The sequence below is a fragment of the Nitratireductor alexandrii genome, assembly GCF_004000215.1.
Lineage (GTDB): Bacteria > Pseudomonadota > Alphaproteobacteria > Rhizobiales > Rhizobiaceae > Mangrovimarina > Mangrovimarina alexandrii.
In genome coordinates, this window is record NZ_RBVY01000003.1 from 335,505 (window position 1) to 556,498 (window position 220,994).

The window sequence follows — 220,994 nt, forward strand, 5'->3', positions numbered from 1 at the left end:
CGTCCCAGTTCACCGCCTTGCCCGCACAGCCGCTTCGTTTGCAAAGAATAATGAACCGATCATGTCCGTTCGTCAAATTTTGCACAACGGGTGCGTCGGCGCTCGCGTTGCTTTCCGCGTGGGGAAGCGGGACAATGTTGCCGACATCCGATCCAAGGGAGCGAAACGATGCAGGAACTCGGACATTTTATCGGTGGTGAGCACGTCGCCGCAACGGGCGGCCGCAGCCAGGATGTGATGCAGCCCATGGACGGCTCGGTGCGCGGCAAGGTCGCGCTCGGCTCCAAGGACGATCTGCGCAAGGCGGTCGAAAACGCCAAGGCGGCGCAGCCGGCCTGGGCCGCGACCAACCCGCAGCGGCGCGTGCGCGTGCTGATGAAGTTCCTCGACCTGGTCCAGCAGGAAATGGAGTCTTTGGCCGAACTGCTCGCCCGCGAGCATGGCAAGACGATTCCCGACGCCAAGGGCGACATCCAGCGCGGCCTCGAGGTCGTCGAAGTTTCCATCGGCGCGCCGCACATGATGAAGGGCGAGTTCACCGACGGCGCCGGCCCCGGCATCGATGTCTATTCCATGCGCCAGCCGCTCGGCGTCGTCGCCGGCATCACGCCCTTCAACTTTCCCGCCATGATCCCGTTGTGGAAGATCGGCCCGGCGATCGCGGCCGGCAACGCCTTCATCCTCAAGCCGTCCGAGCGCGATCCGGGCGTGCCGATGCGCCTCGCCGAACTGTTCATCGAGGCCGGTCTGCCGAAGGGCATCCTGAACGTCGTCAACGGCGACAAGGAGGTGGTCGACGCCATCCTCGACGATCCGGACATCAAGGCCGTCGGTTTCGTCGGCTCGACGCCGATCGCGCAGTATATTTACGGCCGCGCCACCGCCAACGGCAAGCGCGCCCAGTGCTTCGGCGGCGCCAAGAACCACATGATCATCATGCCCGACGCCGACATGGACCAGACCGTCGACGCGCTGATCGGCGCCGGTTACGGATCGGCCGGCGAACGCTGCATGGCGGTCTCGGTCGCCGTGCCGGTCGGCAAGGAGACCGCCGACCGCCTGGTCGAACGGCTGATTCCGCGCGTGGAGGGGCTCAAGGTCGGCCCGTCGACCGACGTCTCGGCCGATTTCGGCCCGCTGGTCACCAAGCAGGCGCTGGAGCGCGTCAAGGGTTACGTCGATCTCGGCATCGAGGAAGGCGCCAAGCTGGTCGTCGACGGCCGCGGCTTCACCATGCAGGGTTACGAGGACGGCTATTACATGGGCGGCTGCCTGTTCGACCACGTCACCTCCGACATGCGCATCTACAAGGAGGAGATCTTTGGGCCCGTCCTGTCGGTGGTTCGCGCCAACACCTATGAAGAAGCGTTGAAGCTGCCCAACGAGCATGAATACGGCAACGGCGTCGCCATCTTCACCCGCGACGGCGACGCCGCGCGCGATTTCGCCGCCCGCGTCGAGGTCGGCATGGTCGGCGTCAACGTGCCGATCCCGGTGCCGATCGCCTACTATACGTTCGGCGGCTGGAAGGGTTCTGCCTTCGGCGACCTGAACCAGCACGGCCCGGACGCGTTCCGCTTCTACACCAAGACCAAGACCGTCACCTCGCGCTGGCCGTCCGGCGTCAAGGACGGCGCGGAATTCGTCATCCCGACCATGAACTGATCGTCGCGGACCGCTTCGATCGGCAAGCTGCGGCGCCAGCGCCGCAGCGTCGCCCCACCGACAAGCCCCGTCGATTTCCGGCGGGGTTTTGTCATTTGGCTGGCGCGCTGAAGTTCCCGACTGCTGGCAGCCGGTTCGCCGTTCGCACACGCGTTAAAACAAGAAGCTGGAGCCGGTCTGCGAATCCGTGAAAAGCAGAACGGCCCTAACGGCGCGCCGCCGCGTCGGCGTGGGCGTACAAAAGATCCATCAGTCGCCCGGCCTCGGCCGCAGCGGCCGCCTCGTCGCGGTCGAGAATGGCACGGATCAGGGCGACATGGTGCTCTGCCGCCTCGGTCAGACCGGTATCGCTTTTGTAGCGAAACCAGAAGCGGCGGCTATGCGTCTGCAACGGCGCCGCCAGACGCGAGGCGAACGGGTTTTCGGCCGCCAGCGCCATCGCCTCGTCGAGCGCCTTGTCCGCCTCGAGAAAGAAGATCACGTTGCCGGAGATCACCGCCCGCTGCATCGCCATGGCGGCATCGCGGAACTGGCTGCTGGCGGCGTTGGCAACGTTGCGCGCCGCCTCGCGGGCAAGCACGATCTCGACGCCGCGACGCGCGTCGATCACCTTGCGCCAATCGCCGGCGTGAAGCGCGGCAATGGCGATCCCCGCCCGGGGCCGAATTTCGAGAAGACCTTCCCAGGCGAGCCGCTGGATCGCCTCGCGCACCGGTGTGCGTCCGAGCCCGACCTGGTCGATCAGTCCAGCCTCGGTCGTGACGCTGGACGGCGCCAGTTCCAGCGTCACGATCATCCGTTCGAGCGCGTGATAGGCGCGCGCCGTCGCCGGCTCGGCTGGTTTTGTTTCCGTCACATGGGCTCTCCTTGATATATCGTTGATATATCATAAGGCGTCGCCGCTTGACAAACGCCGCTGTAGTCAGATATATCATAGATATATCAGAATGGGAGCCGGAACGATGTGGGCAGGCGTCTACCCTGCGGTCACGACCAAATTCACCGAGGACGACCGCCTCGACCATGCAGAGATGGAGCGCTGCTTCGGGCTGCAGATGGACGCCGGCTGCGACGGGCTGATCGTTGCCGGATCGTTGGGCGAAGGGCCGATGCTGTCGACGGCCGAAAAGCTCGAAGTGCTGGCGACCGCGCGCGCGGCCGCCGCCGGCAAACCCGTCCTGCTGACCATCAACGAGCCCGGCACCCGCGAGGCCTGCGCTACGGCCAGGGCCGCGGCCAAGGCCGGCGCCGACGGCCTGATGGTTGTGCCGAGCCCGATCTACCACACCGACCCGCGCGAGACCGCCGACGCGCTCAAGGCGGTCGCGGCCGCCGGCGATCTGCCGGTGATGATCTATTCCAACCGGGTCGCCTATCGCGTCGACGTCACCGTGCCGGTCATGCAGGAACTGGCGGACGATGAGCGTTTCGTCGCCGTCAAGGAATCCTCCGACGACATCCGCCGTTCGACCGAGATCATCAACGCCTTTGGCACACGGTTCGACCTGTTCACCGGCGTCGACAATCTTGTCTTCGAGGCGCTCGCCGTCGGCGCCGTCGGATGGGTCGCCGGCATCGTCGTCGCCTTCCCGCGCGAGTCGGTGGCGATCTATCGGCTGATGAAGCAGGGCCGCCGCGACGAGGCGCTGGCGATCTATCGCTGGCTGCGTCCGCTGGCCGATCTCGATGTCTCGACCTATCTGGTCCAAAACCTCAAACTGGCCGAGGCGCTGGCGATCGGGTCCAACGACCGCGTGCGCATGCCGCGCCAGCCGCTCGCCGGCACCCGCCGCGACGAGGTCGAAAAGATCGTCCGCGACGCGATTGCCGTCCGGCCCGATATCCCGGCCTTCTGACCGTCCCGATGGCCGCTCCGTCGCAAAGCCCGGTCGATGTCGCCATTATCGGCGGCGGCATTATCGGCATCTGCGCGGCCGCGGCACTGGCCGCTGCCGGCCGCAAGCCGCTGGTCATCGACCGTACCGGCATCTGCGAGGAAACCAGCGCCGGCAATGCCGGCGCGCTCGCCTTTTCCGACGTTTTGCCGCTCGCCCAGAAAGGCATGCTGCGCAACCTGCCCAAATGGCTTACCGATCCGCTCAGCCCGCTTTCGGTTCCCCCCGCCTACGCGCCGCGGCTGTTGCCGTGGTTTTTGCGCTTTCTGGCCGCCGCGCGCCCCGCACGCTACGGCAATGCGCTCGCCGCGCAGGCGGCGATGATGGACCTCGCCGAAATCGAATGGGCCGCGCTCATGGCGCGTACGGGTACCGAACCGATGCTGCGCGAGGACGGCTCGCTCGAGCTTTACCAGAACGACGCCGAATTTCAGGCCTCGCTCGACGGCTGGCGCGCGCGCGAGCGCTTCAACATCGCATTCCGTCACCTCGACCGCGCCGGCATCGAGGCGCTGCAGCCTGGCCTGGCGCCGCAGTTTTCGCGGGCCACCTTCGTGCCGGGCTGGAAGACGGTGTCCGACCCGCAGCATCTCGGCAAGGCGATCTGGCGCAGGGCCGAAACCGATGGCGCCGCCTGGATGCACGGCGAGGTGGTGGTGGTGACCCCGGCCGAAAAACGCGTCGCGATCCAGTTGCGCGAGGGGCGCACCATCCTCGCGCGCAGCCTGGTCGTCGCCGCCGGCGCCTGGTCGCACCGCTTCACCCGCGCCTTCGGCGATGCCGTGCCGCTCGAAACAGAACGCGGCTACAACACCACCTTGCCGGCCGACGCGTTCGATCTCAGGCGTCAGCTCATCTTCTCTGCGCACGGATTTGTCGTCACCCCGCTTGAAACCGGCATTCGTGTCGGCGGCGCCGTCGAGCTCGGTGGACTGAAGCGTCCGCCAGACTACCGTCGCGCCAGGGCGATGCTCGAAAAGGCCAGGCGCTTCATGCCCGCGCTTCAAACCGGCAATGGACGCGAATGGATGGGCTACCGGCCTTCATTGCCCGATTCGCTGCCGGTGATCGGCCGCGCGCGCACTGCCGAAAACGTCTATTATGCCTTCGGCCACGGCCATCTCGGCCTCACCCAGGCCGCGGCGACCGGGCGCCTGATCCGCGATCTGGTTTCGGGCGAGGCCCCGCCGATCGATCTTGCCCCTTTCAGCCCGCAGCGATTTTGAACGAAAGCCCGACCATGGCCCGCCATTCCTTCCACTGCATCGACGGACATACATGCGGCAATCCGGTGCGGCTTGTGGCTGGCGGCGGACCGCTTCTCGACGGTGCCACGATGATGGAAAGGCGGGCGCATTTCCTGGCGGAATTCGACTGGATCCGAACCGGACTGATGTTCGAACCGCGCGGCCACGACATGATGTCGGGCTCGATCCTCTACCCGCCGACGCGCGCGGATTGCGATATCGGCATTCTTTTCATCGAGACCTCGGGCTGCCTGCCGATGTGCGGCCACGGCACCATCGGCACGGTCACCTTCGCGCTCGAAAACGGGCTGGTGCGCCCAAAGACACCGGGCATGCTGCGCCTCGACACGCCGGCGGGACGCGTTGTCGCCACCTATGAGGAAAAGGACGGGCGGGTGGAGGAAGTGCGCATCACCAACGTCGCCTCATATCTGCATGCGCGCGATCTCGCCGTCGACTGCCCGGAGTTGGGACCGCTGACCGTCGACGTCGCCTATGGCGGCAATTTCTACGCCATCGTCGAGCCGCAGCGAAACTATCGCGACATGGCCGATTTCTCCGCCAACCAGCTGATCGCCTGGAGCCCCGTTCTGCGCGAGCGTCTCAACCGGGCATACCGCTTCGAACACCCGCAAGACCCCTCGATCAGCGGCCTGTCTCATATTTTGTGGACCGGTGCGCCGACAGTCGACGGCGCCCATGCCCGCAACGCCGTCTTTTACGGCGACAAGGCCATCGACCGGTCGCCCTGCGGAACCGGAACCTCGGCGCGCATGGCGCAACTCGCCGCCCGGGGCAGGCTGCGGCCCGGCGACGATTTCTTGCATCAATCGATCATCGGCTCGCTGTTTCGCGGGCGGGTCGAGGAAGAAACCACGCTGGCCGATCGCCCCGCCATCATTCCCTCGGTCGGCGGCTGGGCGCTTATGACCGGCTACAACACCATCTTTATCGATGATCGCGACCCGTTCGCGCATGGATTCGTCGTGCGCTGACAGGCCCGTGCCAGACATATCAGCCGAAACGAACGGTCGGCTGAAAATACAAGGAATATGCGATTATTCACGCTTGAATGCAAAATTCGAGCAAAAATACCCGCAAAACGGGAAGACAAGGCAAGGACATTGCGTTGGCCCAGTGCTAGCTTCCGCGCTGGTCCAGGCACTCGAAGCCCCCACAGACAAAGAAGGGGGGCGGGGTCTTGGATGCGGCTGCCACGCACAATTTTGTCGTTGCAATCCCGTTTTGAAGGACTACGACTAGGGGAAATACAATAAGGGGTGCGCCGGCCTTGGCGACATTCCGCGGGGGGAGCCGCAGGCATGCTCGAATATTTCGTTCAGCAGCTCATTAACGGGCTGACTCTTGGATCGATCTACGGCCTGATCGCGATTGGCTATACGATGGTCTATGGGATCATCGGCATGATCAATTTCGCCCATGGCGACATCTTCATGGTCGGGTCGTTCATCGCCCTGGCGACGTTTTTGATCCTGACATCGGTGTTCGGCTTCGTCTTCCTACCGGTGGTCCTATTGATCGTGCTGATCATCGCCATGCTGTTCACCTCGGCCTGGGGCTGGACGGTCGAGCGGTTCGCCTACCGGCCGCTGCGCGGTTCGTTCCGGCTCGCTCCGCTGATCACCGCCATCGGCATGTCGATCGTGCTGCAGAACTTCGTCCAGGTCACGCAGGGCGCGCGCGTCAAGCCGCTGCCGCCGCAGATCCAGGGCGGCGTCACGCTGATGGAAGGGTCGACCGAAAACGGCACCATCCTCGTCCAGCTTTCCTACATGCAGATGATCATCATCTTCACGACCCTGGTCCTGATGGCCGGCTTCACGCTCTTGATCTCGCGCACCTCGCTGGGGCGCGCCCAGCGGGCTTGCGAGCAGGACCGCAAGATGGCGGCGCTGCTTGGCGTCAATGTCGACCGCACCATATCGCTGACCTTCGTCATGGGCGCCGCGCTGGCCGCCGTCGCCGGTCTGATGTTCTTGCTGCTCTACGGTGTGATCGACTTCTATATCGGCTTTCTGGCCGGGGTTAAGGCCTTCACCGCCGCCGTGCTCGGCGGCATCGGCTCACTGCCCGGCGCGATGCTCGGCGGCCTGGCGATCGGCCTGATCGAGGTTTTCTGGTCCGCCTATTTCACGGTCGAATACAAGGACGTCGCCGCGTTCTCGATCCTTGCCATCGTGCTGATCTTCCTGCCTTCGGGCCTGCTCGGCAAGCCGGAAGTGGAGAAGGTCTGATGGCCACCCGTTCCGTGCCGCTTTCGTCCGCCAGGGACGACGACCGCCTCGCCAATTCGCTGCGCGACGCTGCGATCGCAGCCCTCATGGTCTTCGCGCTCGGCTTCTTCTTTCTCGGCGTGCGCACCGACATCGCGCCCGGCGGGCTGGCGCTGACCTTTCGCTGGGGCCTGCTGTTTTCGGCCGTGGCGATCGTGTTTGCCGGCCGCCTACTGCTCAACCTGTTCGTGTTCAAGACATCGACGCCCGTCACTTCCCGCCTTGCCGATACGTTCTCGGGAGCCGGAAGCAGCTTTGCCGGCCTCGGCAAATGGCTCGCCCGGGCGCTTTTGATATTCGCGATCGTGCTGCCCTTCTTCTTCACCTATTTCTTCCCCAGCAAGGACCGGCAATATATCGATCTCGCCATCCTGATCATGACCTACATCATGCTCGGCTGGGGCCTGAACATCGTCGTCGGCCTCGCCGGGCTGCTGGATCTGGGTTATGTCGCCTTTTATGCGGTGGGCGCCTATTCCTTCGCCCTGCTCGCCCAGAATTTCGGCTTCGGCTTCTGGATGGCCTTGCCGCTGGCTGGCCTTCTGGCCGCCTTCTGGGGCGTGATCCTGGGCTTTCCGGTGCTGCGTCTGCGCGGCGACTATCTCGCCATCGTCACGCTCGCCTTCGGCGAGATCATCCGCGTCGTGCTGCTCAACTGGTACGAATTCACCAACGGCCCGGACGGCATTTCCGGCATCCCGCGGCCGACCCTGTTCGGCCTCGAATTCTCGCGCGGCGAAGGCGGGTTCGCCGATTTCTTCGGCATTCCCTACGACAGCATCCACCGTTTCATCTATCTCTATTACATCATCTTCGTGCTGGCGATCATCACCAACCTGGTCACCATCCGGCTGCGCAAACTGCCGGTCGGTCGGGCCTGGGAGGCTCTGCGCGAGGACGAGATCGCCTGCCGTTCGCTCGGCATCAACACCACCAACACCAAGCTCACCGCCTTTTCGATCGGGGCCATGTTCGGCGGCTTCGCCGGTTCCTTCTTCGCCACGCGTCAGGGTTTCATATCGCCGGAAAGCTTCACCTTCCTGGAATCGGCGATCATCCTCGCCATCGTCGTTCTCGGCGGCCTCGGATCGCAGATCGGCGTCGTCATCGCCTCCGTCGTCATGATCGGCGGCATCGAGATGCTGCGTAATCTGGGCTTCCTGCAGCATGTCTTCGGCGACGGGTTCGACCCGACCCAATACCGCATGCTGATCTTCGGCCTTGCCATGGTGCTGATCATGGTTTGGCGGCCGCGCGGCCTCATCACCACCCGCGAGCCGACGGCGGTGCTGAAGGAAAAGAAGCGCATCGGCGCCGACATGGTCGCACAGGGTGAAGGTCACTGATGGGGTCCGTGGTGCAAAACGAAATCGAAAGCGCCGCCCCGGCGCGCTGGGACCAGACCCCGATTCTGTCGGTCGAGCATCTGACCATGCGCTTCGGCGGCCTGGTCGCGGTCAATGATCTGTCCTTCAATGTCGGCCGCGGCGACATCACCGCGCTGATCGGCCCCAACGGCGCCGGCAAGACCACCGTGTTCAATTGCGTCACCGGTTTCTACAAACCCACCGAGGGCCGCACCGCGATGCGGCACGGCGCCGGATTGCAGGCCGGCGCCATCGAGGAGGTCACCCGTTCCGACCTGCGCTACAAGGAATCGTCGCAAGGCAGCGTCTATCTGCTCGAGCGCATGCCCGATTTCGAGATCTCGCAGCGCGCCAAGGTCGCCCGCACCTTCCAGAACATCCGCCTTTTCGGTGGCATGACCGCGCTGGAAAACCTGCTGGTGGCCCAGCACAATCCGCTGATGATCGCCTCGCTGTTCACCATTGGCGGCATTTTCGGGGTCCCCGGTTACAAGAAGGCGGAAAAACAGGCGATCGAAAAAGCCAAATACTGGCTGGAGCAGGTGCGCCTGACCGACCGTGCCGACGACCCGGCCGCCGACCTGCCCTACGGCGCCCAGCGCCGGCTGGAGATCGCCCGCGCCATGTGCACCGACCCGCTGCTGTTGTGCCTGGACGAACCCGCCGCCGGCCTCAATCCGCGCGAATCCCACGAACTCAACGAGCTTCTGCAATTCATCCGTGAGACGCACGGGACCTCGATCCTGCTGATCGAGCACGATATGGGCGTGGTGATGGAGATTTCCGATCATGTCATCGTTCTCGACTACGGCGTGAAAATCTCCGACGGCGACGCACTGCATGTCAAAAGCGATCCGCGCGTCATCGCCGCCTATCTCGGCGTCGACGACGAGGCCGAGATCGACGTGCCGGAAATCAAGCACGATCTGGAAGAGGTGGTCGAGGAAGCCGAGGAACTGGCCGCGGCCGACAGGCCCAAGGCAAAGCCGAAAAAGACACGGCCGGCCGCCAAGGCGAGCGCCGACAAGCCGGTCGCCAAAAAGGCGGAGGCGCCGGCGGCCAGCGAGATCAAGATCAAGAACGCCGCCGATTTTCCCGGCCGCCAGCCGCACGGCACCAAGAAACCCGGCCCGGCCGGCCCGGATAGCCTCACCCGCATCAAGGGCATCGGACCGGCCAACGAAAAGAAACTCAACACCCTCGGCATCTGGCGGTTCGACCAGATCGCGGCTTGGAAGGCTCCGGAGGTCGACTGGGTCGGCGCCTGGCTCGCCTTTCCCGGCCGGATTCAGCGCGAGCAATGGGTGAAACAGGCCAAGACGCTGGCCAAGGGTCGCGAGACCGCCTTTTCCAAACGCGTCGACAAAGGCGAGGTCCCGACCAGCAAGACACGAAAACCCCGCTCGGGCGGCAAGGGAGGCAAGCCATGAGCGAGGCCGGGCAACCCCTTTTGCGCATTCGCAATGTCGAGACCTATTACGGAAAGATCATCGCCTTGCGCGGTGTCGACGTCGATGTGTTTCCCGGCGAGATCGTCACCCTGATCGGCGCCAATGGCGCCGGCAAGTCGACGCTGATGATGACGATCTGCGGCAGCCCGCAGGCGCGCACCGGCGAGATCGTCTATGACGGCAACGACATCACCCAGGCTCCGACCCACGAGATCATGCGCCGCGGCATTGCCCAGTCGCCCGAGGGCCGGCGCATCTTCCCGCGCATGACGGTGATGGAAAACCTGCAAATGGGCGCGCTGCTCGTCGACGACGAGCATTTCGACGGCGATCTGGAGCGGATCTTCACCCTGTTCCCGCGCCTTAAGGAACGCGCCTCGCAGCGTGGCGGCACCTTGTCGGGCGGCGAGCAGCAGATGCTGGCGATCGCCCGCGCGCTGATGGGCCGGCCGAAGCTGCTCTTGCTGGACGAGCCCTCGCTTGGACTTGCACCGCTGATCGTCAAGCAGATCTTCGAGGTGATCGGCGAACTCAACAAGCGCGACGGTCTCACCGTCTTCCTGGTCGAACAGAACGCCTTTCATGCGCTCAAGCTGGCGCATCGCGGCTATGTCATGGTCAACGGCAAGATCACCATGAGCGGATCGGGCGCGGACCTGCTCAAGCGCGAGGAGGTTCGCGCAGCCTATCTCGAAGGCGGACGACACTGATGTGCCGACACCGGAGCCCGTCTGCGCGCTCGTCGCGCGCCGCGCGGATTGCCCGGCTGGCCGGTACGGAAAAAGCGCGGCCGTCTCGCCTGCGAAACCGGGACCGGACAACCCCTGACGGAAGCGGGAGATAGGAGCGGTTTCCCGGGTTCGGGGAGCCGAACCGCTCCCCCATCAATCGCCGCGGAGGCTTGGAAAGCGATATGGAAAACGAGAATTCGCTGCTTTGGGAAGTGACCTTCTGGGAATTCCTTTTCGTCACCGTCCTGTTGGCCGGGAGCGCGGCCTATCTGACCGGGCGCGCGGCCGCGCGCAGCTGGCTGCCGAAAGCGCAGCTTGCCTTTTACGTCCTGCTTTTGACGGCGGCGACCCGCTTCATCCATTTCGCCCTGTTCAACGGCACCCTTTTGTCCCTGCACTATTTCGTCGTCGACCTGATCGTGCTTATGGCGATCGCCTTCGCCGGCATGCGCATCACCCGCGCCTACCAGATGTCGACGCAATACAGCTTCGCCTTCCTGCGCTCCGGCCCGTTCGGTTGGAAGCCGCGGTGAAGCGGGGACATGGCGGTCCCGACCGCCGACCAGGCACGGCGGAAAGCCTTTATTTCCCCGCGAAATTGGGCTTTTATGTCGAGAGGCGGGAAGGGAACCCCGCATGCAACCGGACCGGAGAAAAAACACCATCGCCGCCGGTTTTTCCAATTGTCAGGTGTTTAAGGGAGTCACCATGAAAAAGGCATTATTGGCGAGCGTTGCGCTGACCTTCGCAATGTCGACCGCAGCGTATGCGGACATCGTAATCGCGACCGCCGGCCCGATGACCGGCCAGTATGCGTCCTTCGGTGCGCAGATGAAAGCCGGCGCCGAGCAGGCCGTGGAAGACATCAACGCTGCCGGTGGCGTCAACGGCGAAATGCTGAAGCTGGAAGTCGGCGACGACGCCTGCGATCCTAAGCAGGCCGTGGCGGTTGCCAACCAGTTCGCCGGCTCGGGTGTCGTCTTCGTGGCCGGGCATTTCTGCTCGGGATCGTCGATCCCGGCCTCGTCGGTCTATGCCGATGAGGGCATCGTGCAGATTTCGCCGGCCTCGACCAATCCGAAATTCACCGACGAGCGTCCGGGCGAAGGCGTGTTCCGCGTCTGCGGCCGCGACGATCAGCAGGGCGACGTCGCCGGCGCCTATCTGGCCGAGAACTTCGCCGACAAGAAGGTTGCCTTCGTTCACGACAAGACCGCCTATGGCAAGGGTCTCGCGGACGCCACCATGTCGGCCTACGAAAAGGCGGGCGGCAAGCCGGCCCTCTACGAGGCCTATACCGCCGGTGAAAAGGACTACACCGCGCTGGTCTCGAAGCTGAAGCAGGAAGGCGTCGGCGTGCTTTATGTCGGCGGCTATCACACCGAAGCCGGACTGATGGCGCGTCAGATGCGCGAACAGGGCATGGATACGATCCTGGTATCGGGCGACGCGCTCGTCACCGACGAGTATTGGGCCATTACCGGCGACGCCGGTGAGGGCACGCTGATGACCTTCTCGCCGGATCCGCGCAAGAACCCCGACGCAGCTCCGCTGGTCGAGAAATTCCGCGCCAAGGGCATCGAGCCGGAAGGCTACGTGCTTTACACCTATGCCGCGATCCAGGCCTGGGCCGACGCGGTCGAGGCAGGTGGGTCCACCGATTTCGAACCGGTGGTCAAGGCGCTGAACGAAGGCAAGTTCAACACCGTTCTGGGCGAACTCGAATTCAACGAGACCGGCGACGTGACGCTGCCCGGCTACGTCTTCTACGAGTGGAAGGACGGCAAGTACGACTATCTCTGATCCCGGCACCGGCCAGGATCCTGTCGGACACAAAGAGCCCGGGCGCGTTCCGGGCCTGCCAACGGAAACCCCCGTCGATCGTCGGCGGGGGTTTCGCATGTGTGGAGCCCTGGTTTTTTCAGCCTGCCGGCCGTCGACGCCGGAATGGGAGCCGGCCTCTTTGCGCTGTCGAGAGCGGTCCAAAAAAAGCGCGCGGGTAAGTTAAGTGAAAGCCTGTCGCCCCGTTACCGCTGCGTCACGGGCAATCCCCGAAAGTCCGCACCGGCTGCGGCGCGCGTCACACAAACGGCCCGTTCTCGCGCCGAGCGCCCTTTCGCAGGGTCCCCGCAATTCGACCTCGCAAATACCGGCGATCCGACGCAGCAAAAAGCCCGATCGGAGACCGACCGGGCTTTTTCGCCAATGCTGAAGCAGAAGGGCTTATGCGGCCTCTTCCTGCTCGGAATCCTCGTTGTCGGCCTTGGCGCCGCGACGCGGACCCTTGGCTAGGTTCGCCTCGATCAGGCGCACCGACTCGGTTTCCGACATCTTGTTGACGGCCGCGATCTCGCGCGCCATGCGATCGAGAGCCGCCTCGTAGAGCTGGCGTTCCGAATAGGACTGTTCCGGCTGGTTCTCGGCGCGATAGAGGTCGCGCACCACTTCCGAAATCGAGATCAGATCGCCGGAATTGATCTTGGCGTCATATTCCTGCGCGCGGCGCGACCACATGGTGCGCTTCACCCGGGCGCGGCCCTGCACCACCTTCAGCGCGCGTTCGACATAATCGGTTTCGGCGAGCTTGCGCATGCCAACCGACGTGGCCTTGGCGACCGGCACTTTCAGCCGCATCTTGTCCTTCTGAAAGTCGATCACGAACAGTTCCAGCTTGTGTCCGGCAACTTCCTGCTCCTCGATCGCGACAATCTGTCCCACGCCGTGCGCGGGATAGACGATGAATTCCGCGGTCTTGAAGCCCTGGCGGGTTGCGTTTTTCTTCTGCTGGGATGCCATACGCCCTAAACTCCTTGTTTGCGGCTCCGGCTTTTGTGCCGGATTCCTGCTTCGAACGACGAAATGACGTCCGAAACCCTGGTAGGGGCGCAAAACGAACCGTTTCCGGCACACGGGCATTTGCTGGCGCGCAGGCAATGAACCTGGCCAAGTCGCCTCGGACCGGAAACTGTAAGCACCTTTCGATGATTAAGGTTTTTGCGCCATCAAAAGACGAGGTAACGCCTAAAGGATGATCATTTCTATCACAATTATGCGAAAGAATCAACAACTTGCCGCAACAGCGAACGGCTCCGCGGGCTTATGCTTAAGGCCGCGAAACGTTAAGTCGGCAAATTCGTCGCCCCGGCAGCTGCGGGCTCAGTCGCCCTCGCCGGGTTCTGGAGAAAAATACTTCTCGAATTTATTGTCGACGCCGTCGAACTCCTTGCCGTCGGCCGGTGGCTCCTTCTTGGCGGTGATGTTGGGCCATTTCTCGGCATAGTCGGCATTGATCTTCAGCCAGGAATCGAGACCCGGCTCGGTATCCGGCTTGATCGCGTCGGCGGGGCACTCGGGTTCACACACGCCACAGTCGATGCACTCGTCAGGATGGATGACGAGCATGTTTTCGCCTTCGTAGAAACAATCGACCGGACAGACCTCGATACAGTCCATGTATTTGCACTTGATGCAATTGTCGATGACGACATAGGTCATGAAGGCACTCCGGGCACATGCGGCCTGCAACGTTTTCCGGTGAGGTAGCGCCTTTGCAATAGGCGTGCAAGAGGTGCTTTGTCGCCGGCCGGGGGGCATGGGGAATGGTTTTTCGCCGGCGGCCGAGGCTAGGGTTCGCCGCGCCACTTGTCCATGACGCGCCGCTCCTTCTTGGTCGGCCGACCGGCGCCGGCGTCGCGAAGACCAACCACGACGGGCTTTTCGGCCGCCACGGGTTTTGGCGTCAGGTCCTCGTAAAGGGTGCGGGCTTCCACGGCCGGGCCCCGCCGCGCACCCGTGTCGAGGATCCGGTAGACCAGCACGTCACGGGCGCGCGCGATGGTCAATACGTCGTCGACGCGCACCTGATACGCCGCCTGGGCGATCTTCTCGCGATTGACCCGGACACTGCCCGCCTGCACCAGCTTGGCTGCTAGGGAGCGCGACTTGGCCACACGCGCGTAGAACAGCCATTTGTCGATGCGTTGGCGCTCGGGCCCGGCCATGGTCTATTTCTTGAGTTGCTCCTTGAGGGCGGCCAGCTTGGCGAACGGCGAATCGGGATCGATGCGGTCCCGCTTCTCCTCGCGCCGGGGGGCGAATTGCGGCTTGTCCTTGCCGCCCCCGCGCCGATTGCCGCCGCCCTTGAAGCGGCCGGCCTTGGCCTGTTCGCCCTTGTCCCTGCCGTCCCCGTCCTTGCCGCTCTTGCCATGCTTGCCGAAACGCGGCTTGCCGCCTTCCTCGCCCGCCGCGCGGCGCGGCCTGCGCCCGGCGCCGTCGCGGCCGGAGCGGTTGCGATTGCCGCCCATGCGGCCGGGACGCCAGAGGGTGACCAGTTTCGGTTCGCCCGCCTCCGCGTCGGCCTCCGGCTGGGCGGCCGGGGCGCCTTCGTCGCCAACCGTTTTCTCGACGGCCTCGGCGGCTGCCGTGGTTTGCCCCTCGCCTGCCGCAATCTCGTCTGAAGCGGGCTGCCCGGCCGGATCGTCCTTGGCCGGAACCGGGCTTTCGCCGGCAGCGGCTTTTGCCTCATCCGGCGCGACCGGGAGGGCGCTCGCAGCCGGCTCGGCGTCGCCCGCAGCCGTAGACGCCGCATCCGCGGTTCCGGCATCCGTCTCGCTTGCGGTAACGGGGGCTGCCTCTGGCGTATCGGCGCCGGCGGCTGCATCCGACCTGCCTTCGCCGGCAACGGCGCCGGCCTCCATGGCGCCCGCATCGGGCGCCGGCACGGCCTGCGCTTCGTCTTTTGCCGCAGCGGCCTGGGCGGCCGCGGCCGCCTTCGCGGCGGCTTCGGCATCGAGCGCGTCGAGCCGCCCCTTGATCTCTTCGGCCGGCTTGGGTTCGCCGCGATAGCCCAGGCCCTTGAGGATTTCATCCATGTCCTCGGCGGTCGCGCCGAGGATCGACATCATCGCCGGCGTGACCAAAAAGCCATTGCCGTCGAAGGCACCGTCGGGCCGCGATCCGCTGCCCGGTCGCCATGCCAGCGCGGGGCGGATCAGGTCGGCCAGCCGCTCGAGAATGTCGATGCGTACCGCGCGCCGTCCGAGCCGGCGAAAACCGGCAAGGCGATAGAATTCCTTTTCGAATTCCGGCTCGATCACCAGCGAGGTGCGGCCGGAGGCGAGCCCGTGAACGACATCGCCGAAACCGGGCTTGTCCTTGCCGTCGTTCTGCAGCGCCCACAACAAGGTCACCAGTCCCGCCGGGCCGGGCTTCAGCAGCGCCGGAACGAAGATGTGGTAGGCGCCGAAGCGCACGCCGAGCCGCCGTAGCGCGCCGCGCGCCTCCTGATCGAGCCCGCGCACTTCGTCGGCCACCTCGCGGCGACCGATCATGCCGAGATTTTCCACCAGCCGGAAAGCGATGCCGCGGGCGATGCCGGAAAGCTGTTCGGCGTCACGCAGATCGGCCAGCGGCTTGAGCAGGCTGTCGATCTGGAAGGCGACGAAACGCTCGATGCGCGCCGCGACCTTGTCGCGCGCCGGCCCGGTCACCTGTTCGTCGGCAAGCAGCACCGCGCGCGGACGCAGAAGGTCCTCGCTCGCCACCAGCGTGGCCACCGGCGCGCCGATCCAGCGCACGACACCGTCCGACCCGAGCGCGAGGTCGCCGTTGCCGGTCGCAGCGAAGCGCTCGGCTCGGGCCTCGAACTCCTGCGCCAGCGCCTTTTGCGCGGCCGTTTTCACCGCGCGCGCATCCTCGCCGCCTGCCGACTGGTCGGCGGTAAAGCGGAACCCCTGCAATTCGCCGACATGATGTCCTTCCACGAGGACCTGTCCGGACGGATTGATTTCAGCGTCAAGCATCGTGTTTTCTCTCAGCCGCTTCATGAGCACGGAAGTCCTGCGGTCAACGAAGCGTTTCGTCAACCGCTCATGTAACGCATCGGACAGCCGGTCCTCGATCTCGCGCGTTTTTTCCTGCCAGTGTGCCGGATCGGCAAGCCAGCCCGGACGGTGGGAGACGAAGGTCCAGGTGCGGATCTGCGCGATGCGCTGCGACAGCGCGTCGATCTCGCCCTGGGTGGTGTCGGCGCGACGCACCTGCTCGGCCATGTAGTTTTCGTCGACATGACCGCGGCGCACGAGGTCGGTATAGATGGCGCCGATCAGATCGGCGTGCTGGGCCGGCGCGATCCGTCGATAGTCCGGCAGCGCGCACACATCCCACAAGGTCGCCACCCGCTCCCGTGTCGTCGCCAGGTCGCGTATGTCGGCATCGCGGATCACCGTCTCCAGCGCTTGCTGGTCGACCGCCGGCGGCGCCCGGGTCAGCCCCTCGACCGGCGCCGGGGTTTCGATCGACCGGCGCAACGCGTCCAGACTGCCAAAGTCGAATTCGGCCGTGCGCCATTGCAGCACCCGCACCGGCTCGAAATCGTGCGCTTCGATCTTTTCGACGAGCTCGTCGTCGAACGGATCGACCTGGCCGGTGACCCCGAACGTGCCATCGCGCATGTGCCGGCCGGCGCGGCCGGCGATCTGGCCGAGTTCGGCGGCGGTGAGCTGGCGGTACTGATAGCCGTCGAACTTGCGGTTCTGCGCAAACGCGACGTGGTCGACATCGAGATTCAGCCCCATGCCGATCGCATCGGTGGCGACCAGATAGTCGACGTCGCCCGACTGGTAGAGCGCGACCTGGGCATTGCGGGTGCGCGGACTGAGCGCGCCGAGCACCACGGCAGCACCGCCGCGCTGACGACGGATCAGCTCGGCGATCGCGTAGACCTCGTCGGCCGAGAAGGCGACGATCGCCGTGCGCGGCGGCAGGCGCGTGATCTTCTTGGAGCCCGAATAGGCAAGATGCGACATGCGTGGCCGGGTGACGACCGACAGGCCCTTGAGCAGCCGTTCCAGGATGCCGCGCATCGTCGCCGCACCGAGAAGCAAAGTCTCCTGCCGGCCGCGCAGATGCAGGATACGGTCGGTGAAGATGTGGCCGCGCTCCAGGTCGCCGGCGAGCTGGACCTCGTCAATCGCCACGAAGGCGGCATCTGTCTGGCGCGGCATCGCCTCCACGGTGCAGACCGAAAACCGAGCGCCCGGCGGCTGGATCTTCTCCTCGCCGGTGATCAGCGCGACATTGTCGGCGCCCACCTTGTCGGCGACCCGACCGTAGACCTCGCGCGCCAGAAGCCGCAGCGGCAGGCCGATCACGCCGGTTTCGTGCGCGACCATGCGTTCGATGGCGAGATGGGTCTTGCCGGTATTGGTCGGCCCGAGAATCGCGGTCACGTCGCGCCCGGACAGAATCAGCGGCCCCTGCTGTTTCGGCTGAATATTCATGGAATGGCAATCAGGCCCTTTGCGCCAATGCCCTTTTGTCGCCGTCTGATCGTTCCGGCGCTAGGCGCTGAGGGCGAAGTGAGGGCGGATTTCGCCAGGAAGACATAGGAGCTTTCCCGCCCGAACACAATCGGCAAGCGCCGCCGGGCGGGCTGGCGCCGCAATTGGAACGGGACTGGAACGAATCGGCGACGAATCGCTGACTCGGCCTGATTCAGGGTTTGTTCCATGCGCCTATCTGGTGTTCGTCCGGGCGCGGGACACCAGATGGTGAATCGGCATATGTGGTCGGCAACACCCACCGGCAGCCGCGAGACTTGGCCTCAGGGCGCGGCCGGTGCAGGATACACCCTGTCGGCCAAAAGGCTGCGGCGCGGATGCGGGGTGGAACCGGGAATGCGCGGGCATCGTCTTGAAACGGCAATATCTGGCATCCGGCGATGGCTGTTGGCGGCGGCCTTGCTTTTGGGCGCAGTGCTACCGAGTCAAGGCTGGGCCGACGAGGGCACCGAGATCACCCGGCGTTATTATGCCATCAGCGGCCGCTCCCGCGCCGAACTGCTCGCCTCCGTGCGGCGCAATGCACCCCGCGCCGGGTCGGCCTACGGTATCGGTTTCATCGATTTTCATCCGCGCTACACGCTCGCGCCGATCGCCGAGGGCTGCCGCGTCGACACGGCCACGGTCGGCTTGCGGATCGTGTTGCGCCTGCCGCGCTGGAACGGAGCCAAGGACGCGCCGCAGGCGGTAAAGCGGCTCGCCGCCCGTTTCGAGCGCGCGATCACAGCGCATGAAATGCAACATGTGCGCATCGCCAAACACCATGCACGGCGCATGGCGCGCCAGATCGCGCGTCTCAAACCGGCCGAGAACTGCTGGAGGTTGCGGCGTGCGGCCCAAGCCGTGATCGCACGACACAAAAAGGCCCATCGCGCGAGCCAAGCCGCCTTCGATCGGCGCACCCGCAAGGCCATCAAGCGGCTCTTGTGAAGGCGCCGCGGCCGCGCCGGATTTCATCCGTCAGGTGAAATATTGCCCGCCATTGGCCGTGATCGTCGAGCCGGTGATGAAGCCGGCGTCGTCGGAGGCGAGAAAGACCACGCAGCGCGCGATCTCGTCCGCTTCGCCGAGACGGCCGACCGGAATCTGGGCGATGATCGCCTCGCGCACTTTCTCCGGCACGGCCATGACCATGTCGGTTCCGATATAGCCCGGGCAGATCGCGTTGACGGTGATACCGTTGCGCGCGCCCTCCTGGGCCAGCGCCTTGGTGAAGCCGAGATCGCCGGCCTTTGACGCGGAATAGTTGGCCTGGGCAAACTGTCCCTTCTGACCGTTGATGGAGGAGATGGTGATGACCCGGCCGAACTTGCGCTCGCGCATGCCATTCCAGACCGGATGGGTCATGTTGAAGACGCCGTTGAGATTGGTGTTGATGACGTCGGTCCACTGTTCCCTGGTCATCTTGTGAAAGGGGGCGTCGCGGGTGATGCCGGCATTGTTGACCAGAATATCGACCGGTCCGAGATCGGCTTCGACCTGGGCGATGCCGCCGGCGCAGGCGTCGTAATCGGCCACGGACCATTTGTAGACCGGAATGCCGGTTTCGGCGTTGAAGCCCTGCGCCGCCTCGTCATTGCCGGCATAGTTGGCCGCTACGTTGCAGCCCGCCTGTTTGAGCGCGACGGCGATTGCCGCCCCGATGCCGCGCGTTCCCCCGGTGACGATCGCGGTTCTGGCCATTTGGTTCTCCTCCCTGTCTGCGGAGAGGCTGACGGTTCACGACGGCTGGCGAAGTGCGGGGTCGGAAGCCGCTTCGCTCTTTTTCCGCCGCTCCCGCGCGCCGCCCCCTCTTTTCTGCCGTTTGCTTAGTTCATCGCTTCCACGCACATGGCGACCCCCATGCCGCCGCCGATGCACAAGGTGGCAAGGCCCTTCTTCGCACCGCGCCGCTGCATCTCGTGCACCAGCGTGTTGAAGATGCGCGCGCCCGAGGCGCCGATCGGATGGCCGATCGCGATCGCGCCGCCATTGACGTTCACGATGTCCGGATCCCAGCCCATATCCTTGTTGACCGCGCAGGCCTGTGCGGCGAAGGCCTCGTTGGCCTCGACCATGTCGAGATCCGCTGCCTTCCAGCCGGCCCGTTCGAGCGCCTTGCGCGAGGCCGGGATCGGTCCCGTCCCCATCACCTTGGGATCGACGCCGGCGGTCGCCCACGACACGATGCGCGCCAGCGGCTTGACGCCGCGGCGGGTCGCCTCGTCCTCGCTCATCAGCAGCGCCGCGGCTGCGCCGTCGTTGATACCCGACGCGTTCGCGGCCGTCACGGAGCCCTCCTTGTCGAAGGCCGGCCGCAGCTTCTGCATGGCCTCGATGGTCGCGCCGTGGCGAATATATTCGTCGGCGTCGACCACGATGTCGCCCTTGCGCGTCTTGATCGTCACGGCGACGATCTCGTCCTTGAACTTGCCGGCCTTTTGGGCGGCTTCCGCCTTGTTTTGCGAGGCGAGCGCGAACTGGTCCTGGTCGTCGCGGGAAATCTGGAACTGGCGCGCCACGTTCTCCGCCGTCACGCCCATGTGATAGCCGTTGAACGCATCCCACAACCCGTCCCGGATCATGGTGTCGATCATGGCGTAGTCGCCCATCTTCACGCCGGCGCGCAGATGCTGGCAATGCGGCGACAGCGACATCGATTCCTGGCCGCCCGCCACGATGATCCGGGCATCGCCGCTGGCGATCTGCTGCATGCCCACGGCAATCGCCCGCAGACCCGATCCACACACCTGGTTGAGCCCCCAGGCGCTGGTTTCCTTGGGCATGCCGGCCGCCATCGAGGCCTGGCGCGCGGGGTTCTGGCCTTGGCCGGCCGTAAGCACCTGCCCCAGGATCACCTCGTCGACTTCGGCCGGCTCGACACCGGCCCGCGCCAGCACTTCCTTGAGCACGACCGCGCCCAAATCGTGCGCGGGCGTGGTGGCGAACGCGCCGTTGAAGGAACCGACCGCGGTGCGCGCGGCACTGGCGATGACGATGGAAGGCGAAGCGGACATCCTGGTCTCCCTGTGTGCGGGCATATCGCAACTTTGTTGCCCGTAGCTTGGCGCGAGTCAAATTCGAAATGCGCGGCACGGCGCCTCGCCCTGGCGAAAGCCCGGGCTGGCCGCGCGCTCTTTCCTGCGGTGCACAAATCGCTTTTCATTGATGCGGCTTTGCGCATATCCTGAAATATGCGACATGTCGTAACCGCTGACGAAGCATCGTTTCGGCAATCTGGGAGGTTCGCGTGCCTGGCAAGGACGATCCGGTGATCATCAAGAAATACGCCAACCGCCGCCTCTACAATACGGGCACGTCCACCTATGTAACGCTCGAGGACCTGGCCGAAATGGTCAAGCGCGGCGAGGATTTCACCGTCCAGGACGCCAAGTCCGGCGAGGATATCACCCATCCCGTGCTGACACAGATCATTTTCGAACTGGAAAACAAGGACGGGCAGAACATGCTGCCCGTGTCCTTCCTGCGGCAGCTGATCTCGTTTTACGGCGACCAGATGCAGATGATCGTGCCCAGTTTTCTCGAACAGTCGATGTACGCCTTCGCCAAGGAGCAGGAGCGCTTTCGCGAGCAGATGAAGGATGCCATCGGCAAGACTCCGATGGACATGATGGGCATGTCCACGCCGATAAAGGCGATCGAGGAGCAAACCCGCCGCAACATGGAAATCTTCCAGAACGCGATGCGCATGTTCACGCCCTTTCCCACGGGCATGTCGCCGGAGGCTGGCGAAACCGTCGAGCAGACATCGCCCGAAACCGAGGGAGCGTCCGACGATCTGCGCGATTTGAAGGAGCAGATCGCCGCCATGCAGCGCAAGATCGATTCGATGGACAAAAGCTGAGCCGCGCCGCCCGCCACGACGACGATATCCGGGCGATCATCGCCAATCCCGGCACCATCCCCTCCCGATCGGTGAAACTATTTCGACCGAACGCGCCGTATGGAAGCGGCTGCGGGTCGAATAGACCGGTCGACGTGGAAACGGGAGAATCCGATGAGCGACCTCAGACTTGAAACCGCCAACACCGTCATCGCGACCGCCTTTGCCAAGGGCGCCGAAAACGGCCTGAAACCGCTCGCGGTCGCCGTGCTCGACGCCGGCGGGCACCTCGTCGCCTTCCAGCGTCAGGATCTCTCCTCGCTGATGCGTTTCCAGATCGCGTTCGGCAAGGCCTGGGGCGCGCTTGCGCTCGGCATGGGGTCGCGCGGCATCGACGCCATGGCGCGCGAACGCCCTCATTTCATGGCCGCACTGTCGGACGCTGCCGGTGGCCGCCTCGTTCCGGTACCCGGCGGCGTTCTGATGCGCGACGCGACCGGCCGCGTGCTCGGCGCCGTGGGCGTTACCGGCGATACGTCCGACAATGACGAAGCCGCCGCGATCGTCGGCATCGAGGCCGCCGGCCTCGTCGCGGACGGCGGCTGAGAGGTCTGGTCGCCGGCCATTGGAAAGCCGTGGCAGCGCGCGTGTCGCCCGCCGCCACGGCAGGCCAGCCTCGATGGACTGCGGCGAAATCGTGCCGTGACCGCGGCCTTCGCCGGAGACTGGCGTGCGCCTCCGGGCAAATCGCGACCGGCCGCCAAACTGTAACAAAATGTCCGCGAGGCCGTCTCCTTAACCGAGGCGGGACGAGTTCGGACGGCCGCGAATGGCGAAGCCGCTGCCGAAGATCCGCCGTGCAAACCGACAAACCGGAGCAAGACACGGAGGCTGCCAGATGCAAACACTCCAGGATGAACGCACAAATCGTCAAATCATCACGATCTACGCGCCGATCTTCATGGAGAAGCTGGAAAGGCTCGAAAGACGCGGACAAGGCCATTGCCTGGAAGCGGTCGAGCTTCGAAAAACCCTCGCGCTGATAGACCGCGCGCAGGCCCGATCCCGCCTTGAAGACGACGCCCGCCGTTTCTCGTCGCAACGTGACGGGGGCGCACCGACCCGACCAAGTTGACGATGGCGAGCGCTCCATGTCGGTGAACCGCGAAATCGAATTGAAAGGGGCGATCCGATCCGAGTATCTCGACCGGGTCGAGACCCTTCCGGCAATCGAGCGACGCACGGTCGGGCGGACGACAACGAGAAAGCTCGTAACCGTCTATTTCGACACGCCAAATTATGCGCTGCGTCGGCTGGGTCTGTCGCTGCGGGTGCGCAAGGTCGGGCGCGCCTATGTGCAGTGCGTCAAGCAGGCGCACAAGAAACTGGGTGGCATTCTGGTGCGGACGGAGTGGGAAGGCCCGGTCCCGAGCCAGGCCCCTGCCATTTCGGTTATCGAGAACAAGGGCCTTCGGCGCCGGATAAAGCGCGTCGGAATCGAGCATTTGCAGCCCGTCTTTCGCACGGACGTTCTGCGTCGCTCGCGAACCCTCAAATTCGAAGACGGCAGCACGGCCTCGATCGATATCGACGTTGGCGACATCCTGGCTGGCGACGCCTCCGAACCGATCGGCGAATTCGAGTTGGAGCTCGAAACCGGTGCCCCCGAACGGATATTCGAACTCGCTTCCGAAATCGGCAAGGCGATCCCCTTTCGGCTTGCGGCGCCGAGCAAAGCCTCGCGCGGCTACGCGCTTTTGACCGGGGACGGGCCTCGACCGCGCAAATATGTCAAGGTCAAACTCGCCAGGGATGCGACCGTCGAGCAGGTCCTGACCGAGCTGGTTCAGCACTGCCTCGATCATTTGCAGGCCAACGAAGCCGCCACGCTGGCTACCGACGACACCGAGGGCGTACACCAGATGCGTGTTGCGCTCAGGCGGATGCGCGCCGCGCTGCGGCTTTTCAAATCTACCCTTCCGGAGGATCAGTATGGCTGGGCCGCCCGCGAAGCGAAGTGGCTGACGGGCGAACTGTCTGAGGCGCGTGCATGGGATGTCTTCAGCAATGAATTCCTGGCGCCCGTGGCGCGGCTTTACGGTGCGGAATGCGGCTTCGATACGCTGACGGCGGCCGTCGAGCAGGCAAGGCGGCGCAGCCGCCGGCGCGCGCGCGATGCCATCGGAACCGAGAGGTACACCGAGTTCTTGTTGCACCTCAGCGCCTGGCTCTCCGGCCAGGCCTGGCGCGACCAGCCGGTTACGGAACGCACGACGCGCCTTCTCGATCCGATCGACTCCCATTGCGTGCAACTGCTGCAGAAGCGGGACCGGAGCGTGCGAAGGCGGGGGCGGGATATCGCAAACCTATCCGACGCCGCGCTTCACGAACTGCGCCTCGCGGTCAAGAAACTGCGCTATGCGGTGGACTTTTTCGAGGGTCTCTATTCGAAAAAGCAGGTGAAGGCCTATCGCAAGCATCTTGCCGGCTTCCAGGACGGGCTTGGATATCTGAACGATGTCGCGGCTGCGGACACGCTCCTTCGCGACCTGGCTCTCACCGGCGGCGATCGAACGCCTCCGGCCTGGGTTCACGCAGGCGGCCTGACCGTCGGCTGGCATCGCCATGCCGCGATCGCGGCCAAGGAACGCCTGGTCGAGACCATGACGGGCTTCCTGCGCACCGAACCGTTCTGGCATGGCGGATGAGGGCGTGAAGATGGCCGGTCGTGGCACAGCATTCCAGGCTTACGCGAAAAAACCGCTCGCCGACCGATGAGCGCGGTCGTGGCCCTGATGATCGTCGGCGTGCTTATCGTGCTCGTGTACGACTATACGAACGGTTTGCAGGACGCCGCCAACATGCTGGCGACAATCGTGGCGTCGCGGGCCACAACGCCCATCCAGGCGGCGATACTCGTCTGCGCGTTCACCTTTCTCGGACCCCTCCTCGGCGGCACGGCCGTCGCCAACACAATCGGCAATTTCGTCGACGTGACCGACCTGGAGACCGCCGCATCGCTGACGGTCGTGCTTGCCGGGCTTGCGGGCGCCGTCGCGTGGAACCTGGTCACCTGGTGGTTCGGCCTGCCGGCATCGTCGTCGCAGGCGCTCGTCGGCGGTCTCGTCGGCGCCGTCGTCGTCGCGGCCGGGCCGGACTACGTCGTCTGGGGGTTTTCCGCCATGGCGCGCGGGCAACTGACCGGTGTCACCAAGGTTTTGGGCGCCCTCCTCGTCTCGCCGGTCCTCGGCTTCCTCCTTGGCTGGGTGACCCATTGGATCATGAGTTTCGCCTTGCGCGGCGCGCGCCCTGGCGTCAACCGGTTTCTCCGTGGCATTCAATGGCTGACCACGGCCGCGCTGGCCTTTTCCCACGGCACCAACGACGCGCAAAAAGGCATGGGCATCATCGCCATGCTGCTGGTGCTCGGCGGCGTCAATGCCGAATTCCGCGTGCCTTTGTGGGTTATCCTGGTCAGCGCGACGGCGATCGCGCTGGGCACGCTCGCGGGGGGATGGCGGATCGTGCGCACGCTGGGTTTCGGCATCTACAAGGTGCGGCCGATCCATGCGCTCGATGCCCAGCTGGCGTCGAGCGGCGTGATCCTGGCCGCTTCCGCCATCGGCGGGCCGGTATCGACCACGCAGGTGGTCAGCACCGCCATCATGGGCATCGGCGTCTCGGAACGGCCGAAATCCGTACGCTGGGGCACGGCCCAGCACATCGTCGGCACTTGGCTTGTCACCATGCCGGGGGCGGCCGCCGTATCGATCGGATTCTACGTCCTGATCCAGTTTTTCGCGCGAAATTTCTAGAAAAACGAAGCCGCGCATGGCCTGGAGAGGCAAAATTTGATGGAAAATGACACAAAAGCGAAGCCCGCCACATCGACATCGCGATTTTCGCGGCTCTTGAACGCGATGTTTCCCCGCATGCCAGATTTTTACGGTCTGCTCGATGATCAGTCCGCTCTCGCCGTGCGCGCAACCGCCGAGCTCGTCGCCTTCATGGAAACCGGCGACGAGGTCAGGGCGACAGAAGTGCGCCGGCTCGAACACGAAGGCGACAAACTCAAGGCACGAAACATCGACGTGCTTCATCGCTCCTTTTCGACCCCGTTCGACCGCGAGGATATCCACCGGGCGATCACCGCCATCGACGACGGGCTCAACTACGCCAAGACCACGGTGCGCGAGATGGAGATCCTCGGGATCGAGCCGGACGCGCGCATGCTCGAGATGGCGCGGTTTCTGCACCAGGGCGCCACGGCGCTGCAATCGGGCTTCGGCAGGTTGAAATCGCGCCCCTCCGAGGCGGAACGCGACGCCGACGCCGTCCGAAAGACCGAACGCCGGGCCGAAAAAATCTATCGCAGGGCCATCGCCGAACTGTTCGATCCGCAACAATATGCGCGAGAATTGGCGGAACGGCGCAAGCAACCGGGAGAAGACTTGGGGCTTTTGCTCGAACCGATGGATCGGGTGGCGTGCGGCGCGGTCGTCCAGGGACTGTCCTTTGTCTTGGAAGCGTTGAAGCGTCGCGAGGTCTACCGGCACCTTTCCAACGCGTCCGACCACATGGCGCATGCCGGCGATGTCTTGCACGACATCGTCGTCAAGTCAGGCTGAGAGACGCGGCGCAGTGACATAGCAAGGGGTTCGACGGATGAGCGAGAAAGCCAGGAAAAACGAAAATCCCGACGCCGGCCGCTACAAGGAGACCCTGAGACGGCTTCAGGTCGAACTGGTCAAGCTGCAGCGACATCTGATCAAGAACGACCTTCAGATCCTCATCTTGTTCGAGGGTCGCGATGCAGCAGGCAAGGACGGCGTCATCAAGCGCATCACCCAGCATCTAAGCCCGCGGGAAACCCGGGTCGTTGCGCTCGGCAAGCCGTCCGACCGAGACCGCCATTCCTGGTACTTCCAGCGCTACGTGCCGCATTTGCCGTCAACCCAGGAAATGGTGCTGATGAACCGCAGCTGGTACAACCGCGCCGGCGTCGAGCGCGTCATGGGCTATTGCAGCGACGACCAGGTTCAGGATTTCCTGAAATCCGTACTGCCCTTCGAGCAGATGCTGGTGGATGACGGCGTCCAGCTGTTCAAATATTACCTGGATATCTCAAAAAAGGAGCAGAAGCGCCGGCTCAGGGACCGTCGCGTCGATCCACTCAAGCAGTGGAAGATCAGTCCGATCGACAAAGTCGCGATCAAGCACTGGGACGATTACAGCGCCGCCCGCGACGAGATGTTCGAGCGCACCCACAACGAGATCACGCCCTGGTATGTGGTGCGGGCCGATGACAAGAAACGCGCACGCCTCAATGTGATCCGTCATCTCATGTCGCTGGCCGAATGTCCCGACCGGGACGAGCACGCAGCCAGGCCGGATCCGGAAATCGTCTTCGCCTATGACGCAAGGCACCTCCAAAGCGGCGCGATTGCCCGGTAATGATCGAGGCCGTACCGACCCTCAGTGTTCGCTGAAACAGCGACGCATGCCGTGCGCGGCAAACGCAAGCCGATTGGCCGGCGTGCCGCTATAGCGTTCCCAGGCGAAGTGGAAGCCGGTTCGCCGTTCAAAAACGCGTTGGGACAATAAGGTGGAGCCGGTCTGCGTATCCGCGAAAAGCAGAACGGTTCTAGTGAAAGCTGACGTCGCGGCCGGCCGAGCGGATCGACACCGAAAACCCGGCGATCAGATCGACCAGCGTAATCACCATCAGGATGAAGAACACCGAGTGCGCGGCACCGCGCACCAGCAGGAATTCGACCAGAAAGGCGACGAAGACAAAGGTGGACAAGAGATGGTCGACCACCGACGCATTCGAGGTGCGGGTCGACTTCATGATCTCCAGGAACAAGAACACCAAGCCGATCACGATCATCAGGTCGCCGAGCGTCATGGCAAAGACGCCGCCCGACATCATGGCGAGCGAGAAGATTTCCTGCGCCCAGGGATCGGCGCCGCCGCCGAACATGCCGGCAAGGCCGAGATTGTAGAGAATGAAGGGAATGATCAGCAGGGGGACGATGCCCAGCATGGCGCGGCTCCGTTGCGGCAAGGAACTTCTGGTTTCACCAAGAAGCGCGCCACGTCAAGACGATGGTGCCGCAACGTTACCCGCCTGCACCCGCATAAACGCAAAAAGACCGGCCGGAGCCGGTCTTCGACATGCGGTGCGAAAGAAAAGCCTCAGCTTTCCTTGGGCTCCAGCACCTGACGACCGCGATACATGCCGGTCTTCAGGTCGATATGATGCGGGCGCCGCAGTTCGCCGGAATTGCGATCCTCGACATAGGTCGGCGCCTTGAGCGCGTCGGCGGCGCGACGCATGCCGCGCTTCGACGGCGACGTTTTTCGTTTCGGTACAGCCATGGACCTGCTCCATCACTCAAATCAATGCCCGCCGCGCCCTTCAGGAAAGGACCGTGTCTCGACAGGTCAACATCTGGAAAGTCGCGTGCCTATACACGCTGCCGGGGCGTTTGACCAGTCGAGACTGTCACTTTTTTTCACGCCCGGCGTCACGACCCGCCCGCGCCCTAGCGCACGCATCCGACATAATCGCCGGCGCCGGCCGCACGCTTTTCGATGATCCCGGCGAGTCGGTTCAGCCCCTTGCCGGGCTTGGCTGGGTTCCGCTTGGCCGGATTGGGCAGGGTGACGGCGAGAAGGGCCGACTGTCGACGCGTCAGCGTGGCGGCCGAGCGGTTGAAATGGTGTTGGGCGGCCGCCTCGACGCCGTAGATGCCCGGGCCCCATTCGACGATGTTGAGATAGATCTCCATGATGCGCTTCTTCGGCACGATGGCATCAAAGACCAGCGCCAGCGGCGCCTCGATCGCCTTTCTCAGCAGTGACCGTCCGTGCCACAAGAACAGGTTCTTCACCGTCTGCATGGGGATCGTGGACGCCCCGCGCGTCGGTTCGCCCGACAAGGCATCGTCGATGACCACGTTGAGTTCGCCCCAGTCGATGCCCCGATGCGAGCAGAACTGCCCGTCCTCCGACATCATCACCGAGTGGACCAGAACCGGTGCCATCTCGCCGATCGGCACCCAGCGCCGCTGATAGGGTGTGCCCGTCACCAGGTCCCGCACCATCAGGGTCGAAACCGGATGGACGGCGGGCCAGACATAAAACACCGACAGCGCCAGCGGCAGCAGCGCGACCGCCACACAGGCCGCGACCACGCGCCGCAGCCACTTCGCCCCTCCCGATTTGCGCCTTTTGCGCCGTGTCATGCGCGTCTCCGCCAGCGGCCGCTTGCCCGGATACGGGCCGGACCCATGTTCTCTAGCGCACATAAATCGGCGCTACCATCCATGCAACGCGTGTCCGCCGGCCGGGTTGCCACGGCCGGCGGACTTGACCGCAGGCGAAATTGTCGCCATCGCAACACCATGACGACCGAGCTTTCCGCCCTTTTCGAACAGACCCTGGCCATGCGTGCCGAGACCGTCGAGGCTGTCTTGCGCGGGCTTTTCGACGATCGTGTCCGCACCGGCGAAATCGTGCGGCCGCCACGGCTGATGGCCGCGATCCGGCACGGCGTCTTCAATGGCGGCAAGCGCCTGCGCCCCTTTCTGGTCATGGAAAGCGCGGCCCTGTTCGGCGCCGCGCCAGAGGCGGCAAGCCATGTCGGCGCCGCGCTCGAATGCGTGCACTGCTATTCGCTGATCCACGACGACCTGCCGGCGATGGACGACGACGATCTGCGGCGGGGTCAGCCGACCGTGCATCGGGCTTTTGACGAAGCGACCGCCATCCTGGCCGGCGACGCGCTGCTGACGGTTGCCTTCGACATTCTGGCAAGCGGCGATTTCGCGCTGGCTCCTCCGGCGCGCCTGGCCCTGGTGCAGGGGCTGGCCCGGGCCGCCGGCATAGGCGGCATGGTCGGCGGACAGATGCTCGACCTGGCCGCCGCCGCCAACCCGCCCGACGAGCAAGGGGTAATCACGCTGCAGGCGATGAAGACCGGCGCGCTGCTGCGTTATGCCTGCGAGGCGGGCGCCGTCGTTGCCGGCGCGAGTGCAACCGAGCGCGAGCGCCTGTCCGAGTTCGGCGCGGCCATCGGCCTCGCCTTCCAGCTCGCCGACGACCTGCTCGATCTGACCTCCGACGCGGCAACCTTGGGCAAGGCCGCCGGCAAGGACGCCGGCGCCGGCAAGGCGACGCTTGTCGGCCTCAACGGGCCGGCCTGGGCGCGCCGCCAGCTCGACGGGCTGATCGCGCAGGCCGAGGCGCTGCTGGAGCCGTTCGGCGCCGACGCCGCGATGCTGAAGGCGGCCGCGCGCTTCGTCGCCGAGCGCACATCCTAGTCCGCCTCCGGCAAAGACGGTTCGCACGGTCCGGCGCAGCAAGCCGATGACGCCAGCCGCAGTCGTCCACATGTCCACCCGGGGTTGCAGTGGCCCTGCGGCACAGCGTTAAGCTGAATTTAATTCAACGCATTCAATTTGACACATCTGTTCGAGTACGAGGTTGGATGCGTCAATGTCCTCGATGATAACGCGCGCCTATATGCGCGGGCGCCTCTATATGGTCTTGATCAGCTTCGTCCTGGCAGTTGCAACCGGGACCGGCTTCATCTTGTGGAAGCTCGAAAACGCCAAGATCGACGTCAAGTTCGGCGCCGTGATCAGCTATATGGCCGAAGCGACCAGCGACGTCATCTACCAGTCGCTGCGTCTGGAACATCTGAGCGCCAATCAGCGGTCGCAGACGGCCGATCGCGCCACCGCCTCCACGACATCCCTTGCCGGCCCGGCACCGCTCGGGGCGGCCGGACCGGCCGACATCAACGCCGTTCATGCCGAGTTGACGGCGGCCCTCGCGCGGCTCGAGCAGGCCTACGACACCTTGGAAAAATCGTCCGGCGCCGAGCGCGGGATGCTCGAAAGCCGGCGCATCGCCATCGCCGAAGGCGACGGCGCGGACCAGGTGGCACTGGAACACATCAACACCGTGTTCGACGCGATTTCGGGCCTGCGGGCTCCGCTGGCCGTGCGCCAGGTCTGGGACGACAGGGGCACCGGCATCTCCTTGAAAGCGGAAATCCGCCAGGTGCTGACGTTGGCCAACCGTCTGGAGATTTTCGCCGACTACACGACACCGAGCGCGCAGCGCGTCTTCCGCGAGCTGCAGCAACTCGCCAATCGCACCATCAAGCCGCATCTGGCGCTGATCCAGGACGATCTGAGCGAGGATATGGCCTACAGCTACACCACCTTGCAGTGGTTCATGGTGCTGGTCGGGCTCACCATCGTTCTGGCGAGCGCGCTGGTCGGCCTTCGCGTGCTCGATCCGATGATGCTCAAGGTGGCCACCACGCACGAAAATCTGCAAGAAGCCCACGAATCGATTGAGGCCGCGCTCGAACGGGCCGAATCCGCCGACCGGGCCAAGTCCGAATTCCTGGCCAATATGAGTCACGAGATCCGCACGCCGATGAACGGCGTGCTGGGCATGGCGGAACTGTTGTCGCGCTCGGAACTCGACAAGCGCCAGGCGATGTTCGTCGACGTGATCTTGAAATCGGGCGGCGCGCTTCTGACGATCATCAACGACATCCTCGATTTCTCCAAGATCGACGCGGGCCAGCTCGAGCTCGACCCGGCGCCCTTCCGCCTCGGCGAGGCGATCGAGGACGTCGCCACGCTGGTTTCGGCCCGGGTCGCGGAAAAGGATCTCGAATTGATCGTGCGGGTCGATCCGCATTTGCCGGCCTCCGTCACCGGCGATGTCGGCCGCTTCCGCCAGATCGTCACCAATCTCGTCGGCAACGCGGTGAAATTCACCGAAAAGGGCCACGTGCTGATCGACGTGTCGGGCACCGTCGAAAAGGGGATCGCGACGGTCACGGTGCGCGTGGAGGATACCGGTATCGGCATTCCCGAGGCCAAGCTCGCCAGCGTCTTCGACAAATTCGCCCAGGTCGACGCCTCCTCGACGCGCAAGCACGAGGGCACCGGGCTCGGCCTCGCAATCGCCTCGCGCCTCGTCGAGCTGATGGATGGCGACATCGCGGCCGAAAGCGTGCTCGGCAAGGGATCGGTCTTCCGCTTCACCGTCCACCTGCCGGTCGACGAGACCGACACCGGCAGCAAACCCGTGCCCTACGACGTCTCGGGAGCTCGTGTCCTGATCGTCGACGACAACCCGATCAATCGGGACATTCTGTCCGAGCAGATGCACAGTTGGGGTTTCGAATGCGCGGCCGTCGAAAACGGCGAAACCGGACTCGCCTTCCTCAAGCGGGCGGCGGAACTCGGCGCGCGGGTCGACTGCGTTGTCCTCGACTACCAGATGCCGGGCATGAACGGCGTCGAGACCGCGCGCGCGATCTCGGCCGATCCGGCCACCGCCGCGATCCCGATGCTGCTCCTGACCTCGGTCGATCAGTCCGATGTCAGCCGGCTCGCCACCGAATGCGGCATCGCCGCGCAATTGCCGAAGCCGGCCCGCTCATCCGCGCTGCTGGAAGCGATCGTGGCCGTGCTGCAATCCGCACGCGCGGCCGCCGCCGCATCCGATCACGCGCCGGACGCGCCGACCTCTCGCGAACGCGCCGCGCCCGGGCAGGCGCTCGAACGCCGCATCTCGGCGGCCTCGCTGCGCAAACCTCCGCATCTGGACGTGCTGGTGGCCGAGGACAACGAAGTCAACCAGCTGGTTTTCCGGCAGATACTCGACGGTCTCGACCTGTCCTACCGCATCGCCTCCAATGGTCGAATGGCCGTCGAGATGCACCGGTCGTTGCGGCCCAGAATCGTGCTGATGGACGTCTCGATGCCGGAGGTGAACGGCCTGGAGGCGACGCGAACCATTCGCAGGGCCGAGGCCGAAACGGGAGAGCATACGCCGATCATCGGCATCACCGCCCATGCTCTGAAGGGCGATCGCGACAAATGCCTGGATGCCGGCATGGACGATTATCTGTCCAAGCCGGTGTCGCCGAACAAGCTTTCGATCAAGATCGAGACCTGGCTGCGCGGCGGCGACATGGCCCGCACCGCCTGACGCGACGGGCCGGTCGCCTCATTCGGCCGCGTCCGCGCCGGCGCGCCCGAACCGGCGTTCGACATAGTCGGCGACCATCTTTTCGAACTCGGCCGCGATCGCCGGGCCGCGCAGGGTCGCCGCCTTGCGGCCGTCGATGAACACGGGCGCCGCCGGCATCTCGCCCGTCCCCGGAAGCGAGATGCCGATATCGGCGTGTTTGGACTCGCCGGGTCCGTTGACGATGCATCCCATCACCGCCACCTTCAGCTCTTCGACGCCGGGATATTTGTCGCGCCACACCGGCATGTTGCGGCGCAGGTCGCCCTCGATCTTCTGCGCCAGTTCCTGAAACACGGTCGACGTCGTGCGGCCGCAGCCCGGACAGGCCGCCACCACCGGCACGAACTGCCTGAAGCCCATCGTCTGCAGGAGTTCCTGCGCCACCTGAACCTCGCGCGTGCGGTCGCCGCCCGGCTCCGGGGTCAGCGAAATGCGGATCGTGTCGCCGATCCCCTGCTGCAAAAGCAGGCCCATGGCGGCCGACGAGGCCACCACTCCCTTGGTGCCCATGCCGGCCTCGGTCAGGCCCAGATGCAGCGCGTGGTCCGAGCGCCGCGCCAGTTCCGCGTAGACGGCGACGAGATCCTGGACTTGGCTCACCTTGGCCGACAGGATGATCCTGTCGCGCCCGAGCCCGATCTCCTCGGCCAGTTCGGCCGACAGCAGCGCCGACTGCACGATGGCCTCGCGCGTGACTTCGGCCGCCGTCCGCGGCGAGCCGGCTTGCTGGTTTTCGTCCATCAGCCGGGTCAGCAATTCCTGGTCCAGCGAGCCCCAATTGACGCCGATCCGCACCGGCTTGTCGAACCGGATCGCCATTTCGACGATATCGGCGAACTGGCGGTCCCGCTTCTCCTTGAAGCCGACATTGCCGGGATTGATGCGGTACTTCGCCAGCGCCTCGGCGCAGCCCGGATGATCCGCGAGCAGCTTGTGGCCGATATAGTGGAAGTCGCCGATCAGCGGCACCTCGATGCCCAGGCGCGCGAGCCGGTCGCGGATTTTCGGGACCGCGGCAGCACTTTCGTCGCGGTCGACGGTGATGCGCACCAGCTCCGAACCGGCGCGGTGCAGCGCGGCCACCTGGGCGACGGTCGCGTCGACGTCGGCGGTGTCTGTATTGGTCATCGACTGGACCACGACCGGCGCCTCGCCGCCGACCAGGACGGATCCGACCGTGACGCCGACCGATCGGCGGCGCGGCAGCGGGGCGGAAAGATAGCCGGTCATGGCCGGGCTCCCATGTGGAATTACCGTTGGTGCCGAGTTGGCGAAGCGGCACGGCGATGTCAACCGCGTCCTCAGAACATCCTTATCACGAAAATCGTGATGCCTGGCGACTGGAAATGCCATCGGAAGCTTGCCATTTGTGCATTGCACAAAGTTTGCTAATGCATCGCAGCATGACGCACGAGAAGATGATCTCGATCGAGCACGCAAGGAGATTTCGCCCATGAGCCAGCGCAAGACCGCCCTCGTCACCGGCTCCACGTCCGGCATCGGCCTCGCCATCGCCGAACGGTTCGCCGCCGACGGCCTCAACGTGGTGCTGAATTCCTACACCGACGACAGTCGCGATCACGCACTTGCCGCCGAGCTGTCGCAAAACCATGCGGGCGAGGTGGTGTACATCCAGACCGACATGTCGAAGCCGGACCGGTGCCGGGCGCTGATCGCGGCCGCCGCCGAGCGCTTCGGCACGGTCGACGTCCTCGTCAACAATGCCGGCATCCAGCATGTGGCTCCGGTCGAGGATTTTGCGCCGGAAAAATGGGACGCGATCATCGCCATCAACCTGTCCTCGGCCTTCCACACCATCGCCGCCGCCGTGCCGCTGATGAAGAGGGCCGGCACCGGGCGCATCGTCAATATCGCCTCCGCGCACGGCCTCGTCGCCTCGCCCTTCAAATCGGCCTATGTGTCGGCCAAGCACGGGATCATGGGCCTGACCAAGACGGTGGCGCTCGAACTCGCCACGCACAAGATCACCTGCAACGCGATCTGTCCCGGCTATGTTCTGACCCCGCTGGTCGAGGCGCAGATTCCCGATCAGATGAAGGCGCACGCCATGGACCGCGAGACCGTCGTGCGCGAGGTCATGCTCGACAGGCAGCCGACCAAGGAATTCGCCACGGTCGAGCAGATCGCCGCGACCGCCGCCTTCCTCGCCTCCGACGCCGCGGCCCAGATTACCGGCACGCATATTTCGGTCGACGGCGGCTGGACGGCCGCGTGAGGCCGGCCCTGCGCTGGCGCTAACGAGAGTTGCAATGATGGCTGGAAAAGGCGGCGGAGCAGACCGCAAGACGGTCAATGTCGCGCTTCAGGGCGGCGGCTCGCACGGCGCGTTCAGCTGGGGCGTGCTCGACTGCCTGCTCGAAGACGGCCGGCTCGACATCGCCGCGATCTCCGGTACCAGCGCGGGCGCGATGAACGCCGTCGCGCTCGCCGACGGTTGGGTCAGGGGCGGTGCCGACGGCGCGCGCGCCAAGCTGCACGACTTTTGGCGTTCGGTCGCCCGCAAGGGCCGCTTCAGCCCTGTCCAGCGCATGCCCTGGGACGTGGCGCTCGGCAATTGGTCGGTGGAAAACACGCCCGGCTATCTCTGGTTCGAAGCCATGTCGCGCACCCTGTCGCCCTATGCCGCCAACCCGCTCAACATCAACCCGCTGCGCGACGTGGTCGAACACGAAATCGATTTCGACCGCGTGCGCGCCTGCGACGCGATTCAACTCTTCGTATCCGCCACCAATGTCCATACCGGCAAGCTGAAAGTGTTTTCCACCGCCGATCTGTCACTCGACGTGGTGATGGCCTCGGCCTGCCTGCCGCAGATGTTCCAGGCGGTGACCATCGACGGCACACCCTATTGGGACGGCGGTTACGGCGGCAATCCGGCCCTTTATCCCTTCTTCGAGGCGAATCGGGTCGAAGACCTGCTTCTTGTTCAGATCAATCCGGTCGCCCGCGAGACCACCCCCGTCACCGCGACCGAAATCCAGAACCGGATCGACGAGATCACCTTCAATGCCGCGCTGTTGAGCGAGTTCCGCGCGATCGCGTTCGTCAAAAAGCTGATCGCCGCCGGCAGGCTCGGCCATGGCGACTATCGCGACATCCGCATGCACCGCATCGACGCCGACGAGGCGCTGAAGGACCTGACGGCCGCCTCCAAGGTCAATGCCGAATGGGCGTTCCTGGAATATCTGCGCGATCTCGGCCGCTCCGCCGCCCAGGACTGGCTGGACGAGAATTTCGACGCCGTCGGCGTGCGCCAGACCCTGCCGATCGAGGAGGAACTCGACAAGCGGCCGCACGGGCGCCCACACGCCCTCGGCCGGCGGGTCCGCGAGTTTCTGGCCGGACGGCCGAAACCGGCGACCATGCGCGATCAGGGCTGAAGGGCGAGACCGACCAGCCGCACCAGCCGGCGCGCCGCCGGTTCCCATTCCTCCGGCCCCGCCGCGCGCGCCTTCATGCCTTCGATCCCATCGAGAAGGAGCGCGGCCAGTGTCTCCGGCGAAAAGCCGCGCGCGCCGAGATCGACCGCGCGCGCGGCCGCCTCCGCGGCAAGCGCAGCGGCCACGATGGCGAGGAAGCGGTCGCGCCATGCGGCCATTTCATCGGCTGCCAGACTGTTCTTGGCGTCGAGGATTTCCGCACCGTGCGGCGCTTCGAAAAACACCCGCATCATCGAAAACAGGCTCTTGTCCAGACCGTCCATCAGCCTGGCCTCGATATCGCCGCCGCCGGTCAGAGCCCGTTCCAGCGCGCGGGTCGATTCGGCGAATTTGCGCGCGGCGATCGCCCGGTAGATGTCGCCCTTGTTCTTGAAGTCGAGATAAAGCGCCGGCCGCGACAGATCCGCCGCGCGCGCAATGTCGTCCATGGTGGTGCGCTGGAAACCATAGGCCAGAAACACCTTGATCGCGCCCTCGACGATACGATCGCGACGCGCCTCGTCCGCCCCCGGCGCGACGGTCTTCAAATCCTGCTTCACGGCAATGCTCAAAAGCCCCTGCACTCAAGTTGATTGACAAAATAACAGAAAATGTCAGTATGTCCAACGACGGTCTCGCCCCGGCGAGACCCGAAAGGCACTGGATGACAACGAAGGGTATCCCCATGCGCCTCACCGTCAACGGAAACCCGATCGATATCGACGCCGACCCGGACATGCCGCTGCTGTGGGCGTTGCGCGACCTCGCCGGTATCACGGGCCCTAAATTCGGCTGCGGCATCGCCGCCTGCGGCGCCTGCACCGTGCTTGTCGACGGCACGCCGGTGCGTTCCTGCGCGCTGCCGGTCGGCATGGTGGAAGGCGACGTGGTGACGATCGAGGGGCTGGCCGGAGCGGACGGGCTTTCCGTCGTGCAACAGGCATGGCTCGACGAACAGGTGCCGCAATGCGGTTATTGTCAGGCCGGGCAAATCGTCAGCGCCCATGCGCTTCTGGAGGAGATACCGGACCCGACCGACGACGACATCGACAACGCGATGGCCGGCAATCTGTGCCGGTGCGGCACCTATCCGCGCATTCGTGCCGCGATCAAGCGCGCGGCCGCCGAAAAAGCCAGAACGGGAGCCTGAGCCATGGCCTCTCTCGGAAAGATCGCCCGGCGCACCTTCCTGATCGGCGCGGCCGCCGTCGCCGGCGGGGTGGCCGTCGGGTATTATGTCTATCGCCGCCCCTATCCCAACCCGCTGGAGGACGAACTCGCCGAAGGCGAGACAACGTTCAATCCCTATGTGATGATCGGCGCCGACAATGCCATCACGGTGATCGCGCCGCGCGCCGAGATGGGCCAGGGCGTGGCCACGACGCTGGCCGCTTTGGTGGCCGAAGAGCTCGACGTCGATCTCGACGCCGTCACCGTCGAACACGGCCCGGCCTCTTACGCCTATTACAATTCCGAGATGCTGGCCGAGGGCGGACCGTTTCCGTTTTTCGAAGAGGGCGTGGTCGCCGAGCTGATGCGCGGCGGCATGGGTGCATTCGGCAAGTTTCTCGGCCTCCAGGGCACCGGAGGCTCGACGTCGGTGCGCGACGGGTTCGACAAGATGCGCACCGCCGGCGCCGCCGCCCGGCAGATGCTGCTGGCCGCCGCCGCCGCGAGGCTGGACGTGGAAATCGGCACGCTTGCGACCGCCGATGCCACGATCACCCACGAGGCGACGGGCCGTACGCTTTCCTATGGCGAGGTCGCGGCCGATGCCGCGCGCCTGGACCCGCCTTCCGATGTGCGCCTCAAACAGCCGGCCGACTGGCGCCTGCTCGGCAAGGCGCAGCAACGCACCGACATGCGCGCCAAGGTAACCGGCGCGCCGATCTTCGGCGTCGATGTCAGCCTGCCCGACATGCTCTACGGCACGGTCAGGATGAGCCCGCGTTTCTGGGCCGAGCCGGTCAAGGCCGATTTTTCCGAGGCCGAAAAAATGCCCGGAATCGTCAAGATCGTGCCGATCGACACCAGCTACGGCCATGGTTTCGGCGTCATCGCCGAAAACACCTGGGCCGCCTTCCGCGCCGCCGAAGCGATCGAGGTCGAATGGGGCGAAGCCGACTATCCGCAAGACAGCGCCGCGATGTCGGCCTTTCTGCGCGAGGCGCTGGCGGCCGAGGCCGGCGATGCGCTGCGCGACGACGGCGATGTCGACACCGCCTTTGCAGACGCGCCCCAGGACAGGGTGGTGGAGGCCGAATACGAGGTGCCCTTCCTGGCCCATGCCTGCATGGAGCCGATGAACGCGACGGCGCGGCTGAAGGACGGGTTGCTGGAGGTCTGGTCGCCGAACCAGATGCCGACCCTTACCCGCCAGCTCTGCGCCGCCATGGCCGGCGTCGACACCGAAAACACCCGCGTGCACACGACCTTCATGGGCGGTGGCTTCGGCAGGCGCGGCGAGATGGACTATTCCATGTTCGCCGCTCTGCTCGCCAAGGAAACCGGCGGCCGGCCGGTCAAGGTCATCTGGACGCGCGAGGAGGACATCCGCCACGACACCTACCGCCCGGCGGCGATGGGACGGTTCCGCGCCCGCCTCGGCGCCGACGGCCTGCCCGAAGCGGTCGACATGAAGATCGCCTCGCCGTCGACGATCGCCAGCACTTTGCGACGGACCTTCCCCTCGCTCTCGCCGCTCGGACCGGACAAGACGATCGCCGAAGGCGCGTTCGACCAGCCCTACACCATCCCCGACTACCGGGTGGCGGCGGTCAAGGCCGATACCGGCGTGCCGGTCGGTTTCTGGCGTTCGGTCGGCAATTCCTTCAACGGCTATTTCCACGAATCCTTCCTCGACGAGCTGGCGGCTGCCGGCGGGCTCGACCCGGTCGAGACGCGGCTGAAGCTGATGACCGACCATCCGGCCGCCGTCAAAGTGGTCGAGAAGGCGGCAGAGCTGTCCAAGTGGAGCGAAACGCTTCCCGCCGGTCGCGCCAAGGGCTTCGCCTTCACGCTTTCCTTCGGCAGTTGGGTGGCGGAGGTCGTCGAGGTCGCGGAAACCGACGCCGGCATCCGCATCGAAAAGGTTTGGATCGTCGCCGATGTCGGCACCGCGCTCGATCCCGGCATCATCGAGGCGCAATTGACCTCGGGCGCGATCTTCGGCCTATCCTCGGCGATCGGCCAGGAAATCACCTTTGCCGACGGCATGGCCGAACAGTCGAATTTTCACGATTACGACGCCATGCGCATCCACCAGTGCCCGGCTTTCGAGGTCGCGATCCTGCAGAATTACCACAAGATGGGCGGCGTCGGCGAAATCGGCACGCCGCCGGCCGTGCCGGCGCTCGCCAACGCCGTCTTCGCCCTGACCGGCAAGCGCGTTCGGTCGCTGCCGCTTTCCCGCGAGGTCGATTTCGCATGACCGTTTTGGCGAGATTGCTGACAGCAGCTGTCATCGCGGTGCTGGCGGCAAGCCCCGTCCACGCGCAGGATGCGCCGGCCGTCGACGACGATGCGATCGCCGTCGATCGCGAAAAGGGCCTGGCCGAATGGGACGGGATCGTCGCCGTCCTGTCGCATCCGCGCTGCGCCAATTGCCATGTCGAGGATGCCTATCCGCGCTGGTCCGGTCCGCATTACGGCGCCACACGCCTCCACGCCTTCAACATCACGCGAGGCGAGGACGGCTCCGGTTTCGGCAATGCCGCCCTGCGCTGCGCCTCGTGTCATTTCTCAAGCAATTCCAGCAAGTTGCACGGGCCACCCGGCGCGCCCTTATGGCATCTCGCGCCGGCGGAGATGGCCTGGTGGCAAAAATCCTCGGCCGAGATCTGCGCCCAGATCAAGGATCCCGAGCGCAATGGCGCACGTACGCTCGAGGACATTGCGGCCCATGTTCGCGACGACCCGCTGGTCGGCTGGGGCTGGAACCCGGGACCGGGGCGCGAACCGGCGCCGGGGTCGGCCGAAGACACGTTCAGGGCCATCGAACGCTGGGCGGCGGCCGGCGCGCCCTGCCCGGCCGGGTGACCGGCCATACCCGCCTGTGGCCGGACCTGACGACAAAGTGTCTTTTTTCGAGGGAACAATTGCGGTACACAACCGCCGCCGGGAGAAGGTGGATATCCCTCGCCGATTGAACCTGGCCGCTTCAAGGACCACATGAGCCCAGCGCCACAACGCCCGGCGCGCCAATGGCGGAACGTTTGCGCGGGAACCACGCATGCCGAGAATTAAATACCACAAGCTGGCTGCTGTCATCGTGCTCGCCGCGACGGCGGGCTGGATTCTGACGGGTGAATTCAGCTCGGTCGGCAGCGCGATCCCCGAACGCGAGAGCCAGCCGGCCGAGGACAACAAGCCCGCCGTCGAGACGCCTTTGCGCACGGTGGCCGTTGTGGTGCCGCCACGCACCATGCACGCCCGCACCATCCGCGTCTCCGGAACGACGGAAGCCAACAAGCGCACAAGGCTCGCCGCCCGCGTCGGCGGCATCGTTTCCGAACTGCCGGTCGAAAAGGGCAGTCCCGTCGACGCGGGCGACCTGATCATGCGTCTCGACGCCGAGGGCAAGGTCGCCGCCGTCGACATGGCCAAGGCCATGCTTGCCCAGCGCGAGGCCGAGGCCGAGGCCGCCGAGCGGCTGGCCAAGTCCGGCAACATGGCAAAGCTCCGTCTCGACGGCGCGCAAACCGCGTTGGCGCAGGCCCGCTCGCAATTGGAAGGGGCGGAAGCCGAACTCGCCCGCAATACGGTCCGCGCCCCGTTCGCCGGCCTTGTCGACCGCGTCGCGGTGGAAAAGGGCAGCGCCATCCTGCAGGGGGCCGAGATCGCGACCGTGCTCAGCCTCGATCCGATCCTGGCCGTCGGCCAAGTCAGCGAACACGACCTCGCCGAACTCGAGATCGGCAACACCGCCACGGTGAGGCTGGTCAACGGCCGGAGCCTGGAAGGCACGCTGCGCTATATCAGCCGCGAGGCCTCGCCCCAGACGCGCACCTTTCGCGTCGAGATCGCGATCGCCAACCCACAATTGGAGATTCCGGCCGGCATGACCGCCGAGATCAGCCTGCGCGCCGACAAGGTGCAATCGGTGTTCCTGCCGCGCTCCGTCGTCACCCTGTCGGAAACCGGCGATCTCGGCGTGCGCACCGTCACGCCGCAGAATATCGTCGATTTCGTGCCGATCGATCTGATCGACGACACGCCGCAGGGCCTGGTTCTGGGCGGCATTCCCGACGACGCGCGCATCATCGTCGCCGGTCAGGATCTGGTGAAGACGGGCGACGAGGTCAACGCCGTCGAAGCCGACGCCGAAACGGTCAAGCGCCTGGTCGGCCAGCTGGCCGGCTCGGTCAACTGACGGCTGCGCCATGGGCATCGTCGACTACGCCATCCGCAATGCGCGACTGACGATATCGATCCTGCTGTTCTTCCTGGTGGCCGGCACCATGGCCTATCAGGCCATTCCCAAGGAAGCCGAGCCGGACGTCCAGATCCCGATCATCTATGTCAGCATGACCTACCAGGGCATCTCGCCGGAGGATGCCGAACGCCTGCTTTTGCGCCCCGTGGAAACGCGGCTGAAATCAATCAGCGGCATCAAGGAGATGCGGTCCAGCGCCTATCAGGGCGGCGGCAATGTGGTGGTCGAGTTTCAGGCCGGCGCCGACCTCGACAAGGCGCTCGAGGACGTGCGCAACAAGGTCTCCGACGCCGAACAGGACCTGCCGCAGGGGGTCGACGAACCGAGCGTCAACGAGGTCAACGTCTCCGAGTTTCCCGTCCTCGTCGTGACCTTGTCGGGCGACGTGCCCGAACGGGCGCTGACGGCGGCCGCGCGCGAACTGCGCGACCGCATCGAGGAAGTCACCGGCGTGCTCGACGCGGCCTTGCGCGGCGCGCGCGACGATCTGGTCGAGGTCATCATCGACCCGGTCAAGCTGTCGTCCTACGGGCTGCGGCTCGACCAGCTGATCGCCGCCGTCAACGCCAACAACTCGCTGGTCGCCGCCGGTGCGCTGCAGGGCGACGAGGGCCGATACGCCGTCAAGGTGCCGTCGCTGATCGAGACGGTGGAGGATGTGGCCAATCTGCCGATCGTCGCCGATCGCGATGCGGTCGTGCGCGCCCGCGATCTCGCCACCATCCGCTCCACCTTCAAGGACGCCGAGACGATCACCCGGCTCGACGGGCGCCCGGCGATCGCCATCGAGGTGTCCAAGCGCACCGGCGCCAATCTGGTCGAGACGGTCGACAAGGTTAAGGCGGTCGCCACCCAGTTCCAGGAGATCCTGCCCGAAGGCGCGACGGTGTCCTTCAGCCAGGACAAGTCGACCGTCATCCGCCAGCTTCTCGGCGACCTCGAAAACAGCGTCCTGACCGCCGTCATCCTGGTCTTCGTGGTCATATTGTACGCGCTGTCGGGCCGCGCCTCGATGCTGATCGGCCTGGCCATCCCGGCCTCCTTCCTGATGGGCATCATGTGGCTGTCGCTGGCCGGCTACACCGTCAACATCGTCGTGCTGTTCTCGCTGATCCTGGCCGTCGGCATGCTGGTCGACGACGCCATCATCGTGACCGAGTTCGCCGAGCGGCGCATGACCGAGGGCATGCCCAAGACCGAGGCGTTCTCGCTCGCCGCCAAGCGCATGGCCGGCCCGGTCGTGGCGGCGACGTCGACGCGCGTGGCCGCCTTCTCGCCGCTTTTGTTCTGGCCCGGCATCGTCGGCGAATTCATGAAATTCATGCCGATCACGCTGATCGTCACGCTGTCGTCGTCGCTGATCTACGCGCTGGTCTTCACGCCCGCGCTCGGCGCGCTGTTCGCCAAGCCGGTGATCGAGGAGGAGCATCGCGACGGCTGGTACATGCGCTTCGTGCGGCGTGCCGTGCGCCACCCGTTCATCGTCACCTTCGTCTCGCTCGCCGCGCTGGTCGCCGTGCCCTACGCCTACGCCACCTATGGCAAGGGGGTCGAGTTCTTCCCCAATGTCGAACCGGAATACGGCCTTCTCTACGTGCATGCACGCGGCAATCTCTCGCTCGAGGAGCAGGACGCGCTGGTGCGCCAGGCCGAGGAGCGCATCCTCGGCTGGCCCGGCATCGAGACCGTCTATACCCGTGTCGGCAGCGTGCGCGGCGGCGGTGCGGAGATCGACGAGGACGTGGTCGGCGTCATCCAGTATGAATTCCTCGACTGGCGCGAGCGCAAGCCGGCAAGCGCCATCCTGGAAGATTTGCGCGTCGCCATGACCGGCATACCCGGCGCCGAGATCGAGGTCTCCGTGCCCGACGCCGGACCGCCGACCGGCAAGGCGATCCAGATCCAGCTTTCCGCCAACGATCCCTCCGGGCTCGACGAGGTCGCGCGCGAGACGGCCGCCATGCTGACGACCGTGCCCGACGTGATCGACATCGGCGACGGCTTGCCGCCGCCGGGCATCGACTGGGAGATTCAGGTCGACCGCACCAAGGCGGCGCAATACGGCATCGGTCCGGGCTCGGTCGGCACCGTGGTCCAGCTCGTCACCACCGGCTTGAAATTGTCGGACTACCGGCCGGCCGGCGCCGACGATGCCGTCGACATCCGCCTGAGGCTGCCGGAGGACCGGCGCACGCTCGCCACGCTCGACCAGTTGCGGGTGGAGACAGCCCAGGGCTCGGTCCCGATTTCCAATTTCGTCAAACGCGAGCCGGCATTGCGCACCGGCATCCTGACCCGCATCGACGGCGTGCGCACCGTCATCGTCGACGCCGGCATCCGCGAGGGCGTTCAGGCCGACGCCGTGCGCCAGAAAGTGATCGCCAATCTCGAGGCGGCCGATCTCGAAGCCAGCGGCATCCGCTGGAAACTCGCCGGCGAGGACGAGGAGCAGAAGGCGGCCGGCGAATTCCTGTCGAAGGCGTTCGGCGCCGCCGTGTTCCTGATCTTCGTGGTGCTGCTGGCGCTGCTCAACAAATTCACCTCCGTCGGCCTGGTTCTGTCGGCGGTAGTGATGTCGACCATCGGCGTTCTGCTCGGGCTTTTGATCATGGGCCAGCCCTTCGGCGTGGTCATGACCGGCATCGGCATCATCGCGCTCGCCGGTGTGGTGGTGAACAACAACATCGTTTTGATCGACACTTATGACCGCCTGCGCCACGAGGGCTGGGACAAGCTCGACGCGGTGCTGCAGACCTGCCGCGAACGCGCGCGGCCGGTCGTGCTGACGGCGGTGACGGCGATCCTCGGCGTGCTGCCGATCGCCTTCGGCGTCAATCTGGAACTGATGAACCACGAGACCACCTACGGCGCGCCGTCGACGCAATGGTGGATCGCGCTGTCGAGTTCGATCGTCTTCGGCCTCGCCTTTTCCACCGTGCTGACGCTGGTGGTCACCCCGTCGCTGCTGATGATCTTCACCCGCAGCAACGAGTCCCGGGTCTCGGCTTTCCTCAACCGGCTCTTCCGCCGCCGTGGAAACGGCAAGGATACGCAGACGGCCGAAAAGCCCGATGTCGACCTGTCGTCGGGCTATCCCAAGGCGGCGGAATAGGCGCCACGACCGGCTGCGGCAGCGCAGCCGGCTCCACGCCTCGATGGGAACCGCAGCGGCCTCTCGCGCATTGATGGGGATCAGTCACGCATTGGAGGGAGCGTCATGACGCTCGGCACACTTCTCATCATCATCCTGATCCTGATCCTGATCGGCGCCGTCCCCGCCTGGCCGCATTCGCGCGCCTGGGGTTACGGCCCGTCCGGGCTTGTCGGCGCGATCCTGCTCGTGATCCTGATCCTGGCCCTGCTCGGCCGGATCTGACCGGGCCGACCGGGCTGGCCGACCGCCCCGCGGCTCAGGCGGCCCGCCGCCGCGGGGCATCGAGGCCGAGATCGGCGATCGCCTGGCCGATCGCCGTGGCCGGATCGGTGGTCGGCTCCGGCCCGATCAGGCGGGCGAACCGCCCGCCATCCAGCGAATGCGGCGTGCGCCACAGGTAGGACATCGCCGCCACCTCGCGCAAAAGCGGCACGACGAGCCCGCCCGCGCGCAGCAGGGTCCACGGCACGCCGCGTCGCGTCAGCGGACGCCCGAGCGCCTGTTCCGTCGCCGCCTTGAACTGGGTGCCCGTCAGCGTATGGCCGGCAAAATGAAACCGCTCGAAGGTCGCCAGACCGCCGCGGTTTTCCGCCACCATGACAAAGGCCCGCGCCAGATCCGGCAGGTAGGCAAAAGCATGCGGCACATCCATCGGGCCCGGCCAGGTGAAGATATTCTTGCGCAGCTTGGCGAGGATGAAGATGTCGAGCCAGCTTTCAGGCTTCTGTCCGCCGTAGAAATCGCCGGCGCGCAGCACGATCGTGCGCACGCCGCGCTCGCGCGCCCGCGCCGCGAACAGCTCCTCCATGGCAATCCGGATGCGCGCCTTCGACGTCGAGGCGACCTGGGGCGCGTCCTCCGTCGTGTCGAGCCCGATCCCGTAGCCGAAATTATAGACATTGCCCGGCACCATGTGCGTCGCGCCGGCCCGTTCCGCGGCGAAGATGACGTTTTCAGCCATCGGCAACACCTTTTCCTGCCACTGCGTATAGGCCGGATTGAGCGCGTTGAGGACAATGTCGGCGCCAAGACAGGCCGCCGCCAGCGCCTCGCGGTCGAACGCATCCGCCTGCACGGCTTCGACGCCCGGCGCCAGCGCCGCCGCCTTGGCAGCCCGTGCCACGCCCTTGACCCGCCAGCCCGCATCCAGGAAAGCGCGCGCGGCCGCATCGCCGATACGTCCCGCCGCGCCGAGAATGACGATTGTGTGCATGTGAAGCTCCCTTGCCATGTCGGGAGCACGATGCTTTATTCCTCCTTGAATTGAAATTGCTGCTGCATGCAGGTTTGATATTCAAAATCAAATAATAGCGTGGCCGGATGGTCGACGATCTCGACTGGAACCTGATCAAGAGTTTCGTGGCGGTGGCCGAGGCCGGCAGCCTGTCGGCGGCCGCCCGCACCCTGCGGGCCAGCCAGCCCACGCTCGGCCGGCACGTGGCGGAACTGGAGCGCGCGCTCGGCGTGACGCTGTTCCGGCGCGGCCGTGGCGGTTATGTGCTGAGCGAGGATGGTGCCGCGCTCCTCGACCGGGCCCGCGTCGTTCGCGAGCACGCCGCGGCCTTGTCCCGGCTCGCGCTGGGCACGAGCGAACAGGTCTCGGGAACGGTGCGGATCGCCGCCAGCGAGGTGATGGCCGCCTACGCCCTGCCGCCGCTCGCCGCCGCGCTGGCGCTCGAGGAGCCCGGCATCGAGATCGAGATCGTCGCCTCGAACCAGGTCGAAAACCTGCTGCGCCGCGACGCCGATATCGCGATCCGCATGGTCAAACCCGCCCAGCTCGACCTGGTCGCGCGCAAGATCGCCGACATCCCGCTCGTCGCCTGCGCCGCCACGGCCTATCTGGAGCGTCGCGGCCGGCCGCGACAACCCGACGAGCTCGTCGCCCACGACCTTGTCGGCTTCGACCGCGACGCAAGCATTATCGAGGGTTTTGCCCGTTTCGGCGTCGAGGCCGACCGTCATGCCTTCCGCTTCCGCTGCGACAGCCAGATCGTCTATTGGCAGGCGATCCGCGCCGGCAACGGCGTCGGGTTCTTTCAACGCCCGCTGATCGTCCGCGACGACGGCGTCGAGACGCTGTTGCCCGAAATGCGCTTACCCGTCCTGCCGATGTGGCTGGCCATGCATGGCGACGTGCGCACGAGCCCGCGCATCCGCCGGGTCGCCGATTTTCTGCATGAAGGGCTCACGCGCTATGCGGCCGAGTGAGACGGTCCGCCGCGCGCGAATTCGGCCTTTCTGGCCAAGCCCGCCATCAGCACGACGAGCACCAGCAGTCCCGACAGCACCGCAAAGATCGGCGCAAATCCGGTGTGCTCGCCGATGAAGCCGATCAACGACGGCGCCACCAGCAGCCCGGCATATCCCATGCTCGTCACCGTGCTCAGCCCGGCGCCGGCGGAGATGTCGTCCTGATTGCCGGCGGCGGAAAAGGCGATCGGCACCATATTGGCGATACCCAGTCCGGACAGGGCAAAGGCGACGATCGCCAGCGCGGGATCGGGCGACCAGGCCGCCACCATCATGCCGGCGGCGGCGACCAGGCCGGAAACCCGCAAGGTCGTCACCGCGCCGAGCCGGTCGCGCACCGCATCGCCGGCAAAGCGCATCAGCGCCATCGTTCCCGAGAAACCGGCAAAGGCGAGCCCGGCCGTGGCAAGGTCCGCGCCGCGTTCCTGGCGCAGATAAAGCGCGGCCCAGTCGAGCACCGCGCCCTCCGGCACCATGGAAAACAGCGCGATCACCCCGACCAGGTAGACCAGCGGGTTGCGCGGCAATGAAAAGCGCCGGCCGGGCGCCGCGGCCGGCACGGGTTCGCCCGACAGATGGCGGGTCGCCAGCACCGTTGCCAAAAGCGCGATCGCAGTCACGGCGAGGCCGTGGCCCACGGCGCCGAGCGCCACGATGGCGAAACCGCCGAGCCCGCCGCCGACAAAGCCGCCGAGGCTCCAAAATCCGTGCGAGGACGACATGATGGCGCGCCCGAGCCGGCGTTCCACCCCCACCGCGTTGGCGTTCATCGACACGTCCGTGCCGCCGATCAGCCCGCCGAACACCACCAGCGCCAGCGCCACGCTGGCAATTCCGGGCGCCAGTACCACACCTAACAGGCCGAACGAACAGGCAAGCGCCAGCACGCGCACCACCGGCGCCGAGCCGTGCCGGGCGATCAGGTAGCCGGCCGTGGGCATGGCGATCAGCGCGCCGGCGCCGAAGCCCAGGATCAGGAGGCCGAGCGTGAATTCGCTGATCTGCAGGCGGTCGAGCGTGACCGGGATCTGCGGCGCCCAGGATCCCACCAGAAACCCGTTGACAAGAAAGATCGCGGCGACGGCCCAGCGCCCGCGCTTCAGCTCCGTGGATGACGTTCCGGTTGCCGGCACCGCCAGGCCTCCTGTTGCGCGATGTCTTCTAAATCGATTTAAAAAAACGTCAACCGACACGGCCCGCCAATGGTTGCGCCAGACCCGGCCAGGGCGGCGCGCGCGCTTTGCGTTACCGTTGCCGGTCGCGCGCCGCCAGCGTGCGCAAACGCAGCGCGTTGAGGCGGATGAAGCCTTCGGCGTCCTTCTGGTCGTAGGCGCCGCGGTCGTCCTCGAACGTGACCAGCGCGTCCGAATAGAGCGATTTCGGCGAGCGCCGGCCGGTGACGATGACATTGCCCTTGTAGAGCTTCAGCCGCACCTCGCCCTCGACGTCTTCCTGGCTCTTGTCGATCAGCGCCTGCAGCATCTCGCGCTCCGGCGAGAACCAGAAACCGTTATAGATCAGCTCGGCGTAGCGCGGCATCAACTCGTCCTTCAGATGCGCCGCGTCACGGTCGAGCGTCAGCGATTCCATCGCCCGGTGCGCCGCAAGCAGGATCGTGCCGCCCGGCGTTTCGTAGACGCCGCGCGACTTCATGCCGACGAAGCGGTTTTCCACCAGGTCGATGCGGCCGATGCCGTTGTCGCGGCCGAGATCGTTGAGCGCCGTCAGGATGGCGGCCGGCGACATCGCCTTGCCGTCGATGGCGACGGCGTCGCCCTTGACGAAGGAAATCGTGATCTCGGTTGCCGTGTCGGGCGCCTCCATCGGCGAGATGGTGCGCTGATAGACATATTCGGGCGCCTCCGACCACGGGTCTTCCAGCACCTTGCCCTCCGAGGAGGAGTGCAGAAGATTGGCGTCGACCGAGAACGGCGCCTCGCCCTGCTTGTCCTTGGCGATCGGGATCTGGTGGGCCTGGGCGAAATCCAGCAGCGCCGTGCGCGACTTGAACTCCCAGTCGCGCCACGGCGCGATCACCTTGATGTCGGGATTGAGCGCGTAGGCCGACAACTCGAAGCGCACCTGATCGTTGCCCTTGCCGGTCGCGCCATGCGCGACCGCGTCCGCGCCGGTCTCCTCGGCGATCTCGACCAGCCGCTTGGAGATCAGCGGCCTGGCGATCGAGGTGCCGAGCAGATAGACGCCCTCGTAGAGCGCGTTGGCCCGGAACATCGGAAAGACGAAATCCGAAACGAACTCTTCGCGCAGGTCCTCGACATAGATCTGCCGGATACCCAGCATCTCGGCCTTCTGGCGCGCAGGCTCCAATTCGCCGCCCTGGCCGAGATCGGCCGTGAAGGTCACCACCTCGGCGCCGAGCTCGGTCTGCAGCCACTTCAGGATGATGGAGGTATCGAGACCGCCGGAATAGGCGAGCACGACCTTCTTGACGTCGTTCCACTTGCTCATGGGATATCTCGTCTTTCGATTTGCCGGCGCCGGGCGCGCCCTTGAAGTCGCTGCCCTTTTATCAGGAAAGCACGGCCGGGCAAGGCTGTCGCCGCGCCTCCGATCGACGTCTCGGGCGCGTCGAAAAGGCCGGCTCGACCGCTTGCCGCGGCCCGGTTTGCGCCCCTTTCGCGATCGGCTAATCTGCCGGGGGGCTCGAATCGGGAAGCGGGGACGAAACCTTGCCATCACGTCACACGCACGCCACGCGGCGCGGCCGTATTGGCGGCCTTGCGGCCTCCGGTGCCGCGCTTTTCGCCCTGTTGGCACTCGCCGGCCCGGTATCGGCCGCCGAACGCTGGACGGTCGCGCCTTTCGGCGCCATCGCATACGCCCCGCCGCCGGTCGCCGCCCGCGGCGTCGAGGCCGTGCAGCTCGACTGCCGCGAACAGCGCTGGACGCTGCTCCTGCGCGTCGCCGCCGACACCGACGCCCAGGCCCTGCCCGACACCGCCCGGTTGCGGATCGACCGGTCCGATTTCGAACTTGAACGCGTCTCCAGCGGGAGAGGCGTGGCGCTGAAGGTGCCGCGCGAATTGCTCGATCCGCTGAAGAGCGGCGGCGAAATGTCGGTTGAACTCGCAGAAGGCGCGGCCGCCGTGCGGGCGCGCCTGTCGCTGCGCGGCTCGCGCAAGGCCATCGAAGCGGTCGCGCCGAAATGCTCGCCGCGCGACATGTCCGCCTACGAGGCGATCGCGCTCGAAGAGATCGGCGAGGCCGTCGACACCGCGACAAAGCTGCTTGCCGACGAGATCGCGCGTTTCCGCGCCGCCGCCGGCTTTGCCCCCCAGGTCAAGGCGCGGCGCGTCGATCTCGATGCGCAGCGCGCGCTTTTGATCGCCAGCCTGTGTGGGGCGAGTTCCTATTTCGGCGATACCGGCTGCAACGTCACCGTTCACGCCCGCCTGAACGCCGCGGCCGACTGGCACGAGGTGTTCAACAGCGAGGGCATGGCGCTGCATTGGGATCCGGGCGCGGCAACCGACGGCTGGCCCGACCTGGTGGCGCTGCCGCCGGGCGAGGACGACGAATTCGTCTGGTTCTGGGACGGCGGCGGTTATTCGTTGCGCGTTCCCGCCAGCCAGTCCGCGCGCGACTGACCAGCGCCCTGTCCTATCGGTTGCCGCGAAACAGCGAGCGCCACATGTCGTAACCGGCCAGCCCGAGGCCGATCAGACAGGCGACGTAGAGGTCGACCCGATGGACCTTGACGGCGATGATGCCGAGAAACCCGGCCAGAAGCGCAAAGGCCAGTAGGGCGAACAGGCGGTCAACGAGCATGGTGGGACCTCTCCGAAATGCGGTCGATCGCGTGCCTGACCATCATCACCGCCCGTAGAACAGCTTCGGCAGCGCGTGCACGATGTCGGGCAGCACGTAAAGCACGACCATGGTGATGAACACCATGAAGACATAGGGCAGCGAGCCGGCGAAGATCTGCGTCAGGCGCACATGCGGCGGCGCGATCCCCTTGAGATAATAGGCCGACATCGCCATTGGCGGCGTCAGGAAGGACGTCTGCAGGTTCAGCGCGATCAGAATGCCGAAAAACAGCGGATCGATGTCGAAAAGCGGCAGCAAGGGCAGGAAGATCGGCACGAAGATGATGATGATTTCCGACCATTCCAGCGGCCAGCCGAGCAGGAAGATGATGATCTGAGCCAGGATCAGGAACTGCAGCGGCGTCAGATCCATGCCGACCACGAATTCGCGCACGACCTGCTCGCCGCCGAGATAGGAAAACACCGAGGCGAACGTCCACGAGCCGACGAACAGCCAGCACACCATGGCGGTCGTGCGCACCGTCAGATAGACCGACTCGCGCAACCTGTCCCAGGTCAGCGCGCGATAGGCGGCGGCCAGCACGAGCCCGCCGATCGCCCCGATCGCCGCCGCCTCCGAGGGTGTGGCCAGACCGAACAGGATCGCGCCGAGCACCGACAGGATGAGGATCGCCAGCGGAAAGAACGACGTCAGCAACATCACTATCAGCCGCGCCGTCGGTATCGGGTCGTCGGATTTGTCCGGGCGCGGAGCGAGCGAAGGCTGCAGCGTGGCACGACCGACGATGTAGATCAGATACATGCCGGCCAGCAGGAAACCCGGCAGCAGCGCCCCGGCATAAAGCCGTACGATCGACACGCCCGAAGCCGCGGCATAGACGATCAGCATGATCGAGGGCGGGATCAGGATGCCCAGCGTCCCGCCGGCGCAGATCACGCCCGACGCGAAACGCTCGTCGTAGCGCGCCCTGAGCATGGCCGGAAAGGCAAGCAGCCCCATCAGCGTCACGACGGCGCCGACAATGCCGGTGGCGGTGGCGAACAGCGCGCAGGTGATCAGCGCCGCGACCGCCATCGACCCTGGCAACCGGCGGCTCGCCACGCTCAGCGTCTCGAACAGCCGATCGACGATATTGGCCCGCTCGACGATGTAGCCCATGAACAAAAATAGCGGGATCGCGGTCAGCACGTCGTTGGCCATCACCGAATAGGTCTGGTTGACGAACAGATCGAAGATGCGATTGTCGAACAGGGTGCGCATGCGCTCCGCGTCGAAATAGGCGTAATAGCCGAAGCCGATACCCATCGCCATCAGGGTGAAGGCGATCGGGAAGCCGAGCATGATGACGAAAATGAACAGGCCCAGCATCAGGATCGCGATTTGCGGATCGGTCATGGACGCCTTTCCTTCGGGGTGACGATGTCGATCGCTTCGGAGCCGTGCGCCAGCACCGAACGGCCGGCCTTCTGCAGCCTCGTCTCGAGCTCCTCGACGTCTTCTTCGGGAAGCGGCCACGCGCCGGTGCGGATCGTGAGCACGCAACGGAAAACCTGGGCCACGCCCTGGAAGACCAGCAGGATGCCGGCGGCGATGATCACCGATTTGAACTGGAAGATCGGCACGTTGGCCGGGCTCATGCTGGAGACTTCGAAATAGCGCCAGGAGCGTCCGGCGTATTTCCAGCCGGAAATGACCAGCGCCAGCACGCCGGGAAAGAAAAACAGCAAATACAGGATGAGCTCGACCTTGGCCTGCGTCGCCGGCTTCCAGAGCCGGTAGACGAAGTCGCCGCGCACATGACCGTCGCGGGACAAGGTATAGGCGCCCGCCATCATGAACATCGTCCCGTACATCATGTAGGACAGGTCGAACGCCCACGGCGTCGGCGCGTTGAGCGCGTAACGCACGAAAACCTCGTAACCGACCCCCAGGGTCATCACGAGCACGCACCACGCGAACACCTTGCCGAACCAGGCCGACAATTTGTCGGCAAACCTTATATAGCTTCGCATCACCCTTTGCCCCCGCATTGTCTCGACCAGGCTCAACCGCAAGCCGTGAACAGGGGACGCGGCCGCCTATCGGCCGCATCCCGCCACGCCAGGGCCGGTCGTCGTCCGGAGTGCGCGCGGCGCACGGCGGGTCTCGGGTCCGAAACCCGCCGCTTGCGACTATACCACGCCTCCGGAGCCGGACGCAGATCGGCCCTGGCTGGGCCCTGCGAGACGATCAGAGCTTGCCCGGATAATAGTGCTGATAGGCCAGACGGTAGTCCGGTGCGTTCTGCAGGCTGTAGAACACCACCCGCTCGCACCATTCCTTCTGGCTTTCCACCACCTTGGCGAAGAACGGATCCTCCATCAGCGGCGGCAGGATCTCGTCCCACGCGTCGAGCTGGGTCTTCAGGACATCGTCGGGCGTGCGCTTGACGTTGACGCCGGCCTCCGTCTGCAGCTTTTCCAGATCGGCCGAATATTGATGGAGCGCCAGCGCCGTATTGGCCAGATGCACGGCCTCCACGCCGTATTTCAGGATCGCCTGCAGATCGGGCGGCAGGCTTTCATACTTGTCCTTGTTGAAGATGAACTCGAACGATTCGGAGGCTTGGTGATAGGAGGCCAGCATGTAGTTCTTGGCCACGTCCTGCGCCCCGAAGCGGCTGTCGGAGGTCGGGTTGTTGAACTCGAACGCATCGATCACGCCCCGCTCCATCGCCGGCACGATCTCGCCGCCGGGAAGCTGTGCCACCGCCGCTCCCATCGCCTGGAACAGGTCGGCCGCCAGGCCGACCGTGCGGTATTTCAGGCCTGCGACCTGGTCGGCGCTGGTGATTTCGTCCTTGAACCATCCGAAGGGCTGCGCCGGCATGCCGAAGGCGAAGAAGCCGACGATGTTCAGGCCCAGAACGTCCTGGGTCAGTTCGCGGTAAAGCTCGTTGCCACCGCCGTGATACATCCACGCGATCATCTCGGTCGCATTGGCGCCGAAGACGGGGCCGGTGCCGAAGAGCGACGCGGCCTTGTTCTTGCCGTACCAGTAGACCGGAACCGTGTGCGCGGCATCGATGATGCCGTCGTGACAGGCATCCTGCACCTGGAAGGCGCCGACGACGGCGCCGGCCGGCAACAGGTCGATTTTCAGCCGACCGCCGGCCATCTCCTCGACGCGTTCGACATATTGCTGCGCCATTTCCTGGAAGACGTCCGAGGACGGCCAGGACGATTGCATTTTCAACGTGATCGGGGCCTGCGCGAGAACCGCCGGCGTCGCCAGCGTGGTCGTCGCCACCGCGCCGGCCCCGGCGATCGAGCTGTTTTTCAGAAAGTGTCGCCGCGAAATTTTATCGGTCGTCATTTTTTCCTCCCTGATATGCATATCGCGTGTTTCAGCACATCAAGAATAATCTATACGAACATTTGTGCAATCCGGTGATTGGCAAGGATTTTGCTGCAGTCGCTTCTAATACGAAAGTTTTATTTCTCATATTGTTCGCAATCAAACCATAAATTCTATATTGAATTTATATCTTTTGCATTCTTGATCATATTTGCACTGCAGCAAAATTTGTTATTTTGGGAATATTACTTAGAATCAAACACTTGTATCTGAATGATCCGGCACGGCTCGAATTTCTGCGAAGCGTCATCGGCAAACGCTGCCAGCTTGGACCTTCGCCTTGGCGTGCAGTCTGGCGGGAATGGCTCGGCGGCGAGCTTTTCGCAGTGTCGTCGATGCTGTAAAGCGAAGCCTCGACACTGCAACAATGGTCCGGTGCCAGGTTCCCATGTTCGTACCCGAATTTTCAGTCCTTTTGCAGTTCGCCGTCGCGACCTTCATCATCGCCATCACGCCGGGCCCCGACATGACCCTGTTCGTGGGACGCGCCCTGTCGGAAGGGCGCGCGGCGGGGCTTGCCTGCATGGTGGGCGCCATGACCGGTATCGTCATCCACACCTGCATGGTGGCGCTTGGGCTCTCGGCGCTGATCGTCGCCTCGCCGCAGGCTTTTCTAGCGCTGAAAATCGCCGGCGCCGGCTATCTGGTCTGGCTTGCCTGGCAGGCGATCCGAAACGGCTCGGCCTTTTCGCCGGAAACCCGCGCCGGCAAATCGCGGTCGCTTTACCGCAACTGGGCGACGGGGCTGGGGATCAACCTGCTCAATCCGAAGATCATTTTGTTCTTCATGACCTTCCTGCCGCAGTTCGTCTCGGTTTCCGACCCGCACGCGTCGGGGAAGTTGTTCTTTCTCGGCCTGCTGTTCATCCCGCTCTCTTTGCCGCTGACCATCCCGATGGTGCTCGCGGCGGACGGTTTTGCCGGGCTCTTGAAGAAAAGTCCGCGGGTGACGCGCCTGATCGACTATCTGTTCGCGGGCGTGTTTTCCGCCTTCGCGATCAAGATCCTGACCGCTCAGGCGCGTTGAGTTCGGCCCGGTCGCGCCAGCGTCCGGCGCTGCGGCCGCAAACGGCCCAATAGACGAGGCCGCCCACGATGCCGGCCCCCAGCAGCGGCAGGATCGGCCTATCGGCCGGCGACGCCGCCGCGCCTTGGCCGACGCCGTAGAGCAGGGCGGCGACCGCGGCCGCGATCGCCCCGCCGCAGACGGCATAGTAGAGCCATTCCCGTCTGCGCGAGAATTCGCCGAACAAGATCGCGGCAATCGACGGAATGAAGGCGTAGTAGGAAACCAAGAGCGCCACGAACAGCGTCGAAACCATCCAGGCACCGAGACCGTCGGGGCCCGATCCCAATTCGGCCTGGGCCCTGCCAAGCAGGATGGCGTGCAGAAACCCGCTCGCCGCCAGCGCGGCGGCCGCATATCCGACGATGATGATTGCGAAGCGGACCAGAAGAACGAGAAGCTGGGTCAAGCCTCGCCGTGCCCGGCGATCATCATCGCCTCGAGCGCAAGCCGTTCGGATTTCTTCAGCCGCTCGGATTCCGATTTGAGCTGGCCGCAGGCCGCCAGAATATCGCGCCCGCGCGGCGTGCGGATCGGCGAAGCGTAGCCGGCCTGATTGACATAATCGGCGAAGGTCTCGATCGTTTCCCAGTCCGAGCACTGATAGTTGGAACCGGGCCAGGGATTGAACGGGATCAGGTTGATCTTGGCCGGAATGCCCCGGAGCAGCCGAACCAATTCCTTGGCGTCGGCAAGCGAATCGTTGACGTCGCGCAGCATGACATATTCGAAGGTGATGCGCCGGGCGTTGGAAAGGCCCGGATAGCGCCGGCACGCCTCCAGAAGCTCCTTCAGCGGATATTTTTTATTGATCGGCACCAGCATGTCGCGCAGGTCGTCGCGCACCGCGTGCAGCGAGATCGCCAGCATGACGCCGATTTCCTCGCCGGTGCGGTAGATTTCCGGCACCACGCCCGATGTCGACAGGGTGATGCGGCGCTTCGACAAGGACAATCCGTCGCCGTCCGAGGCGATCAACAGCGCCTTCTTCACGTGGTCGAAATTGTAGAGCGGTTCGCCCATGCCCATCATGACGATGTTGGAGACCTTGCGCCCCTCGGCCGGAACGATCGCCCCCATCGGCGTTTCCCGCTGCGGGAAATCGCCGAGCCGGTCGCGTGCGGTCAAGAGCTGCGACAGGATCTCTTCCGCCGTCAGATTGCGCACCAGCTTCTGGGTGCCGGTATGGCAGAACGAGCAGGTCAGCGTGCAGCCGACCTGCGAGGAGATGCAGAGCGTGCCGCGCCCCTCCTCGGGAATGTAGACGGTTTCGACCTCGACGGGACGCCCGGCGCCGCGCGGCGGAAAGCGGAACAACCATTTGCGAGTGCCGTCGGCCGAGATCTGCTCCTCGACGATTTGCGGCCGCGCCACGGTGAAATGACGGTCGAGCGCGCCGCGCAGGTCACGCGAAATATTGGACATCGCGTCGAAGTCGGACACGCCGCGCACATAAAGCCAGTGCCAGAGCTGCTGCGCGCGCATTCTGGCCTGGCGTTCGGGCACGAGCGCGCTTTCCACCAGGGCGACGGCAAGCTCATCCCGGGTCAGGCCGATCAGGGTCGGCTTGTCCGGTTTCGCGGTTTTGGCGGCGAGAGCGCTGCGGCTCTCGGCGGAAGTCAGATCGATCGTCAGGGCCATGGGCTTCGAAATATGGTCGGCCGCAGCCGGTTTCCAGTTTCAGCGGCTTTACCAGAACCGAGCGCCTGCGTCATCCGCCTTGCGACCATTCAAAAATGAAAATTGATGAATATCAAATTTTATCATAAAATCATCTGATATGAATTGAGCGATCCTCGCTGGCGTTGGAGAGATGCGATGAAATGGCTGATACCGCCCATCCTGCTTGTGCTGACCGCCGTCGCCATGATCGCGGTCTATCGCGCCCTGCCCGGCGGCGGAATGATACCGCCGCCGGTCAATTATTATCTCGGCTTGCCCCTGGTCGCTCTGGGTCTGGCGCTGGCCTTTGCCGGTGCGCGGCGGTTTCGTCATGCCGGGACGAATATCCACACCTTTCACCGGCCGGATAGGCTGATAACCGATGGACTTTATTCCATGAGCCGAAATCCGATGTATCTCGGTTTCGCGCTGGCGTTGTTGGGCTTTGCGATCAAGCTGAACACGCCGATCAATTTCGCGCTGGTGGCCGCCTTCGTTCTCGTCACCGACCTCTGGTATATCCGTTACGAAGAACGGATCGCCCAGTCGGTCTTCGGCGAGGCCTATCGCGATTACCGGCGTCGGACCCGCAGATGGATCTGATATTTGCCGAGACCGAAAACCGACATCGCCGCCGTCCGAAAAAAACTGCTCGAGGCAGCCGAGCATCACATCAGGGCGCACGGACCGAAAAAGCTCACCGTGTCGGATATCGCCGCCGAATGCGGCATGTCGCAATCCAATGCCTACCGCTTCTTTCGTAGCAAGCGCGATCTGCTCGAAGCGGTCGGCGAGCGCTGGTTCGCGGAAATCGAGCGGGAACTCGCCGACATCGCCGCCTCGCGGCAGCCGCCGGCCGAGCAGTTGCTGCGCTTCATCGTACGCCAATACGAGTTGAAGCGCGCCCGCTATGCCGAGGACCCGGACCTGTTTCGCGCCTATCTCGCGCTCGGCAAGGCCAATATGTCGATCGTCGAGCGCCATTTGAACCGCATGCACGCCCAGCTTGAGGCGATTATGCAGCGTTGTGGCGAAAACGGGCTTTTGGGCGGCCGCGAACCGGGCGAAGCGGCAAATCTCGTCGAGGCGATGACGGCGCGCTTTCGCGATCCCGGCCAGATCATGCGGTTTTACGATACCGACACGCCCGGCCGCGTCGCCGAGATCGCCGGGTTGATCCTGGCCGGGATGGCCCATCTGCACAGGAAGGCCGACTGAACCGCCGCGCCGTGGTCCGGACCGGTCGAAGCGATCCGTTTCACGAGAACCCGCGTTCGAGCGACGCCCTTATTTGCAGCTCGAGATCGATTGCAGCGCCGCGGTGATGCCGCGCAGCGAAAAGGCGTAATTGGTGTCGTTTCCGCGTCCGGACACCGCCTGCACCGACATTTCGGCACCAGCCTTCATCGCGGCCACGAGCTGCGGTTCTTCCGCGGCGTTTTCCAGCCAGGCCGACTTGCCCTTGGTGAACAGCGAGAAGGAGCGGTCGCCCACCTTCACCAACACTTTCGAGTTTTCCTTGAAATTATAGGACGCGATGAATTGCGGTTCGTAGGCGATGTTCTGCCCCGGCTTCTGGCTCACGAAAAAGAAGATGTCGCCATGATCGAGCGAGGAGGGCTGCTTGTCGGTCGGCACGGACAGCACATAGCAGACCTTCCCGCTTCCCGACTGGTAGGAGTAGGTCCCCCAGGCATTGTGCTGTCCCACCTTCGTCGCGGTCTGCGCTCCGGCCGGTCCTGCCACCATCACAATGGCGGCTGCTCCCGCGAGGAACGAAATCAGTGCACGCATGTCGATACCATTTTCCTGTGTTTGGCCTGTTCAACCCGTTGCCGAGCGCCCTTTCCGGGCCGCACTCGCCTTAATTTTAATTAATCGGAGTTACCAAAGAGTGAATCCGACCGACGATAATGCGTCCGCTTCCGCCGGTTCCGGCACAGCCGCGCTCACGGCATATTTTGCGCCGAAACACTATGATTGAGGCAAAGAGCGCAGGAAAACGGCAACAGTTTGTCAGCCAGCAGCGTCCGCCGGGGCGCATCCCGCAACACGCGCCCAAGGCCTTATTGCGCCGCAGCAGCCGCGCCCGTAGGGTCATGGCGGGCGGCCGTCGCCCGAAGGGCGTAAACGGGGAGCAGCTTGCGCGAAAACCAACCTGCGCCGCAATTACGGCATGCGCACCTGATGGCGCGCGTGGCGTCCGGCCGCGACCGGGACGCCTTCGCGGCCCTGTTCGATCATTTTGCTCCGCGCATCAACGGCTTTTTGCAAAAACAGGGCATGGAAGCCGGCGCCGCCGAGGATCTGACCCAGGAAGTGATGGCGGTGATGTGGCACAAGGCGCATCTTTTCGATCCGGCCAAATCGTCGCTGGCGACCTGGCTGTTTCGCGTCGCCCGCAATCGCCGCATCGACGGGCTGCGCCGCGACCGCTCACACCTGATCGACCCGCACGACCCGTTCTTCTGGCCCGACGCCGCCGAGGCGCCCGATGACGGGCTCGACGCGCGCCAGCGCGACGAGCGCGTCCGCCTCGCTTTGGCCGACCTGCCCGACGAGCAGGCCGACCTGGTCAGGCTGGCGTTTTTCAACGGGCTCACCCACAGCCAGATCGCCGACAGTACCGGGCTTCCGCTCGGCACGGTGAAATCGCGCATCCGTCTGGCTTTCGCGCGCTTGCGACGGGCGCTGGAAGCAGATCCGAGGGTCGACGCCGACGGCTGAAAAGCCGACCGGTCAGTCCTGTTCGTCGAGAAAGTCCCGTGCCGCCTTGCGGTGGGCCGGCGTGATGTGGCCGCGGATCGCCGTCAACGCGGCCGTCAGCACAGCGATATCATCGGTAAAGCCGAACCCGACCAGGAAATCGGGGATCGTGTCGAGCGGCAGCACGAAATAGGCGAGCGCGGCCAGAAGCACCCCGCGCACGCGTGTCGGGGTCTTGTCGTCGAGCGCGCAATAATAGGCCGCGATCACCTCGTCCATGAACGGGATCTGTCGGGCTGCGCGCCGCACGGTGCGGCGCAGATTGTCGCGCACGCGCTGCCTGCGCCTGGCGTTCTCGGCCTCGCTCACGGGGTCCAGCACTTCGGCGATGCGGTCGTCGTCCATCATCTTGTCCATGGTCGCAAATGTGGTGCCGTTCGCGTTCCCATGCAAGTCGGCCCGCTGTCCGGAAACCGGCCAACCGCCTGCACGATGATGATTTCAGGCGCGTTTGCCCGCGCAGGCCTCGATCGCCTTGGCAAGCGCCACGTCGAGCGCGGTCAGCCCGCCCGCATCGTGCGTCGACAGCGCGATATCGACCGTCTTGTAGACGTTCGACCAGTCGGGATGGTGGTCCATCTTTTCCGCCGCCAGCGCGACCCGCGCCATGAAGCCGAAGGCTTCGTTGAAATTCCCGAACACGAAGCGTTTGGTGATCGCCTCTCGGTCCGCGGCCCGTTGCCAGCCGTCCAGGCCGGCAAGCGCCTCGGCCACGGCCGTCTCGTCGAGTTTTTCACGCTTCATCGCCAAATCCCATTCTCCAGGCCGCCGGTTTTCATGATAACGCACATGTCATGACTTCGCAGCCCCGCCAGTCCGTCCTCTTCGTCTGTCTCGGCAATATCTGCCGTTCGCCGCTGGCCGAAGGCGTCTTCCGCCATGTGCTTCAAAACCGCGGAGCGGCCGGGCGTTTTCTGGTCGATTCGGCCGGCACGGGCGGCTGGCATGCCGGTTCGCCGCCCGATCCGCGCTCGGTCGAGATCGCCGCGCGGCACGGCATCGACCTGACGGCGCAGCGCGCCCGGCGGATCGCGGACGGGGATTTCGCACGCTTCGACCTTGTGCTTGCCATGGACCGGAGCAACCGGGCCGAGCTGAAGGCGCGGGCGGGCGGCGGCCGGTTAGACTGGATCCACCTTTTGATGGACTTCGCGCTCGGCGAGGCGCGCGACGTGCCCGATCCCTATTACGGCGGCGCCGACGGTTTCGAAACGGTCTACCGCATGATCCGCGCGGCATCCGAGGCCCTGGCCGAAAAGCTCGCCGCCCCCTGGGATGAGCCGGACAGGGACCAGGCCTCCTCCACCAGATAAGGCCCCCCGCCGACCGAATCGCGCGATGACATCAGCACGAAACGGGCGACCCTGAACGGTGCGGTGGCGAAGTTCCCGCGCCCCGAAAGATAGGCCGCAAGTTCGTGCGGGGCCGCGTTGCGCAGCCGCGCCAGTGTCACGTGCGGGGTGAATTTGCGCGGATCGGGCGCTGCCCCGTGGCGCAGGCATATGCGATCGATCTCCGACTGTAGCGCGAAAAGTTCGGGCGAGGGCGCCACGCCGGCCCACAACGCGTGCGGTTTCTTCGAGCCGAACGTCCCCACGCCGGATAGGTTGATCTGGAATCCCGGCCGCCGTACCCGGTCGAGGCCGTTGACGATGTCGTCCGCGACCCGTCCAGGCACGTCGCCGATGAAGCGCAGGGTGATGTGGTAGTTTTCGACGTCGATCCAGCGCGCGCCGGGCAGGCCGCCGCGCAGCAGGGAGAGCGACAGGCTCGCATCGCGCGGTATCTCGAGGGCGGTGAAAAGTCGCGGCATGGCTACCTCCTCGAATCGCTCTTCGACCCTCAGCGAATCATCGTTTTGCCGCGCCGGCAAGCCCCGCGCCGGCGCAGGATCGATTTCGCGTCAGTCGTGATCGGCAGCGCCGGCCTTCAGCGTGCCGAGCGTCTCCTCGACCACCGGCAGGGCGTTTTCCACCATCCGCTCCACCCCTTCGGCGTTGGGGTGCATGCCGTCGGCCAAAAGCAGCCCGCCATCAGCCGCCACCCCGTCCATGAAGAACGGGATCAGCGCGATGTCGTGCTTTTCGGCCAGACGGGGAAAGATGGCGTTGAACGCGTCGGAGAAGTCCGCCCCCAGATTGGGCGCGGCCAGCATGCCGGCCAGCACGACCTCGACGCCGCGCTCCTTGAGGCGGGCGATCATCGTGTCGAGATTGTCCTCGGTGGTGGCCGGCGGCAGGCCGCGCAGCATGTCGTTTGCGCCGAGCTCGAGAACCACCAGATCGGTGTCGTCGGGAACCGACCAGTCGAGCCGCGCCAGGCCGCCGCTGGTCGTGTCGCCGGAAACCCCGGCATTCGTCACCGCTACATTGTAACCCTTTTCGCGGAGCGCGGCTTCGAGCCGTTCGGGAAAGGATTCTCCCGGCGCCAGCTCATAGCCCGCCATCAGGCTATCGCCGAGGCCGACAATGCTTGTGGAGGCCGCCGCAACGCCAAACTGGACAAGCACGGCCAATCCACCGAACATGAATGCGCGTAAGCTTGCTTTGAAACCCATACCGTATTTCCCATATGAGCCGGACGCGACCTGTCGGGCGCGCCTTGGGATTTCACCTCGTCGCTTCACCATATAGGATGGATTTTCCGTGACCAAAGCGGTTATCGAACTGAAGAACGTGTCGCTCACGCTGGGGCGCGGCGCGTCGTCCGTTCACGTGCTCAAGGGTGTCGACCTGGAGATCGCGGCCGGCGAGCGCGCCGGCATCGTCGGGCCGTCGGGGTCGGGCAAGTCGACCCTTTTGATGGTCATCGCCGGGCTCGAAAGCGTCGATGCGGGCGCCGTCACGATCGCCGGCGAAGCGCTGGTAGGCCGCAGCGAGGACGATATCGCCGCGTTTCGCGGCCGCAATATCGGCATCGTCTTCCAGTCCTTTCACCTGATCCCCAACATGACCGCGCTCGAAAACGTCGCCGTGCCGCTCGAACTTGCCGGCCATGACGACCCGTTCGACCGCGCCGCGGCGGAACTCGAAGCGGTCGGGCTGAAGGACCGCGTTACGCATTATCCGGGCGAATTGTCGGGCGGCGAACAGCAGCGCGTGGCGATCGCCCGCGCCCTGGCGCCGCATCCAAAGATCCTGATCGCCGACGAGCCGACCGGCAATCTCGACCAGGCGACCGGCCGCCAGATCGCCGATCTCCTGTTCGCCGAGGCGGCCGAGCGCGGCATGACCCTTCTCCTGGTCACGCACGACCCCGCGCTCGCCGGGCGCTGCGACAGGCAGGTCGCCATGCGCTCCGGTCGTATCGAGCCGGCGCCCGCCCACGCCGTCTCCGCCTGAGGTGGTCCCGATGAGCCTTGCCCGCACCCTGCGCCTCGCCACCCGCTTTTCGTTGCGCGAGATGCGCGGCGGCCTGTCCGGTTTCATGATCTTTCTCGCCTGCATCGCGCTCGGCGTCGCCGCGATCGGCGGTGTCAACTCGCTGGCGCGGGCCATCACCGCGGGTGTGGCCAATGAAGGCCAGGTGCTTCTGGGCGGCGACATCCGCTTCGAACTGGTTCATCGCCAGACGACGCCGCAGGAGCGCGCATTCCTCGAAAGACGCGGCACCCTTGCCGCCAGCGCCAAGATGCGGTCGATGGCACGCCTGCCCGACGGCTCCGACCAGACGCTGGTCGAGGTCAAGGCGGTCGATGACCTCTACCCGCTCTACGGTGCGCTGGAGACCAGCCCGCAGCGCGACCACGAGGCGCTGTTTTCGCCTCGTGACGGTGTCTACGGCGCCGCCGCTCCGTCGCTGTTGTTCGAACGGCTGGCGCTTGAACCGGGGGCGCGGCTGAAGCTCGGCAACATAGAATTCGAGCTGCGCGCCATCATCGACACCGAACCCGACCTGGTCTCAGACGGCTTCGGCTTTGCGCCGCGGCTGATGATCTCGCTCGAGGGCCTGGCGGCCTCGGGGCTGATGCAGCCCGGCAGCCTGGTCGAGCACGCCTACAAGCTGCGCCTGCCGGCCGCGACCGACGAGGCCGGCATCCAGGCGCTGGCCGCGCAGGCGCGCGAGACCTTCCCCGAAGCCGGCTGGAGCATCCGCTCGCGGGCCAACGCCGCGCCGGCGCTATCGTCCAACATCACCCGGTTTTCGCAGTTCCTGACCCTTGTCGGCCTGACCGCGCTTGTGGTCGGCGGGGTCGGCGTGGCCAATGCGGTGCGCGCCTATCTCGACGGCAAGCGCGGCGTGATCGCGACGCTGAAAAGCCTCGGCGCGTCGGGCGGCCTCGTGTTTTCCGTCTATCTCGTGCAGATCATGATCATCGCCGCGCTCGGCATCGCCGTCGGCCTGGTCCTCGCCGCCGCGGTACCGTTCGTCGCCGGCGCCGCGCTCGCCACCGTGCTGCCGGTTCCCACCGAGGCGGCGGTCTATCCGGACGCTTTGGCGATCGCGGCGCTGTTCGGCCTGCTGGTCACACTCGCTTTCGCGCTGCTGCCGCTCGGGCGCGCCCGCGCCGTGCCGGCCACGGCGCTGTTCCGCGAGATGGGGTTCGAGGCGCGCGGCCTGCCGGCTCCGGCCTATCTGGCCGCCACGCTGACGATCAGCGCCGTCCTGGCGGGTCTGGCCGTGTGGTATTCGACCGACCGTTTCCTCGCCGCCTTGTTCGTCGGCGCCACGATCGTCACCTTCATCGTTCTGCGTCTCGTCGCCATGCTGGTACAGGCGCTCGCCCGGCGCAGCCCGCGCGTGCGCTCGACGGCGCTGCGGCTGGCGATCGGAAACATCCATCGCCCCGGCGCCCTGACGCCGTCGGTCGTGCTGGCGCTCGGCCTCGGTCTCACGCTTCTGGTCGCGCTGGCGCTGATCGACGGCAATCTGCGCCGCCAGATCGCCGGCAATCTTCCCGAAAGGGCGCCGAATTTCTTCTTCGTCGACATTCAGAACACCGAGGTCGACGCCTTCGCCGAGCTGGTGCAGACCCAGGCCGGCGACGGCAAGCTGGTCCGCGTGCCGATGCTGCGCGGCCGTATCATGGAGTTCAACGGCGTCGACGTGCAGAAGATCGAGGTGCCGCCGGAAGGCCGCTGGGTGCTGCGCGGCGACCGCGGCATTACCTATGCCAGGAACATTCCCGAGAACTCGACACTCGCCGAAGGCGACTGGTGGGGCCCCGACCACGCCGGCGAACCGCTTGTGTCGTTTGCGGCCGAAGAGGGGCGCGAGCTCGGCCTGAAACTGGGTGACACCGTCACCGTCAACGTGCTCGGCCGCAACATCACCGCCAGGATCGCCAATTTCCGCAATGTCGAATGGGAATCGCTGGCGATCAACTTCGTCATGGTGTTTTCGCCCAACACGTTCGCCGGCGCCCCGCACGCATGGCTGGCGACGCTGACAACCCCGGATACCACCGCCGAGGACGAGGCCCGCATCCTCAACGCCGTCACCCGGGCCTTTCCCACCGTCACCACCGTGCGGGTGAAGGACGCGCTCGACATCGTCAATCGTCTGGTCGGCCAGCTCGCCACCGCGATCCGGGGCGCGGCCGCCGTGGCGCTGATCGCTTCGGTGCTGGTGCTTTCGGGCGCGCTCGCCGCCGGCAACCGCGCGCGCATCCACGACGCGGTGGTGCTGAAGACACTCGGCGCCACCCGCGGCACCCTGATGACCGCCTTTTCGCTGGAATACGGGCTGATCGGCCTGTCGACGGCGGCCTTCGCGCTCGCCGCCGGCGGCTCGGCGGCCTGGTACGTGTTGTCGCAGATCATGGATCTGCCGGCCGCCTTCATGCCCGAGATCGCATTGTCGACGGTCTTGATCGCGCTCGTGCTGACGGTCGGTTTCGGCCTGATCGGCACTTGGCGGGTGCTCGGCCACAAGGCCGCGCCGGTATTGAGAAACCTCTAGGGGGCGGCAGCCGGCGCTAACCATTGGTGAACCGTGTCGCCCGACAGGCGCCAAAAGTTGCAAAACCGCGCCCGTGCGACGCCCGGGCGCGGCGAACGGGGCTTGTTCTTGGCCTCAAGAATTATCATATTCCCCCCAGGCATGCTGGAGTCTCGCCAGCGGCGCCTGGGCGTATGGCCATAGGGCCCCGCCCGACACCGGACGAGACATGAGCAGTTAAGAGGAAAACATGGCTGACCTTCGCAACTACAATGCGCATGTCGCATCGGCGCCCGCCCGCGCCGGCGCGGACATAGACGAGGGGCTGCGCGCCTATATGTTGAAGGTGTACAACCTGATGGCGCTCGGCCTTGCGATCACCGGGCTCGCCGCCTGGGGATTTTTTGGCCTTGCCACGACTGGCGATCCGTCCGCCGGCGTCGCTCAGGTCAAGGACGGTCTTTATCTGACCCAACTCGGAGCCACCGTCTGGGCATCGCCGCTGAAATGGGTGGTCATGCTGGCCCCGCTTGGGCTCGTCTTCTTTCTAAGCTTCCGCATTCACAAGATGAGCGTCGCCGCGGCACAGACCACCTTCTGGGTCTATGCGGCCCTTGTCGGCTTGTCGCTGTCGACGGTGTTCTTGGTGTTCACGTCCGAGAGTATCGTGCGCACCTTCTTCATCACCGCCACCGCCTTCGGCGGGCTGTCGCTCTACGGGTACACGACCAAGCGCGACCTGTCGGCGATGGGCTCGTTCCTGGTGATGGGCCTGTTCGGCCTGATCATCGCCATGATCGTCAACATCTTCCTGGGCTCGTCCGCGTTGCAGTTCGCCATCTCGGTGATCGGCGTGCTGATCTTCTCCGGGCTGACCGCCTACGACACCCAGCAGATCAAGGAGATGTACTACGAGGGCGATGGCGCCGAAGTGGCCGGCCGCAAGTCGATCATGGGTGCGCTGCGGCTTTACCTCGACTTCATCAACCTGTTCATGTTCCTGCTTCAGTTCCTGGGCAACCGCGAATAGTCCGGGCCGAACAGGCACCAGAGCGAGGGCGGCCCAGCGGCCGCCCTTTTCTTTTGCCCGGGCGTCTGCTTCATTTTCCGACCCTTCGTCCGACAGCGCGTGATCCATGCCCGACATCGCCATCAGACCCGCCACCGTCGCCGATATCCCCGCCATAACCGCAATCTATGCCGACGCGGTGGTGAACGGCACGGCGAGCTACGAGCTCGAGCCACCGGGCGAAGCGGAAATGACGGCCCGCTTCAAAGCCGTCAGCGAACTCGGATACCCCTATCTCGTCGCCCGCACCGGCGACGGTTCCATCGTCGGCTACGCCTATGCCGGACCGTTTCGCCCGCGGCGCGCCTACCGCTTCATGGTCGAGGATTCGATCTATCTCGCCCCGTCGGCGCAGGGGCGCGGGCTCGGCCGCCTGCTGCTTGCGCGCCTGATCGAGGAGGCGACCGCCTGCGGCTTTCGCCAAATGGCGGCGGTGATCGGAGACGGCGCCCGCAATCTCGGTTCGGTCAAGCTGCACGAGGCGCTCGGCTTTCGCCATGTCGGACAGCTCTTAGGCTCCGGCTTCAAGCACGAGCGCTGGCTCGACACCATCTTCATGCAATTGGCGCTCAACGAGGACACCGACGCGCCGCCCGATCCGGCCTCGCTGCCCGAGCGCAATTTCCGCCACGGGCTGTGAAGCGACCACGACGGTCCCTGCCCGGCAGGCGCGCTTAGGCTTCGACCAGGCTGAGTTGCTTGTCGAAAACGCCGAGCACGCGCGTCAGCTCGTGGCCCCGTTTCATGATCAGCCCGGTCGCGGCGACCACCGAGTAGGCGCCCTGCTTGCGCGCCAGTTTCGGATTTTTCACGATCTGGAAAAGCGGCACCTCGCTGGCGCGCCGAAAGACCGAAAACACCGCCCGGTCGGCAAGGTGATCGATCGCGTAGTCGCGCCACTCATTGGCTGCGACCATGCGGCCGTACAATTTCAGGATCTGGTCGAGTTCGCGTCGCTCGAAAGTGACGGGGCCTTCCTTCTTGCGATCCCGCCTCGCCTCGTGAAGCGGGATCAGGATAGCGGAACCGTCCGTATCCTCCGCGGAACCGGCGCGTTCGACCATCGCGACATCCCTCCATGACAGTTTCGCGACAAAAGGGTCGCCCTTTCATGGGGGAATTGCAAGCCTTCGGGCAAAATCGCGCATCATCAAGCACTTGCTCGGCCCGGCGGCCAGGCGCGCGACAATCGGCGAGGCGGCTGCGGTCACGTTCGGGAACACGGTGTCTAAATTGGTGATTGGCCGCCACATTCCTGCCGCGAATTGTCCCGTTTCCGGCCCCAATAGATGACGAACATCTCCTCGTTGCCTGAGACGGTTCGGTCTGGCGCTGCCACTGTAACCCCAAGCCCCCCGCCCACGGTGTCTTCGCTGGGCCGAACCAACCTCAGGCGGCAATCTCTTCAAAAACCATCCCCGCCGAAGCCAGCCGCCAGGACCGCGGCGGCAGGCGAGCGAGCGTCAGCCTTGCGGCGTGTCGAGGATCGCCGCGCCGAGGATCGCTCCGGGATTGCCGTCCTTGTCGAGCGCCTGTAGCAGCACCGCGCAACCCGCCGCACCGCGTTTCTTGAGTTCGCTCGCCGGGATCTCGACGCGGATTTCCTGCCCGCTCCACATGCCGACGGACTGGATGCCGGAAACCGCGTTCCAGTAGGTGACCGTCTTGCCGGCGTTTTCGCCTTGTTTGATCTCGACCGGAGTGACCGGGTCGAAGAAAACGAGCAGCAGGTTTGCCTTCTGCGCGGGGCCCGGCGCGGCACCCGCCTCGATGATCACGCTTTCGGGCCCTTCGGACAGGGTCAGGTCGACCGTCAGTCCCTTGCCGGCATCCTCGAGCGCGGCCAGCGCCTTCTCGACCTTGCCCCGACTGGCGCCGTTCATGTGGACCCGGCCGTTGACGACCGCCTGGGGCGTATAGACCGAACGTTCGCCGAGCGCGCGCGCATATTCGCTTTGGCGCCCGGTATTTTCCGCCGTCGCCATCGTGTCGCGCCAACCGAGATAATCCCAGTAATCGACATGATAGGCCAGCGCCACGACGTCCCCGCGGCGCGCCAGTTCGCCGAGATAGGCATCGGCCTTGGGGCAGGAATTGCAGCCCTGGCTGGTGAAAAGCTCGACGACGCCGCGCGGCCGTGCCTGGTCCCCGCTGCCGGCCGCCACGGCCGAGCCGAGAAGCGCGGCGGTGGCAAACGCCACCCTCAACCCGCGATAGAGATCCATTCCGGTATCCGATCGTCTTGCGTCGGCACGAAAGCGCGACTACCCAACTGTTGAAGACTAGGCCGGCGGCAAGTTCAACAGGAAGTCACGTTGCGGTGACCCTTTGCCGCTGTCGATGCGGTGCAAAGGCTGGGGCATGACCAACACGTTTTTCGATCCGTTCGACATCTATTGCGAACGCACCGGGCCGCATCTGTGGGCCGAACCGCTGAACGCGCTGACCAATCTCGCTTTCGTCGCGGCCGGCATTTGGGGCCTGCGCGAGGCGCGCCGGCACGACGCCGGCCGCTTCGCGACCGTCCTGTGCTGGTGGGTCATCGCGATCGGCATCGGCTCTGGCCTGTTTCACAGCTTCGCCAACCGCCTCACCATCTGGGCCGACATCGTGCCGATCGCCACTTTCGTGCTCGCCTACACGCTCTACAATCTGCGCCGCTTCCTGCGCCTGCCGCTGGCATGGTCGCTTTTGGCCCTGGTCGCGTTCTATGCCGTAGCCGGCCTCGTCACCTGGTTGGTGCCCGATCGTCTGAACGCGGCCACCAACGGCACGCTGGGTTATCTGCCGGCACTGCTGGCGCTCGTGTTCTTCGGCGCGCTGCTTGTCGCCCGCGGCCATCCCGCCGGGCGCTACAATCTCGCCGCCGCGGCACTTTTCGTCGTCTCGGCGACGTTTCGCGCCATCGATCCCGATATCTGTTCGGCCCTGCCGATCGGCACGCATTTCCTGTGGCACACGCTGAACGGCCTGATGCTGGGTGTGCTTCTGGCCGCGACGACGCGTTTTGCCGGAAACCGGCGCTGACGACAGCCGCCCTCAGCGGTGGGCCAGGATGTTGACGAGGCGCCCGAACGGATCGCGCACATAAAATCGGCGCACGCCCCAGGGCTCGTCGACCGGTCCGTATTCGGGCTCGAACCCGGCGGCGGTCAGCCGTTCGAGCGCCGCCTCGACATCGTCGACCTCGATCGACAGATCGGGCACCGGCGTGCCGGAACCGCCCTCCGACGCGAAGCTCACCTGCACGCGCGCCTCCTGCGGCGCGCCATAGGTCGCGATCCAGCCGTGATCCATCAAAAGCGCGAGACCCAGCGCGTCGCGGTAGAAGCGGCCGGCGGCGGCGACGTCCGGCGTGGCGATATTGGCGACGATCCGTTTCACCTTCATGGCAGGCTCCCGGCCGGTCTGTTCATGAAAACGCCTCCCCGGCGCGAGGCGGGGGAGGCGTTTGGTCTTCTTGGGATTGCCTGCGGCGTCAGGCCGCCAGGTCCCGCAGCACATATTGCAGAATGCCGCCGTTCTTGAAGTAGTCGAGCTCGTCCAGCGTATCGATCCGGCACAGGATCGGCACGTCCTTCTGCGAACCGTCGGCATAGGTCACCTTGGCGGTCACCTTCTGGCGCGGCTTGATCGTCTCCAGTCCCTCGATGGTGACGGTCTCGTCGCCCTTCAGGCCGAGCGAGGCCCAGGAGACGCCGTCCTCGAGCACGAAGGGAATCACGCCCATCCCGACCAGGTTCGAGCGGTGAATGCGCTCGAAGGACTGGGCGATCACCGCGCGCACGCCAAGCAGGTTGGTGCCCTTGGCCGCCCAGTCGCGGGACGAGCCGTTGCCGTATTCGACGCCGGCAAAGATCACCAGCGGCACGCCTTCCTGCTTGTAGCGCATCGCGGCGTCGTAGATCGACATCTCCTCCTTGGAGGGATAGTGGATCGTGTAGCCGCCCTCGCGGCCGTTTTCGCCCAGCATGAAGTTGCGGATGCGGATATTGGCGAAGGTGCCGCGCATCATCACCTCGTGATTGCCGCGCCGGGTGCCGTACTGGTTGAAGTCCATCACCTCGACGCCGTTATCCATCAGATATTTGCCGGCCGGCGACTGGGCCTTGATGGAGCCGGCGGGCGAGATGTGGTCGGTGGTGATCTTGTCGCCGAACAGGCCGAGCACGCGCGCACCCTTGATGTCGCTGATATCGCCGATCGTCTTCGACATGCCGGCGAAATAAGGCGGGTTCTGCACATAGGTCGAGTTCTCGTCCCAGGCATAGGTTTCGGACTGCGGCGCCTCGACGGCGCGCCAATTGTCGTCGCCGGTAAAGACCTCCGCATATTTCTGCTCGAACAGGTCGCGCGTGACGTGCTTCTGGATGAAGCTCTGGATCTCCTGGTTGGACGGCCAGATATCCTTCAGGAACACGTCCTTGCCGTCCTTGTCCTGGCCGATCGGCTCCTTGGTCAGGTCGATGGTCACGGACCCGGCGAGCGCGTAGGCGACCACCAGCGGCGGCGAGGCCAGATAGTTGGCCTGGACGTCGGGCGAAATCCGGCCCTCGAAATTGCGGTTGCCGGACAGCACGCCGGCCGCGATCAGCCCCTTGTCGTTGATGGTCTTGGAGACCGGGCCGGGCAGCGGGCCCGAATTGCCGATACAGGTGGTGCAGCCGAAGCCGACCAGATTGAAACCGATCTGGTCGAGCTCGGTCTGCAGGCCGGATTTTTCCAGATATTCGGCCACCACCTGGCTGCCGGGCGCCAGCGACGTCTTCACCCACGGCTTCTGCTTGAGACCGAGCCGGTTGGCGTTGCGCGCCAGGAGGCCGGCACCGATCAGCACCGACGGGTTCGACGTGTTGGTGCACGACGTGATCGCCGCAATCGCCACGTCGCCGTGGCCGAGATCGTAGTCCTGGCCCTCGACCTGCCAGCGCTTGTCCTTTTCGGAAGCGTCCTTCTTGTACTCCGAAACCAGCGCTTCCTCGAAGCCTGCGGCGATGCCCTCGAGGGGAATGCGGCCCTCCGGACGCTTCGGTCCGGCCATCGACGGCACGACCGCGCCGAGGTCGAGTTCCAGCGTATCGGTGAAGACCGGATCCGCGCTGCCGGTCTCGCGGAACATGCCCTGCGCCTTGCTGTAGGCTTCGACCAGCGCGATGCGTTCCTTGGTGCGGCCGGATACGTTGAGATAGTTCAGCGTTTCCGAATCGACCGGGAAGAAGCCGCAGGTCGCGCCGTATTCGGGGCCCATATTGCCGATCGTCGCCGCGTCGGCGAGGGTGAGATCGTCGAGGCCGTCGCCGAAGAATTCGACGAACTTGCCAACCACGCCCTTCTTGCGCAGCATCTGCACGACGGTCAGCACCAGGTCGGTGGCCGTCACGCCTTCCTTCAGCTTGCCGGTCAGCTTGAAGCCGACGACTTCCGGCAGCAGCATGGAGATCGGCTGGCCGAGCATGGCCGCCTCGGCCTCGATGCCGCCCACGCCCCAGCCGAGCACGCCCAGACCGTTGATCATCGTGGTGTGCGAATCCGTGCCCACGCAGGTGTCGGGATAGGCCACCGTCTCGCCGTTCTCGTCCTTGGTCCACACGGTCTGGCCGAGATATTCGAGATTGACCTGATGGCAGATGCCGGTGCCGGGCGGCACGACGCGGAAGTTCTCGAACGCCTGCTGACCCCATTTCAAAAAGCGATAGCGCTCGCCGTTGCGCTTGTATTCCAGCTCGACATTGCGCGCGAACGCGTTCGGGTTGCCGAACTCGTCGACGATCACCGAATGGTCGATGACGAGATCGACCGGCACCAGCGGATTGATCTTCTGCGGGTCGCCGCCGAGCGCCTTGATGCCGTCGCGCATGGCGGCAAGGTCGACCACCGCCGGCACGCCGGTAAAATCCTGCATCAGAACGCGCGCCGGGCGATAGGCGATCTCGTGACCGGCCCCGCCCTTGTCGTCGAGCCAGGACTTCACGGCTTCGATATCCGCCTTGGTGACGGAACGGCCGTCTTCGTTGCGCAACAGGTTTTCCAAAAGCACCTTCATCGAGAAGGGCAGACGCGAAATACCGTCAAGTCCGTTTTTCTCGGCCTCGGTCAGGCTGAAATAGACATAGTCCTTGTCGCCGACCTTGAGCGTGCGGCGGCAATTGAAACTGTCGAGAGATTTAGACACGTGCGATCCCATCCTGGTCTGTTCGGCCAAAGCGGGAACGGACTCCTGTGGCATGCTGCGCAAAGGTGCGGGTACGGCCATTTCCGCTGTCCGCTCCCAGGCGTCACGTCCGTTCAAGGCGGCGGACGCCGGTTCGGCGCAAATTGGTTACCGTGTCGACCGCTGGCACGGTTGCCGATCTCTTAGAGAATTTCTAAACAGGTTTCCAGTCTGGGGGCGGGGAATTTTGCCGCACCGCACATCCGGCCGGGCACCGGGGGAAATGGCAGGGAAAAATGCGTCTGGTCGCCGAAGACCTTGCCGGAGAACGCGGTGGCGAAACCGTTTTTTCCGGCATCGGATTCACGCTCGAGGTCGGCGAGGCACTGGTCGTCACCGGGCCGAACGGCATCGGCAAGTCGACCCTGCTGCGCACCGTGGCCGGCCTGCTGCCGCTGGCGGCGGGCCGGCTGGCGCTGGAGGGCGGCGGCGACAAATGGTCGGATATCGCCTCGGCATGTCATTATCTCGGCCACCAGAACGCGATGAAGACGGCGTTGACGGTCACCGAGAACCTTGCCTTCTGGCGCGACTTCCTCGGCGAGGCGCATCTGCCGCTCGCCGACGCACTCGACATGGTCGGCCTTGCCGATATCGGCCATCTGCCGTTCGGTTATCTGTCGACCGGCCAGCGCCGGCGCATCGCCATCGCCCGCCTGCTGGTCGCCTACCGCCCGGTCTGGCTGCTCGACGAGCCGACGGCCGGTCTCGACCGTGCCTCGGAGGCCCAGTTCGCCGAATTGATGGCCGCCCATTGCGAGGATGGCGGCATGATCGTCGCCGCGACCCACCTGCCGCTCGCGTTGGAAAAGGCGCAGCAACTGCGGATGGGGGGCGCGTAACCCGGATGCGGCACCTCGTTTGGCCGGCGCGAGGGGAAGGCGCGTCATGCTAGCCCTTTATCTCCGCGATCTCAGGCTCGGCATCCGCGCCGGCGGCGGCGCGCTGGTCGGCATTTTGTTCTTCCTCGCCGTCGTCGCCGTCATTCCTTTCGGCGTCGGCCCGGATTTGAACCTGCTCGCCCGCATCGGCCCGGCGATCCTGTGGATCGGCGCGCTTTTGGCCGGCCTGCTCGGCCTCGACCGGCTTTTCCAGGCCGACCGCGACGACGGCGCGCTCGACCTGATGGTGCTCAACCGCGACCGGCAAATGCTGGCCCTGGTCGTGTTCGTCAAATGCCTGGCCCACTGGACGGCGAGCATCCTGCCGCTGGTCGTGGCCGCGCCTTTGCTCGGCCTGTTCATGAACATGTCCACGACCGGCATCGGCGCGACCACGCTGACGCTTCTCTTCGGCACGCCGGCGATCGCCTTCATCGGCGCCACCGGCGCCGCCGTCGCCATCAGCCTGCCGCGCGGCGGGCTGCTGGTTTCCGTGCTGGTGCTGCCGCTGATGATCCCCGTCCTGATCTTCGGCGTCTCGGCCAGCTACGCCGCCGTCGCCGATCCCGACCCGTTTTTGCCGCCTTTCCTGCTCATGATGGCACTAACGCTGTTTTTCGCGGTGATCGGCCCCGTTGCGGCCGCCACCGCCTTGCGATGGGCGACGGATTGACGCGCCATGCCGGGCGAAACCGACCTTCAAACGCTGCTCGCCACGATGGCGCCAAGGCTGCATGACGCGCTTCTCGCCTTCGTAACGATCGCGCCGGGAAAACCGGAGCCGGCCAGCCTCAAGCCGGTTCTGCGTTTCGATGAAGCCGAGGGCGTCACGCTGATCCTGCCCCGCAACCAGGCGCTCGAATGCGGCCTCGAGCCGGTTTTTGCCTGCAAAATGATTACGCTGGAGATCCATTCCGCGCTCGAGGCGGTCGGCTTTTTAGGTGCTCTGCTGCCGCCTCTGGCCGCCGCCGGCATCGGCGTGAACACGGTTTCGGCCTATTTTCACGATCATCTCTTCGTGCCCGCCGACCGCGCCGACGAGGCGATGGCGATCTTGCACGCGATCGCCGCGAAGGCGCGCGGCGGCCCGGATTGATGGCAGATCGGCCCGGCGCGATCACGCCGCCTTGATCGCCGTCGATTGCAGAGGCCGCCGAGTGGAGGTATTGACAAGACCATGAGCCAAACCGCGATCTCTCCCGCGCGCTGGATGGATCTGGCCAATCCGACGCGTTTTCTCGCCTTTGCCGGCGCCGTCATCCCGTGGCTGGCCGGCCTGGCGGCGCTCACGATCGCGCTCGGGCTTTATCTCGGGTTCACCGCGCCGGAAGACTACCAGCAGGGCAGCACGGTCAGGATCATGTACATCCATGTGCCCTTCGCCTGGCTGGCCATGATGTGCTACTCGGTGATGGCCATTTCCGCGCTCGGCACGCTTGTGTGGCGCCATCCGCTCGCCGATGTCGCCTTGAAGGCGGCCGCGCCGATCGGCGCCGTCTTCACAGCCTTGGCGCTTTTGACCGGCTCGATCTGGGGCAAGCCGATGTGGGGCACCTGGTGGGTCTGGGACGCGCGGCTGACCTCGGTCTTCGTGCTGTTTTTGATGTATCTCGGCCTGATCGCGCTTACCCGCGCGCTCGACGATCCGACCCGCTCGGCGCGCGCCGCCGCGATCGTCACGCTTGTCGGCGCCATCAACATCCCGATCATCAAATTCTCCGTCGACTGGTGGAACACGCTGCACCAGCCGGCCTCCGTCTTCCGGCTCGACGGGCCGACCATCCATGCCAGCCTGCTGTGGCCGCTCCTGGTATCCGCCGCCGGCTTCACCCTGCTGTTCTTCACCCTGCATCTGATGGCCATGCGCGTCGAGGTCTGGCGCCGTCGTGTCGTTGCCATGCGCCGCGTCAGCGCCCGCCGCGCCGACCGCGCGCAAGGGGGCAAAGCATGACCCACGCGCTCTACGTCGCCGCCGCCTACGGGCTGTCCGCGCTTGCGATCGGCGGTCTTGTCGTCTGGACGCTGTTCGACCAGCGCGCCCGCAAGGCCGAATTGGCCGCGCTGGAGGCACAAGGCGTGCGCCGCCGGTCCGACGCCAAGATCAAGGACACGGCCTCATGAGCACCGGTTCCGTCACGCCGCCACGCAGCAATCGGCGCTGGATGGTGTTCGTGCCCTTGGCGCTGTTCGCCGCGCTGGCCGGGCTTTTTCTGCTCCAGCTTCTGTCGGGCCGCGACGGCGCGACCATCCCTTCCGCACTGATCGGCGCGCCGGCGCCCGAGACCGACCTGCCGCCGATCGAGGGAACCGACATGCCCGGCCTGTCGAGCGCGGATTTCCCCGGCCGCGTGACGGTGGTCAATGTGTGGGCGTCCTGGTGCGCGCCCTGCCGCCAGGAACATCCGCTGCTGATGCAACTCTCCCGCGACGACCGGATCACCGTCGCCGGGCTGAATTATAAGGACGAGGCGGAGAACGCGCGCCGCTTCCTCGGCGAGCTTGGCAACCCCTATGCCGCCGTGGGCGCCGACAGCACCGGCCGCACGGCGATCAACTGGGGCGTCTACGGCGTTCCCGAGACCTTCGTGGTCGGACTGGACGGCACCATCCGCTTCAAACATGTCGGCCCGCTCAGCCCGCAAAGCCTGACCGGCGATCTCATCCCCGCGATCGAGAAGGCACTCGCCGCGCAATAGCCGCGCTGCGTCGCAACACCGCCGCAAACGGCTGATCCGCAGGCGCCATCGCCATCAAAAAAGGCGGCCCGAGGCCGCCTTTCCGATCAGGAGCGATGCTCCGTTCTATTCGCCGCTCTTTTCGGCAGCTTCGGCGGCGGCCTTCTCGGCGGCCAGCGCCTCGGCGGCGGCGACCTTTTCAGCCTCGATCCGCGCCTTTTCGGCCAGCATGGCCTGGCGATCGTTTTCGTTCAGCTTGCGCGCGCGCACGCTGGTGTTTTCCGTGATGCGGGCCGACTTGCCGCGACGCTCGCGCAGATAATAGAGCTTGGCGCGGCGCACCTTGCCGCGGCGTACGATCTCCACACCCTCGACCATCGGCGAATAGACCGGGAAGACACGCTCCACGCCTTCGCCGTAGGAGATTTTGCGGACGGTGAAATTCTCCTGCAGCCCCGATCCCGAACGCGCGATGCACACGCCTTCATAGGCCTGCACGCGGGTGCGGGTGCCCTCGGTGACGCGCACCTGGACGCGCACTGTGTCGCCGGGCTCGAATTGCGGCAGTGTACGCTTTTCTTCGATCTTCGCGGCCTGCTCGGCCTCGAGCTGACGGATGATGTCCATCGTCTCAAACCTCTTCCTTGTTCTCGACAGCCAGAGCGCCCGGCGCTTGCCCCGCAGTCCTGTGACCGGGCGGCAATGCTTTCGCGCCGATCGGCGCGGCAGCAGGGGCGAATTCACCGTTCTTGTTGACGGGTCCGGAAGATCGTTCCTCCGGTCGGCGGGCACATACACGCTTCCCGCCGGTTTGTCACCTGCCGAAGCGCGTTTTCTCGCCGGATCGGCGCGGCAACGCGGTTCGCCCGTCGCCAGGTCGGTACACACTCTTGCCTCGCGAGGCATCACCGCCTAACACCGCCACACCGTACTCCAACCTTCCCGGACCGCATCTTGGACATTTTCTCCGCCCTTCTGCTCTTCCTGGCCGGCTTCCTGTCGGGTGCGATCAACGCCGTCGCCGGCGGCGGCACCTTCCTGACCTTCGGCGCGCTGACGCTTGCCGGGGTCGCCCCGATCTCGGCCAACGCCACCTCCTCGATCGCCCAGTTTCCGGGCTACGTCACCTCCACGCTCGCCTATTGGAGCGATATCCGCCGAATGTGGCGCGGCGCGTTGGTCTTCTGCGCCGTTTCGGCCGTCGGCGGCCTGGCCGGCGCGCTGATCCTGTTGTCGCTGGACAACCCCTCCTTCCGTGCCCTCGTGCCGTGGCTGCTGATCGCCGCCACCGCGCTGTTCGCCGCCGGACCGTGGCTGAAGCCGAAACCGCGCGGCGACGGCGCTGAGGCGCGCGCCGGCTCGCCGAAAGGCTGGCTGGTCCAGTTCGTCACCGCGATCTATGGCGGGTTCTTCGGCGCCGGCATGGGCATCATGATGCTTGCCACGCTCGGCCTGACCGAAAATGGCGACTACCACCGCCTCAACGCGCTGAAGAACATGCTGTCGATCATCATCGCCATCGTGGCGATCGCGGTTTTCGTCTCCGGCGGCGTGGTCTCCTGGCTCGAGGTCGCCTTCATGGTGCCCGGCGTGGCGCTGGGCGGCTATGGCGGCGTCTGGGCGGCCAGGCGCGTGCCGCTATGGAGCGTGCGCGCCTTCGTGATCGCGGTCGGTCTGTTCCTGGCCGGCTATTATTTCGTCACCGGCTGAGGCCCCGCCAGCAGATCCGGCCGGCGTTCGCGCGTCAGCCTTTCGGCCTCGCCGCGGCGCCAGGCGGCGATCTTGGCGTGATTGCCCGAAGTCAGCACCTGCGGAATCGGCCGCCCTTCGAAGACTTGCGGCCGGGTGTAGTGCGGATGTTCGAGCAGCCCGTTCTCGAAACTTTCCTCCGTGCCCGAGGCCGCGTTGCCCATCACGCCGGGCAACAGCCGCACCACGGCGTCGAGCAGCACCAGCGCCGCCGGCTCGCCGCCCGACAAGATGTAGTCGCCGATCGACACCTCCTCCAGGCCGCGCGCCTCGATCACGCGCTGGTCGACGCCCTCGAAGCGCCCGCACAGGATCATCGCGCCGGGACCGGCCGCCAGCGCGCGCACCCGCCGCTGGGTGAGCGGTCGGCCGCGCGGGCTCATCAACAGTTTCGGACGTGCGTCGGGCGACGGCGCGACGGCATCGATCGCCTTGGCCAGTATGTCGGGCCGCATCACCATGCCGGCGCCGCCGCCGGCCGGCGTGTCGTCGATCGTGCGGTGGCGGTCGCTGGCGAAATCGCGGATCTGCACCGCCTCCAGCGCCCAGTCGCCGCGCTCGAGCGCCTTGCCCGCCAGCGACAGGCCGAGCGCGCCGGGAAACATTTCCGGATAGAGCGTGAGAACCGTGGCGCGGAACATCAGCGATTGCCTCCCGACGCTTTCGGCCCGCGCGGCCGTCCGGTCCCGCCGTCGGGCGCGTCCCCGCCCGCGTCGACGTCGTCGAGCCCGGCCGCGACCCGGTCGAGCACCACGGCCCGCCCGCCAAGATCGACCGACGGCACCGCCGCCTTGGTGAACGGCACCAGCACGCTGCCGCCGCCGGGCGCGGTGATGTCGAGAATGTCGCCGCCGCCATAGTTGAGCACCGCCTTGACGATGCCGACCGTCGCGCCCTCGCGATCGACCGCGGCAAGGCCCACGAGGTCGGCGTGGTAGAATTCCTCCTCCTCCAGATCGTCGGGCAGCGCCGCGCGATCCACGAACAAGGCCGTGCCGTTGAGCGCCTCGGCCGCGGTCCGGTCCGAGACCCCCTTGAAGCGCGCCACCAGCATCGCATTGTGCGGGCGTAGATCGAGTATCTCGAAACGCCGGCCGGCCTCGTCGTAAAGCGGGCCGTAATCGGCGAGCGCCATCGGATCGCCGGTGAAGGTCTTGACCCGCACCGCGCCCTTGATGCCCTGCGCCGCCCCGATCACGGCCAATTGCACGGGTGTGTCGGGTTTTGCCATCGCGCCTGTTCCAGAACCGTTGGAGGAGGCCGCGCCGGCGGCCCGGCCACTTCCCTATCGGCTAGCGCCCGGCAATTCAATTCGCATCGCCTTCACCTGGCGCTAACCCGCACAGGCGACACTCGGCCCCCATGATCAACCCCGCTTCGCTCGCATGACCGGCTATCTCGTCATCGCCCGGCCCGATCTCGTCGCCGCCCGCACGGAATGGCTGGACACGCTTGGACATGAAAGGCGGCTGGCGCCGCTGACGCTGGAGGCCTATGAGCGCGACACGCGCCAGTTCCTGCAGTTTTTGACCGGCCATTGCGGCGGCGCGCCGGGCCTTGCCGATATCGCCGATCTGCGCCCGGCCGATCTGCGCGCCTTTCTGGCCTGGCGGCGCCGCGAGGGCGCGGGCTCCCGCTCCCTCGGCCGCGGCCTGGCCGGCATTCGCTCGCTGCTCAGGCATCTGGAACGGCGCGGCCTGGTCAGCGCCGCCGGCGCCGGCGCACTCAGGGCGCCGAAACAGCCGCGCTCGCTGCCCCGACCGCTGAGGGCCGACGAGGCCCGCCGGCTGACGGCGGCCGACGGCCAGCTTGCCGAAGAACCCTGGATCGCGGCGCGCGACGCCGCGGTGATGGCGCTTCTTTACGGCTGCGGCCTGCGCATCTCCGAAGCCCTCGGCCTGATGGGCGGCGAGTTCGGTGCGCGGCCGCCGACCAGCCTGCGCATCACCGGCAAGGGCGGCAAGCAGCGGCTCGTACCGGTCTTGCCGGTGGTCGCCGAGGCGGTGGCCGCCTATCGTCGGCTCTGCCCCTACGCGCTCGACGACGATCGGCCGCTATTTCGCGGCGCGCGCGGCGGTCCGCTGGCCGCCGCGATCGTGCAGCGCGCCATGCGCCGGCTGCGCGGCGCGCTCGACCTGCCCGATGACGCGACCCCGCACGCGCTGCGTCATTCCTTCGCCACCCATCTGCTCGGCCGCGGCGGCGATCTGCGGACCATTCAGGAACTGCTCGGCCACGCCAGCCTGTCGACCACCCAGATCTATACCGGCGTCGACACCGAACGCCTGCTCGAGGTCTACGGCAAGGCCCATCCGCGCGCCTGAACGGGGCGCAAACTCCGCATATTTGTGGCTCCGCCTTAACGGTTTCGCCGCTTTTTGCCGCTAGGCTTCGGCCATGACCCGTTCAATCGCCACCACCGAGCGCATCGCAGGACTGTCGCTGAAGCTGATCGCGGCCGCCAACCTCCTGTTCTTGCTGTCCTTCCTGCTTGTGACCGCGCTGGCCATGACTCGGGCCCAGGCGCAGGAGAGCCCCTGCACCGGGCAAAACCTTCTCGAAGACCTGGCCAGGGAAGATCCCGCCGCGCTCGAAAGGCTGGAGGCGGAGGCGCGACGAACGCCGAACGGCCGGGGCCTGCTGTGGAAAATCGAAAAGGAGGGCGCCGTGCCCTCCTTTCTCTTCGGCACCATGCACCTGACCGATCCGCGCGTGATCGACCTGACCTCCGCCGCCGACGCCGCCTTCGAAAGCGCGTCCACCATCGTCATCGAGACCACCGAGGTGGTCGACCAGGCCGCGGCGATGACGGCGATGATGGAGCGTCCGGATCTGATGATGTTCACGGACGACAAGACGATCTTTTCCTTCATGAGCGATGAGGAGGAAAAGGCGGTCCGTGCGGCGCTGGAAAGGCGCGGCATCCCGCCGGTGAGCATTCAGAAGATGAAACCCTGGATGCTCGCCTCCGCAATCGCCCTGCCGGCCTGCGAGATGGCCCGCAAGGCGACCGGCGCGCCGTTTCTCGACATCAAGCTCGCCGAGCGCGCCAAGGAGGCGGGCAAGACGCTCGGCGGCCTCGAAACCCTGGTCGGCCAGCTCGACGCGATGGCGTCGCTGCCGATGGAATTCCACGTCCAGGGCCTGATCGAAACCCTCAAGCTCGGTCCGCGCATGGACGATATTTTCGAGACCATGATCGAGCTCTACGAGCAGGAGCGTATCGACATGATCTGGCCGCTGTTCAAGGCGGTGCTCCCGGCGGGCGACGACGGCGACGAAACCGGCTATGCCGCCTTCGAGGAAGCGATGATCACCACCCGCAACCGCACCATGGCCGACAACGCTGTCGCCTATCTCGACGAGGGCAGCGCCTTCATTGCCGTCGGCGCGCTCCACCTGCCGGGAGAAAAGGGGCTGGTGGCGCTGCTGCGCGCGCGCGGCTACCGCATGACGCAAATACCCTGAGAGGCCCGGCGCCGACGCCGTTCAAGGCGCGCCGGACAAGACGGCGCACTGCAAGGATCGATCACGAAAAGCGTGATTTGGCGCGGTGGCCGCATCTTGGTACCGTATCCTCGTCCGATTTGACGATCAGGGAGACTTTGCATGAAAACCGCTCTCCTCCTCGCTGCCGTGCTGGGTTTTTCGACCGCCGTCGCGCAAGCCTGCCCGGCGCACAACGATCACAAATCGGCCAGCGCCGGAAAGATGACGGTTGCCAGCATCGAGGCCGAGAAGGCGCCGATGACGACGATCGATGAGGGCGCCAAGACCGCCGCGATCGAAAAACCGACGGAAAAAGCCGCCACGGTCGACCTGGCCGAATAAACCCGCCAAAAGATCGGCCGACGTTGTACCGACGCCCGCCGGCGGAATCGCGCGCGACCATGCGACGGCATTCCGTAACGTTCCTGTCTGTGGCCTTGCCGCTCGTCACGGGAAAGCGGCGTCCACGGCGAAAGAGTGCTCATTTCGACAAGTCTGTGAACCGCGCCTTTCACGATCTGTGATCGCGCGCGCCTCTTCGTGATGAAACCGCTCGGATCGGGATTCGTTGACCCGCAGAGCAATGCACGAAGGAGGTGTGTCATGAACGCTCCAGGCAGACGCCCCGAAGATCATTCCCTCGATCCGTACGGTCCCGGCGGCATCGACCGCGATATTGCCGATCCGTCTCGGCCTTACGACCCGCGCCTGCAGCGCGAGATCAACCCCGGCCCACGCGGTCTGATGGCGGCAACCATCGCCGTCGTCGTGGTTCTTCTGGCCATCGTGGCCTACAGCCTTGTCGGAGGCGGCACCGAACGGCAGACCGCCGACACGATCGGCAGCACGCCGGCGGCCGAGCGCGTCGATGACACGACGACCAGCGCGGTCGGCACCGAGGCCGAGCAGCCGCGCGAGGAGATACCGCCGATCGAACCGCGGGACGGCGCGCCGGTCGAGACCGCACCGGCCGACTGATCTTTTCTCCGATACCCTGCCGGTCGGCCTGTTTGCCGGCAAACCCCGCCGTCGCCTCGGCGGGGTTTCTTTTGTGTTGCGATGGGCCGCATTCGGGCCGCCGTCAAGGCGGCGTACGGCGGCCAGGGTGCGCGGGTATTTTCCGCCCGAGACCGGGACGCGATCCCGCTTGTTCCGATGCGGTCCAACGAACCGCCGATCGACGCCGTCCTGGACGACAGGGCCGGCGCGGATCGGCCCATCCCGCCAGCACGGCCGTGAAGACGGTTATTTGCACTGCAGCATTTTCCCGTTATGGATGGCGCGACCTTCTGCCGCTTCGAATATAGGGGTTCCCGCATTGCCGATATCCAAGATCCTCGTTGCCAACCGGTCCGAAATCGCCATTCGGGTCTTTCGCGCCGCCAACGAACTCGGTCTGCGCACCGTCGCGATCTGGGCCGAGGAGGACAAATATTCGCTCCATCGCTTCAAGGCCGATGAATCCTACCAGGTCGGCCGCGGCCCCCATCTGGCCAAGGATCTCGGTCCGATCGAAAGCTATCTGTCGGTCGACGAGGTCATCCGCGTGGCCAAGCTGTCGGGCGCCGACGCCATTCATCCCGGCTACGGCCTGTTGTCGGAAAGTCCCGAATTCGCCGAGGCCTGCGCCGAAAACGGCATCATCTTCATCGGGCCGAAACCCGAAACCATGCGTCGGCTCGGCAACAAGGTCGCCGCGCGCAATCTGGCCATCGAGGTCGGCGTGCCGGTCGTGCCCGCCACCGAACCGCTGCCCGACGATATGGACGAGGTCGCCCGGATGGCCGAGGCGATCGGCTACCCGGTCATGCTCAAGGCTTCGTGGGGCGGCGGCGGCCGCGGCATGCGCGCCATCCGCGCGCCCGAGGACCTCGCCCGCGAGGTGACGGAAGCCAAGCGCGAGGCCCGCGCCGCTTTCGGCAAGGACGAGGTCTATCTGGAAAAGCTGGTCGAGCGCGCGCGCCATGTCGAGGTCCAGGTGCTGGGCGACACGCATGGCAATGTCGTGCACCTGTTCGAGCGCGATTGCTCCATCCAGCGCCGCAACCAGAAGGTCGTGGAGCGCGCGCCCGCACCCTATCTCGACGCCGCGCAACGCCGGGAACTGGCCGACCACGCGCTCAAGATCGCGCGGGCCACCGACTATATTGGCGCCGGAACGGTCGAATTCCTGATGGATGCCGATACCGGCGCGTTTTATTTCATCGAGGTCAACCCGCGCATCCAGGTCGAGCACACCGTCACCGAGGAGGTGACGGGCATCGACATCGTCAAGGCCCAGGTCCACATTCTCGACGGCGCGGCGATCGGCACGCCGGCCTCCGGCGTGCCGGCGCAGGACCAGATTCGCCTCAACGGCCACGCCATGCAGTGCCGGATCACCACCGAGGATCCCGAGCAGAACTTCATTCCCGACTACGGCCGCATCACCGCCTATCGCGGCGCCACCGGCTTCGGCATCCGGCTCGACGGCGGCACCGCCTATTCGGGCGCCGTCATCACCCGCTTCTACGATCCGCTTCTGGAGAAGGTGACGGCGTGGGCGCCGTCGGCGGAAGAGGCGATCCTGCGCATGGACCGGGCGCTGCGCGAATTCCGTATTCGCGGCGTGGCGACCAACCTGACCTTCCTCGAGGCGATCGTCGCGCATCCGCGCTTCCGCGACAACTCCTACACGACCCGTTTCATCGACGAGACGCCGGAGCTGTTCGCCCAGGTCAAGCGGCGCGACCGGGCGACCAAGCTTCTCAACTACATCGCCGACGTGTCGGTCAACGGCCACCCCGAAACGCGCGGCCGGCCGCGGCCGTCGGCGGAAGCCGCCGCGCCGGTCCTGCCCTTTGTCGGCGGCGACGTGCCCGACGGCGCCAAGCAGCATTTCGATCGGCTCGGGCCGGAGAAATTCGCGCGCTGGATGCGCGACCAGACCCGCGTGCTTGTCACCGACACCACCATGCGCGACGGCCATCAATCGCTGCTGGCGACCCGCATGCGCACGCACGACATCGCCCGCATTGCCGGCGCCTATGCCCGCGCCCTGCCGCAATTGCTGTCGCTCGAATGCTGGGGCGGGGCCACGTTCGACGTTGCCATGCGCTTCTTGACCGAAGATCCCTGGGAGCGGCTCGACCTGGTGCGCAACGGCGCGCCGAACCTGCTTTTGCAGATGCTGCTCAGGGGCGCCAACGGCGTCGGCTACACCAATTATCCCGACAATGTCGTCAGGCATTTCGTCAAGCAGGCCGCCGCCGGCGGCATCGACCTGTTCCGTGTCTTCGACTGCCTGAACTGGGTCGAGAATATGCGCGTGGCGATGGACGCGGTCGGCGCCGAAGGCAAATTGTGCGAGGCGGCGATCTGCTATACCGGCGACATTCTCGACCCCGACCGCGCCAAGTACGATCTGAACTATTATGTCGGCCTGACCCGTGAACTGGAAGCCGCGGGTGCGCACATCATCGCCGTCAAGGACATGGCCGGCCTGCTCAAGCCCGGCGCCGCCCGGGTTCTGTTCAAGGCGTTGCGCGAGGCGACGGATCTGCCGATCCATTTCCACACCCACGACACCTCCGGCATCGCGGCGGCCACCGTGCTCGCCGCCGTGGAGACCGGCGTCGATGCGGTCGACGCCGCCATGGACGCGCTGTCGGGCAACACCTCGCAGCCCTGTCTCGGCTCGATCGTCGAGGCGCTGAAGGGCTCCGAGCGCGACCCCGGCCTCGATCCCGAATGGATCCGGCGCATTTCCTTCTACTGGGAAGCGGTACGCAATCAGTACGCGGCCTTCGAAAGCGACCTGAAGGGGCCCGCCTCCGAGGTCTATCTGCACGAAATGCCCGGCGGGCAGTTCACCAATTTGAAGGAGCAGGCCCGCTCGCTGGGGCTGGAGACGCGCTGGCACGAGGTCGCGCAGGCCTACCACGACGTCAATTTGATGTTCGGCGACATCGTCAAGGTCACGCCGTCGTCGAAGGTGGTCGGCGACATGGCGCTGATGATGGTCAGCCAGGACATGACGGTCGCCGAGGTCGAGGATCCCGCGCGCGACATCGCCTTTCCCGACTCGGTCGTCTCCATGCTGCGCGGCGATCTCGGCCAGCCTCCGAGCGGCTGGCCGGCTGCGCTGCAGGCCAAGGTGCTGAAAGGGGAAAAACCGGTCACCGCGCGGCCGGGCGCACTGCTCGAGGAGGCCGACCTGCCCGCGCGGCGCCGGGAGCTGGAAGAGCAGCTCGGCCGCGACGTCAGCGAGTTCGAGTTCGCTTCATGGCTGATGTATCCGAAAGTGTTTTCCGACTTCGCCGCCGTCACGGACGATTACGGACCCGTCAGCGTGCTGCCGACGCCGACCTATTTTTACGGCATGCAGCCGGAGGACGAGATTTTCGTCGAGATCGAGCGCGGCAAGACGCTGGTCGTGCGTTGCCTGGCGATCGGCGAGACCAACGAAAAGGGCATGGTCACCGTCTTCTTCGAGCTCAACGGCCAGCCGCGCCGGGTCAAGGTGCCGGACCGCGCCCATGGCGCCGCCAACGGCAAGGCGCGGCGCAAGGCCGATCCCGGCAATGACAACCACGTCGCCGCGCCGATGCCGGGCGTCGTCTCGACGCTCGCCGTTTCGGCCGGCCAGGCGATCAAGGCCGGCGACGTGTTGCTGTCGATCGAGGCGATGAAGATGGAAACCGCGCTGCATGCCGAGCGCGACGGTGTGATCGCCGAGGTGCTGGTCGCCGCCGGCGACCAGATCGACGCCAAGGATCTGCTCGTCACCTATGGCGAGCCGTAACCCACGATCCGGCCACGGGCGCGGCCGAAAGACCACGCCCGTCGGCCAAGGCATCGCTCAGCCGTCGATCTGCGCGGCGATGATCGCGATCGCCTGCTGGTAGACGCTCGCCGCGTTCCAGCCCTTGATGGCACGGAAATTGGGCTGACCGGGCTGATAGCCCGCGCCGGGACGCCAGCCATGCGCGCGCAGGAAATTTGCCGTGGAGGCCAAAGCGTCGGCGCGCGAACGCACCAGGTCGAGCCGGCCATTGCCGTCGCCATCGGCGCCGTAGCGCAGGATGCTGCCCGGCAGGAACTGCGTCTGGCCGAGCTCGCCATGCTTGGCGCCGACGCTGGAACTGGAAACCACGCCGCGATCGACCAGGGTCAGGGCTGCGAGAAGGTGGCCGGTGAAGAATTCCGAACGTCGGCAATCATAGGCGAGCGTGGCCGTCGCCGACAAAAGGTTGGAATTGCCCATGAACCTGCCGAAGCCGGTCTCCATGCCCCAGATCGCGATCAGCGGACCGGGCGGCACGCCGTAACGCCGTTCCAGATTGGCGAACAGCTTGGCGTGCTGTTTCTTCAGCCGCTTGCCCTGGCTGGCGATGGTGCTGGCGCCGCGCACCTGCATGAATTTCTTCAGCGAGTATTTAAAGCTTTTCTGTCCGCGGTCGGCGCGGATGGTCGCGGTCGCATAGCGCGTTTGCTGCAGCGCCTTGAGGCCGCGATTGCCGATGCCCTTGGCCCGGGCCTCGGCCGTCATCTGCTGTTTCCAGGCCTCGAATCCGCCGGCATTGTTGCCGCACTGGGCCGCCCAGCCCGCACCGCTGCCCGCCAATGTCGCGACGGCCAGCGCCGCCGCCATCACCATGCCCTTGGACCTGACTGTCATTCCGTTCTCCCGCTGCCTGGACCGGTCGCCACATGCCCGCCTTGACCACAAACAAGCAACGTTCGGTCCGGCACGCACATCGCGTCGAAAGTATGGAGCTAGTTTCGAAACAAGTCTATTCTTGGGCCGGTTAATGGCGGGTTGCGGCTATGTCCGACGTCGAAGGGATGATCGACGGCGCGGCGGCCCCGGCCGGCCTGACGGGTTGTCCGTCGCTCGGGCGCGCATCTGCCCTGCTTTTGCTTGACTTTCGCGGTCAAATCCTGTCTATCCGGCCCCAATTCCGCGACGAGTGATCACTCCGAGCAGCCGACCGGGACCCTTTCTTGAAGGTCTAAAGCGATCCCGGAGGTCAACACCCGGCAGCGCGATGCGCCCCCGGGTGCTTTTTGGCTTTGGCCGTTGGTCGATCGGGACGGACGCATTACCTCTGGTCGAGAACGATCGGAGCAAAGGACGAACGATGTTTGAATCGCTGCAGGAACGCCTTGGATCGATCCTCAACGGCCTGACCGGTCGCGGGGCGCTGTCGGAAGCCGACGTGTCCGCGGCGCTGCGCGAGGTGCGCCGGGCTCTCATCGAGGCCGATGTCGCGCTCGAGGTCGTGCGCTCCTTCACCGATCGCGTGCGCGAGAAGGCCGTCGGCGCGGAAGTCCTGAAATCGATCAAGCCCGGCCAGATGGTCGTCAAGATCGTCCACGACGAGCTGGTCGCCATGCTCGGCTCGGACGGCGAGGTGATCGACCTCAACGCCCCGGCGCCGGTCGTCATCATGATGGTCGGCCTGCAGGGCTCGGGCAAGACGACGACCTCCGGCAAGATCGCCAAGCGGCTCGCCGAGCGCCAGGGCAAGAAGGTCATGATGGCCTCGCTCGACACCCGCCGCCCGGCCGCCCAGGAGCAGCTCAAGCAGATCGGCGAGCAGACCGGCATCGCCACCCTGCCCATCGTGGCCGGGCAGTCGCCGGTCGACATCGCCAAGCGCGCCGTCCAGGCCGGCAGGCTCGGCGGCCACGACGTCGTGATCCTCGACACGGCCGGCCGCACCCATATCGACGAGCCGCTGATGATCGAGATGGCCGACATCCGCAAGGTGTCGGACCCGCACGAGATCCTGCTCGTCGCGGATTCGCTCACCGGCCAGGACGCCGTCAACCTCGCGCGCTCCTTCGACGAGCGGGTCGGCGTCACCGGCCTTGTGCTTACCCGTATGGACGGCGACGGCCGCGGCGGCGCCGCGCTGTCGATGCGCGCCGTCACCGGCAAGCCGGTCAAGCTGATCGGCACCGGCGAGAAGATGGACGCGCTGGAGGAATTTCATCCCAAGCGCATCGCCGACCGCATTCTCGGCATGGGCGACATCGTCTCCCTCGTGGAGAAGGCCGCCGAAACCATCGATGCGGAAAAGGCCGCGGCGATGGCCAAGAAGATGCAGTCGGGCAAGTTCGACCTGAACGATCTCGCCGATCAGTTGCGCCAGATGCAGAAAATGGGCGGCATGGGCGGCATCATGGGCATGATGCCCGGCATGGGCAAGATGAAGGACCAGATCGCGGCCGCCGGCCTCGACGACAAGATGTTCGGCCGCCAGCTCGCCATCATTTCCTCGATGACGAAAAAGGAACGCGCCAATCCCGACATCCTCAAGCACAGCCGCAAAAAACGCATCGCGGCCGGGTCGGGGACCAACGCCGCCGAGATCAACAAGCTCTTGAAGATGCACCGCCAGATGGCCGACATGATGAAGGCCATGGGCGGCAAGGGTAAGGGCGGCGGCGCCATGCGCGGCCTGATGGGCGGCATGGCCCAGAAGATGGGCCTTGGTGGCTTGGGCGGCGGCATGGGCGGCATGCCGGACCTGTCGAAGATGGATCCCAAGCAGCTCGAGCAACTGCAGAAACAGGCCGAGGCGGCCGGTCTCGGAGGCGGCCTGCCCGGCGGTGGCCTGCCGGGTCTGCCCGGCGCGCCGAAGCTGCCCGGACTTGGCACCGGCCTGCCCGGCCTGCCGAAAAAGAAATGAGCGGAGGAACGGCTTTGGCGGACACGTCCGACACCGAGAAGGCCCGCGCGATCCTGGCCGGCTACCGCGCCTCGATCGACAATATCGACGCCGCGCTCGTGCACATGCTGGCCGAGCGGTTTCGGTGCACCAAGGCCGTCGGCCATTTGAAAGCGACGCACGACTTGCCGCCGGCCGACCCCGCGCGCGAGGAGCGCCAGATCGCGCGCCTGCGCCAGCTCGCCGTCGACTCCCATCTCGACCCGGATTTCGCGGAGAAATTCCTCAATTTCATCATCCGCGAGGTGATCCGGCACCACGAAATGATTGCCCGTGAAAACGGTGCCGGGGATGCGCCCCGCGCCGGCGCGGACGGTTGACCCCAAATCCCGATCAGTGAGACCCTAGGAGACAAAAATGGCACTGAAGATCAGACTGGCCCGGGCGGGCTCGAAAAAGCGCCCCTACTATCATGTCGTCGTCGCCGACGTCCGCAGCCCGCGCGACGGCCGCTTCATCGAGGCGATCGGCTCGTGGAACCCGACGCTGCCCAAGGACGCCGAGCGCGTCAAGATCGACGAAGAGCGCGTCAAGCACTGGATCGCCCAGGGCGCCAAGCCGACCGATCGCGTGCTGCGCTTTCTCGACCAGGCTGGTCTTGCCAAGCGTCCGGCGCGCTCCAATCCCAAGAAGGCCGAACCGGGCAAAAAGGCCCAGGAGCGCCTGGCGCTGATCAAGCAGGCCGAGGAAGAGCTCGCCGCCAAGCTCGAGGAAGAAAAGGCCGCTGTGGCCGAGGCTGCCGAAGCGCCGGCAGAGGAAGCAGCGTCCTGATCGTTTCCGACCCGAAATGAAATGATCGACGGCGGGCCACGGTCCGCCGTTTTCTTTTTGAAGGCCCCAAAGCGCGGGCTTCTCACTCTTGGAGCGGGCCTGATCCCGCTCGCCAAGCCGGGTGCGGCAATTTTCCGCTGGACCGAAGACGGGTCGATAGGGCAATCTGGTAGGACCAGATTGCCCGGCACCGTTCGGGTCGAACCCGTAGGCGGAGGAGCACACGGTGAATATCCAATCGACCGCGGCCGGAGACGCCGCCACGCCAATTGATCACGCACGGCTCGACTGCCTGATGGAGGAAGCCGGCATCGACGTGCTCCTGGCCACCTCCAAGCACAATGTCCAATATCTGCTCGGCGGCTATCGCTACATCTTCTTCCATGCCATGGACGCGATCGGCCACAGCCGGTACCTGCCGGTCCTCGTCTACGAAAAGGGCCGGCCCGACCGCGCCGCCTATATCGGCAACAAGATGGAGGGCATGGAACAGCAGGTGAACCCGTTCTGGACGCCCACGGTCAAGACGACCTGCTGGGGCAGCGTCGATGCCGCGCATGAGGCGATCGCCCAGATCAAGGCGATCGGCCGTCATGGCGCCCGGGTCGGCATCGAACCGTCATTCCTGCCGTCCGACGCCTGGCTGGCGCTGACCGCCGGGCTCGAGGATGCGAGTTTCGTCGACGCGACGGGCATGCTGGAGCGCCTGCGCGCGGTCAAGACAGCGGCCGAACTCGACCTCTTGCGTACGGCGTCCGAACTGATCACCGATTCCATGCTGGCGGTGTTTTCCGGCCATGGCGAAGGGGCCGGCAAGGCCGAACTGGTCGATGCGCTGCGCCGCGAGGAGACCGCTCGCGGCCTCCAGTTCGAATATTGTCTGATCACCATCGGCTCCAGCCACAATCGCGCCGTGTCGCCGCAAAGCTGGCAGTCGGGCGAGGTGCTGTCGCTCGATTCAGGCGGCAATTATCGCGGTTATATCGGCGATCTGTGCCGCATGGGCGTTCTCGGTGACCCGGATGCGGAGCTGGAAGACCTGCTGGCCGAGGTCGACGCCGTCCAGCAGGCCGCGTTTTCGAAGATCAAGGCGGGCGCGACCGGAGCGGAGATGATCGCCCATGCCGAAAAGACGCTCAAAGCGCTGCCCAATGCCGCCTGCAACGACTTCTTCGCCCACGGCATGGGGCTGATCAGCCACGAGGCGCCGTTCCTGATGACCAACCATCCCGTCGCCTATGACGGCGTCGACGCCGACAGGCCGCTGGAAGCCGGCATGGTGATCTCGGTCGAGACCACCATGCTTCATCCGCGCCGTGGTTTCGTCAAGCTGGAAGACACGGTGGCCGTGACCGACAACGGCCACGAGCTGATCGGCGATCGCGGCCGCGGCTGGAATCGCGGACAGGCATAGGCCAGGCGATCAAAGCCGGATCATAGGCATTTGCACGCAATTTTGCCGGCAAAAAAATTTATCGCGAGCCCCGCCCTTCTCATCCGCGGAGAGGGGCGGGCGAGAAGAGCGGCTGCCCGACGACCAACTACGCCGCCTGCTTTTTCGGCTTGATCAGACCGCGCGCCACAAGCATCTCGGCGATCTGGACTGTGTTGAGCGCTGCGCCCTTGCGCAGATTGTCGGAGACGACCCACAGATTGAGGCCGTTGTCCAAGGTCGAATCCTCGCGGATGCGGGAAATATAGGCCGCGTCCTCGCCGGCTGATTCCAGCGGCGTGACGTAGCCGCCGTCCTCGCGCTTGTCGACGACCAGGCACCCCGGCGCCTCGCGCAGGATCTCGCGCGCCTCGTCGGCGGTGATCGGCTTTTCGAACTCGATATTGACCGCCTCCGAATGGCCGATGAAGACCGGCACGCGCACGCAGGTCGCCGTCAGCTTGATCTTCGCATCGAGCATCTTCTTGGTTTCGGCCACCATCTTCCATTCTTCCTTAGTGGAGCCGTCCTCCATGAAGACGTCGATATGCGGAATGACATTGAAGGCGATGCGCTTGGTGAACTTCTTCGCCTCGATCGGGTCGGCGACGAAGACGGCGCGCGTCTGCTCGAAGAGCTCGTCCATGCCTTCCTTGCCCGCGCCCGACACCGATTGGTAGGTCGATATCACCACGCGGCGGATGGTGGCCGCGTCGTGCAGCGGCTTCAGCGCGACGACGAGCTGGGCGGTCGAGCAATTGGGATTGGCGATGATGTTCTTCTTGGTGAAGCCTTCGATCGCATCGGCGTTCACCTCCGGCACGATCAGCGGCACGTCGGCGTCGTAGCGCCAGGCCGAGGAGTTGTCGATCACCACGCAACCCTGCTTGCCGATGCGCGGCGACCATTCCTTCGACACGCTGCCGCCGGCCGACATCAGGCAGATATCGGTGCCGGAAAAATCATAGCTGTCGAGCGCCTTCACCTTCAGCGTGCGGTCGCCGTAGGAAACCTCGGTGCCGACGGAGCGCCGCGAGGCGAGGGGCACGACCTCCTCGGCCGGAAAGCCGCGCTCCTCCAGAATATTGAGCATTTCGCGGCCGACATTGCCGGTGGCGCCGGCGACTGCAATCTTGAAACCCATTTCGGTCATCTCCTGTCACTCCCCTTTTCCTGGAATGTCCGCCGGCGGGCCAGGCGGCTTTCCCCGGCCGGACCCGGGGAGAGGGGGAGTAAGGCCGAGAAAATCAGACCGTTTTTGCGGTCGTTTTGGCTCGGGTTTTGAGGGTGGCGCAGCGCGCGCGCATGCCGCCGCCGGAGACAAATCCGGACGGATACCGACGAGACACTGCGAAAACACAGGCGGGCATGGTCTGCTCCACGAAACGCACCGCTTCTAGCGGTTCTGCGTAAAGAGTCAATTGCCTGCCGCTCGGACCGATCATGCGCAATGTGGTTCATCGCCTTCCTGTGAAAGGGCGCCGCCGTTGACTTCTTCCCTCCGGCACGGAAACTTGCACGGTGGATGAAAACGCCGGAAGGGCCGTCATGCGCGGCGAAGTTCTTTATTTCGATGACCAGCGCGGCATCGGTTTCATCAACGGCGATGACGGCAACCGCTATCATTTCGCCGGCCCGGACCTGGTCTCGGCGGCGGCACCGGGCAAGGGCGCCAAGGTCGAGTTCCTGACCGAGGGCAACCGCGCCCGCGACGTGATGGCTCTCGGCGGCGCGCGCCAAAAACCTGCCGGGACCGAGACGGAGCCTTCCGCCACCGCGCCGTCGCGGCTTGCCGGAAGCAAAACGCACGGCCGGCGCTCGCTTTTCGGCCATTTCCTCGATTGCGTGACGGTCTCCTATGCCAGACTGGGGGCACGCGCGCCGCGTCGGGAGTTTTGGGGATTTTTCCTGTTCGGCTTCATCGTCATGGTGGCGGCGATTTTTGCCGGCCTGATCGCCGATGGCGTGGCCGGCAATCTCGATCGCGAGGAACCGGTGCTCGCGCTCGGCCTGACCGGCATTCTGGTGCTGGCGCTGGCGCTGCCCTCGATCGCGGTCACGATCCGCCGGCTGCACGATATCGGCCTGTCGGGATGGTTCATCCTGCTCGGTTTCGTGCCCACGGTGGGCAATCTGATCATCCTCGTCTTCGCGCTGATCCCGTCGCAGAAATCCGAAAACAAATGGGGACCGCCCCCGTTTGGGTGACGGTCCCGCACCGGCAAACGATCGGACTCAGGCCGACAGGGCCAGATATTTGGCCGTGATCGCGTCGCCCATCTCCGCGGTGGAGAGCTGGGTCTTGCCGTCCGACATGATGTCGGCGGTGCGCATCCCGTCCTCCAAAACACCGGCGATCGCCGCTTCGAGCCGATCCGCTTCGGCGACCATGTTGAAGGAATAGCGCAGGCACATCGCGAACGAGGCGATCATCGCGATCGGGTTGGCGAGCCCCTTGCCGGCGATGTCGGGCGCGGAGCCGTGTACCGGCTCGTACAGCGCCTTGCGCGCGCCGGACTTGGGATCGGGGGCGCCGAGCGAGGCCGACGGCAACATGCCGAGCGATCCCGTCAGCATCGCCGCGACATCCGACAGCATGTCGCCGAACAGGTTGTCGGTGACGATCACGTCGAACTGCTTGGGCCAGCGCACCAGCTGCATGCCGCCGGCATCGGCCAGCATATGGGTCAGCTCGACATCGGCGTAGTTTGCCTTGTGGGTCGCCGCCACGACCTCCTTCCACAGCACGCCGGATTTCATCACATTGTGCTTTTCCATCGAGCACACCTTGTTGGCGCGGGTGCGCGCCAGCTCGAAGGCGACGCCGGAAATGCGCTCGATCTCGAACGTATCGTACACCTGGGTGTCGATGCCGCGCTTCTGGCCGTTGCCGAGGTCGATGATCTCCTTGGGTTCGCCGAAATAGACGCCGCCGGTCAGCTCGCGCACGATCAGAATATCGAGCCCTTCGACAACCTCCTGCTTGAGCGAGGAGGAGGCGGCCAGCGCCGGATAGCAGATCGCCGGACGCAGATTGGCGAACAGCTCCATCTCCTTTCTGAGCCGCAGCAGGCCGGCCTCCGGCCGCACCTCGTAGGCGACGCCGTCCCATTTCGGTCCGCCGACCGCGCCGAACAGCACCGCGTCGGCGGCCAGGGCCTTTTGCATATCCTCATCCGAGATCGCCTGGCCGTGCGCGTCGTAGGCCGCGCCGCCGACCAGCCCCTCCTGAACCGTGAAACCGGCGGACTGGGTGTCGTTCAACACCGCAATCAGCTTGCGCACCTCCGCCATCGCCTCGGGGCCGATACCGTCGCCGGGAAGAAGCAGAAGGTTGCGCGTCACCATGGAAAATCCTTTCGAAAAAGGCGGGAATCCGCCGCCGAGTGAGGTGGAAATGAGGTCGATTTCGGAGTCGCGACACTAGCTATCCGTCAGACGCCGATTGCGCAAGTCGCGCGCCGGCGGGTCAGCCCGCAGTCCCGCGCCGCAAGGCCGTCACCTCGATCTCGATTTTCATCTCCGGCTCGTTGAGCTGACACACGACCATGGTCGCCGCCGGCCTTATTGCGCCGAAGACTTCCCCGAGGATCGGAAACACCGTTGGCACGAAGGCGCGGTCGGTCACATAATAATGCGCCCGCACCACGTCGGCGAGGTCGAAGCCGGCTTCGGCCAGCGCGGCGGCGATCGTGGCGAGGCAGTTGCGCGTCTGCGCCTCGATCGTCTCCGGCATCGTCATGGTGGCGTAATCGTAGCCGGTCGTGCCGGACACGAAGCACCAGTCGCCCTGGACGACCGCGCGCGAATAGCCGGCAATTTTCTCGAAGGGGGAACCGGTGGAGATAAGGCGTCTCGTCATATCGTGCCTCCTGCCTTCTTCAGCCGTTCCAGCACCGCCGGGTCGGGCTGCGAGCTGGAAAGGTCGACATGATGTTTCGCATCGCGCGGCGGCAACACGACGCTGTTGAAGGGTTCGGCCACCACGCCGCCGAAACGCGCTTCATGCACCACGACCCGGCGTTTGCGGATAAGGCAGATCACCAGGATCGCGCGATCGTCGTAGCGGGACGGATCGTCGGCGAAACCCCAGGTCAGGCCGCCGGACAGAGACGCATTGCCGAAGACGAGGCGCCGGCCGGTCCCGTCTTCGGCTGTGGCCAGGCAATCCCGGCAGAAATACCAGGGATAGCGCGCGAAAGCCCGCTGGACCTTTCCGCAACCGGGACAGAAATGATCGTCCATGCTCATCGGGCGCGACCCGGCCGGATATCGGCTCGATCGACACTCACAGATCGTCCGGCACCAAAGCGGCGATCGCGGCCGGCCACTGATCGCGCGCCGGCCAGAAGCGCGGCGTCGGTTCGGCCTGCTGCTGGGCGAAATACAGGGCGCGGTTTTCGACGTCGACGACAACGAACGTGTCCTGGGCACCGCAGGCATGCGGCACGCAGCCGCGCGCCGTCAAAACACCGCCATCGGTGATTTCGGGCTCGCTCGCGGTGCCGAGCCCGGCCGCGACTGAAAACAGCTCGTCCCCGAGCAGCGCCTGCGCCGTCTCGTAGAGCCCGGCATTGCGGAAAAGCTCGATCGGATGGCTGACCGTCGCCGGATCGAAGCTCGACCAGTCGCTGCCCTGCTGCGGCGCGTAGGACAGCACACCCGCCGTCTCGAACCCGCCATCGGGAACCCAGGAGCGGATCGTGGTCTGCTCGCCGGGCCTCAGATAGGGCATGAAATAGATACGCTCGTCCGTCACCGCCGGCGGCGGCGCGCCGCATTCCTCGCCGACGATCTCAGTTTCCAAGGCGCCGGTCTCGGCCTTCCACACCATGATCGTGTAGGGGCCGCAGGCATTGCCGCCATTGCCCGCCGACAGCAACGCGATCTCGACGCCGCGCACGGTGACGACCCGGTCGAAGCCGATAAAATAGTCGCGATGCAGCTCGCGCCCCTCGTAAGCCACCACCCGCTCGTAATCCTGGCGGGCGATCGTCAGGTCACCGCCCTGGAAGGAATAGCGCTGGACCTCTTCGTCCTCGGCCCGCGCCGCGCCGGCGGCGAGGAGAGCGACGAGGACGAAAACGGGAATGCGGGACAAAATCGACATGGTCGCTCCGGATCGCTTGGGCCGGAGCGCGGATACAAGGCGCGGTCGGCCGGTCTGCGATGCAGACTAACGGCAAAACCGCTTGGCGCGAAACCGTCACGGCGGCCCGGCCGGAAATTTTTCCGCGCCTGCCGGGCGCGGCCGGTCAGACCACGATGCGCCCGACGATGCGGCGCACGATCGGAGCCACCACCAGCACCGCGGGAAAGGCCAGCGCCCAGGACGGCAGCCAAGCCGAAAGCCAGTAGAAAAGGAACGCAGCGTCGACGCCGCGCGCGATCGCCGTCGACAGGCCCGAGACGATGAATGACATCAGGCCCGACAAAAGCAGACCGAACACGATCGGCTCCAGCCGCCGAGGCACGAAGGGACGCATGAAACCCGCTTCGGCCGCTCAGGCCCAGGGGCGGGCGGTGGCGGCCTTTTCTTCGTAGGCGGCGATCGCCGGCGCCTTTTCCATGGTCAGGCCGATATCGTCGAGCCCGTTGAGCAGGCAATGGCGGCGGAATTCGTCGAGATCGAAGGCGATCACACCGCCATCCGGGCCGCGGATCTCCTTGGCTTCCAGATCGACGGTGACGGTCGCGTTGGCGCCGCGGCTGGCATCGTCCATCAGCTTGTCGAGCTCTTGCTGGCTGACCTTGATCGGCAAGACGCCGTTCTTGAAGCAGTTATTGTAGAAAATATCGGCGAACGAGGTCGAGATCACGCAGCGAATACCGAAATCCAGCAGCGCCCAGGGCGCATGCTCGCGGCTCGATCCGCAGCCGAAATTGTCTCCCGCCACCAGGATCTGCGCCTTGCGGTAGGCCGGCTTGTTGAGCACGAAATCCGGATTTTCCGACCCGTCCTCGTTGTAGCGCATCTCCGCGAACAGGCCGGTGCCGAGACCGGTGCGCTTGATCGTCTTGAGATAGTCCTTGGGGATGATCATGTCGGTGTCGACATTGACGATCGGCAAGGGGGCTGCGACGCCGGTTAAGGTGGTGAACTTGTCCATTCCGCGGGCCTGTCGGTTGATCGGAAATTCTGTCGGCTCCGCTTTATACGGATCGCGCGCGCAAATCAAAGGGCGACCGGGCGCGACGGCGGGGCCTTGCGGTCCCGCCGCTCCTTGCACGCAGCTAGGCCTGGGTCGTGCGGCGCAGCGCCATGACGCCGGTTTCCGTGCCGGTCAGCCGGCGCGAACGGCCATCCTCGCCGACGATCATGGTGATCCGGCGCCGCTCCGAGGAGAACAGCTCCGACGTCACCACGTCGACCGGCGGGTCGAAGGCGATGGTGGCCCGCCACAGGCCAGGTTTGATGGTCTCCGAAAGTCCGAAGACCCGCCCCTGCGCGGGCTTGCCGTTGAAATGGCCCTCGACCCGGTCGCCGACGGCGAAGGGGGCGCCGGCGGCAGCGCTGGCCGGCGCGGACGCGGTGGCGGCAAGCGTGTTCCAGTCGCGCGCGCCGTTCTGGCGGGCGACGAGCTCGAGCGCCTTGCCGTGCGAGACGGCGATGCCGTCTGCCGCCAGCGCCGCGCGTAACCGCTTGGCATGGGTCTTGTAGTCGGTGGATGGTGTCATCACCGTTCGCTCCTATCGCTTTGCGAGCGGCATTCTGCTCACGGGAGCCCGCATTGCCGTTTCGGCCGCCACATCGACAGGGAAACGATAAGATCGTCGGAAGCTTCACCATGGCTTGCGCCGCGGGCGGCAGGGGCTTCCGGCCCTTGCGAGCCGCTCAGATAGGCATGCGGACCGGCCGCGTCAATATGCAGCATGCCGCGCACCGGAACTGGAGCGCCGGACAGCGACCGGACCGTCAGATCACGTTGAGTTCGCGGAACGGCCGGCCGGCGGCGATGCGTTCGTAGCCGAAGGCGGAACAATCGACCGTGCGGTAGCCGCCGTGAACCAGGAATTCCGCCAGCGCCTTGCCGACGGCCGGCGCCTGCTGCAGGCCATGGCCGGAAAAGCCGTTGGCGAACACGAAATTGCCGACCTCGGGATGCGGGCCGATGACGGCGTTCTGGTCGAGCGTGTTGTAGTCGTAGTGCCCGGCCCAGGCGCGCTGCAGCTTGATCGCCTCGAAGGCGGGGATGCGGGTGGCGAGTGCCGGCCAGATCGCCGCCTCGAACAGCGTCCAGTCGGGATCGAAATCGGCCGGATCGGCAGGTCCGTCATTGGCCGCATCCTCGGCGCCGCCGGTGATGAAGACCGAGCCTTCCGGCCGGACATATATACCGCAGGGATCGACGATCAGCGGCATGTCGTCGAAACGTTCGCGCGCCTCGAACACGAACACCGTGCGCTTGCGCGGCTCGACCGGCAGCGCCAGCCCGGCCATGGCCGCCACCGCGCCGGCATTGGGCCCGGCCGCGTTGATCACGGCGCCCGCGCCGATCCGTTCGCCCGTGTCGAGCGTAACGGTTTCGACCCGGTTGCCGGTGCGCTCCAGCCCGGTCGCCGACACGGGCAGAAAATCGACCGCGCGCCCGCGCAATGCCTTGCGAAACAGCATCAAAAGCGCATGCGCGTCGAACCAGCCCTCGCCCGTTTGCCCATAGGCGCCGGCCGCGACACCTTCGGTCGACAGCCAGGCGAAACGCCGCTTCAGGGCAGCCGCGTCCTCGAGCAGGATGTCGCCGCCCTCGGCCCGTTGCACCGCATGGTTGGCGGCAAGGATCGGCCGCCCCGCCTCCGAGGCCAGGATCAGGTAGCCTTTTTCGCGCAGGCCGATATCGGCCTGCGGCCCGAACACGTCCGTCAGCCGGCGGAACAGCTCGAGGGTGAAGCGCGACAGGCGGATATTTTCGGGGATCGAGAATTGCTGGCGGATCGAGGCGCAGGACAGGGTGGTCGCGGCGGTGGCGAATTGCGGATCGCGCTCGAGGAGCGCGATCGAACCCGAAAACCCTTCCTCGCGCAGATACCAGGCGATCGAACTGCCGACGATCGCGCCGCCGATGATGACGATGTCGTAGGTCTTCACCCTGTCCTCCCCGGCTTGGACCCGGTGCGCCGCCTGACGGCGCGCCGTCCCGCATCAGACAGATTCCGCGCCCACTTGCAAGCCGGCCGTCGCGGCGGCATGAAGGAGTCATGCACACAGCCACGCCGCCGCCGCTTCGCTCCGTCCTCTATGTTCCCGCCGCCAACGACAAGGCGCTCGCCAAGGTCGCCGGGCTTGCCTGCGACGCGGTGATCGTCGACCTCGAGGACGCCGTCGCGCCGGAGGAAAAGACCGTCGCGCGCGAACGCATGGTGCGGTTTTTCGCCGGCCGCGCGCGCGGCGGTCGGCCGGTCGCGGTGCGGATCAACGCGCTCGCCAGCGAATGGGGCGCCGACGATCTGGAGGCCGCGCGCGCTTGCCGGCCGGATGCGATCCTGTTACCGAAGGTCGAGACGCCGCGCGACGTGCTGGAGGCCAATGACCGTCTCGACCGGGCCGAGGCCGCGCCCGACCTGGCATTGTGGGCAATGGTGGAAACGCCGCGCGCGATTCTCAATCTCGGCGCCATCGCCGAGCTCGGCCGCGACCGCGGCGCCCGGCTTGCCTGTCTGGTCGCCGGCACCAACGACCTCGTCAAGGAAACCGGCGTCGCCATGACCGCCGACCGGCAATGGCTGCTCGCCTGGCTGCAGCAGATCGTGCTCGCCGCGCGCGCCGGCGGCCTTGTTGCGCTGGACGGGGTCAGCAACGATTTCCGCGATCTCGACGCCCTGGCGCACGAATGCCGTCAGGGCGCGGCGATGGGCTTCGACGGCAAGACGCTGATCCATCCGGCCCAGATCGGGCCGGCCGAGATCGCCTTTTCGCCTTCGGCGCAAGAAATCGCCCAGGCCGAACGGATCGTCGCCGCCTTCGCCGCGCCTGGCAACGAGAACAAGGGCGTGCTGTCGATCGACGGCCGCATGACCGAGCGGCTGCATCTCGACCAGGCCAGACGGCTTCTGGCCAAGGCGGGCCGGCGGACCGGAGAGGAAACCGCATGAAACTCTATCGCTATCTCACCGGGCCGGACGACGCCGCCTTCTGCCACAAGGTGACGGCGGCGCTGAACAAGGGCTGGCGGCTGCACGGCTCGCCCGCTTACGCCTTCGACGCCGCCAGCGGAACGATGCGCTGCGGCCAGGCGGTGGTGAAGGAGGTCGACGGCCTCGACTACGAGCCCGGCATCAAGCTCGGGGAGTATTGAACGGGCGCCCGTGGGCCATGGACCGCGTCACGCCACGCTTTCCTCGATCTTTTCCATGTCCTCATCGGACAGGCCGAAATGGTGGCCGAGCTCGTGGATCAGCACATGGGTGACGATGTCGCCCAGCGTTTCCTCGTTTTCGGCCCAATAATCGAGAATGGCGCGCCGGTAGAGCGTGATGCGGTTCGGGCCTTCGCCGGTTGCCGGGTTCCAGCGCTCGGCGATGCCGCGGCCCTCGAACAGGCCGAGCAGGTCGAACGGGGTTTCCAGCGACAAATCGTCCATGATCTCCTCGGTCGGAAACTCGGCGATCTGAATGACGATCTCGCCGGTCAGCGCGCGAAAGTCCGCCGGCAGATGCGCATAGGCTTCCAGCGCCAGGATTTCCATCTCGTCCATCGACGGGGAGAGTTGATCGTGCCAGGCGCGGGTCTGGTAGATGCGGGCCATGCTTTTGTCCTTTGGCCGCCATATAGCCTTTTGTTTCCGGCCTTGCGAGGGGCGCCGTGGCGCGGGATCGGCGGAGGCGGGCCCCGATCGGCGGCCCGACGCGGAATAAATTCTTATCGGCCCTGCTTGACTCTTGGGGCAGGCTCTGGAATCCATAAGAACATAACAGGAACAAAATAGTTTTGGAGCGACTGTCATGGCCAAGCCCGCCATGGCGCGGGAGACTGTTGTCGCTTTGCGTCGGCAAATCGCGCGGATCGAGGGCAGCCTGCCCGAAAGGCTGGCGCAAGCCGGCGGCGACGATGGTCTGGTTCTTCGTCACGGCCCCGCCGCCAGACGTGAACCCGGTTTCGGAACCGGTTTTTTGCCGACCGGCGCCGCGAGCTTCGATGCCGCCCTGGGCGCCGGCCTGCCGCCAGCCGCCCTTGTCGAGATCCACGGCCGGCAGACCCGCGATGCCGGCGCGGTGGCGGGGTTTGCCCTGTGTCTTGCCGCGCTGGTGCGCAGGAGCGCACCGGCGCGGCCGGACAATGCTTTGTGCTGGATCGGCACGGCCGAGATTTTTCGCGAGGCCGGGCTTCCCTATGCGCCCGGCCTGAGCCGGTTTTGCGGCCTGCCGGCCGGCGCTCTCTTCCTGTGCGCGCCGAACGAGACCGGGGACGCGCTGTGGATCGCCGAGCAGGCCGCCCGCCAGCGGGCTTTTGCCGCGGTCGTGCTGGAACTGCGCGGCAATCCGGCCCGCCTCGATCTGACCGCCACCCGGCGCCTGCACCGCCGGGCCCAGGAGGCGGGGCGGTCGGTTTTCCTGATCCGCGAGGCCGGAACCGCCGAGCCGACGGCCGCCCCGGTCCGGATCGCGGTCTCGCCCGCCCCCGCCGCCCGGCGCTCGACCGTTTCCGGCCCCGTGGCGGCCTCGATCGGCCATCCCGCCTTCGCCGTCACCGTCACCAAAAGCCGCGCCGCCCCGGCCGGGCGGCTCGTTCTGGAGTGGAACCCCGATGCATCCAGCTTCTGCGAAATCCGGCCAGAGGATTCTGGCGCTCTGGTTGCCGCATCTGGCCACCGACCGGATTCTTCGGCAGCGCGAGGGGCGGTCGTGGCGTTGCGGCCCGCCGTCGCGGCGCCCGCCGCTCCTGGTCAGCCGTCGCGAGAACAACGCCCAGCGCATCGCCGCGCTCGACGAGCGCGCTGAGGCGCTTGGCCTGAAACCCGGCCTCGGCATCGCCGACGCGCGCGCCATGCATCCCGATGTCGAGATCGTCGACGCCCAGCCGCAAGCCGACCGCCGCCTGCTGGAAAGCCTCGCCGACTGGTGCGACCGCTACACGCCGCTCGTCGCCCTGGACGGAAGCGACGGGCTGTTTCTCGACATCACCGGCTGTGCTCATCTTTTCGGCAATGAAAAACGCATGCTGGATGACATTCTGTCCCGGCTTTTCCATCAGGGATTCGACGCCCGCGCCGGGCTCGGCGCCAGCCCCGGCATCGCCTGGGCGGCGGCGCGGTTCCTGAGCCCGGCGATCGTCCCGCCGGGTGAGGAGGGCGAAACCCTGGCGCCGCTGCCGCTCGCCGCGCTGCGCATCGCGCCGGCCGTCCGCGCCGGCCTGGAAAGCGTCGGGCTGAAGACGGCGGGCGCGATCATGGCGGCCCCGCGGGCGCCGCTGGCGCGCCGTTTCGGCGCCGCACTGCTGACCCGGCTCGACCAGGCGCTGGACCGGGCCGAGGAAGCGATCACGCCGCGCCTGCCCGTGCCGCCGCTGTCGGTCGAGCGGCACCTGGCCGAACCGGTCGTGCTGGCCGACGATATCGAGCGGCTCGTCGGCTTGCTCGCCGCATCGCTGCGCGCCGAGCTCGAACGGCGCGGGGAGGGCGCGCATGTGCTGCAGCTTGCCCTGTTCCGGGTCGACGGCGCCATGCAGCGTCTCGCCGTCGGCGCCGCGCGACCGCTGCGCGATCCGGCCCTGATCGAGCGCCTGTTCCGCGAAAGGCTCGCCGCGTTCGAGGATCGGCTCGATGCCGGCTGCGGCTTCGAGCTGGTCCGGCTTTCGGTCTTGAAGGCCGCGCCCTTCGCGCTCGAGCAGACCGACCTTGCCGGCGCGAGCACGGCGGCCGGGGAGGATCTGGCGCTTTTTACCGACCGGGTCCGCGCCCGGCTCGGCGAAACGGCGCTGCTGCGGCCGGTTCTCGTCGAAAGCCACCGTCCCGAACGCGCCGCCGCCTTTGTCGCCGCCGAAATGCCGGAAGGTCGGGACGGCAGGGCGCGGCCCGACAACTCCGCTCCCGATCCGGCCGGGACGGTGGACATGGCGGACCGGCCGATCCGGCTTTTTCGGCATCCCGAGCCGGTCGATGTGGTCGCCGCCGAGGTACCCGAAGGGCCGCCGCTGCGGTTTCGCTGGCGCCGCGCCGTCCACCGTGTCGCCCGGGCCGAAGGGCCCGAGCGGATCGCCGCCGAATGGTGGCGCGACCCGCAAGATATGCCCACGCGCGACTATTTTCGTGTCGAGGACGATGACGGGCGCCGCTACTGGCTTTTCCGGCAGGGTTTTTACGGTGCCGCCGAGACCATGCCGCGTTGGTTCGTACACGGGGTTTTTGCATGAAATCCACCGCCCCGGCCTATGCCGAATTCGCCGTGCAATCGAATTTCTCCTTCCTGCGCGGCGCCTCGAAGCCGGAGGAACTGGTGGTGACGGCGAAGCATCTCGGCCATGACGCCATCGGGCTTGCCGACCGCAACACGGTGGCCGGCGTCGTGCGCGCCTGGAGCCAGTCGAAACATATCAAGCAAACGGCGACGACCGGGCCGGGTAAACTTGCCTACCATCCCGGGTGCCGGCTGGTGTTCGCCGACACGACGCCGGATGTGCTTGCCTATCCGCAGGACCGCCGCGGCTGGGGCCATCTGTGCCGCCTGCTGAGCGAGGCCAATATGCGCGCCGAAAGCGAAAAGGGGGCGCCGCGGATCTATCGCGACGACTTGCTTTGCTGGGGCGAGCGCATCTCGCTCGCCCTGATACCAAGGCTCGCCGGCGGCGAAACGGACGAGCTGGAGCTCCTGCGCTGTCTGCGCGACCGGTTCGGGACCGCCGTCCGGCTCGCCGTCGCGCCGACCTATGGCGGCAATGACCGGTTCCGCATCGAGCAGGCGGCGGCGCTGGCCGCCGCGGCCGGCGTGCCGCTGATGGCGATCAACGACGTGCTGTATCATATCCCCGACCGGCGGCCGCTGCAGGACGTGCTGACGGCGATCCGCCTCAACACGACGGTGGCGGAGGCCGGCTACGCGCTCGCCGCCCATGCCGAGCGTCATCTGAAGCCGGCGGCGGAAATGGCGCGGCTGTTCCGGGGTTTTCCCGAAGCGCTCGCCGAAACCGTCAACTTCGCCGAAGGCCTCGCCTTCTCGCTCGGTGAGCTGAGCCACAACTATCCCGAGGAGACCACGACACCCGGCCTCGACCCCCAGGCCGAACTGGAAAGCCTCACCTGGCAGGGCGCGCGCAACCGCTACCCGCAGGGCCTTCCCGACGGGGTGGCGCAAAAAATCCGCCACGAATTGGAGATCGTCGCGCAGAAGGATTATGCGCGCTACTTCCTCACCGTGCGCGACATCGTCGCGCATGCCCGCGCCGAAAAGGGCATTTTGTGCCAGGGGCGGGGTTCGGCGGCCAATTCCGTCATCTGTTTCTGCCTGGGCATCACCGAGGTCGACCCGGTTTTGATGATGGACGGTCTTTTCGAGCGCTTCATCTCCACCGAACGGGACGAACCGCCCGACATCGACGTCGATTTCGAACATGAGCGGCGTGACGAGGTCATCGCCTATATCTACCGGAAATACAGCCACACCCGCACCGCGCTCGCCGCCTCGGTCGTGACCTATCGCGGCCGTTCGGCGATGCGCGAGGTCGCCAGGGCGATGGGCCTGTCCGACGATGTGCAGTCGGCCCTTTCCGGTTCGATCTGGGGCTGGTCGTCCTCCCGGCTCAGCGCGCGCGAGGCCAGGGCCGGCGGACTGGCGGAAGGCGATCCGACGACGCGCCATGTCATGCAGCGCGCCAATGAGATCATCGGGTTCCCGCGCCACCTCTCCCAGCATGTCGGCGGTTTTGTCATCACCCGCGACCGGCTCGACGAGATCGTGCCGATCGTCAAGACGGCGATGGAGGAGCGCAAGATGGTCGAATGGGACAAGGACGACCTCGACGCCGTCGGGCTGATCAAGGTCGACATTCTGGCGCTCGGCATGCTGTCGTGCCTGCGCCGCGCCTTCGACCTGCTCGAGGACCATTATCGCGAACGCGACCGGTTCGGCCGCAGGCTGACGCTGGCGACGCTGCCAAAGGAGGATGCGCGCGTCTACGACATGATCTGCCGGGCCGACACGCTCGGCGTTTTCCAGATCGAGAGCCGCGCCCAGATGTCGATGCTGCCGCGGCTCAAGCCGCGCGAGTTCTACGACCTGGTGATCGAGGTGGCGATCGTGCGCCCCGGCCCGATCCAGGGCGACATGGTGCATCCTTATCTGCGCCGCCGCGAGGGTAAGGAGCCGGTCGACTATCCGAGCCCGCAAATGCGCCGCATCCTGAAAAAAACGCTCGGCGTGCCGCTGTTTCAGGAACAGGCGATGAAGATCGCCATCGACGCCGGCGGGTTTTCGCCCAGCGAGGCCGACCGGCTGCGCCGCGCCATGGCGACCTTCCGGCGCAATGGCACCATCCACGATTACAAGGACAGGCTGATTTCGGGCATGGTCAGCCGGGGCTACCGGCAGGATTTTGCCGAACGCTGTTTCAAACAGATCGAGGGCTTCGGCGATTACGGTTTTCCCGAAAGCCACGCCGCCGCCTTCGCGCTGCTGGTCTATGCCTCGTGCTGGTTCAAGACCTTCTACCCGGACGTCTTTTGCGCCGCGATCCTGAATTCGCAGCCGATGGGATTTTACGCCCCGGCCCAGCTCGTGCACGACGCGCGCGAACACGGCATCGAGATCCGGCCGGTCGACATCAATGCCTCCGACTGGGAGTCGACCCTGGAAAAGGCGCCCTTCGATCCCGCCCTGATCGCCGCCCGGCATACGGAAATGGCCGGCGTCATCAAGAGCCGCCACGCGGTGCGGCTCGGTTTCAGCCGCGTCAAGGGGCTGGCCGAGGCGGCGATGCGGCAACTGGTGGACAAGCGGGGGGCGGGTTACGATTCCGTGCGCGACCTCTGGCTGCGGTCCGGCCTGCCCGCCGGCGTGATCGCCCGGCTGGCCGAGGCCGACGCCTTCGGCTCGCTCGGCCTTACCCGCCGCGATGCGCTGTGGGCGGCCAAGGCGCTCGACGACAAGAGCGCCGCCGAGCGCCTGCCGCTGTTCGACCGGTCCGTGCCGCGACTGCGCGACCGGGAGCCCGACATCGCGCTGCCGCCGATGCCGCCCGGCCAGCATATCGTGCACGACTACCGCACCCTAAGCCTGTCTTTAAAGGGGCACCCGCTCCAGTTCCTGCGCGCGCGCCTTGCGGCCGAGGGCGGCCTGCCCGCCATTCGACTTTCCACCGTGGCGAACGGAGCGCGCGTCAGCGTGGCCGGCCTCGCCTTGGTGCGCCAGCGCCCGGGCAAGGGCAACGTCATCTTCATCACCCTGGAGGACGAAGGCGCGATCGCCAATATCATCGTCTGGCCAAGGGTTTTTGAGCGTTACCGCCCGGTGGTGCTCAGCGCCCGGTTGATGCGGGTGCGCGGACGGCTGCAAGCGGCCTCCGGCGTCATTCACGTGGTCGCGGAAACCCTGGAGGACCTGACACCGTGGCTGGGCGCGCTGATGGCGGACGAGGCGCCCACGACATCGCATGGCAATGGCCCGCGAGCCCTGCCGCTGCCGGACCGCGCCCCTGCCGCCATCCTCAACGACAAGGATCTGGCCGAACGGACCGGCAAGGTGATGCCGAAAGGCCGCAACTTTCATTAAAGCGGTTGCAGGCGAGGTGGAAGCCGGGTCGCCGTTCGCAAACCCGCCAAAACAATGAATTGGAGCCGATCTGCGATTTCGTGAAAGGCCGAACGGCTCTGAAGCCGCACAACCCGCATCGCGACCGCGCCATCGCTATCCAGGCCGGCAGCTCCGGCCGGACCTATTTCCGCCGTGCCGGCGGCCGCGGTCGCGCGCCGTCATCCCCGATCCGGCGCGCCTCCGACGGCAGCATGATCGGAATGCCGTCACGCACCGGATAGGCGAGCTCGGCCGCCTTGGAGACCAGTTCGCACCGCTCCGCGTCGAAGGTCAGCGGCCCCTTCGTCAGGGGGCAGGCCAGAAGCTCGAGAAGCTTGCGGTCGATGGTCGCGGACGATTGTCGCGACCCGATCGGGTTTTCGTCCTCGCCCGCCATCGTCATTGCAGTCCCGTGCCGGCGTCGTCATTGTTGCGGGCCAGAAGCATTTCGGTGATCGCGACCAGCGTCTCCGCCCGTGTCCTCAGGTCGGGGGCTTCAAGAAGCGCCTGTTTCTCGCTCGCCCCGTAAGGCGACATCATCGACAGCGCGTTCACCAGCGTCGCGTTTTCGGCCCGGCTGACGCTGTCCCAGTCCGCCTCGAGCCCGTTGGCGTCGAGATAGGCCTTGAAGGTCTTCAGCAATGCCTTGCGGTCGACCTCCTCGGTTCCCGAGGCCTCGTCGAGATCGCCGCCGAAAGGCGTGATACGGCAACTGCGGAACGCGCCCGAACCGGCGATCTCCTGCAAAACGCGAAAGCGCGCCACGCCCTGCAGCGACACCAGATAACGCCCGTCGCCGGTCTCCGCGAACGAGGTGATCCGCCCGAGACAGCCCACCTGGCACAGTTCGGGCTCGCCATCGGTTCGCAAGGAACCGTCCAGCCGCGGCTGGATCATCCCGATCACGCGGTCCCCGGCCAGCACCGCGTCCACCATTTGCAGATAGCGCGGCTCGAAAATGTTCAGCGGCAACCGCCCGCCGGGCAAAAGCAACGCGGCGGTCAGCGGAAACACCGGCACCGTGGTCGGCAGGTCCTCAAGCTTGAGATAATGCGCGTTTCCCGCCTGCAATCCGTCGCCTCCTGACAGTCTGATGCCACTCAACATAGGGCAAAAAAGACGCGCCGCCATGCCCGGCGCCGGGCAGGGCCGGCCCTGGGGTTTGGCGCCGCGCCGGCACGGCGCCCTTTGCCGCGGCGCGGTCAGGAAAACAACAGCGAGGAAAGCTTGCGGCGCGCCGAAAGGGTCGCCTCGTCGGTCGGCCCCCAGGCCTCGAAAAACGTCAGCAATTGCGCGCGCGCGCCATCGTCGCGCCATTCGCGATTGCGGCGCACGATATGAAGCAGACTGTCGGCCGCCGCCTCGCGCGCGCCGGACGCGTTCTGGATCAAGGCGAGGTCGAAGCGGGCGTCGTGATCGTCGGGATCGGCTTCGAGCCGGCGCTGCAGCTCCTGCGGGTCGCCGAGCGCGCTGGTCTCCTCGGCCAGCGACAGGCGCGCGCGCACGCCGGCAATCTCGGCATCGTCGCTGTCGGGCGCAACCTGCTCCAACAGCGCCCGCGCGCCGTCGAGATCGCCGCGATCGAGACTGAGCCCGGCCAGGCCGGCGATCGCGGTCGGATGTCCGGCCTCCTCAGCCAGCACGGCGCTGTAGATTTGCGCCGCCAGTTCCTGGTCGCCCGCCTCTTTCGCGGCACTGGCCTGCTCCAGCGCCGCCTCCAACGCCGACTGTTTCGGATCGCCGCCCAGGCGCTGGATGAAATCCTGCACCTGGCTCTCGGGCACCGCGCCCATGAAACCGTCGACCGGCTGGCCGTCGCGAAACGCGATCACCGCCGGAATCGACTGTACCCCGAGCTGGCCGGCGATCGCCGGATGCTCGTCAATATTCATCTTGACCAGCTTGACGGCGCCGCCCGCGGCGCGGACCGCCTTTTCCAGGATCGGCGTCAACTGCTTGCACGGGCCGCACCAGGGTGCCCAGAAATCCACCAGCACCGGCTGGTTGCGCGATTCCTGGATGACGTCCTTGGTAAACTCGGCCGTGCTCGTATCGCGGATCAGCTCGCCGGCCGGGCCTGCGCCCGCATTCGGCGCGCCGAACGAGATCTCGGGGGCGTAGTCGCCCTGCGATGCGGCAAACGGGTTGTCCTTCACGCTCATCCTCGTGTCTTTCATTCGCTTCGTTGCCAAATTATGTGGCTATTGGCCGGTCACGTTCAAGATCACCGGCTGGTGGCCGATCGCGTCGAGAAAGCGCACAAGGTCGTCTTTCGCGATCTGCGTCGTGGCATCATTGGTCAGCGGGTGACAATTGACAAGCTCGTGGCGCATCAGCCCGGCGTCGAGCACCAGCGTGACCTGGTTGTCGACATCGTTGATGAGCCCGAAAACCGTCACCGAGCCGGGTTCCACGCCCAGCAGCCGCATCAGCGCATCGGCGCTGCCGAACGACACCCGGCCGGAGGCGCCGATCAGCCGATGGATCGATTTCAGATCGACCGTCGCCTCCTCCTCGACCGTGACCAGAAAATAGCGGCCTTTCTTGTCCTTGAGAAAAAGATTCTTGGTATGCCCGCCGTCGATCGTGCCGCGCAGCGCCTGCGACTGGGCCACGGTATAAAGCGGCGGATGGTCGATCGTCGTCGCCTCGATGGCGAGTTGCTCGAGAAACGCCAACAAATCGGCACGGGTTTTTGCGGCCATGGTTTCGCTTCGCCTCGGGTCATGCGCGGTCATGCGCGGCCATGACTATGACAAAGCGGGCCGGCAGGACAAGCCCGCCGGCCGGCCCGAACGGCGCCAAGGCGGCCGGATTCGGGCCGGCATAGCCGTTACATCCTCTCCCGGCGAAGGCACGCGCGCGCCCTCGCCGGCAGCCCGAATTTCCCTGTTGCATTCGCATGGCGTTTCCGCCATATAGGCGCGGCTTGCGGCGCCACGCCGCGCGAGCGGGTGTAGCTCAGGGGTAGAGCACAACCTTGCCAAGGTTGGGGTCGAGGGTTCGAATCCCTTCGCCCGCTCCAAAAATCCTTAGATTTGAATGGCTTGGGGCTCGGTATATCCGGGCCTTTTTGCTGTTCGCGACCGTCCTGGCGGCGGGAGGAGCGTGCGGGCGCTCGGCCGGATCGGCTGCGACCATCCAGCTCAGATTCCCGCAAACCATTCCCTTTCGATTTCGACCTGCTCGATCTGACGGGTGGCAAGACCGAGCTCATACTGCTTCAAAAGCTCGCAAAGCCTGTCGCCGTCGATCAGATCGATGGCGATCGTCCCGTCGCGGGTCGACCCGCACTGGGATTTGGCCGTGGCGAGCCTCGCGGCTTTGTGCTAGCCGCAGGCCATGGCGCAGAAGAAGGCACACGAGGTCGGCGGCTGGCTGTCGAGGCCCGACCCGAACACGCGGCTGGTCCTGATCTACGGGCCGGACCGGGGCATGGTCTCGGAACGGGCCCGTGGGTTTGCCGAACAAACCGGGTTGCCGATGGCCGACCCGTTCGCGGTGGTCAAGTTCGATCTCGCCGACAAGGACGCCGATTCCGGCCGCCTGTTCGACGAGATCGCGGCCCGGCCGCTTTTCGGAGGTCACCGGCTTTTGTGGATCCGCAATGCCGGCGCTCAAAAATTCGTCGCCGACGCGTTCAAGGAGATGCTGGCCGCCCCCCCGGACGATCTGACCGTTCTCGTCGAAGCCGGCGAGTTGAAGAAGACGGCGCCGCTGCGCAAGCTGGTCGAAACGGCGGACCGGGCGATGGCCCTGCCGTGCTATCCCGACGAGGCGCGATCGATCGATGCCCTGATCGACAGCGAGCTGGCCCGCGGCGGTCTGTCGATCGATCCCGATGCCAAATCCGCGCTGCGGGCGGCCCTCGGCGGCGACCGGCTGGCCAGTCGCGGCGAGCTCGAAAAACTGGTGCTGTATTGCCAGGGCAGCAAGACCGTCGCGCGCGCCGACGTGCTGGCCTCGACCGGCGACGTGTCGGCGCTGTCGGCCGACGACATCGTCGATTGCGCGATTGCCGGCAGGGTGGCCGCGCTCGACAGCCGCATGCGGCGATATCTCGCCGGCGGCGCGCCGCCCTTTCTGCTGCTGTCGTCGGCCCTGCGTCAGTTTCAGCTTCTCTCGCTGCTCAGGCACGAGATCGACGTCAACGGGCAAAGCGCGTCCGCCGCGGTCGCGCGCGCCCGCCCGCCGGTGTTTTTCGCCCGCCGCGCCCTGGTCGAAACCGCGCTCCGGCAGTGGAGCACCCCGGCCATCGGCCAGGCGCTGGATCGACTGCAGCAGACCGTGCTCCAGACCCGCAAACGCGCCGAGCTCGCCGGCGATCTGACCTGCCAGGCGCTTCTTGCGCTCGGCGTCTATGCCCAGGCCCGCGCCCGCGGCGGCCAGAACCGGTCGCGTTAGGCCCGACCGCCGCATCGGCATCCCGTAAAATTCGCCGGCTAATATTTTTTAACCGACCGCCTCGTTTTCCGGATCGGACCGCCAACCAAGCCAATGGCGAGCCGCAATTCTCCTGGCCTGCCCGCCAGAGCCGTTCTGCGCTTCACGCAAGCGCAGCTCTCTCTAACATCTTGTTTTAATACGACCTTGAACCGGCGAGCCGGTTTCCGCTCGGTCGGGGAGCGCCTTAATGGCTTTGCAGGCGGCGGCAAACCTCGTCGAGCTGCTCCAGCGTCTTGTAATCGATCCGGATCTGGCCGCCTGTGTCGCGATGCTGGATCGAGACGGAAAGCCCGGTCACGTCCGACAAGAGCTTTTCGAGCGCCTGCGTGTCGGCATCCTTTTGCGGCGGCGTCCGATCGTTTTTCGCGCTCTTCGTTTCCGGCGCCCGCGGCGCCTGGGCAAGCAGTTCCGCCTGGCGCACGGACAGGCCTTCCTCGACGATTTTCTTGGCCAGGCCCGTCGGATCCTCGGCGGTGACCAGCGTGCGCCCGTGTCCGGCCGAAAGCGACCCATTAACCAGCATGTCGCGGATCACCGGCGGCAGTTTCAAGAGCCGCAGCGTGTTGGCGACATGGCTGCGGCTCTTGCCGATGATGCGCGCCAGATCGGCCTGCGTATATTGATGGTCGTCGACGAGCTGCTGATAGCCGGCCGCTTCCTCGACCGGGTTGAGGTCGGCGCGCTGAACATTCTCGATGATCGCCAATTCCAGCGCGACCCGGTCGTCGACGTCGCGGATAATCACCGGCACCTTGGAAAGGTTGGCGCGCTGCGCCGCGCGCCAGCGGCGCTCGCCGGCAATGATCTCGAAACGGCCGTCCGCGGCCGGCCGCACGACGATCGGCTGCACGATGCCGTGTTCGCGGATCGACTGCGACAGGTCGCCGAGCTCCTCCTCCAGGAACTGGCGACGCGGGTTGCGCGGATTGGCGAGCAGGAACTCGATCGGCACGTCCTGGTCCGCGGGCGGGGCGTCCTGCGCCGCGGCCGGCTTGTCCATGTCGCCGATCAGAGCGGCCAGGCCGCGCCCGAGCCGGCGCCGCGATTGTTCCTCGGTCATCTCACTGTCGTCCCGACATCGTTTCGCATGTGAATCGGTCTACGCGGCCCGCAGGCGCCGTTCGCGTCGGATCACCTCCGACGCAAGCTGCAGATAGGCCTGGCTACCGGTGCATTTGAGATCGTAGAGAATCGCCGGCTTGCCATGCGAGGGGGCTTCCGACACCCGCACATTGCGCGGGATCACCGTTTGATAGACCGCCTCGCCCATATAGGCGCGCACATCGTCGACCACCTGATTGGCGAGATTGTTGCGCCCGTCGAACATCGTCAGCACGATGCCCTGGATCGTCAGGCCCGGATTGATCCCGGCGCGCACCTGCTCGACGGTCTCCAAAAGCTGGCTCAGCCCCTCCAGGGCGAAAAACTCGCATTGAAGCGGCACAAGCACCGAATCGGCGGCCGCCATCGCATTGATCGTCAGGAGGTTGAGCGACGGCGGGCAATCGACCAGCACGTAGGAGAATCGGTTTTCGCCCTCCGACATCGGCCGCAGCGCGTTGCGCAGGCGCAGCGCCCGATCCGGCAGGCCGGAAATCTCCATCTCGACGCCGAGCAGGTCCAGCGTCGAGGGCACGATCGACAATTGCGGCACCGCGGTCTGCATCGCAGCCTCGCCGATCGAGGCCTCGCCGACAAGCACGTCGTAGGACGACAAGGTCCTGTCGCGGCGCTCGATGCCAAGCCCGGTGCTGGCATTGCCCTGCGGATCGAGATCGACGATCAGCACGCTTTCGCCGATCGCCGCCAGGGCGGTCGCCAGATTGATCGCGGTGGTCGTCTTGCCGACGCCGCCCTTTTGGTTGGCGATTGTGATGATGCGTGTCGCGCTGGTCATGTCTGTCCGCAATCCCTGTGCCGCGACATGCTATTTCCGCGCGGCTTTGCTGATCTCGAGGACCACACTGTCGTCATCGACAGAACTGCGGTGTTGTACCAGATCGAGATTCCAGGTGTCATGCGCTAGTTTGATTTCTTCACCGCTATCGCGGCCTTTCGCAAACAGCGCGCGTGTTCCGGCCGCCAGCCACGGTTCGGTCAGGGCCAACAGGCGCGGCAGCGGCGCCAGCGCCCGCGCCGTGACGATTTCGGGAACGGACGAGGATTGCACCACATCCTCGATTCGGCGCGCCGCGATCACCGCCCGCGGCGCCAGTTCCGAGAGCGCATTTTGCAAGAACGCCGCCTTTTTGCGATTGCTCTCGACCAGTTTCACCGTCGCTTCGGCCCGGTCGTGAAGGAGAATCGCGATCACGGCGCCGGGAAATCCCCCGCCCGAACCGAGATCGGCCCATTGTCGTGCTGTCGGGGCGAGGCCGAGAAGTTGCGCGCTGTCGAGAATATGCCGGTGCCACAGGCTGTCGAGGGTCGACGGCGCGACGAGATTGATCCGCCGAGCCCACTTGCCGAAGATCGTTTCGAACTGGCGCAGCCGCTCGAATGTTTCACGTGAAACGGGCCCCGCGACGCGGCACAAGGCCTGATAGTTCTCCTCGCTCACGCCGCCGACCGCCCCGTCCGTTGCGCGCTCGCGCGGATCTGCGCGATGATCAGCGCGATCGCGGCCGGCGTCATGCCTTCCACCCGATAGGCCTCGGCCACGGATTCGGGCCGGCTCTTCTCCAGTTTCTGGCGCAATTCGTTCGACAGCCCGGAAATGCTCGCATAATCGATCCCGGCTGGGATCGCCAGCTCCGCCTCGCGCGTCATCAGCGCGATATCGGTCGATTGCCGCTCGAGATAGACGGCATACCGCGCCTCGGTTTCCAGGATCTCGGCGATCCCCGGCTCGATTCGGTCCAGCTCGGGCCAGATCCGCGCCAGGGCCTGGATCGACTGCCCCGGATAGGCGAGCAAGTCGTAGGCCGAACGGCGCACCCCGTCCTGATTGATCGTAATCCCCGCCCGCGCTGCCTGCGGCGGCGTCAGCGAGACATCCCGGCATGCGGCGCGGGCCCGATCGAGCATTGCCGATTTCGCGGTGAAGGCCGCCACGCGCTCAGGTCCGGCAATGCCGAGCGCGATCGCCTTCGGCGTCAGCCGCTGGTCGGCATTGTCCGCCCTCAAGGTCAGCCGGAATTCCGCCCGCGACGTGAACATGCGATAGGGCTCCATCACCCCGCGCAGGGTCAAATCGTCGATCATCACGCCGATATAGGATTCGCCGCGACCGAACACCGCCGCCGGCAGGCCCGCAACCGAGCGCGCCGCGTTCAGCCCAGCCACGAGCCCCTGCGCCGCGGCTTCCTCGTAGCCGGTCGTCCCGTTGATCTGCCCGGCAAGGAAAAGCCCCGGCATTTTCCGGGTCTCCAGCGACGCCCGCAATTCGCGTGGATCGACATGGTCGTATTCGATCGCATAGCCAGGTCGCAGGATCGCCGCCTTTTCCAGACCGGGAATCGTGCGCACCAGCGCGTGCTGGGCATCTTCCGGCAACGAGGTCGAAATCCCGTTCGGATAGACTGTCGGGTCGTCCAGGCCCTCCGGCTCCAGGAAAACCTGATGGCCGTCGCGATCGCCGAACTTGACGATCTTGTCTTCGATCGACGGGCAATAACGCGGTCCGACGCTGTCGATCTGGCCCGAGTACATCGCCGAGCGATGCAAATTCGCCCGAATCACCGCGTGGGTTTCATCGGTCGTTCGACTGACGCCGCACTCGATCTGCGGTTGGGTGATCGTCGCGGTAAGAAACGAAAACGGCACCGGATCTTCGTCGCCGGGCTGCATGTCGAGCCGGGCCCAGTCGATCGTGCGGCCGTCGAGACGCGGCGGCGTCCCGGTTTTCAGCCGGCCGAGCGCCAACCCGGCCTGCCGCAAGGCCTGCGACAGGCCGTAACTGGCCTTTTCGTTCATCCGCCCGGCCGGAATGCGGCGTTCGCCGATATGGATCAGGCCGCCGAGAAACGTGCCGGTCGTCAGCACCACCGCCCCGCAGGCGATCCGTTCGCCCGAGGCCAGCGTGATGCCGCTGATCCGCCCATCCGCTCGTTCGAGCCCAACCGCCTCGCCCTCTACGATGTCGAGTCCGGTCTGCGACGCAAGCGCGTCCTGCATCGCCAGTCGATAAAGCTTGCGGTCGGCCTGGGCGCGGGGGCCGCGTACCGCCGGCCCCTTGCGGCGGTTGAGCAGACGAAACTGGATGCCGGCCTTGTCGGCGACGCGCCCCATCAGACCGTCCAGCGCATCGATCTCGCGCACGAGATGGCCCTTGCCAAGCCCGCCAATGGCGGGATTGCACGACATCACGCCGATCTTGTCCCGCGCCAGCGTCAGCAGCGCCGTGCGCGCGCCGGCGCGCGCCGCGGCCGCCGCCGCCTCGCAGCCGGCATGACCGCCGCCGATCACCACTACATCATATGTCGGTGCCATCGTCGTCTCCGAAATCGGACCGGACAGATGCGCCGCGACATCTGTCTTGTCAAGAAAACACCGATACGATGTTTCACGTGAAACGGTTCGAGGCGGTCGTGTTCGGTTGTTTCACGTGAATCACCCGGTCGGGCCTGGTTGTCCGCAAGCCCCGTGTTTCACGTGAATCACTTTCCGATGCAGAAGCGCGAAAAGATTGCGCCCAAAATCTCCTCGACGTCCATCGTGCCCACAACCCGGCCGAGCGCGCGTGCCGCGATTCGCAGTTCTTCTGCCTGAACCTCCAGCCCCGCCTTAACGTTTGCCGCCGCACGCAAGGCAGCCGCCCCGCGCGTCAGCTCTTCGGCCTGGCGCGCCGTAAACGGGACAAGCGATGCGTGTCGGGCAACGCTGGCACGGGCCATGGAACTCAGCCGGTTCAGCAATGCGCCCATGCCTTCGCCCGAGCGCACCGAAAGTAGCAAATCCGCATCCACGACCGCGCGCGCGCCCGGTTCGACAAGATCGATCTTGCTCGCGACCCGCAAAACGTCATCCGGAACCGCCCCCGGCACCGCGCCCGGCGCGCCGGCATCGATCAACAAGATAACGCAATCGGCTTCGTCCGCGGCCGCGCGGCTGCGCCGGATCCCCTCCTGTTCCACGGTCCCGGCAGCTTCGCGAATACCCGCCGTATCGGTTACCCGCACCTTCATCCCATCAAGGTCGAGCTCGACGCTCACCAGATCGCGCGTCGTGCCGGGTTCGTCGGAAACGATCGCTACGTCCCGCCGCGCAAGGGCGTTGAGCAGGCTCGATTTGCCGGCATTCGGCGCACCGATGATGGCGACCCGGAAGCCGTCGCGAATGATTTCCGCCTGGCGGTAGCCGGCGACATGCGCTGCGATCTCTTCGGCGAGCGACGCTATGTCCGGCCACACTTCTTCCGCCATGGCGCCGGGAACGTCGTCTTCGTCGGCAAAATCGAGTTCGGCTTCGATCAACGCCCGCGCCGTCAGGATCCGGTCCCGCCAACCCTCGTAAAGACTTTGATGCCGCCCGTCCGCATTCGCCAGTGCGAAGCGGCGCTGCGCTTCGGTATCGGCCTCGATCAGATCGGCAAGCGCCTCCGCGTCCGGCAGATTGATCTTGCCGTGCGCCAGCGCCCTGCGGGTGAATTCACCGGCCTCCGCCTGACGGAGCCCTGGAAAACCGGACAGGACCGAAAGCAGCCGGCCGACAACCGCCCGCCCGCCATGGATGTGGAATTCCGCGCAGTCCTCGCCGGTGAAACTCGCCGGCCCGGCAAAAAACACCACCAGTCCGGTATCGATAGTCTCGCCGGTTTCGTCGCGCAGACGCGCGTGGCGCATCACACGCGGTTGTGGAAGCGATCCGGCCATTCTGCGCAGCGTCTCGAGCGTCTGCGGTCCCGACAATCGCACGACAGCGACGCCACTCGGCAGTCCGCCGCTCGACAACGCGAAAATCGTATCCTGGAAAAGCGTTTGCCCCTGCAATCCGACAGCCCTACCCTTTGCCCGCATAATGAGGAACTCCGACATGATTTTGCCGGCCGAAAATCTCCTGTCCGCCGAGACCAGTCCCTATTTGCGCCAGCATGCCGACAATCCCGTCCACTGGCGCGCCTGGTCGAGTGCGGCGCTGGCCGAGGCGAAAGCGCTCGATCGGCCGATCCTGCTCTCGGTCGGTTATGCGGCGTGCCATTGGTGCCATGTCATGGCGCATGAATCCTTCGAAGACGCCGAAACCGCCGCCGTCATGAACCGGCTCTACGTAAACATCAAGGTCGACCGCGAGGAACGCCCCGACATCGACCAGATATTCATGGCCGCGCTGACGGCGACCGGCGAACAGGGCGGCTGGCCGCTGACCATGTTTCTCACCCCCGATGCCCGCCCGTTCTGGGGCGGTACCTATTTCCCGAAGCAGAACCAGTACGGTCGGCCGGGTTTCATCGCCGTGCTGAAGGCCGTCCATGCCGCTTGGACCGACAACACGGCCGCCATCGAACAAAACGCCGAAACGCTCTCCGCCCATGTCGCGCGCAGCCTGGCCCCCGTCGTCGAAACCGGCCAGGACACGCCCGCGCCGCTCGCGGACCTGGCCGCCTCGATCGCCGACATGACCGACCCTTCCCGCGGCGGCCTGCGCGGCGCCCCCAAATTTCCCAACGCTCCCTTCATGGCCGCGCTTTGGCACGGTTGGCTCGATACAGGCGAAAGCCGCTACCGCGATGCCTTCCTCACCAGCCTGCGCGGCATGCTCAACGGCGGCATTTACGACCATGTCGGCGGCGGCCTGTGCCGTTACTCGACCGACAGTGACTGGCTCGTACCGCATTTCGAAAAAATGCTTTACGACAACGCATTGATGATCCGCCATTGTCTCTGGGCACACGCCGAAACCGGCGACGATCTGTTCCGGGACCGAATCGAAACCACGGTCGAATGGTTAGCGCGCGAGATGCGGCTCGACGGCGGCGGCTTCGCCTCCAGCCTCGATGCCGACAGCGCCGCCGAGGAGGGACTGTTCTACACATGGACACGGACCCGAATCGAATCCGTCCTGGGCGGCGATGCGGATTTTTTCTTTCGTCATTACAAACTCGGCACGGCCCAGCACTGGGAGGGCGATCCCGTGCTGTTCCTGGCCGACGCTCCCCAGACAGAGAACGAAGCCCGGCGCTTGGCCGACCTTCTGGCATGGCTGCACAACGCACGCGCCGAGCGCATACGGCCCGGGCGCGACGACAAGCTTCTCGTCGACTGGAACGGACTCATGATCCGCGCACTGGCCGAGGCCGGCCGCTATTTCGACCGCCCCGCCTGGATCTCCATGGCGGCCGAGGCTTATCGTTGCGTAACCGAATCGATCGAGGATGCGCGCCTGCCGCACAGCGTTCTCGCCTCCGACCGGCTGTTTCCGGCCATGTCCAGCGACTATGCGGCGATGATCAATGCCGCGATCGCCTTGGCCGGGACGCCCGGTGAAACGGACTACATCGCCGATGCGCGCGACTGGGCCGCCATGCTGGAAAGCTGGTACGGTGACGAGGCCTCGGCCCACTACCTGACCGCGCGCGACAGCGCCGACGTCCCGTTCCGTATCCGCGGCGACGCCGACGACGCGGTCCCCTCCGCGACGTCGCAGATCGTCGAAGCCTTGTCCCGGCTTGCCGCGGCGACCGGCAGCGGCGACCTGACGCTGCGTGCGATGGCTGCTGCGCGCGCCGCCCTGGGCCGCGCCACCCAGCAGCGTTTCGGGCAGGCCGGCATTGTTGTTGCCGCCGCGACCGCGTTGGCGCCGCGAAAACTGGTGATCGCCGGCGGATCGGCGTCCGCATTCCTTTCGGTCGCAAATCGATATCCGGATCCCCGGCGTGTCGACGTCATCGCTCCGGCCTCCGCCGATCTCGGCGCCGCCCTGCCGGACGGCACCGCGATCGACACCGGGCCTGCAGCCTATTTGTGCCAGGGGCAAACCTGCCTGCCGCCGATCAGGACCGCCGAAGACCTCGCCGCGCAGCTGGCAGAAACGCTGCGCCGTCCGGCAGCCTGAACGACCGGCGCGCGGACCATCGTTCCCGTCCGCCGGACAGATTTTTCAGATGAAAATAATATATCAAAAACAATAGCTTAAGGAGGGAGCGGCGGACTGCCTGGCCCGCCGCCGGCCGGCCGTCAGGTATTCATCGAATCGAAGAAATCGGCATTGCTCTTGGTCTGCTTGAGCTTGTCGATCAAGAATTCGATCGCATCCGTGGTTCCCATCGGCGACAGGATGCGGCGCAGCACGAAGATCTTCTGCAGGTCCTGGCGCGGGATCAGCAGATCCTCCTTGCGTGTGCCCGACTTCAAAATGTCGATCGCCGGGAAGATGCGCTTGTCGGCGACCTTGCGGTCGAGCACGATCTCGGAATTGCCGGTACCCTTGAATTCCTCGAAGATGACCTCGTCCATCCGGCTGCCCGTGTCGATCAACGCCGTGGCGATGATGGTCAGCGAGCCGCCTTCCTCGATATTGCGCGCCGCGCCGAAAAACCGCTTCGGTCGCTGCAGGGCGTTGGCGTCGACGCCGCCGGTCAACACCTTGCCCGACGACGGCACCACGGTGTTGTAGGCGCGGCCGAGCCGGGTGATCGAATCGAGCAGGATCACCACGTCGCGGCCGTGCTCGACCAGGCGCTTGGCCTTCTCGATCACGATTTCGGCGACCTGGACGTGGCGTGCGGCCGGTTCGTCAAAGGTCGAGGACACCACCTCGCCGTTCACCGAGCGCTGCATGTCGGTCACTTCTTCCGGCCGCTCGTCGATCAGAAGCACGATCAAAAAGCACTCGGGATGGTTGGTGGTGATCGAATGGGCGATGTTCTGCAAAAGCACCGTCTTGCCGGTGCGCGGCTGGGCCACGATCAGCGCGCGCTGGCCCTTGCCGAGCGGCGCCACCAGATCGATCACCCGCGACGAGCTGTCCTTGGTCGTCGGATTGTCGATCTCCATCCGCAGCCGCTCATTCGGGTAAAGCGGCGTCAGATTGTCGAAATGGATCTTGTGACGGATCTTTTCCGGATCCTCGAAATTGATCGTGCTGACCTTGAGCAGCGCGAAATACCGCTCGCCCTCCTTTGGGCTGCGGATCGGCCCCTCGACCGTGTCGCCGGTCTTCAGCGAAAACCGCCGGATCTGCGAGGGCGAAATATAGATGTCGTCCGGACCGGGCAGATAGTTGGCATTGGCCGAACGCAGGAAGCCGAACCCGTCCTGCAGAACCTCCACCACGCCCTCGCCGATGATCTCGACATCCTGCGCGGCCAGCTTCTTCAGGATCGCGAACATCAGCTCCTGCTTGCGCATGACGCTGGCGTTTTCGACCTCCAGCGACTCCGCGAAGGCGATCAGGTCGGTGGGTTTCTTGCTCTTGAGGTCTTGGAGTTTCATTTCTTGCATATTGCGTGCTCAAAGGCGGAGGGAAAAACAGCGGAAAAGGCGAATGCCCGCGGCAGAGTTGAGAATGCTATGCGGCTGCGCTGTAGGGGAGGGAAGAAATCCTTAATCCTTCCCGACCGAAAGCGCAAGAACGGTTTTGGATCAGAACGGCTTGACGACAACCAGGATCACGATCGCGATCATCAACACCGTCGGAACTTCATTCATCAGCCGCCAGAACCGCGCCGGCCGCTGATTGCGGTCTTCGGCGAAACGGCGAACGGCAGCCGAAAAATAGCCATGCGCCCCCGACATCGCAAGAACCAGTGCAATCTTTGCGTGCAGCCAGCCACCCGAAAACCCGAAACCCTGCCAGGCGAGCCAAAGGCCGAGCGCCCAACTCACCATCATCGCCGGGTTGATGATCGCCCGCAAAAGCCGGCGTTCCATCACCTTGAACGTCTCCGACTGCGCAGAACCGGGCTCAGCCGCGCAATGATAGACGAACAGCCGCGGCAGGTAGAGCATGCCCGCCATCCACGATATCACCGCCAGCACGTGGACCGCCTTGATCCACAGATAATAGGCCGACAGGTCGAACGCAAACAGCGCCAGCACCGCGAGCGCCAGAACGCCCAGCGCGACGATCGCCCTGACGAGCGGGCTCGCCTTTGCCGGCGATGGCGCCCCGACGCTCATGCCCGCGCCCGAACCCGTGCGATCATCGCCTCGACATGGGCGATCGGCGTCTGCGGCGTGATGCCGTGCCCGAGATTGAAGATCAGCGGCCCGTCCGACAAGCGCTCGAGAATGCGGTCGACCCCCCTGTCGAGCGCGTCTCCGCCGGCCACCAGCCGCAGCGGATCGAGATTGCCCTGCACGGCGCCGTCCGCCTGCAGCCGTCGCGCCTGGGCAAGCGGCACCGTCCAGTCCAGGCCCAGCCCGTCGACGCCGGTCGCGGCGCGATAGTCGTCGAAACGGCTGCCCGCGCCCTTCGGAAAGCCGATCACCGGAATGTCGGGATAACGTTCCTTGATCGTCGCCACCATCCGCGCCACCGGCTTCACGCAGAACCGGGTAAACTCCTCCTCGCCGAGCACCCCCGCCCAGGAATCGAATATCTGCACCGTATCGGCGCCGGCCTCGATCTGGCGCAGCAGATAATCGGCCGAGATATCGGCCAACAGGCCGATCAGCCGGTCCATGGCTTCCGGTTCGCTGTAGGCAAACAACCGCGCCGGCGCCTGGTCGGGCGTGCCGTGACCGGCAATCATATAGGTCGCGACCGTCCATGGCGCGCCGCAAAATCCGATCAGCGCGGTTTCGGCCGGCAGGGATTGCCGCAGACGCGACACGGTTTCGTAGACCGGCGCCAGCCTGTGGTGAAAATCGGAGACGTCCAGATCGGCGATCTCCGACACGCCGATCGGCGTCATCAGCGGTCCTCTGCCTTCCTCGAAGCGCAAATCGCGGCCGAGCGCATGCGGGACGACCAAAATGTCGGAAAACAGGATCGATGCGTCGAAACCGAACCGCCGGATCGGCTGCATCGTCACTTCAACCGCCAGATCGGGATTGTAGCACAGATCGAGAAAGCTCCCGGCTTCCTTCCGCACCTGTCTGTATTCAGGCAGGTAGCGTCCGGCCTGCCGCATCATCCAGAGCGGCGGCGGGGAGAGGCTTTCGCCTTTCAGGACACGTATCAGCCGTCGGTCACTGCCCATGCGGAATCCTTCCAGTTACGGACTCACTTAAAGAAAGAGATTCGAGAAGGGAACTTTTTGTTCTTCTATGACTCTGTCGAAAACGGGGATTGGCGCCAGTCCCCAGATTGTCGCGGCATGCGCATGCTCCGGCACGCAAACCGCCTTGTTCCCTAGGCCTTGTTCATTATGGGGAAAATCAAAAATACCGCTTTGTTTTCAATATATTGAAAAAGAGACGATTTTCTCTCGAATTCAGCCTCGGCTGAAAAACCGGCTTGGCCCACCAAGTTCTCAACAGCCTGGCAAACCTGTCCCGTCCGCCCTGGATTGTGGATGACTCGACATCTGATACAGTCGCCTCCGCCGGGCCGGTGTCAGGGTCGGGCTTATCCACACTCCCCAACAGGACCGTCGTGCCCCTGTGAACAGACCCCAGAGTTTTTTCCATCTCCATCTGATATCCGACGCGACCGGCGAGACGCTGCTGGCGGCCGGCCGTGCCGCGTCCGCGCAATACAAGGATGCCCGCGCCGTCGAGCACATCTATCCGCTGATACGCACCGAACGGCAGCTCCAGGCGGTGCTGGACGAGATCGACGCCGAACCGGGCATCGTCCTTTATACGGTCGTCGACGAGACGCTGGCGCGCACCATCGACGAACGCTGCGCGGCGATGGGCCTGCCATGCGTGTCCGTGCTCGAGCCGGTCCTGACCGTGTTCCAGTCCTATCTCGGCGCGCCGGCCGGCCGGCGGGTCGGCGCCCAGCACGCGCTCGACGCGGACTATTTTAGGCGCATCGACGCGCTGAACTTCACCATGGATCATGATGACGGCCAGCTTCCCGCCGACATCGAAGAAGCCGATATCGTGCTGGTGGGCATCTCGCGCACCTCCAAGACGCCGACCAGCATCTATCTGGCCAATCGTGGCATCAAGACCGCGAATGTCCCGATCGTGCCGGGCGTTCCGGTACCCGAGGCCCTGTCGCAGGCGAAAAAGCCGCTGATCGTCGGCCTGGTCGCTTCGGCCGAGCGCATATCGCAGGTGCGCCAGCATCGCATTCTGGGGGCGACGGCCGGTTTTGATTCCGAATCTTATGCCGACCGCGCCCATATCGTTCAGGAATTGTCCTATGCCCGCCAGATCTGCACCCGCAATGGCTGGCCGACGATCGACGTCAGCCGCCGCTCGATCGAGGAAACCGCCGCCGCCATTCTTGCGCTGCGCGGCAGAAGCCGTTAGCCAGCCGACATGACCCGAAACCAGACACGACCGCCGCTCGTGCTCGCCTCGCGCAGCCCGTTCAGGCTCAAAATGCTCGCCGATGCCGGCGTGCCGGTCGAGGCGATCGCCGCCGACATCGACGAGCGCGCCGCCGAGGCGCCGTTGCTTAACAGCGGCGCCGGCGCCGAGGATGTCGCCTTGGTGCTTGCCGAGGCCAAGGCCGGCGCCGTCGGCGAAAAAAGGCCGGACGCGCTGGTCATCGGCGCCGACCAGACGCTGTCGCTCGATGGCGAATTGCTGCACAAGCCCGCCGACATGGCCGAGGCGCGGCGCCGGTTGCTGCACCTGTCGGGCAAGACCCATCAGCTCAACAGCGCCGTGGTGCTCGTGCGTGGCGGCCAAACCCTGTGGCGGCACGTTGCGGTCGCGCAGATGACGGTGCGCCCGCTGGCGCCCGACTTTGTCGGCTGTCATCTCGCCCGTGTCGGCGACGCCGCCTTGGCCAGTGTCGGCGCCTATCAGGTCGAGGGTGAAGGCATTCAGCTTTTCGAGCGCATTGACGGCGATTTCTTCGCCATTATCGGCCTCCCGCTTTTGCCGCTTCTGGCTGCGCTGCGCGATCTGGGCGCCATCGATGGCTGAGCGGGCGCGGCGCGCTTTCGTCTGCGGCTGGCCGGTCGCGCATTCCCGCTCGCCGCTGATCCACCGCTACTGGCTGGCCGAGCACGATATCGACGGCAGCTACGATGCCGTTGCGGTCGATCCGGCCGGTTTCGACGATTTCGTCGGCGGCTTGCTCGAGGCCGGATGGGCCGGCGGCAACGTCACCATTCCGCACAAGGAACGTGCCGTCGCGCTGGCCGAGCGTCGCGACGCCGCCGCCGAGAGAATCGGTGCGGCCAACACGTTGTGGTTCGAAAACGGCAGGCTGCACGCGGCCAACACCGATTGGTCGGGGTTTGCCGCCAATCTCGATCAGGGCGCGCCGGGCTGGCGTGACCGCGAGCGGGCGGTCGTGCTCGGCGCCGGCGGCGCGGCGCGGGCGGTGATCCATGCCCTGCAGGTTGCCGGCTATCGGCAGATCGCCATCGTCAACCGCACGGTGGAAAGGGCGCAGGCCCTCGCCGCGCGTTTCGGCGCCGGCGTTGGCGTCGCGCCGTGGCAGGGCCTGGGCGGCCTGCTTGCGGATTGCGACCTCCTGGTCAACACGACCTCGCTCGGCATGGACGGCGCGTCCGGCCACGCGTTCGATCTTGACCGCCTCGGCGCGCGCACGATCGTCACCGACATCGTTTATGTGCCGCTGGTCACGCCGTTGCTCGCGCAGGCTGCGGCACGCGGCTGTGTCACGGTCGACGGGCTCGGCATGCTGTTGCACCAGGCTGTGCCCGGGTTCGAAGCCTGGTTCGGGGTCCGGCCGCAGGTGACGGACGCGCTGCGCGCCCTCGTCGTTGCCGACATGGAGCGCGCGGGATGATCGTTCTCGGCCTTACCGGTTCGATCGGCATGGGCAAATCGACCACGGCGCGGTTTTTCGCCGAATGCGGCGTGCCGGTCCACGATGCCGACGCGGCGGTTCACGCGCTTTACGAAGGCAAGGCGGTTCCTCTGGTCGGCGCGCGGTTCCCCGAGGCGATCGTCGCCGGCAAGGTCGATCGCGCGCGGCTGGCCGAGCAGGTGCTGGGCAAGCCCGAGGCGCTCAGGGCGCTGGAGGCGATCGTCCATCCGCTGGTTCGCGCCGCCGAACTGGAATTTCTCGCCGCGCACAGGAAAAAGGGCACGCCGCTGGTCGTGCTCGACATTCCGCTTCTTTACGAGACCGGCGGCGAACAAAGGGTCGACCGCGTGCTGGTCGTGACCGCGCCGCCAGAGGTGCAGCGCGAACGGGTGCTCGCCCGGCCGGGCATGACGCCCGAGCGTCTGCAAAACATCCTCGACAAGCAGGTGCCGGATGCCGAGAAGCGCCGCCGCGCCGATTTCGTGCTCGATACCGGGCTCGGCATGGATCACGCGCGGCGCCGGGTCGCGGAGATCGTCGACACCTTGACCGGCAAACCGGAAAAGGAACCGCGCGATTAGCACCGCCGGTGCGGTGGGGTCGCCGGTAGCTGTGGTGAAATCGCCTGCCGTGAGACGATGCTGATGCAGTCCTCGGCCATCATGGTCTAGTGTGGAAGCCGAATCAGGGTTTTGAGGCCGCCATGCGCGAGATCATCTTCGACACCGAAACCACCGGGCTCGACGCCCGCGAGGACCGCGTGATCGAGATCGGAGCGGTCGAGCTGGTCAACCGGTTTCCCTCCGGACGGGTCTTTCACGTCTATATTCATCCCGAAAGCCGGGCCATTCATCCCGAAGCGCAGGCCGTGCACGGCATCAGCCTGGCCGATCTGGAGGGAAAGCCGGTTTTCTCCGAGATCGCCGAGGAGTTTCTGGCTTTTGTGGGCGACGGCAAGCTGGTGGCCCACAATGCCGGCTTCGACATGGGCTTCATCAATCACGAGCTGGCCCGCTTGAAAATCGATGCGGTGGATCCGGATCGGGTGATCGACACGCTGGCGATCGCGCGGCGCAAACATCCCATGGGGCCGAACTCGCTCGATGCGCTGTGTCGGCGCTACGGTATCGACAACAGCCGCCGCACCAAGCACGGCGCCTTGCTCGATTCGGAATTGCTGGCCGAAGTCTATATCGAACTGGTGGGCGGAAAGCAGGCGGCACTCGGTCTGGAAGTGCGCAGCGCCGACACCGAGGAAACCGGCCGCGACATCGACATGATCGCGATCAGGCCGCGTGCGCGCGTGCTGCCGTCGCGCTTGACGGATAAAGCACGCGCGGCGCATGCGAAAATGGTCGAAACGCTTGGCGAAAACGCGATCTGGACGCGTATCGACATTCAGCAGGAAAAAAACACGCCCGGCTGAACGGTCCCGCCCCTGTCGATCGGCCGGGCCCGGCCGCGCGCGGCGCGACCGGGGTTGCCGGTCAGCTTGCCTGGGCTTTGGCCTTGGCCTGATCCTCGGCGACCTTCTTTTGGAAGATCTGCGCGAAGTCGATCGGGTCGAGCATCAGCGGCGGGAAGCCGCCATTGCGGGTCGCGTCCGCGATGATCTGGCGCGCGAACGGGAAAAGCAGCCGCGGGCATTCGATGAACAGCACCGGCAGCACGTGTTCCTTGGGGAACCCGGCGACCCGGAATACGCCGCCATAGGCGAGCTCGACGTTGAACAGCACCGAGTCCTGATGGCTGGCCTTGGCCGTCAGCATCAGATTGACGTCGTACTCGTTTTCCGAGATCGAGTTGGCGTTGACGTTGACGTTGATATTGATGTTCGGGGCCTGGTCGCGCCCGCGCAGCGAATTCGGCGCGCCGGGGCTTTCGAAGGACAGGTCCTTGACATATTGCGCCAGAACGTTGAGCGACGGCTGCGTGCCGTTTCCGTTCCCGGTTGCTGCCGCGGCGCCAGCCGCTCCCTTATCCGTCGATTTCTCGTCAGCCATTCGATCTTGCCTTTGCCTGGAGGCCGCGCCGCGACCCGAAAATTTGCGCGTTCGCTATCATGGGCGGCTGTTTGAAACAAGCGCGCACAGCCGCAATCAGCGGCCTTCTGGGCGGCCGAACGCCCTATTCGTCGCGATTCGGCTCCTTCCAGGGCGAATCCGAAGGGCGCGAGCGGGTGAAATCCTTCTCGTCGAGGTCGATGACCGTCTTGTCGCGGGGGGCGAAGTCCGGCTCGGGTCTTCCGCCGACGTCGAAACGCACCTTCAGGCGCGATTTGACCAGCGACCAGACCGCGTCGCGGAAGGCGGGTACGAACAGCGCGAAGCCGAGCGCATCGGTGACGAAACCCGGCAGCAGCAAAAGCAGTCCGGCAAACAGGATCATGGCGCCATGGACGAGTTCGCGCTGAGGAACGCGCCCGGCATCGGTTTCGGCCTGGATGCGGCGCAGTATCCCGAAACCCTGCACGCGCAGCAGCACGGAGCCGATCAGGGCGGTCAGAACCACGATCGCCAGGGTCGCGAAAACGCCGATCCGCCCGCCAATCGCGACGAAAGCCGCGATTTCAAGCAGCGGAACGACCAGAAATATCGCAAAAAGGGTTGGAAATCTCACGCGTGTCACTTCGTTTGTCCGCAGATCGGACTGTTGTGATAAAATGGCCGGCAAATTGACGATGCGACCTGCACGACCCCAACATAGTCATGCTACGGTCGGATTTGAATGATTGACCGTCGCGTTCTATATGCAGTCGTCAGGGGCCGGCTCCATCGAGCCGGACCGGATGGCTAACAACAACGGCGACGATTTTCGAGGCGGTTCGGCGGACACGATGGAATTTCTGGATATCGGAACACTGTTTTTCGTTGTCGCCGCGGTGGTGATCTTCCTGCAGTTGCGCAACGTTCTGGGGCGCCGGACGGGTAACGAGAAGCCGCCTTTCGATCCCTATACCGCCAATCGCACGCGCGAGACCGACACCGACAAGCCGCAGGACAATGTGGTGTCGTTGCCGCGACGCAAATCGGCCGGCGACGGCGAACAGGAATCGCCTTATGCGGCGATCGACAAATACGCCGCGCCCGGCACGGAGCTCAACAAGGGGCTACGCGCCATTCGCGACGCCGACCCCTCCTTCGATCCGCGCGGTTTCACCGAGGGGGCCAAGCTCGCCTACGAGATGATCGTCATGGCCTATGCCGATGGCGACCGCAAGACACTGAAAAACCTCCTGTCGCGCGAGGTCTATGACGGGTTCGTCGCCGCGATCTCCGAGCGCGAGAAGCGGTCGGAAAAGATCCAGTCCTCCTTCGTCGGCATCGACAAGGTCGATATCGTTTCGGCCGAGATGAAAGGATCGGAGGCGCATCTGACCCTGCGCATCGTCAGCGAGCTGATCTCGGCGACGCGCGACGGCGCCGGGGAGGTGATCGACGGCGATCCCGAAACGGTTGCCGAGGTCAAGGATGTGTGGACCTTCGCCCGCGACACGCGTTCGCGCGATCCGAACTGGAAATTGGTGGCCACGGAAGCCGAAGACTGATCGCCGGCGTGGGCGGCCCGTGTCCTTGTCCCCCCTTTTGCGGCGTGTCGGTTTCGACGCGCTGCCCGGCTGGGACGCCGACGACGGCCGCGCTGCGTTCGCGGCCTATCGGCGCAGCGCTGAGATGGCGGCCACTCGGACCTATCGCACCGGCAGCCTCGGTATAAGCGCCGCCGCCTTCGCGTCCGCCCATGCCGCCGCCCGCGCCGCGCCGCCACCCGACGGCCGCGCGGCACGAACCTTTTTCGAAACCCATTTCGTTCCCTTTCGCGTCGTACCGGACGGCCGCGCGCGCGGTTTCGTCACCGGTTATTACGAGCCGGAAGTCGACGCCGCGCCGCAGGCCTCGCCCGCCTTCAGATATCCGCTTCTTTCGCGCCCGGCCGATCTGGTGGCGGTCGACGACGACAACCGCCCGCCCGGCCTCGACCCCTATTTCGCCTTCGCCCGCCAATACCCGGACGGTCGCCTGGGCGAATATTTCGACCGCGCCGCGATCGAGGCCGGCGCGCTGTCGGGCCGGGGCCTGGAGATCGCCTGGCTCGCCGATCCCGTCGACGTGTTTTTCATCCATGTCCAGGGCGCGGCGCGGCTGCGCATGCCCGACGGCACGGTCAGGCGCGTAACCTATGCCGCCAAGAGTGGACATCGCTTCACGGGACCCGGCGGAATTCTGGCCGAAATCGGCGAATTGGCGCGCGAAAACGTCACAATGCAGACGATTCGGGCCTGGTTTTGGGAAAATCCGCAGCGAAAATCCGAGATTTTGTGGCAGAATCGCTCCTTTATCTTCTTTAAGGACGCGCCGGTCGACGATTCCGCGCTTGGCCCGGTCGCGGCGGCCAAGGTGCCGCTGACGGCCGGCCGCTCGCTTGCGGTCGACCGCCTGCTGCACACGTTCGGCACGCCGGTTTTCGTTCATGCGCCGGATCTTGCGGCGTTCGGCGAGGCGCCGTTTTCGCGGCTGATGATCGCCCAGGACACCGGCTCCGCCATCACCGGTCCCGCCCGCGGCGATCTGTTTGCCGGCTCCGGCGCGGCGGCCGGCGACATCGCCGGGGTGGTCCGCCACGATGCCGATTTCTTCGTGCTCGTTCCGCGTGTCCTGGCCGACGGGGCCGGCGCATGAGGACCCGGGCGACAAAGGGCCTGACCGAGCAGGACCGTGTCCTGTGGGAGCGGGTCGCCCGCACCGCCACGCCGCTTGACGGCCGCCGCCTGCCGCCGGCGGAGATCGCCGCCCCGACCGCCCCGCCGGCTTCAAAAGACCCGGCGCGCGCGCGCCCAAAGGCGGGCCCGGCCGCTGCCCGGCCGCCTGCCGACGCCGGATCCGAGCCCAGAGCGGGTGGCATCGACCGGCCGACCCGGCAGAAACTGGCCAAAGGCCGCGTCGCGCTCGAGGCCAGTGTCGACCTGCACGGTCTCACCCAGAGCCAGGCCCACGGGCTGCTTTTGTCCTTCCTGCTGCGCGCGCACGCCGCCGGCATCCGCCATGTCCTGGTCATCACCGGCAAGGGCGCCTCGTTCGGCAGCGACGGCGTCTTGCGCCGCGCCGTACCCGGCTGGCTGGCGACCCCGTCTTTCCGCGCCATCGTCGGCGGCTTCGAACCCGCCGCACGGCACCATGGCGGCAACGGCGCGCTTTACATACGTTTGCGCCGGGCCGGCGATCCGAGGCGCTGATGACGCCGTTCGGCGAAAAAATGCGCGCCATGCGCCGCGACAAGGGCGTGACCCAGAAGGAGATGGCGCAGGCGCTCGGCGTCAGTCCGGCCTATCTGTCGGCGCTCGAACGCGGTCACCGCGGCGTACCGAGCTGGACGTTCCTGCAAAAGGTGCTCGGCTATTTCAACATTATCTGGGACGATGCGGAGGAATTGCGCCGGATCGCCGAGCAATCGCGGCCCCGGGTGGTGATCGACACGAGCGGGCTTTCGCCCGCCGCGACCCGCCTCGCCAATCTGCTGGCTACCGATATCGCCCGGCTCGACGAGGACGACATCGCCGCGCTGATCGAGCGGATCCGGGCGGTGGGACGGCGTTCGAAGCGCTTCGACTGATCTTTTTCCGCCGTGTGGCGACGGGCGCCCGCCTTGTCCGCTCGCCCGGCGATCAATTGGCCGCAAACAGCGCCTTGAGTTCGCTCAGTCGGTCGTTGACCAGCCAGCCATAATAGTTTTCCTCCGGCAGCCGCTTCTCCTCGCCTTTGGCCGCGCGTTCGGCGTTCTCCCGGCGCAGCGCCTGCGCCCGCTCGCGCGGATTGCCGACATTGTAGAGCGTCGCGGTGATACCGGGATTGCCGGAAATGTCGAAACCGGCGATCTCCGCATAGGCGTCGATCGCGGTTTTCAGCGTCGCCGCGACATAGGGCAGGGTCAGGTCCGGGTCCATGATGGTGCGATAGACCTGCTGCGGATAGCGGTGATCGAGCTTGGGCAGTCCGGAGACCCGGTGCACCGCGTCGCTCATCTGCAGGGCCGTCAGCGGGTTGAGCTGGCCGATGCCGAAGGTCTGGCCCGCGTAAAAGGGCTGAAAGAACACTGCGCTGAAGCGGTTGTTGGGAAATCCCTTGCCGTCGACGACACGACCGCGAAACTGCGTGTTCCAAACCCTTTCGCGACAGGTCCACAGCGCGTAGCTGCCGGTTTCGGCATCGCAGGCGGCGAATTGCGGCCGCTTGATGAAGGCGTCGACGTCCTCGCCGTCGAAGGCGAAGGAGAACCGTGTCGTCAGATAGGACACCGCCTTGACGTAGTAGGTCTGCAGCCGGTCATAGGCATCGACATTGTAGGTATGCTCGCCGACGATGGCGCCGACGATGTGCATCGGATCGATGCGATAGGCGGCGGCGGCCTCGACGATCTTGGCCCGCAGCTTGCCGTCGCGCTTCAGCAAGGCGTAGACCTTGCGGTATTTGGCCTCGAACGTGGTCTTGAGCGCACGCGTGCGCGACCCCGAGCCGAACGGGATGTCGGGCTGCTCGGCATGCCGGTTGCCGGCGGGAACCGGACTGGCTGCCAGCGCGGGCGCCGCGAGGACACCCGCCGCCAGAATCAGGACCCAAAAAATCTGCCTTGCCATATGTCCCAGGCAACCGTGAACATGATTTCGTTTCGGCACGGTAGGAAAAGCGCCGCTGCGAGTCGAGAGCGCGGCCGGCGAGTTTGCGCTCTTTGGCGTGTCGAAACGGAAAGACTGTTTCGACATCCTTGCCGCTTCCTAAAGAATGAATCGGGACAGATCTGTGTTCTTGGCCAGATCGCCGACATTCTTGGCCACATAGTCGGCATCGATCGTCAGCGTCGTTCCCGACCGGTCGGGCGCCTCGTAGGAGATATCGTCGAGCACCCGTTCCATCACCGTCTGCAGCCGGCGCGCGCCGATATTCTCCACCGAGGCGTTGAGGTCGACGGCGATGCCGGCCAGCGAATCGATGGCGTCGTCGGTGAAGTCGAGCGTCACGCCCTCCGTCTGCATCAAAGCGACATATTGCTTGATCAGGCTCGCCTCGGTTTCGGTCAGGATGCGCCGGAAATCCTCCTTTTCCAGAGCCCGCAGCTCGACGCGGATCGGCAGCCGGCCCTGCAGCTCGGGTAAAAGGTCCGACGGCTTCGAGACGTGGAAGGCGCCCGAGGCGATGAACAGGATATGGTCGGTCTTGACCGGACCGTATTTGGTGGCGACCGTGGTGCCTTCGACCAGCGGCAGCAGGTCGCGCTGCACGCCCTCGCGCGAGACCCCGGCTCCCACGCCGCTCTCGCGCGTGGCGATCTTGTCGATCTCGTCGAGGAAGACGATCCCGTCATTTTCCGTGATCGACAGCGCCCGGCTCACCACCTCGTCCTGGTCGAGCAGCTTGTCGGACTCGTCGTTGATGAGGTGCGCGTAAGAGTCCTTGACCGTGGTCTTGCGTGTCTTGGTGCGTCCGCCCATCGCCTTGGACAGCATGTCGTTGATGTTGAGCACGCCTATATTGGCGCCCGGCATGCCCGGGATTTCCAGGGACGGGCCGGACGTGTCGGCGACCTCGACCTCGATCTCCTTGTCGTCGAGCTCGCCGTTTCGCAGTTTCTTGCGAAAGCTGTCGCGCGTCGCCGGGCTGGCGTTCTTGCCCACCAGCGCCTCAAGCACCCGTTCCTCGGCATTGATGTGGGCGCGCGCCTTGACATCCTCGCGCATCTTGTCGCGCACCAGGCCCATCGCCACCTCGACCAGGTCGCGGATGATCTGTTCGACGTCGCGCCCGACATAACCGACTTCGGTGAATTTGGTCGCTTCCACCTTGATGAACGGGGCGCCGGCGAGCCGCGCCAGCCGGCGCGAGATCTCGGTCTTGCCGACGCCGGTCGGGCCGATCATCAGGATGTTTTTCGGCATCACCTCCTCGCGCATCTGGCCTTCGAGCTGCTGGCGGCGCCAGCGGTTGCGCAGCGCGATCGCCACGGCGCGCTTGGCGTCCTTCTGGCCGATAATGTAGCGGTCGAGTTCGGAAACGATCTCGCGGGGGGAAAATGTGGTCATGACGGGGTCTCGTTTGTGTTTTCGCCGTGCTGCATCGAAAGCCAGTCGCCGGTGCGCCCCGCAAGCTGCGGGACCGGCCGCAAGGCGATGTGCGGCGTGTCAATCGGCATCGAGGGTTTCGATCACGATGTTGCGATTCGTGTAGACGCAGATGTCGGCCGCGATCTCCATCGCGGCGCGGGCGATCTCCTCGGCCGATTTGTCGGTCTCGGCCAGGGCACGCGCGGCGGCGAGCGCGTAATTGCCGCCGGAGCCGATCGCCATGACCCCATGCTCGGGTTCCAGCACGTCGCCAGTGCCGGTAAGCGCCAGGGTCACGCTCTTGTCGGCGACCAGCATCATCGCCTCGAGCCGGCGCAGATAGCGGTCGGTGCGCCAGTCCTTGGCCAGCTCCACGCAGGCCCGCGTCAACTGGTCGGGATATTGTTCGAGTTTGGTTTCCAGCCGTTCGAGCAGGGTGAAGGCATCGGCGGTCGCGCCGGCAAAACCGGCGATCACATTGCCCTTGCCCAGGCGGCGGACCTTGCGGGCATTGCCCTTCATCACCGTCTGCCCCATCGAGACCTGGCCGTCGCCGGCGATCACCACGGTGCCGCCTTTGCGCACGGTGACGATGGTGGTCGCATGCATTGCGGGTGCTTCTGACATGAATGGCTCCGATCAGGCGCGGCCAGGGCGCAAAAAACGCGGCGTTTCGACAGGGCCTTATTTATGCAGCCGGGGCCGGATTGCAAATTCGCCCCCGACAAGCCGCGGCCTATGCCGGCGAACTGGCATTCCCCGCGCGCCGCTGTTAGAAGGCAGCGCCACGCTACTTTCAGGACAAGCGAGATGGACGCCAGCACCGGTCGCACCGCAACGATCAGCCGCAAGACCAACGAGACCGCCATCGAGGTGACGGTCGATCTCGACGGCGGCGGCAAATACGACATCGCCACCGGCGTCGGTTTCTTCGACCACATGCTCGAGCAGCTCTCGCGCCATTCGCTGATCGACATGACGGTCAGGACAAAGGGCGACCTGCACATCGACGACCATCACACGGTCGAGGATACCGGGATAGCGATCGGGCAGGCCATCGCCCGCGCGCTCGGCGAGCGGCGCGGCATCAACCGCTACGCCTCGCTCGATCTGGCCATGGACGAAACGCTGACGCGCGCCGCCGTCGACGTCTCCGGCCGGCCGTTCCTGGTCTGGAACGTGCCCTTTTCGGCGCCCAAGATCGGCACGTTCGACACCGAGCTGGTGCGCGAGTTCTTCCAGGCGCTGGCCCAGAACGCCGGTATCACGCTGCACGTGACGACGCTTTACGGCGCCAACAACCATCATGTCGCCGAGACCTGCTTCAAGGCGGTGGCGCGGGTTCTGCGCGTCGCGCTCGAGGCCGATCCGCGTCAACGCGACGCCGTGCCCTCGACCAAAGGCACGCTTGGCTAGGAATACGCTGATGGCCAGTTTCGTCGTTTTGGAACCCCCGGGCGAGCGTCCCGCCGATGACATGATCTTCGTGCGGGACGGATTCGCCTGGCTCGGTCTTTTGTTGCCCTTTTTCTGGCTGCTGTGGCATCGGCTGTGGATCGAGGCATTGCTTTTTCTGGCCGCCTCGATCGGCTTGGCGATGCTGGTCGAGTTCGCCGGTCTGGGCGTCGTCGCGCCGTTCCTGTCGCTCATTCTGGCGCTTTATGTCGGCATCGAGGGCGCGACGCTGCGGGTGTGGGCGGCGACCCGCCGCGGCTGGCGCGAATGGGGCGTCGTGGAGGCCGACACGGGCGAGGATGCCGAGGCGCGCTATGTCGCCGAACGCGGCGAGACGCCGGTTGCCGACCGCATCGCCCCGCGTGCCGCTGCACCCGGCGCGGCCCGCACGAGCGCGTCCGGCGAACCCGCGCTCGGCCTTTTCGACTATCCCGCGCGAGGCTGACAATGCGCGTCGCCATCATCGATTACGGCTCCGGCAATCTGCGCTCGGCCGTCAAGGCCTTCGAGCGCGCCGCGCGCCAGGCCGGCATCGCCGCCGAGATCGACCTGACCTCGGATGCCGAACGGGTGCGCTCGGCCGACCGCGTCGTGCTGCCGGGCGTGGGCGCCTATGCCGATTGTCGCGCCGGCCTCGATGCCGTGCCCGGCATGGTCGAGGCGATCGACGAGGCCGCGATTGCCAGGGGACGGCCTTTCCTGGGCATCTGCGTCGGAATGCAGCTGATGGCGCAGCGCGGCCTGGAAAAGACGACGACGAAGGGTTTCGGCTGGATCGCCGGCGACGTGGTCCGTATCGAGCCCGTCGCGCCCGCCTTGAAAGTTCCCCAGATCGGCTGGAACACAATCGCGCTCGTGCGGCCGCACCCGCTGTTCGAGGGCATCGCGACCGGCGAAGGCGGGCTGCACGCCTATTTCGTCCATTCCTATCATCTGCAGACGCGGGTGGCCGAGGAACTGGTCGCCGTCACCGACTATGGCGGCCGGATCACGGCGGCGGTCGGCCGCGACAACCTCGCCGGCACCCAGTTCCATCCCGAAAAGAGCCAGGCGCTCGGCCTGGCCCTGATCGCCAATTTCTTGAGGTGGAGGCCATGAGCCGCAAACGGTGTTGGATCGCAACGGCCGCAAACAGGGCGGGAGCCGAGGCATGATCCTGTTTCCCGCCATCGATCTCAAGGACGGAGAGTGCGTGCGCCTGAAGCTCGGCGACATGGCGACCGCCACGGTCTATAACGCCGATCCGGCCGCCCAGGCCGAGGCCTTCGAGGCGCAGGGCTTCGACTGGCTGCACGTCGTCGACCTGAACGGCGCCTTCGCCGGCGAAAGCGTCAACGGCGCCGCCGTCGAGGCGATCCTGAAGGCAACGCGCAACCCGGTCCAGCTCGGCGGCGGCATTCGCACGCTCGCCGATATCGAGGCCTGGCTCGACAAGGGGCTGGCGCGCGTCATTTTGGGCACGGTGGCGGTGCGCGATCCCGATCTGGTCAAAGAGGCCTGCCGGCTTTTTCCCGGCAAGATCGCGGTCGGCATCGACGCCAAGGGCGGCAAGGTCGCCGTGGAAGGCTGGGCCGAGGCCTCCAAGCTCGGCGTGATCGAGCTGGCCGAGCGTTTCGAGGGCGCCGGCGTGGCCGCGATCATCTATACCGACATCGACCGCGACGGCGTGCTTTCGGGCATCAACTGGGAGGCGACCATCGATCTGGCCAACGCGGTCTCGATCCCCGTCATCGCCTCGGGCGGGCTTGCCTCGATCGCCGATATCGTGCGCATGACCATGCCCGACGCGAAGCGGCTCGAAGGCGCGATCTCCGGCCGCGCGCTTTATGACGGACGCATCGACCCGGCCGCGGCGCTGGCCGTGCTCGGCGGCGCCAAACCGCCGGCCGGGCTGTTCGAGGACCCCGCATGACCCTGAAAGCCCGCGTCATCCCTTGTCTCGACGTCAACGACGGACGCGTCGTCAAGGGCGTCAATTTCGTCGATCTGATCGATGCCGGCGATCCCGTCGAGGCCGCCAAGGCCTATGACGCGGCCGGCGCCGACGAATTGTGCTTTCTCGACATCACCGCCTCGTCCGACAATCGCGAGACGATTTTCGACGTGGTGGCGCGCACGGCCGAGCAGTGCTTCATGCCGCTGACCGTCGGCGGCGGCGTGCGCGCGGTCGCCGATATCCGCAAGCTGCTGCTGGCCGGCGCCGACAAGGTGTCGATCAACACGGCGGCGGTGAAAAATCCCGATTTCGTCGCCGAGGCGGCCGACAAGTTCGGCGACCAGTGCATCGTCGTGGCGATCGACGCCAAAAAGGTGTCGGCCCCGGGCGAGGCCGCGCGCTGGGAGATCTTTACCCATGGCGGCCGCGAAAAGACCGGCATCGAGGCGATCGGGTTCGCACAAAAAATGGTCGACCGCGGCGCCGGCGAGATCCTGCTGACCTCGATGGATCGCGACGGCACCAAGGCCGGCTACGACCTGGCGTTGACGCGGGCGGTCGCCGACGCCGTGCGCGTGCCGGTGATCGCGTCGGGCGGCGTCGGCACGCTCGACCATCTGGTCGAAGGCATCCGCGACGGCCACGCCGCCGCCGTGCTCGCCGCCTCGATCTTTCATTTCGGCACCCATTCCATCGCCGAGGCCAAGCACCATATGGCAGCGGCCGGCATTGCCGTGCGCCTCGACCCGGCGGCGCCGGCCGGAGCGCGACCATGAGCGGATTTTCCCTGACCGATCTGGAAAAGATCATCGCCGAGCGCGGCCGCTCCGGCGATCCGCAGTCGTGGACGGCGAAGCTGTTTGCAAGCGGCACCGACAAGGCCGCGCAGAAGCTCGGCGAGGAAGCCGTCGAGGCGGTGATCGCGGCCGTGCGCGGCGATCGCGACGGTCTGGTTTCTGAAAGCGCCGATCTTGTCTATCATTGGCTGGTGGTGCTGGCGCTCGCCGACGTGCCGGTCGCCGAGGTGCTGGCCGAGCTCGAGCGCCGCACGGCGCGTTCCGGCATTGCCGAAAAGGCGGCGCGCGACGAGTGAGGCCGGCGCGAAAGGGAAGGCGATGGACCAGCTTGCTCCGGACCTGAAATATTCGCCCTACCGCTTTTTCAGCGCCGAGCGCTGGGCCGGCTTCCGCGCCGACACGCCGCTCACCCTGACCGAGGACGAAGTCCGCCGGCTGAGCTCGCTCAACGACCCGGTCGATCTCGACGAGGTGCGCCGCATCTACCTGTCGCTGTCGCGGCTCTTGTCGGCCCATGTCGAGGCGAGCCAGCTTCTGTTTCACCAGCGCAAGGTGTTCTTCAACACCGGCGACGTGGTCAAGACGCCCTTCATCATCGGCATTGCCGGTTCGGTCGCGGTCGGCAAGTCGACGACGGCGCGCATTCTCCAGGAACTTCTGGGGCGCTGGCCGTCGAGCCCCAAGGTCGACCTCGTCACCACCGACGGGTTCCTCTACCCCAACGAGGTGCTGCGCGGCGAGAACATCATGGACCGCAAGGGCTTTCCGCAAAGCTACGATGTCGGCCAGCTGTTGCGGTTCCTGTCGGCGATCAAGTCCGGCGAGCCGGACGTGCGCGCCCCGGTCTATTCCCACCTGACCTATGACGTGGTGCCCGGCGAATACGTGCTGATCGACCGGCCCGACATCCTGATCTTCGAGGGCATCAACGTCTTGCAGACCCGCGACCTGCCCCCGGACGGGCGCGCGGTGCCGGTGGTGTCGGACTTTTTCGACTTCTCGATCTATATCGACGCCGACGAAGACCTGATCCACACCTGGTATATCGACCGTTTCATGCGTCTGCGCGAGACCGCCTTCCGCAACCCGCAATCCTTTTTCCACCGCTATTCGCAGCTTTCCGAGGACGCCGCGCGCGCCATCGGCGAAAGCCTGTGGGCCAATATCAACCTGAAGAACCTGCGCGAGAATATCGTGCCGACCAGGCCGCGCGCCGACCTGATCCTGCGCAAGGGCGCCGACCATCTGGTCGAGGAGGTCGCGCTGCGCAAGCTCTAGGCGCCGTGCCGTCTTGACAGGAAAGATGCCGCCGCGCGGGCCGATCCGGCGCCCGCCGGCGGGCGGTTGCCCTCCGACTGTCATCCGGCGCAGCGGCCGGGCGATCGCGCTTGTGAGGCGGGCGGATGTGGGCTAGGTCGAGCCCGCGAAAGGGTCCGCGAGCCAAGGAGCAGCGCAGATGACGACGACGACGGTTTTGCCCGCGGGCCCGCGGGAGTTGCGCTATCCGTTTCCCGACACTCCCGAAACCGGCACGGTCGGCGAGGTCGCGCCCGGCATTTTGTGGGCGCGCATCCCGCTGCCCTTCCGTCTCGACCACGTCAACATCTACCTGATCGAGGACGGCGACGGCTGGGCCGTGCTCGACACCGGCATCGCCAACGACCAGACCCGCGAAATCTGGCGGGCGCTGGTGGCCGGGCCGCTGGCCGGCCGGCGCCTGACGCGGCTGATCGTCAGCCATTATCACCCCGACCATATCGGGCTCGCCGGCTGGCTGTGCGACCGGTTCGACCTGCCGCTTCTGACCAGCCATTCGGCCTATCTCGGCTGTCTCAACATCTCGCTCAGCCCGGGCGCGCTCGATGCCGAGCCCTATCGCGACCATTATCGCCGCCACGGCATGGCGGACGACGCGGCGCGCCTGGTCAGCACCCAGGGCCACAATTACCTGCGCATGGTGGCGCCGCTGCCGCCGGTTTTTTCGCGGCTGGTGGCCGGCGACACGCTGACGCTCGGCGGGCGCGATTTCGAGGTGCTGGCCGGCGACGGCCACGCGCCGGAGCAATTGATGCTCTACTGGCGCGACGGCAACGTGTTTTTGGCCGCCGACCAGGTGCTGGCCAGGATATCGCCCAATATCGGCGTGTGGGCGGTCGAACCCGAGGGCGACCCGCTCGGGCTCTACCTGCGCTCGCTCGCCGCGCTGCGCGCCACCATTCCGGCCGACGCGCTGGTGCTGCCCGGCCACCAGCTTCCCTTTGTCGGGCTGCACCAGCGCTGCCGCGAGCTGGCCGCCCATCACGACGAGCGCTGCGCGGCGATCGCCGAGGCCTGCGGCGCAAAGCCGCGTTCGGTGGCCGATCTGCTGCCCTTCGTGTTTCCCCGCGCGCTCGACCCGCACCAGATGGGTTTCGCCTTCAGCGAGGTCCACGCCCACGTCAACCGCATGAAGCGGCAGGGCACGCTGGTGCGCGACGCAAAAGACGAAGACGTGCACCGCTACCGGCTGGCCTGAGGCCGCAGCCAGCGCCGGACGCGGGCCCGTATCGCCACATATTTCCGAGCGGGACCGTACCGCCGCGCCCGGCGCGGTCGGCCCGACACGCGGGAAGGCGGAAAGATCAGCGCCGCCGGCGCGATCACGCCCGGAAGGTCGTGGGGCGTTGGCCGGAAGCGGTCATGAAACGGCCTTCTGGGGTTGGGCTCAGAAGGGGTTTAGGCTCTCCAGTGGCTAGAGGTTCAAGGGGAAAATCGAGTCTGTTTCAAACGCGAAGGTTGGAGATGGGGTGGATTCCTGCCCGGTCGCTTCTGAGTGGCGGAGTCGAGAAAGCGGCGAGACAGGTGGTCACCGCCCTTTGGCTGCCACGGCTCCAAGGTGATCGTAGAGGCGCGCATTCACGGTACCTGAAGTAGATATCGCTAAGAAGGACGAAATTGAAAATCCATCCATTCTGACAGATCATGAGTCCAAACGTTAAAGAGGCCGCATTTTGAGAGGACTAAAAAGCGGGCCACTTGCTGGACATTATAGACCTCATAAGGTCCCAAGCGCGGCGTTTCTTTTCCAAAAGCATGTGCTGTTACGAAATTTCGCAGGTAACTGCAGGCGTGAATAGCGTCGGGAATGGAGAGTTCGATGTCCCGGACTACTTGCCCGTCAGCGTAGGCTGAGAATTGATCGCGTGCCGGCTGGATTGCAAGTTCCGTCTCATCTCCCCTCGCGATCCAATCAATAGTTCTATTCAGATCAATTCCCATTTTTTCCAGTCGCGAAGTGATGTCCTTTAAGACCCGTGGATTCCACGTGTAATCCTTGTCCAACCATCGGGGCTTTTCTCGGCTGGAATTGATTTGCAGGTCCAACTCCTCGATTGCGGAGAAGGCAAGGTTGATAGCAATGGAACTGCGGACATGATCTGAGAACTCGCCGGAATGTTTCTCAAATATCTGACCATAGCGTGGATGTGCTGACCAAGGTGTAATAGCTTCTGTTTCGTAGCTTTTTGCGAGTTTGTGGATCGCATAGACAGTGCGCCTATCTGACCAGGCGTTGGCCGCCACTGCAAAGCCCACCGGTCTCTCCATATTGAATGAGAAAAGCTCAAAAAATCCGGTAGTCCGGAAGAGATCTGCGAAGATACTGGCCCGCACAGCCGAATCATCTGGTATTTCGAAACCTGAAGGATTTGCATATTTTTGATCCGGGAATCCTTCGACGATAAGTTCGGCAGCGCGAATGAGTTGAATGATGTTATTGGCTTCGGTTCTCTCAGCCTCCACCATCAACAATTGCCCGTGGTTCTCGCCTTCCCCTAGAGCGCCAAACTCCGCCAGTGCGTCCGGTTGCGAAACTTCAGAATACCCATTGTTGTAAAACTTAAAGCGCTTGGAAGGATCGGAAATAAAGCTCACCTTCCAACCAACGCGCCGACAGAGCGACGCCACCATTTCTGTTTGCATCGGCTCAAAGACTAAGAAGCTACAAAAAACTGGCACAAATTACTCCAATTTTTCTCCGGGTATCACCATGTGCGCTCCCAAGTCGGGTCAGTGAGGCAAAGTTGTTTATCTCAAACGAAAATAGTTCTGAGTTGCGATTATTTCCTAATTATACGCCAGTGATTTGAAATTTAGTCTTACATAGTCAGGAAAAAGGGGACGATAGGTTACCCGATGTATTGGAATACTGCATGGAATACGAGCATTCCTACAACCTAGCAGAGATCGCGGCAAGTCGGGAGCGGAGCCGGAGGCGCACAAGAAAACGGAATACGCGCCCCCGCTCCCCAAAAAATCACGGCAAATGCTGCCTGCGATCGGGCATGCGCCCGGCATGGGACGTTTTGCCGGCTGGGCCCGGTCGACGACGCCGGGTCTTTCGCCGCGCGGCGTCAAATACGAGTACCGGCAGGGTCCAGCGAGGCGGCGCGGCTTTTTGGCCCGCGCCCGCGCGCCCCTCAAATATCGAGATTGGCCACCGAGAGCGCGTTGTCCTGGATGAATTCGCGCCGCGGCTCGACCTCGTCGCCCATCAGCCGGGCGAACAGCGCGTCGGCGTCGGTGGCGTCGGCGATCTTGACCTGCAGCAGCGAGCGCGCCGCCGGATCGAGCGTCGTTTCCCACAATTGTTCGGCGTTCATCTCGCCCAGCCCCTTGTAGCGCTGCATGGTCAGGCCCTTGCGGCCGACCGCGAACACGCCGTCGAGCAGCTTGAGCGGACCGGAGATGGTTTCGCCCACATCCTTGCGGCGCAGCACCGGCTGGGTGCCGTAGACCTCGTCGAGGCGGCCGGCATAGCGGTGCAGCGCGCGCGCGTCGGCCGAGCCGATCAGCGCCATGTCGAGATGGACGACATCCTTGACGCCGCGCACGGTGCGCTCGAAGATGAAGCCGCCCGGCCCCTCGTTCGAGGTCGCCATGCGCCCTTCCCAGCCGCGCTCGGTTTCTTCCGAGATCAGGTCGAGCCGCTCGGCGATGCGGGCCGCCGTTTCGTTGGCGCGGCCGAGATCGATCACGACTTCGGGATTGAGCGCGCCGGCGATCGCCGCCTGCTCGACCACGGCGCGGTCGTAGCGCGTATGCAGGCCGTTGATCAGCGTGCGCACCGCCAGCGCGTCGTCGATCGCCGCGCGCAGGTCCGGACCGGTGCGGACCTCGCCGCTGGCGAGCTCCAGCGCGCAATCCTCCAGGCCGCCCTCGATCAGATATTCCTCGAAGGCCTGCTCGTCCTTGAGATATTGCACGCTCTTGCCGCGGGTCACCTTGTAGAGCGGCGGCTGCGCGATATAGAGGTGGCCGCGCTCGATCAGCTCCGGCATCTGGCGGAAGAAGAAGGTCAACAGCAGGGTGCGGATATGGGCGCCGTCGACGTCGGCGTCCGTCATGATGATGATCTTGTGGTAGCGCAGCTTCTCGGGATTGAACTCGTCCTTGCCGATGCCGGTGCCGAGCGCGGTGATCAGCGTGCCGATCATATCCGACGACAACATGCGGTCGAAGCGCGCGCGTTCGACGTTGAGGATCTTGCCGCGCAGCGGCAGGATCGCCTGGTTCTGGCGCGAGCGGCCGCCCTTGGCCGAGCCGCCGGCCGAATCGCCCTCGACGATGAACAGTTCCGATTTCGCCGGATCGCGCTCCTGGCAGTCGGCGAGCTTGCCGGGCAGCGAGGTGATGTCGAGCGCGCCCTTGCGGCGCGTCAATTCGCGCGCCCGGCGCGCGGCCTCGCGCGCGGCGGCGGCCTCGACCACCTTGCTGATCAGGATCTTGGCTTCCGCCGGATGTTCCTCGAACCAGGTGCTCAGCGCCTCGTTGACGAGGCTCTCGACCACCGGCCGCACTTCCGAGGAGACCAGCTTGTCCTTGGTCTGAGAGGAAAATTTCGGATCGGGCACCTTGACCGACAGCACCGCCGTCAGCCCCTCGCGGCTGTCGTCGCCGGTGAGCGACACCTTCTCCTTCTTGGCGATGCCGGAGGCCTCGGCATAGCTCGTGACCTGGCGCGTGAGCGCGCCGCGGAAACCGGCCATATGCGTGCCGCCGTCGCGCTGGGGGATGTTGTTGGTGAAGCACAGCACGTTCTCGTGATAGCTGTCGTTCCACCACATCGCCACTTCGACGGTGATGTCGTCGCGCTCGGCGCGGATCGAGATCGGCGCGGGAATGAGCGATTTGCGCGCCCGGTCGAGATAGCGCACGAATTCCTCGAGCCCGCCATCGTAGAGCAGCTCGTTGGTGACCACGTCGGCATGGCGCCGGTCGGCCAGGACGATGCGCACGCCCGAGTTCAGGAAGGCGAGCTCGCGCAGCCGATGCTCGAGCGTGGCGTAGTCGAACTCGGTCATGGTGAAGGTTTCGGGCGAGGGCAGGAAGGTGACCTCCGTGCCCGTTTCGGCGCCGGCATCGCCGGTGACCGCCAGCGGCGCGTCGGCCACGCCGTGGGTGAAGCTCATCTCGTGGATCTTGCCGTTGCGGCGGATCTTAAGCTTCAGCGTGGTCGACAGCGCGTTGACGACCGAGACGCCGACCCCGTGCAGCCCGCCGGACACCTTGTAGGAGTTCTGGTCGAACTTGCCGCCGGCGTGGAGCTGGGTCATGATCACTTCGGCGGCGGAAATGCCCTCGCCGTGGTGAATGTCGGTGGGGATGCCGCGGCCATTGTCGGTCACCGTGCACGAGCCGTCCGGGTTGAGCGTCACCGTCACCACGTCGGCATGGCCGGCCAATGCCTCGTCGATGGCGTTGTCGACCACCTCGTAGACCATGTGGTGCAGGCCGGACCCGTCATCGGTATCGCCGATATACATGCCCGGCCGCTTGCGCACGGCGTCGAGGCCCTTCAGGACCTTGATCGATTCCGCGCCGTATTCGGGCGTGCCGCCGGGCTCAATTTCGGACGAGTCGCTCATGAAATACCGCTGTTCTTTTGCCGCTGGAAAGACGCGCTTCCGCCACCCCGAATCACGCGCCGCTGGACAGGTGAGATATAGGGGTTTCGGGCCGAAAAACCAAATCCGGCGCCGGGCTTCGGGCCGCTGGACGGCGTCGCGGCCGGCGCGGGATTTCGCCCTGCGATCGCCGCGGACGAGCGGCCGCGCCGCGTGTCCGCCCGCCCCGGCCCCGCCAGGCCGGAACCCGGCCGCCCCGGCACATGAAAAAGGCCCGCGCCGCATGGCGGCACGGGCCCTTTTTGCGAGGATCAAGCCCGATTACTGGGGCACGATCATGCGCATCTCGTCGCGACGCTCGGCATAGGCCGCTTCCTCATAGGCCGGCTGGGCTTCCAGCTCTTCCTGGGTGAAGGCGGTGTAGAGATAGTGGTTGCCGTCGCCGTCGCTCATGAACTCGAGATTGTCCATGCCGATGGCGACTTCCTTTTCGCCGATCCCGAGGAACCCGCCGACATCGACGATGATCGCGTCGACACCGCCATCCTGCGACAGCACGACGTCGCCGATCTCGCCGATATTTTCGTCATCGACGCCGTAGACCGTGGTGCCGATCAGTTCCTCGGCCCTGATCTGGTCGCTGGCGAGCGGCTGCAGGCTCGAGCGGTCGATCGCCGCGGTTTCGGTCCGGTCGGTCGCGTCGGCCGGAGCCTCGAGCGGCGAAGCGGCGGTGTTCTCGCCATCGGTGACCCGATCCTCGGTCTTGGCCGTCTCGTCCTTCGGCGCCATAGCCATGTCCTGGTCGGCCGGAGCCTCCGCGGCCTTGTCCTCGACGGGCATCGCCTCGGCGGGCTCGGCGGTGTCGGCCGTGGCCAGGTCGTCGGCGGTGGCGGGCTTGGTTTCCGCTACCTCGGCATCGGCCGGAACAGGCTGATAGGCCATGCGGTCGAATTCGGGCTGCGCCTTCAGCGCCTCGGCGGTCGTTTCGACCACGAGCCAGCGATCGCCATCGCGCTCGGCCCATTTCACCAGATCGTATTCGATCGCCACGTGTTTTTCGCCGAGGCCGAGAAAGCCGCCGACGCCGATCACCACGGCCTCGATATTGCCGTCGGCATCGAAGACGATGTCGTTCACGTCGCCGATATTTTCGGCCTCGTCGCCGGCGCCGTTATAGACCGATTCGCCGATAATGTTGCTGGCGAGCTGGCCGTCGGCCTTGACGACCATGGGAACCTCGGCGGTCTGCTGGGCCGGGTCCGCGGGGACGGTGGTGCTGGTCTGGGCGATCGCGCCGCTCGATACCAGCAAGGCAAGGGCGGATGTCGCCATAAGCTTGCGGATCATGATAAAACCTCCTTGTGCATCATTCGTATGCACGGCCGCGCCTTTTCCGATCGTGGCAGAGAGGCAGGGGCGCGGCCGCTCGACATGCACAAAACGCGGCATGTGCGCACTTGTTCCCGCACGCGGACGATCAAAGCCGATTTCGTTGGAGATTGCGCGCGATCCCGCCACCGGCCCGCCGCATGGCGCGGCCCGGCGTTTGCTGCGTTGGACGGCTGCGGAAGCGGGCGGCGCTAGCGCGGCGCGCGCTTGGCCAGAATGCGCTGCAGGGTGCGGCGGTGCATGTTGAGCCGGCGCGCGGTTTCGGAGACATTGCGGTCGCACATCTCGTAGACCCGCTGGATATGTTCCCAACGCACCCGGTCGGCCGACATCGGATTTTCCGGCGGCGCGACCTTCTCCCCCGTCGTGCTCGTCAGCGCCGCGTAGACGTCGTCGGCGTCGGCGGGCTTGGCGAGATAGTCGATCGCGCCGAGCTTGACCGCGGTCACCGCGGTGGCGATGTTGCCGTAGCCGGTGAGAATGACGGCGCGCGCCTCCGCGCGTTTCTCGCGGATCGCCGACACCACGTCGAGGCCGTTGCCGTCGCCGAGCCGCATGTCGACCACCGCGTAGGCGGGCGGCGCACCCCTGGCCTTGGCCAGCGCTTCCTCCACGCTCTCCGCCGTCTCGACCACGAAGCCGCGCAATTCCATCGCCCGTGCCAGGCGGGTCAGGAACGGGCGGTCGTCGTCGACGATGAGCAGCGAGCGATCCTCGCCGAGCGTATCTTGATTTTCGGTGGTCATGAATTCGATTCCGAACGCTATCCGGCCCCTATTTATTCAAAAAAGCCGCCAAGTCCAATTTCGCCGGCTCAGCCGATCGCATGTTCGCTGACCGGATCGCGCAGGAACAGCTCGCGCGGCCAGCTCACCCGGGCGATCGCGCCCTGTCCGGGGGCGCTGGCATTGCCGAACGAAACCGTGGCGCCGGAGCGCTCGAGCAGGGTCTTGGCGATGAACAGTCCGAGCCCCAACCCGCCGCCGCCTTCGGTCTGCCGGCCCGAGCGCGTGGTCATGTAGGGTTCGCCGATCCGGTCGATCACTTCCGGCGGAAACCCCGACCCGTCATCGGTGACCTGGATCGAGACATGGTCGGTGTCCCAGCTCCAGCGCACGGTGACGCTTTCGCGCGCGAAGTCGACGGCGTTTTCGACCAGATTGCCGAGCCCGTAAATGACGCCGGGATTGCGCCGTCCCGCCGGTTCGCGGCCTTCGAGCGTGCCCGGTTCGAGATGGATGTCGATGCCGAAATCGCGATGCGGCGCGATCACGTCCTCGATCATCGCCGTCAGCGTCATCCGCGCCATGTGCTCCTCGCCCTGCGAGGACAGGCTGGTCAGCCGCTGCAGGATCTCCTTGCAGCGCTCGCTCTGCGACCTGAGCAGCGTGACGTCCTCGCGAAAGCGCGGTTCGCCCTCCAGGGCCCGCTCCATCTCGCGCGCCACCAGGGCGATGGTGGCGAGCGGCGTGCCGAGTTCGTGGGCGGCCGCCGCCGCCAGCCCGTCGAGGGCCGACAGATGTTGTTCGCGCTGTAGGACCAGCTCGGTGGCGGCGAGCGCGGTGGCGAGCTGGCGCGCTTCCTCGGCGACCCGCCAGGCATAGATCGCGGTAAAGGCGGTGGTCGACAGGATCGCCATCCACATGCCGATGACGTAGAGGAACGGCATCGCCAGATTGCTGCCGCCATACCAGGGCAGCGGCAGGTGGAAACTCACCAGCAACGAGGCGGTGACGGCGACCACCAGGCCGAGCACGGCGGTCAGCGCCAGCGGCAGCGATGTCGCCGAGACCACCACCGGAACCGACATCAGGATCGCGAAGGGATTGGTCAGTCCGCCGGTCAGGTAAAGCAATCCGGCGAGTTGCAGGACGTCGAGGAACAAGACGCAGAAGGCGGCGCCCGGCGTCAGCCTGTGGGTGGCGGGGTAGCGGAAGGCCAGAAACAGGTTCACCCAGGCCGAACAGGCGATCAGCGCGAAGCAAAGCCCGACCGGCAGCGGAAACATGAACCAATAGGCCACGACCAGAACCGCCGCGCTCTGGCCGATGATGGCCAGCCAGCGCAGACGGATGAGCGTGTTGAGCCGCAATTGCCGGCTCTGTTGATGGTCGGGCGTGCGAAGGTCCTGCAGCATCGCCCTCCTATAGGCCGGACGGCCGATCGCGCCAAAGGGAATCTGTCGTCCGCTGTGCCGCTCTCCTGGCCATCGCGCGCGGCGCCGGCATGCGCCGGCTCAGTGGCCGCGCGGCTTGGCGCGCGCCGTCGGCGTGGCCCGCAGCGGCTCCTCCGGCCAGGGATGTTTGGGATAGCGCCCGCGCATGGCCGCGCGCACCTCGGCCCACGAGCCGCGCCAGAAGCCGGGCAGATCGCGCGTGGTCTGGATCGGGCGCTGCGCCGGCGACAGCAATTCGAGCGTCAGCGGCACGGTGCCCGCCGCGATGGCGGGATGACGGTCGAGGCCGAACAGTTCCTGCACGCGCACCGCCAGTACCGGCGCGTCGTCGCGATAGTCGATCGGGATGCGGTTGCCCGATGGCGCGTCGAAATGGGTCGGTGCCAGCGCCGCCACCCGCCTCTGGTCTTCGTGGCCGACCCGCGCCAGCAGGGCTTCGGCCAGCGTGGAGTCTGAAATGTCGGCGATCGCCGCGCTGCCGGTCAGAAACGGTGCCAGCCAGTCCTGAACAGTATCGCGCAGCGCCGCATCGTCCATTTCGGGCCAAGGCTCGCCGAGCCCGCGCCGCAGCCAGGCGAGCCTGCGCCTGAGGCCGGCGGCCTTTTTGCCCCAGGGCAGGATCGCCACGCCATGGACGTGCACGGCCTCCAGGAGGGCGCGGTCGGCCTCGGCTCCGCTCGGCGCCGGCAGCGGACGCTCGGCGAGGGTGATCGCGCCCAGGCGGCTTCGTTCGCGTGCCCGCACCGTTCCGCTGTCGCGGTCGAACCCGGTTTCGGTGCCGGTCTCGATGCGGTCGGCGAGCACGGCGCGCAGATCGCTTTCCGCGACCGGCGCGGCAGCGACGATGCGGGCATTGCGCGCCTTGCCCTGCAGGTCGGCGACGACCAGAAAATCATGCGCGGCCAGCGGATCGGCCGGATCGATCTCGCCGCCGCGCCCATTGGCCAGGACGTAGCGGCCCGGCCCGCCGCGCGCCATCGCCACCCGGTCGGGCCAGGCATGCAAAAGCAGCCGGCCCGCGCCGGTCGCCCCTGTTTCCGGTCGTGCCGCCGCTGCCCTGCGAAGGCCGGCGCCGGCGGCTGCGGCGAGCCGTTTGGCCAGCGCCCGTGCGTTGCCGGCCCGCGCACCGCGATCGCGGCGAAACCGCGCGAGCCGCGCGTCGAGGTCGATCTGCTGGCCGCCAAGGCCGCGCTCGGTCAAAAGCACGGCCAGGTCGGCGGCCTGCAGCGCGGCGCCGTCCTGCGCGGCCCTGGCGACCATATGAGCGAGGCGCGCCGGCAGGGCGAGACGGCGCATCGCCACGCCGTCGGCCGTCAGGCGCCCGGTTTCGTCGATCGCCTCGAGGTCGCGCAGCAGCGCGCGCGCCGCGGCGAGCGCGCCGGCAGGCGGCGGATCGAGGAAGGCGAGACGCGTCGGATCGACGACCCCGAAAGCGGCGCAGTCGAGCACCAGGCCGGCGAGGTCCGCTTCCACGATCTCCGGCGGCGTGAAGGCGGGCAAAGACGCAGTCTGTTCGGCGCGCCACAGCCGGATCGCCACGCCCGGCGCCGTGCGCCCGGCGCGTCCGGCGCGCTGCTCGGCCGAGGCGCGCGACACCCGCACGGTTTCGAGCCGGGTCAGCCCGGTCGCCGGCTCGAATTTCGGCAGGCGCTGATAGCCTGAATCGATCGCCACCCGAACGCCGTCGATGGTGATCGAGGTTTCCGCGATCGCGGTGGCCAGCACGATCTTGCGGCGGCCATCCGGCGCCGGGCGGATCGCCGCGTCCTGGGCCTTGCCGTCCATGGCGCCGAAAAGCGCGATCAGATCCGCATTCGCCGGCAGCCGGCCGGCAAGCCGTTCGGCCGTGCGCTCGATTTCGCGCTGGCCGGGCAGGAAGGCGAGGATGCCGCCGTCCTCCTCGGCAAGCGCGGCACGCACGGCGGCCGCCACGGCGTCCTCGAGCGTTTCGCCGCCGGTGCGTTCGCGGTGGCGGATGTCGACCGGAAAGCTTCGGCCATGGCTTTCGATCACCGGCGCGTCACCGAGCAGCCGGGCGACCCGCGCACCGTCCAGGGTTGCCGACATCACCACCAGCCGCAGATCGGGCCGCAGCCCCTGCTTGACGTCGAGCGCCAGCGCCAGGCCGAAATCGCCGTCGAGCGAGCGCTCGTGGAACTCGTCGAAAACGACACACGCAATGCCGGCAAGTTCCGGATCGTCGAGGATCATGCGCGCCAGCACGCCTTCGGTGACGACGAGAATGCGGGTTGCCGCCGAGACCTGCCTGTCCATGCGCATGGCGTAGCCGACCGTGGCGCCGACCTCTTCGCCGAGGAGGGCGGCCATGCGCCGCGCGGCGGCGCGCGCGGCCAGCCGGCGTGGTTCCAGAAGCAGGATCGTGCCGCCGCCGCGCCAGTCCTCGCCTAGAAGCGCGAGCGGCACCAGCGTGGTCTTGCCGGCGCCGGGGGGCGCGACCAGGACGGCGTGTCCCGGGCCGGCGAGCGCGGCGCGCAGGTCGGGCAGGATCCGGGTGACGGGAAGGTCGGGCAGGGTCATGACGGGCTAGCCGATACGTTTGGACCGGGCCGCGACGGCATATCAGCGCCGACGCCGCGCTGGCAATCCGCAAAGCCTCCGGCCGGCGACCGGCGTGCCGGAAAGGCGCGCCATTGCCGGCTTGATCCCACCGCCGCGGGTGCTAGGTTGCGTCCGGCGGCGTCAAAATGCCGTCGACGTTCTCAGGGCGGGGTGAAAGTCCCCACCGGCGGTAAGGGGATCTCCCCAAGCCCGCGAGCGCCGGGGCGGCGACAGGCCGGTCCGGGTCAGCAGATTCGGTGCGAATCCGAAGCCGACGGTTACAGTCCGGATGGAAGAGAACGGGTCAGATCGCCGAGCGTGTCCTTTGGCTCTTCGCCCGAGGCTGCGCGCGGTGTCCGATCCCGCATCCCTGAGGTCTCTGGGTCAATGCGAAAGGATCGGACCGAATGAGCCAGATAGCCTCGATCGAAACCACCCCGGCCGCGCTGCGCGGCGCCGCGATCATGGTGGCGGCCGGCCTCGCCTTTGCCGGCCTCAACGTCGCCGTGCAATGGGCGAGCGTCAATGCCGGCGCCTCCGCGCCCGCGATCGCATTCTGGCAATATGCCATCGCGCTGGCGCTCGCCGCGCCCCTGGTCTGGCGCGGCGGCATACACATCCTGCACACGCGGCATGTCTTCCTGCATCTGGCGCGGGTGCTTCTGGCCGCGGCCGGCATCCAGCTTTGGGTCTACGGCCTGTCGGTCGTACCGATCTGGCAGGCAATCGCGCTCGCTATGACCTCGCCGTTCTTCGTCATGGCGGGGGCGGGCCTGGTTCTGCGCGAGCGGGTCGATTTCGCCCGCATCGCGGCCACGGCGGGCGGTTTCGCCGGCGCCATGATCATCATCGCGCCCTGGTCGGAAAGCTTCACCTATCACGCTTTCCTGCCGGTGCTGGCGGCGGCGTGCTGGGCCGGCACGTCGCTGATCACCAAATATCTGACGCGGCTGGAGCCCACGGCCGGCATCACCGTCTATCTGCTTTTGCTACTGACCCCGATCAATGCCGCGATCTGGCTCGGCTCGGGTTTCGAGATCCCGCCGCAGGCCGCCTGGTGGGCGCTGTTTGCCGCCGGTGCCCTGACCGGGCTCGCGCAATATCTTTTGACCTGGGCCTATGCCAGCGCCGATGCCGCCTATCTGCAGCCGTTCGACGATCTGAAGCTGCCGTTCAACATCGTCGCCGGCTGGGTGGTGTTCGGTGCTGCGCCGACGCCGGGCTTCTGGCCGGGCGCGGCGCTGATCGTTGCGGCCTCGCTATATCTGATGCGGCGTGAACGAACCCTCCCGGATTGAGCCTGGCATCGTGTCCGCAGCGCGCATCGCTGCTTGATCGCGGGCCGGGATGATGCATTTTTCGGGGCGAAACGGGAGATCGGCAATGGGTCTGATTGCGCGGGATGTTTTCCTCCAGCCGGAGCGGGCGGCATGAGCGGACAGTCCGGTTCGGTGTTCGATCCCCTGTGGCGGCGGCTGGCGATCATCGCCGCATGCGCCGGCTGGGCGGCGCTGGAATGGCTGAACGGCCAGACCGGCTGGGCGCTGCTTGCCGCCGCGGCCACCGCCTACGGGGTCTGGAGCCTGCTCATCGCCTGGGCGCCGCCCCAAGGGCCCGCCGGCCCGGACGGACGGGAGGGGGAGAGCGACTAGCCGCGCGGCCTCGTCAGGCCGTGACCGACAACTCGACCCTGTCGGCGGCGAAACGCGTTTCGGCGAATTGGATCGGCCGACCCTCAGTGTCGATATTGACGGCCACCGCCACCAGCACGATCGCGCCCGCCGACAGGCGCAGATCGTCGAGGTCGCCGTCGTCGGCATGGCGGGCCGACACCAGCGTCGACGCCCGGAAATAGTCGGCTACGCCGTAACGCTGGAACGCCAGCGTGATCGAACCGAGTTCGCGATAGGCCTCGGCGAAGCCGGCGAAGCGGTCGGCATCGAACCAGCTCGTCGCGCGCGACACCGGGCGGCCGTCGGCTTCCGACACCGTGTCCATGCGAATCACCCGCGCATCGGGCGCCAGAGCGAGCGCCTCGGCCGTACGCTGGTCGGCGGCCTCCAGGCGATGGTCGAGCAGATGGCCGCGCCTGTCGCGGGCCTGGTCGCGCAGTCCCTCGGAAAACCGGGTGCGCACGCCGATCGGATAGGTCAGGCGCCGGCGCCGTTCGACAAAGGTGCCGCGCCCCTGCTCGGCGCGCAAGACGCCCTCCTCGACCAGCGCGGCGATCGCGCTGCGTAGGGTGTGGCGGTTGACGCCGAAATGCGCCGCGAGCGCGGTCTCGGGCGGCAGGCGCCCGTTCGCGCCCAACCGGTTCTGGCCGATATCGCGCCTGATCTGGTCGGCGATCTGGCGCCACAGCGATATGCCGCTGCGCCGTTCCATGGTCTTGTCGGTTTTTTTCATCGCCATTTCGCCCTGTCACGCGAACGTCATGGACACGCGCTAGAACAAGGTATAATTTGTATGCTTGTCTATATCAATAGACAAATAATCACAGCAACGGTCGAATCGGATGACAAAGCAAGACAGGCAGGACGAGGCAGGCCGGCCAGCGCGTCGGGACGCCATGGCCGTGGTCGCGCGGGCTGGCGGCGATACGCTGCGCCGGCTCTGGGCAGAGGCCAATTTCGACGAAGGCGCCGAACTGGTGCGCGGCCCCGAGATCGGGCTGGTGATGCTGCGGGGGCGCATGGGCGGCGGCGGCGCGGCCTTCAATCTCGGCGAGGCGACGGTGACGCGCGCCACGGTGCGGCTGGCGACCGGCGAGGTCGGTCATGCCTACGCGCTCGGTCGCGATCGCGACAAGGTGCGGATCGCGGCGACGGTCGACGCGCTGTGGCAGCGCCCGCAAAGCCGTGCATGGGTCGAGGACAGGATCGTCGCGCCGCTGCGCGACGCCGGGGCGGTTGCCGACAGCGAGCGCCGACGCGAGACGGCGGCCACCAAGGTCGACTTTTTCACCATGGTGCGCGGAGAGGATTGATGGCGTTTTCCACCCGATCGATCGATGGCGGCTTCGCCGAACCGGTGATTGCCGCGCAAGGCGTCTTCCGCGCGCTGATGGAGGCCATGGCCCGGCCGGGCACCGCCCAGGCCCTGCCGCCGCTGGCTGCTCCGCCCGCGCCGCTGACCGCCGAGGCCGGTGCCGTGGCGCTGACCTTGTGCGACCACGACACGCCGGTCTGGCTCGATCCCGAGCTGCAGGGCTCCGGCGAAATCCGCGACTGGCTCGGCTTCCACACCGGCGCGCCGTTCGCCTTCACGCCGGCCGAGGCTCATTTCGCCCTGGTCTCGCGGCCGGGCGAGCTGATGGCGCTGGAAAATTTCGCCCAGGGCTCGCAGGACTACCCGGATCGTTCGGCCACCATCATCCTTCAGCTCGACACCCTGACGGCCGGCGAGACGCTGGTTCTGGAAGGGCCGGGCATCGAGAGCCGCGCGCGGCTGGCGCCGGCGCCGCTGCCGCGTCATCTGGCCGCGCAGTGGCGGCAGAACAATGGGCGTTTCCCGCGCGGCGTCGACCTCGTCCTGACGGCGCCCGGTGCGCTCGCCTGTCTGCCGCGCACCACCCGCATCGTCGAAACGGAGGGCTAGGAGCCATGTATGTTGCCGTGAAGGGCGGCGAGGCCGCCATCGACAACGCGCACCGCCTGCTCGCCGATCGGCGCCGCGGCGACCGCGACGTGCCGGCGCTCGGCCTCGACCAGATCGTCGAACAGCTCGCCCTCGCCGTCGACCGGGTGATGGCCGAAGGCTCGCTTTACGACCGGGAACTCGCCGCGCTCGCCATCCGCCAGGCGCGCGGCGACATGATCGAGGCGATCTTTCTGGTGCGCGCCTACCGCACCACCCTGCCGCGGTTCGGCTATGCGAGGCCGGCCGACACCGGCGCGATGCTGATCGAACGCCGGGTATCGGCCACCTACAAGGATCTGCCGGGCGGCCAGCTTCTGGGCCCGACCTTCGACTACACCCACCGGCTGCTCGATCCCGAACTGGCCGGCGATGCGCCCGTCGCCGCGCCGGCCACGCGCGACGCGGACACCGAGGCCATGCCGCGCGTTTCGCAGATCCTGGCCCGCGACGGACTGATCGAGGGCGACGGGGCACTGCCCGACGACCGCGAACCCGGCGACATCACCCGCGAACCGCCGGAATTTCCGATGGAGCGCGACCTGCGCCTGCAGGCGCTGGCGCGCGGCGACGAGGGTTTTCTGCTGGCGCTCGCCTATTCGACCCAGCGCGGATACGCCCGCTCGCACCCCTTCGTCGGCGAGATCAGGATCGGCGAACTCGACATCGAGCTCGAGGTGCCCGAGCTCCCGTTCCCGGTGCCGCTCGGCCGCATCCAGGTCACCGAATGCCAGATGGTCAACCAGTTCCAGGGTTCGGCCAAGGCGCCGCCGCAATTCACCCGCGGCTACGGCCTGGTTTTCGGCCAGTCCGAGCGCAAGGCGATGGCGATGGCGCTGTGCGACCGGGCATTGCGCGCCGGCGAGTTCGGGGAAGACGTCACCGCCCCGGCCCAGGACGAGGAATTCGTGATCGCGCATTCCGACAATGTCCAGGCGACCGGATTCGTCGAGCATCTGAAGCTGCCGCATTATGTCGACTTCCAGGCCGAGCTCGACCTGGTCCGCCGCCTGCGCGCGGAAGCCGAGGCGCGCATGAATGCCGCCGTCGAGGCGCCGGGAAAGGCTGCCGAATGAGCCGGCTAATTCTCCTGGTCGGGGGTTCGTCGGCCCCGGGCCCTCGCCCGGTAGCCGCGATGGATGAGATAGGCGGTCAGCACCAGCGCCAGAATGATCGGCAGGATGAGAAGGTCCATGTCGGTCTCCTTTCGAAGGAAACGCGTCATGTCCGATAGTGTTGCAGAAACGCTTCCCCAAGCGCCGTCCTACAATTTCGCCTATCTGGACGAACAGACCAAGCGCATGATCCGGCGCGCGATCCTCAAGGGCATCGCCATTCCCGGCTACCAGGTGCCGTTCGCCAGCCGCGAGATGCCGATGCCGTATGGCTGGGGCACGGGCGGCGTGCAGGTGACGGCGTCGGTGATCGGTCCGGACGACGTCCTGAAGGTCATCGACCAGGGCGCCGACGACACCACCAATGCGGTGTCGATCCGCGCCTTCTTCCAGAAGGTGGCGCGCGTCGCTGTGACGACGGAAACGGCGCGCGCGACCATCATCCAGACCCGCCACCGCATTCCCGAGCACCCGCTGGCCGAGGGTCAGGTGCTGGTCTACCAGGTGCCGATCCCCGAGCCGTTGCGCTTTCTCGAGCCGCGCGAGACCGAGACCCGCAAGATGCATGCGCTCGAGGAATACGGCCTCATGCATGTCAAGCTCTACGAGGACATCGCCCGGCACGGCCATATCGCCACCACCTACGCCTATCCGGTCAAGGTCGAGGGACGCTATGTGATGGACCCCTCGCCGACGCCGAAATTCGACAATCCGAAGATGCACCGCTCGCCGGCCCTGCAATTGTTCGGCGCCGGGCGCGAGAAGCGCATCTATGCCATTCCGCCCTATTGCGACGTGGTCAGCCTCGATTTCGAGGACCACCCGTTCAAGGTGCAGGAATTCGACAAGCCGTGCGCGCTGTGCGGGGCCGAGAACGTCTATCTCGACGAGGTGATCCTGGACGATCGCGGCGGCCACATGTTCGTCTGCTCCGACACCGATTTCTGCGAAAAGCGGCGCGCGGCCGGCCATGTCGGCGAGATGGCGCAGGCCGCCGAATGACCCGCCGCGTTCCGTTACGAAAGGTGTCGCCATGACCAGCCAGACCATGTCCGCCGAGCCCCTGCTGCGTGTCGCGGGCCTGTCCAAATCCTATGGCGCGCGCATCGGCTGCGACGATGTCTCGTTCGATTTGTGGCCGGGCGAGGTGCTGGCCGTCGTCGGCGAGTCGGGCTCGGGCAAGACCACGTTGCTCAACTGCGTTTCGACCCGGCTGTTGCCGACCTCCGGTACGGTCAGCTACCGCATGCGCGACGACAGCTGGCGCGAGCTCTACCGCATGGGCGAGGCCGAGCGCCGTTTCCTGATGCGCACCGATTGGGGGTTCGTCCATCAGAACCCGGCCGACGGTCTCAGGATGACGGTCTCGGCCGGCGCCAATGTCGGGGAGCGCCTGATGGCGGTCGGCGATCGCCACTACGGCAATATTCGCGCCACCGCCGTCGACTGGCTGGGCCGCGTCGAGATCGCCGAGGACCGCGTCGACGACCAGCCGCGCGCCTTTTCGGGCGGCATGCGCCAACGCCTGCAGATCGCGCGCAACCTCGTCACCCATCCGCGGCTGATCTTCATGGACGAACCGACCGGCGGGCTCGACGTGTCGGTGCAGGCGCGCCTGCTCGATCTTGTGCGCGGCCTCGTCAGCGAGCTCGGCCTGGCCGCGATCGTCGTCACGCACGATCTCGCCGTCGCCCGGCTTCTGTCGCATCGCATGATGGTGATGAAGGACGGTCACGTCGTCGAGCACGGCCTGACCGACCGGGTGCTCGACGACCCGCAGGCGCCCTACACCCAGCTTCTCGTCTCCTCGATCCTGCAGGTGTGAGGACATGAGCGCGAACCCCGGGAGCCGAGGCTCGGACACGACCGTGCGAAAGGGAGAAAACCGAATGGCAACGCCGCTTGTCGTTTCCGAGCTCTGCAAGAGCTTCACCATGCATCTGCGCGACGGCATCCGCCTGCCGGTGGTCGACAATGCGCGCTTTGCGCTCCAGGCCGGCGAATGTGCCGTGCTCGGCGGGCCGTCCGGTGCCGGCAAGAGCTCGATCCTGAAGATGCTCTACGGCAACTACGCCGTCGATTCCGGCCAGATCATCATCGATCATCACGGCACGCTGACCGACATGGCCGCGGCCAGTCCCCGCGAGGTGCTGGCGATCCGCCGCGACACGCTCGGTTATGTCAGCCAGTTCCTGCGCGTCGTGCCGCGCGTGTCGGCGCTCGACATCGTCGCCGAGCCGCTTCTGGCGCGCGGCCGCGACAGAACCGAAGCCCTGGCGCGCAGCCGCGATCTGTTGAGCCGGCTTAATCTGCCTGAACGATTGTGGGACCTGCCGCCGGCGACCTTTTCCGGCGGCGAGCAGCAGCGCGTCAATATCGCGCGGGGCTTCATCACCCGCCATCCGATCCTCTTGCTCGACGAGCCGACCGCCTCGCTCGACGCCACCAATCGCGCCGTGGTGATCGACATGATCGCCGAGAAGAAGGCGGCCGGCGTTGCCCTGCTCGGCATTTTTCACGATCAGGACGTGCGCGAAGCGGTCGCCGACCAGATCATCGACGTGACCGATTTCGCTCCCGCAAAGGCCGCCTGATGCCGAAACTTTCCGAAACCCCGTTCATTCATCCGACCGCCGAGGCAAGCGGCTCGACGCTCGGCCGCTATACCGAAATCGCCGAGCGTACCCGTTTCCAGGATTCCGTCCTGGGCGACTATTCCTACGTGATGCAGGATTGCGGCGTCTGGTGCGCCGAAATCGGCAAATTCGCCAATATCGCCGCCGCCGTGCGCATCAACGCCACCAACCACCCGACCTGGCGGCCGACGCTGCACCATTTCACCTATCGCGCGTCCGACTATTGGGAGGATGCCGAGCACGAGGAGGCGTTTTTCGACTGGCGCCGCCAGAACAAGGTCACGATCGGTCACGATACCTGGTTCGGCCACGGCTCGACCGTCCTGCCCGGGGTCAGCATCGGCGACGGCGCCGTCATCGGGGCCGGCGCGGTGGTGTCCAAGGATGTCGCGCCCTACACGATCGTCGGCGGCGTTCCGGCCAAACCGATCCGCGAGCGTTTCGATCGCGCGACCGCGGCGCGGTTTCAGGAACTGGCCTGGTGGGACTGGGATCACCAGCGCCTGCGCGGTGCGCTCGACGATTTCCGCACCCTCGACGCCGCCGCCTTCCTGGAAAAATACCAGGGCTGATCCGAAGCCTGCCCGGCGAAGCGCTGTGCCACGGTCACGAGCTCGGGCGGTCGATCGAGGAGCGGGGATTGCGCGAGGGGACCGAAATCGGTTTCTCGTCGATCTACTGCCTGCTCGACAAGCTGCTAAAGTCCGGGCCGGTCGAGCCGCTTGCCGGACATGGCGCCGGACTTCGTCGACGAGGGCCTGTTCGACGGCGCGGTCGCCAAGGCGTCGCGAAAATTGGACGCGCCCCTCCAACACCTTAGTCTGGCGCCCTTGGAAGAGGGGCCTTGCCCGCAGACGATGCATATCGGCTCTCACGATGACGAAGGGCCGGCGCTGGCCTGGTTTGACGGCGAGCTGATGCCGTCGCGCGGCTACGAATTTTCCGGTCCGCACCACGAGATCTATCTCGGCGATCCGCGAAGGTCGAACCGTCGAAGTTGAAGACGATCCTACGTCAGCCGGTACGGCGGGCCTGACGCGTTCCCGCCGCCTGCTTTAGGAGAGTTCCCGGAACCGCTGCGGACCGACTATTGCGCCGCGCCGAAATATTGTTCGCGCAATGCCTCGACCCGACCGTTTTCATGCATGCCGAGAAGTTGGATGGTTACCGGGCGCGTCAACGCGCTGCCATGGGCGAGCCCGAAACCGTATTTGTCCGGTTCGAAGATTGGCCCCACCACCTCGAAAGTCTCCTTCGGGTGGCTATGCGTGAAATATTCAAGCACCGGTGCGTCGCCGACGATAGCGGCGACCCGGTCGCCTCGCAAAGCTTCCGCGGCGGCGTCCAAATCGTCGAACGAACTGTGAGCGATCGCGGTTTCGCGCACGAATTCCTCGGCCACGCTGCCGGTGAAAACACCGACGCGCTTGCCGGGAAGATCCTCAAGACTGTTGATCTGGCTGGTGAGTGAAAGCGTGGTCATCACGCTTGTCACCGAGGAGGTGACATAAGCAAGCACCGCAATGCCGCAGACCAGCCACAGCGCCTGCCACATGCGGCCGATCCAACCGAACAGGTTCTTGCGTGACGGCATTTTCCCCGACGTTGCCACCGACATGACCGAGTAGAAGCTTTCGGCCAGACCGTCGCGCCACCGGCGCGGAAAGTTCGCGTCGAAGCGCCGGTCGAAAAACGTCAGAAGGATGGTGGCCGCCACGATGACCAGCGCCAACCATCCATAGGCGCGCAGATGGCCCGAATTGTGCAGCCCGGCGACCACGTCGCCGAATCCGGCGCTTCGGTTTTCGGCGACCATGATCCGCAGTCCGGCGTCGAACCATGGATGGGTGAAGTCTATGCGCTCGGCGCGCTTGCGCGTGATGGTGAGGTTGGTGACCGCCACATCGACCGACCCGTCCGCGATCGCGTCGACGAGGGTACGAAGGGACGGGTAGGGTTTGTAGCTGAAGTCCAATTCGAGCTGTTCGGCGATCTCTTCCCACAGATCTATCGCCATGCCTTCGTAACCGTTCTCCGCGGCGATGACGAACGGCGGGCTGGCATAGACCCCGACACTGAGCCGGTCCGCCGGCGTGTTCCCCTCCTGCACGGACGCTGTCGTGACCGTGCCAAGCAGAAGCAGCATGGCAAGTGTGCCACGCGCGAGAAGTACGCGAAGGATCGTGGTTTTACGTCTCGCCGCGTATCTGCGGCAGGGTTGTGATGTCGACAGGAGAGCCATGGCGCGGTGCAATAAACGAACCGTATCGGCATCTCAACTCTTTCGTCATCGAACAGCCAGTCGGCGAAAATTTTCTCGGACCGACGATGGCAACAAGCAACGACGGGGAGCCGCCCATCCGTGTGCGGCGTTACAGAACTGTCATCATCCTGACATTCCACTTTCACGCGGCTTCGGTAGCGCAAGTCTCAAGACAGGCGAAAAACCGCCGTGGGAAAGCAAGCATGCTGAAAATCCAGAAGGTCACGCGACGCTTCGGCAACAAGACCGCGGTCGACGCTGTCGACGTGGAGATCGGCGACGGCCAGATGGTCGGCATCATCGGCCGCTCCGGGGCGGGGAAATCGACCCTGTTGCGCATGATCAACCGGCTGGTCGACCCCTCGGAAGGGGCGATCTCGTTCGCCGATCGCGAAGTCTCCGCCTTGCGCGGCGTCGCCTTGCGGGCCTGGCAGCGCGACTGCGCGATGATCTTCCAGCAGTTCAATCTCGTGCCCAGGCTCGACGTGGTTTCCAACGTGCTGCACGGCGTGCTCAATCGCCGCTCGACGCTGGCGACGGTGTTCAGTCTCTATCCGACCGAGGATATTCACACCGCGATCGACATTCTCGACCGGCTCGGCATCGCCGATCACGCGGCCAAGCGCGTCGAGGCGCTCTCCGGCGGCCAGCAGCAGCGCGTGGCGATCGCGCGGGCCCTGATGCAGGACCCGAAGGTCATCCTCGCCGACGAGCCGATCGCCTCGCTCGATCCGATGAACGCCCAGATCGTCATGGATACGCTGCGCCGGATCCACGACGAGGACGGCCGCATGATCGTGTGCAATCTGCACACGCTCGACACGGCCCGCCGCTATTGCGACCGGGTCATCGGCATGCGCGACGGAGCGGTGGTTTTCGACGGCGCTCCGGACGAGCTGACGACCTCGGTCGCGCGCCAGATCTACGGCGCGGATGAAAGCTTCTCGGAAGCGTCCACCTCGACGTCGATCGAAGCCCTCGAGCCGGAACGTCTGCCGGTCCGCGAGCCGGCTTACGCCGTCTGATCCGAATCGTCTGCGCGAAAACCCAGGCTGATTTCCACCCCACATCAAGGAGTAACGAGCATGAAAAAATTGATCGCAGCCCTGCTTACCTCGGCCGCGCTTGCAGCGCCGGCGCTTGCCCAGGACCAGGTCACCGAATTCCGCATCGGCATTCTCGGCGGTGAAAATGCCCAGGACCGCATGACGTCGAACGAATGCGTCCGTGCCTATGTCGAGGAACTCCTCGGCGTCGAGACCAAGCTGTTCACCCCGGCCGACTATGACGGCGTCATTCAGGGCCTGCTCGGCGGCACGATCGATATGGCCTGGCTCGGTGCGTCGGGCTACGCCAAGACCTATCTGACCGACCCCGAGGCGGTCGAGCCGGTGCTGGTGAAGACCAATCTCGACGGTTCGTTCTCCTATCACTCCGTGGGTTTTGCGCGGAAGGATTCCGGCATCACCTCGCTCGCCGACATGAAGGGCAAGAAGTTCGGCTTCGGCGATCCGAACTCGACCTCCGGCTATCTGATCCCGTCGATCGAAATTCCCGAAGAGATCGGCGCGACGATGGAAGACGGCGTCTATTTCGACGAGGTGGTGTTCACGGGCGGTCATGAGCAGACGATCGTCGCGGTCGTCAACGGCGACGTCGATGCGGGCGTGACCTGGGCCGACGGCCAGGGCGCCTGGGAAGACGGCTACAATTCGGGCGCTTTGCGCAAGGCTGCCGATTCCGGCATCGTCGACATGAACGACATCGTGGAAATCTGGAAGTCGAAGCCGATCCCGGAAGGCCCGATCGTGCTGCGCAAGGCCCTGCCGGCCGACGTCAAGGAGAAGGTGACGGCGTTCCTGAACGGCCTCCACGCCAAGGACGAACAATGCGCCTACAACATGGCTGCGGGCGAAACCGCCGGTTTCGAGCCCATCGGGCATGACGCCTACGAATCGATCATCGCCGTGCGCCGCGCCAAGACAAATTGATTATCCAAGGTTTGAGGACGGGCCCTGTCGGGGCCCGTCCGCTTTTTTGAAAGATTGCAGTGATGACCGACATCGCGCTCCGCGGCGTTGACGGCCTCAAGGTGGACTATCTGGCGCTGGTGCGCCGCCGCCGCTTGTATTCCGCTCTTCTGCTCGTCTTATTCGTTGCGCTGATTGCCGGCGGCTTCGATCTCGCCGACAGCCGCAACGCCGGCGGCTTCTGGAGCGGCCTGTCGCAGATTTTCGACTTTCCCGTCGAACTGGTGCGGGAGGCGATAAACAAGGGCGCCGCGCTGCCGGGCAATCTGTGGCGTTACCTGCCGGCGATGATCGAGACGATCAACATCGCCGCGGTTTCGACCCTGCTTGGCGCTGTTCTGGCGGTTTTTCTTTCCCTGCTTTCGACACGCGGCCTGGCGCGCTGGCCGCGGCTCATGCCGCTGTTCCGGCGGGTGATGGACACGATGCGCGCCATTCCCGAAATCGTGATTGCCCTGGTGCTGATCTTCGTTCTGGGCGGCGGCCCGGTGCCGGCCATGATCGCCATCGCCTTCCACACCGCCGGCGCGCTCGGCAAGCTGTTTTCGGAAGTCAACGAGAACGCCGACCTCAAGCCGATCGAAGGCCTGTCGTCGGTCGGCGCGTCGTGGTTTCAGCGCATGTGGCTCGGTGTTCTGCCGCAGGTCATGCCCAACTATCTCTCCTATGCGCTGTTGCGGTTCGAGATAAACGTGCGTGCTTCCGCCATTCTCGGCTTCGTCGGCGCCGGCGGCATCGGCGCCGAGCTGCGCGTGGCGATATCCTGGGGCACCGGCCGCTACGACGCGGCCGCGGCGATCTTTCTGCTCCTGTTTCTGACCATCGTCGCCATCGACCAGCTCTCGAGCCATGTCCGCAACCGTCTCGTCGGGGGGCACTGATGACCACGCTGGATGCCGGTTTCGATCTGGCTGCCGCCAAGCGCGACGCGGAGCGACGCGCCTTCCGCAAGCGCATGCTCACCTTCGGGATTCCCGCGGCGGTGCTCGCCTATCTCGTCTATGTCGCCATTGCCTTCGACATTGCCGGGCTGGCGGCGCGTGCGCGCATGGACAATGCCCGTATTCTGCTCGCCGACATGGTCAGTCACAAGGTCCACGTGACGCGCGACAATCGTTTCGACAAGACGACGGTGGCCATCGAGGGCGAGAACAAGGGAACCTATGCCGACGATCAATGGCCGGCCTGGGTCGTGCGCGAGGGGGCGTCGACCGTCGTCGCGCTGGAAGCCGGCAATGTGGTCCGTTTCGACCCAGACGCGGTCCGCTTCGACATCCCGGATTACGGCGTTCTGGAGATCGTCCAGAACCGGACCGGCATCACGATGACGATGCCTGCCGGCGCGACCCCCGAATGGATCAACGCCTCGTCCTCGCGCGTGACCGTCACGCGACCCGAGGGGCGCCTGACCGTCACCAAGACGCGGGCGGAAGTGTTCCGCTATTTCGGCGGCTGGGAGCTGTTCTTCTTCACCTTGGACAGCCCGTTTCACGGCAAGGACTGGGCACAACTCGCCGCGCTCGCCGTGTCCGGTGAGCGGGTGCGCGCGGGCGAATCGAACCTTGCCGCGATGGCGTCCGACGTCTGGAACAACGCGATGTGGCGCCACAAGGACGTCGCCTGGGCGATTTTCGAGACCGTGCTGATGGCTTTTCTGGGCACGATGGGCGCGGCGATCCTGGCGGTACCGCTTGCCTTCGCCGCCGCGAAGAACTTTGCCCCCGCTTTTCCGGTTCGCTTCGGCATGCGGCGTGTTTTCGACTTTCTGCGAGGCGTCGACGGGTTGATCTGGACGATCATCCTGTCGCGCGCTTTCGGACCCGGACCGCTGACGGGATCGCTGGCGATCCTGTTTACCGATACCGGAACGTTCGGAAAGCTTTTCTCCGAGGCGCTCGAAAACGTGGACAGAAAGCAGATCGACGGCTTGCGCTCGACGGGCGCCAACGTGGTGCAACGCAACCGGTTTGGCGTCATCCCGCAGCTTGCCCCGGTGATCGTCAGCCAGGTGCTCTATTATCTAGAATCCAATATGCGCAGCGCCACGGTGATCGGGGCTATCGTTGGCGGCGGCATCGGATTGTTGTTGACCCAGGCGATCCAGACGCAGAAGGACTGGGAAGAGGTCACCTATTATATCGTGCTCACCCTTATGATGGTTTCGGCAACCGACATGCTGTCGGGCTGGCTTCGCTCGAAGCTGATCGGGGGACGTTGACGTATTTCCAGGCGAAGCCGGAACGCGGTGTCGGAGCCGATCCGCGATCCGGCGCCATGCAAAAGCGCCGCCGCGCCGCGGGCTCGTCCGGTTGTCGGCCGATGCATTCGCGCATCGACACTTGATCGCGTCCGACGCGGCGGGCTAGGGTTCCGGCCGACGGCGGCCGCGTTCCCGCGTCGCGGACAAACCGGCCCTTCGTCAAACTGTCACGCAAATCACCTATTGGATCGCGCCTGGCAAGGATTCATGCATGCGTTACGCTGTTTATTTCACGCCGCCGCAGGACGCGGCGCTGACCCGCGCGGCGTCGTCCTGGCTCGGACGTGACGCCTTTTCCGGCGCGCCGGTCGCCCCGGCGCGTTCCGGCGCGCTGTCGGCGGCCGAACTTGCCTTTCACACCGCCTCGGCGCGGCGTTACGGTTTCCATGCAACGCTGAAGGCGCCGTTCGTGCTCGCTCCCGGCAAAACCGAGGCCGAACTTGTCGACGCCGCTGCCGCCTTTGCCGGCGAATGCGCGCCGGTGCGGTTGCCGCGTCTGGTCGCGCGCCAGCTCGACGGGTTCTTCGCCCTCGTGCCGGCCGAACGTCACCCGCCGCTCGACGCGCTGGCCGGCGCCGTCGTGCGCGCCTTCGAGCCGTTCCGCGCGCCCTTGGCCGACGGGGATATCGCCAGGCGCAATCCGGCCGCCATGACGCCGGCCCAGGTCAAGAACCTGCACCAGTGGGGATATCCCTATGTGTTCGAGGAATTTCGCTTCCACATGACGCTGACCGGCCGGGCCACGGGACGCGAGGCCGAGCGCCTGGCATCGGCGATCGACGACCATTTTGCGCCGTTTTTGTCCGCGCCCCTCGAAATCGCCTCGATTGCGCTGTTTGTCGAGCCCGAGCCCGGCGCGCCCTTCACCGTGCGCGCCTTCCACCCCATAGGCCGCCACGACCAAAGAAAGACCGCCTGAGATGAGTGCCGAAACCATTCTGTCCAATGCCCGCATCGTTCTGGCCGACGAGATCGTCCACGGCGCAGTGGCGATTCGCGACGGCAAGATCGCCGACATCCGCACCGGCGGCACGGCGCACGGCGAGGATTTCGGCGGCGACTATCTCATCCCCGGGCTGGTCGAGCTGCACACCGACCATCTCGAGGGCCACTACGCGCCGCGGCCGAAAGTGCGCTGGAACCCGCTCGCCGCCGTGCTGGCGCACGACGCCCAGGTCGCGACCTCGGGCATCACCACGGTCTTCGACGCGTTGCGGATCGGGCTCGACGAGGATTCCGACATCGCCGCCAAGGACATGCGCAAGCTGGCCGACGCGATCGAGGACGGCGTGCGCGGCGACCGGCTGCGCGCCGACCATTTCATTCATCTGCGCTGCGAGGTCTCCTCGGACGATTGCGTCGACAGTTTCGGTCTTTATGACGGCGACGACCGCGTGCGGCTGGTGTCGCTGATGGACCACGCGCCGGGCCAGCGCCAGTTCGTCGACCTGGAGACCTATGCCAATTATTACAAACGCAAGCTCAATCTGTCCGATGAGGCGTTCCGCGAATTCTGCGAGAAACGCATGGAGCAGTCGCAGCGCAATTCGCGCCGTCAGCGCGAGGCGATCGCCGCCGCCTGCCGCGACCGCGGCATCGTGCTTGCCAGCCACGACGACGCCACCGAGGCCCATGTCGGCGAGGCCGTCGAGCAGGGCATCCGCGTCGCCGAGTTTCCGACCACGATGACGGCGGCCGCTGCGTCGAAAAAGGCCGGAATGGGTGTGTTGATGGGCGCGCCCAACGTCGTGCGCGGCGGCTCGCATTCGGGCAACGTATCGGCGCGCCAGTTGGCCGAGAACGACTGCCTCGACATCCTGTCGTCCGATTACATCCCGTTCAGCCTGATCCAGTCGGCCTTTTTCCTCGGCGAGGTCGTCGACGGCATCTCGCTGCCGCGCGCCGTCGCCATGGTGTCGAAAAATCCGGCCGATGCCACCGGTCTGACCGACCGCGGCGAGATCGCCGTCGGCAAACGCGCCGATCTGGTGCGCGTGCGCGTCGACGAGCACATTCCCGTCGTCCGCTCGGTGTGGCGCGAAGGCCGCCGCGTGGCATGACCGACGCCTCTACAGTACTTCGTGCACGTCCCGATCCGCGCGCGCGCCAGGGTGCCTTCGTTGCCGTGGTCGGACCCAGCGGCGCCGGCAAGGACACGCTGATGTCTTATGCGCGCGGCCGTTTGTCCGGCGAGGACGGGCATGCGGTCCATTTCGTGCGCCGGGTGATCACCCGCGCGCCGGACGGCGGCACGGAGGACCACGACGTTCTGTCCGTAGAGGCCTTTGTGGAGGCCGAGGCCAACGGCGCCTTCGCCCTGTCCTGGAGCGCCCATGGCCTGCATTACGGCCTGCCGGCCGTCGTCGACGACAAGATCGCCGCCGGCGCCACGGTCGTCGCCAATCTGTCGCGCACCGCGATTCCGGCGCTCAGGGCGCGTTATCGCAACGTCAGCGTCGTTTTCGTCACCGCCGCGCCCGCGACCCGCGCCGCCAGGCTCGCCGCGCGGGGCCGCGAGACGCAGGAAGAAATCCTGGCGCGTCTGGCCCGCGCGGCGGCCGGCGAGGACGAAATCCCCGCGCCGGTGACCGTCATTCAAAACGACGACACGCTCGAGGCCGGCGGCGCGGCGCTTATGGCGGCGATCCGCATGGCCGGCGAGCTGGCGCGCGCGCCGCTGGATTTGTAGCCGCCATTTGCGGTCGCGCGGCGGCGCCGGCCTTTGCGAAAACTCAGCCGTCGAGACGAAGGACGTGATTGTCCCAGACGAGATCGGCATGTTCCGGCTTGCCGTTTGCCGGGCGGATGGCGCCGGTGCCGGTGGTGGCGAAAAACCCGTCCGCCTGCGCGGCGAGCCCGCACACTTCCTCGAGGCGCTGTCGCCTCACGAGCCGGCCGCTGGCGGCATCGAATGTCGCCAGTAGATTGCCACGTGGCGAGGTGACGGCGACGCTGTCGGCGGTCGGGTTGCAGGCGACCGAGCCGACATAATTGCCGAACCCCGCCCAGGACTCGCCCGGCAGATCGAGCAGCCTGATCGCATCGCCCGGCCTGGCGAGGCCGACCAGCGGCGGCACGTCGCCGCGCGGGCCCTCATACTGGCAGCCGAACCAGCACCGCCCGCTACCGTCGACCGCCATGTGGCGGATTGAAAGCTGGTACAGATCTGCGGCAAGGCGATGGGTTTCGACCAGCGTGCCGTGAAGCCGGTCGAGGAAGACCAGCGAAGGCCGCATGGTCGCCAGATTGAGCTTGGCGCGGCCGAAATCGGGATGGGTCTCGATGCCGCCATTGGCGACCGCCAGCGTGCGCCCGTCCGGCATCAGGAGCAGTTCGTGCGGATCCATGCCGTGCGTGTCGAATTCGCCGACGCGACGGAAGCCGTCGGTCGCATCGTAGACGCCGATCAGACCGCGCGCGGCCTCGAAATCGTTCTCGGTCGCGTAAAGAAGCCTTCCGTCCGGGGAAAAGACGCCATGGCCGAAAAAATGTCGCCCGGGTGCGGCCTGGAGGGTCACCGGTTCGGCGCGGCGGTCGAGGTCGAACACGACGGCGAAGTACCCCGGCCGCCGCGCGAAGGCGACCGCGCGCCGCGCCGCCCCGTCGCAGGCGATGTCGTGGCCGCGATCGGGCAAGGCGATGCGCGCGTGAATCGCGCCGTCGCCGCTGATGAGCGCGATCCCGAACCGGCCGTCGCGGTCCTTGTAGGCCGCCGCGAAGGCGGTCTTTCGGCCTGGCCTGGCAAGCGCACGCGGCGCGCCGATCCAGGCCAGGAGCCCGGTGCCGGCCGCCGCCAGCAGGGCGCGGCGGTTGAGCAGGGCCGCCATCAGTCGCCGTCGAGCGAGGAAAACCCGGCCGTCAGCCCGTAGGCGGCGGCCAGATGCTCGCCAACGAGTTGCGACAGGCTGGAGGAAACGACGCGCACGAAGGCGAGCTTCTCGCGGGCTTGCGGGTCGGCCAGCGTATCGGCGATGCGCGCCGGCAGGACCGAGAGGGCGTCGTCGGCCTGCGCGAACTCGAACCGGATCGAGGCGGCGATCCAGCGATCCTCTTCCGCCAGATGATCGGCGAACCCGGCCTTGTCGAACAGATCTCGAAGCCCGTCGAGATTGGCCTTGACGGTCGCGACCGTCAGCCCGGCGCGCCACAGCAGTGCCCGCTTCGGCCGATCCTTTTCGGGCGTCTCGCCCAAAAACCCGTTCAGGCGCACCGCGCGCAGCTGTTCCAGGCCGTGGATCAGAATGTCGGTGACCTCGCCCAGCGCCTCGTCCTGGTCGCGAAACAGCGCGTTGTCGGGCCCGGGTCGGGCGAGTTGGCCGGCAATGCCGTCATCGCCGGCCCAGGCGGCAGCGATCCGGGCGGCGATTTTTGCCAGGTTCGTGCCGATCGCCGCGCCGTAGCGGCAGCGAAACGCGTCGGCCTCGGCAAGCGTTGCGGCGCCGGTTCCGAAAAGCACGTACTCGAGCGCGCCGAGCCCCTGCACGGCCACGCTCTTTTGCGCCAGCGTGGCGGTGTCGGTCGCCGTGTCGTCTTCGGTCGCCAGGATCGCCTGAACCTGTTTGAGGCCGATACCGCGCCGGTCGGGCCAGAACAGGATGCGCTCCAGGCGGTTTTGCGCCCGCACCGGACCGAAGCCGACGATTTCGATCGATGCCCAGGCGAGCGCGGTGTCGCGAAAGGCCGCGCGCGCCGTTTCCAGTTGCGCCGGACCGGGGGCCTCGCACAACGCGCGCACGTCTTTTTCCAGCGTTTCGGCCGCCGCCCGGAAGCGCGCGTAGCCCGGACGGATCACCGCGTCGATCGCCGCGCGGGTGATCGCGGCCGCCGGTGCGGGCTCGGCGTGGCCGCTGGCCGGCAGGGACAAGCCGAGACAGAGCGCGAGGGCGAGAAGGCGCATCATCACAGCGATTCCAGAAACCGCATCAACGCGGCGCGGTCGTCGGCGTCAAGGGCGGCGAAGCCGTCGCGGGCGGTTTCGCCCTCGCCGCCATGCCACAGGATCGCCTCGGTCAGGTTTCGGGCGCGCCCGTCATGCAAAAAGAAGGTGTGGCCGTTGACGGTTTCCGTCAGCCCGATCCCCCACAGCGGCGGGGTGCGCCATTCGCCGCCGCGCGCGTCGCCGACGACCTGCCAGTCCGCCATGCGCGGTCCCATGTCGTGCAGCAGGAAATCCGAATAGGGCCAGATCAGCTGGAAGGCGTGCGTCTTATTGGGTGCGTCGCGCCGGGTGACGAATTTCGGCCGGTGGCAGGCGGCGCAGCCGAGGTCGTAGAAGATCCGCTTGCCGTTCAGCACCTGCGGGTCGTCGACGTCGCGGCGGGCCGGCACGGCGAGGTTCTGCGAATAAAACGTCACCAGGTCGAGCACCGGATCGGGCGCCTCGCTGTCGCCGAGGCGCGGCTGAACGCCGGTCGCGGCCGCCAGGCAGTCGGCCTGGCTGGGGGTGCAGTCGCCCCAATGGTTGGGCAGGTCGGGCGAGGAAATGCCGATATCGCCGGCAAAAGCTTCCGCCGACTGGCGACGGATCGAGTGTGTCTGCGCCTTCCAGCCGAAGCGGCCGAGCACAAGCGCGCCGCTTGCCGGGTCGCGCACGATATTGGGTTTTCCCGAAATCCCGTCGCCGTCGGCATCGTCCGGATCGGCAAGGCCGAGAATGTCGGCCGGATGGATCTGCTCGATCAGGCCGAGGCCGATCATCGGCGGCGTCACCCGCGGCGACAAGGTGGTGCTGACATCCATCGGCCCGTAGGCGAGATCGCTGACCGCGTAGTCGGGCCGGCGCATCGCGACCTCGGTGCCGTCGCCAAGCGTGACGGTAAACTCCTCATAGGTGACGACCATGCGGCCCTCGCCTTTCAGGCCCGGTACGGCCAGGTCCTGGAGCTGGCCGCCATAGACCGGGTCGGGCAGGTTGAGCAGGGTTTTATCCTTCAAGAGCGCCTGCTCGTCGGGCGTGCGCGGCGCACGCGACAGGCGCAGGAACATCGAGGTCGCGTCGCGGTCGCCCTCCGGCGGATGGCCGCGCCCGTCCTTCAGATGACAGCTCTGGCAGGCGCGGGCGTTGAACAGCGGCCCGAGGCCGTCGGAGGCCTGGGTGGAGGAGGGCGAGGACACCCACAATTTGCGAAACAGCGCGTTGCCGAGCTTGAACGTGCCCTCTTCCTCGAAGCTGAGATTGGCCGAGGGGTGGGAAAACGCGTCCTGATTGACGCGCTTGCGCGAGGTCGCGGCCCCGCCGGGCAGCGCCTCGTATGTCTCGGCCGCGGAAAAATCCGTCGTCGGCCGGGTGACGGCCTCGACGCGCTCGCGGTCGGCTGCGGTGAGGTCGTCGCGGCTCGTGGCCGGGCCGGTCTCGTCGGCCGCGAGGCCCGGCAGAGCCAGAGCGCCGAGCGCGGCAACAAGGAGCGCCGGGCGGATCGGACGCATGCGACGGGACAGAAGGGTCAGCGGTCGCATGCGTCCATGATCCTATTCCTCCTTGTCGGCGGACGCCGCGTTGAGCAGCCCGTAATTCTTCTCGCCGATCGTGTTCAGCAGTTCGAGCTGGGTTTCGAGGAAGTCGATATGGCCTTCCTCGTCGGCAAGCAGTTCCTCAAACAGCGCCATCGACACGTAGTCGCCGTGCTCGTGGCAGATGTCGCGCGACTTCTTGTAGGAGCTGCGCGCCTCGTGTTCGCCGGCCAGGTCGGCTTCCAGAACTTCCTTGACGTTCTGGCCGATCTTGAGCGGCGCCACCGACTGCAGGTTGGGATGGCCCTCGAGGAAAATGATGCGCTCGACCAGCTTGTCGGCGTGGTGCATTTCCTCGATCGATTCCTCGCGCTCCTTCTGCGCGAGCTTGGCGTAGCCCCAATCCTGGAGCAGCCGGTAGTGCAGCCAGTACTGGTTGACTGCGCCGAGTTCCAGAAACAGCGCCTCGTTAAGCCGCTCGATGACTTGTTTTTCGCCCTTCATGGCGCCTGCTCCCAAACTGACCACGCAGTCCGCGGACGCGGTCGAGATGTGAAAGGATATCCGGCTCGGCCGCGGCCGAACGGGCGTGATACGCCTCGGTGACCCGGATGATCGTTTCCACCACATTTGGGAAGCAGCCGCAACAGCGTCCGCGTTTGGCCATGGCGTGATAGACTTTCGCCGGCACGATCAGCTGCCAGGGATCGGCATCCAGCAGGCCGGCAATCGTGTCCTCGATTTCCCTCTGCGTGATCAAATTGCAGTGACAAACCAGCATTGTCGTTCTTCCAGGCTCGCGGCGCTGTGGCCGCTGGCTTACTCTAGCACATTCGGCGTCCCGTGCCGCTCACTGAAACACCGCCTCGGGATCGTCGAGACTGTCGGAGCCCTCGAACCCGATCGCGTCGAGTTCGAGCCCGGCGACGACCCGTTCGATGGATCGGGTCTGGTCGATCAGCGCATCGATCGCCGCCTGCACGAGGGCGTTGCCGGCGCTGTTGGCCTCGCCGATCATCTGGTCGTAGGCCTCGCCGGCCTGCGCCTTGTCCGCGATCGCCTGCATGGCGGCAACCGTGGCGTCGAGCTTGGCCGTCAGCTCCGCGTCCAGGGCCGCGTCGCTCTCGCGCACCAGCGCCGACAGCGATGGACCGTCCACCACCGAGCCGTCGATCCGCTCGTAGCGGCCAGCATAGACGTTGCGAATGCCGACGGCGTCGTAAAGATGCGAGATGTGGGTGTTGTCGGAAAAGCAGTCATGCTCCTCCTCGGGGTCATGCAACAGCAGTCCGAGCTTCATGCGCTCGCCGGCCAGTTCGCCGTAGGATAGCGAGCCGATGCCGGTCAGCATCGCAGCCAGCCCGGCTTCCGCCGAGCCTTCGGCCAGCGCCCGGCGCGCCGCGCCGTTCTCGGCCCAGTTGGCGACCATTTCCTCCAGGTCGAGAACCAGCAGATCGGTGGCGGCGGCCAGATAAAGCGCCCGGCGCTCGCAATTGCCGCCGGTGCAGTTTTGCGGGTCGTAATCCGTGTGGGCGCGCGCGCCGGCGCCCGGCCCGGTGCCGTTCAGATCCTGCCCCCACAGCAGGAACTCGATCGCGTGATAGCCGGTGGCGACATTGGCCTCGATCTCGCCGGCCTCGTGCAGCGTGTCGGCCAGAAATCTTGGCGTGATCTCGGACGCGTCGACTTCGCTGCCATTGATCATCAGGGTCGTGTTGGCAACCACGTTGGCGGTGTAGAGCCCGTTATCGTCGGACTCCACGCCGTAGCGCGCGTCGACGTAATCGATCAGCCCCTCATCGAGCGGCCAGGCGTTCACCCGGCCCTCCCATTCATCGACGATCGGGTTGCCGAACCGGTAGGCTTCGCTTTGCTGGTAGGGAATGCGGGCTGCCCGCCAGGCCGCTTTCGCCGCCGCCATGGTTTCGGCCGAGGGCGCGGCAATCAGCGCGTCGACGGCCTCGTCGAGGCGCATGGCGGTCGACAGCGCGTCCTCGTAGGTGGCGTGCGCGATGTCGGCATAGGTGCTCAGCACGGCCCGCGTATCGGTCGAGGCAAGCGCCTGACCCGTCAGGGTCGTTGCGATCAGCGCCGTCGTGGCGGCTGCGGTCAAAAAAATCTTCGGCAAGGCTTTGTCCTTCGGCTCGAACTGCAGCGCAAAACCGCATGGGTCCGGTTGGAGCCTGGCTGTCGGAGACGGGCGCGGCCCGGTCGGCAAGGGCGCGCTGGCCATTGCGGCGGGTCCGATCCTCTCCAAACGGCCGGGTTCAAGGCCCGACAGTCGAAAGTCGCTTCAGCTTTCAGCCGAAGACATGACTCCCAGAAATCCGGATGTCAAACGGATTCACATTAAAAAGGATGAAAAATCAATAGTTTAGAATAATTCTAAACTGACTTGACAGTTATAGTCATGTTTTCCGTCACAGCGCGCCGGTCGATCCGCGCGCATCACGCGGCGTCCGGCGCGGCCACCAGCAGCGCCAGCGTGTCGGCGACCAGCGCGGCCTGTTCCTCGCCCTCGATCTCGACCACGTTGTGGCATTTCATCAGATAGCGTCGTTCGCCCTTGTTTTCGAACGAGATCAGTTTGGAGCGCATGCGAATGTTCGCGCCGGCCCGTACCGGCGCCAGGAAGCGCACCCTGTCGAGCCCGTAATTGACCGCCGCCACCGTGCCGTCCGGCGCGGCACCGATCTCGTAGCTCATCGCCGCGACCAGCGAGAGCGTCAGGTAGCCATGCGCGACCGGCGCCTTGTACGGGCTTTCGCGCTGTGCCCGTTCGACATCGATATGGATCCATTGCCGGTCGCGCGTGGTCTCGGCAAACTGGTCGATCATGGATTGGTCGACGCAAATCCACGACGACACGCCGAGCTCGGTGCCGGCCATGCGCGTCAACTCGTCGAAGCTCGGCTTTCGTCCCGCCATCACGCCCCTGTCCTCATGCCTGATCCTCTCCTCCGTCATATCGGTTCGGGGCCGCCCGTCGGCGCGTCCGCGGCAAGACAGCCGGGTTCGAGGGCCGCGATGTTGTCGAGGCCGCACAGTGCCAGCGTCAGGTCGAGCTCGGCCAGGATGTTGCCGATCACCTCGCGAACCCCGGTCTCGCCCGCAAGCGCCAGGCCGTAGACATAGGGCCGACCCAAAAGCACCGCCCGCGCGCCGAGCGCGAGCGCCTTGGCGACGTCGGCGCCGGTGCGGATGCCCGAATCGAGCAGCACCGGCAGGTCTCCCGCCGCCGCCGCCACCCCGGGCAGGGCGTCGAGCGTCGCCGTCTCGCCATCGACCTGCCGGCCGCCATGATTGGACACCACGATGCCGTCGACGCCGTGTTCGCGCGCCAGCCTGGCATCGTCGGCGTGGCGAACGCCTTTCAGGACGATCGGCAGGTTGGTCATGGCGCGCAGGCGCGCAATGTCGGCCCAGTTGAGGTCGGGCCTGGAATAGGTCGCGGTGAAATAGGCTGCTGCGGCGCGCATCCCGGTCATCGAAAGCCCGAACTGGCGTCCCTTGCGGTGCAGGCCGTAGGCGGTGGCGAGCAGTTTCGCACCGCGCGGCCTAATGCCGGTATCGGGCGGACTGGCGGGAATATTGGCGCGGAAGACGGGATCGGACAGATATTGCGCCAGCCCCATGCCGCGCAGAAACGGCAGGTAGCCGAGATCGAGATCCCGCGGCCGCCAGCCGAGAAGCGTGGTGTCGAGCGTGACCACGATCGCCTCGCAGCCGGCCTTTTCGGCGCGGGCCAGCAGCGAGCGCACGAACGCGTCGTCGCGCGACCAGTAAAGCTGGAACCATCGCGGCGCGGTCCCCATCGCGGCGGCACAGTCCTCCATGGCAACCGAGGCCTGGTTGGAAAACACCATGCCGATCTGCGTGGCGGCGGCCGCGCGCGCCACGGCGAGGTCGGCTTGGCGATGAACGAGCTCCAGAACGCCGATCGGCGCCAGAAGCAATGGCGCGCGGTGACGGCGCCCGAAAAGATCGACACCGAGATCGCGCACCGAGACGTCGCGCAGCACGCGGGGCACGAAACGATGGCGCCCGAAAGCGGCGCGATTGGCCGCCATCGAGGCCTCGAGCCCGGCACCGCCGATCACGTAGGCGGCGGCTTGCCGCGTCATGGCCCGCGCGGCCCGCGCCTCCAGAAGCGTTGCGGAAACCGGAACGGTCGGGCGCGCGCCGCCGGCGCCGGTGACGTAAACCTCCATCTGGCGCCGACGCCCGGGAGCCGCAGCGCCGGTGTCTTGCGTCATGGGCGTTGGCGCGCCGGCGCCGCTGCGATCATGTCCGCGACCCGCTGTCGTTGCGCATGTCGGCCATCGCCTCGCGAATCCGCTCGCGCAGGATCTCGACCGATTCGCTGGAGGATTTGCGCATCACCTCGCCGATCTCGCTGGCATTGCGGACGGCGGCCTCGAAGGAGCGCCGGGCGAAATCGGCCTGTTTGGCGAGCAGGTCCTGCGGGTTTCCCGGCGCCTGGAAGCCGCGCGCCATCTCGCTGGCCTCGCGCAGGGTCTCCTCCAGGGCGGCGCGCTGCTTGCCGAAAACGTCACCGGCGCCGGCGGCTGCCGTTTTTGTCGCCTTCTCGAACGCCTCGAGGTTCTTGCGATGGTGCTCGATGATCCGTTCGATATCCATGTTCGGCATTTTCAGATCCTCGCCGAATTTCGCGAACAGGTCGATGATCGAATCCGAGTGCGGTTTCTTCGCCATGAATTCCTCCCATCTCCAACAGGGGCGACGGCGTTTCCGTCGGCTTTCAGATTAGGCGATGTGCCCGCGCCGTCAATTGCCGAACACCAGCACCTCGCCGAGATGCAGCGCCAGGCCGGCCAGGCCGCCGACGATCATGCCGTTGAAACGGATATATTGCAGGTCGCGGCCGATATTGAGTTCGACCAGCCGTGTGAGCTGGGCAAGGTCCCAGCGCTTGACCTGGTCGGCGATGAAGGCCGAAACGCCGCTCTTCTGCGTCTCGACGAATCCGGCCAGCATGGTCACGAACCCCTGGTTCATGTCGGCGCGGATGGCGTCGTCCTGGGCGAGCTGGCGCCCGATATCGGTCAAAAGCCGGGTCAAATGCCGGCGGGTGGCGGAATCGTCCGCGCCGGCATCCGCAAGCAGGAAGCGACGCAGGCCGGCCCACAGATCGGCGACAAGGTTGCGCAGCTCGGGTCGCGCCAGCACTTCGCGCTTCAGCCGCTCCGCCTGGGCGGCATAGGCCGGCGACGTGGCGAGCTGGGCGACGAAATCGGCGGCGAAACGGTCGAATTCGTGCCGCAGTCCGTGGTCGGGATCGGCGCGGACCTCATCGAGCAGCGTGCCGGCGGCGGCGACGATCTTGTGCAGCAGATAGGCGTCGGCGCGGAAATAGCGGGCCAGCGTCGGCAGTTCGGCGCGGATCTTGTCGCGCAGCGCGGCGAGCGCGGCCTCGTCGTTCAAGAACCGGCCGAGCGCGGCGATCAGTTCGTCGAAGAGTTTCTGATGGCGCCTGTCGGCGACGAAGGCCGACAGCAGCCCGGCCGCCAGCGGCGCGAATTCGACCGTTTCGATCCGTGCGCGCGCCCGGCTGGCGAGAAAGCGCGGCAGGCCGGATTCCTCCAGCGCGTCCAGCGTCTGCGGCACCATGCGGGTCATGAACCGCGCCAGCCCGTCCGCCCGCCTGCGGTCGGAGAGCCAGTCGGCCACATGCGCGGCGAAGTCGATCGCGCCGAGCTTGGCGCGCACCGGCGCCGGCGCCAAAAAATTCGCCTCGATGAAGCCGCCGAGATTGTCGGCGATGCGGGTCTGGTTGGCCGGAATGATCGCGGTGTGCGGGATCGGCAGGCCGAGCGGACGGCGAAATAGCGCCACCACCGCATACCAGTCGGCAATGCCGCCGATCGCGGCGGCTTCCGCGAAGGCGGCAAGCCAGACCAGACCCGGCGCGTGCGGCTCAAGCAGGCGCGCACCGACAAAAAGTGCGATGCACATCAACAAGGTAAGGGTTGCCGCGCGCTTGATGCGTTTCAGCGCGCGTTCCTTCTCGGCGTCCTGGTCCTGCGCTGCGGCGGCGGGCTGGGGGGAGCGGCTCTCGGCCATCGGCTGTCCTTCGGCGGCATGGGCGGCCCTCTCAATATCGGTTTTCGTCATGTGCATTGCCACCGCCGCCGGGACGGCTCCGGGCCGTCGAACGGACTATTGTGCAATGCACAAAATATGTTGCAATGCACAATATGCGGACCTATATGAAGACCACGCCCCGGGCCTGAGAGACGGGGCGCCCATGGCTTTTGCAAAGAATGGAGACGAAAATGACCCGCAAGACCAACACCGCCCACACCGAGACCGCCGCCTATTTCGATCAGTTCCGCCAGGCTTTCGAAGGCCTTTACGGCAAGATGGACGTTCCGGCCGCCGCGCGCGATTTCGCGCAGCGCGGCGCGGTTTCGGCCAGGGAGCGCGCCGAGCAGGCGCATCTCGGCGTTCGCGATGCCGTCGCCTCGGCCGAGAAGCTGACCGAGACCGTTGTCGGCCATTCCGTCAGTGCCGCCCGTGACGTCGTCGAAGCCGGCTTCGCCAATCTTCGGCACGCGCTGGCCACGGCCGAGAAACTGGCCGGCGCCAAGAGCGTCGGCGAAACGTTCGAAATCCAGGCCGAGTTCCTGCGCGAAAACGCCAAGGCCAATGTCGAGCGCGTCCGCGCCGCCGGTGAAGCGGCCGGCAAGGCGGCCGCCGACAGCGCCGCCGAGCTTCGCGCCGGCATGGCAAAATTTGCCGCCTGACGCCTGGCCTTCCGGTCCGCGGGCCGGAAGATGGCAGCGCCGTCCAGGCGGCTCGAAAACCGCCGATAAGCCCCGACAAGCCCCGCCGATCCCCGGCGGGGCTTTTGCGTTCGCCGGCGTGCGGCGGGTCATGTCGTGGCGCGGCCGGCCGGGCGGGAATAGCGGCCCCACGCACGCCACGCCCCTTCCCTGAGGCTCCCGCGTGCGGCCGCCTTCCGCTGCGCGGTTCCGGACGGGTTTTGCTCGCGCCGGGCCCAGTGCGGGGTGCGGCGCCTTCCGGCCGCGACAAAAACCCAGCCATGACGCGCCGATATCCGATTGACACGGCACGGCGGCCCGCATAAACGGGGCCGCACACCTGCCCAGGTGGCGGAATTGGTAGACGCGCACGGTTCAGGTCCGTGTGCCGCAAGGCGTGGAGGTTCGAGTCCTCTCCTGGGCACCATGGCTCTTTTGAGCCGTGGTTTGATCGCCGCATCGGCGACGTCGCGAACCTGGCCGCCCCACCCTTCGTCGATCAAGTTAGCAATTCACCAGGATCCCCCGCCTGGACGGTGTTTTCGGCCGTCGTTCGGGCGACGGGACACACAATCGGCCCCCCTGATCGACATCCCGGCCGGCCCGTGCCGCCGTCGATCGTCCTTGGCGGGCAGCGCATTTCGGTTGTTCGAGCAGCGTCGGTCGCGGGGCGTGCGGCGGCAACGTGCCGGGAAAATTGTCATCCGCACCCTTTAGGAACCCATCGGCGGGATCGTACCGACGTCACACGAGCGGGCGCGTCGTGACGGTCGATGCGCGCAGGGTGATCCAGGCCCGCGTGGCGTGGGCGCGGGCCTGGAGCCGGCGCGGCTATTTGCCGGCCTGCCTCTTGCCGGGCTGACGCGCCCTGCCCAGTTCGGCCACCGAGGACGCGGCCTCGGGCGCCTGCTTGGGTTGTTTGGGTTTTCTGGCTTCCCGGTTGCCCTTGCGGTTCTTCTTCGACATGTGCGGTTCCTTTGCACGGCATGCCGTATCCGCCTGGCGCGGCGTGCAGCGCACGCCGAGGCCCGACGGACGGACAGGTCTGATTCGAGGTCGAGTGCCCGAGGCGCCGCCGCTGCGGTCTGGCCTGAGGGGCGCGAAGATCACCCTGGTTCGGTCGCGAAGGCTCCTGGCGAGCCTTGGACGCGTGGCGAACCAGGGCTAGCGGCGTGAGAGCCGGTAGGCGGTGCCGAAGACCCCGGCAGGAAGGACGATGCCAATCATGATCGGGCCAGCATCGGCCGCGCCGCCGGGAAAGTCAAACCGGACCGGCCGGCGGCGCGCGTCCTTGTATTTGCCCCAATTGGTGGCCATCTAGAAACCATGTGCACGCGAACCCGCCATCTCCAACCTAGGCCATTCCGCAAGACGCCTGTCTTTGCCCGGAATGGGGTCGCGGCGGCCTAACCAACATCGCGATCGCTCCCGTTCCGGGTCCTCCACGCTAACCTTCATGACCATGTTGGCGCGCGCAGGACGCGCGCATAGGAGTTCGACCGTGACCACGCGTTTCGGGACGTTGTTCTGCGATCATTGCAATCGTGCCGCGCCGCGTGCGGCCATTCGCTGCACCTGGTGTTTCAGACCCCTCAATACCCCTGCCGGCACCGATCGGGCGGGCGGGCAATCCGCATCTCTCAACCTTGGCGGCGCGGCCGCGCATGTGCGCCGCGGCAGCCGGCGCGCGGACCCGGCATGAGCGCTGTCGGCGGCGCGCGGCGTACGCTCTGGCCGACACTCGCCCTGATCGTCAGCGTGGCGGTCTATCTCGTGCATCGGCGCGTGATCGATGCCGCGCGGCTGGAGATCGACGCCACCGCGCTCGGCCTGATTGCCGGGGCCGCCAGCTATTTCGCGGCGGCCTGGCTTGGCGGTCGTCTGGTGGGCCTGGCGCTGGAACGTGTCGGCGCGCGCCGGCGCCGCGTACCCAAGCTGTTGGTCGAACTGGTTTCGGTCGCGCTTTTCATCGCGGCCACGGTCGCCACGATCATCCTGGTCTTCGGCCAGTCGTTGAGCGGGGCACTGGCGGGATCGGGCCTGGTTCTCGCGGTTCTCGGCTTCGCCATCCGCAACGTGCTGGCCGATGTCCTGTCGGGCATCGCGCTCGGCCTGGAAGCGCCGTACCGGATCGGCGACTGGGTCGAGATCGACAATGCCGTGCGCGGGCGCATCGTCGAGATCGGCTGGCGCACGACGCGGCTTCTGACCCGCGACGACACCTACACCATCCTGCCCAACAGCCGGATCGCGCGCCAGCGCGTGACCAATTACAGCGCCCCGCGCCGGCACTACCGGACACATGTGCAGATCCTGCTCGACCACGAGGTTCCGGTCGCGCTCGCCAGAACCATCCTCGCCCAGGCGGCGGCGAAGCCGACGATCATCCAGAGAGCGCCCGAGCCCGATGTGCGCGTCGTCTCCTACGAAGCCGAGGGCATTCGCTATGCCGTGCGGTTCTGGGTGCCCAGTTTCGCCGAGGACATCGATTGTCGCGACGCGGTGCTTTCCACGATCGATGTCGCGGTCCGGGAATACGGCTTGCGTCCGCCGCAGACCCGCCTGCGGGTGAGCGCCGATAGCCGGCTCCCGAACGCTGCGCCCGCGCCGCACTGACGGGCCGGTCTTGCGCGGCCGCCGGCTTCCGTGATCAAGTCGGCGCAAACGGCGCCGATGCCGGCGCGTTTGCGGAGGGCTCATGAAAACCGTCTTTTCGCCGCGCCATGCCGGCCATGCCGGTCAGACCGAACTGGTCGGCGGCGCGATCGTGCCCGGCTTCGAAAACCCGATGCGCGCCAGGCATATCCGCGAGCGCATCGAGGCGGTCGCGCTCGGGCCGGTGCTTGAGCCCGCCCCGCACGACATCGAGGCCGCCAAGCGCGTGCACGCCGCCGCCTATGTCGATTTCCTGCCGCGGGTCTGGCCGATGTGGCGCGACGCCGGCCACGACACGCCGGCAATGCCGTTCGTGTGGCCGGTGTGCGGCCTGCGCGCCGACGTGCCGCCGAAGACGGTCTAGGCGCTGCTCGGTTATTATTCCTTCGACGGCGGCGCGAGTTTCGTGGCGGGAAGCTGGGAGGCGATCAAATCCTCCTTCGACACCGCGCTGACGGCGGCCGGTCTTGTCGCCGCAGGCGAGCGGGCCGCCTTCGCGCTTTGCCGCCCGCCCGGCCATCACGCCGGGACCGCCTTCATGGGCGGTTATTGCTATCTCAACAACGCCGCCATCGCCGCGCAATGGTTCCGCGACCGCGGCGCGGGGCGCGTCACCATCCTCGATATCGACTATCATCACGGCAACGGCACGCAGGAGATCTTTTATGCCCGCGCCGACGTGCAGGTGATCAATCTGCACGGTGATCCGCTGACCGAATATCCGCATTTCCTGGGCCATCGCGACGAGCGCGGCGCGGGGCCGGGCGAGGGCTTCAACCTCAACTACCCGCTGCCGGCCGGCACCGACTGGGCCGGCTGGAGTGCCGCGCTCGACGACGCACTGGCCCGGATCGCCGCCTACGCGCCCGACATACTGGTCGTCTCGCTCGGCGTCGACACGTTCGAAAAGGACCCGATCAGCGCCTTCCGGCTGCGCTCGCACGACTATCCGCACATCGGCGCGCGCATCGCCGGGCTCGACCTGCCGACCTTGTTCGTGATGGAGGGCGGTTATGCGGTCGCTGAGATCGGCGTCAACGCCGTCGGCGTTCTGACCGGTTTCGAGGGCGCATAGGCGGCGGGCGCCCGGCCGCGCCTAGGCTCCGCCGAGCGCCTGGTGCAGCACGCGCGCCAGCCGTTCGGAAAAGCCGCGCGCGTCGCTGACCCGTTCGCCGTCGAGGATCAGCGCCTCGTCGTAAAGCAGCCGGACGGCGTCCTCGCGCAGCGCCGCGTCGGCCGATGCGGCCGCAAGCGCCTTCACCAGGGCGTGGCGCGGATTGATTTCCAGCACCGGTTTGGCCGCCTCGCCGGCCTGGCCCGCACCCTTGAGGATACGCTCGAGCTGACGGTCGGGCCCGCCTTCCGGTGCGACCAGGCAGACCGCGCTTTCGGTCAGGCGCTCGGAGGCGCGCACGTCGCAGACCGCGTCCTCCAGCACCGTCTTGGCAAAGGCGATCAGCGTCGCGGTGGCGGGGTCCGCCTCCGGTGCCGCGTCCTGGTCCTTTTCGGCGTCGAGACGCGGGATGTCGGCCAGGTCCGCCGCGCCCTGGGTGACGGAGCGGAACGGCTTGCCCTCGAACCCCTGCGCGGTGGCGGCCCAGAAACTGTCGACCGGATCCGACAGCAACAGCACCTCCAGCCCGCGGGCGCGGAACCCTTCGAGCTGCGGCGAGGTCCTGAGCCGCTCCAGATCGTCGCCGGCGAGGAAATAGATCGCCTGCTGGGTGTCCTTCATGGCCGCGACATAGTCTTTCAGCGCGCGCCACTCGGCGCCCGTTTCGGTGGTGCGGAACCGCGCCAGGCCGAGCAATTGCTCCTGGCGTTCGAAATCCTCGTAGATGCCTTCCTTCAGGACGCCGCCGAAATCGCGCCACACGGCGGCGAATGTGTCCGGCTCGCTTTCGGCCAGCTTTTCCAGCGCGGTCAGGATGCGGTTGGTCAGGCCCTTGCGGATCGCGGCCAGGATCGGGCTTTCCTGGATCATCTCGCGCGAGACGTTGAGCGGCAGGTCGGCCGTGTCGACCAGCCCGCGCACGAAGCGCAGATAGCGCGGCAGGAGCTCGGCATCGTCGGTGATGAAGACGCGCTTGACGTAGAGCTTGACGCGGCCCTTGCGGTCGGGATCGAACAGGTCGAACGGGCGCGCGCCCGGCACGAAGGCGAGCGCCGAATATTCGTGCCGGCCCTCGGCGCGGAAATGCACCGTCAGTGCCGGCTCGTCATATTGGCCCGACAGACCGCGATAGAAATCGGCATAGTCCTCCGGCGTGATCTCCGTTTTCGGCTTCGCCCACAGCGCCGAGCCGTCGGTCACCGGTTCCGCCTCCGCGTCAGGCTTTTCGGCGATCAGGATCGGCACCGGCACGTGGCCGGACTGGGCCTTGACGATCCGTTCCACCGTGGCGCGCTCGGCGAAGCTTTTGGCGTCGTCCTTGAGAGTCAGCACGACACGCGTGCCGCGTGCGGGCGCGTCTTCGAGCGCGGCCGGCGCGATCTCGTAGCTGCCGCTGCCGTCCGACGACCAGCGCCAGGCCTCTTCGGAGCCGGCGCGACGCGAAAACACGTCGACCCTACCCGCGACCATGAAGGCGGAGTAGAAGCCGATGCCGAACTGGCCGATCAGCCGATCGCCGTCGAGGCCGTTGTCGCCGCCTTGCGCCGCGACGCGCTCCAGGAACGCCTTGGTGCCGGAGCGGGCGATGGTGCCGAGCGCCTCGGTCAGCTCGTTGCGGCTCATGCCGATGCCGTTATCGACAACGCTGAGCGTGCCGCCTTCGGGGTCGGCGATAAGCGTGATCTGCGCCTGCGGGTCGTCGCCGAGCAAGGCCGGCTCCGCAATCGCCTCGTAACGCAGCTTCTCGCAGGCATCGGCCGCGTTGGAAATCAGCTCGCGCAGGAACACGTCGCGCTCGGAATAGACCGAATGCACCATCAGCGTGAGCAGGCGCGCGACATCGGCCTCGAAGACATGGTTTTCGGCGGGTGCGGAAGAAGTGTCGGTCATGGGCTTGTCCGTCAGGTCGTATGGTTGAGGGCTGCGCGAACGCCACGCGGCGATGGCGCGCCGCGCGCGGGCAGTCCGGCAGCGAACCGATCTAGCATTGTCGTGGATCGCCGGCCAAAGGGTTTTTGCGGCCGCGCGAAGGGTGCCAGCCTGCAATGCGGGTATCACCAAGCCGGACGGACGCCCATGCCGCCATCGCCGGCGCTCAATCGCCAAGGCCGGGCAGTAGCGCGGCAAGCAGCGCCGCGATCTTTTTGCCGGCTATCCGTGCATGGGCGAGCACGTCCTCGATCGTGTCCGGCTGCTGGTCGGGCCCTCCGGTCGCCTTGTTGGTGATCGCCGAAAGTCCGATCGTCTTCAGGCCGACATGAGCGGCGGCGATGACCTCGTGCACGGTCGACATGCCAACCGCGTCGGCGCCGGCCGAGCGCAAAAATCGTCGCTCGGCCGAGGTTTCCAGCGACGGCCCGGCAATGCCGGCATAGATGCCGGCATGGGCCGCGACCCCGGCGCGTGCGGCCGCGGCAAGTGCCGCATCGAGCCTGTCGCGCTGGCGGCAGCCATGCCGTCCCTGTCCTTTTGGCGGGCGCTCACGCGATGCTCGCCGCGATTGTCGGGGTCAGCGCCCGGACCGCAGCCAGCGTTTCGCCGAGATCGAGGCGGACAAGCCGCCCGTCGGCCACGACCTGCTCGCCGGCCAGGAAGACGTGGCGCACATCCGATTTGCCGGCGGAATAGACCAGATGGGTGACCGGGTCGAACATCGGCACGGCGTGTGGCCGGCTGGCGTCGAGCAAAACCATGTCGGCGAACTTGCCCGTTTCCAGACTTCCGATCTTTTCTCCCGCGCCGAGCGCGTCGGCGGCCTCGCGCGTCAGCATGTCGAGCGCCTGGTGCGTGGCGACGGCGTCGGCCTTTTCGTTGGCGCCCTTGTGCAGCATGGCCGCCAGCCGCAGCGCCAGCCACATGTCGAGATCGTTGCCGCTGATGGCGCCGTCGGTGCCCAGCGTGACCCGCACGCCGGCCGCCAGCATGTCGGGAATGCGGGCGATGCCCGAACCGAGCTTCAGGTTGGAGACCGGATTGTGGGAGACGACGGCGCGGGTTCGGGCCAGGATGGCGATCTCCTCGTCGTCGAGATGGACGCAATGCGCCAGCACGGTGCGCTCGTCGAGCAGCCCGTGCGCGTCGAGATGGCGGATGACGGAGCGCCCGTAGCGCGTCTGAATGTCGGCCTGCTCGGCCCGGGTTTCGGCCGCATGGATGGAATAGAGCCCGCCATGGCTGTCGGCGATCTGGCGCGCGCGCTTGAGACTTTCGGGCGAAACCGTGTAGGCGCCGTGCGGCATCGCCGCCGCGAACACGTCGTCTGCAGCGGAGAAATCGGCGAAGAACCGTTCGGCTTCCGCAATCCGCCTGTCCGGCGTGTGGCCGTTGACGCCGGGCGGGTCGAAGAAGATCCCGCCGGTCGACACCCGCATGCCGAGCGTGCGTGCCGCGCGCACCGTCTCGTGCGGAAACCAGAACATGTCCATCACCGTGGTCACGCCGGTCAAGAGCTGTTCGGCAAAGCCCAGCACCGTGCCCAGATAGGATGTCTCTGCATTGAGGATCGCGCCCTCGGCCTTCCACACCGTCTGCAGCCAGGCCTCCAGCGGCAGATCCTCGACCAGGCCGCGAAACAGGCTGTCGCCGGCATGGCAATGGGTGTTGATCAGGCCGGGCATCAAGATCATGCCGGAGGCGTCGATCACCCGCGCCGCACCGGCTTGCCATGGCGCCAGCTCGGCAGCGGTGCCCACGGCGACGATCCGGCCTTGCGATACCGCCACGCCGCCATCCGCAATCACGCGGCGATCCTGGTCTGCGGTGACCACGGTTGCGTTTCGGATCACCAGATCCGAGGCGTCCTTGTTCATCCGATCCCCCCTTGATCCGTCTCGTCCTGTCGTAGCGGGCACTCGCGGCAATCGCTCCAATCAAGAGCCGGCTGCGGCCGGTCCTGTCAACCGCCGCCAAGAACGTGTCTGCGCCGGTTGCGGTTCGCCGGCATCCTGCGGCGCGGCTTTGATCCGTGCGGCGCGATTTCTGACAAAAAGCAATCAAATTGACAATTGTCAAAGACATGCTAGACAGCGGGCGGGAGCGGCAACGGTGCGAGGATACGGCATGCGGCCGGAATGGTTCATCGCGGGCGAGACGGGATCGGAAGTCTTCACCGGCGAGCGTTGCTTCATCACCGAACTGCTGAACTCGGAAAAATCGCCCGAAGTCTCGCTGGCGCTCGCCCGCGTGGCGCCGGGCGTGACGACGCAGCTTCACCGGCTCGACGGGGTGGCGGAGCGCTATGTCGTGCGCAAGGGACGGGCCACGGTCGAGATCGACGGCCGCCGCCAGCCGCTCGGCCCGGGCGACCAGGTGCTGATCGCCGCCGGCGCCGCGCAACGCATCGCCAATGACGGGCCCGACGACCTGGAATTTTATTGCCTGTGCACGCCGCGCTTCACGCCGGCCTGCTATGTCGATCTGGAAGACGGCGGTGAAGGCTGACACGATGGCCGCATCGACCGCGCCGTACTCGAACCCACTCCTTTCCGAATGGTGCCCGCCGTGCCGCGCGCGCCGAGCAGACCGAGGTTAGTCATGCATAGCCGCTGGAACGACGCCGACGCCGCCAAGATCGTCGCCGACTATGCCGCCAAAGGGGTGGAGGAGGAGATGGCGCTGCGCGTCTACACCACCCGGCTGCTGGGCAACGATCCCAGCCTTGTGCTGCATGGCGGCGGCAACACGTCCTACAAGACCCGCCGCACCGACCTGATCGGCGACACGCACGAGGTGCTGTGCGTGAAGGGCTCGGGCTGGGACATGGCGGTGATCGAGCCAGCCGGCCTGCCGGCGGTGAAACTCGCGCCGCTTCTGCGCGCCCGCGCCCTCGACGCGCTCGCCGACGAGGACATGGTGGCGCTGCAGCGCCTCAACCTGCTCGACCCGAAATCGCCCAATCCCTCCGTCGAGACGCTGCTGCATGCTTTTCTGCCGCATCGTTTCGTCGACCACACCCATTCAACCGCTATCCTGGCGCTGGTCGACCAGGACCAGAGCCGCGCGATCTGCGATACCGTGTTCGGCAACAAGCTCGGCTTCGTGCCCTATATCATGCCGGGGTTCGATCTCGCCAAGGTCGCGGCGGAGGTCTACGAGGCCGATCCGTCGGTCGAGGGCCTGATCCTCGACAAGCACGGCATCTTCACCTTCGGCGACACGGCCAGGCAGGCCTATGAGCGCATGATCCGCTTCGTCAGCCTCGCCGAGGCGCATGTCGAGACAAACGCAAAAGAGCTTTTTGCGCCGGCTAAACTGCCGAGCGAAATCGCCGGGGTCGAGGAGATCGCGCCGATTCTGCGCGGCGCGGTCGCCCAGGCGCTGGGCGAAGGCCGCTTCACCCGCTTCGTCGCCGATTTCCGGGGCTCGCATGCCGTGCGCGCCTTCGTCGACGGCGCCGATCTGGAAGATTACGGCACGCGCGGCGTCTCGACGCCCGATCTCACCATCCGCATCAAGAACCGGCCCGTGATCCTGCCGGCCCCGGATCCTGCCGATCTCGACGGTTGGGCGCGCAGGGCTCGTGAACGCGTCGCCGATTTCGTCGGGTATTATTCGGCCTATTTCGCCCGGTGCGACGCGCTCGACGACGTCGCGCGCACCATGCTCGACCCGATGCCGCGTCTGGCGCTGGTGCCGGGTCTCGGCCTGTTCGGCTTCGGCCGCACCGCCAAGGACGCGCGCATTTCGGCCGATGTCGGCGAAATCTGGATCGAGGCCGTCACCGGGGCCGAGCGACTCGGCCGTTTTACCCCGCTGCCGGAGGACGAGTTGTTTCGGCTCGAATATTGGTCGCTGGAGCAGGCCAAGCTCGCTGGCGCGACATATTTGCCGCTGACCGGCCAGGTGGCGGTCATCACCGGGGGCGGCGGCGCCATCGGCGCGGCGACCGCCAGGCTCTTCGCCGAAAACGGCGCCCATGTCGTGGTCGCCGATCTCGATCCGGCCCGCGCCGGGAGCGCGGCCAAGGCGGCCGGCAACGCCGCGATCGGCCATGCCTGCGACGTGACCGACGCCGACAGCGTGGCGGCGCTGTTCAGGACGGCGGTGGAACGTTTCGGCGGCATCGACATTCTCGTTTCAAATGCCGGGGCGGCAACGGAGGGCGAGATCGGCACGGTGTCGGAAAAGGCGCTGCGCGACAGTTTCGAACTCAATTTCTTCGCCCATCAACGCGTCGCCCAACAGGCGGTCCGGGTGATGAAACAGCAGCAGACCGGCGGCGTGCTTTTGTTCAACGTGTCCAAACAGGCGGTGAATCCGGGCGCCAGATTCGGCGCCTACGGCCTGCCGAAGGCGGCGACGCTGTTTTTGTCGCGCCAATACGCGCTCGAATATGGCGCGATCGGCATCCGTTCCAACGCGGTCAATGCCGACCGCATCCGCTCCGGCCTGCTGACCGACCAGATGATCGCCAGTCGCGCGCAGGCGCGCCAGCTTTCGGAAAAGGATTATCTGTCGGGCAATCTGCTCGGCCAGGAGGTCACCGCCCGCGACGTCGCCCGGGCCTTTCTCGACCAGGCGCTCGCCGACCGCACCACCGCCGGCGTAACCACGGTCGATGGCGGCAACATCGCCGCCGCGCTGCGTTAGCGCTTGTCGGCGGTCGGGGCGGGACACCGGCCCGTCGCGCTCCGGCCATCGCTTGAGCCCCGCGCGATCACAAAATCCTTGACGGGCCATTCGTTATATTCAATGAAATATATCGAATGACGGGATCCGGACGGTCGTTCCGCGCGTCCCGGTGATCGCTGGAGGGAATTCATGTCGCATCCGTCTCGCTTTTATGTTGCCGTCAGTGCCTTGCTCCTTCTGGCATTTGCGAGCCTGTCGGCGCTTCCGGCGCCGGCCCGGGCTGCCGACAGGGTGCTGGTCTTCGCCGCTGCCAGCCTGCGCGACGCCCTCGACGAAATCGGCGCGGCCTGGGCTGACAAGGCCGGCGCGACGGTGGCGGTCTCCTATGCCGGCAGCTCGGCGCTGGCGCGCCAGATCGAGCAGGGCGCGCCGGCCGACCTGTTCGTGTCGGCCAATCTCGACTGGGTGGATTATCTGTCAGAGCGTGGGTTGACCGACGCGGCGAGCGAACGACGGCTCCTGTCGAACCGGTTGGTGCTGATCGCGCCGAAGGGCAGCACGGCCGAGCTTGCCATCGAACCGGGCCTCGACCTTCGCACAGCCCTTGGCGAGGACGGCCGCCTTGCCATGGCCAATACCGACGCGGTTCCGGCCGGCCGCTACGGCAAGGCGGCGCTGCGGTCGCTCGGAGCCTGGGACGCCGTCGCGCCGCGCGTCGCGCAGGCCGAAAACGTGCGCGCCGCGCTGGCCATTGTCTCGACCGGCGAGGCGCCGCTCGGCATCGTCTACCAGACCGACGCCGCCGCCGATGCCGACGTGCGCGTGGTCGGTCTTTTCCCGGAAGAGACCCACCCGCCGATCGTCTACGCCGCCGCGTTGATGGCCGGGGTCGACAAGGACGCGGCGCGCGCCTTCCTCGCCTTCCTGGAGTCGCCGGCGGCCGCGGCGATCTTTGCCGAGCACGGCTTCGTGCCGCTCGCCGGCACGACGACCAACTGAACGCCGCCGCGACGATGATGGACTGGCTCGGCCTCGGCCCGCAGGAATGGACGGCGGTGCGCCTCTCGCTCAAGGTGGCGCTGTGGGCCGTGGCGGTCAGCCTGCCGTTCGGCGTCGCGGTGGCGCTGCTTCTGGCGCGCGGCCGCTTCTGGGGCAAGGCGCTGCTCAACGGCGCGGTGCATCTGCCGCTGATCCTGCCGCCGGTCGTCACCGGCTACGCGCTTCTGCTGGGCTTCGGCCGACAGGGTCCGCTCGGCTCCTTTCTCGCCGAGCAGTTCGGCATCGTCTTCGCGTTTCGCTGGACGGGCGCGGCGCTGGCGGCAGCGGTGATGGGGTTTCCGCTGATGGTCAGGGCCATCCGCCTGTCGATCGAGGCCGTCGACCGACGGCTCGAGCAGGCGGCCGGGACGCTGGGCGCCAACCCGCTGCAGGTGTTTTTGACCGTGACCCTGCCGCTGATTTTGCCGGGCATCCTTGCCGGCACGGTGCTCGCCTTCGCCAAGGCAATGGGCGAATTCGGCGCCACCATCACCTTCGTCTCCAACATTCCCGGCGAGACCCAGACGCTGCCGTCGGCGATCTACACCTTCCTGCAGGTGCCGGGCGGCGAGGGCGGCGCGCTGCGGCTCACCGCGGTGTCGGTGGCGATCGCCATGGCGGCGCTGGTCGTCTCCGAATTCCTGGCCCGGCGGGCCGGGCGAGGCGCGGGTGCTGGGTGATGTTCTCGCTCGACGTCACCCATCGCCAGGGCGCCTTCACGCTCGATTGCCGCTTCGAGAGCGCCGGGCGCCTGACGGCGCTGTTCGGCCCGTCCGGTTCCGGCAAGACGACGCTGGTCAACATCGTCGCCGGGCTGGTCCGCCCCGATCGCGGCCGCGTCGCGGTCGGCGAGCGCGTGCTTGTCGATACTGCGCGCCGCCTCGCCCTGCCCGTTCACCGCCGCCGCATCGGCTACGTGTTCCAGGACGCGCGATTGTTTCCGCATATGAGCGTCGCCCAGAATCTGCGTTACGGCGAGCGCCACATCCCGCATGCCGAACGCTATGCGCGGTTCGACCACGTCGTCGAGCTGCTGGGCATCGGCGCGCTTTTGGCGCGGCAGCCGGACGCGTTGTCGGGCGGCGAAAGACAGCGCGTGGCGATCGGCCGGGCGCTGCTGGCCAGCCCCCGGCTGTTGCTGATGGACGAACCGCTGGCCGCGCTCGACGAGGCGCGCAAGGCCGAGATCCTGCCCTATGTCGAGCGGCTGCGCGACGAGGCGGCGGTGCCGATCCTCTATGTCAGCCACGCGCTGGCGGAAGTGTCGCGCCTGGCGACCGACATGGTGGTGCTGGCCGGCGGCGCGGTGCGCGCGGCCGGTCCCACCGACGCCATCATGCAGCGCCTCGACCTGTTGCCGGAAGACGAGCAGGGCGAAGGCGGCGCCGTGCTCGACGGCGTGGTGGCCAGCCATGACGAGACGTTCGAATTGACGGTCATCGACACGGGCGCCGGCGCGCTGCGCCTGCCGCGCCTCGATGCCGAGCCGGGCAAGCGCGTCAGGATCCGCATTCGCGCCCGCGACGTGATGGTGGCGACCGAACGGCCGCGCGGCCTGTCGGCGCTCAACGTGATCGAGGGCACGATCAGGACGCTGGAGCCGCGCGCCGGCGCCGCCGTCGACGCCTTTATAGATTGCGGCGGCCACACGCTGGTGGCGCGCATCACGCGCCAGTCCGAACGCCTGCTCGCACTGTCGCCCGGCCGTCCGGTCTTCGCCGTCGTCAAGTCGGTCAGCTTCGATCGCGGCGGCCTGGCGACGTTTCGCACGACCTGAGAGGCCTCGGCGCAAGACGCATGGATTGCCCCGCCCGGCTCCATGGATTAGGACCGGGGCAACGCCGGTTTCGCGAGGCCCCCATGCCGACCCTGAGTTTGCGGATCGACCTCGACCCCGACGGCCGCATCGGCCCGGGCAAGATCGCGCTCCTGGAACACATCGCCGCTTCCGGCTCGATCTCGGCCGCCGCGCGCGACATGGCGATGTCCTACAAGCGCGCCTGGGATCTGGTCGAGGAGATGAACCGCATCTTCGGCAAGCCCCTGGTCGCCGCCCGCACCGGCGGCAAGCGCGGCGGCGGCGCCGAGCTGACCCCGGTCGGACTGGCGGTGGTCAAACGGTTTCGCGCCATCGAAGAAGCCGCCAGCAGCGCCGCCGCCGGCCATATCAGCGCGTTGCAGGCCGAAATCGACGCGGCGTGACGCCGTCCGGCCCGCCGGGCGGTTTCGAAGGCTTGACCTCGGCGCGGAAATGACCGACCCAGATCGCAGCGTCGTGCCTCGGGGATCGTCCGGCCGTGAAACTCTACACCTATTTCCGTTCCTCCGCCGCCTACCGGGTGCGGATCGCGCTCGCGCTGAAGGGGCTGGCGTTCGAGCCGGCCTATGTCCATCTCGCCAGGAATGGCGGCGAACACCGTTCCTCGGCCTATCGCGCCGTCAATCCGCAGGGCCTGGTGCCCGCGCTCGAGGACGACGGCAGCGTCATCACCCAATCGATCGCGATCTGCGAATATCTCGAGGAAAAATATCCCGAACCGGCCCTGCTGCCCGAAGCGCCCCTGGACCGCGCCTATGTGCGCGCGCTGATGGCGGCGGTCGCCTGCGACATCCATCCGCTCAACAATCTGCGTGTCCTCAACCACCTGACCGGCGCGCTGCAGCTTGGCGACGACCTCCGGCTCGACTGGTATCGGCACTGGATCGCCGTCGGCTTCGAGGCGCTCGAAGCCCAACTGGTCGCCTCGGGGCTGGCCGGACGCTTCGCCTTCGCCGACACGCCGACACTGGCCGACGCCTTCCTCGTGCCGCAGGTCTACAATGCCAGGCGTTTCGAGTGCCCGCTCGACGCCTATCCCACCATCACGCGCATCGCCGATGCCTGCGATGCGCTCGACGCCTTCCGTGCTGCCCGCCCGGAGGCGCAGGGCGACGCCGGCTGACGGTCTCTCCGCCAAAGCTCACAAAAGCGGCGCCTTGCCGACGCTTTGCGAACGCGCGATCCACGGCGTCTGGCGTCCGCCCGTGGCCTCGACCACGCGGCGCTTGAGCGCGAGATAAAGCTCGTCGAGTTCCAGTTCGCCCGAGCCGTCGCGGTCAATCCCGGGATCGCCGCGCGCCGCCATCACCGCCGCCAGCGCCTGGGTGTAATAGCCGCCGCCGGCGGCGGGGCTCTCGATGCTGAACTGCCGGCCCTTCGACGCGGCGATCACCGTGATCGAGCTCCCGCCCGCCTCCAGCAGGGCGTCGGCGGCGCCGTCATTGGTGGCCTGGCTGGCGCTACCCGAATGGCAGGCGTCGAGAAACACGAAAACGCGCGAGCGGATCGCGGCGAGCCGGTCGGCGATTTGCGACCAGGCCAGTCCGGTTTCGGCGAGCGCGTCGACCCGCGTCGCCGGCCCGGCCAGATAGAACCGTCCCTGTGCATCGCGCAGTCCGTGGCCGGCAAAGAACACAAAGACCGTATCGCCGGCGCTGGCGCGTGTGGCCAGATCGGCCAGCGCCGCATCCAGCGTGCGCGGCAATGTGGCGTCGTCGAGCAGCGGACCGACGATCTCGACCGTCTCGTAGCGGCTGCCGGCCGCCTGTCGTGCCGCTTCCGTAAAGCGCCGGGCGTCGGCGACGGCGTAGCCGAGCTGGGACAGGCCGCGCGTGTCTTCGTAACGGTCCGTTCCCACCGCGAGCACGAACAGGCGGCCGCGTGCGGCTTGGTCGACCGCGGGCAGTGAGATCGAGCGCGGCGCGCTTTCGAACCCGCGCGCATCGACGGCGACGACGCTGATCCAGCGCGTTTCGGGCGCTGTCGGCACCGCGACGCGACCGTCGTAGGCGGTGCCCTCGAGCGGCAGGGTCTCGATCAGCGCGCCGTCGCGGTAGATGCGCAGCGCCTTCAGACCGGTGGCCGAACGCGCGTCGACCGCCACATTGACCGTGCCCGCCTGCGCCGGCTCATCGGCGACGGCGGCGCCAAGACGCGGCGGCGCGGCGAGGTCGAGAGCAGCCGCCGACCCGGCCTCGGCGCGAAGCGCCTGACGCACCGCGTCCGGCTGCTCCAGCACCGCTGCCATCTGCGACAGGCTGTAGAGCGCGGGGCGGCCGACGAAGCGCATCTGGACGTAGCGTCCTCCTTCCGGTGTCGCGGTATAGCGGCCCTGGGCATCCCAGATCACGATCTCGTCGTCGACATAGCGCCCCTGCAGCACGGATGCTCCGGTTGCCAGCCGGTGCACGGCGAAGCCGCCGTCGGCGTTGACCTGCATGAAATGGGTGCGGTTCTGCGCCAGCGAAAAGCGCGCCCCGCGCGCATTGCCGGCGAGCGCCAGCGGCCCGGAGAGGCTTTCCCGCGCGAGGTCGACGACATACATTTGCCGGCCGACCGGCAAAAGCAGATGGCGGTCGCCGAGCATGGCCGGCTCGAGGCTGTCGAACTCGATCAGCTGGTGGAAGTCCTGGCTCATCTTGCCGCCGAGCGTGTCGCCGGGCGCCGGATCGCCGGCCGCGGCGAGCCTGCCGTAGCGCGTTTCCCGAGCCGATATGTCCAGGCCCGTTTCGAGATCGGCCTCGACGATCTCGCAATTCACGCCATTGCCGGCACAGTAGAAGCGGCGGTCGAACAGCAGATTGTAGTGGCGGCTGCCGCGGTCGTCGCGGACGAACAGGTCGACCTGGCTGAGCGCCAGATTGCCGACAGTGCCGATGCCCTGGCAGCTCGCTTGGGTCAGCCACGCCACGCGGCCGGCCTGCTCGAAGCGCCACAGGCCGGCGAGATGCTCGCCGTAGGGCACGCCGCCGGAAGGCCAGCAGCCGAGCATCTGGGTGATGACCGTTTCGGCCTCCGGCATTTCCCGCAGCAATTGCTGCACGCGCGGCGCGACCTCCCGCGCCTCGACTGCGCCGAGCCGCGCGCGCTTTTCGTCGTCGGTCAGGGGCAGCCCGTCGATCCGCGTGATCGCCGCGCGCACCGCATCAAGCGGATTTTTGACCGGGGTCTGGGTCGTGAACGGCATGTCGAGACGTTCCGCCACCAACTCCTCGATGCTGCGTCCGGCGGTGCGGTCGAAGGAAAGCGGCGTCGCCCCGCGCAGCAGCGATGCGGTCAGCAACGGATCGTCGCCGACATCGGGCGTGCTTTCGACGGCGATCTCGGCATGCGCGACGGCGCGTGCGGTGAGCGCGTCGACATTGTCGACGATGTCGCCGAACACCGCTTCGGGATCGTCGATATAACGCAGATGCGACGGCAGGACCGCCGCGTCCGCCGCCAGCGGCCTGGCGGCAAGGCGCCGCCCGCTGCGCCGGCGGATTTCCGCCGTCAGCGCCTCGACATGGGGTTCGGCGTCAGCGCGCCCATCCGCGCTTGCGCCGACGGGCCCCGCCGTGGTCAGCCCGTAGACTGCCTGGATCGCTTCGGGGTCGTCCGTGCCGGCCTGCGTGCGCAGGAGATAGCCATTGGCGATATCGAGGCCGACGGCATCGGTGTCCTGCAGTTCGATCAGCTTGACGGGAAGCCCGCCCCCGGGTCCGTCTCGCAGCAGGCTGATCACGTGGCCGGGCGGCTGCAGCATCTTCCACCATTTCGGCGGCACCACAAGCAGGGCGTCGCCATGGGCCCACAAAGCCGGTGGATCGGGCTCGGCCACAAGCTCGCCCGACACCAGGTCGACGACTTCGAATTTGGGCTTGTTCTTGCCTGCCGTGAAGAAGTGGCACGGTTCTCCCGGCGCCCCGCCGAGCGCGGCGACGAAGCGGCCGGTCGGCGAGAAATCGGGGCAATTGCCGCGCCGATCGACGATCTTGCCGCCGCTTTTGCGGTCGAACACCTGATAGTGGCCGTCGAAGACCCGCAATTCGTAGCGTCCGTCGCGGGACTGGATGACCCGGCGCGGGCGCGAATAGTCGTAAAGATCCTGCACGACGATCCGGTAGCGCTGCGCCTCGACCTCGAGCCTGTGCGTCCCGGTTTCCGTCAATTGCCATTCGCCGCATTCCGACATCGCGACCACCGCCCAGGACAGGCCGAACCGGCCTTCGCGGAACGGCTTGACCTCGAACCGGCCGGCTCGCGGTGCGTCGGGCGTTTGAAGCGGTACCATCGCGCGCGTCCATTTCCGCGCGAAGTCGACCCCGAGCGGACCCGGCGTTCCGCCCGGCAGCGGGATCACGCCGTCGCCGCCGAAGCGCACATCGTCGATCGTGACGACGAAAAGCCAGGCGCTGGTTCCCCGCGGAAAGGCGCGCCCGTCGCGCGACCAGCGCACCGTGACCGGATCGCCGGCCGCAATCACCGCGCCGGCCTCGATCTCCACCTTGATGCCGGCGGCGACGTCGCGTGCCTGGGCTTCGCGTTCGCCGCAGCGTTCCGCGGCCATGGCTGCCTGTCCGGCGAGCATCGCGGCCAGCGCCGCGGTCAGAAATCGAATGGGCCCCCGTGCGAGCATTTCTCCCCCCTCTGCCTTCCGGCGGAAAATGGACCGATTTGCGCGTCCGGTTCAACCGTCCTGTCCGCACCGGGCCGGTTCCGCTCCGCCAGCGGTCAAGACCCGAGGATTAGATCGGGCGCGCGCCTTCGAGGCGAACGGGGTCGACGAGCAGCCGCCTGATGGCAGGTGTCACCGAAACCAGGGGCCGCGGAAAACGCATCGCTGCCGCCCCCGATCGCGAGAGAGTCGTTTCAAAACGCGCGCGAGGTCTTCCCTTTGTCGTCTCCAGATGCAAAATTTCCGGCTGGATCATCACACTGGAGCGAGACTGCCATGGGACTCTTCGACTTCGTCAAATCGGTCGGCAAGAAAATCGGCATCGGAGGCGACGACGAGGCGCCCGACGCCGGGTCGGTGAAAAAGGAGCTCGATTCCCACGAGCTGGGCACCGAGAAGGTCGATGTCGAGGTCCAGGGTGACAAGGTGGTGCTGAAGGGCGTGGTTTCCGACCAGTCCGCCTTCGAAAAGGCGGTGATCGCGGTCGGCAACACGCTTGGCATCTCCAAGGTCGAGGCGAGCGAGCTCAAGGTGGTCGCGCCGGAGTCCGGGCTGAAGCTCGACAGTGTCGACATGACCGAGCTGGTGGCCGCCGCCGCGCCGGCCAAGGACCCGGTTTTCCACACCGTCGAGAAGGGCCAGAACCTGTGGAAGATCGCCGAGGCGCATTACGGCAAGGGCAAGGGCGCCAAATATACGGTGATCTTCGAGGCCAACCGGCCGATGTTGTCGGATCCCGACAAGATCTATCCCGGCCAGGTGTTGCGGATTCCGCATCTCGCCGAGGCCTGAACCGCCCGATCCGGTTTCGGGTTGCCAGTCGCGAAGCGGCGGAACACGGTTTCCGCCGTTTTGCGTTTGGGAAAACCCGGGGAGGCCGCGATGACGGAACTGCCGTCCGGCGTGCGCCACGTCGCCAATTATCTCACGCCCGCCGACCAGGCCGCGCTGGTGGACGATATTCGCGCCGTTGTCGCCGAGGCGCCGCTCTATACGCCCGCGATGCCGCGAACCGGCAAGCCGCTGAGCGTGCGCATGACCAATTGCGGCGCGCTTGGCTGGGTGACGGATCGCGACGGCGGCTATCGCTACCAGCCCACCCATCCCGCAACGGGTCGACCGTGGCCGTCGATCCCGCCGCTTCTCACCGCGATCTGGAACGCGCTTTCCGGCTACCCGCATCCGCCCGAGGCCTGCCTGGTGAATTTTTACGCGCCCGGCGCCAGGATGGGACTGCATCAGGATCGCGACGAAGATGAATTCGCCGCGCCCGTGCTGTCGATCTCGCTCGGCGATGCCTGCCTGTTCCGGGTCGGCGGCACCCAACGCGGCGGGCGCACCGTTTCGATCAGGCTGGAAAGCGGCGATCTCGTCGTGCTCGGCGGCGCGGGACGGCTTTGCTATCACGGTGTCGACCGTATCTATCCCGGCACGTCGGACCTGCTGAGGCAGCCGGGGCGCATCAATTTGACCCTGCGCCGCGTGACCAGGCCGAAACCGTAGCGGCGTTGCACCGTGGACCGAAACGGCGGCGGGCGCCGTCGGGAGGGCTCAGTTCCGGTAGGTCGAGCCCTCCTCGTCGAGGATCGCCTTCAACTCGTCGAGATGGCGCCGGGCGGCGGCGACCGGATAGGCGTCCATCTGCGCGGCCACCTTGCGCGCCACCGTGTCGGGCAGCCGACGCAGCGTCTTTCCGGTCCACAGCGCCTTGATGTAGGTTTCGCAGGCGCGTTCGAAATAATAGAGCCGGTCGAAGGTTTCCGCGACCGTGTCGCCGATCACCAGCACCCCGTGATTGCCCATCACCATCACCTTGACCTTGGGATCGTCGAGAAGCGTGGCGCACCGTGCGCCCTCCTCGGCGAAGGCGAGCCCGCCATACTGCTCGTCCACCACCACGCGCTCGAAAAACATCGCCGAGGTCTGGTCGATCGGCGGCAGGGTCGAATCGGCGAGCGAGGCGAGCACGGTCGCATGGACGGAGTGCACATGCATGACGCAGCGCGCGTGGGGGCAGTCGCGATGCAGCGCGCCGTGCAGGCCCCACGCCGTCGGGTCCGGCGCGTCCGGACGCCGCATCGTGTCGGGGTCCTCGGCGTCGAGCTCGATCAGGTCGCTCGCCTTGATACGGGAAAAATGCATCATGTTGGGATTGATCAGGAAACGACGGCCGGAAGGATCGAGCGCCAGCGAGAAATGGTTTGCGACCGCCTCGTGCATGCCGAGCCGGGCCGTCCAGCGGAAGGCGGCGGCCAGATCGGCCCGTTCCTCGGCGAAGGGCAGGGTCGCGCCCGTCGATCGGGCGGTCGCGACGACGCTCATGGCGTGGCTCCCGTTCGGTCCGGCTCGGCCTGCGCGGGCGCTGCGCCGCGCAGGCCGCCGGTCTCGACGATGAAGTCGACAATCGCCGCGCCGCCGTCGCCGCGCGACAGATCGGTGAAACCATAGGGTTTGCCGCTGCGCATGCGCGCCGCGTCGGCCTCCATCGCGCCCAGATCGACATTGACGTGCGGCGCGAGGTCGGCCTTGTTGATGACGAGATAGTCCGAGCGCGTGATGCCCGGACCGCCCTTGCGCGGAATGTCGCCGCCCTGGCACACCGAAATCACGTAGAGCGTGAGATCGGCGAGATCCGGCGAGAAGGTGGCAGCCAGGTTGTCGCCGCCCGATTCGATGAACACGATGTCGAGATCGGGGAACTTGCGGCTCAGGCCGGCGATCGCCTGCAGATTGATCGAGGCGTCCTCGCGGATCGCGGTGTGCGGGCAGCCACCGGTTTCGACCCCGACGATCCGGTCTTCGGAGATCGCCTGCAGGCGCGCCAGCATCTGCGCGTCCTCGGTGGTGTAGATGTCGTTGGTAACCACGCCGATCGAGAACTCCGCGCGCATCGCCTTGCACAATTTTTCCGTCAGCGTGGTCTTGCCGGCGCCGACCGGCCCGCCGATCCCCACGCGCAGCGGTCCATGCGTTTGTGTCATGAGCGGAACAGCCTCGAATAATGCGTTTCGTGCCGCATCGCGGCGATCTCCGCCATGATCGTCAGCGAGCCGAGATCGTCAAGGCTCGATGTCGCGGCGCGGCGCGCCGTGTCGGTGACGGTCTCCTCCAGGTCGGCGAGTAGCGCCACGCCCGCCGTCTGGCCGATGACGCCGAGACGGATCGCCGCCTGCAGCAGGTTGGAGGCGAAGGCCTGCAGGAAGGCGGCGACGGCCGCTTGGCAGGCAATGTCGTGGTCGCGCGCCGCAGCGGCGACGGCGACGCAATAGGCGCAGGTTTCGGGCAAAGCGTCGAGCGCCGGACAGGACCAGGCGGTCACCGCATCGCGAAACGCCGCGCCCTGCAAGGTCGATTCCAGATGGCGTTCCTTGGAACCGGCCAGTGCCTCGGCGAGCGCGTTGATTTCGGCGAGGTCGCCGCCATCCCCGGTCCGCCGCCAGGCCTCGCAAAACAACACCGCGTCGTTCCAGCCCGACCCGCGTCGCAGGACCATCTCGATCCAGTCGCGCAACGCGTCCTTGTCGGCGGCCATCCCGGCCGCAACCGCGCTTTCGAGCCCATGGCTGTAGCTGAACGACCCGACCGGAAAGCTCGGCGACAGCCAGGCCTGCAGCCGCAGCAGATCGCGCGTCACCGTTTCGCCGCCGCATCCAGATCGTCGAGGTCGCCGATCCTGAGATAGTGGAGCTCGCGGACGAGCCGGATCGTCGGTTTCAGGCCGAAAAACGCCGATCCGACCACGAAGAACCAGATCGCGACGGTCTCCACGGAGGGATAGAAAAACAGCACCGACCCGACTAGGAAAAGCATCGCGGCCGAAAAGTCGACGCATGTGTAGCCGAGTTCGTAGGCGGCGTAGAGCCGGCGATGGCGTTCGGAGCGGCTTCGGTTGGCGGGGTCGAAAAGGGTCACGGCGTTCGGTTCTCCCTGTGGCATTCCTCGTGTCCCGTTGCCACCGTCAAACGCTGCCGCAACGAGGCGTTCAGCCATGGCCCTCTTCGTGCCGGCCAGGCCCGGCCGGTTCGTGCGCATGGCTGTGCCCGTGTCCCGAATAGGCGCCGCGCAGCGGGCTGAACGGCGCGGTGATCTCGGACACTTGGGCCCCCAGCCCTTCCAGCATCGCGCGGATGACATGGTCGCGCACAATGACGATCCTGTGCGCCTCGATCTGCGCGGCAAGGTGCCGGTTGCCGATATGCCAGGCAAGCTCGCTCAGATGCAGCCGGTCGCGGCCCCGGATATCGTAGAGCGCCTCCTCGGCGGCGATGATTTCGGCATGGCGGCCGTCGTCCAGCACCAGCACGTCGCGGTGCTCCAAAACGACCGTCTCGGGAAAGTCGACCAGTATCCTGTCGCCATGGGCGAGCACGACAGTCTTGCGGCGCAGGTGGCGCTCGTCATGCGCAAGCACCGCCAGGTCGAAGGGAACCGGCCGCGCCGGATCGGCGGCGATGTCGGCGGCGCGCCGGAAATGGCTCGCCCGAAGCATCAGGATCCGCCGCCGGCGGCCTGGGCGCGCGCGCGCGCCGGCCGCGCCAGCACACGGTCGAGATAGGCGTTGACCCGGTCGGAGGCGATCGCGAATTTGGCGCCGCGGGCCCAGGCGCCGATATCGCCCAGCATCACGTCGACGGCGGAAAAACGGTCGCCGAGCGCGTAGTCGCGGTCCGCAAGACGCCGGTCGAGCGCCGCGATCTCGGCGGCGAAATCATGTGCCGTCGCCGGGCCGACATCGGCGCGCAGCGTCTCCGGCAGCAGGAAGCGGTGGCGCAGCTTGTTCCACAACGGCGCCTCGAGCTCCGATTGCAGAAAGAACATCCAGCCGTCCAGCTCGGCCCGGCCGGCCAGGCCCGGCTCCGGCCCCATGCCCTTGTCGGCGTGTTTTTCGGCGAGATAGCAGCAGATCGCCGCCGAATCCGTCACCACCGTCTCGCCGTCGACCAGCATCGGCACCTTGCCGGACGGGTTGAGCGCAAAGGCTTCGGGCGAGCGGATCTTGACCTCGACGAACTCGTAGGGCTGGCCGAGCTCTTCCAGCATCCACAACACGCGGCTGACCCGCGATCCGCGCGATCCGACGGCCTGATACATGATTTGTCGTCCTCCGCCGCGGCCCGGCCGCGTCTTGGTGTTCGGTGCGGTGCCCTATCCCGGTGTGTCGAACAGGCGCCAGATCCACGATATCTGGTAGATCAGCGCAAACGCAACGAAGGCGGCGTGAAAGACGCGATTTCTCGTCGACACCGCCACGATGCACAGGATGACGAACAGCACCGTGCGCACCATGTACTCGTTGCCGAAACGGGCGAAATGCGCCGTACCCTTCAACAGCGTGTCGACAATGTCGAGCAGGTAGGTCGACGCCAGCAGGCCGAAGAACCAGGCCCGGCGGGCCAGGAAGAACTCTTCGTAACTTTGGTAGTCCCACATCGAATCGGGAAACAGCAGCGCGCACAGCAAAAACAAAACGACCGCGTAGGATATGATGAAGAGATAGACCCCGAAGGTCCAGCTCTCGACCTTGAACAGCCCGTATTCCCACCACCAGAAATGCACCAGCATCAACAGCAGCGATGCGACCCAGGCCAGGTGGACGGGATAGAGCGGATATTGGCGCGGATGCTGGATGATGCGCGCCACGCCCGACAAAAGCCGCGCGACCGCCAGGCCCACGACCATGCCCATCACGATGCGGATATGCGGATAGATCTGGGTTGAAGAAACCGCGTCCGTTTCCATCGTCCTCGCGTCCGTTCGTCAAGGCGGCGGCCAACTCCCGCATTCGATGGAACGGCCGGTCGCGCCACTATGCGCGGATTTTTCGCGCAAAAACAAACCCCGGCGCGCGCGGGCGGCCGGGGTTCGCTCGATCGACGATCGCGAAGGATCAGGCCGCTTCGGCAACCTTGTCCTTTTTCAGCGCCTCGAGGATGGTCTGCGGCGAGGACGCGCCGTAGGGGTCGGTCTCGCAATTGTCGGAGAAGCCTTCCTCCTCGAACCATTTCTCGACAACGCCGTCATTGACGACGGCGCCGTAGCGCCAGGAACGCATGCCGAAGCCGAGATTGTCCTTGGCCACCAGCATGCCCATCTTGCGCGTGAACTCGCCCGAGCCGTCGGGAATGAGCTCGACATTCTTCAGCCCCTGCGTCTTGCCCCAGGCGTTCATGACGAAGGCGTCGTTGACGGAGATGCAGTAGATCGCGTCGATGCCGAGGGCCTTGAACTCGTCGTAGAGCTTCTCGAAATCGGGAAGCTGGTAGGTCGAGCAGGTCGGCGTGAAGGCGCCGGGCAGCGAGAACAGCACCACGCGCTTGCCGGCGAAATAGTCGGCGCTGGTCTTGTCTTCCCAGCGGAACGGGTTGGGACCCTCGATCGTCTCGTCGCGCACGCGGGTGCGGAAGGTGACATCGGGCACTTTTTTGACGGTCATCTGCAACTCCTTCAAGCAATGTCCGGCGGCGCCCGAGAGGAACCAGGCGGCATCGCACGGGACGTTTTGGGATTTCCGGCTGCCGGGAGGAGGGTGACCGGAAACTCTCGGGGATAGATCATGTTGCACCGGCGAAGTGAAGCCCTTCGCAGCGCGGCAAACCGTTGCAGCCAGTCGGGAGCGCAAGGGGCATCGTCATGGCGGAGACGATCGCGACGGGACCGCCCTGTCGGTCGAGTTGGGCCAGGACGCCCTCGGATTTCTGTATTTCACGGACAGTGCGCCAGCGCGCTGGCCGGCAGCGATCGGCCGCCTTCCTACGCCTCACAACGTCGCGCCGTGGGGCGCAAGCCGGTCTAAAACAAAAAATAGCGCTGCGCCATCGGCAGCACGCTCGCCGGTTCGCAGGTCAGCAGCTCGCCGTCGGCGCGCACGTCGTAGGTTTCCGGATCGACCTCGACGGTCGGGGTCGCGTCGTTGAGCACCATCGCCTGCTTGCCGATCCCGCCGCGGGTATTGTCGACGGCGACCATCGCCTTGTCGACGCCGAGCGCGTCTTTGAGCCCCGCCGCCAGCGCGGCCTTTGAAACGAAGGTGACCGACGAGGCCGCCGGGGCGCGGCCGAAGGCGGCGAACATCGGCCGCATATGCACCGGCTGCGGGGTCGGGATCGAAGCGTTGGGGTCGCCCATCGGGGCGGCCGCGATCATGCCGCCAACCAGCACCATCTCCGGTTTGACGCCGAAAAAGGCCGGATTCCAGAGCACGAGATCGGCGCGCTTGCCGGCCGTCACCGAGCCGATTTCGGCCGCCATGCCCTGCGCGATCGCCGGGTTGATGGTGTATTTGGCGATGTAGCGGCGCACGCGCAGATTGTCGTTGTCGCCGGTTTCCTCGGCCAGCCGGCCGCGTTGGCGTTTCATCTTGTCGGCGGTCTGCCAGGTGCGGATCAGCACCTCGCCGACCCGGCCCATCGCCTGGCTGTCCGACGAGATGATCGAAAACGCGCCGAGATCGTGCAAGATGTCCTCCGCCGCGATGGTCTCCTTGCGGATGCGGCTTTCGGCGAAGGCGATATCTTCCGGAATCGTCGGCGACAGGTGATGACAGACCATCAGCATGTCGAGATGCTCGGCGATGGTGTTGACGGTGTAGGGCCGGGTCGGATTGGTCGAAGACGGGATCACGTTGGCGAGCCCGCAGATCTTGATGATGTCGGGCGCGTGGCCGCCGCCGGCGCCTTCGGTGTGGTAGGCGTGGATCGTACGCCCCTTGAAGGCGTCGATCGTGGTTTCCACGAAGCCGGACTCGTTCAGCGTGTCGGTATGGATCATCACCTGAACATCATGGTCGTCGGCCACCCGCAGGCAGGTGTCGATGGCGGCCGGCGTCGTGCCCCAATCCTCGTGCAGCTTCAGCGCGCAGGCGCCGCCCAGCACCATTTCGTGCAGCGCCGCGGGCAGAGATGCGTTGCCCTTGGCCGCCAGGCCGATATTCATCGGGAAGGCGTCGAAGGACTGGATCATGCGGCCGATATGCCAGGGGCCCGGCGTGCAGGTGGTGGCAAGCGTGCCGTGGGCGGGACCTGTCCCGCCGCCGAGCATGGTCGTCACGCCCGCCATCAGCGCTTCCTCGATCTGCTGCGGACAGATGAAATGAATATGGGCGTCGAAACCGCCTGCCGTCACGATCCGGCCTTCGCCGGCGATCGCCTCGGTGCCGGGACCGATGACGATGTCGACGCCTGCCTGCGTGTCGGGATTGCCGGCCTTGCCGATTGCCGCGATGCGCCCGTTTCTCAGCCCGATATCGGCCTTGACGATGCCGCTCGCGTCGACGATCACCGCATTGGTGATGACGGTGTCGACCGCACCCTCGGCGCGGCTCGCCTGGCTCTGGCCCATGCCGTCGCGCACCACCTTGCCGCCGCCGAACTTCACCTCCTCGCCATAGACGGTGAAATCCTTCTCGATCTCGATGAAAAGCTCCGTGTCGGCCAGCCTTATCCTGTCGCCGAGCGTGGGGCCGAACATCTGCGCATAGGCGGACCGCGAGAGTCTTGCCGGCATTGTCTTATTCCTCCCCGTCCTGCCGCCAGGCGGCGCTCCGATAACGCGCGGGGATCGGGTCGACGAGCGGGTCGTCGAAGCCCAGCGCCTCGAGCGCGTCGAACCAGCGGTCGCGCTGGCTTTCGGGCAGTCTGGTCCCGCACCAGGGGCAGTGGCCGATCAGGACGGTGGAGGCGCCGCCGTCGTGCACGATCAGGCCGTATTCGTCGAAGACTGCGCTATAGGCGATCAGCATATCGGGACAGGCGAACGGATCGTCGGCGTGTTCGGCGCAGTCATTCTCGAGGGCGTTTGTCATTTGCGTGCAGCAATGCCGCTCGGTCGGGGTGGCGAAATCAGGCGGAAGACCGCCGGGATCGAGCCACAAAACACGAAAATCGGGAAAGAGCCGGCTCGACATCACATTCTCGACGGATTGGGAACGACAATGACGCGTGCCGCGTTCGGACAATCGGGTCGCGTGCGCGCCAGATTTGAGCGGTAAGGAGAGATCAGGTGATGGTTGATACGATGGACGGCGAGGCGGGAGCACTTCACCTGGCTGTCGGCGCGCTGCTCATAGCCGCCGCGATGTCGGTAACGCCGCTGGCCGCCCAGGGGCTCGACAGCGAGAAGGCGATCGACTCGATTGTCGGCTCCGATGTCGTTGAAGAAGAACAACAGGCCGCCGCCGCGCCGGAGCGCATCGTCAAGGCGATCGAAAACACGGCGCAAAGCGCCCGGGAAGTGCGTCACAAGTTCAATCTGGAGCGCATCGACATCGTCTTTCTTCCCGATGCGGCCGACAACAAGGCGCCGGGCGAGATCGACAGCAAGCTTGAGGAATATGCCGAGGAGATTGCCGATCTGCGCCGCGAGATCGAAGGCAACGCCATGCTTTACCACGCGATCGATTCGCGCTCGGTAATGGTCAGGGACGTGCTTGCGGTCGAGTTCGACGACCAGAACGGCGCCACCGTCTTCGCCGCCGCGAAACCCGCCCGATAGAGGCGGCGCGGCCGATCGGCGGGTTTTCGGGCCTGTCATCTCACAATTTTCCCATCACCATTTGCCGGAACCCGTAGACCCGGCGCGCGCCGCCGAGCGGGATCAGCGTCACGTCGCGCTCCTGGCCCGGCTCGAAGCGCACCGCGGTGCCGGCGGGAATGTCGAGGCGCATGCCGCGGGCGGCCTCGCGGTCGAACACCAGCCCGGCATTGGCCTCGAAAAAATGATAGTGGCTGCCGACCTGGACCGGACGGTCGCCACTATTGGCGACCTTGAGCGTCACGCTCGGGGCGCCCGCGTTGAGCTCGATCTCGCCTTCGACGGTGATGATCTGACCGGGAATCATCGCGCTAGCCCGCCAGTGCCAGCCACAGACCGCCGAGCGCGGCGGCGGCTCCCGCGCCGCGCGCGATCGGGTGCGGCGCCCGACGAAGCAGACGCCCGCCCGCCTGGACGAGCGCGCTGCCCGCGGCCAGAAGCAGCGCGGTCGCCGCGACGAACCCCACGGCGTAACCGGCGGAACTGCCAAGCTCCGCGCCGTGCGCGTGGCCGTGAAACAGCGCGAACAACCCGACCAGGGCGGCGGCGCCGCGAACCGGTACCGGCAGCGCCAGCGCCGCAAGGAGGCCGATGGCAACGACGGATGCCAGGATGACGGGTTCCACGAAAGGCAGCGCCATTCCCGCGTGCGCCAGCAAGAACCCGGCGACCATGATGGTGATGAAAGCCAGTGGCAGTTGCCAGAGCGCCCGTCCGCCGAGCGAGGCCGCCCATACCCCGGTCGCGATCATCGCCAACGCATGGTCCGCGCCCGAAAATGGGTGCGCGAACCCGGCGGCGAACGCGCCGTGCACATCCGGCCCGGAATGGGCAAGGGCGGGCGCTGCGGAGGCCGCGAGGATCGACGCGGCAATCATAACGGCGGTTCGCTTCACGGGGACCTTCCTTCCTGCGGGGATGTCGGGGTTGCGTCGGGGGCGCGCGCGCGGATCGGCTCGTGCACGGTGACCAGCTTCACGCCGTCGGGAAAGGTCGCCTCGACCTGCACGTCGTGGATCATGTCGGCCACGCCCTCCATCACCTGGTCGCGGGTCACGACATGCGCGCCGGCTTCCATCAGCTCGGCGACCGGGCGGCCGTCGCGGGCGCCTTCGACGAGGAAATCGCTGATCAGCGCGACTACTTCGGGATGGTTGAGCTTGACGCCGCGTTCCAGGCGCCGCCGCGCCACCATGGCCGCCATGGCGATCATGAGCTTGTCCTTTTCCCGCGGCGTCAGATGCATGGGCGTCGTTCCGGGCAAGGTCGCTGCATGGCCGCCGCACCGATCGCCCCCGGTTGCCGGAATGGTCGCGCATCGGCCCCGACGCGGCGCCGGCCGGCCCATCGATGGATTTCGCGCATCAAAATGACCAAAATTTCGGCACTCCCGCTTCTTCGTTGAGCAAACCGATCAGCGGCACCAGCCGTTTTCTGAGCGCGTAGCCGTCCGCTGCGACAATCCTGGCAAGAAGCTTGCCAGTTCCGGCCACTTGCCAGGCGCTGACCCCGCCATCTTCGGCGACGATCGCGCGCGCGGCCGAGAGCGACCGCTGGGGCGCGCCGCCAATCTTGAGCACCGTCGCCATCGCCAGGCCGCCATTGAGCGCGCAAGGATGCGCGATCAGACTGCCAACCGCGCCGTCCAGCGCGAAATCCTCCGCATGGACGAGGCGGCCCTGGCTGCGGACGCGCCAGCGGTCCCGCATGAGCGCGCCGCCGATGCGCTCGCCCATCGCCAGGCGGCCGAACAGCGTCGCTTCCACGAACAGGCCCTGCGCGTCGCCGTCGAGCTCGACATCGATTTCTCGCGTGAGCGCGGAGTGGTCGAACAGGATCGTCTCCTGCGGCAGCCATGCGATGCGGCTGCCTGTGCCGGCCCGGATCGTGCAGGCGATCCGGGCGACGTCGCCGCCGGTGCGGTAGATCTTTTCGCAGGCCTGGCTCGTCACCGACAGCGCCGTTTCGGGGCCGGCCTCGATCGACCAGGCGAGGCGGTCGCCGCCGGTCAGGCCGCCGGCCGTGTTGATCAACACCGCTTCCAGCGGGTCCGCCGCGCGCCTGGGCAGGCGGATTTTGGCCGCGCCGGCCTGGTGCAGGTCGCGCAGGCACGTGCGCGCGGCCGCGTGCTGAACGACGAGCCGCGCATGCCCGTCGGCGCGCTGGGGCAGGCAATCGGCCGGCGTGTCGATCAAAACGTCCATCACTGCGGCTCCGCGACCGTCGAGCTTAGCGGATGGTGGTCAATTGTCGAGCGGCGCCACGAGGCCGGAGCAAAGCGCCCGTCGCCTTATTGTGGCGGGAAGTGTAAGCGTCTAGAACACGCAGCAAGGGCGCATGTTCGCCATGCAGAGGGATCCGGGGATTAATGAGCGATCAACTGGCCGACGACATTCTGGATAAGATCGCGGACCATGCCGGTCTCGACAAGACCGAGATCACCGACGAGACCGAGCTGATGGAACTCGGGATCCATTCCCTGGAACTGACCGAGATCATCTTCGACATCGAGGAAAAATACGACATCGAGGTGGAGATGAACACGTCGGAGGCCTGGAGCAGGCTCAAGAATGTCGGCGACGTCGTCAAGGCCGTGCGCGCCTTGATCGAAGCCAAGCCCTGACATGTCGGATCGCGGCAACCGGATCGTCATAACCGGGCTGGGCGGCATTTGCGCGCTGGGGACCGATGTCGGCGCGATCTGGCGGTCCATGGCCGCCGGCAGGCCGGGTATCGGCCCGCTTACGACGGTGCCGCCGCACGATTTGAAGGTGATGATCGGCGGCGAGATCGCGCAGCTTCCCGACCACGGGCTCGAGCGGCGCCAACTCGTCACGATGGACCGCTTCAGCCTGCTGGCGACGATCGCCGCGCGCGAAGCCCTGCGCCACGCCAAGATCGAGGTGACGCCCGAGAACGAATACCGCATCGGCGCGGTGATCGGGACCGGCATATGCGGCTGGGAGGCGATCGAGGAAAGCTATCGCGCGGTCTTTCTGGAGGGAAAGAAGCGCGCCAACGTCTTCACCGTGCCGCGCGTCATGCCGGGCGCGGCCGCCGGCCAGGTCAGCATGGTGAACGGTCTGCGCGGACCGGTCTTCGGCGTGACCTCGGCCTGTTCGTCCTCCAACCACGCCTTCGCCGCCGCCCTCGATCAGTTGCGGGCCGGGCGCGCCGACATGATGCTGGCGGGCGGTGCCGACGCGCCGCTGGTCTATGGCGTCATGAAGGCGTGGGAATCGCTGCGTGTGCTGGCCAAGCAGGCCTGCCGCCCGTTCTCGGCCGATCGCGACGGCCTGGTGCTTGGCGAGGGCGCGGGCGTGGCCGTGCTCGAGACCTATGATCATGCCCGCCGGCGCGGTGCCCCGATCCTTGCCGAACTGGCCGGCATCGGCATGTCGGCGGATGCCTCCGACATCGTCGCCCCGAGCGTCGAGGGTCCCGCGGCAGCCATGCGGGCCTGTCTCGCCGATGCCGGGCTTGCGACCGACGGGATCGACTATGTCAACGCCCACGGGACTGGGACCAAGGCCAACGACAAGATCGAGACCGAGGCGCTCGGACGGGTGTTCGGCGAACGCGCCGGCGATCTGTCGGTATCCTCGACCAAGTCGATGCACGCGCATTGCCTCGGCGCCTCCGGCGCGCTGGAGATGATCGCCTGCGTCATGGCGGTGCGCGAGGGCATCGTGCCGCCGACCATCGGTTATCGCGAGGCCGATCCCGAATGTCCGCTCGACGTGACGCCCAACGAGGCCAGGCGGCGCGACGTGCGCGCGGCGATCAGCAACGCCTTTGCCTTCGGCGGCACCAACGCGGTCGTCGCCGTCAAGCGGGTCTGAGCGCGGCGCGACGAGGCTCGACCGATCGGCTCTATGGTCGGGGCGGCTGTCTGGCGGCCCCGGCCGGGGCATCTCAGTTTCCGAACAGCTTGCCGAGCGCCTTTTCGAGTTTCGAGCGTTCCTCGGGGTCGGCGGTCGCCGGCATGATGAAGCGGTTCAGGAAAAGCCGCGCGTCCTTCACGGTGGCCACGCTGCCGCGGCGCAGATAGGACAACGTCGACAACAAGACGTTGTCGTCGCCGCACGCGGCGGGCGAATAGATCCAGTAGGACCCGTTCTCACCCTGTGCCTTTTGCATGCCGCACCGCTTGTCGGGTGGCGCGTCGCGCCAGAACAAGGACAGGATGTCGGTCAGCGCCGAGGGATTGTTGGCGTAGTAGCTGTGCTTGAGCATGTCCTCGCCGATCCCGGTCATGTCGATACTGTCGACCTCGGCGGTGTGCAGGATGTTGCGGCCGCCCTGGCCGGCGCGCGGGGCGTCGCCGTGCAGCTGTCGCGAGACGGCCAGCGCCCAATCCTTGTTCGAGGCGTAGAGCGTGATCCGGTTGGCGATCGGACGGATGGTCTTCATCATCTCGGCGAACAGCCCGGCATCGAGATCGGGCGCGGTGAACAGCACCTGGTCGAAGGCGGGCCGCTTGCCCTTGTAGCGCAGCGCGAACAGTTCCAGCGCGTCGGTCATGGCGCGGTTGCCCATCGAATGGGCGATCAGGTGGATGCGCGTGGCGCCCGATTTGGCGACCAGATCCTCGAGAAAGCGGCTCAGGCGTCGGCCCGACAGGTTCACCACCGCGGTATCGGCGATATAGCTCATCACCGAAGCGCGCGACGGCCAGGAATAAAGCACCGGCAGGCCGTCGAAATTCATGTCGTAGGCCATCTGCGCGGTGCGCTGGGCGGCTTCGTGGAACGGCACGTTGAAACCGTGCACGAACACGAAGGCCTCTTGCGAGCCGGATGCGGCGGCCTGCTGGCGCATGGCGCCGAACACGGCTTCGGGCGATCCGGGAGTCACCGATTGCAGCACCACGTGCCGTTCCGGGTCCTCGCGGAACTGAAAGGTCCACCAGGACGGTTTCTCGATCTGGCCCGGGCGGTGTTGCTCGGGAATGCTCACCGTCGCCTCACCCAGTTCCAGCTCGCCGCGCTGCCCGCCGTAAAACTCATTCGGCACTGCGCTGCCCGAGCGGGCGCGGTCCGTGGCGTAGTAGATCTTGACCCTGGTGAATTCCTTTTCGGGATCCGGGTCGAAGGCACGGCTGCTTTCCTCCAGCCGGCGCGCGCTTTCCTCGTGGGCGGCGATGGCGCCTTCGGCCGCTTCGGCGGCCGTGGCGCCTGCGGTTTCCGCGATCGCGGCGAGCTCCAGCAGCAGCGGCGGGATCGCCTCGTCCAGCGCTGCCAGACGGGCGATCGCGAGCGCCCTTTCGAGCGTGGCGACCGCGGCCTCGGGATCGCCGAGCGCGCGCTGGTCTTTCGCCAGCGCCCGCAAGACGGGCACCAGCTCGGGCGCGCTCTGCCCGTCGCTGTCGCCGATCTGCGCGGCAAGGTCCTGGCGGGCCTGCGCCGCGGCCGCCCGATCGCCCTTGCGCTCCTGCAGCTCTGCCAGGCGCGCCAGCAGGTCGCGCAGCGATCTAGGATCGGTCTCCTCGGCGCGGGCCGCCGTCAGCAGCGCGATCGCCTGGTCGACATCGCCCTCGCTGACCGCCTGCTCGATCCTGACGCCGAGCAGCGGATCGGTCGCGGCCGCCGGCGCAAGCGTTCCGGCGACCAGCGCCGCCGCCAGCGCGATGGCGCCAAGCCGTTTTCCCGTCGGAAAGATCGGGGACGAAAAAAACCTGCCGAACATAGCCCACCCGCGCCTGTCGAAATCCTGTTGCCGTGGCCGCCGTTCTAACGACTATCCCGGCTTCGCGCGACGGCACAATGAACGCGCACCCGTTCCCGGCCGCGGCGACCGCCGATCATGGCGCGCGAATGTGGAATATTTGCGGTTCGCCGCGCCGGCCGGCCAAAGCCGGCGTGCGGCCGGACGGCGCGGATAAGAAAAACCCCGCCGGATCGCTCCGGCGGGGTCTGGTTTCGAGCCTGGTTCGGCGAGGGCTTAGTTGTCGCCCTGCTTCTTGAGCGCGGCGCCGAGAATGTCGCCGAGCGAGGCGCCGGAATCGGTCGAGCCGAACTGGGCCACCGCCTGCTTCTCCTCGGCGATCTCCAGCGCCTTGATCGACACGTTGATCTTGCGCGTCTTCTTGTCGAACATCGTCACGCGGGCATCGACCTTCTGGCCGACGGCGAAACGCTCGGGGCGCTGCTCGTCGCGGTCGCGCGACAGGTCGGAGCGGCGGATGAAGGCCTCCAGGTCGTGATCGACCAGCTTGACCTCGATGCCGCCATCCTTGATCGCGGTGACCTCGCAGGTGACGATCGCGTTCTTGCGCAGATCGCCGGAGGCGGCCGCTTCGCCGACGGCGTCACGCGAAAGCTGCTTGATGCCGAGCGAGATGCGCTCCTTGTCGATATCGACGTCGAGCACCTGCGCCTTGACCATGTCGCCGCGATTGTACTCTTCGATCACCTGCTCGCCCGGGCGCACCCAGTCGAGATCCGACAGATGGACCATGCCGTCCACGTCGCCTTCCAGGCCGATGAACAGGCCGAACTCGGTCTTGTTCTTGACCTCGCCCTCGACGATCGCGCCGACCGGATGGCTGCTGGCAAACGCGTCCCAGGGATTTTCCAGGGTCTGCTTGAGGCCGAGCGAAATGCGGCGCTTCTGCGGATCGACCTCGAGCACCACGACGTCGACCTGCTGGGTGGTCGACAGGATCTTGCCCGGATGCACGTTCTTCTTGGTCCACGACATCTCCGAAACGTGGATCAGGCCCTCGATCCCCGGTTCCAGCTCCACGAAGGCGCCGTAATCGGTGATGTTGGTGACCGTGCCGGTGATCTTCTTGCCGAGCGGATATTTGGTGCCGATATCTTCCCACGGATCCGCCTCGAGCTGCTTCATGCCCAGCGAGATGCGGTGGGTTTCCTGGTTGATGCGGATGATCTGCACCTTGACCGTCTGGCCGATCGACAGGATCTCGGTCGGATGGTTGACCCGGCGCCATGCCATGTCGGTGACGTGCAGCAGCCCGTCGATACCGCCGAGATCGACGAAGGCGCCGTAATCGGTGATGTTCTTGACAACACCTTCCACGACCTGGCCTTCCTCGAGGTTCTGCACGATCTCCGAACGCTGCTCGGCACGGCTCTCCTCGAGCACGGTGCGGCGCGAGACGACGATGTTGCCGCGGCGGCGATCCATCTTCAGGATCTCGAAGGGCTGCGGATTGTGCATCAGCGGGGTGACGTCGCGGATCGGCCGGATGTCGACCTGGCTGCGCGGCAGGAAGGCGACGGCGCCGTCGAGATCGACCGTGAAGCCGCCCTTGACCTGGTTGAAGATGATGCCCTCGACGCGTTCGCCCTTGGAGAATTTCTCTTCCAGACGCGTCCAGCTTTCCTCGCGGCGCGCCTTGTCGCGGCTGAGCATGGCTTCACCGAGCGCGTTTTCGATCCGCTCGACATAGACCTCGACCGTGTCGCCGACATTGAGCTGGCCGTCCTTGGCCTTGGCGCCGAATTCCTTCAGCGGCACGCGGCCTTCGACCTTCAGGCCGACATCGATGATCGCCATGTCCTTCTCGATGGCGGTAACCGTGCCCTTGACGACCTGGCCTTCGCCGGCATTGGTTTCCTGGAAGGATTCTTCGAGAAGGCTCGCGAAATCGTCGCGGGTGGGATTGGATTGTGACATTGAAGCTCCTGGGTGCCCGACTGTCTGGCGGGCGGCACCGGCGGTTCGTGTTGCGTTACGCCTGTCGGCGCGCCCCGCTCTTGCGAGCAAATCGCCGCTTCTGGCGGCGGTCCGGTGCATCGGGACGCGGACGGACAATGATTGTATCGAAAGCAAAAAAGCGGATCGCCTGCCTCCCCGCATAGGGGACGAGCAGCGCGCCGCCTCGTTTCAGCTCCCGTTCCGGCCGGCAATCGCATCGTCGATGATCGCTTTTGCTGTCTGGAACGCGGTTTCTATATCCATTTCGGACGTATCGAGCAAGTGCGCATCGTCCGCCGGCCGCAGCGGCGAATCGGCCCGGCCCATGTCGCGGGCGTCGCGGCGCTCGATGTCGGCCAGGATGGCATCGTAATGGGCTCCGTCGCCGCGGTCGAGAATCTCGCGCAGGCGCCGTGTCGCGCGCACGGCGGCCGAGGCGGTGACGTAGAGTTTCACCGCCGCGTCGGGACACACCACCGTGCCGATGTCGCGCCCGTCGAGCACCGCGCCGGGCATCGCTGCCGCGAAGGCGCGCTGGGCCGCGACCAGGATGGCGCGCACGCCTGCCATCACCGCCACCTTGGAAGCGGCCTCGCCGATGGCGTGCGTCGACAGCGCTTCACGGTCGAGTTGGGCCAGGTCGATTTGCCGGGCCGCTGTTTCGGCCGCCGACACGTTGTCGAGCGGCAGGCCGTGGGCCAGCATGCGATGCGCCACGGCGCGGTAGGTCAGGCCGGTGTCGAGATGGCGCAGCCCGTAATGCGCGGCCAGCCGGCGCGCCAGCGTGCCCTTGCCGGACGCGGCCGGACCGTCGATGGCGATGACGAGCGGGGCGGACGCGCTGCTCATACCGACCTGGTGATGCCGCCGTCGATGCGCAGGTTCTGGCCGGTGATATAGGACGACCTGTCCGAGGCGAGAAACGCGATCAGTTCGGCGACCTCGTCGACCGTGCCGTAGCGGCCGGCGGGAATGCGCGCGCGGCGCTCTTCCTTCTCGGGCAGGGAATCGATGAAGCCCGGCAGCACGTTGTTCATCCGGATATTGTCGGCGGCGTAGCGATCGGCAAACAGCTTGGTGAAGGCGGCAAGCCCGGCCCGGAACACGCCCGAGGTGGGAAACGCCGCCTCGGGCTCGAAGGTGGCATAGGTGGAGATGTTGACGATCGCGCCGCCGTTTTGCGCCTGCATCACCGGCGTGACGAGACGGGTAATGCGCACGACGTTGAGCAGGTAGAACTCCATGCCGCGATGCCAGTCCTCGTCGGAGATCGCCAGCACCTCGCCCTTGGGGCCGTGGCCGGCGCCGTTTATGACCGCGTCGACGCGGCCGTAGCGCTCCATCGTCCGGTCGACGAAGCGCTTGAGGTCGTCGGGTTCGAGATTGGAGCCGGTGAAGCCGAGCCCGCCCAGTTCGCGGCCGAGCGCCTCGCCCTTGCCCGATGACGACATCACCGCCACGGCGAAGCCGGTTCCGGCGAGCTTGCGCGCCGCCGCGGCCCCCATGCCGGACCCGCCGCCGACGATCATCGCGACTTTCTGGTCACCCATCGCAGCCTTCCTTTCGCCTCACGCCACATCCGCTCCGAGCCCGGTCATCAGGTCCATGAACTCGGGAAAGCTGGTCGCGATCATCGTCCGGTCGTCGACCGCCACCGGGTTTTCGCTCGCCAGCCCCAGAACGAGGAAGCTCATCGCGATGCGGTGGTCGAGATGGGTTGCCACCGTGCCGCCGCCGAGCCCCTTGCCGTCCGGTCGGCCGCGCACGGCGAGCGTGTCGGCGCCCTCCGTGCAGTCGACGCCATTGGCCTCCAGCCCGCGCGCGACAGCGGCCAGGCGGTCGCTTTCCTTCACGCGCAATTCGTCGAGCCCCCGCATCAGCGTCTCGCCCTCGGCGAAGGCGGCCGCCACCGCCAGCACCGGATATTCGTCGATCATCGACGGCGCCCGCTCGGCCGGCACCGCGACGCCCTTGAGCTCGGATGCGCGCACGCGCAAATCGGCGACGTCCTCGCCGCCGGCCATGCGTTCGTTGAGCAGCTCGATCGAGGCGCCCATCTCGATCAACGTCGTGATCAGCCCGGTGCGGGTCGGGTTCATGAGCACGTTTTCGATCGTGATGTCGGAACCGGGCACGACCAGCGCGGCCACAAGCGGAAAGGCGGCCGAGGACGGGTCGCCCGGCACCGCGATCACCTGGCCGGTAAGCCGGCCCCGGCCTTCCACGCGGATATGGCGGGTGCCGTCGGCGTCGGTCTCGACCTCGATCGCGGCGCCGAAGCCGGCGAGCATCTTTTCGGTGTGGTCGCGGGTCATCACCGGCTCGATCACCGTCGTCACGCCCATGGCGTTGAGCCCGGCCAGAAGCACGGCCGACTTGACCTGGGCGGAGGCGACCGGAACGCGGTAGCTGATCGGCGCGGCATGTTTGGGCCCGTGCAGGGTAAGCGGCATGCGGTCCCCGTCCGCCGCCTCCAGCACCTGGACGCCCATTTGCCGCAGCGGATCGAGCACCCGGCCCATCGGCCGCTGCGACAGCGATGCGTCGCCGACGAAGCGCACGCGCATATCGTAGGGCCCGACCAGGCCCATGGTCAGCCGCGAGCCCGTGCCCGCATTGCCGAAATCGAGCGGCGCCTCGGGCTCGAGCAGGCAGCCATTGCCGGTGCCCGTCACCACCCATTCGGCGCCGTCGCGCACGACGCGTGCGCCCATCGCCGTCATCGCCTCGCCGGTGCGCAGCACGTCCTCGCCTTCCAGCAGGCCCGAAATCCGTGTCTCGCCGGAGGCCAGGCCGCCGAACATCAGGGCACGGTGGGAAATCGACTTGTCGCCGGGCACGCGCACGCGTCCGACAAGCGCGCCGGAGCGGCGGGCGGTGGCGGGCGATTGCGTGGCGGGAGCGTTCATCGTGTGTCGATCCTGATGCGGGCATGATGCGCGATTGTCCGGCCAGGCGCCGGCGGCAAGGGCGGCGGTGTCCTATCACGGCTTTTCGCCACGGTCATCCCTGCCGGTCCGGGCCTGAAAATCAAGCGGGGCAAAGGCCGCATTTGGCTTTGACAGCACGCCAAACTGTGTTTATGGGGACCGATCTTTTTTCAGCAATGAAATGCCCGTTTCCGAGGCGTCAGGCGATGCGGCCGGCCAGAACGGGCCACATCGCGACGAGGCGCTGCCGTGGCTAAACCCGAACTAGGCACCAAACGCATTTGCCCCGAGACGGGTCGAAAATTCTACGATCTGGGCAAGGACCCGATCGTGTCCCCCTATACCGGCACCAGCTATCCGCTGTCTTATTTCGAGGCCGGCGCGGTCGTGGAGGAGGAAGAGGAGGTCGAGCAGGCCGAGGTCGACACCGAGAGCGAAGAGAGCGGTGCGGAAATCGTTTCGCTTGAAGAGGCCGAGGAGGAAGAGACCGGCAAGAGCAGTGATCTTCCCGACATCGACGGCGACGATGACGACGATGTCGATCTGGGCGACGATGACGACGACGACACCTTCCTGGCGAGCGACGACGAGGACGACGATGACGTCACCGGAATCATCGGCGTCGGCGGCGAGGACGACGAGGAAACCTGACCGCCGAAAAATTCCCGCGCAGATCGCGTCCATGCGGGCTTGATCTTCGCGTCTGGCGGCGATAGAAGCCGCCAGCACTTACGCACCGACCCAAGCGGTGCGACGACCTCTTCGCCGGAAACGGCGCCGGTTTCGGCCGGAGTGTGGGGCCATAGCTCAGTTGGGAGAGCGCTTGAATGGCATTCAAGAGGTCAGGGGTTCGACTCCCCTTGGCTCCACCAAATCATACTTTCCCGATGAAATTCCCGCCAACACCTTGAAAGGCAAGGTGGTTTCGGCGGTTCGATAACCTTCATTTCGAAGGTAGGGCAGCTTGCGGGCAAACGCGAGACGGAGCACAAGTCTCTTGTCATCCAAGCGCTCGGAAGCCCAGAGTTTGCAAGGGTTTGCTAGGAATTCCATCGCGGTTCGATAAGTTTCCTTGAAGCCCTTTGCTGGCTGACCGTATTCGGTGATCTTTTCCTTAATCCATAGCTTTCTCCTCTCTAGTTTTCTGATCCTGTCTTCGTACGCCGTTATCAACGCGGGGCTATCAGCGTCGACCACGCGCTCCATCAGCTGGTCCGTCTTTCGCTCGATCTCCCGGAGTTCACGTTTGGCATCGTCGCTGTTCTTGTCCGCCAGCCCTTGCAGGTGATCCCAAAACTCCTCAAGCATGGTGAATACCATCAAGAAGAGATCTCTTTGTGGTGTCATGCAGGAGAGCATCTTCTCGAACTCGCCTTCAATGGCCTCTTTGCGGATTGACTTGCGGTAATCGGGGCATCCTTTCGTGTCACAGAGATAGTAAGGATATCTGCGATTGCGACCGGTGGACCAGCAGGCCGTCAGCGGCTCTCCACATTGACCGCACGAGACGAAACCGCGCATCGGGAAATCCTCGTTTATGTCCTTGCGCGTTGGCGCCCTGGCCGTGTCCTTCATCCGGTCTTGTACGGTGCTCCATGTTGCAAAATCGATCAGTGGCTCGTGCTTTGCCGGATGGAGCGCAATGCCCCACTTGGGAACGTCGATGTATCCGGCATAAAGCGATCGCGTGAGCAGATCGATGACCCGCTGGAAATGCACCTCGCCATTGCGGCTGCGCGGGAACGTTGGCTGGTCCTCAAGGAAACGCTTGACCTCGGCAAGGCTCTCCAGCCGGCGTGACGCATAACTCTGGAAGACTTCGGTCACAATCGAAGCCTCAGGCTCTTTGCGAACCAGCATCTTTCCGTGGCCGGCTACGGTATCGTACCGGTAACCAGTCACCGGTGCGAAACACCAGTAACCGCTCAGCACGCGCGCCCGCATTTTCTGGACCACCTGACGGCCATTCTGCTCGCGTTCCAGTTCGCCCTGGGCGGCAAGCACCGTCTCGATGAACTTGCCCTCCGGCGTATCCTCGAACTTGAAACTCAGGCATTCGATCCGCGCTCCGCGCGACTTGAACGCCCGGCGCAGCCGGATATGAAACTCGGTATCGCGGGCGAAACGCTTTAGATCGTCGAAAATGACGATGTAGTCCTTGTTCGGTTGTGCATCGAGATAGGAGAGAAGTGCGACCATGCCGGGCCGCTTCATGAAGTCTCCGCCGCCCGAGACGTCATCGGGAAAGACGGCTTCTACGTGATAGCCCATGCTGTCGGCATGTTGGCGGCATCTGAGTTCCTGCGAATCGAGACCGTGGCCCTGTTTCGCCTGCTTTGTCGATGAGACGCGGCAATAGATGACGGCTCTTTGCGGACTCGGGTCTTCGGGCATCTGTCTACTTCTTCCTCCTCCCACGGTTCCGCGCTTTGAGGCGGAACGTGTCAGTCAATGAATTGTCGGTGTTGGGTACCTTCTCAAACTCTAGCACAGGCGCTTTGGCCGATGCATCTTCCGTTACAGACGGCCTTACGACCTGCTGGACCGGATCCAGCCGGAAGGCGCGGTAGGCAAAGCCTTCCACCACGCGCCAGACAGTGTGGATCAGTTCGGCCTTCTCCTCTTCGGTCAGGTCAAAGCGATCCACGAAGTGGCGGTATTTTTCGATGTCAGGGGTCATGATAATAGCTCGTGCTTGCGGCGCCGACGAACGGGCGCAAGTCTTGTGGTCAAGGTAAGCGTTCGAAAGCCAGTCTAAAGATTGTCCTGGCGGCCCGCACCACCTGCCAGCGCTCAAAGCGAACGCCGACTCTTGATTTGGGAGCCCTAGCGGCTCGCCGCAACACCAAAAGTTATGTAAATATTTCCAAAGTGCAAAGTGGTCGAGGAATAAGAATATTGTCCTATACCAGATCGTGAATGTCAAGCAAAAAACACAGCTGACTGAGCTAACTAGCCGCTCTTCTCGAAAACAATGAGAGCAAGCCGCCCGGTCGACTCCGCAAACTTTCTGAACTGATCAAATAAACTCGGCTCGCTATGGATATCGTGAACAAAGAAATTATTCAGATCGTTGAAGAATTTACCATAGTCGTTGACCTCGGTGATATCCATAACGATCGATTCTGACCACCTAAAATTGCTCAGGAAGAATTTCTTCTGATCAAGTTGCGCTGAGTGCGGGACAATCACCAGAGAGAAGGCCGGGACCGATATCCTAGTCTCGTGGCGAATCTGTCGCAATGCATAATCGGCGTAAGAATAATTATAGTAACGTGAAAGGAATTGGCCGTCAAAAGGGCAAAAAGAGTCGTTACAACTTTCGTCATTGATGGCCTGCAGGTTTGCTGCCTCGTAAATTCTTACATCATCCAAAAGTGAGGGATATATCAATACCCCTATGTTCTCTTTGCGTACGCCGAACGAATTTATTGCATAATCAGGTAAAATAGAAATAAATGCATCTGTGATGGCTTTCTTTCGATGGCTATCTATGGCCCCTTTGTCTCGAAAGAGCACGAAACCATACAGACCAAAACCAAGAAAATGTTTCTTTGAGTCCTTGTGGTCTTTCTCAAGGATGGCTCGACCAAGGAATTCTAGCTGAAGCTCTTGCCGGCTGAGATAGTTCTTAAGGCTGGTGCTGGGGACGTGAAGCACCTTTCCAAAACCACCACCGCCTCCGACCTCAAGCTCGTAGAGGTCGAGCGCATATCGCGTGTCACCGTCAGAGCCAACGATCAAGCTACCGATCCCAGACTTAAACATAGCTCCATATCCGCAAAATGTAGCAACAAAGTCGGTACGGTCGCGCCGCTCGAGGACCAGGCAATCGGTGTCTTCCTCCGACAACGTAGCTTCGTCAACGCGTTCGAGATCATGCAGCGGGAAAGAGAACTGAAACAATGACAGCGCTCGCAGATCGTATGCAAGCTTGCCCGAAGGTGGGATTTGTATCACGGCCAAGTCATTCGCAGCGGTAGGCGCACTGTACAATGAGGCAAGGCCGATCAAGAAGACCGGAATCAGGCGCCGAAGCACCGCAAAGCCACGAATGCAGAGATAGGCGCCGGCGAACGCTAGGATGAAGAAGCCGATGAGTTCATATCGGTTCAAGGGGCGCTCTGCCACGAGATCGGCGTAAAACCAAGCCGCGGCACTTGTTGAAAGGGCAATCACCAACGGCCACGGTTGGGTGAACAAGAACCGAAACACTGCCTCAACGTATGGCTTGAGTGCTTCTTGCATGTTTCCCCCGGAGGAAGTCGTCTAGTTAGTGATAATGTTATCGGATCGGGGCCGCATAGTCATTACCTCCGACCAGTTGCGGAGTCGACGTGACCGTTCTGGTCGCCAGGCATTGTCACACACTTTACCACTTTGAACGCAGACATCTCCCTCCGCCGCCACTTTTGGCAGTGGTCTCACGTGATGCAACTTTTGGTATTGTTAGAGGATGTCCCGCCAGTTATTGTTGGCGCTACGCTTTCCTATTTGGGAGGAAATCATGCAGTTTTTGGCGGAAGTCCCGTTTGCAAGCGACCAGCCGCAGTTAACCCTGGACTTAAAAGACGCTCTTCGAGGCGGCGGGCTCAAGTTTGTTGGTGAAGGAGAACTCTCCGCTCAAAAAACCGACCGAAGACTTTACATACAGGCGAACAGCAAGAGCGCAGGCTACAAGAATTATGTTCGTTATGCCGGAAGTTCGGCGATCCTCGACGGCGACACCAACGATGGGCGAGGTTTCTATGTTGGTCGCAACGGGTGGCATGAAGACGCGACGTTTTCTTTCGAATACACGATCTCATTCTATGCGACGGGTCAACGTTTGGTTGGGCTAGGTGGCGCTACGTTTGCGCAGGCAAGCCATCTGTTTGGTAGTGAGT

Annotated in this window: 222 protein-coding genes, 3 tRNA genes, 2 pseudogenes and 1 riboswitch (2 of these 228 cut by a window edge); of the genes and pseudogenes, 119 read left to right on the forward strand and 108 right to left on the reverse strand. The window is 66.0% G+C overall.

Annotated elements, in window-relative coordinates; all coding sequences use genetic code 11:
* Window positions 1–13: the start of a LysR family transcriptional regulator gene (locus EP380_RS08305; RefSeq protein ID WP_106570512.1), read on the reverse strand. The gene continues 869 nt to the left of window position 1, outside the view; the window shows 13 of its 882 coding nt (coding positions 1–13); its start codon is at window positions 11–13; the stop codon falls past the left edge of the window.
* A 155-nt stretch (window positions 14–168) separates the two neighbouring features.
* Between EP380_RS08305 and EP380_RS08310 the strand changes: the two genes are divergently transcribed.
* Window positions 169–1,665, forward strand: a complete 1,497-nt coding sequence (locus EP380_RS08310) for a CoA-acylating methylmalonate-semialdehyde dehydrogenase (protein ID WP_106570209.1) — start codon at window positions 169–171, stop codon at window positions 1,663–1,665.
* A 205-nt stretch (window positions 1,666–1,870) separates the two neighbouring features.
* On the opposite strand, the gene EP380_RS08315 is transcribed toward EP380_RS08310, so the two are convergent.
* On the reverse strand, window positions 1,871–2,461 hold the full coding sequence (locus EP380_RS08315) for a GntR family transcriptional regulator (RefSeq protein ID WP_106570513.1): 591 nt from the start codon (window positions 2,459–2,461) through the stop codon (window positions 1,871–1,873).
* Window positions 2,462–2,627: 166 nt separating this feature from the next.
* Between EP380_RS08315 and EP380_RS08320 the strand changes: the two genes are divergently transcribed.
* The 9 genes from EP380_RS08320 to EP380_RS08360 all read left to right on the forward strand — a co-directional run bounded on the left by EP380_RS08320 (window position 2,628) and on the right by EP380_RS08360 (window position 12,453).
* Entirely contained in the window at window positions 2,628–3,521 is an 894-nt protein-coding gene (locus EP380_RS08320; protein WP_127597950.1) for a dihydrodipicolinate synthase family protein, read from the forward strand.
* 8 nt (window positions 3,522–3,529) lie between these two features.
* Window positions 3,530–4,786, forward strand: a complete 1,257-nt coding sequence (locus EP380_RS08325) for an NAD(P)/FAD-dependent oxidoreductase (protein WP_127597952.1) — start codon at window positions 3,530–3,532, stop codon at window positions 4,784–4,786.
* A gap of 14 nt (window positions 4,787–4,800) precedes the next feature.
* Window positions 4,801–5,802 carry a 4-hydroxyproline epimerase gene (locus tag EP380_RS08330; protein WP_127597954.1) on the forward strand — a complete coding sequence of 334 codons (1,002 nt, stop codon included), beginning with the start codon at window positions 4,801–4,803 and terminating at the stop codon, window positions 5,800–5,802.
* Between the two features lie 327 nt (window positions 5,803–6,129).
* Window positions 6,130–7,062, forward strand: coding sequence for an ABC transporter permease subunit (locus tag EP380_RS08335; protein WP_106570213.1), 933 nt, complete (start codon window positions 6,130–6,132; stop codon window positions 7,060–7,062).
* Window positions 7,062–8,447, forward strand: coding sequence for a high-affinity branched-chain amino acid ABC transporter permease LivM (gene livM, locus EP380_RS08340; RefSeq protein WP_127597956.1), 1,386 nt, complete (start codon window positions 7,062–7,064; stop codon window positions 8,445–8,447). Before EP380_RS08335 ends, livM begins: the two co-directional genes overlap by 1 nt.
* A complete protein-coding gene (locus EP380_RS08345) occupies window positions 8,447–9,898 on the forward strand; it encodes an ATP-binding cassette domain-containing protein (RefSeq protein ID WP_127597958.1) in 1,452 nt (483 codons plus the stop codon). The genes livM and EP380_RS08345 overlap by 1 nt, the downstream gene beginning before the upstream one ends.
* Window positions 9,895–10,629, forward strand: coding sequence for an ABC transporter ATP-binding protein (locus EP380_RS08350; protein WP_106570216.1), 735 nt, complete (start codon window positions 9,895–9,897; stop codon window positions 10,627–10,629). Before EP380_RS08345 ends, EP380_RS08350 begins: the two co-directional genes overlap by 4 nt.
* 203 nt (window positions 10,630–10,832) lie before the next feature.
* A complete protein-coding gene (locus EP380_RS08355) occupies window positions 10,833–11,183 on the forward strand; it encodes a DUF6867 family protein (protein WP_106570217.1) in 351 nt (116 codons plus the stop codon).
* Between the two features lie 175 nt (window positions 11,184–11,358).
* Window positions 11,359–12,453, forward strand: coding sequence for a branched-chain amino acid ABC transporter substrate-binding protein (locus EP380_RS08360; protein ID WP_127597960.1), 1,095 nt, complete (start codon window positions 11,359–11,361; stop codon window positions 12,451–12,453).
* Window positions 12,454–12,873: 420 nt separating this feature from the next.
* Here EP380_RS08360 and EP380_RS08365 read toward each other — a convergent pair whose 3' ends face one another.
* From EP380_RS08365 to EP380_RS08380, 4 genes are all read right to left on the reverse strand, one after another.
* The gene (locus EP380_RS08365) at window positions 12,874–13,446 is read right to left on the reverse strand and encodes a CarD family transcriptional regulator (RefSeq protein ID WP_106570218.1); all 573 of its coding nucleotides are present in this window, start codon (window positions 13,444–13,446) and stop codon (window positions 12,874–12,876) included.
* A 360-nt stretch (window positions 13,447–13,806) separates the two neighbouring features.
* On the reverse strand, window positions 13,807–14,145 hold the full coding sequence (gene fdxA, locus EP380_RS08370) for a ferredoxin FdxA (protein WP_106570219.1): 339 nt from the start codon (window positions 14,143–14,145) through the stop codon (window positions 13,807–13,809).
* Between the two features lie 128 nt (window positions 14,146–14,273).
* Window positions 14,274–14,651 carry an RNA-binding S4 domain-containing protein gene (locus tag EP380_RS08375; protein ID WP_127597962.1) on the reverse strand — a complete coding sequence of 126 codons (378 nt, stop codon included), beginning with the start codon at window positions 14,649–14,651 and terminating at the stop codon, window positions 14,274–14,276.
* Between the two features lie 3 nt (window positions 14,652–14,654).
* Window positions 14,655–17,930 carry a helicase-related protein gene (locus tag EP380_RS08380; RefSeq protein ID WP_127597964.1) on the reverse strand — a complete coding sequence of 1,092 codons (3,276 nt, stop codon included), beginning with the start codon at window positions 17,928–17,930 and terminating at the stop codon, window positions 14,655–14,657.
* Window positions 17,931–18,404: 474 nt separating this feature from the next.
* Here EP380_RS08380 and EP380_RS08385 point away from each other — a divergent pair, with 474 nt between their 5' ends.
* On the forward strand, window positions 18,405–18,920 hold the full coding sequence (locus tag EP380_RS08385) for a DUF922 domain-containing protein (RefSeq protein ID WP_164749800.1): 516 nt from the start codon (window positions 18,405–18,407) through the stop codon (window positions 18,918–18,920).
* Window positions 18,921–18,950: 30 nt separating this feature from the next.
* Here the strand turns inward: EP380_RS08385 and phbB are convergent, their stop codons facing one another.
* Together phbB and EP380_RS08395 are read right to left on the reverse strand one after the other, a co-directional pair.
* Window positions 18,951–19,673, reverse strand: coding sequence for an acetoacetyl-CoA reductase (gene phbB / locus EP380_RS08390; RefSeq protein ID WP_106570223.1), 723 nt, complete (start codon window positions 19,671–19,673; stop codon window positions 18,951–18,953).
* Window positions 19,674–19,798: 125 nt separating this feature from the next.
* Complete coding sequence (locus tag EP380_RS08395; RefSeq protein WP_127597968.1) at window positions 19,799–20,986, reverse strand: acetyl-CoA C-acetyltransferase; 1,188 nt, start codon at window positions 20,984–20,986, stop codon at window positions 19,799–19,801.
* 233 nt (window positions 20,987–21,219) lie between these two features.
* Between EP380_RS08395 and phaR the strand changes: the two genes are divergently transcribed.
* The 7 genes from phaR (at window position 21,220) to ppk2 (ending at window position 27,267) form a co-directional block, all read left to right on the forward strand.
* The gene (gene phaR, locus EP380_RS08400; protein WP_127597970.1) at window positions 21,220–21,834 is read left to right on the forward strand and encodes a polyhydroxyalkanoate synthesis repressor PhaR; all 615 of its coding nucleotides are present in this window, start codon (window positions 21,220–21,222) and stop codon (window positions 21,832–21,834) included.
* 153 nt (window positions 21,835–21,987) lie between these two features.
* Window positions 21,988–22,419, forward strand: a complete 432-nt coding sequence (locus EP380_RS08405) for a GlcG/HbpS family heme-binding protein (RefSeq protein WP_127597972.1) — start codon at window positions 21,988–21,990, stop codon at window positions 22,417–22,419.
* A 292-nt stretch (window positions 22,420–22,711) separates the two neighbouring features.
* Window positions 22,712–22,948: a hypothetical protein gene (locus tag EP380_RS08410; protein ID WP_127597974.1), complete on the forward strand. Its 237-nt coding sequence runs from the start codon at window positions 22,712–22,714 to the stop codon at window positions 22,946–22,948.
* Between the two features lie 16 nt (window positions 22,949–22,964).
* A complete protein-coding gene (locus EP380_RS08415; RefSeq protein ID WP_127597976.1) occupies window positions 22,965–24,521 on the forward strand; it encodes a CYTH and CHAD domain-containing protein in 1,557 nt (518 codons plus the stop codon).
* Window positions 24,522–24,587: 66 nt separating this feature from the next.
* Window positions 24,588–25,628, forward strand: coding sequence for an inorganic phosphate transporter (locus EP380_RS08420; protein WP_106570228.1), 1,041 nt, complete (start codon window positions 24,588–24,590; stop codon window positions 25,626–25,628).
* A 117-nt stretch (window positions 25,629–25,745) separates the two neighbouring features.
* Window positions 25,746–26,441 carry a DUF47 domain-containing protein gene (locus EP380_RS08425; RefSeq protein WP_106570515.1) on the forward strand — a complete coding sequence of 232 codons (696 nt, stop codon included), beginning with the start codon at window positions 25,746–25,748 and terminating at the stop codon, window positions 26,439–26,441.
* 37 nt (window positions 26,442–26,478) lie between these two features.
* A complete protein-coding gene (ppk2, locus tag EP380_RS08430) occupies window positions 26,479–27,267 on the forward strand; it encodes a polyphosphate kinase 2 (protein WP_127597978.1) in 789 nt (262 codons plus the stop codon).
* 190 nt (window positions 27,268–27,457) lie between these two features.
* Here ppk2 and EP380_RS08435 read toward each other — a convergent pair whose 3' ends face one another.
* From EP380_RS08435 to mtgA, 3 genes are all read right to left on the reverse strand, one after another.
* On the reverse strand, window positions 27,458–27,859 hold the full coding sequence (locus EP380_RS08435; protein WP_106570230.1) for a hypothetical protein: 402 nt from the start codon (window positions 27,857–27,859) through the stop codon (window positions 27,458–27,460).
* A gap of 152 nt (window positions 27,860–28,011) precedes the next feature.
* Window positions 28,012–28,194 carry a 50S ribosomal protein L32 gene (gene rpmF / locus EP380_RS08440; protein ID WP_106570231.1) on the reverse strand — a complete coding sequence of 61 codons (183 nt, stop codon included), beginning with the start codon at window positions 28,192–28,194 and terminating at the stop codon, window positions 28,012–28,014.
* A gap of 167 nt (window positions 28,195–28,361) precedes the next feature.
* On the reverse strand, window positions 28,362–29,063 hold the full coding sequence (gene mtgA, locus EP380_RS08445) for a monofunctional biosynthetic peptidoglycan transglycosylase (RefSeq protein WP_127597981.1): 702 nt from the start codon (window positions 29,061–29,063) through the stop codon (window positions 28,362–28,364).
* Between the two features lie 159 nt (window positions 29,064–29,222).
* On the opposite strand from mtgA, the gene EP380_RS08450 reads away from it, so the two are divergent.
* Together EP380_RS08450 and EP380_RS08455 are read left to right on the forward strand one after the other, a co-directional pair.
* Window positions 29,223–30,140 (forward strand): polyprenyl synthetase family protein, encoded by a 918-nt coding sequence (locus tag EP380_RS08450; RefSeq protein WP_106570233.1) that lies wholly within the window; start codon window positions 29,223–29,225, stop codon window positions 30,138–30,140.
* Between the two features lie 175 nt (window positions 30,141–30,315).
* Complete coding sequence (locus EP380_RS08455) at window positions 30,316–32,841, forward strand: hybrid sensor histidine kinase/response regulator (RefSeq protein WP_238719782.1); 2,526 nt, start codon at window positions 30,316–30,318, stop codon at window positions 32,839–32,841.
* An 18-nt stretch (window positions 32,842–32,859) separates the two neighbouring features.
* Here EP380_RS08455 and ispG read toward each other — a convergent pair whose 3' ends face one another.
* Window positions 32,860–34,113 carry a flavodoxin-dependent (E)-4-hydroxy-3-methylbut-2-enyl-diphosphate synthase gene (ispG, locus tag EP380_RS08460; RefSeq protein ID WP_106570234.1) on the reverse strand — a complete coding sequence of 418 codons (1,254 nt, stop codon included), beginning with the start codon at window positions 34,111–34,113 and terminating at the stop codon, window positions 32,860–32,862.
* A 223-nt stretch (window positions 34,114–34,336) separates the two neighbouring features.
* On the opposite strand from ispG, the gene EP380_RS08465 reads away from it, so the two are divergent.
* Together EP380_RS08465 and EP380_RS08470 are read left to right on the forward strand one after the other, a co-directional pair.
* Window positions 34,337–35,119 carry a 3-hydroxybutyrate dehydrogenase gene (locus EP380_RS08465; RefSeq protein ID WP_127597983.1) on the forward strand — a complete coding sequence of 261 codons (783 nt, stop codon included), beginning with the start codon at window positions 34,337–34,339 and terminating at the stop codon, window positions 35,117–35,119.
* 37 nt (window positions 35,120–35,156) lie between these two features.
* On the forward strand, window positions 35,157–36,284 hold the full coding sequence (locus EP380_RS08470) for a patatin-like phospholipase family protein (RefSeq protein ID WP_127598238.1): 1,128 nt from the start codon (window positions 35,157–35,159) through the stop codon (window positions 36,282–36,284).
* On the opposite strand, the gene EP380_RS08475 is transcribed toward EP380_RS08470, so the two are convergent.
* Window positions 36,275–36,883 carry a TetR/AcrR family transcriptional regulator gene (locus EP380_RS08475; protein WP_238719783.1) on the reverse strand — a complete coding sequence of 203 codons (609 nt, stop codon included), beginning with the start codon at window positions 36,881–36,883 and terminating at the stop codon, window positions 36,275–36,277. The two genes, EP380_RS08470 and EP380_RS08475, sit on opposite strands and share 10 nt — an antisense overlap.
* A gap of 125 nt (window positions 36,884–37,008) precedes the next feature.
* On the opposite strand from EP380_RS08475, the gene EP380_RS08480 reads away from it, so the two are divergent.
* From EP380_RS08480 to EP380_RS08505, 6 genes are all read left to right on the forward strand, one after another.
* Entirely contained in the window at window positions 37,009–37,473 is a 465-nt protein-coding gene (locus EP380_RS08480) for a (2Fe-2S)-binding protein (protein WP_106570237.1), read from the forward strand.
* A 3-nt stretch (window positions 37,474–37,476) separates the two neighbouring features.
* The gene (locus tag EP380_RS08485) at window positions 37,477–39,753 is read left to right on the forward strand and encodes a xanthine dehydrogenase family protein molybdopterin-binding subunit (protein WP_127597985.1); all 2,277 of its coding nucleotides are present in this window, start codon (window positions 37,477–37,479) and stop codon (window positions 39,751–39,753) included.
* A 14-nt stretch (window positions 39,754–39,767) separates the two neighbouring features.
* On the forward strand, window positions 39,768–40,361 hold the full coding sequence (locus EP380_RS08490; RefSeq protein WP_238719784.1) for a hypothetical protein: 594 nt from the start codon (window positions 39,768–39,770) through the stop codon (window positions 40,359–40,361).
* Window positions 40,362–40,554: 193 nt separating this feature from the next.
* Window positions 40,555–41,694, forward strand: coding sequence for an efflux RND transporter periplasmic adaptor subunit (locus EP380_RS08495; RefSeq protein WP_106570240.1), 1,140 nt, complete (start codon window positions 40,555–40,557; stop codon window positions 41,692–41,694).
* A 10-nt stretch (window positions 41,695–41,704) separates the two neighbouring features.
* Complete coding sequence (locus EP380_RS08500) at window positions 41,705–44,869, forward strand: efflux RND transporter permease subunit (RefSeq protein WP_127597989.1); 3,165 nt, start codon at window positions 41,705–41,707, stop codon at window positions 44,867–44,869.
* Between the two features lie 105 nt (window positions 44,870–44,974).
* Window positions 44,975–45,133, forward strand: coding sequence for a DUF3309 family protein (locus EP380_RS08505; RefSeq protein ID WP_106570247.1), 159 nt, complete (start codon window positions 44,975–44,977; stop codon window positions 45,131–45,133).
* A gap of 34 nt (window positions 45,134–45,167) precedes the next feature.
* Here the strand turns inward: EP380_RS08505 and EP380_RS08510 are convergent, their stop codons facing one another.
* A complete protein-coding gene (locus tag EP380_RS08510; protein WP_164749802.1) occupies window positions 45,168–46,124 on the reverse strand; it encodes an NmrA family NAD(P)-binding protein in 957 nt (318 codons plus the stop codon).
* Between the two features lie 107 nt (window positions 46,125–46,231).
* Between EP380_RS08510 and EP380_RS08515 the strand changes: the two genes are divergently transcribed.
* A complete protein-coding gene (locus tag EP380_RS08515) occupies window positions 46,232–47,122 on the forward strand; it encodes a LysR family transcriptional regulator (RefSeq protein WP_127597993.1) in 891 nt (296 codons plus the stop codon).
* Here the strand turns inward: EP380_RS08515 and EP380_RS08520 are convergent.
* A complete protein-coding gene (locus tag EP380_RS08520) occupies window positions 47,107–48,297 on the reverse strand; it encodes an MFS transporter (protein WP_127597995.1) in 1,191 nt (396 codons plus the stop codon). The two genes, EP380_RS08515 and EP380_RS08520, sit on opposite strands and share 16 nt — an antisense overlap.
* A gap of 112 nt (window positions 48,298–48,409) precedes the next feature.
* Window positions 48,410–49,633 (reverse strand): argininosuccinate synthase, encoded by a 1,224-nt coding sequence (locus EP380_RS08525; RefSeq protein WP_127597997.1) that lies wholly within the window; start codon window positions 49,631–49,633, stop codon window positions 48,410–48,412.
* 221 nt (window positions 49,634–49,854) lie between these two features.
* Here EP380_RS08525 and EP380_RS08530 point away from each other — a divergent pair, with 221 nt between their 5' ends.
* On the forward strand, window positions 49,855–50,772 hold the full coding sequence (locus tag EP380_RS08530; protein ID WP_127597999.1) for a hypothetical protein: 918 nt from the start codon (window positions 49,855–49,857) through the stop codon (window positions 50,770–50,772).
* Between the two features lie 13 nt (window positions 50,773–50,785).
* Here the strand turns inward: EP380_RS08530 and EP380_RS23535 are convergent, their stop codons facing one another.
* The 4 genes from EP380_RS23535 to EP380_RS08545 all read right to left on the reverse strand — a co-directional run bounded on the left by EP380_RS23535 (window position 50,786) and on the right by EP380_RS08545 (window position 54,310).
* Complete coding sequence (locus EP380_RS23535; RefSeq protein ID WP_164749803.1) at window positions 50,786–50,953, reverse strand: hypothetical protein; 168 nt, start codon at window positions 50,951–50,953, stop codon at window positions 50,786–50,788.
* Window positions 50,954–50,998: 45 nt separating this feature from the next.
* Window positions 50,999–52,351: a TRAP transporter large permease gene (locus EP380_RS08535; protein ID WP_106570253.1), complete on the reverse strand. Its 1,353-nt coding sequence runs from the start codon at window positions 52,349–52,351 to the stop codon at window positions 50,999–51,001.
* Window positions 52,348–52,968 (reverse strand): TRAP transporter small permease subunit, encoded by a 621-nt coding sequence (locus tag EP380_RS08540; RefSeq protein ID WP_106570254.1) that lies wholly within the window; start codon window positions 52,966–52,968, stop codon window positions 52,348–52,350. Before EP380_RS08540 ends, EP380_RS08535 begins: the two co-directional genes overlap by 4 nt.
* 217 nt (window positions 52,969–53,185) lie before the next feature.
* On the reverse strand, window positions 53,186–54,310 hold the full coding sequence (locus tag EP380_RS08545) for a TRAP transporter substrate-binding protein (RefSeq protein ID WP_106570255.1): 1,125 nt from the start codon (window positions 54,308–54,310) through the stop codon (window positions 53,186–53,188).
* A 430-nt stretch (window positions 54,311–54,740) separates the two neighbouring features.
* Here EP380_RS08545 and EP380_RS08550 point away from each other — a divergent pair, with 430 nt between their 5' ends.
* Window positions 54,741–55,379, forward strand: a complete 639-nt coding sequence (locus tag EP380_RS08550) for a LysE family translocator (RefSeq protein ID WP_127598001.1) — start codon at window positions 54,741–54,743, stop codon at window positions 55,377–55,379.
* Here EP380_RS08550 and EP380_RS23540 read toward each other — a convergent pair.
* Both EP380_RS23540 and rlmN read right to left on the reverse strand, forming a co-directional pair.
* The gene (locus EP380_RS23540) at window positions 55,351–55,827 is read right to left on the reverse strand and encodes a hypothetical protein (protein WP_164749804.1); all 477 of its coding nucleotides are present in this window, start codon (window positions 55,825–55,827) and stop codon (window positions 55,351–55,353) included. The two genes, EP380_RS08550 and EP380_RS23540, sit on opposite strands and share 29 nt — an antisense overlap.
* A complete protein-coding gene (rlmN, locus tag EP380_RS08560; RefSeq protein ID WP_127598003.1) occupies window positions 55,824–57,059 on the reverse strand; it encodes a dual-specificity RNA methyltransferase RlmN in 1,236 nt (411 codons plus the stop codon). The genes EP380_RS23540 and rlmN overlap by 4 nt, the downstream gene beginning before the upstream one ends.
* A 177-nt stretch (window positions 57,060–57,236) precedes the next feature.
* Here rlmN and EP380_RS08565 point away from each other — a divergent pair, with 177 nt between their 5' ends.
* Together EP380_RS08565 and EP380_RS08570 are read left to right on the forward strand one after the other, a co-directional pair.
* Window positions 57,237–57,683 carry a methyltransferase family protein gene (locus EP380_RS08565; RefSeq protein ID WP_127598005.1) on the forward strand — a complete coding sequence of 149 codons (447 nt, stop codon included), beginning with the start codon at window positions 57,237–57,239 and terminating at the stop codon, window positions 57,681–57,683.
* Window positions 57,684–57,686: 3 nt separating this feature from the next.
* Window positions 57,687–58,298 (forward strand): TetR/AcrR family transcriptional regulator, encoded by a 612-nt coding sequence (locus EP380_RS08570; RefSeq protein ID WP_106570260.1) that lies wholly within the window; start codon window positions 57,687–57,689, stop codon window positions 58,296–58,298.
* A 69-nt stretch (window positions 58,299–58,367) separates the two neighbouring features.
* On the opposite strand, the gene EP380_RS08575 is transcribed toward EP380_RS08570, so the two are convergent.
* Window positions 58,368–58,874 (reverse strand): invasion associated locus B family protein, encoded by a 507-nt coding sequence (locus EP380_RS08575; RefSeq protein ID WP_106570261.1) that lies wholly within the window; start codon window positions 58,872–58,874, stop codon window positions 58,368–58,370.
* A gap of 393 nt (window positions 58,875–59,267) precedes the next feature.
* Here EP380_RS08575 and EP380_RS08580 point away from each other — a divergent pair, with 393 nt between their 5' ends.
* Window positions 59,268–59,807 (forward strand): sigma-70 family RNA polymerase sigma factor, encoded by a 540-nt coding sequence (locus tag EP380_RS08580; protein WP_127598007.1) that lies wholly within the window; start codon window positions 59,268–59,270, stop codon window positions 59,805–59,807.
* Window positions 59,808–59,819: 12 nt separating this feature from the next.
* Here the strand turns inward: EP380_RS08580 and EP380_RS08585 are convergent, their stop codons facing one another.
* Together EP380_RS08585 and EP380_RS08590 are read right to left on the reverse strand one after the other, a co-directional pair.
* Entirely contained in the window at window positions 59,820–60,191 is a 372-nt protein-coding gene (locus EP380_RS08585) for a YkvA family protein (RefSeq protein WP_106570518.1), read from the reverse strand.
* Window positions 60,192–60,287: 96 nt separating this feature from the next.
* A complete protein-coding gene (locus tag EP380_RS08590; RefSeq protein WP_106570263.1) occupies window positions 60,288–60,590 on the reverse strand; it encodes a 4a-hydroxytetrahydrobiopterin dehydratase in 303 nt (100 codons plus the stop codon).
* A 50-nt stretch (window positions 60,591–60,640) separates the two neighbouring features.
* On the opposite strand from EP380_RS08590, the gene EP380_RS08595 reads away from it, so the two are divergent.
* Window positions 60,641–61,159: a low molecular weight protein-tyrosine-phosphatase gene (locus EP380_RS08595; protein WP_127598009.1), complete on the forward strand. Its 519-nt coding sequence runs from the start codon at window positions 60,641–60,643 to the stop codon at window positions 61,157–61,159.
* Here the strand turns inward: EP380_RS08595 and thpR are convergent.
* Both thpR and EP380_RS08605 read right to left on the reverse strand, forming a co-directional pair.
* Window positions 61,063–61,659, reverse strand: coding sequence for an RNA 2',3'-cyclic phosphodiesterase (gene thpR / locus EP380_RS08600; RefSeq protein ID WP_127598011.1), 597 nt, complete (start codon window positions 61,657–61,659; stop codon window positions 61,063–61,065). The two genes, EP380_RS08595 and thpR, sit on opposite strands and share 97 nt — an antisense overlap.
* Before the next feature lie 90 nt (window positions 61,660–61,749).
* A complete protein-coding gene (locus EP380_RS08605) occupies window positions 61,750–62,403 on the reverse strand; it encodes an arylesterase (RefSeq protein ID WP_106570265.1) in 654 nt (217 codons plus the stop codon).
* Window positions 62,404–62,491: 88 nt separating this feature from the next.
* On the opposite strand from EP380_RS08605, the gene EP380_RS08610 reads away from it, so the two are divergent.
* The 4 genes from EP380_RS08610 (at window position 62,492) to EP380_RS08625 (ending at window position 67,435) form a co-directional block, all read left to right on the forward strand.
* Window positions 62,492–63,187 carry an ABC transporter ATP-binding protein gene (locus EP380_RS08610; RefSeq protein WP_106570266.1) on the forward strand — a complete coding sequence of 232 codons (696 nt, stop codon included), beginning with the start codon at window positions 62,492–62,494 and terminating at the stop codon, window positions 63,185–63,187.
* Between the two features lie 10 nt (window positions 63,188–63,197).
* Window positions 63,198–65,747: an ABC transporter permease gene (locus tag EP380_RS08615; RefSeq protein WP_127598013.1), complete on the forward strand. Its 2,550-nt coding sequence runs from the start codon at window positions 63,198–63,200 to the stop codon at window positions 65,745–65,747.
* Window positions 65,748–65,976: 229 nt separating this feature from the next.
* Complete coding sequence (locus EP380_RS08620; protein WP_106570268.1) at window positions 65,977–66,756, forward strand: Bax inhibitor-1/YccA family protein; 780 nt, start codon at window positions 65,977–65,979, stop codon at window positions 66,754–66,756.
* A gap of 106 nt (window positions 66,757–66,862) precedes the next feature.
* Window positions 66,863–67,435 carry a GNAT family N-acetyltransferase gene (locus EP380_RS08625; RefSeq protein ID WP_106570269.1) on the forward strand — a complete coding sequence of 191 codons (573 nt, stop codon included), beginning with the start codon at window positions 66,863–66,865 and terminating at the stop codon, window positions 67,433–67,435.
* 34 nt (window positions 67,436–67,469) lie between these two features.
* Here EP380_RS08625 and EP380_RS08630 read toward each other — a convergent pair whose 3' ends face one another.
* Together EP380_RS08630 and EP380_RS08635 are read right to left on the reverse strand one after the other, a co-directional pair.
* The gene (locus EP380_RS08630) at window positions 67,470–67,859 is read right to left on the reverse strand and encodes a DUF2794 domain-containing protein (protein WP_106570270.1); all 390 of its coding nucleotides are present in this window, start codon (window positions 67,857–67,859) and stop codon (window positions 67,470–67,472) included.
* Between the two features lie 399 nt (window positions 67,860–68,258).
* Window positions 68,259–69,020: a DUF1223 domain-containing protein gene (locus tag EP380_RS08635; RefSeq protein ID WP_127598015.1), complete on the reverse strand. Its 762-nt coding sequence runs from the start codon at window positions 69,018–69,020 to the stop codon at window positions 68,259–68,261.
* 136 nt (window positions 69,021–69,156) lie between these two features.
* Here EP380_RS08635 and EP380_RS08640 point away from each other — a divergent pair, with 136 nt between their 5' ends.
* Window positions 69,157–69,822, forward strand: coding sequence for a ceramidase domain-containing protein (locus EP380_RS08640; RefSeq protein WP_127598017.1), 666 nt, complete (start codon window positions 69,157–69,159; stop codon window positions 69,820–69,822).
* Between the two features lie 12 nt (window positions 69,823–69,834).
* Here EP380_RS08640 and EP380_RS08645 read toward each other — a convergent pair whose 3' ends face one another.
* Together EP380_RS08645 and acnA are read right to left on the reverse strand one after the other, a co-directional pair.
* Window positions 69,835–70,185 (reverse strand): VOC family protein, encoded by a 351-nt coding sequence (locus tag EP380_RS08645; RefSeq protein WP_106570273.1) that lies wholly within the window; start codon window positions 70,183–70,185, stop codon window positions 69,835–69,837.
* An 88-nt stretch (window positions 70,186–70,273) separates the two neighbouring features.
* A complete protein-coding gene (acnA, locus tag EP380_RS08650; RefSeq protein ID WP_106570520.1) occupies window positions 70,274–72,967 on the reverse strand; it encodes an aconitate hydratase AcnA in 2,694 nt (897 codons plus the stop codon).
* A gap of 275 nt (window positions 72,968–73,242) precedes the next feature.
* Between acnA and ccmA the strand changes: the two genes are divergently transcribed.
* The 6 genes from ccmA to EP380_RS08680 all read left to right on the forward strand — a co-directional run bounded on the left by ccmA (window position 73,243) and on the right by EP380_RS08680 (window position 76,583).
* Complete coding sequence (ccmA, locus tag EP380_RS08655) at window positions 73,243–73,848, forward strand: heme ABC exporter ATP-binding protein CcmA (protein ID WP_127598019.1); 606 nt, start codon at window positions 73,243–73,245, stop codon at window positions 73,846–73,848.
* Between the two features lie 46 nt (window positions 73,849–73,894).
* Window positions 73,895–74,560, forward strand: coding sequence for a heme exporter protein CcmB (gene ccmB, locus EP380_RS08660; protein WP_127598021.1), 666 nt, complete (start codon window positions 73,895–73,897; stop codon window positions 74,558–74,560).
* Window positions 74,561–74,566: 6 nt separating this feature from the next.
* Complete coding sequence (locus EP380_RS08665; protein ID WP_127598023.1) at window positions 74,567–74,983, forward strand: ACT domain-containing protein; 417 nt, start codon at window positions 74,567–74,569, stop codon at window positions 74,981–74,983.
* An 81-nt stretch (window positions 74,984–75,064) separates the two neighbouring features.
* Window positions 75,065–75,838, forward strand: coding sequence for a heme ABC transporter permease (locus EP380_RS08670; RefSeq protein ID WP_106570277.1), 774 nt, complete (start codon window positions 75,065–75,067; stop codon window positions 75,836–75,838).
* On the forward strand, window positions 75,835–76,008 hold the full coding sequence (gene ccmD / locus EP380_RS08675; RefSeq protein ID WP_106570278.1) for a heme exporter protein CcmD: 174 nt from the start codon (window positions 75,835–75,837) through the stop codon (window positions 76,006–76,008). The genes EP380_RS08670 and ccmD overlap by 4 nt, the downstream gene beginning before the upstream one ends.
* Window positions 76,005–76,583 carry a DsbE family thiol:disulfide interchange protein gene (locus tag EP380_RS08680; protein ID WP_127598025.1) on the forward strand — a complete coding sequence of 193 codons (579 nt, stop codon included), beginning with the start codon at window positions 76,005–76,007 and terminating at the stop codon, window positions 76,581–76,583. Before ccmD ends, EP380_RS08680 begins: the two co-directional genes overlap by 4 nt.
* 105 nt (window positions 76,584–76,688) lie before the next feature.
* On the opposite strand, the gene rplS is transcribed toward EP380_RS08680, so the two are convergent.
* Complete coding sequence (gene rplS / locus EP380_RS08685; RefSeq protein ID WP_106570280.1) at window positions 76,689–77,189, reverse strand: 50S ribosomal protein L19; 501 nt, start codon at window positions 77,187–77,189, stop codon at window positions 76,689–76,691.
* Between the two features lie 327 nt (window positions 77,190–77,516).
* Here rplS and EP380_RS08690 point away from each other — a divergent pair, with 327 nt between their 5' ends.
* A complete protein-coding gene (locus EP380_RS08690) occupies window positions 77,517–78,272 on the forward strand; it encodes a sulfite exporter TauE/SafE family protein (RefSeq protein WP_106570281.1) in 756 nt (251 codons plus the stop codon).
* Here the strand turns inward: EP380_RS08690 and trmD are convergent.
* Entirely contained in the window at window positions 78,254–78,955 is a 702-nt protein-coding gene (gene trmD / locus EP380_RS08695; RefSeq protein ID WP_106570282.1) for a tRNA (guanosine(37)-N1)-methyltransferase TrmD, read from the reverse strand. The two genes, EP380_RS08690 and trmD, sit on opposite strands and share 19 nt — an antisense overlap.
* On the reverse strand, window positions 78,952–79,542 hold the full coding sequence (rimM, locus tag EP380_RS08700) for a ribosome maturation factor RimM (protein ID WP_127598027.1): 591 nt from the start codon (window positions 79,540–79,542) through the stop codon (window positions 78,952–78,954). Before rimM ends, trmD begins: the two co-directional genes overlap by 4 nt.
* Window positions 79,543–79,696: 154 nt before the next feature.
* On the opposite strand from rimM, the gene EP380_RS08705 reads away from it, so the two are divergent.
* The 5 genes from EP380_RS08705 to pyc all read left to right on the forward strand — a co-directional run bounded on the left by EP380_RS08705 (window position 79,697) and on the right by pyc (window position 86,583).
* A complete protein-coding gene (locus tag EP380_RS08705; protein ID WP_106570284.1) occupies window positions 79,697–80,635 on the forward strand; it encodes a tyrosine recombinase XerC in 939 nt (312 codons plus the stop codon).
* 73 nt (window positions 80,636–80,708) lie between these two features.
* Window positions 80,709–81,779 carry a TraB/GumN family protein gene (locus tag EP380_RS08710; RefSeq protein WP_127598029.1) on the forward strand — a complete coding sequence of 357 codons (1,071 nt, stop codon included), beginning with the start codon at window positions 80,709–80,711 and terminating at the stop codon, window positions 81,777–81,779.
* A gap of 141 nt (window positions 81,780–81,920) precedes the next feature.
* Window positions 81,921–82,142 (forward strand): hypothetical protein, encoded by a 222-nt coding sequence (locus EP380_RS08715; RefSeq protein ID WP_127598031.1) that lies wholly within the window; start codon window positions 81,921–81,923, stop codon window positions 82,140–82,142.
* Window positions 82,143–82,403: 261 nt separating this feature from the next.
* On the forward strand, window positions 82,404–82,778 hold the full coding sequence (locus EP380_RS08720; RefSeq protein ID WP_106570287.1) for a hypothetical protein: 375 nt from the start codon (window positions 82,404–82,406) through the stop codon (window positions 82,776–82,778).
* Between the two features lie 340 nt (window positions 82,779–83,118).
* Entirely contained in the window at window positions 83,119–86,583 is a 3,465-nt protein-coding gene (gene pyc / locus EP380_RS08725; protein WP_127598033.1) for a pyruvate carboxylase, read from the forward strand.
* Between the two features lie 57 nt (window positions 86,584–86,640).
* On the opposite strand, the gene EP380_RS08730 is transcribed toward pyc, so the two are convergent.
* The gene (locus EP380_RS08730) at window positions 86,641–87,459 is read right to left on the reverse strand and encodes a lytic murein transglycosylase (protein ID WP_106570289.1); all 819 of its coding nucleotides are present in this window, start codon (window positions 87,457–87,459) and stop codon (window positions 86,641–86,643) included.
* A 149-nt stretch (window positions 87,460–87,608) separates the two neighbouring features.
* Here EP380_RS08730 and EP380_RS23545 point away from each other — a divergent pair, with 149 nt between their 5' ends.
* From EP380_RS23545 to EP380_RS08750, 5 genes are all read left to right on the forward strand, one after another.
* Window positions 87,609–87,755 (forward strand): hypothetical protein, encoded by a 147-nt coding sequence (locus tag EP380_RS23545; protein ID WP_158264313.1) that lies wholly within the window; start codon window positions 87,609–87,611, stop codon window positions 87,753–87,755.
* Between the two features lie 167 nt (window positions 87,756–87,922).
* Window positions 87,923–89,479, forward strand: coding sequence for a signal recognition particle protein (ffh, locus tag EP380_RS08735; protein WP_106570290.1), 1,557 nt, complete (start codon window positions 87,923–87,925; stop codon window positions 89,477–89,479).
* The gene (locus tag EP380_RS08740) at window positions 89,476–89,838 is read left to right on the forward strand and encodes a chorismate mutase (RefSeq protein ID WP_106570291.1); all 363 of its coding nucleotides are present in this window, start codon (window positions 89,476–89,478) and stop codon (window positions 89,836–89,838) included. The genes ffh and EP380_RS08740 overlap by 4 nt, the downstream gene beginning before the upstream one ends.
* A gap of 37 nt (window positions 89,839–89,875) precedes the next feature.
* Entirely contained in the window at window positions 89,876–90,289 is a 414-nt protein-coding gene (rpsP, locus tag EP380_RS08745; RefSeq protein ID WP_106570292.1) for a 30S ribosomal protein S16, read from the forward strand.
* A gap of 226 nt (window positions 90,290–90,515) precedes the next feature.
* Window positions 90,516–91,703 (forward strand): M24 family metallopeptidase, encoded by a 1,188-nt coding sequence (locus EP380_RS08750; RefSeq protein WP_238719785.1) that lies wholly within the window; start codon window positions 90,516–90,518, stop codon window positions 91,701–91,703.
* A gap of 127 nt (window positions 91,704–91,830) precedes the next feature.
* Here the strand turns inward: EP380_RS08750 and EP380_RS08755 are convergent, their stop codons facing one another.
* On the reverse strand, window positions 91,831–92,865 hold the full coding sequence (locus tag EP380_RS08755; protein WP_106570522.1) for an aspartate-semialdehyde dehydrogenase: 1,035 nt from the start codon (window positions 92,863–92,865) through the stop codon (window positions 91,831–91,833).
* Window positions 92,866–93,269: 404 nt separating this feature from the next.
* On the opposite strand from EP380_RS08755, the gene EP380_RS08760 reads away from it, so the two are divergent.
* A complete protein-coding gene (locus tag EP380_RS08760) occupies window positions 93,270–93,929 on the forward strand; it encodes a DUF805 domain-containing protein (protein WP_127598035.1) in 660 nt (219 codons plus the stop codon).
* 27 nt (window positions 93,930–93,956) lie between these two features.
* Here the strand turns inward: EP380_RS08760 and leuB are convergent, their stop codons facing one another.
* From leuB to EP380_RS08800, 8 genes are all read right to left on the reverse strand, one after another.
* Window positions 93,957–95,069: a 3-isopropylmalate dehydrogenase gene (gene leuB, locus EP380_RS08765; RefSeq protein ID WP_127598037.1), complete on the reverse strand. Its 1,113-nt coding sequence runs from the start codon at window positions 95,067–95,069 to the stop codon at window positions 93,957–93,959.
* Window positions 95,070–95,190: 121 nt separating this feature from the next.
* Window positions 95,191–95,583 (reverse strand): RidA family protein, encoded by a 393-nt coding sequence (locus tag EP380_RS08770; RefSeq protein ID WP_127598039.1) that lies wholly within the window; start codon window positions 95,581–95,583, stop codon window positions 95,191–95,193.
* Window positions 95,580–95,972 carry an ADP-ribosylglycohydrolase gene (locus tag EP380_RS08775; RefSeq protein WP_127598041.1) on the reverse strand — a complete coding sequence of 131 codons (393 nt, stop codon included), beginning with the start codon at window positions 95,970–95,972 and terminating at the stop codon, window positions 95,580–95,582. The genes EP380_RS08770 and EP380_RS08775 overlap by 4 nt, the downstream gene beginning before the upstream one ends.
* Window positions 95,973–96,009: 37 nt before the next feature.
* Window positions 96,010–96,831, reverse strand: coding sequence for a hypothetical protein (locus EP380_RS08780; RefSeq protein WP_127598043.1), 822 nt, complete (start codon window positions 96,829–96,831; stop codon window positions 96,010–96,012).
* A 145-nt stretch (window positions 96,832–96,976) separates the two neighbouring features.
* The gene (locus EP380_RS08785) at window positions 96,977–97,207 is read right to left on the reverse strand and encodes a DUF2798 domain-containing protein (RefSeq protein ID WP_106570298.1); all 231 of its coding nucleotides are present in this window, start codon (window positions 97,205–97,207) and stop codon (window positions 96,977–96,979) included.
* An 18-nt stretch (window positions 97,208–97,225) separates the two neighbouring features.
* Entirely contained in the window at window positions 97,226–97,831 is a 606-nt protein-coding gene (leuD, locus tag EP380_RS08790) for a 3-isopropylmalate dehydratase small subunit (RefSeq protein WP_106570299.1), read from the reverse strand.
* Window positions 97,832–97,955: 124 nt separating this feature from the next.
* Window positions 97,956–98,399: a glyoxalase superfamily protein gene (locus EP380_RS08795; protein WP_106570300.1), complete on the reverse strand. Its 444-nt coding sequence runs from the start codon at window positions 98,397–98,399 to the stop codon at window positions 97,956–97,958.
* A 238-nt stretch (window positions 98,400–98,637) separates the two neighbouring features.
* Window positions 98,638–99,807, reverse strand: a complete 1,170-nt coding sequence (locus tag EP380_RS08800; protein ID WP_127598045.1) for an NAD(P)/FAD-dependent oxidoreductase — start codon at window positions 99,805–99,807, stop codon at window positions 98,638–98,640.
* A 110-nt stretch (window positions 99,808–99,917) separates the two neighbouring features.
* On the opposite strand from EP380_RS08800, the gene EP380_RS08805 reads away from it, so the two are divergent.
* On the forward strand, window positions 99,918–100,811 hold the full coding sequence (locus EP380_RS08805) for an HpcH/HpaI aldolase/citrate lyase family protein (RefSeq protein ID WP_106570302.1): 894 nt from the start codon (window positions 99,918–99,920) through the stop codon (window positions 100,809–100,811).
* Window positions 100,808–101,014, forward strand: a complete 207-nt coding sequence (locus EP380_RS08810) for a DUF1737 domain-containing protein (RefSeq protein ID WP_106570303.1) — start codon at window positions 100,808–100,810, stop codon at window positions 101,012–101,014. The genes EP380_RS08805 and EP380_RS08810 overlap by 4 nt, the downstream gene beginning before the upstream one ends.
* Window positions 101,015–101,041: 27 nt before the next feature.
* On the opposite strand, the gene EP380_RS08815 is transcribed toward EP380_RS08810, so the two are convergent.
* The gene (locus EP380_RS08815) at window positions 101,042–101,464 is read right to left on the reverse strand and encodes a metallopeptidase family protein (RefSeq protein ID WP_106570304.1); all 423 of its coding nucleotides are present in this window, start codon (window positions 101,462–101,464) and stop codon (window positions 101,042–101,044) included.
* A gap of 196 nt (window positions 101,465–101,660) precedes the next feature.
* Between EP380_RS08815 and EP380_RS23550 the strand changes: the two genes are divergently transcribed.
* Genes EP380_RS23550 through EP380_RS08825 form a run of 3 tightly spaced genes read left to right on the forward strand, consistent with a single transcriptional unit; the run spans window position 101,661 to window position 107,417 of the window.
* Window positions 101,661–102,656 (forward strand): ImuA family protein, encoded by a 996-nt coding sequence (locus EP380_RS23550; protein ID WP_164749805.1) that lies wholly within the window; start codon window positions 101,661–101,663, stop codon window positions 102,654–102,656.
* Window positions 102,598–104,067: a Y-family DNA polymerase gene (locus EP380_RS08820; RefSeq protein WP_164749814.1), complete on the forward strand. Its 1,470-nt coding sequence runs from the start codon at window positions 102,598–102,600 to the stop codon at window positions 104,065–104,067. The genes EP380_RS23550 and EP380_RS08820 overlap by 59 nt, the downstream gene beginning before the upstream one ends.
* Window positions 104,064–107,417, forward strand: a complete 3,354-nt coding sequence (locus EP380_RS08825; RefSeq protein WP_127598049.1) for an error-prone DNA polymerase — start codon at window positions 104,064–104,066, stop codon at window positions 107,415–107,417. The genes EP380_RS08820 and EP380_RS08825 overlap by 4 nt, the downstream gene beginning before the upstream one ends.
* A 163-nt stretch (window positions 107,418–107,580) precedes the next feature.
* On the opposite strand, the gene EP380_RS08830 is transcribed toward EP380_RS08825, so the two are convergent.
* From EP380_RS08830 to EP380_RS08845, 4 genes are all read right to left on the reverse strand, one after another.
* Complete coding sequence (locus EP380_RS08830; protein ID WP_106570307.1) at window positions 107,581–107,835, reverse strand: Trm112 family protein; 255 nt, start codon at window positions 107,833–107,835, stop codon at window positions 107,581–107,583.
* 2 nt (window positions 107,836–107,837) lie between these two features.
* Window positions 107,838–108,509, reverse strand: a complete 672-nt coding sequence (locus tag EP380_RS08835; protein ID WP_106570308.1) for an LON peptidase substrate-binding domain-containing protein — start codon at window positions 108,507–108,509, stop codon at window positions 107,838–107,840.
* A 131-nt stretch (window positions 108,510–108,640) separates the two neighbouring features.
* Window positions 108,641–109,600 (reverse strand): thioredoxin, encoded by a 960-nt coding sequence (gene trxA, locus EP380_RS08840; RefSeq protein WP_106570309.1) that lies wholly within the window; start codon window positions 109,598–109,600, stop codon window positions 108,641–108,643.
* 39 nt (window positions 109,601–109,639) lie between these two features.
* Window positions 109,640–110,143 (reverse strand): prolyl-tRNA synthetase associated domain-containing protein, encoded by a 504-nt coding sequence (locus EP380_RS08845; protein ID WP_127598051.1) that lies wholly within the window; start codon window positions 110,141–110,143, stop codon window positions 109,640–109,642.
* A 245-nt stretch (window positions 110,144–110,388) separates the two neighbouring features.
* On the opposite strand from EP380_RS08845, the gene EP380_RS08850 reads away from it, so the two are divergent.
* A tRNA-Gly gene (locus EP380_RS08850) sits at window positions 110,389–110,463 on the forward strand.
* Window positions 110,464–110,780: 317 nt separating this feature from the next.
* Window positions 110,781–111,842, forward strand: a complete 1,062-nt coding sequence (gene holA / locus EP380_RS08855; protein ID WP_127598053.1) for a DNA polymerase III subunit delta — start codon at window positions 110,781–110,783, stop codon at window positions 111,840–111,842.
* Window positions 111,843–112,068: 226 nt separating this feature from the next.
* Here the strand turns inward: holA and EP380_RS08860 are convergent, their stop codons facing one another.
* The 5 genes from EP380_RS08860 to mnmE all read right to left on the reverse strand — a co-directional run bounded on the left by EP380_RS08860 (window position 112,069) and on the right by mnmE (window position 117,841).
* The gene (locus tag EP380_RS08860; protein ID WP_127598056.1) at window positions 112,069–112,944 is read right to left on the reverse strand and encodes a ParB/RepB/Spo0J family partition protein; all 876 of its coding nucleotides are present in this window, start codon (window positions 112,942–112,944) and stop codon (window positions 112,069–112,071) included.
* Between the two features lie 39 nt (window positions 112,945–112,983).
* The gene (locus EP380_RS08865; protein WP_106570313.1) at window positions 112,984–113,781 is read right to left on the reverse strand and encodes a ParA family protein; all 798 of its coding nucleotides are present in this window, start codon (window positions 113,779–113,781) and stop codon (window positions 112,984–112,986) included.
* A gap of 30 nt (window positions 113,782–113,811) precedes the next feature.
* The gene (gene rsmG, locus EP380_RS08870) at window positions 113,812–114,444 is read right to left on the reverse strand and encodes a 16S rRNA (guanine(527)-N(7))-methyltransferase RsmG (RefSeq protein WP_127598058.1); all 633 of its coding nucleotides are present in this window, start codon (window positions 114,442–114,444) and stop codon (window positions 113,812–113,814) included.
* On the reverse strand, window positions 114,441–116,315 hold the full coding sequence (gene mnmG / locus EP380_RS08875) for a tRNA uridine-5-carboxymethylaminomethyl(34) synthesis enzyme MnmG (protein ID WP_127598060.1): 1,875 nt from the start codon (window positions 116,313–116,315) through the stop codon (window positions 114,441–114,443). Before mnmG ends, rsmG begins: the two co-directional genes overlap by 4 nt.
* Before the next feature lie 167 nt (window positions 116,316–116,482).
* Window positions 116,483–117,841 (reverse strand): tRNA uridine-5-carboxymethylaminomethyl(34) synthesis GTPase MnmE, encoded by a 1,359-nt coding sequence (mnmE, locus tag EP380_RS08880; protein ID WP_127598062.1) that lies wholly within the window; start codon window positions 117,839–117,841, stop codon window positions 116,483–116,485.
* Window positions 117,842–117,857: 16 nt separating this feature from the next.
* Here mnmE and EP380_RS08885 point away from each other — a divergent pair, with 16 nt between their 5' ends.
* A complete protein-coding gene (locus EP380_RS08885) occupies window positions 117,858–119,876 on the forward strand; it encodes a thioredoxin domain-containing protein (protein ID WP_127598064.1) in 2,019 nt (672 codons plus the stop codon).
* Window positions 119,877–119,998: 122 nt separating this feature from the next.
* Here EP380_RS08885 and rho read toward each other — a convergent pair whose 3' ends face one another.
* The 3 genes from rho to hemE form a co-directional block, all read right to left on the reverse strand.
* Complete coding sequence (gene rho / locus EP380_RS08890; protein ID WP_106570317.1) at window positions 119,999–121,264, reverse strand: transcription termination factor Rho; 1,266 nt, start codon at window positions 121,262–121,264, stop codon at window positions 119,999–120,001.
* A 141-nt stretch (window positions 121,265–121,405) separates the two neighbouring features.
* Complete coding sequence (gene hemJ / locus EP380_RS08895; protein WP_106570318.1) at window positions 121,406–121,942, reverse strand: protoporphyrinogen oxidase HemJ; 537 nt, start codon at window positions 121,940–121,942, stop codon at window positions 121,406–121,408.
* A complete protein-coding gene (gene hemE, locus EP380_RS08900; RefSeq protein WP_127598066.1) occupies window positions 121,939–122,967 on the reverse strand; it encodes a uroporphyrinogen decarboxylase in 1,029 nt (342 codons plus the stop codon). The genes hemJ and hemE overlap by 4 nt, the downstream gene beginning before the upstream one ends.
* A gap of 403 nt (window positions 122,968–123,370) precedes the next feature.
* On the opposite strand from hemE, the gene EP380_RS08905 reads away from it, so the two are divergent.
* From EP380_RS08905 to dnaQ, 5 genes are all read left to right on the forward strand, one after another.
* Window positions 123,371–124,192, forward strand: a complete 822-nt coding sequence (locus EP380_RS08905) for a pyruvate, water dikinase regulatory protein (protein WP_106570320.1) — start codon at window positions 123,371–123,373, stop codon at window positions 124,190–124,192.
* Between the two features lie 9 nt (window positions 124,193–124,201).
* Window positions 124,202–124,816 (forward strand): Maf-like protein, encoded by a 615-nt coding sequence (locus EP380_RS08910; protein ID WP_127598068.1) that lies wholly within the window; start codon window positions 124,202–124,204, stop codon window positions 124,814–124,816.
* Window positions 124,809–125,651, forward strand: coding sequence for a shikimate dehydrogenase (locus EP380_RS08915; RefSeq protein WP_127598070.1), 843 nt, complete (start codon window positions 124,809–124,811; stop codon window positions 125,649–125,651). Before EP380_RS08910 ends, EP380_RS08915 begins: the two co-directional genes overlap by 8 nt.
* Window positions 125,648–126,253 (forward strand): dephospho-CoA kinase, encoded by a 606-nt coding sequence (gene coaE, locus EP380_RS08920; protein ID WP_127598072.1) that lies wholly within the window; start codon window positions 125,648–125,650, stop codon window positions 126,251–126,253. The genes EP380_RS08915 and coaE overlap by 4 nt, the downstream gene beginning before the upstream one ends.
* Window positions 126,254–126,375: 122 nt before the next feature.
* Entirely contained in the window at window positions 126,376–127,098 is a 723-nt protein-coding gene (gene dnaQ / locus EP380_RS08925; RefSeq protein ID WP_127598074.1) for a DNA polymerase III subunit epsilon, read from the forward strand.
* Window positions 127,099–127,159: 61 nt separating this feature from the next.
* Here the strand turns inward: dnaQ and secB are convergent, their stop codons facing one another.
* Both secB and EP380_RS08935 read right to left on the reverse strand, forming a co-directional pair.
* Window positions 127,160–127,675 (reverse strand): protein-export chaperone SecB, encoded by a 516-nt coding sequence (gene secB / locus EP380_RS08930; protein WP_106570325.1) that lies wholly within the window; start codon window positions 127,673–127,675, stop codon window positions 127,160–127,162.
* Between the two features lie 124 nt (window positions 127,676–127,799).
* A complete protein-coding gene (locus EP380_RS08935; RefSeq protein ID WP_127598076.1) occupies window positions 127,800–128,291 on the reverse strand; it encodes an FxsA family protein in 492 nt (163 codons plus the stop codon).
* Between the two features lie 217 nt (window positions 128,292–128,508).
* On the opposite strand from EP380_RS08935, the gene EP380_RS08940 reads away from it, so the two are divergent.
* From EP380_RS08940 to EP380_RS08955, 4 genes are read left to right on the forward strand one after another with little or no spacing between them, the layout of a single operon-like run.
* Window positions 128,509–129,219: a Tim44/TimA family putative adaptor protein gene (locus tag EP380_RS08940; RefSeq protein ID WP_106570525.1), complete on the forward strand. Its 711-nt coding sequence runs from the start codon at window positions 128,509–128,511 to the stop codon at window positions 129,217–129,219.
* A gap of 19 nt (window positions 129,220–129,238) precedes the next feature.
* Window positions 129,239–130,348: a murein transglycosylase A gene (gene mltA / locus EP380_RS08945; protein ID WP_127598079.1), complete on the forward strand. Its 1,110-nt coding sequence runs from the start codon at window positions 129,239–129,241 to the stop codon at window positions 130,346–130,348.
* Window positions 130,345–130,902, forward strand: a complete 558-nt coding sequence (locus EP380_RS08950; RefSeq protein WP_127598081.1) for a Smr/MutS family protein — start codon at window positions 130,345–130,347, stop codon at window positions 130,900–130,902. Before mltA ends, EP380_RS08950 begins: the two co-directional genes overlap by 4 nt.
* On the forward strand, window positions 130,902–131,279 hold the full coding sequence (locus EP380_RS08955; protein WP_106570328.1) for a helix-turn-helix domain-containing protein: 378 nt from the start codon (window positions 130,902–130,904) through the stop codon (window positions 131,277–131,279). The genes EP380_RS08950 and EP380_RS08955 overlap by 1 nt, the downstream gene beginning before the upstream one ends.
* A 52-nt stretch (window positions 131,280–131,331) precedes the next feature.
* Here EP380_RS08955 and EP380_RS08960 read toward each other — a convergent pair whose 3' ends face one another.
* The 3 genes from EP380_RS08960 to hslV all read right to left on the reverse strand — a co-directional run bounded on the left by EP380_RS08960 (window position 131,332) and on the right by hslV (window position 134,388).
* Window positions 131,332–132,300 (reverse strand): DUF1402 family protein, encoded by a 969-nt coding sequence (locus EP380_RS08960; protein WP_127598083.1) that lies wholly within the window; start codon window positions 132,298–132,300, stop codon window positions 131,332–131,334.
* Between the two features lie 138 nt (window positions 132,301–132,438).
* Window positions 132,439–133,740, reverse strand: coding sequence for an ATP-dependent protease ATPase subunit HslU (gene hslU, locus EP380_RS08965; protein ID WP_106570330.1), 1,302 nt, complete (start codon window positions 133,738–133,740; stop codon window positions 132,439–132,441).
* Window positions 133,741–133,839: 99 nt separating this feature from the next.
* A complete protein-coding gene (gene hslV, locus EP380_RS08970) occupies window positions 133,840–134,388 on the reverse strand; it encodes an ATP-dependent protease subunit HslV (RefSeq protein WP_106570331.1) in 549 nt (182 codons plus the stop codon).
* A gap of 183 nt (window positions 134,389–134,571) precedes the next feature.
* On the opposite strand from hslV, the gene hisB reads away from it, so the two are divergent.
* The 8 genes from hisB to EP380_RS09010 all read left to right on the forward strand — a co-directional run bounded on the left by hisB (window position 134,572) and on the right by EP380_RS09010 (window position 140,464).
* Window positions 134,572–135,177: an imidazoleglycerol-phosphate dehydratase HisB gene (hisB, locus tag EP380_RS08975; protein ID WP_106570332.1), complete on the forward strand. Its 606-nt coding sequence runs from the start codon at window positions 134,572–134,574 to the stop codon at window positions 135,175–135,177.
* Between the two features lie 10 nt (window positions 135,178–135,187).
* Window positions 135,188–135,661, forward strand: a complete 474-nt coding sequence (locus tag EP380_RS08980) for a DUF2628 domain-containing protein (protein ID WP_106570333.1) — start codon at window positions 135,188–135,190, stop codon at window positions 135,659–135,661.
* 2 nt (window positions 135,662–135,663) lie between these two features.
* Entirely contained in the window at window positions 135,664–136,314 is a 651-nt protein-coding gene (gene hisH / locus EP380_RS08985; protein WP_127598085.1) for an imidazole glycerol phosphate synthase subunit HisH, read from the forward strand.
* Window positions 136,315–136,366: 52 nt separating this feature from the next.
* The gene (gene hisA, locus EP380_RS08990) at window positions 136,367–137,128 is read left to right on the forward strand and encodes a 1-(5-phosphoribosyl)-5-[(5-phosphoribosylamino)methylideneamino]imidazole-4-carboxamide isomerase (protein WP_106570335.1); all 762 of its coding nucleotides are present in this window, start codon (window positions 136,367–136,369) and stop codon (window positions 137,126–137,128) included.
* Complete coding sequence (gene hisF / locus EP380_RS08995; RefSeq protein ID WP_127598087.1) at window positions 137,125–137,928, forward strand: imidazole glycerol phosphate synthase subunit HisF; 804 nt, start codon at window positions 137,125–137,127, stop codon at window positions 137,926–137,928. The genes hisA and hisF overlap by 4 nt, the downstream gene beginning before the upstream one ends.
* The gene (locus EP380_RS09000; protein ID WP_106570337.1) at window positions 137,925–138,245 is read left to right on the forward strand and encodes a phosphoribosyl-ATP diphosphatase; all 321 of its coding nucleotides are present in this window, start codon (window positions 137,925–137,927) and stop codon (window positions 138,243–138,245) included. Before hisF ends, EP380_RS09000 begins: the two co-directional genes overlap by 4 nt.
* 22 nt (window positions 138,246–138,267) lie before the next feature.
* Window positions 138,268–139,227, forward strand: a complete 960-nt coding sequence (gene coaA / locus EP380_RS09005) for a type I pantothenate kinase (protein WP_106570338.1) — start codon at window positions 138,268–138,270, stop codon at window positions 139,225–139,227.
* 178 nt (window positions 139,228–139,405) lie between these two features.
* Window positions 139,406–140,464 (forward strand): MBL fold metallo-hydrolase, encoded by a 1,059-nt coding sequence (locus tag EP380_RS09010; RefSeq protein ID WP_127598089.1) that lies wholly within the window; start codon window positions 139,406–139,408, stop codon window positions 140,462–140,464.
* A 404-nt stretch (window positions 140,465–140,868) separates the two neighbouring features.
* Here EP380_RS09010 and EP380_RS09015 read toward each other — a convergent pair whose 3' ends face one another.
* From EP380_RS09015 to hrpB, 6 genes are all read right to left on the reverse strand, one after another.
* Window positions 140,869–141,945 carry a hypothetical protein gene (locus EP380_RS09015; RefSeq protein ID WP_127598091.1) on the reverse strand — a complete coding sequence of 359 codons (1,077 nt, stop codon included), beginning with the start codon at window positions 141,943–141,945 and terminating at the stop codon, window positions 140,869–140,871.
* Window positions 141,946–142,406: 461 nt separating this feature from the next.
* Window positions 142,407–144,854: a DNA gyrase subunit B gene (locus tag EP380_RS09020; protein WP_106570341.1), complete on the reverse strand. Its 2,448-nt coding sequence runs from the start codon at window positions 144,852–144,854 to the stop codon at window positions 142,407–142,409.
* 300 nt (window positions 144,855–145,154) lie between these two features.
* Window positions 145,155–146,180: a PRC-barrel domain-containing protein gene (locus EP380_RS09025; RefSeq protein WP_127598093.1), complete on the reverse strand. Its 1,026-nt coding sequence runs from the start codon at window positions 146,178–146,180 to the stop codon at window positions 145,155–145,157.
* 233 nt (window positions 146,181–146,413) lie between these two features.
* Window positions 146,414–146,968, reverse strand: coding sequence for an ActR/PrrA/RegA family redox response regulator transcription factor (locus EP380_RS09030; protein WP_106570342.1), 555 nt, complete (start codon window positions 146,966–146,968; stop codon window positions 146,414–146,416).
* Between the two features lie 68 nt (window positions 146,969–147,036).
* Window positions 147,037–148,359 carry an ActS/PrrB/RegB family redox-sensitive histidine kinase gene (locus EP380_RS09035; RefSeq protein ID WP_127598095.1) on the reverse strand — a complete coding sequence of 441 codons (1,323 nt, stop codon included), beginning with the start codon at window positions 148,357–148,359 and terminating at the stop codon, window positions 147,037–147,039.
* A 99-nt stretch (window positions 148,360–148,458) separates the two neighbouring features.
* Entirely contained in the window at window positions 148,459–150,936 is a 2,478-nt protein-coding gene (hrpB, locus tag EP380_RS09040) for an ATP-dependent helicase HrpB (protein WP_106570344.1), read from the reverse strand.
* Window positions 150,937–151,110: 174 nt separating this feature from the next.
* A riboswitch (FMN riboswitch) is annotated at window positions 151,111–151,262 on the forward strand.
* A gap of 102 nt (window positions 151,263–151,364) precedes the next feature.
* Here hrpB and EP380_RS09045 point away from each other — a divergent pair.
* Entirely contained in the window at window positions 151,365–152,255 is an 891-nt protein-coding gene (locus EP380_RS09045; RefSeq protein WP_238719786.1) for a DMT family transporter, read from the forward strand.
* 132 nt (window positions 152,256–152,387) lie between these two features.
* Window positions 152,388–152,609: a hypothetical protein gene (locus tag EP380_RS09050; RefSeq protein ID WP_127598097.1), complete on the forward strand. Its 222-nt coding sequence runs from the start codon at window positions 152,388–152,390 to the stop codon at window positions 152,607–152,609.
* Between the two features lie 13 nt (window positions 152,610–152,622).
* On the opposite strand, the gene phnF is transcribed toward EP380_RS09050, so the two are convergent.
* Window positions 152,623–153,363, reverse strand: coding sequence for a phosphonate metabolism transcriptional regulator PhnF (gene phnF / locus EP380_RS09055; protein WP_106570528.1), 741 nt, complete (start codon window positions 153,361–153,363; stop codon window positions 152,623–152,625).
* Window positions 153,364–153,472: 109 nt separating this feature from the next.
* On the opposite strand from phnF, the gene phnG reads away from it, so the two are divergent.
* The 8 genes from phnG (at window position 153,473) to EP380_RS09095 (ending at window position 159,345) form a co-directional block, all read left to right on the forward strand.
* Window positions 153,473–153,943 (forward strand): phosphonate C-P lyase system protein PhnG, encoded by a 471-nt coding sequence (phnG, locus tag EP380_RS09060; protein WP_127598099.1) that lies wholly within the window; start codon window positions 153,473–153,475, stop codon window positions 153,941–153,943.
* Entirely contained in the window at window positions 153,943–154,554 is a 612-nt protein-coding gene (gene phnH, locus EP380_RS09065) for a phosphonate C-P lyase system protein PhnH (protein WP_106570347.1), read from the forward strand. Before phnG ends, phnH begins: the two co-directional genes overlap by 1 nt.
* A 5-nt stretch (window positions 154,555–154,559) precedes the next feature.
* Window positions 154,560–155,669 carry a carbon-phosphorus lyase complex subunit gene (locus EP380_RS09070; RefSeq protein WP_106570348.1) on the forward strand — a complete coding sequence of 370 codons (1,110 nt, stop codon included), beginning with the start codon at window positions 154,560–154,562 and terminating at the stop codon, window positions 155,667–155,669.
* A gap of 147 nt (window positions 155,670–155,816) precedes the next feature.
* On the forward strand, window positions 155,817–156,710 hold the full coding sequence (locus EP380_RS09075; RefSeq protein ID WP_106570349.1) for an alpha-D-ribose 1-methylphosphonate 5-phosphate C-P-lyase PhnJ: 894 nt from the start codon (window positions 155,817–155,819) through the stop codon (window positions 156,708–156,710).
* 46 nt (window positions 156,711–156,756) lie between these two features.
* Complete coding sequence (gene phnK, locus EP380_RS09080; RefSeq protein WP_106570529.1) at window positions 156,757–157,533, forward strand: phosphonate C-P lyase system protein PhnK; 777 nt, start codon at window positions 156,757–156,759, stop codon at window positions 157,531–157,533.
* Window positions 157,534–157,597: 64 nt separating this feature from the next.
* Window positions 157,598–158,302 (forward strand): phosphonate C-P lyase system protein PhnL, encoded by a 705-nt coding sequence (gene phnL, locus EP380_RS09085; RefSeq protein ID WP_106570350.1) that lies wholly within the window; start codon window positions 157,598–157,600, stop codon window positions 158,300–158,302.
* A complete protein-coding gene (locus EP380_RS09090) occupies window positions 158,302–158,916 on the forward strand; it encodes a DapH/DapD/GlmU-related protein (RefSeq protein WP_420845848.1) in 615 nt (204 codons plus the stop codon). The genes phnL and EP380_RS09090 overlap by 1 nt, the downstream gene beginning before the upstream one ends.
* A 159-nt stretch (window positions 158,917–159,075) precedes the next feature.
* Window positions 159,076–159,345 carry a GyrI-like domain-containing protein gene (locus EP380_RS09095; protein ID WP_238719787.1) on the forward strand — a complete coding sequence of 90 codons (270 nt, stop codon included), beginning with the start codon at window positions 159,076–159,078 and terminating at the stop codon, window positions 159,343–159,345.
* An 86-nt stretch (window positions 159,346–159,431) separates the two neighbouring features.
* Here EP380_RS09095 and EP380_RS09100 read toward each other — a convergent pair whose 3' ends face one another.
* Window positions 159,432–160,490 carry a transporter substrate-binding domain-containing protein gene (locus EP380_RS09100; protein WP_106570351.1) on the reverse strand — a complete coding sequence of 353 codons (1,059 nt, stop codon included), beginning with the start codon at window positions 160,488–160,490 and terminating at the stop codon, window positions 159,432–159,434.
* A gap of 320 nt (window positions 160,491–160,810) precedes the next feature.
* On the opposite strand from EP380_RS09100, the gene phnC reads away from it, so the two are divergent.
* The 7 genes from phnC (at window position 160,811) to phnN (ending at window position 167,586) form a co-directional block, all read left to right on the forward strand.
* Window positions 160,811–161,632, forward strand: a complete 822-nt coding sequence (gene phnC / locus EP380_RS09105; protein ID WP_127598102.1) for a phosphonate ABC transporter ATP-binding protein — start codon at window positions 160,811–160,813, stop codon at window positions 161,630–161,632.
* A 60-nt stretch (window positions 161,633–161,692) separates the two neighbouring features.
* Window positions 161,693–162,598, forward strand: coding sequence for a phosphonate ABC transporter substrate-binding protein (gene phnD / locus EP380_RS09110; protein WP_106570353.1), 906 nt, complete (start codon window positions 161,693–161,695; stop codon window positions 162,596–162,598).
* A 62-nt stretch (window positions 162,599–162,660) separates the two neighbouring features.
* Window positions 162,661–163,518 carry a phosphonate ABC transporter, permease protein PhnE gene (gene phnE, locus EP380_RS09115; RefSeq protein WP_127598104.1) on the forward strand — a complete coding sequence of 286 codons (858 nt, stop codon included), beginning with the start codon at window positions 162,661–162,663 and terminating at the stop codon, window positions 163,516–163,518.
* The gene (gene phnE / locus EP380_RS09120) at window positions 163,518–164,855 is read left to right on the forward strand and encodes a phosphonate ABC transporter, permease protein PhnE (protein ID WP_127598106.1); all 1,338 of its coding nucleotides are present in this window, start codon (window positions 163,518–163,520) and stop codon (window positions 164,853–164,855) included. Before phnE (EP380_RS09115) ends, phnE (EP380_RS09120) begins: the two co-directional genes overlap by 1 nt.
* Before the next feature lie 253 nt (window positions 164,856–165,108).
* Window positions 165,109–165,816 carry a DUF1045 domain-containing protein gene (locus tag EP380_RS09125; protein ID WP_127598108.1) on the forward strand — a complete coding sequence of 236 codons (708 nt, stop codon included), beginning with the start codon at window positions 165,109–165,111 and terminating at the stop codon, window positions 165,814–165,816.
* A 1-nt stretch (window position 165,817) separates the two neighbouring features.
* Window positions 165,818–166,957 (forward strand): alpha-D-ribose 1-methylphosphonate 5-triphosphate diphosphatase, encoded by a 1,140-nt coding sequence (locus tag EP380_RS09130; protein ID WP_106570357.1) that lies wholly within the window; start codon window positions 165,818–165,820, stop codon window positions 166,955–166,957.
* Complete coding sequence (gene phnN / locus EP380_RS09135) at window positions 166,954–167,586, forward strand: phosphonate metabolism protein/1,5-bisphosphokinase (PRPP-forming) PhnN (protein WP_127598110.1); 633 nt, start codon at window positions 166,954–166,956, stop codon at window positions 167,584–167,586. Before EP380_RS09130 ends, phnN begins: the two co-directional genes overlap by 4 nt.
* A 43-nt stretch (window positions 167,587–167,629) precedes the next feature.
* Here phnN and EP380_RS09140 read toward each other — a convergent pair whose 3' ends face one another.
* The 10 genes from EP380_RS09140 to EP380_RS09185 all read right to left on the reverse strand — a co-directional run bounded on the left by EP380_RS09140 (window position 167,630) and on the right by EP380_RS09185 (window position 177,431).
* Window positions 167,630–168,724: a DUF1513 domain-containing protein gene (locus tag EP380_RS09140; protein WP_338036297.1), complete on the reverse strand. Its 1,095-nt coding sequence runs from the start codon at window positions 168,722–168,724 to the stop codon at window positions 167,630–167,632.
* Window positions 168,724–169,797, reverse strand: a complete 1,074-nt coding sequence (locus EP380_RS09145; RefSeq protein ID WP_238719788.1) for an imelysin family protein — start codon at window positions 169,795–169,797, stop codon at window positions 168,724–168,726. The genes EP380_RS09140 and EP380_RS09145 overlap by 1 nt, the downstream gene beginning before the upstream one ends.
* A complete protein-coding gene (locus EP380_RS09150; protein WP_127598114.1) occupies window positions 169,797–171,353 on the reverse strand; it encodes a di-heme oxidoreductase family protein in 1,557 nt (518 codons plus the stop codon). The genes EP380_RS09145 and EP380_RS09150 overlap by 1 nt, the downstream gene beginning before the upstream one ends.
* Window positions 171,354–171,365: 12 nt before the next feature.
* On the reverse strand, window positions 171,366–171,851 hold the full coding sequence (bfr, locus tag EP380_RS09155; RefSeq protein WP_106570362.1) for a bacterioferritin: 486 nt from the start codon (window positions 171,849–171,851) through the stop codon (window positions 171,366–171,368).
* Window positions 171,817–172,128 (reverse strand): (2Fe-2S)-binding protein, encoded by a 312-nt coding sequence (locus EP380_RS09160; protein ID WP_106570363.1) that lies wholly within the window; start codon window positions 172,126–172,128, stop codon window positions 171,817–171,819. Before EP380_RS09160 ends, bfr begins: the two co-directional genes overlap by 35 nt.
* Before the next feature lie 69 nt (window positions 172,129–172,197).
* On the reverse strand, window positions 172,198–173,475 hold the full coding sequence (locus EP380_RS09165; protein ID WP_420845849.1) for an imelysin family protein: 1,278 nt from the start codon (window positions 173,473–173,475) through the stop codon (window positions 172,198–172,200).
* 320 nt (window positions 173,476–173,795) lie between these two features.
* On the reverse strand, window positions 173,796–174,275 hold the full coding sequence (locus tag EP380_RS09170) for a MaoC family dehydratase (RefSeq protein ID WP_106570365.1): 480 nt from the start codon (window positions 174,273–174,275) through the stop codon (window positions 173,796–173,798).
* A gap of 35 nt (window positions 174,276–174,310) precedes the next feature.
* On the reverse strand, window positions 174,311–175,558 hold the full coding sequence (locus EP380_RS09175; protein ID WP_238719789.1) for an alpha-hydroxy-acid oxidizing protein: 1,248 nt from the start codon (window positions 175,556–175,558) through the stop codon (window positions 174,311–174,313).
* A 73-nt stretch (window positions 175,559–175,631) separates the two neighbouring features.
* Entirely contained in the window at window positions 175,632–176,063 is a 432-nt protein-coding gene (locus EP380_RS09180) for a phasin family protein (protein ID WP_106570367.1), read from the reverse strand.
* A gap of 72 nt (window positions 176,064–176,135) precedes the next feature.
* Window positions 176,136–177,431, reverse strand: a complete 1,296-nt coding sequence (locus EP380_RS09185; RefSeq protein ID WP_127598249.1) for a DUF445 domain-containing protein — start codon at window positions 177,429–177,431, stop codon at window positions 176,136–176,138.
* Between the two features lie 212 nt (window positions 177,432–177,643).
* Between EP380_RS09185 and EP380_RS09190 the strand changes: the two genes are divergently transcribed.
* Together EP380_RS09190 and EP380_RS09195 are read left to right on the forward strand one after the other, a co-directional pair.
* Window positions 177,644–178,114 (forward strand): phasin family protein, encoded by a 471-nt coding sequence (locus EP380_RS09190; protein WP_164749807.1) that lies wholly within the window; start codon window positions 177,644–177,646, stop codon window positions 178,112–178,114.
* Window positions 178,115–178,474: 360 nt separating this feature from the next.
* A tRNA-Leu gene (locus EP380_RS09195) sits at window positions 178,475–178,559 on the forward strand.
* A 404-nt stretch (window positions 178,560–178,963) separates the two neighbouring features.
* Here the strand turns inward: EP380_RS09195 and EP380_RS23860 are convergent.
* The gene (locus tag EP380_RS23860; protein ID WP_275068991.1) at window positions 178,964–179,098 is read right to left on the reverse strand and encodes a hypothetical protein; all 135 of its coding nucleotides are present in this window, start codon (window positions 179,096–179,098) and stop codon (window positions 178,964–178,966) included.
* 198 nt (window positions 179,099–179,296) lie between these two features.
* On the reverse strand, window positions 179,297–179,449 hold the full coding sequence (locus EP380_RS23555; protein ID WP_164749808.1) for a hypothetical protein: 153 nt from the start codon (window positions 179,447–179,449) through the stop codon (window positions 179,297–179,299).
* 381 nt (window positions 179,450–179,830) lie between these two features.
* Between EP380_RS23555 and EP380_RS09200 the strand changes: the two genes are divergently transcribed.
* Entirely contained in the window at window positions 179,831–180,748 is a 918-nt protein-coding gene (locus EP380_RS09200) for a mechanosensitive ion channel family protein (protein WP_127598122.1), read from the forward strand.
* Between the two features lie 82 nt (window positions 180,749–180,830).
* Window positions 180,831–181,862 (forward strand): annotated as a pseudogene (locus EP380_RS09205) (histone deacetylase family protein).
* A 21-nt stretch (window positions 181,863–181,883) separates the two neighbouring features.
* On the opposite strand, the gene htpG reads toward EP380_RS09205, so the two are convergent.
* The 3 genes and pseudogenes from htpG to EP380_RS09220 form a co-directional block, all read right to left on the reverse strand.
* A complete protein-coding gene (htpG, locus tag EP380_RS09210) occupies window positions 181,884–183,791 on the reverse strand; it encodes a molecular chaperone HtpG (RefSeq protein ID WP_127598124.1) in 1,908 nt (635 codons plus the stop codon).
* Between the two features lie 205 nt (window positions 183,792–183,996).
* Window positions 183,997–184,320, reverse strand: a pseudogene (locus EP380_RS09215) (phosphorylase family protein); the annotation flags it as partial.
* A gap of 61 nt (window positions 184,321–184,381) precedes the next feature.
* Window positions 184,382–185,710 (reverse strand): amidohydrolase family protein, encoded by a 1,329-nt coding sequence (locus tag EP380_RS09220; protein WP_106570373.1) that lies wholly within the window; start codon window positions 185,708–185,710, stop codon window positions 184,382–184,384.
* 250 nt (window positions 185,711–185,960) lie between these two features.
* On the opposite strand from EP380_RS09220, the gene EP380_RS09225 reads away from it, so the two are divergent.
* From EP380_RS09225 to maiA, 7 genes are all read left to right on the forward strand, one after another.
* Window positions 185,961–186,341 (forward strand): cupin domain-containing protein, encoded by a 381-nt coding sequence (locus EP380_RS09225; RefSeq protein WP_127598126.1) that lies wholly within the window; start codon window positions 185,961–185,963, stop codon window positions 186,339–186,341.
* Window positions 186,342–186,434: 93 nt separating this feature from the next.
* Window positions 186,435–188,489: a bifunctional aldolase/short-chain dehydrogenase gene (locus EP380_RS09230; protein WP_127598129.1), complete on the forward strand. Its 2,055-nt coding sequence runs from the start codon at window positions 186,435–186,437 to the stop codon at window positions 188,487–188,489.
* Window positions 188,490–188,660: 171 nt separating this feature from the next.
* Window positions 188,661–189,470, forward strand: a complete 810-nt coding sequence (gene modA / locus EP380_RS09235; protein ID WP_127598131.1) for a molybdate ABC transporter substrate-binding protein — start codon at window positions 188,661–188,663, stop codon at window positions 189,468–189,470.
* Between the two features lie 17 nt (window positions 189,471–189,487).
* Entirely contained in the window at window positions 189,488–190,189 is a 702-nt protein-coding gene (gene modB, locus EP380_RS09240; protein ID WP_106570377.1) for a molybdate ABC transporter permease subunit, read from the forward strand.
* Complete coding sequence (modC, locus tag EP380_RS09245; protein ID WP_106570378.1) at window positions 190,186–191,286, forward strand: molybdenum ABC transporter ATP-binding protein; 1,101 nt, start codon at window positions 190,186–190,188, stop codon at window positions 191,284–191,286. The genes modB and modC overlap by 4 nt, the downstream gene beginning before the upstream one ends.
* An 83-nt stretch (window positions 191,287–191,369) precedes the next feature.
* The gene (locus EP380_RS09250) at window positions 191,370–191,711 is read left to right on the forward strand and encodes a winged helix-turn-helix domain-containing protein (protein ID WP_106570379.1); all 342 of its coding nucleotides are present in this window, start codon (window positions 191,370–191,372) and stop codon (window positions 191,709–191,711) included.
* 95 nt (window positions 191,712–191,806) lie between these two features.
* Window positions 191,807–192,451: a maleylacetoacetate isomerase gene (maiA, locus tag EP380_RS09255; protein ID WP_127598133.1), complete on the forward strand. Its 645-nt coding sequence runs from the start codon at window positions 191,807–191,809 to the stop codon at window positions 192,449–192,451.
* Between the two features lie 18 nt (window positions 192,452–192,469).
* Here maiA and EP380_RS09260 read toward each other — a convergent pair whose 3' ends face one another.
* A complete protein-coding gene (locus EP380_RS09260; protein WP_127598135.1) occupies window positions 192,470–195,877 on the reverse strand; it encodes a caspase family protein in 3,408 nt (1,135 codons plus the stop codon).
* 384 nt (window positions 195,878–196,261) lie between these two features.
* On the opposite strand from EP380_RS09260, the gene lysM reads away from it, so the two are divergent.
* Window positions 196,262–196,777 (forward strand): peptidoglycan-binding protein LysM, encoded by a 516-nt coding sequence (gene lysM, locus EP380_RS09265; RefSeq protein WP_106570382.1) that lies wholly within the window; start codon window positions 196,262–196,264, stop codon window positions 196,775–196,777.
* 90 nt (window positions 196,778–196,867) lie between these two features.
* Window positions 196,868–197,488: an alpha-ketoglutarate-dependent dioxygenase AlkB family protein gene (locus EP380_RS09270; protein ID WP_106570383.1), complete on the forward strand. Its 621-nt coding sequence runs from the start codon at window positions 196,868–196,870 to the stop codon at window positions 197,486–197,488.
* 48 nt (window positions 197,489–197,536) lie between these two features.
* Here EP380_RS09270 and EP380_RS09275 read toward each other — a convergent pair whose 3' ends face one another.
* From EP380_RS09275 to EP380_RS09320, 10 genes are all read right to left on the reverse strand, one after another.
* Window positions 197,537–198,307 carry a class II aldolase and adducin N-terminal domain-containing protein gene (locus EP380_RS09275; protein ID WP_106570384.1) on the reverse strand — a complete coding sequence of 257 codons (771 nt, stop codon included), beginning with the start codon at window positions 198,305–198,307 and terminating at the stop codon, window positions 197,537–197,539.
* On the reverse strand, window positions 198,304–198,966 hold the full coding sequence (gene ureG / locus EP380_RS09280) for an urease accessory protein UreG (protein WP_127598137.1): 663 nt from the start codon (window positions 198,964–198,966) through the stop codon (window positions 198,304–198,306). Before ureG ends, EP380_RS09275 begins: the two co-directional genes overlap by 4 nt.
* On the reverse strand, window positions 198,963–199,619 hold the full coding sequence (locus EP380_RS09285) for an urease accessory protein UreF (RefSeq protein ID WP_238719790.1): 657 nt from the start codon (window positions 199,617–199,619) through the stop codon (window positions 198,963–198,965). The genes ureG and EP380_RS09285 overlap by 4 nt, the downstream gene beginning before the upstream one ends.
* Entirely contained in the window at window positions 199,616–199,921 is a 306-nt protein-coding gene (locus tag EP380_RS09290) for a YrhK family protein (RefSeq protein ID WP_238719791.1), read from the reverse strand. The genes EP380_RS09285 and EP380_RS09290 overlap by 4 nt, the downstream gene beginning before the upstream one ends.
* Before the next feature lie 46 nt (window positions 199,922–199,967).
* Complete coding sequence (locus EP380_RS09295; RefSeq protein WP_127598141.1) at window positions 199,968–200,474, reverse strand: urease accessory protein UreE; 507 nt, start codon at window positions 200,472–200,474, stop codon at window positions 199,968–199,970.
* Window positions 200,474–201,076, reverse strand: coding sequence for a glutathione S-transferase family protein (locus tag EP380_RS09300; protein WP_106570388.1), 603 nt, complete (start codon window positions 201,074–201,076; stop codon window positions 200,474–200,476). Before EP380_RS09300 ends, EP380_RS09295 begins: the two co-directional genes overlap by 1 nt.
* A gap of 54 nt (window positions 201,077–201,130) precedes the next feature.
* A complete protein-coding gene (locus tag EP380_RS09305) occupies window positions 201,131–201,724 on the reverse strand; it encodes a hypothetical protein (protein ID WP_106570389.1) in 594 nt (197 codons plus the stop codon).
* A 148-nt stretch (window positions 201,725–201,872) separates the two neighbouring features.
* Complete coding sequence (locus EP380_RS09310) at window positions 201,873–202,418, reverse strand: peroxiredoxin (protein WP_106570533.1); 546 nt, start codon at window positions 202,416–202,418, stop codon at window positions 201,873–201,875.
* Between the two features lie 356 nt (window positions 202,419–202,774).
* A complete protein-coding gene (gene ureC / locus EP380_RS09315) occupies window positions 202,775–204,487 on the reverse strand; it encodes an urease subunit alpha (protein ID WP_106570390.1) in 1,713 nt (570 codons plus the stop codon).
* Window positions 204,488–204,491: 4 nt separating this feature from the next.
* A complete protein-coding gene (locus tag EP380_RS09320; RefSeq protein ID WP_238719792.1) occupies window positions 204,492–204,887 on the reverse strand; it encodes a DUF6980 family protein in 396 nt (131 codons plus the stop codon).
* A gap of 98 nt (window positions 204,888–204,985) precedes the next feature.
* Here EP380_RS09320 and EP380_RS09325 point away from each other — a divergent pair, with 98 nt between their 5' ends.
* Window positions 204,986–205,474, forward strand: a complete 489-nt coding sequence (locus tag EP380_RS09325) for a hypothetical protein (protein ID WP_106570391.1) — start codon at window positions 204,986–204,988, stop codon at window positions 205,472–205,474.
* Between the two features lie 40 nt (window positions 205,475–205,514).
* On the opposite strand, the gene EP380_RS09330 is transcribed toward EP380_RS09325, so the two are convergent.
* The 4 genes from EP380_RS09330 to EP380_RS09345 all read right to left on the reverse strand — a co-directional run bounded on the left by EP380_RS09330 (window position 205,515) and on the right by EP380_RS09345 (window position 207,717).
* Window positions 205,515–205,820: an urease subunit beta gene (locus EP380_RS09330; RefSeq protein WP_127598143.1), complete on the reverse strand. Its 306-nt coding sequence runs from the start codon at window positions 205,818–205,820 to the stop codon at window positions 205,515–205,517.
* A gap of 4 nt (window positions 205,821–205,824) precedes the next feature.
* Window positions 205,825–206,391 (reverse strand): HupE/UreJ family protein, encoded by a 567-nt coding sequence (locus EP380_RS09335; protein WP_127598145.1) that lies wholly within the window; start codon window positions 206,389–206,391, stop codon window positions 205,825–205,827.
* A gap of 14 nt (window positions 206,392–206,405) precedes the next feature.
* Window positions 206,406–206,759: an urease subunit gamma gene (locus EP380_RS09340; RefSeq protein ID WP_127598147.1), complete on the reverse strand. Its 354-nt coding sequence runs from the start codon at window positions 206,757–206,759 to the stop codon at window positions 206,406–206,408.
* 118 nt (window positions 206,760–206,877) lie between these two features.
* Window positions 206,878–207,717: an urease accessory protein UreD gene (locus tag EP380_RS09345; RefSeq protein WP_127598149.1), complete on the reverse strand. Its 840-nt coding sequence runs from the start codon at window positions 207,715–207,717 to the stop codon at window positions 206,878–206,880.
* 164 nt (window positions 207,718–207,881) lie between these two features.
* Between EP380_RS09345 and EP380_RS09350 the strand changes: the two genes are divergently transcribed.
* Both EP380_RS09350 and EP380_RS09355 read left to right on the forward strand, forming a co-directional pair.
* Window positions 207,882–208,136 (forward strand): acyl carrier protein, encoded by a 255-nt coding sequence (locus EP380_RS09350; RefSeq protein WP_106570395.1) that lies wholly within the window; start codon window positions 207,882–207,884, stop codon window positions 208,134–208,136.
* Between the two features lies 1 nt (window position 208,137).
* Entirely contained in the window at window positions 208,138–209,355 is a 1,218-nt protein-coding gene (locus EP380_RS09355) for a beta-ketoacyl-[acyl-carrier-protein] synthase family protein (RefSeq protein WP_127598151.1), read from the forward strand.
* Window positions 209,356–209,428: 73 nt separating this feature from the next.
* Here the strand turns inward: EP380_RS09355 and EP380_RS09360 are convergent, their stop codons facing one another.
* The 5 genes from EP380_RS09360 to aroA form a co-directional block, all read right to left on the reverse strand.
* A complete protein-coding gene (locus EP380_RS09360; RefSeq protein ID WP_127598153.1) occupies window positions 209,429–211,201 on the reverse strand; it encodes an alpha/beta hydrolase in 1,773 nt (590 codons plus the stop codon).
* Window positions 211,202–211,456: 255 nt separating this feature from the next.
* Window positions 211,457–213,157: a 30S ribosomal protein S1 gene (rpsA, locus tag EP380_RS09365; RefSeq protein ID WP_106570398.1), complete on the reverse strand. Its 1,701-nt coding sequence runs from the start codon at window positions 213,155–213,157 to the stop codon at window positions 211,457–211,459.
* A 210-nt stretch (window positions 213,158–213,367) separates the two neighbouring features.
* The gene (gene cmk, locus EP380_RS09370; protein WP_106570399.1) at window positions 213,368–214,027 is read right to left on the reverse strand and encodes a (d)CMP kinase; all 660 of its coding nucleotides are present in this window, start codon (window positions 214,025–214,027) and stop codon (window positions 213,368–213,370) included.
* On the reverse strand, window positions 214,024–214,728 hold the full coding sequence (locus EP380_RS09375) for an SDR family oxidoreductase (RefSeq protein WP_106570400.1): 705 nt from the start codon (window positions 214,726–214,728) through the stop codon (window positions 214,024–214,026). Before EP380_RS09375 ends, cmk begins: the two co-directional genes overlap by 4 nt.
* A gap of 18 nt (window positions 214,729–214,746) precedes the next feature.
* Entirely contained in the window at window positions 214,747–216,087 is a 1,341-nt protein-coding gene (gene aroA, locus EP380_RS09380; protein ID WP_127598155.1) for a 3-phosphoshikimate 1-carboxyvinyltransferase, read from the reverse strand.
* A gap of 270 nt (window positions 216,088–216,357) precedes the next feature.
* On the opposite strand from aroA, the gene EP380_RS09385 reads away from it, so the two are divergent.
* Together EP380_RS09385 and EP380_RS09390 are read left to right on the forward strand one after the other, a co-directional pair.
* The gene (locus EP380_RS09385; RefSeq protein ID WP_127598157.1) at window positions 216,358–216,759 is read left to right on the forward strand and encodes a TIGR02300 family protein; all 402 of its coding nucleotides are present in this window, start codon (window positions 216,358–216,360) and stop codon (window positions 216,757–216,759) included.
* 145 nt (window positions 216,760–216,904) lie between these two features.
* Window positions 216,905–216,980: transfer RNA gene (locus EP380_RS09390), tRNA-Ala, on the forward strand.
* Here EP380_RS09390 and EP380_RS23985 read toward each other — a convergent pair.
* From EP380_RS23985 to EP380_RS09405, 3 genes are all read right to left on the reverse strand, one after another.
* On the reverse strand, window positions 216,943–218,502 hold the full coding sequence (locus EP380_RS23985) for a recombinase family protein (RefSeq protein WP_127598253.1): 1,560 nt from the start codon (window positions 218,500–218,502) through the stop codon (window positions 216,943–216,945). The two genes, EP380_RS09390 and EP380_RS23985, sit on opposite strands and share 38 nt — an antisense overlap.
* A gap of 4 nt (window positions 218,503–218,506) precedes the next feature.
* On the reverse strand, window positions 218,507–218,788 hold the full coding sequence (locus tag EP380_RS09400) for a hypothetical protein (protein ID WP_127598159.1): 282 nt from the start codon (window positions 218,786–218,788) through the stop codon (window positions 218,507–218,509).
* Window positions 218,789–219,060: 272 nt separating this feature from the next.
* Window positions 219,061–220,356, reverse strand: a complete 1,296-nt coding sequence (locus EP380_RS09405) for a hypothetical protein (protein ID WP_127598161.1) — start codon at window positions 220,354–220,356, stop codon at window positions 219,061–219,063.
* 259 nt (window positions 220,357–220,615) lie between these two features.
* Between EP380_RS09405 and EP380_RS09410 the strand changes: the two genes are divergently transcribed.
* Window positions 220,616–220,994, forward strand: partial view of a hypothetical protein gene (locus EP380_RS09410; RefSeq protein WP_127598163.1) — the 5' portion only. Its footprint extends 98 nt past the window's final position; only the first 379 of its 477 coding nucleotides appear in the window; the start codon lies at window positions 220,616–220,618; the stop codon falls past the right edge of the window.

Excerpts from the sequence above, each read along its gene's own strand:
- EP380_RS08480 (WP_106570237.1), top strand. The coding sequence starts at position 37,009 with ATGCGCCTCACCGTCAACGGAAACCCGATCGATATCGACGCCGACCCG.
- EP380_RS08780 (WP_127598043.1), bottom strand. The coding sequence starts at position 96,831 with ATGTCGATTTTGTCCCGCATTCCCGTTTTCGTCCTCGTCGCTCTCCTC.
- phnN (WP_127598110.1), top strand. The coding sequence starts at position 166,954 with ATGACCGACGCCTCTACAGTACTTCGTGCACGTCCCGATCCGCGCGCG.
- EP380_RS08375 (WP_127597962.1), bottom strand. The coding sequence starts at position 14,651 with ATGGCCGGGCCCGAGCGCCAACGCATCGACAAATGGCTGTTCTACGCG.
- EP380_RS08540 (WP_106570254.1), bottom strand. The coding sequence starts at position 52,968 with ATGCGAAGCTATATAAGGTTTGCCGACAAATTGTCGGCCTGGTTCGGC.
- EP380_RS08940 (WP_106570525.1), top strand. The coding sequence starts at position 128,509 with ATGGAATTTCTGGATATCGGAACACTGTTTTTCGTTGTCGCCGCGGTG.
- EP380_RS08795 (WP_106570300.1), bottom strand. The coding sequence starts at position 98,399 with ATGACACCATCCACCGACTACAAGACCCATGCCAAGCGGTTACGCGCG.
- EP380_RS08485 (WP_127597985.1), top strand. The coding sequence starts at position 37,477 with ATGGCCTCTCTCGGAAAGATCGCCCGGCGCACCTTCCTGATCGGCGCG.
- trxA (WP_106570309.1), bottom strand. The coding sequence starts at position 109,600 with ATGAGCGTGAAGGACAACCCGTTTGCCGCATCGCAGGGCGACTACGCC.
- EP380_RS09350 (WP_106570395.1), top strand. The coding sequence starts at position 207,882 with ATGAGCGATCAACTGGCCGACGACATTCTGGATAAGATCGCGGACCAT.
- EP380_RS09270 (WP_106570383.1), top strand. The coding sequence starts at position 196,868 with ATGACGGAACTGCCGTCCGGCGTGCGCCACGTCGCCAATTATCTCACG.
- EP380_RS08450 (WP_106570233.1), top strand. The coding sequence starts at position 29,223 with ATGACGACCGAGCTTTCCGCCCTTTTCGAACAGACCCTGGCCATGCGT.
- EP380_RS09150 (WP_127598114.1), bottom strand. The coding sequence starts at position 171,353 with ATGCGACCGCTGACCCTTCTGTCCCGTCGCATGCGTCCGATCCGCCCG.
- hisB (WP_106570332.1), top strand. The coding sequence starts at position 134,572 with ATGGACGCCAGCACCGGTCGCACCGCAACGATCAGCCGCAAGACCAAC.
- lysM (WP_106570382.1), top strand. The coding sequence starts at position 196,262 with ATGGGACTCTTCGACTTCGTCAAATCGGTCGGCAAGAAAATCGGCATC.
- EP380_RS08580 (WP_127598007.1), top strand. The coding sequence starts at position 59,268 with ATGGCGCGCGTGGCGTCCGGCCGCGACCGGGACGCCTTCGCGGCCCTG.
- EP380_RS08535 (WP_106570253.1), bottom strand. The coding sequence starts at position 52,351 with ATGACCGATCCGCAAATCGCGATCCTGATGCTGGGCCTGTTCATTTTC.
- EP380_RS09310 (WP_106570533.1), bottom strand. The coding sequence starts at position 202,418 with ATGACCGTCAAAAAAGTGCCCGATGTCACCTTCCGCACCCGCGTGCGC.
- EP380_RS09305 (WP_106570389.1), bottom strand. The coding sequence starts at position 201,724 with ATGGAAACGGACGCGGTTTCTTCAACCCAGATCTATCCGCATATCCGC.
- EP380_RS09225 (WP_127598126.1), top strand. The coding sequence starts at position 185,961 with ATGCGGCCGGAATGGTTCATCGCGGGCGAGACGGGATCGGAAGTCTTC.
- EP380_RS08825 (WP_127598049.1), top strand. The coding sequence starts at position 104,064 with ATGAAATCCACCGCCCCGGCCTATGCCGAATTCGCCGTGCAATCGAAT.
- EP380_RS09355 (WP_127598151.1), top strand. The coding sequence starts at position 208,138 with ATGTCGGATCGCGGCAACCGGATCGTCATAACCGGGCTGGGCGGCATT.
- EP380_RS08775 (WP_127598041.1), bottom strand. The coding sequence starts at position 95,972 with ATGAGCATGGACGATCATTTCTGTCCCGGTTGCGGAAAGGTCCAGCGG.
- EP380_RS09405 (WP_127598161.1), bottom strand. The coding sequence starts at position 220,356 with ATGCAAGAAGCACTCAAGCCATACGTTGAGGCAGTGTTTCGGTTCTTG.
- EP380_RS08550 (WP_127598001.1), top strand. The coding sequence starts at position 54,741 with ATGTTCGTACCCGAATTTTCAGTCCTTTTGCAGTTCGCCGTCGCGACC.
- phnD (WP_106570353.1), top strand. The coding sequence starts at position 161,693 with ATGAAAAAATTGATCGCAGCCCTGCTTACCTCGGCCGCGCTTGCAGCG.
- phnC (WP_127598102.1), top strand. The coding sequence starts at position 160,811 with ATGCTGAAAATCCAGAAGGTCACGCGACGCTTCGGCAACAAGACCGCG.
- modA (WP_127598131.1), top strand. The coding sequence starts at position 188,661 with ATGTCGCATCCGTCTCGCTTTTATGTTGCCGTCAGTGCCTTGCTCCTT.
- EP380_RS08755 (WP_106570522.1), bottom strand. The coding sequence starts at position 92,865 with ATGGGTTTCAAGATTGCAGTCGCCGGCGCCACCGGCAATGTCGGCCGC.
- ccmD (WP_106570278.1), top strand. The coding sequence starts at position 75,835 with ATGACCCACGCGCTCTACGTCGCCGCCGCCTACGGGCTGTCCGCGCTT.
- ffh (WP_106570290.1), top strand. The coding sequence starts at position 87,923 with ATGTTTGAATCGCTGCAGGAACGCCTTGGATCGATCCTCAACGGCCTG.
- EP380_RS09075 (WP_106570349.1), top strand. The coding sequence starts at position 155,817 with ATGTCCGATAGTGTTGCAGAAACGCTTCCCCAAGCGCCGTCCTACAAT.
- EP380_RS08360 (WP_127597960.1), top strand. The coding sequence starts at position 11,359 with ATGAAAAAGGCATTATTGGCGAGCGTTGCGCTGACCTTCGCAATGTCG.
- EP380_RS08425 (WP_106570515.1), top strand. The coding sequence starts at position 25,746 with ATGCCAGATTTTTACGGTCTGCTCGATGATCAGTCCGCTCTCGCCGTG.
- EP380_RS08575 (WP_106570261.1), bottom strand. The coding sequence starts at position 58,874 with ATGCGTGCACTGATTTCGTTCCTCGCGGGAGCAGCCGCCATTGTGATG.
- EP380_RS09145 (WP_238719788.1), bottom strand. The coding sequence starts at position 169,797 with ATGATGCGCCTTCTCGCCCTCGCGCTCTGTCTCGGCTTGTCCCTGCCG.
- EP380_RS08470 (WP_127598238.1), top strand. The coding sequence starts at position 35,157 with ATGGCTGGAAAAGGCGGCGGAGCAGACCGCAAGACGGTCAATGTCGCG.
- aroA (WP_127598155.1), bottom strand. The coding sequence starts at position 216,087 with ATGAACGCTCCCGCCACGCAATCGCCCGCCACCGCCCGCCGCTCCGGC.
- thpR (WP_127598011.1), bottom strand. The coding sequence starts at position 61,659 with ATGCCGCGACTTTTCACCGCCCTCGAGATACCGCGCGATGCGAGCCTG.
- ccmA (WP_127598019.1), top strand. The coding sequence starts at position 73,243 with ATGCGTCTGGTCGCCGAAGACCTTGCCGGAGAACGCGGTGGCGAAACC.
- EP380_RS08355 (WP_106570217.1), top strand. The coding sequence starts at position 10,833 with ATGGAAAACGAGAATTCGCTGCTTTGGGAAGTGACCTTCTGGGAATTC.
- EP380_RS08670 (WP_106570277.1), top strand. The coding sequence starts at position 75,065 with ATGAGCCAAACCGCGATCTCTCCCGCGCGCTGGATGGATCTGGCCAAT.
- EP380_RS09100 (WP_106570351.1), bottom strand. The coding sequence starts at position 160,490 with ATGCTGCTTCTGCTTGGCACGGTCACGACAGCGTCCGTGCAGGAGGGG.
- EP380_RS08420 (WP_106570228.1), top strand. The coding sequence starts at position 24,588 with ATGAGCGCGGTCGTGGCCCTGATGATCGTCGGCGTGCTTATCGTGCTC.
- ispG (WP_106570234.1), bottom strand. The coding sequence starts at position 34,113 with ATGACCGGCTATCTTTCCGCCCCGCTGCCGCGCCGCCGATCGGTCGGC.
- cmk (WP_106570399.1), bottom strand. The coding sequence starts at position 214,027 with ATGAGCAGCGCGTCCGCCCCGCTCGTCATCGCCATCGACGGTCCGGCC.
- EP380_RS09325 (WP_106570391.1), top strand. The coding sequence starts at position 204,986 with ATGGTTGATACGATGGACGGCGAGGCGGGAGCACTTCACCTGGCTGTC.
- phnF (WP_106570528.1), bottom strand. The coding sequence starts at position 153,363 with ATGAAAAAAACCGACAAGACCATGGAACGGCGCAGCGGCATATCGCTG.
- EP380_RS09010 (WP_127598089.1), top strand. The coding sequence starts at position 139,406 with ATGACGACGACGACGGTTTTGCCCGCGGGCCCGCGGGAGTTGCGCTAT.
- hisF (WP_127598087.1), top strand. The coding sequence starts at position 137,125 with ATGACCCTGAAAGCCCGCGTCATCCCTTGTCTCGACGTCAACGACGGA.
- EP380_RS08830 (WP_106570307.1), bottom strand. The coding sequence starts at position 107,835 with ATGGCGGGCGAGGACGAAAACCCGATCGGGTCGCGACAATCGTCCGCG.
- EP380_RS08525 (WP_127597997.1), bottom strand. The coding sequence starts at position 49,633 with ATGAGCAAGTGGAACGACGTCAAGAAGGTCGTGCTCGCCTATTCCGGC.
- EP380_RS08730 (WP_106570289.1), bottom strand. The coding sequence starts at position 87,459 with ATGACAGTCAGGTCCAAGGGCATGGTGATGGCGGCGGCGCTGGCCGTC.
- EP380_RS09125 (WP_127598108.1), top strand. The coding sequence starts at position 165,109 with ATGCGTTACGCTGTTTATTTCACGCCGCCGCAGGACGCGGCGCTGACC.
- mnmE (WP_127598062.1), bottom strand. The coding sequence starts at position 117,841 with ATGCGGGCAAAGGGTAGGGCTGTCGGATTGCAGGGGCAAACGCTTTTC.
- EP380_RS08395 (WP_127597968.1), bottom strand. The coding sequence starts at position 20,986 with ATGTCCGCTTCGCCTTCCATCGTCATCGCCAGTGCCGCGCGCACCGCG.
- EP380_RS08740 (WP_106570291.1), top strand. The coding sequence starts at position 89,476 with ATGAGCGGAGGAACGGCTTTGGCGGACACGTCCGACACCGAGAAGGCC.
- EP380_RS08495 (WP_106570240.1), top strand. The coding sequence starts at position 40,555 with ATGCCGAGAATTAAATACCACAAGCTGGCTGCTGTCATCGTGCTCGCC.
- EP380_RS08435 (WP_106570230.1), bottom strand. The coding sequence starts at position 27,859 with ATGCTGGGCATCGTCCCCCTGCTGATCATTCCCTTCATTCTCTACAAT.
- EP380_RS09170 (WP_106570365.1), bottom strand. The coding sequence starts at position 174,275 with ATGGCGGGACGAAAGCCGAGCTTCGACGAGTTGACGCGCATGGCCGGC.
- EP380_RS08635 (WP_127598015.1), bottom strand. The coding sequence starts at position 69,020 with ATGGATCTCTATCGCGGGTTGAGGGTGGCGTTTGCCACCGCCGCGCTT.
- EP380_RS08625 (WP_106570269.1), top strand. The coding sequence starts at position 66,863 with ATGCCCGACATCGCCATCAGACCCGCCACCGTCGCCGATATCCCCGCC.
- EP380_RS09220 (WP_106570373.1), bottom strand. The coding sequence starts at position 185,710 with ATGAACAAGGACGCCTCGGATCTGGTGATCCGAAACGCAACCGTGGTC.
- EP380_RS08545 (WP_106570255.1), bottom strand. The coding sequence starts at position 54,310 with ATGACGACCGATAAAATTTCGCGGCGACACTTTCTGAAAAACAGCTCG.
- EP380_RS09260 (WP_127598135.1), bottom strand. The coding sequence starts at position 195,877 with ATGGCCGCGGAACGCTGCGGCGAACGCGAAGCCCAGGCACGCGACGTC.
- mtgA (WP_127597981.1), bottom strand. The coding sequence starts at position 29,063 with ATGACACGGCGCAAAAGGCGCAAATCGGGAGGGGCGAAGTGGCTGCGG.
- EP380_RS09340 (WP_127598147.1), bottom strand. The coding sequence starts at position 206,759 with ATGCATCTGACGCCGCGGGAAAAGGACAAGCTCATGATCGCCATGGCG.
- EP380_RS08955 (WP_106570328.1), top strand. The coding sequence starts at position 130,902 with ATGACGCCGTTCGGCGAAAAAATGCGCGCCATGCGCCGCGACAAGGGC.
- EP380_RS08680 (WP_127598025.1), top strand. The coding sequence starts at position 76,005 with ATGAGCACCGGTTCCGTCACGCCGCCACGCAGCAATCGGCGCTGGATG.
- EP380_RS08455 (WP_238719782.1), top strand. The coding sequence starts at position 30,316 with ATGTCCTCGATGATAACGCGCGCCTATATGCGCGGGCGCCTCTATATG.
- EP380_RS08335 (WP_106570213.1), top strand. The coding sequence starts at position 6,130 with ATGCTCGAATATTTCGTTCAGCAGCTCATTAACGGGCTGACTCTTGGA.
- EP380_RS08805 (WP_106570302.1), top strand. The coding sequence starts at position 99,918 with ATGCACACAGCCACGCCGCCGCCGCTTCGCTCCGTCCTCTATGTTCCC.
- EP380_RS09050 (WP_127598097.1), top strand. The coding sequence starts at position 152,388 with ATGAGCGGACAGTCCGGTTCGGTGTTCGATCCCCTGTGGCGGCGGCTG.
- EP380_RS09035 (WP_127598095.1), bottom strand. The coding sequence starts at position 148,359 with ATGCTGCAGGACCTTCGCACGCCCGACCATCAACAGAGCCGGCAATTG.
- EP380_RS09130 (WP_106570357.1), top strand. The coding sequence starts at position 165,818 with ATGAGTGCCGAAACCATTCTGTCCAATGCCCGCATCGTTCTGGCCGAC.
- EP380_RS23545 (WP_158264313.1), top strand. The coding sequence starts at position 87,609 with ATGTCCGACGTCGAAGGGATGATCGACGGCGCGGCGGCCCCGGCCGGC.
- EP380_RS09360 (WP_127598153.1), bottom strand. The coding sequence starts at position 211,201 with ATGTTCGGCAGGTTTTTTTCGTCCCCGATCTTTCCGACGGGAAAACGG.
- hisA (WP_106570335.1), top strand. The coding sequence starts at position 136,367 with ATGATCCTGTTTCCCGCCATCGATCTCAAGGACGGAGAGTGCGTGCGC.
- EP380_RS23555 (WP_164749808.1), bottom strand. The coding sequence starts at position 179,449 with ATGGCCACCAATTGGGGCAAATACAAGGACGCGCGCCGCCGGCCGGTC.
- EP380_RS23535 (WP_164749803.1), bottom strand. The coding sequence starts at position 50,953 with ATGCTCGTTGACCGCCTGTTCGCCCTACTGGCCTTTGCGCTTCTGGCC.
- EP380_RS08630 (WP_106570270.1), bottom strand. The coding sequence starts at position 67,859 with ATGGTCGAACGCGCCGGTTCCGCGGAGGATACGGACGGTTCCGCTATC.
- rpsP (WP_106570292.1), top strand. The coding sequence starts at position 89,876 with ATGGCACTGAAGATCAGACTGGCCCGGGCGGGCTCGAAAAAGCGCCCC.
- phnE (WP_127598106.1), top strand. The coding sequence starts at position 163,518 with ATGACCACGCTGGATGCCGGTTTCGATCTGGCTGCCGCCAAGCGCGAC.
- EP380_RS09295 (WP_127598141.1), bottom strand. The coding sequence starts at position 200,474 with ATGCTTCGGGCGAGCCATTTCCGGCGCGCCGCCGACATCGCCGCCGAT.
- EP380_RS09330 (WP_127598143.1), bottom strand. The coding sequence starts at position 205,820 with ATGATTCCCGGTCAGATCATCACCGTCGAAGGCGAGATCGAGCTCAAC.
- EP380_RS08405 (WP_127597972.1), top strand. The coding sequence starts at position 21,988 with ATGAGCGACCTCAGACTTGAAACCGCCAACACCGTCATCGCGACCGCC.
- secB (WP_106570325.1), bottom strand. The coding sequence starts at position 127,675 with ATGGCTGACGAGAAATCGACGGATAAGGGAGCGGCTGGCGCCGCGGCA.
- EP380_RS09020 (WP_106570341.1), bottom strand. The coding sequence starts at position 144,854 with ATGAGCGACTCGTCCGAAATTGAGCCCGGCGGCACGCCCGAATACGGC.
- EP380_RS08915 (WP_127598070.1), top strand. The coding sequence starts at position 124,809 with ATGGCTGAGCGGGCGCGGCGCGCTTTCGTCTGCGGCTGGCCGGTCGCG.
- EP380_RS08595 (WP_127598009.1), top strand. The coding sequence starts at position 60,641 with ATGACTTCGCAGCCCCGCCAGTCCGTCCTCTTCGTCTGTCTCGGCAAT.
- EP380_RS08590 (WP_106570263.1), bottom strand. The coding sequence starts at position 60,590 with ATGAAGCGTGAAAAACTCGACGAGACGGCCGTGGCCGAGGCGCTTGCC.
- EP380_RS09180 (WP_106570367.1), bottom strand. The coding sequence starts at position 176,063 with ATGGCGAAGAAACCGCACTCGGATTCGATCATCGACCTGTTCGCGAAA.
- EP380_RS09345 (WP_127598149.1), bottom strand. The coding sequence starts at position 207,717 with ATGGACGTTTTGATCGACACGCCGGCCGATTGCCTGCCCCAGCGCGCC.
- EP380_RS08960 (WP_127598083.1), bottom strand. The coding sequence starts at position 132,300 with ATGGCAAGGCAGATTTTTTGGGTCCTGATTCTGGCGGCGGGTGTCCTC.
- EP380_RS08710 (WP_127598029.1), top strand. The coding sequence starts at position 80,709 with ATGACCCGTTCAATCGCCACCACCGAGCGCATCGCAGGACTGTCGCTG.
- EP380_RS09335 (WP_127598145.1), bottom strand. The coding sequence starts at position 206,391 with ATGATTGCCGCGTCGATCCTCGCGGCCTCCGCAGCGCCCGCCCTTGCC.
- phnE (WP_127598104.1), top strand. The coding sequence starts at position 162,661 with ATGACCGACATCGCGCTCCGCGGCGTTGACGGCCTCAAGGTGGACTAT.
- coaE (WP_127598072.1), top strand. The coding sequence starts at position 125,648 with ATGATCGTTCTCGGCCTTACCGGTTCGATCGGCATGGGCAAATCGACC.
- ppk2 (WP_127597978.1), top strand. The coding sequence starts at position 26,479 with ATGAGCGAGAAAGCCAGGAAAAACGAAAATCCCGACGCCGGCCGCTAC.
- hemE (WP_127598066.1), bottom strand. The coding sequence starts at position 122,967 with ATGGGCAGTGACCGACGGCTGATACGTGTCCTGAAAGGCGAAAGCCTC.
- EP380_RS08640 (WP_127598017.1), top strand. The coding sequence starts at position 69,157 with ATGACCAACACGTTTTTCGATCCGTTCGACATCTATTGCGAACGCACC.
- EP380_RS09290 (WP_238719791.1), bottom strand. The coding sequence starts at position 199,921 with ATGCCACAGGGAGAACCGAACGCCGTGACCCTTTTCGACCCCGCCAAC.
- EP380_RS08325 (WP_127597952.1), top strand. The coding sequence starts at position 3,530 with ATGGCCGCTCCGTCGCAAAGCCCGGTCGATGTCGCCATTATCGGCGGC.
- phnK (WP_106570529.1), top strand. The coding sequence starts at position 156,757 with ATGTCCGCCGAGCCCCTGCTGCGTGTCGCGGGCCTGTCCAAATCCTAT.
- EP380_RS09275 (WP_106570384.1), bottom strand. The coding sequence starts at position 198,307 with ATGAGCGTCGTCGCGACCGCCCGATCGACGGGCGCGACCCTGCCCTTC.
- EP380_RS08815 (WP_106570304.1), bottom strand. The coding sequence starts at position 101,464 with ATGGCCCGCATCTACCAGACCCGCGCCTGGCACGATCAACTCTCCCCG.
- EP380_RS08770 (WP_127598039.1), bottom strand. The coding sequence starts at position 95,583 with ATGACGAGACGCCTTATCTCCACCGGTTCCCCCTTCGAGAAAATTGCC.
- EP380_RS08665 (WP_127598023.1), top strand. The coding sequence starts at position 74,567 with ATGCCGGGCGAAACCGACCTTCAAACGCTGCTCGCCACGATGGCGCCA.
- EP380_RS23860 (WP_275068991.1), bottom strand. The coding sequence starts at position 179,098 with ATGTCGAAGAAGAACCGCAAGGGCAACCGGGAAGCCAGAAAACCCAAA.
- bfr (WP_106570362.1), bottom strand. The coding sequence starts at position 171,851 with ATGAAGGGCGAAAAACAAGTCATCGAGCGGCTTAACGAGGCGCTGTTT.
- holA (WP_127598053.1), top strand. The coding sequence starts at position 110,781 with ATGGCGCAGAAGAAGGCACACGAGGTCGGCGGCTGGCTGTCGAGGCCC.
- EP380_RS08910 (WP_127598068.1), top strand. The coding sequence starts at position 124,202 with ATGACCCGAAACCAGACACGACCGCCGCTCGTGCTCGCCTCGCGCAGC.
- EP380_RS23550 (WP_164749805.1), top strand. The coding sequence starts at position 101,661 with ATGGCCAAGCCCGCCATGGCGCGGGAGACTGTTGTCGCTTTGCGTCGG.
- EP380_RS09175 (WP_238719789.1), bottom strand. The coding sequence starts at position 175,558 with ATGGAGGTTTACGTCACCGGCGCCGGCGGCGCGCGCCCGACCGTTCCG.
- leuD (WP_106570299.1), bottom strand. The coding sequence starts at position 97,831 with ATGGACAAGTTCACCACCTTAACCGGCGTCGCAGCCCCCTTGCCGATC.
- EP380_RS09230 (WP_127598129.1), top strand. The coding sequence starts at position 186,435 with ATGCATAGCCGCTGGAACGACGCCGACGCCGCCAAGATCGTCGCCGAC.
- EP380_RS08320 (WP_127597950.1), top strand. The coding sequence starts at position 2,628 with ATGTGGGCAGGCGTCTACCCTGCGGTCACGACCAAATTCACCGAGGAC.
- mnmG (WP_127598060.1), bottom strand. The coding sequence starts at position 116,315 with ATGGCACCGACATATGATGTAGTGGTGATCGGCGGCGGTCATGCCGGC.
- EP380_RS08350 (WP_106570216.1), top strand. The coding sequence starts at position 9,895 with ATGAGCGAGGCCGGGCAACCCCTTTTGCGCATTCGCAATGTCGAGACC.
- phbB (WP_106570223.1), bottom strand. The coding sequence starts at position 19,673 with ATGGCCAGAACCGCGATCGTCACCGGGGGAACGCGCGGCATCGGGGCG.
- EP380_RS23985 (WP_127598253.1), bottom strand. The coding sequence starts at position 218,502 with ATGCCCGAAGACCCGAGTCCGCAAAGAGCCGTCATCTATTGCCGCGTC.
- EP380_RS08585 (WP_106570518.1), bottom strand. The coding sequence starts at position 60,191 with ATGGACGACGACCGCATCGCCGAAGTGCTGGACCCCGTGAGCGAGGCC.
- EP380_RS09300 (WP_106570388.1), bottom strand. The coding sequence starts at position 201,076 with ATGTATCAGGCCGTCGGATCGCGCGGATCGCGGGTCAGCCGCGTGTTG.
- EP380_RS08705 (WP_106570284.1), top strand. The coding sequence starts at position 79,697 with ATGACCGGCTATCTCGTCATCGCCCGGCCCGATCTCGTCGCCGCCCGC.
- phnG (WP_127598099.1), top strand. The coding sequence starts at position 153,473 with ATGACAAAGCAAGACAGGCAGGACGAGGCAGGCCGGCCAGCGCGTCGG.
- EP380_RS08565 (WP_127598005.1), top strand. The coding sequence starts at position 57,237 with ATGAAATGGCTGATACCGCCCATCCTGCTTGTGCTGACCGCCGTCGCC.
- EP380_RS08330 (WP_127597954.1), top strand. The coding sequence starts at position 4,801 with ATGGCCCGCCATTCCTTCCACTGCATCGACGGACATACATGCGGCAAT.
- rpsA (WP_106570398.1), bottom strand. The coding sequence starts at position 213,157 with ATGTCACAATCCAATCCCACCCGCGACGATTTCGCGAGCCTTCTCGAA.
- EP380_RS08315 (WP_106570513.1), bottom strand. The coding sequence starts at position 2,461 with ATGATCGTGACGCTGGAACTGGCGCCGTCCAGCGTCACGACCGAGGCT.
- hisH (WP_127598085.1), top strand. The coding sequence starts at position 135,664 with ATGCGCGTCGCCATCATCGATTACGGCTCCGGCAATCTGCGCTCGGCC.
- EP380_RS09070 (WP_106570348.1), top strand. The coding sequence starts at position 154,560 with ATGTATGTTGCCGTGAAGGGCGGCGAGGCCGCCATCGACAACGCGCAC.
- ureC (WP_106570390.1), bottom strand. The coding sequence starts at position 204,487 with ATGCCGGCAAGACTCTCGCGGTCCGCCTATGCGCAGATGTTCGGCCCC.
- EP380_RS08410 (WP_127597974.1), top strand. The coding sequence starts at position 22,712 with ATGCAAACACTCCAGGATGAACGCACAAATCGTCAAATCATCACGATC.
- EP380_RS08415 (WP_127597976.1), top strand. The coding sequence starts at position 22,965 with ATGTCGGTGAACCGCGAAATCGAATTGAAAGGGGCGATCCGATCCGAG.
- EP380_RS08505 (WP_106570247.1), top strand. The coding sequence starts at position 44,975 with ATGACGCTCGGCACACTTCTCATCATCATCCTGATCCTGATCCTGATC.
- fdxA (WP_106570219.1), bottom strand. The coding sequence starts at position 14,145 with ATGACCTATGTCGTCATCGACAATTGCATCAAGTGCAAATACATGGAC.
- EP380_RS09045 (WP_238719786.1), top strand. The coding sequence starts at position 151,365 with ATGAGCCAGATAGCCTCGATCGAAACCACCCCGGCCGCGCTGCGCGGC.
- EP380_RS09160 (WP_106570363.1), bottom strand. The coding sequence starts at position 172,128 with ATGCTGGTTTGTCACTGCAATTTGATCACGCAGAGGGAAATCGAGGAC.
- EP380_RS08620 (WP_106570268.1), top strand. The coding sequence starts at position 65,977 with ATGGCTGACCTTCGCAACTACAATGCGCATGTCGCATCGGCGCCCGCC.
- EP380_RS09095 (WP_238719787.1), top strand. The coding sequence starts at position 159,076 with ATGGCGCCGGACTTCGTCGACGAGGGCCTGTTCGACGGCGCGGTCGCC.
- EP380_RS09320 (WP_238719792.1), bottom strand. The coding sequence starts at position 204,887 with ATGTCGAGCCGGCTCTTTCCCGATTTTCGTGTTTTGTGGCTCGATCCC.
- leuB (WP_127598037.1), bottom strand. The coding sequence starts at position 95,069 with ATGGTGACGCGCAACCTTCTGCTTCTTCCCGGCGACGGTATCGGCCCC.
- EP380_RS09190 (WP_164749807.1), top strand. The coding sequence starts at position 177,644 with ATGACCCGCAAGACCAACACCGCCCACACCGAGACCGCCGCCTATTTC.
- EP380_RS08645 (WP_106570273.1), bottom strand. The coding sequence starts at position 70,185 with ATGAAGGTGAAACGGATCGTCGCCAATATCGCCACGCCGGACGTCGCC.
- EP380_RS08510 (WP_164749802.1), bottom strand. The coding sequence starts at position 46,124 with ATGCACACAATCGTCATTCTCGGCGCGGCGGGACGTATCGGCGATGCG.
- EP380_RS08365 (WP_106570218.1), bottom strand. The coding sequence starts at position 13,446 with ATGGCATCCCAGCAGAAGAAAAACGCAACCCGCCAGGGCTTCAAGACC.
- EP380_RS08950 (WP_127598081.1), top strand. The coding sequence starts at position 130,345 with ATGAGGACCCGGGCGACAAAGGGCCTGACCGAGCAGGACCGTGTCCTG.
- hemJ (WP_106570318.1), bottom strand. The coding sequence starts at position 121,942 with ATGAGCGTCGGGGCGCCATCGCCGGCAAAGGCGAGCCCGCTCGTCAGG.
- EP380_RS08860 (WP_127598056.1), bottom strand. The coding sequence starts at position 112,944 with ATGACCGAGGAACAATCGCGGCGCCGGCTCGGGCGCGGCCTGGCCGCT.
- EP380_RS08345 (WP_127597958.1), top strand. The coding sequence starts at position 8,447 with ATGGGGTCCGTGGTGCAAAACGAAATCGAAAGCGCCGCCCCGGCGCGC.
- EP380_RS08380 (WP_127597964.1), bottom strand. The coding sequence starts at position 17,930 with ATGAATATTCAGCCGAAACAGCAGGGGCCGCTGATTCTGTCCGGGCGC.
- EP380_RS08715 (WP_127598031.1), top strand. The coding sequence starts at position 81,921 with ATGAAAACCGCTCTCCTCCTCGCTGCCGTGCTGGGTTTTTCGACCGCC.
- EP380_RS08885 (WP_127598064.1), top strand. The coding sequence starts at position 117,858 with ATGATTTTGCCGGCCGAAAATCTCCTGTCCGCCGAGACCAGTCCCTAT.
- hslV (WP_106570331.1), bottom strand. The coding sequence starts at position 134,388 with ATGTCAGAAGCACCCGCAATGCATGCGACCACCATCGTCACCGTGCGC.
- EP380_RS09140 (WP_338036297.1), bottom strand. The coding sequence starts at position 168,724 with ATGGCGGCCCTGCTCAACCGCCGCGCCCTGCTGGCGGCGGCCGGCACC.
- EP380_RS08760 (WP_127598035.1), top strand. The coding sequence starts at position 93,270 with ATGCGCGGCGAAGTTCTTTATTTCGATGACCAGCGCGGCATCGGTTTC.
- EP380_RS09200 (WP_127598122.1), top strand. The coding sequence starts at position 179,831 with ATGAGCGCTGTCGGCGGCGCGCGGCGTACGCTCTGGCCGACACTCGCC.
- phnL (WP_106570350.1), top strand. The coding sequence starts at position 157,598 with ATGGCAACGCCGCTTGTCGTTTCCGAGCTCTGCAAGAGCTTCACCATG.
- coaA (WP_106570338.1), top strand. The coding sequence starts at position 138,268 with ATGGACCAGCTTGCTCCGGACCTGAAATATTCGCCCTACCGCTTTTTC.
- EP380_RS08980 (WP_106570333.1), top strand. The coding sequence starts at position 135,188 with ATGGCCAGTTTCGTCGTTTTGGAACCCCCGGGCGAGCGTCCCGCCGAT.
- dnaQ (WP_127598074.1), top strand. The coding sequence starts at position 126,376 with ATGCGCGAGATCATCTTCGACACCGAAACCACCGGGCTCGACGCCCGC.
- EP380_RS08865 (WP_106570313.1), bottom strand. The coding sequence starts at position 113,781 with ATGACCAGCGCGACACGCATCATCACAATCGCCAACCAAAAGGGCGGC.
- ccmB (WP_127598021.1), top strand. The coding sequence starts at position 73,895 with ATGCTAGCCCTTTATCTCCGCGATCTCAGGCTCGGCATCCGCGCCGGC.
- rpmF (WP_106570231.1), bottom strand. The coding sequence starts at position 28,194 with ATGGCTGTACCGAAACGAAAAACGTCGCCGTCGAAGCGCGGCATGCGT.
- rho (WP_106570317.1), bottom strand. The coding sequence starts at position 121,264 with ATGCAAGAAATGAAACTCCAAGACCTCAAGAGCAAGAAACCCACCGAC.
- EP380_RS09185 (WP_127598249.1), bottom strand. The coding sequence starts at position 177,431 with ATGGCCGAGAGCCGCTCCCCCCAGCCCGCCGCCGCAGCGCAGGACCAG.
- EP380_RS08785 (WP_106570298.1), bottom strand. The coding sequence starts at position 97,207 with ATGCGTCCCTTCGTGCCTCGGCGGCTGGAGCCGATCGTGTTCGGTCTG.
- phnH (WP_106570347.1), top strand. The coding sequence starts at position 153,943 with ATGGCGTTTTCCACCCGATCGATCGATGGCGGCTTCGCCGAACCGGTG.
- rimM (WP_127598027.1), bottom strand. The coding sequence starts at position 79,542 with ATGGCAAAACCCGACACACCCGTGCAATTGGCCGTGATCGGGGCGGCG.
- EP380_RS08500 (WP_127597989.1), top strand. The coding sequence starts at position 41,705 with ATGGGCATCGTCGACTACGCCATCCGCAATGCGCGACTGACGATATCG.
- EP380_RS09000 (WP_106570337.1), top strand. The coding sequence starts at position 137,925 with ATGAGCGGATTTTCCCTGACCGATCTGGAAAAGATCATCGCCGAGCGC.
- EP380_RS08605 (WP_106570265.1), bottom strand. The coding sequence starts at position 62,403 with ATGGGTTTCAAAGCAAGCTTACGCGCATTCATGTTCGGTGGATTGGCC.
- EP380_RS09375 (WP_106570400.1), bottom strand. The coding sequence starts at position 214,728 with ATGGGTGACCAGAAAGTCGCGATGATCGTCGGCGGCGGGTCCGGCATG.
- EP380_RS08310 (WP_106570209.1), top strand. The coding sequence starts at position 169 with ATGCAGGAACTCGGACATTTTATCGGTGGTGAGCACGTCGCCGCAACG.
- EP380_RS09025 (WP_127598093.1), bottom strand. The coding sequence starts at position 146,180 with ATGATCCGCAAGCTTATGGCGACATCCGCCCTTGCCTTGCTGGTATCG.
- EP380_RS09400 (WP_127598159.1), bottom strand. The coding sequence starts at position 218,788 with ATGACCCCTGACATCGAAAAATACCGCCACTTCGTGGATCGCTTTGAC.
- EP380_RS09250 (WP_106570379.1), top strand. The coding sequence starts at position 191,370 with ATGCCGACCCTGAGTTTGCGGATCGACCTCGACCCCGACGGCCGCATC.
- EP380_RS08515 (WP_127597993.1), top strand. The coding sequence starts at position 46,232 with ATGGTCGACGATCTCGACTGGAACCTGATCAAGAGTTTCGTGGCGGTG.
- ureG (WP_127598137.1), bottom strand. The coding sequence starts at position 198,966 with ATGACACAAACGCATGGACCGCTGCGCGTGGGGATCGGCGGGCCGGTC.
- EP380_RS08465 (WP_127597983.1), top strand. The coding sequence starts at position 34,337 with ATGAGCCAGCGCAAGACCGCCCTCGTCACCGGCTCCACGTCCGGCATC.
- EP380_RS08810 (WP_106570303.1), top strand. The coding sequence starts at position 100,808 with ATGAAACTCTATCGCTATCTCACCGGGCCGGACGACGCCGCCTTCTGC.
- EP380_RS08615 (WP_127598013.1), top strand. The coding sequence starts at position 63,198 with ATGAGCCTTGCCCGCACCCTGCGCCTCGCCACCCGCTTTTCGTTGCGC.
- hslU (WP_106570330.1), bottom strand. The coding sequence starts at position 133,740 with ATGACCACATTTTCCCCCCGCGAGATCGTTTCCGAACTCGACCGCTAC.
- livM (WP_127597956.1), top strand. The coding sequence starts at position 7,062 with ATGGCCACCCGTTCCGTGCCGCTTTCGTCCGCCAGGGACGACGACCGC.
- EP380_RS08720 (WP_106570287.1), top strand. The coding sequence starts at position 82,404 with ATGAACGCTCCAGGCAGACGCCCCGAAGATCATTCCCTCGATCCGTAC.
- EP380_RS08845 (WP_127598051.1), bottom strand. The coding sequence starts at position 110,143 with ATGGCCGCAAAAACCCGTGCCGATTTGTTGGCGTTTCTCGAGCAACTC.
- htpG (WP_127598124.1), bottom strand. The coding sequence starts at position 183,791 with ATGACCGACACTTCTTCCGCACCCGCCGAAAACCATGTCTTCGAGGCC.
- rlmN (WP_127598003.1), bottom strand. The coding sequence starts at position 57,059 with ATGGCCCTGACGATCGATCTGACTTCCGCCGAGAGCCGCAGCGCTCTC.
- EP380_RS09030 (WP_106570342.1), bottom strand. The coding sequence starts at position 146,968 with ATGACCACCGAAAATCAAGATACGCTCGGCGAGGATCGCTCGCTGCTC.
- modB (WP_106570377.1), top strand. The coding sequence starts at position 189,488 with ATGGACTGGCTCGGCCTCGGCCCGCAGGAATGGACGGCGGTGCGCCTC.
- EP380_RS09090 (WP_420845848.1), top strand. The coding sequence starts at position 158,302 with ATGCCGAAACTTTCCGAAACCCCGTTCATTCATCCGACCGCCGAGGCA.
- rplS (WP_106570280.1), bottom strand. The coding sequence starts at position 77,189 with ATGGACATCATCCGTCAGCTCGAGGCCGAGCAGGCCGCGAAGATCGAA.
- hrpB (WP_106570344.1), bottom strand. The coding sequence starts at position 150,936 with ATGACCCTGCCCGACCTTCCCGTCACCCGGATCCTGCCCGACCTGCGC.